Here is a 230686-nt window from a genome sequence, read left to right as displayed (position 1 = left end):
GGCCTAAACGGTCATAAGAGAATAGGTTATATACAGGGAAACCATCACCCACCCAATGCATGTGGTTATTTTGATATGCACCAAGAAATTTCTTCATCTGATCTCTCCTATATATGTAGGATTTTCTTGAACTGGTATTGATTTTACGCCTCAATAATTGCAGTTTATAGATCAGGATTAGCAACACATTATTTCATCTATGAGACAATCATAGAATTTAATGTGCTCTTTTTAAGATCGTCCTATTTTTAAAATTCTTAATCCTATTTTTTAGACTTAATCACGACATAAAACTCAACTAGCATAATTTTAGGCAATAACGACCTACTCAATAATTTTTGATTATTTATTTTGATAACACGAGGACATAAAAAATGGCTCAAGATTACGTGCGTTTAGACAAGGATAATGCTGCGGTTCTTTTAGTTGACCACCAAGCAGGTTTGCTTTCTTTAGTTCGAGATATCGATCCAGATAAATTTAAAAACAACGTACTTGCTGTTGCGAATGCAGCAAAATACTTCAACCTTCCAACGATTTTGACAACCAGTTTTGAAACTGGTCCAAACGGTCCTTTAGTTCCTGAGTTAAAAGAGATTCATCCAGATGCGCCTTTTATTCCACGTCCTGGTCAAATTAACGCTTGGGACAATGAAGACTTCGTAAAAGCTGTCAAAGCGACAGGTAAAAAACAACTGATTATTGCAGGGGTAGTGACTGAGGTCTGTGTGGCTTTCCCAGCTTTATCTGCCCTCGCAGAAGGTTTTGAAGTATTTGTGATTACTGATGCTTCTGGTACTTTCAACGAGTTAACACGTGATGCTGCTTGGGACCGTATGTCAAAAGCAGGTGCTCAGCTTATGACGTGGTTTGGTATGGCATGTGAATTACACCGTGACTGGCGTAACGACATCGAAGGTTTGGGTACATTGTTCTCAAATCACATTCCTGACTACCGTAACCTGATTTCAAGCTACAATCACAACACTAGCCAAAAATAAGTTCAATTGCCAAGATTAGAGTGCTTAAGCGCTCTAATCTTAAATTTAAATGGATTGATCGGACATTGATAAGTTCTTTTGATGATTTTTATTATTTCTATTTAGTCGTAAAACACGGCGGCTTTAGTGCAGCCAGTGATGCTGAAAATATTAGTAAATCTAAGCTCAGCCGACGCATTATTGACCTTGAAAATAAATTTAATGTCAGCCTGATTCAAAGAACAACACGTCATTTTAAGGTGACCGATTTAGGCCAAGAGTTTTATGAGGAATGCTGCAAAGTTATTACTCAAGTTGAATGTGCAGAAAACGTGTTATTAAAGCAAAAAAGTGAGCCTCAAGGTCTGGTAAAAGTAAGTTGCCCACCTTTAATGATGCATTTTCAAATTAGAAAAATTTTAAATCAGTTTTTAAAAACCTACCCCAAAGTTGAAATCGCACTCGAGCTAACCAGCCGTCGAGTAGATATCTTGCATGATGACATCGACCTCGCGATTCGTACCAATTTTGAACCCAATGAAGATTCAAATTTAATTGTTCGTGATGTGATTAAAACCGATCATTGTCTGGTGGCTTCGCCTGAATTATTACAAGGCCGCACTATTGAGCATTATTCTGAGTTACAAGATTTCCCAAGTATTAGCTTAGGTACTCAAAAGCAAAATCCTATTTGGCATTTATGCAATATTCGTAATGGTGAATCGGTTGATGTACCTTACCAACCACGAATAAAAAGTAATGATTTGGCAGGCGTTTACTATGCTGTGATGGATGGTTTAGGCATTGCCGACCTTCCTTTTTTAACCGTCGAATCTGAAATTCGTAAAGGTACACTGGTTCATATTCTTCCTGACTGGAAGTCGAATATTGGTACGCTGCAATTGGTATATGTTTCAAGAAAAGGTCAGCGTCTGGTGGTTGAAAAACTCATTGAAACGCTGATTGATGAACTCAGGCGTTTGCCTGAAAGCCGTGATGGCTATCTATCGACTTAAAATAAAAAAACCGGTCATGAATGGGCATGACCGGTTTTTTGTGAAACATCACATACAGCATAACTGTATGTTTTCGTTCAGAACAAAACGAACTCGCTTTATTCCTTACTCAGATAAGTCTACGCAAAGGTATTTCATCTCGACATATTCTTCGATGCCGAATTTTGAACCTTCACGACCTAGACCTGACTGTTTTACGCCACCAAACGGAGCAACTTCATTTGAAATCGCGCCCGTGTTAATGCCGACCATACCGTACTCAAGTGCTTCACCCACGCGCCATTGACGAGCTGTGCTTTGAGTAAACAAATAAGCAGCTAAACCAAACTCGGTATCGTTCGCCATTGCCACTGCTTCATCTTCAGTTTTAAAGCGGAATAGTGGTGCAAGCGGACCAAAAGTTTCTTCTTTAGATACTTTCATGTCTTGCGTTACGCCAGTTAAAACTGTTGGCTCAAAGAATGTACCGCCAAGTGCTGAACGCTTACCACCAATACGAACTGTTGCGCCTTTCTCTGTTGCATCTGCAATATGAGACTGAACTTTTGCAATCGCATCTTCATCAATTAAAGGCCCTTGAGTTGAACCTTCCTGACGTCCGTCACCAACTTTCAGCTTAGACACAGCTTCAACCAAACGGTCTGCCAACGCATCGTAAATACCATCTTGAACATAAATACGGTTCGCACAAACACAAGTCTGACCGCTGTTACGATATTTACTTGCCATAATGCCCTGAACAGCTTGTTCAAGATTGGCATCGTCAAATACCACAACTGGTGCATTACCACCAAGCTCAAGTGAAAGTTTCTTAATGGTTGGCGCACATTGTTGCATCAAGATACGACCAACTTGAGTTGAACCTGTGAAGCTTAACTTACGAACAATATCGCTTTCACATAGTGTTTTACCAACTTCAACCGCATCACCACTAATGTTAATTAAAACATCGGCTGGTAAGCCTGCCTGTAAAGCCAATACTTCAAGTGCATAAGCAGTTAACGGTGTTTGTTCTGCTGGTTTAACCAACATTGAACAACCCGCAGCAATCGCTGGACCTGCTTTACGCGTAATCATGGCAGCTGGGAAGTTCCACGGCGTAATTGCAGCAGTAACACCAATTGCTTGTTTAATCACGAGCAGACGTTGATTTGGCAACGTAGGTGTTAAGACTTCACCATCAACACGTCGCGCTTGCTCAGCAAACCAACGGATGAATGATGCTGCATAACCAATTTCACCACGTGCTTCTGCCAATGGTTTACCTTGCTCAGCCGTTAAAATTTGAGCTAGGTTTTCTTTGTGCTCAAGCATGAGGTTGTACCATGCCAATAACACATCAGCACGCGCCAAGGCAGTTTGCTTTTTCCAAGCAGTTTGCGCTTTTGCCGAACGATTAATTGCGGCTTCAACCCCTGCACGGTCATAGGTTTTTACCCATGCCAAAGTTTCACCCGTAGCAGCATCATTCACCTCGATATAGTCATTTGAAGCAGGTGCTTCTAATGAAATATCAGGATGTTTTAATAAATACTGCAAATTATTTTGAATCATGCAGATTGCTCCATTGCTTTTGCACTACCTGCTTTTAGAGTTGCAAAACCTTGTTTTAAGATATCAAGGCCTTGACGGAATTGTTCAGCAGGAATGGTTAATGGATATAAGAAACGAATTACATTACCGTATTTACCACAAGTAAGAAGTAACAACCCGTTTTCCATTGCATAGTTTTGTACAACTTTTGCTTGTTCAGCCGTTTCAAGCTCTACTGCAACCATTGAACCTAAAGCACGAATATCAGTTACAACGTCGCCTGTTGCTTGTTGAATATCTTTAAGGGTAGCGACTAACTCAGCACCTAGTTCATTTGCGCGGTCGCACAAGTTCTCTTCTTCAATCGCGTCAATCACGGCATGCGCAGCTGCAACCGCAATCGGGCTACCTGCGTAAGTACCGCCTAGACCACCTGGGTTTGGTGCATCCATGACTTCTGCACGGCCTACAACACCCGAAATAGGGAAACCGCCACCTAAGCTTTTCGCCATCGTAATTAAGTCTGCTTTAGTCTCGTAATAGTTCATTGCGAATAATTTACCAGTACGGGCAAAACCTGATTGCACTTCGTCAGCAACCAGTAAAATGCCATGTTTATCGCAAATTGAACGTAAACGTTTTAAGAACTCAGCTGGTACCACATTGAAACCGCCCTCACCTTGTACTGGCTCAAGTACGATTGCCGCAACATCATGTGGTGCAATATCTTCACTGAAAATATCTTCAACGCTTTCAATTGCTGCGTCTACTGAAATGCCTTTAGCAGGTACTGGATAACGTGCGTGGAACACACCCGCTGGCATTACACCAAAATCACGTTTGTAAGGCGCAGTTTTACCTGTCATTGCCATAGTCATAAATGAACGACCGTGGAAACCGTTACCAAAAGTAATAATGCCGTGACGACCTGTATAAGAACGAGCAATCTTCACCGCATTTTCAACTGCTTCTGCACCTGTTGTGAAAAACGCTGACTTCGCAGGACCAGCAATTGGCGCGCGCTCATTAATACGTTCAGCCAAAGTCACATAGCTTTCATAAGGTGTTACTTGATAGGCAGTATGCGTAAATTTAGTAAGTTGTTCAGTTACTGCTGCAATTACTTTAGGGTGGCGATGGCCTGTATTTAAAACCGCGATACCACCAGCAAAGTCGATAAATTGGTTGCCTTCCTTGTCCCAAAGCGTGGCATTTTCAGCTTTTTCCGCATACCACTGACACATCACGCCTACACCACGTGGAGTTGCTTGCTGTTTACGTGCGTTAAGTGCAGAATGTTGATTATCCATTTGATTCCCTCATATTTTCATCATCAGTTGCAGCTTTGGTTTCTTGCATCCTGTGCTTAATTTTCAGGGTGCTTTACAACGACTGCCTATGCATGTAATTTCGCTCGTCTGACGCCAACTGACGAGAGCCACTTTTTAACTGTAGGAGAGAGCCAATTGCGTAGTTTACTTGGAGATCATTTGCTACAACGACTCCAACAGGACACTGAAGGGAAACTACATCAACGCCTTTTCCGTTGCCTGCGTGGTGCCATTATTGATGGAGTCATCCAGCCCAAGACTCGTCTACCTGCGTCACGCGACTTAGCCAGTGAAATTCATGTTTCTAGAAATACAGTGCTTACAGCCTACGAACAGCTACAAGCTGAAGGCTACTTAGAAGCCCGTACAGGACACGGCACATGGGTTGCCGAAAAATTACCAGAGAGTTTTTTAAATACTCAAAATAAGAAAAAAGCGGTTTCAAGCCCGAAAGTTCAAAGCTCTTATGCCCTTTCGCAGCGTGGTTCTAACTTATTAGGTTATGCAGCAGCGTCGCCACACCAATGGGGAGCTTTTGTGCCAGGGGCGCCCGATGTAACAGAGTTTCCACATCATATTTTTAGTCGTATTCAAGCACGCTTAAGCCGCGAACCGGACATTAACCGCCTGATTTACAGCAATGCTGGTGGCTGTATCGAGCTTCGAAGTGCTTTGGCAGATTACTTACGTGTTGCACGTTCGGTTCAGTGCGATGCAGACCAGATTATTATTACCGAAGGCATTCACCAAGCGATCGACTTAGTCTCGCGTGCACTCAGTGATATTGGTGATCGAATCTGGCTTGAAGATCCTGCTTATTGGGGAATGCGTAATACCTTACGGATTAATGGCCTCGATATTCAACCGATGCCTGTAGATGCAGAAGGTATTATTCCTGAAGAAAATCCGGCAAAGCCGCCTAAGCTCATTTTTGTCACACCATCACATCAATATCCGCTGGGTTCACATTTAAGCCTAGATCGACGACGGAAACTGATTGAAATTGCTCGTCAACATAATAGCTGGATTGTCGAAGATGACTATGACAGTGAATTCCGTTTCTCAGGTCAACCGTATCCGTCTTTACAAGGCTTAGAAAATGATGCGCCTGTGCTGTACATGGGCACATTTAGTAAAACCATTTATCCATCTTTAAGAATTGGTTATTTGGTCGTACCTAAGCCGTTATTTTCACCATTACGCATTGTGGCAGCCGAGCTTTATCGTGGGGGCCATTTGCTTGAGCAAAAAGCTCTAGCTGAATTTATTCGTGAAGGTCATTACGAAGCGCATATTCGCCGTATGCGCCTACTCTATGGCAAGCGCCGCGACTACTTGGTGAGCTTAATTCAACGCTACCTTGGCCCCGAATTTATTCATGAATATGATGAAGCCGCAGGGTTACATCTGGTTTTAAAACTTCCAAACTCTTGCGATGATGTCGCGATTGCGGCAACTGCGCTTGAACGTGGTGTCAAAGTTCGACCACTGTCTCAGTACTACATGCAGTCGCATGCACATGCCGAACGTGGACTGCTTATGGGCTTTGCCTGCGTAAATGAAAAAGATATGGTGATGGCTTTTGGCGTCTTGCTTCAATGCTTACGTGAAGCAGGCGTGCCTACGCTGAATTAAGTGTTTCCTCGTACTAAGCCAAATAAAAAAGAGCCTCACAGTGAGGCTCTTTTTTATTTAAAAATTTAAACTAACTTTTCTTCATGACTATGAGTTAAATGGGTTGCGCGACGATCTTTACCCCAACCCAGTTTTTCAGACAATAATCCGAAGAACACAATAATGCCAAACAGCGCTGTGGTGTAAATCACTTCTTTAAAATAGGTGCCTTCAATCAACATGGTAAGAATTGCACCAATAATTGCAAAAATCACCACATAAGTTAGATAAGGGAACATCCACATTTTAAAGTCAATTTTTACGCCTTCAGCCTCTAATTTTTTACGCATACGAAGCTGAGAATAAGCAATAGTCAGGTAAACATAGAGTGTGGCTGCACCTGTTGTTAGCATGAAAAAGTCATAAACATTCATACTCTCGGTTGCAGTTAAAATCACGGCAATTACAGAGAAGAAGCATGACACAATCACGCCCACCCAAGGACTGCTTTTACTGTTTACAGAGCCAAAACTTTTCGGTGCATCACCACGTTTAGCCAAAGAGAACAACATACGTGAACAAGTATAAAGAGCTGAGTTAAAGCAACTACATACCGAGGTTAGAACCACAAAGTTTACGATATGGCGCGCCCCTGGAATGCCCAGTGCAGACAACGTTACGCTATAGGTTCCCCAAGTTGAATCTTTCAAAAGTTCATTGTTGTGAGGAATAAGACATACCGCAACGAACATTGAACCAACGTAGAATAAAATAATTCGCCAAACCACCGAGTTTGATGCTTTACGAATTTCTTTCGATGGATTTGCCGACTCTGCTGCCGCTACCGTAACAATTTCAGCACCAATGTAGGCAAACATGACTCCAAGCAAAGCTGTGATAACGGATGAGCCACCATTTGGCATAAAGCCTTGAGAGGTTAAATTACTAATACCAGAAGCAGCCGGATTACCCCAAGGCCACAAATGCATGATGGCTAAACTACCAATCACAAGGAAAATAACAATCGCGATGACTTTGATGAGGGCGAACCAAAACTCAAATTCACCATAGTTTTTCACGTTTTGTAAATTAACGACAACCAGTGCACCAATCACTACGACCATATAGACCCAGATCGGTATAAACGGGAACCAATTGTTTAGAATTTTACCTGCCACATAAGCTTCCCACCCCATGAGCATGGCCAGTGTACACCAGTACAACCAGCCAATTGAGAAACCTGCCCAACGGCCAATCGCACGGTCAGCATAAGTTGAAAAAGAGCCACTATCAGGGTTTAAAACGGCCATCTCGCCTAACATACGCATGATGAACCAAACGAGTAGACCACCTAAAGCGTAAGTTAAGAAAACTACAGGTCCGGTATTGTAAATAATACTACCTGAGCCGACGAATAGAGAACCACCAATAACCCCTGCAATCGAGATCATCGTTAAGTGGCGTGATTTGAGTCCATGTTTTAAACTTTGGGAGTGATTGGCTTCAGAACCATTTTGATGAGCTGCCATATCATTTTCCTTAATATATGGAGGATATCGGCTAGTCTCGGAAATCCTCCGAAGCCAAAAAATATCCCCTAAAAATTTAGCCGTTCTGCTCAATTCCTAAAACAGAAAATTCACTGAGCTTATCCGGCGCTTCCGTATGCATACTTCCAATAGCTTTAATTTGTCGTTTCGGCACTCAAGAAACGAGAGCCATTTTTGTAATAAAAGAGAGAGCCAATTGCAAAATTTATACGCAAAATTGGCCCTTTTTGTAGGGGATGCTGGTAAATGGCTTTTAGTTTTTATTTTAATCAGATTGACTTTCTTTAGTTTTGTTCAGAAATTAATAATGCCTTTGTGCCTGTTTCCAATGCTCTAAATATATGTTTCTGGTCAGCTGGATAACAAATATAGTCGCCCACACCAAGCTCAACAGCTTCATCAATTAAGCCCACCAAAGCTTTACCTTCAACCACAATAATATGCTCCACAGAACCAACTGGATGCGGCTCTGAAAGACGGTCTTCGCCTGGCTCAACAATCAGTAAATAAACATCTCGACGGGCATGGGGTGGACAAGTCGCCAGCAAAATTGCTTTGTAATTGGCAATCTCTGAGCTCACTGTTGGCCCATCGCCACAGCGAATCACTTGTACCTGATTGCTTGGTTCTTCCATCAACCGTGCAAATGGAATATTGAGCGCCACACAAAGTGCCCATAAGGTTTCAATGCTAGGGTTACCTTGGCCCGCTTCTAATTGTGAAAGAGTCGATTTGGCAACACCTGCACGACGAGCAACCTCTGCCAATGAAAGCCCTGCTCTTTGACGTTCACGCGTTAAACCTTTGGCAATAATTTCGATTGGCTGAGACATTCACCACATCCGTTCTATAAAAAAAACGATCGTTCGTTTTGACAAAACGATCAGACTTATTCATTATAATGGAAAATCGTTCGCTATATCATGCTATGTCCACATACACTCTGATTAAAAAACTTAATAAAGACACTACCCGCTCGATTTTCTTTGTGTGTCTAGCGACGAGTGTCGTTGGTATGTCTTTAGGCTCACTCGCTGCAAGTTATGGCTTAGCGCTCTGGATCCCGCTTTGTCTATCCGTGTTTGTGCTCGCAGGAACTGCTGAATTTATTTTTATTGGTTTCTTGGCTGTAGGTGGTAGCCCAATTGCAGCAGCGATTGCAGGACTACTCGTCAATTTAAGACATCTACCTTTTGGTATTGCGGTCAATGAACTAATCCGTGGCAAATATTCTCGATATTTCGGGGCTCATATCATGAACGATGAAAGCGTTTTGTTTGGTATGGCACAGCCCGATTTTGAAACAAAAAAAGCCGCTTACTGGTTATGTGGTATATGCATTATGCTGAGTTGGCCACTGGGTGTAACGGCGGGTTATTTCATTGGAAGTGCTATTCCAGACCCGAAAACATTTGGCTTAGATGCCATTTTCCCAGCGATTTTAATTGCACTTACTTTTAATGCTTTAAAGAATAAATCTACTCGAAAAGCTGCATTTGCCGGATCAACTTTAGCGCTGATCACTACACCTTTTTTGGCCTCAGGACTTCCAATTCTGATTTCACTTTTTGGCTTGATATTTGGTAGAAAGAAATGAGTCAACAATTACTAATTATTTTAGGTATCGGCTTGCTAGCACTTGGAACGTATGGGATTCGTTTCGCTGGTTTTCATTTGGGTGCCAAGTTCTCATTTTCTGAAAAATACCAAGTTTTACTCTCAAACGGTGCGACTGTTTTGCTCTGTGCGATTGCAGTGACGACAACATTTTTTGAAGGTCAACATTTTGCCGGGTTCGCGCGTATATTTGGTGTTGGCTTAGCACTGTTCTTGGTTTGGAAAAAAGTACCGCTGTTATTGGTGATTTGCTTGGCAGCTGCTGGCACGGCACTGATACGTTTGCTTGGCATTGAATAATAAAAAAGGCGAGTTTATCTCGCCTTTTTTGCAACTTTGATTAGAACGGTAAATCGTCGTCTAAGTCAGCTGGTGCAGAAGCCGGTTGTTGTGGCGCTTTAGGAGCAAAACCACCCGCTTGAGGGTTGCTTCCACCATTACCGAAACCACCTTGGTTACCATAACCACCGCTGTTTTGGCCATAGCCGCCACCTTGGTTGTTATTGTTTTGATAACCATTACCACCTTGTTGAGGTGCGTTAAAACGTGGTTGATTAAAATCATTACCGCCAGCGAAACCTTGTTCACCTTGTTGACGAGCATCTAACATTTGCATCTGGTCGCCACGAATTTCTGTAGTGTAACGCTCTTGGCCATTTTGGTCTGTCCACTGACGCGTACGTAGTGAACCTTCAATATAAACCTTAGAACCTTTACGCAAGAACTGCTGAGCAATTTCCCCTAAACGGTTATGCAAAACAATACGGTGCCATTCTGTTTGTTCTTTACGTTCACCGGTATTTTTATCAGTCCAAGCTTCACTTGTCGCGATTGAAAATTGAGTCAGCGAACCCCCATTTGGAAAGGTTTTTGTTTCAGGATCACGACCCAAAGTACCAACCAAAATAACCTTATTTACACCACGCATTAGCTGTCTTCATCCTATACATTTCTATGTTTTACTTTATAAGAGTTATGCTTAAATGGCTACCTCTTTACCGAACAACTGCGTTAAATCACGTCGCGCAGCCTCATCAAGTGACTGTTTATCGACTTTAATATAAGCAACTTGCTGGTCAGGCATTACCACAACTTCTTCTATACCACGAATTGCCAATAGCTGTGTGGTCCACTCATTCACCTGTTGCACTTGCGGCAATGGCAACACAATAGATGACAAATACCGCGGCTGAGCTAAACCAAAACTAATTAGCAACCATATTATAGCAATCCCTGTTAAGACACTCCATCCAATCGCAGTATTATGTAACATCAATAATTGACCACCTAGTGTGCCACCAAAAAAAGCACCTAAAAACTGACTACTGGCATTTACACCCATAGCCGTCGCTTTTGACTGGATTGGCGCACATTTTGATAACCACGATGGCAATAATGCTTCCATCACATTAAAGGCAATAAAGAAAATACCTAGGCCTGCGAGTAATACATATTTTGATTGATAACCAAATATGAGTAACAGCAAACCTGCAATAATCCCTGTAATTGCCGTTAAGAAAATACCTCGCATTTTGCGATATTTTTCAGCCACGATAATGCTTGGAAATGCAAAGAATAGGCTAATAACCAAGAGTGGCAAATAAACCAGACCATGACTGGCTAAAGGAATATGTGCAAACTCAATAAGCTGTGAAGGCACATAAATAAACATGGCGGTAAGCAGTAAGTGCAGTGCAAAAACCGAGACATGCAAACGGTTTAAGTCACCCATTTGGATGACTTGCTTAAGCTGTGCCATGTAGCCTTGCTGATAATTACGATGATGACGAGTCACTTTAGGTACAAGCAAGAGCATCAAAATCGCGATTAAGCCCATAATTGTCGTGACAAAGAATAGGCCTGAAATACCCACAATGCTTGTGAGCCAAGGTCCAAGACTAAAAGCCACCACAAAAGACAAACCAATACTCATGCCCATGGCAGCCATGGCTTTAGTGCGCTGCTCTTCACGCGTAACATCGGCTAAAAGCGCCATCACGACTGCTGAAACAGCCCCTGCACCAGCTATGGCACGGCCAATAATCACACCATAAATCGTGTCAGATAACCCGGCAATTGCACCACCAATAGCAAAGAGTAACAAGCCAAGCACCACGAGAGGTTTCCGGCTAAAACGGTCAGCAAGTAAGCTAAATGGAATCTGTAAAATAGCCTGACTTAAACCATAGACGCCCACAGCCAAACCAATGAGTGCTGGAGTCGCATATTGATATGACTGCCCGACTACAGAAAAGACAGGAATAATCATGAACAAACCCAACATGCGTAGCGCAAAAATACTACTTAAGGCAAAAGTTGAGCGACGTTCCAAAGCATTCATCATATCAATACACGTTTATCAAACTAGGCAAATTATAAGCCGATTCGTTTCTAAAAATACGGGACACCTTATTTAAATTAACGATTTCAGCTTAAAAAAATAAAGAGGCATTTAGCCTCTTTATTTTAAACATCTTTACTGAAAATTAGCTTAAGACGAATGTGGATGGCGTTTACTATATTGAATTGAGGCAAATACAGCCCAAACAATAAATGCTACACCAATTAAACCTGTTACCACTTCTGGTACATGTACGCCTGTACCACTTGCAATCATAATGAATGCTAAAGCACCAATTGCATAATGTGCACCATGTTCTAAGAACACATAAGCATCTAGCGTGCCTTTTTCAACAAGATAAACTGTCATTGAACGGACAAAAATAGCACCAATTGCAAGACCAAGCATAATCACGACAACATCACTCGTAATTGCAAATGCACCAATCACACCGTCAAAACTAAAAGATGCATCTAATACTTCTAGATATAAGAAACCACCGATACCCGCTTTAACTACACCAGAAGAAGCGCCTGATCCATCTTTCATAATGGCGTTGCCATCTTCATCAATTTCAGGTTCACCGCCTAACATATGGCTTAATACTTCTACACCAATATAAACCACAATGCCCCAAATACCAGCCATAGTCACAACAAGGCGCTGCGATTCATCAACATTTGCTGCCATAATTAACATCGCGATTAGGGCAATAAAAACAGACATTGCAGGTACGCTAGCTAAGCTAGAAAGTTTAGCTTCAAGCCATCTGAACCAATGAGTTTCTTTTTCCTCATCAAAGAAGAAGTTTAAGAAAACCAATAATAGGAATGTTCCACCAAAAGCAGAAATCTCGGCGTGGTGGGCCATTAAACGTTCAGAATACGTTTTTGGATCGTTGAGTGCTAATTTAGCCACCTCAATCATTCCCATATCCGCAGTCACGGCAACAATCGCCACTGGGAAAATTAAACGCATACCAAAAACGGCGATTAAAATACCTACCGTTAAAAAGAGCATTTTCCAGAACGGATCCCAGTTACGTAGAACCGATGCATTTACGACAGCATTGTCAAAAGATAAAGAGACCTCCATTACAGCTAAAATGGCTGTAATGGTTAAAGCTTTAAGCATGGTAGACACGCCCGCTTCAGGTCCATGGGTAAAACCCCAATACGCGGATAGTGCTAAACACACCACCGTAAAAAATATCGAAAATCGGAAATGCTTCATGGATCAGACCTATACCAAGAATAAATTTAATCTTTCTTAAAAACCGCCGCTATTATATCGATAATTAACCACAAAACGATGTTGTTTTGTGCCGTTATTCCCTTTACTTTATCTCTCTGTTTAATAAAGAAATTTATAATATTTAATTAAATCATTAATCGTATTAAATATTTTCTTTCGATATATCTATCATTATTATTTTTGTATTTTAAAATTGATTTAAAATCTGGTTCAGCTGTCTTAATTTAAATGGAATGTTTTTATGCTTTTTTCTCAAGAACTTTGGCAACGTAATTTAAATTTATATCAAAAAATTCTAGACCTGCCTTTTAATCAGGAACTTGCTAACGGTACTTTAGATAAAGAAGCTTTTTGTCATTATGTTATTCAAGATGCTCAATATTTAGTGGCCTATGGTCGTGTGCTTGCGGTTGCAGCAGCTAAGGCGTTTGAGGCTGATGATATTATGCAATTTTCAGATGCAGCTAAAATTGCGATTGTGGTGGAGCGTAGTTTGCATGATGACTTCATGAAAAACTTTGGGGTAACCAAAGAAGAATTTAAAAATACACCATTAACTTTGGCAGGTCACCACTACACTTCATTTTTAACAGCAACTGCTTGGTCTGAGAGCTACCCCGTTGTACTTGCTGCGCTTTTACCTTGCTTCTGGATTTATGCCGAAGTCGGTAAAGATATTGTAAATAAATCAATTCCGAATAACCCTTACCAAGCATGGATTGATACCTATGCAGGTGAAGAGTTCCATACAGCTGTTCGTAATGTGATTGCGACGGTAGATAAAGTTGCAGCACGTTGTGATGCAGATACTTTAGAAAAAATGCATGCAGCCTATACGATGGGTGCAAAACTTGAGTGGTTATTTTGGGATAGTGCCTATCACCAGAGACAGTGGTTAGGTTTAGATCAGATTTAAAACTTCAAAAGAATCGGTCAGTGCACTTAATAGCCTGATCGATTTTCAATAAAATGCGAGACAGATATGTATATCGGCGAATTAGCGGCTTTGACTGGAGCCACTCCTAAGGCCATTCGGCATTATGAGAAATTAGGCTTACTACCAGTCGCAAAAAGAAAAGGCAATTATCGTATTTATGAAGAGATTGATGTTCAATCGGTTAAGATGATTCGCCTTGCACAAGCTGTTGGATTTAGCCTTTCTGAGCTTTATGACCTGTCAGCTTTAAAATATAAAAATAATCGTTTTCCTGTAGAAAATGCACAGCAGCTTATTCAAAAAAAGAACCAACAAATTATTGAGCAAAAAGAAGCTTTAAGCCGTTTGCAGAAAGATCTAAAACAACTAGAAGATGAGATTATTCAAACTTATATTACCAATAAGATTTCTGCTTAAAACAGTTTATTAAAATCTGAAAATAGCTTTCAAAATGAGTGCTTGACTCTGCCCTTAGGGACAAGGTTTATGGTAATAGCTTCTTTTATTACGGATAAATAAAATGAGCACTCACCTTTCTTCATTTAAAAATTCAACAGCATTAATTACAGGCGCATCTTCAGGAATAGGCAAAGCCTATGCTCAAGAACTTGCGTCTTTAGGAATTCACCTGATTTTAACGGCACGCTCCGAACAGAAGCTGAATGATTTAGCCGATGAACTTAGCAAAAAATATAACGTGAATGTTGAGGTGATCGTTTTAGATTTAGCTCAACCCAATTCAGCTCAAAGCTTATTTGATGAAGTGCAGGCGAGAAAATTAACGGTAGAGATTTTAATTAACAACGCAGGATTTGGAAAATGGACGAAGTTTCTAGATCAATCTGTATCTACCTATCAAGAAATGATTACGCTAAATATCAGCAGTGTAACGTCTTTATGTTATTTATTTTTGCCCCACATGCTTGCGAACAAAAAAGGCATCATGATTAATATTTCATCTACAGGTGCGTTTCAACCTCTGCCTTATATTGCTGTGTATGGGGCAACTAAATCTTATGTATTGCAATTTACTGAGGCTCTTGCAGGAGAATACGGCTCTTCAGGAGTTAAATTTCTGGCGGTTTGTCCGGGCAATACCCAAACCAATTTTACTCAGGTCGCAAATGCCGATACGAGTGGTATGAAAAGCTCTACAGTTGAGGACGTTGTGTCTGCAACGGTTAAAGCATTAGATAAGAATAAAGCAACAGTTGTGGTGGGATGTAGCAACTATTTGACGTCTCAATTGCCCCGAATTCTTTCTCGCCAAAAGATGATTAATTTAGTTGAAGGTATGCTCAAAACCCGTGTTGTTGAGCATTCATAAAAATAGTTCAATTTAAAAGATTAAGGGATTTCTCTTAATCTTTTAATGTTGAAATAGCTGCCAGCCATAAATTAAACCTGCCGCAGCTACGACCCAACATAGAGTTGCTAATCCTAGACAAGACCACATCGACATTCGTGTTGCCAGCACATAAACAACAACTAAATAAATGGCATAAGGAATAAGTGACCATAGACCAAACAGAGCCGTTTTTTGTAATGCTTCGGCTCCTTTTTGCTGAAAAACAATCACATGAGCAATTAAAGCAAAGGTAGGAAAAAGTGGGACTAAACCTGCAATGTAAAAGGCCTTACTTTTCGATAAAATCGAAATAATGAGGACAACCCCAGCCCCTAACATACACTTTAAAAATAACGCCCACATGCGCTGATCCTATCTGGTCATTTCCATTTCAAAACGCTGTATTTTGCGCTTTTTAAAGAAAATTAACAGCGACCAAAGCAATTAAAGCAGGAACTGCTTGAATATAAATAATCTTTTTGCTGGCAGTCAGACCACCATAGATACCGGCAATGAGTACACAACCTAAAAAGAAATTAGCAATTGATGTTGCAAATGGTGCATCAACTAATAAGGACCAGAATAAACCTGCCGCTAAAAAGCCATTATAAAGACCTTGGTTTTGTGCCATCACTTTGGTGAGTTTTGCTTTTTCGGCATTATTTCCAAAGGCTTTCATGCCATAGGGTTTGTCCCACAAAAACATCTCTAACACTAAAATATAGACATGTAATATTGCGATAAGTGCAATTAAAATTTGTCCGATCATACGATTTTCCTTTTTATTTTAAAGATATGAAAAAAGATCAGTCTCTCGACTGATCTTTTAGTGTTTTACGGTTTTAACAACACTTTGCCTTGACGAGCACCTTGCGTTGCTCTTTGAGCGGCTTTTTTAATCTCATCAAAACTAAATACACCTTCTACAGGCAGAATTAATTTTTTCTGAGTCGCTAACGTTAATAACTCAACAATCAGTTCCTTTTTACGAGCTGCTGGCATTTCTTTATTAACCACACTCGCCCAGAAACCTTTTACTGTCGCTTGTTTGAAAATCAAATCACCCGATGAAATCTGCATGGTTTCGCCAGTCATACTACCGAACGAAACGAGCAAGCTATTTTCACTGAGTAAATTCAGCATTTCGCCACTTGCGGTTCCTCCAATCGAGTCCACACCAGCAATAAGAGGTTGGTCGCCGTGAATCTGTTTAACTTGCTCTTTCCAGTTAGGCTGATCAGTCGCAACAACATGCTGAATACCTAATGCTTGCATCTCTGCAATCGCATCAGTACGACGAACTAAATTAATTACAGGTAAGCCACGTGCCTGTGCAATCATCGCAACTGTTTTACCGACTGCACCATTTGCCGTGTTTTGAATGAGCCATTGACCCGGTTGAACATTTACAAAGTCGAGTAGCATGAGAGCACTAATTGGCATACCAATCAGCTGTGCTGCAGTTTCATCATCAATTTCATTATTGAGTGGAATAATCCCATGAGCAGGTGCAATAAAGTATTCAGCCCAACTGCCATGCACAGCCGCAACTGCGATACGTTGCCCTACTTGTAGATGAGTGACCCCATCGCCCAACGCATCTACAACACCAACCGCTTCACTACCACCAATCGCAGGTAAGGTTGGCTTGTAGCCATAGCTTCCACGTACTGTCCATACATCATGATTATGAATTGGAGACATGATGGTTTTAATACGCACTTCGCCTGCTTTTGGTTCTGGCTTTGGCATATCCGCCTGCTCTAAAACGTCTACAGGTTCGCCAAAATTACCATGGATAATACTTCGCATGCTTTATTCCTCTATCGGTTTTATGAGTTGTTGGGTCGTTTCTAAAGCTAGATGTAGATGTGCTTTGTCTTGCGACAATTTTGTGAGTAAAGCAGCACCTAACCATAACTGATACATGACTTGCGCAGTTTTTAAAGGTTCAATATGTTTTGGAATTGATCCTTCTTGTTGCCCTTCTTTGAGTAGCAAAGCCAAACGTTGCGTTAGTTTGTGCACGCCATCATTGAGAATTTGACGCATGTCTTCTGACAAGTCAGAAACCTCTGCCGCCAACTTCACAATCAGACAGTTTTCAGCCCAACTACCGTTTACAGGATCATCAATCCATGCCTGCCATAAGGCCATTAAACGAGCATGGGCACTTTGCTCACTGCGTTGCCAAAGTTGTTCCATACGAACTTTATAATCAGCCATATATTGCTCGAGCAATGCACAGCCAAATGCCTCTTTCGAAGCAAAGTAGTGATAGAACGAACCTTTGGGTACGTCACAAGCCTTTAAGATTTCTTGCAAACCAACACCGACAAAACCTTTACGTAGTACCAGCTCAAAGCTCGTATCTAAAATGTGTTGTCGCGTGGTTTCACTTTTATTTAATCGTTTCATGCACACATCATAAACAACTATTAGACCAGTCGTCTAGTAAAGTTATGTTGCTGGTTAAAATTTGCTTAGAGTAGAAATCTGAAGTAAGGAATGTTAAAAATACAATCTGCTTATTTAAACAAATTTTGTCGATTGTCGTTTAACCGTCACAATTTGTCGCTTTAAATCATTTTGTACCACTTGAACAATTTTAAATCGTTATCATATATAGGGTCTGTTGTTTATAACCAGTCACACCTCTCTGCGACTGAGCAATCAGCACCTAAATTTTCATCAATATATAATTGAGATGTTTTATGAGCCAAAGTCATATCCGTATTCGAGGCGCACGTACCCATAATTTAAAAAATGTGTCTCTCGATATTCCACGCGACAAATTTGTGGTAATTACGGGGTTATCAGGTTCAGGAAAATCTTCTCTTGCCTTCGATACCCTGTACGCCGAAGGACAACGCCGTTACGTCGAATCACTTTCGGCCTATGCCCGTCAGTTTCTATCGCAAATGGAAAAACCTGAAGTCGACTCGATTGAAGGTTTATCACCAGCGATTGCCATTGAGCAAAAATCTACCAGTCATAACCCACGTTCAACAGTTGGTACGATTACCGAAATTTATGACTATTTGCGTTTGCTTTATGCACGTGTCGGCACGCCTTACTGCCCAGAACATGATTTGCCGATGGTCGCGCAAACTGTTTCTGAAATGGTCGATGCGGTAAAAACGCTTGAAGAAGGCACAGCACTCATGTTGCTTGCCCCTGTCGTTCGTGAGCGTAAAGGTGAGTACAGTAACCTGTTCGAACAACTACAAGGCCAAGGTTTTGTTCGTGCTCGTGTGGATGGTGAAATCATTGATATTGATACACCACCAGAGCTCGACAAAAAGAAAAAACATACCATTGAAGTCGTTGTTGACCGCTTCAAAGTACGTGAAGACTTAGGTAACCGTATTGCTGAATCATTTGAAACCGCACTACGTTTAGGTGGCGATATTGCTGTTTTATCATGGATGAATGGTGAACATCCTGATCGTGTTTTTTCTGCAAAACACTCATGTCCAGAATGTGATCGCGCTGTCGCAGAGCTTGAGCCACGTTTGTTTTCATTTAACAACCCATTTGGTGCCTGCCCTGTTTGTGATGGTTTAGGTACCCGTAGTCATTTTAGCTCTGAAAAGCTGATTCCAAATCCTGACCTTGCGATTAGTGAAGGTGCGATCCGTGGATGGGATCGTCAGCGTCCATATTATTATTCCATGCTGCAAAAAGTTGCCGACCATTTTGGTTTAAAACTTGATACGCCTTGGAACCAACTAGATAAAGATACTCAAAAGAAATTCTTACAAGGTACAGGTAAAGAAAAAGTCGATTTAAGCTATATCGACGAACGTGGCCGTAAACATACTCGCGTGCAACCATTTGAAGGAATTTTGCCGCACCTTGAACGTCGTTACCGTGAAACTGAAAGTAACTATGTACGAGATGATTTAGCTCAGTACCTTTCTAATGCAGCGTGTGATGCATGTGATGGTTCACGTCTTAATGAAATTTCACGTCATGTTCGTGTGAAAGACAAAACCATTGCTGACATTACCCGCATGTCGATTGGTGATGCTGAAAGCTACTATCAAGGCCTAAATCTTGAAGGTGCTAAAGGCGAAATCGCAGATAAAATCTTTAAAGAGATTCGTGAACGTCTACACTTCTTGGTGAGTGTGGGACTTAACTATTTAAGCCTAGCTCGCTCTGCCGAAACCCTATCTGGTGGTGAAGCACAGCGTATCCGTTTAGCTTCGCAGATTGGTGCAGGTTTGATGGGCGTCATGTATGTTCTTGATGAACCATCAATTGGTCTACATCAACGCGATAACGATCGTTTATTACAGACCCTGATTCGCTTACGTGATTTAGGTAACACAGTATTAGTCGTTGAACACGATGAAGATGCGATTCGTGCTGCTGACCATATTATTGATATCGGTCCTGGTGCTGGTGTACACGGCGGTGTAATTATTGCTGAAGGTACGTATGATGAGTTGGCTAAACATGCCGACTCACTTACAGGACAGTATCTTTCTGGCAAACTCAAAATTGAAGTGCCAAAAAAACGTACTCAATCACCACGTCCAGATGAATTTATCAAACTTTCAGGTGCAGCAGGCCATAATTTAAAAAATGTCGATTTAACCATTCCGCTCGGCATTATGACCTGTGTGACTGGCGTTTCAGGTTCAGGTAAGTCAACGCTGATTAACCGTACTTTGCTTCCCTTAGCAGCAACCCAACTCAATGGCGCAACAACGTTAACCGCTGAAAAGTTTGACTCAATTGATGGACTTCAACATCTAGATAAAGTTGTTGATATTGACCAAAGCCCGATTGGCCGTACACCGCGTTCTAACCCAGCGACTTATACAGGGTTATTTACGCCAATCCGTGAGTTATTTGCTCAAACCCCAGAGGCAAAAGCACGTGGTTATAGTGCTGGTCGTTTCTCGTTTAACGTAAAAGGCGGACGCTGCGAAGCGTGTGAAGGCGACGGTATGATCAAAGTCGCAATGCACTTCCTACCAGATATGTATGTGCCTTGCGATGCATGTCATGGCAAACGTTATAACCGTGAAACGCTTGAAGTCGGCTATAAAGGCAAAAACATTTCTGATGTTCTAGAAATGACTGTCGAAGATGCTGCTGAATTCTTTAGTGCCATTCCAGTCATCCACCGCCGCTTAGAAACCTTAACTCAGGTGGGCTTAGGCTATATTCGTTTAGGTCAAGCAGCTACGACCTTATCGGGTGGTGAAGCGCAACGTGTAAAACTTGCGCGTGAGTTAGCAAAACGAGATACGGGTAAAACTTTATATATCTTGGATGAACCAACAACAGGTCTACATTTCCATGATATTGCCAAGTTACTCGATATTTTGCATGAGCTACGTAACAAGGGTAATACCATTGTGGTGATTGAACATAACCTTGATGTGATTAAAACAGCCGACTGGGTTGTTGACTTAGGTCCTGAAGGTGGTTCGGGCGGTGGTATGATCATTGCCGAAGGCACACCTGAACAAGTGGCTGAGGTTGAAATTTCACATACAGGTCGTTTCTTAAAACCGATGTTGAAACAATAAAATAAAAAGCCGGAACTCATTTCCGGCTTTTTTACCCCTCAACCGCATTCCGACCTCTGGCTTTAGCTCTTAATAAAGAACGGTCAGCTTTCTCTAAAAGCTCTATCCAATTCGCCGCTCCGATGGCAAAACCAATACTGACAGAGACATGCAATTTTTCATCTGAACCAGATAAACAAATTTCTTCTAAAGAAATCGCAATCCGAATTTTCTCTGCTAAAAGACGAGCATCTACAAATTGTACTTGCTCTAACAATATTAAAAATTCATCACCCCCATAACGAACAATTAAATCCGAACTTCGAATATTTTGCTTTAATTGCTCGGCAATACTGACAATGACGCGATCACCTACAATATGGCCGTATTGGTCGTTCACCTGTTTAAAACGATCAATATCAATAATCATTAAACAGGTTTGCGTAAATTTTTGAGGGTAACTTTCAACAATTTTTAAATATTCAGATAAAGCTAAACGATTGGAGACTCCGGTGAGTGGATCAGTATTGGCAATATTCTTTAACTGAAATTCAAAAGCGTCGCGTTGTTGCAACATACGTTGTAATCGGTCAATTGCTTCAAATAGGGAAAAAAATTCACCTTTTGTAGTAACACTCACCTCATCTGTCCAATGATTAGAACTACGCGATAAATCTAAAATTAAAGTTCTTGCTTTTATTAAAGGAGAAAAAACCCTTCTTTGTGCATAATTAAGCGTAAGTAAAGCTGTAGCTAAAGAAATTAAAGATATTAATAAAGTTAAAAGAAAACCTTTTCGGGCACTTATATTTTCTTGAGTTGCAATTGCTACACTTTCATCAAGAATATAACTTTGTAAATCAACCACTGTAGTAAATTTACCTACGATTGCTTCTGTCAATTGGGTGCCATTTAAATCATATGGCTCCCCTTTTTGGCTTTCATCTAATAGGTTTTGTACAATCGGAATACCCTTATCTATAAATTCTGATTTCACCCGGGCATATAACCGACGGTATTCAGGGGTCTTTGCCTGTTCAGGCTGCAAGGTATCGACCAAAATCCATAAATATCTAGATTGATGCTGAGTTTGCAGAGAACGTGCGCGATTATTACTTGGAATTTCTTCATTAAAGCTCACAGGAGCAATAATATTAGAAGCCATCCGTCCAGCCTGATCGCGCATATCGGTTAGAACTATAATGAGCGTAAAGTAATTAGAAATACGGCTATCTTTACTTTTTAGCTGCAACATCAGTTTTTGCAGTATTTCCCTGCAATGATCCCAGACTCCAAACATTCCTAAAATAGCATTATCCATTTGAACGGAAGTTCTGGCTCCATAGGGAGTTTCACCGTAATAATCAACGACACTTCGGGCTTGTCTAAGATTTTCTTTGAAATTGGTTTGCAACTCATTTGCTAATGAAACATAGCCTGCTTGTTTTAAGATAAGAATGCTTGTATCAATTTGCGCATCAACAACTAAACGAAACTTTTTTAATTCTTGCTGATTCTTTAATAAATCACTAGGACTGCTCGACATCATCTTATTGGCAGGAGCACGCTCCTTAGAAATTTTATAGGCAATATCTGCTACTGCTCTTAAACTTTTTATTTCAGCTAAGGCTTGTCTAGTTTTTATATAATCCTGATAGCTTCCCACAATAAGCGGTACAGCCATGAATAATAAGGACAAAATAATAACCAGCATAAAAAAGAACAGTCGATTACTAATATGCTCTGAACGTAATCCTGACATTTCTAGCTGATACTCCGTAAATGTCCTGCCATTTTTAATACGATATAAATTAGGCTTAAATCCATCCTAGCATTTTAATAACTAAAATTTCATCATTAACCCCTTCATTTCTTTTTTAATAATTATATGATTCCTAAATTTTGTCAGCTTAAATAACAAAATGAATCGAAAAATTGAATGCTTTTTATAAAAAAACTCTATTTTACAGATTAAAGATTTTTAATCATGATAGTAAAAACAGTATTTACTTGTCCTCTTGGATGCTTCTCCCAGCATCCACTGCCCAGCTTTAAGCTGGGCTCTTTTTGGCCTCTTATTTTTTCAACAAAATTCACATAACTCTTATTATAATTTTTAGATTTTCTTACAGATAAAAAAAAGCTCAACCTTGGGGAAAGCTGAGCTCGTAAAATCTGATGTGTTCTACACATCGTATCTGGGCAAGCACTTTAAATCCTAAAAAACGTTAGGCAGTGAACTTTGCAATCGAATTATGTGATTTACTTCTATCTTTGTAAAGTTGATTAAATTAATCAGGATTAAAATTTTAATCGTTTTTTCAACTTAAAATAGAGATTTCTTTTATTTTATTCACTTATATAATAATTAAGAATAGTTAAATTTTTTAGTTAAACTAATCCAAATATTGTTAACTATTCCTCAAAATAAAACGAATTTGATAATAAAATGGCGATTTTTTATTCGCATTGTAAACATAGCTATATTTTTGTTAATGTTAAAACCGATTGCTATAATCTATTTTTCCAATCACAATTGTAATATCTTTTTAACATTTACTTCTTAATTCCTAATGAAATATAATTATTAGCTTATTGTAAATGTTCATTTTTTTATCAGGTTGACAAACCACTTTTCATTTGATTAGTTTTTCACCAATTTTAACATAAGTGTCAAATATCTTTAACATTACCTTTTCTAGATTATTGACTTCATAAATTGTTACAATACAATGACCCCAGCTTTATCTCTTGTTAATGCTGGAAATGATTATGAAAAAACTTGGTTTAGCCACTGCTGTATTATTAGCCATGACCGGTGCTCATGCTTATCAATTTGAAGTTCAAGGTCAATCTGAATATGTTGACACAACTGCAAACGATAAAAACTTCACTGGTACTGCTCAAGGTACTTATTACCTAAAAAATGTAGATGCTTCTAAAGGTCCTTTAGCTGAAGCAGCTTTCTTAAACCAAGCATCTAACATTTCTGTTGCTTATAACTATATCAAATATGATGAGAAAGACACTGTAAACGTTGAATCTCATACTTATGGTGTTAAGGGTGAAGCATACCTTCCAACTCCTTACTTACCAGTTTATGCTAGCGCATCTTACAATCATACTATCAATGATTATAAAGATGGCGTAAGCGATGACAATGGTGACCGTTATGCATTAGAAGCTGGTGCAATGTTGTTACCTAACTTCTTAGTTGCTGTTGGTTATACAAGTGTAGCTGACCAAGAATCATTGGATGCTTTTGGCGTTAATAAATACGGTATCGTTAAAGCAGTTGGTGAATCAGCAGCTATTGCTGACAAACAAGATGCTGTAACTGCTCGTACTAAATATGTTGGCAACATCGATGGCACTAACATGGCTATTGGTTTTGAAGCATTTGGTGTATTTGCTGAAGACAATGCTTACGGCATGAAAACTGATCTTTTCGTAACTCCTAAGTTAAGTGTTGGTGCATCTTTTGCTGATGTGTCTGCATTTAATTCTGGTTACGATCATGTTTGGGGTGGTCATACTCAATACTTCATCACTCCTGCTGTAGCAGTTGGTGCTGACTTCGTTAAAGCAAATGCGAAAGATGGCAACCCACGTGATACACAAACTATCGGCTTAAATGCTAAATTCCGTTTCTAATTTAATTTAGAAATCGAATTAAAAAAGGACTCAAATGAGTCCTTTTTTTTACAGCTAAATTTAGCTTCGTACAATATTTAAGAAATATAGATGACGTTCATATTGATCGATAATGTCTTGAATTAAATCTTCTTGAGTCCAATCCATTACATCATAGTTCTGTCCACCTTCTCTTAAAAACACTTCGGCTTGGAAATATTGCCCATCTTCAGCTTCAGTACGTCCAATTAAAAAACTTGGTGGTACTGTTTCACGTGAAACAACTTTATAAATAAAATTAATTTCATTGTGATGATCGACTCGAAGCTGCATCCCATCCTCAAGTTGAGTAATTGAAACTTCTAAATGACGGCGTCTAAATTCATGTTTGATATTTTCAAACGCACGAGCTACTTGTTTTTCGATATATTCTCTAACCTCTTCTTCACTATGAGGATAGTGCATGATTAAACCTAGCCGCTGTTGCCAGCTTCTTGGATTATGAATGGCACGTGGGGTAATTCGAGCTTCCTGAATTGCTTGCATTTTCGTGACATCAAGATGCAATGCTTTTATTAATCCCCAACTCATGAACAGCATAACCACAGTAAATGGCAATGCGCTCATAATGATTGAAGATTGAAGCGCAGCCAAACCACCGACTAACAATAAAATAATGGCGAGTACAGCCATCAGTACTGTCCAGAACAAACGCTGCCAAGTTGGTGAATTTTCAGTTTTTGCAGTTAGATAGTCAGTAACGAGTGCCCCTGAGTCAGCAGAGGTCACAAAGAATAAAACGACTAAAACGGTAGCCAGAATATTCATAACACCTGACCAGGGTAAGTGTCCTAAAAACTCAAATAGAGCTACTGATGAGTCTTGCTGAACAGCCTGAATAAGAGTGTTTTGATGTTCATGAATAATGCTAAATAATGCAGCGTTTCCTAAAAAGCCCATCCAGATAATGGTAAAGCCTGTCGGGATGAGGAGAACCCCTACAATAAATTCTCGAATGGTACGACCACGTGAAACCCTTGCGATAAACATACCCACAAATGGCGACCAAGAAATCCACCAAGCCCAATATAAAATTGTCCAACCACCAATCCATCCATTCGGCTGATAAGCGTATAAATTGAATGTCATGGTAAAAAGGTTAGAGATATATTGCCCAGTGTTTTGAATAGTAGTCTGGAGTAAATAAATACTAGGACCAGCGATAAAAACAAAAACTAATAATATTAAGGCTAAGATTAAGTTTAGCTCTGATAAGCGTTTAACCCCTTTATCTAGACCTAAGAACACAGACAAGGAAGCTAAAATGCTCACAAAAATAATCAGTAATACTTGAATATGGGTGCTTTGCTCGACACCGAACAAATAATGTAAACCCGAGTTAATCTGGGTAACGCCAAACCCGAGAGAAGTTGCTACACCAAATACCGTACCAATGGTCGCGAATATATCGATGCTGTCGCCCCAAGGCCCATAAATCTTCTTACCAATGAGAGGATAAAGGGCTGAACGGGTCTTTAACGGTAAATTATGTCGATAAGCAAAATAAGCCAATGCCAATCCGACCACTGCGTAAATAGCCCACGCATGCAAGCCCCAGTGGAAGAAGGTCACCCTTAATGCTTGCTGTGCTGCCTCAATTGTCTGAGCATCTCCACTCGGTGGATTAACATAATGCATGACAGGTTCGGCAACTCCGAAGAACATGAGACCGATACCCATCCCTGCTGTAAACAGCATGGCAAACCAAGACCCATTATTATATTCAGGCTGACTATGGTCAGGTCCTAATTTAATTCGACCTATTGATGAACAGGCGATATAAATCAATAAAATGAGAAAGAAGGCTACAGATAAAACATAAAACCAGCTAAATGAATCGGTGATCCATTGTTTTAATTGCTGCGTTAGAAGTTCAAAAGAACTCGGGGCGATCACAACAACTGCCAAGAACAAAGCAATGATAATGACCGTACCAAAAAATACGTTAGGATTAACGTTTGCGAACCAACCTGGTTGTTTGGAAGGCATAACTCCTCCATGTTATTTTAATGAAAAGTGACAGGCATAAAGCCAATAAAGACATTCACAGAATGAACAAAGTTAAATCTTTCAATAGAGAAAGCCGATAATACTTTAAATAAACTTAAATAATATTGCAGTTACAAAGGTGTAAAAAATTAAAACACCTTCTCCTTTATTTGTCAGAATCTTTCTTTATTGGGTGGGCAATGTACTGTAGAGCAATTAAACGTGTGACAATCAAAGCGAGATACATCACGCCACAAAACATTTGTAGCATGGCTAAAACGCGTGCTGGTGGACTAAGCGGCATTAAATCAGATAAACCTGTTGCTGACTGTAAGCTAAAGCTCAGGAACAGTAGATCTAACCAAGTCTGCAAATGATGAACATTGTTTGGATTTTGGAAGCTAGCCGGAATCAATATCTGACAAATGTTGTAGAGGAATGCAAAGCCCCAAGCAAGCAAAGTAAAAACCGCGGCGGCTGCAAATAATTCATCTCTTGTTAAATATCTATCAGCAAACATATAACGAAATAAACCGTAAGCAGCCGAAAAGTAAGCTAGCGCTTCACAACTATGAGCAAATATCTGGATCGTTAAATTGCTATAGCCCAATAAAATAAAGACTGAGGATATAATCGCTCCACTGACAAAAGTTAATCCCAGAAAAGTAAACATTGGGGTTTGGCGAATGACCTTGGCAATAATAAGTAAGGCAAGCACTCCTAAAGCCCACGTTAGGGTCCGGTAAAATACATCATGAAAAGTGAGCATGGCCAAAATGAGTAGGATAAATTGCACAAGCAGCAACCATGCAGAAGGTAGCAGTCGAAAGCTCGCCCAGAAGTCCATAATAGATCGCATTTAATTATTTTCCTTTTTCATTATGTTTTGAATTATAGGAAATCATACTGTACAAAAAATAGGACAAACAAGTTGTTCTTTATTAAAGAGCTTCTTTCAATTTAATGTATGAGATCAACAAAAAAAGCCCCGCAGGGCTTTTAATGAAATAGATATTTAATCCATTTTGATTTTAGTGATCTGAGGCACCAGAAGCACCGATACCTGTCATTGAACGAACGTATTGGGCATCGAATGCAGCACGCTCTTTTTTAGCACGTGCAGAGTTGTCAGTCACCGAGAAGAACCAACAGCAAAGGAATGACAATGGCATCGCAAATAATGCAGGACCATTGAATGGGTTAACTGGTGTATCAGAGATTTTTAAAGTATCTACCCAAACCGCTTTAGACAGAACAATAAGTACTACCGCTGTTACAAGACCAACCACACCACCGATAACTGCACCACGAGTGGTTAAACCTTTCCAGAACATTGAAAGAACAAGAATTGGGAAGTTTGCACAACATGCCACAGAGAATGCTAAGCCCACCATGAATGCTACGTTTTGCTTTTCAAACAAGATACCCAAAATCATGGCAAAGATTGCTAAACCAAGTGTCGCAATTTTTGACATACGAAGTTCTGAAGCTGGAGTCGTTTGACCTTTCTTGAATACGTTAGCGTATAAGTCATGTGAGATTGCAGATGCACCTGAAAGTGTTAAACCAGCAACAACAGCAAGAATCGTTGCGAACGCTACTGCTGAAATGAAGCCCATAAATAAGTCACCGCCTAAAGCATCACTTAAATGCACGGCTGCCATGTTGTTACCACCAACAAGTTCAAGCTTGCCTGATACTGCCATTTTTGCAACATCAAGGAATTGAGGGTTGTTTGATACGAAAAGGATCGCACCGAAACCAATAATGAAAGTTAGAAGATAGAAGTAACCAATGAAACCTGTCGCAACCACAACTGATTTACGCGCTTCTTTTGCATCTTTTACAGTGAAGAAACGCATAAGAATGTGTGGAAGACCCGCTGTACCAAACATGAGTGCCAAGCCAAGAGACAATGCATCAATCGGGTTTGCGGCAAGTTTACCCGGACCCATAATTTTTGCAGCTTCTTCAAAGCTTACGCTGTGAACTTTACTGAATACTTCAATTGATTGAGTGAACATGTTGCTGAAGCTGAAACCAACCGCTTTCATTACCATGAATGCCATGAAAGTTGCACCACTGAGCAACATGACCGCTTTAATGATCTGTACCCATGTCGTTGCCAACATGCCACCAAAAATTACGTATGCCATCATTAATAGACCAACGATGACAACAGCGATGTTATAGTTCAAACCAAATAGTAATTTGATGAGCTGGCCCGCGCCTACCATTTGAGCGATCAAGTAGAATGCTACAACAACAAGCGAGCTCAAGGCAGCTAAGGTACGGACTGGTTTTTCTTCAAGACGGAATGACACTACATCTGAAAGGTTGTATTTACCGAGGTTACGTAAACGCTCTGCAACCAAGAATAAAACGATTGGCCAACCTACCATAAACCCAAGAGAATAAAGTAAGCCATCAAAACCCGAACTAAACACCATCGCGGAAATACCAAGGAAAGATGCTGCTGACATATAGTCACCGGCAATTGCCAATCCGTTTTGGAAACCGCTGATTCCGCCCCCTGCGGTATAGAAATCTTGTGCTGATTGAGTTTGTTTTGCAGCCCACTTAGTAATAAACAAAGTGAAACCAACAAAGATGACAAACATGATGATAGCGTGCCAGTTGGTAGCTTGTTGCTCTGCTTCACCTAAGTCCGGGCTCGCCATAGCAACAGTTGAATATAGCGATGCTGCTGCCAATAAGGCTTTCGCTTTTAATGAATTCCATTTCATATTAGTGTAATCCTTTCTCATGCGTGATGGCTTCAACTTCCTTCAACGCTTCTTCACTCAACTGGTCAAGGGTATTATTTGCGATATAGGAATACACGCCACACAGTAGGAAAGATAAAACGATAATTCCTAAGCCTAGTGGAATACCCCATGTCGTTACACCACCACTAAATGAACTCATCAAAAATTCTTTGTTGTAGCCAACAAGTAGCATAAAGCCCACATAAAGCACTAACATAATGATTGTGAGCGTCCAGCTTAATGCACTTTTTTTCTTGACCATTTTCTGAAACTTTGGATTGTGTAGAATCTTTTCTACTTGGCTTTGATCCATAACCAAACTCCTTGCCCTGTGCCCAACCTTGGTCACTTTTTTAATAGTAGTTTCTCATTATTCAAATTAGCAAAATTACGTGTAATTCGTAACTTAGACTTTGGTCGTTAAAATTTAATCAATTTATAGCTTTGTTCCTGCTTGGGGTATGATAGGCACAAGGTTTTAATCATGTAGGTCATATGAACAGCTGGCTGATTATTGGGGTACTCACACTTTATATAGCACTCTTATTCATTTGTGCTTTTTTTGGCGAAAAGCATGCTAGTCGCCTGAGTACACGTGGTCGGATGTTCCTGTTTAGTTTGACCTTAGGTGTTTACTGTTCATCTTGGACATTTTATGGTGCAACCGGAGCTGCCGTCCGAGAAGGTGTTATTTTCTTACCTATTTATTTAGGTCCGCTGTTATTTGTCTGGTTTGGTTACGATATCTGGCGACGTTTAGGCCGAGTACGTCAGCACCACGCGATTTCCTCAATTGCCGACTTTGTTGCTGCACGTTATGGCAAAAGCGGCGTATTGGCATCGCTGGTTACGATCTTGGCAGTTATTGCGATTATTCCCTACCTGGCCCTACAGTTACGTGCAATTGCCTTAAGTACATCAGTCATATTGGAGCAAAATGCTCATATTCATACGACTACCAATAGCGTTTTGCTTTTAACTAGTGTCCTTGCGATCTTGGCCATGATTTTTGGTACGAGGCAGATCGCGAATACCGAACAGCATGGCGGCCTCATGTTAGCCGTTGCATTTGAATCTTTTGTAAAATTATTCGCCCTAATCTGTGTCGCTTTATTTTTTATTTTTGAAGCACCTGCGAACTTAGTACAAGTCTCAGCCGACGTAAACCAAACCTTCCAAGAAGTACAGTTATTTGGGGTGCCTGAAACTTTCTGGATTCAAACCTTATTGGCAGGTCTGGCAATTATCTGTTTACCCCGTCAGTTTCATGTGGCTGTTGTCGAATTACGCGATGAAAAGCATATTCGTGGTGCACGTAAATGGTTTGCGGCTTATCTCATTTTAACGATTTTAGCTATTATCCCAATTGCAAGCTGGGCCTTGCATGCAGCGCCAAAATTCCTAACTGTGCCTGATGTGGCAGTACTCTCATTACCATTGAGTTATAACCAAGAGTGGTTAGCCCTACTGGCCTTTTTAGGTGGGTTCTCTGCATCAACAGGCATGTTACTGGTGTCATCAGTTGCATTATCTATCATGCTCAGTAACGACTTGATTATGCCCGCCCTGTGGCGTTTTAAGCTGCTATCACGTCACGATAAACATTTACCTAAAGTTCTTAAATTCAGCCGTCGTATTAGTATTGTCGCGGTGATGCTACTTGGCTTTTTATTTTTCCACTTCTTTAATGATATTAACCAGCTTTCAGTATTTGGTTTATTGGCATTTAGTGCGGTTGCTCAATTCGCTCCTGCACTAATTGGAGGATTGTATTGGCGAGGTGGAAGTCGCCAAGGCGTTTATGCAGGTCTTATTGTTGGATTCTTAATGTGGAGTTACACATTACTATTTCCAACCATCTTACGTAGTTTGCCAGAATCCTATCAAGAAACAGCCCAGAGTATTTTGCTTTTTGGCCCTTTGGGAATTAATGTATTACGTCCAGAGTCACTTTTTGGCTTTGAGTCATTTGCACCTTTAACCCACGGCGTTATTTGGTCACTCGGTTTAAATATTGTTTTATATATTTGGATTTCTAAACTTTACCGCCCAAGTGTGGCAGAACAAATTCAGGCAGAAAGCTTTTTTTATTACGAAACTAAGCCCCTGCCATCTCCACATACCTCTACCGATTTAACCTATTTACCGCACGATGCTGCACGTTTAAAAGTAGGCGATTTGTTTGCCCTTGCTAAAAGAATTACGGGTGAGCAACCCACAACACAAGCGTTCGAGAACTTTTGTGAACAAAATCATCTCACGCTCAACCCAAATAGCATCGCTAATGGCATGTGGTGGCGATTCACCGAACAATATCTGGCAGGAATTATCGGTGCAGCCTCTGCCCGTACTTTGCTCACTACAGCAATGATTAATAATGGTTTGGCATTAGGCCAAGTCGCCAATATTTTAGACCAAGCCTCGCAATGGCAACGTTTCAATCAAAACTTGCTGATGACCATGATTGACCACATGACTCAAGGGGTGAGCGTGGTTGATAAAAACATGTGTTTGGTGGCTTGGAATAACCAATATTTAAAACTATTTGGCTACCCAAAAGATTTAGTTTATGTGGGTTGTCCAATTGCCGATCTGATTCGTTATAACGCTGAACGTGGCGAATGCGGCCCCGGTTCAGTCGAAGAACATGTTCGCAAACGTTTACACTGGATGAAAGTCGGAAGTGCGCATGAATTTGAACGAATCCGTAAAGACGGACGCGTTATTCAAATGCGCGGTAATCCTATTTCAGGTGGTGGCTTTGTGACTACCTTCGCCGACATTACGGCTTTCCGTGCGAATGAGGCAATACTGGAAGCCCGTGTAAAAGACCGAACCCAACAACTTGCCGATGCCTTAACCGAGCAACAGCTCGCGCGCGAACAAGCCGATATGGCTAATATGTCAAAAAGCCGCTTTATTGCTGCGGCAAGTCATGACTTATTACAACCAATGCACGCTGCCCGTCTGTTTAGTACGGTTCTTGAACAAAGCATTGCGACCGAAGAAGATCGTCAAACTTTGCAACAACTTGACCGTGCTCTATATGGTGCAGAAAGTATGCTCTCTGCCCTGCTCGATATTGCACGTTTAGAAGGCGGCACCATACAGCCAAAAAGACAGCCTTATCCTCTGCACGATTTATTAAGCGACCTCGAACTACAGTTTAAGTCGATTGCTGCACAGCGAAATATTTCATTAAAAGTTCACGATGTATCATTCTGGATTGACACAGATCCACAGTGGATACGACGTATTATCCAAAACTTTGTGAGTAATGCACTGCGTTATACAGCCAAAGGCCGAGTGATTGTTGGTGTATTACGCTCAGCTCAAAAACCTGGACACATTCGAATTGGTGTCTGGGATACAGGTCCCGGAATTGCCGAAGAGCAACGTATTAAACTATTTCAAGAATTCGAACGCTGTGGGCATTTATCACCTTGGGGCGAACAAGGTTTAGGTTTGGGGCTTGCTATTGTGCAGCGTATGACGGGTTTGTTGAATTATCCAGTCCATGTCTATTCGCAACTCGATAAAGGCTCCTGCTTTATGATTGAGGTTCCAGTGGTAGAAGCTCCAAAAGTGATAACCCCAACCGTACAGGCAGTACCTTTAAAAACCAAAGCCTATCGGATTTTATGTTTAGACAATGATGAAACCATTCTTGAGGGTATGAGCAGCTTATTAGGTCGATGGGGTTATGAGGTTTTTAAAGCCACTGAACCTGAACAAGCACTTGAAATTATTCAAAAAGAGAATATTCAGGTCTGGCTTATCGATCAGCATTTAAACAACAACCAACTCGGTGTCGATTTTATTTTGCAAAATCGTCAATATGATGTTCCTGTTGCTTTAATTACTGCTGACTCTCATCCTGAGTTACCTCAACAATTGAAAGAACTGAATATTGTTTTACTCAAAAAACCACTTAAGCCAGCTTCTCTAAGAGCATGGTTATCGGGACTTAAAATTGCCAGTGAGGTAGATTAAGTATTTTCTCTCCCAAACCTTTTAATAAGTTTGGGAGAGATTTTTGGCAAAAATTATTGGCCTAATTTAAGCCAATAGGCAGAACTGCTCAAAAAGTCTACCTTTGTTGAGTAAATAATTGGCCAAACTTTCCAATAGCCCTTTTTCTATGGCAAAGCTCACCTTTTTTGTAAGTGAACACTTGTATACTTAGTTACAATTTCATAAGCTTCTGTTTTTTAAAATTATAATTAGATAAAAACAATCATATACGACTTTAGTCGTATTCTACTTGCATTCTTCATGACACATAAATATTCAAAACCAATTTATTCTATGTACAGCTATTTTTATAACCCATTTCCATATTAAGCACCCCTGCTCACGAATTAATGCAAAGGACAATTGCCATGAATATTTCTGATAACAGCCCACAAGGCCAACTTTCGTCTCAACAGTTTTATCGTCAATACAGTGCCAATGCTTTACTTCCTGAATTAGATTGGCAAAGTATTTTTCCCCACAGCAAGCTCAATGAAGCAAACATTAAAGCGTTAAATACAATTTATCAGTGCGCCGTCCCCCTCGCACTTAATGTATTTCATGATCTAAATTTTGATGTATTTGCACCTGCGGCTTATCATCCTCAAGGTTTAGGTTTATTTGATAAATTGGCTCAACAAGAAGAAAACTTTTTAAAAGTTCTTAGCGCTGAAAGTGAAAATCTTGACCATGACACACGTCATCAAATCTGGAGCATGCTACTCCGTGGCGGTGCTGTTCTGGTTTTCAAAGCTTGGCTTGGTCATGTCAAACTCGGCGAGAATCAGTTAGATATGACTCAATTTGATGAATTATCTGACTTACTCTTTATTAAAACGCACCCCGATCAACTTGCTGAACGACTCCATGTTGATGAAAAAGCAAAACTCGACCATATCTTCTTGATGTATGGCAATGATATTTTTCTTGATCGCTTCAACAGTCTAGAAACAGCTGCTTTGTTTGTTGATTTAGGCGTTTATGATGCAGCCTTCTTAAGCCTACGCGATGACCGCGTGGCTGAATATTTAAAAATGAAAGGCTATGTGACTCAAGAACAAATTGATGATTTGCAATGCGCGCTTAATCCATTGTACTGCGACAGCCTAACACCAAAGCAAGATTGCCTTGCTTAAGTGGCACACATAAAAAAGACCTCAATCGAGGTCTTTTTTTTAGATTTTCTTATCTTCAATATTTAATGCACTAATGGCCAATACGGCTTGTGTACGGTTTTGCACACCTAATTTTCTAAAGATAGCCGTTACGTGAGCTTTAATCGTTGCTTCTGAAACATCGAGCTCATATGCGATTTGTTTATTTAACAAACCTTCCGCAACCATCATCAACACACGGAATTGCTGAGGTGTTAATGATTGAATACGTTCAGCTAAAGCCGTTTCATCTGCTGCTCTCGGGTCAAGGTTAAGATTAGATGGCAAGTTCGGTGGCAACCAGATATCACCCTCTAAGACTTGACGAATCGCTTCGCCAATATGACTTGGATGAGCCGACTTAGGAATATAACCCATCGCACCATGTGCAATTGCACGCTGGATGATTGAAGTTTCTTCATGTGCGGAAACCACAATAATCGGAATAGATGGATACTGTGCTCGTACATAAACCAGAGCCGAAAAGCCTGAAGCACCCGGTAAATTTAAATCGAGTAATACTAGATCAGGTTCTGCCCCATTTTCCAAACGCTCATAAAACTCATCAACCGAGGCTGTTTCATGAATTTGTGCCTGTGGCAGGCTATAACGTACTGCTTGAATTAAAGCATGACGAAACAAAGGATGATCATCAACGATTAAAATATTCATAAGCGATTAAAGTAATCTTGAGCATAAGTATGGCCTATTGTAACCCTACTATTTAGATGAAAGATACGTTCATCTTATCCATTTTTATGCAAAATGTTGATAAATGCAGAACTTAGCCAAGATTTTCAGATGTTTTTTAACTTTTAATCAAAATTAATCTGTTTTTTATATAAGCTTCCTTTTTATTATAAAAAATATATCACCTATAATTATATAAAATAAAAACAGCAACTTAATAAAAAAACAAAGTATAAAAATCCACTATTTATCTTTTATATTTAAAACTGATAAGGTTGACCAATTTCGTTATTTTACAGTTTACCGTCGTTGTTGATTAATAAGTCCAATCTCTTGTTTTAGGCTTAGGAACCAAATTATGACTGGTATCACATCACCAAAACCTTTAAATATCGTTGCTGTTTCTGGTGGCTTAAATACCCCATCTAAAACGGAAAGTCTGGTTCAAGCCATTCTTGATGAATTATCAGAAGCAATCGATATTAAAGTTCACTTTATTAAATTAAGCGAAATCGGGCCTTTATTAGGCGGCGCATTTTATCGCAACCAACTTCCACAACGCGTACAAGATGACCTTGCAGCAGTTGAAGCAGCAGATGCTTTAATTGTAGGTACACCCGTTTACCGTGCTTCTTTTACAGGTCTTTTCAAACATTTCTTCGATTTTGTTGAACAAACTGCGTTGGTCGATGTACCAGTACTTTTAGCCGCATCGGGCGGTAGTGATCGTCATGCACTCGTACTTGAACATCAACTACGTCCATTATTCAGTTTCTTCCAAGCACAAACTTTACCAATTGGCGTATATGCGACCGATCGTGACTTTACTCCTGAATATACGGTGAAAAGCGAGCAATTATCAGATCGTATTACGTTAGCAGTGGCACGCGCATTACCAATTTTAGAATGGGCGCCAGCGAAAGGTAAACGTGCTGAAGTGGTTAAATCTAAATCACAGCAAGCAAATCAAGAGCTTGGTATTAACAAGCAAATTGAGCAAGAAGAAGTATTACCTTCAGCGGCTGTACCAGACCTTGATGCGGCAGAATCTCGTTTGCATCACAAGTCTGGCAAATCATTAACGCATGTTGCCTAAGTGCAATAGAGCTAAATAAAAAGAACGAATGGGGAGAGCGAACCATGACGCAATTACAACAACCAATTAAATTTGCTTATTGGGTACCAAACGTAAGCGGTGGCCTTGTAGTGAGTAACATCGAACAGCGTACAGACTGGAGTTATGACTACAATGTTCGACTTGCACAGGCTGCCGAAAACAATGGTTTTGAATATGCGCTCACCCAAATTCGTTTTACGGCTGGGTACGGGGCAGAAAACCAACATGAATCGGTAAGTTTCAGTCATGCATTACTAGCAAAAACTGAGAAACTTAAAGTCATTGCGGCTATTCTGCCCGGCCCTTGGAAACCGGCACTTGCCGCTAAACAACTTGCAACGATTGATTATTTAACTCAAGGCCGTATTGCGATTAACGTAGTGAGTGGCTGGTTCAGAGGTGAGTTTGATGCCATTGGTGAAGAGTGGCCTGAGCATGATGAACGTTATGTTCGCTCCGAAGAGTTTATTCGCACTCTAAAAGGAATCTGGACCACCGATAACTATAGTTTCGATGGTAAATACTACCAGTTCCAAAACTACACGCTTAAACCAAAACCTCTGCAAAAGCCTTATATCGAAGTTTTTCAAGGCGGTAGCTCACGTGCTGCACGTGACATGGCTTCTCGCGTGTCTGACTGGTATTTCACCAACGGCAATACTGTGGAAGAAATTCAAAAACAAGTCGAAGATATTCGTACTAAAGCAAAAGCCAATAACCATCATGTCAAAATTGGGGTAAATGCTTTCATTATTGCCCGAGATACCGAAGAAGAAGCAAAAGCGGTACTTCAAGAAATTATTGATAAAGCCAACACTGAAGCGGTAAATGCGTTTGGAGATGCTACACGTGAAGCAGGTGCTGCTTCACCAGAGCAACAAGGTAACTGGGCAAAATCAACTTTTGAAGACTTAGTGCAATACAACGATGGCTTTAAAACCAATTTAATTGGTACGCCGCAGCAAATTGCAGAGCGTATTGTGGCACTCAAAAATGTAGGTGTTGATTTGATTCTTTCCGGATTTTTACACTTTATTGAAGAGGTGGAATATTTCGGAGAAAAAGTTCTGCCGCTCGTTCGTCAGTTAGAACTTCAACAGGAAAAGGAGGTAGAAATCCAAGCTAAATCAGCCTAAAAAACCCCAGTTAAAACAGCGCAAGATAATAAAAACAATAAATTAAAAATAAAGAATTTATTGGCTCCAAGACTCGGCTTGGAGCCTTTATTTTTTAAGATTTTTCGACTTCTCGAATCACAGTTTCAACTGAGTAACGGCACCATTTTGAAAGTTTTTCGATAAATTCATTTAAGGCAGCGGGTTCAAAATGGCTGACAATCATATAGCAAGCATTGCCCATGACTTTAAAGCATTCATCGATTTGTTCATATTGCTTAACCAGATTTTCAATTTCTTCAAATGCGCGTTGTTCATTTAAATGCAAATGAATAAATTGTTTATGCGAATATTGCACGGCAATCGTGTAGTTTTTGATAACACCAGCATCCATTAACTGAGCAATTCGAGCGCCCACCGCCTGCCCTGTCCGATGGACACGCTGCCCAATTTCTTTATTTGTCAGGCGGGAATCTTGTTTAAGCAATGCAATAATTTTTAGATCGATCGGGTCTAATTCAATATTCATTTTTCATGGCGAAAGAAAACTGGCGGTAATGCTTTCATCCGACTATAGCCGATTTTTCAAGCAGAGAATAATCTTGTTTTATCTCATATCAACAAGAGTAATCTCATGAAACAAGCACTATTAGTTATCGATGTTCAAAATGATTATTTTAAAAATGGCAAAATGGAATTGGTTGGGCCAGATCAAGCACTAGAAAAAATAAAGCAGCTTGAACAATATTTTAACGAGAAAAATTTACCGATTATTTATGTACAACATATTAACCCACCACAAGCGAGTTTCTTTCAAGAAAATACAGATGGGGTTTTACTTCATCCTGAACTCAGTGCTGGCAGTGATTCATTAATCGTGACAAAACATTATCCAAATAGTTTTTTAGAAACCAATTTAGATGAGCTTTTAAAAGCACATCAAATTGAGCAACTCGTGATTACAGGCATGATGACGCATATGTGTATTGATTCAGGTACACGTGCAGCCAAAGAACTTGGCTACCAACCCATCTTAATTGCAGATGCAACCGCAACTCGCGATTTAAGCCATGATGGAAAAACTGTAAAAGCTGAAGACGTACAAACTGCTTTTTTAACTGCGCTGAGTACGTTTGCAAATGTAGAAAATACTGCCGATTTTCTAGCGAAATCTTAAATAAGGCTCAATAAAAAAGCCCCATTGGGGCTTTTTTTAAATTAGTTTTGCTTATCAGGATAAACCGTTGCAATTAACTGATCTACCACAGCAGGCTCAGCCAAGGTTGAGGTATCACCTAAACTATCTAATTCATTCGCTGCAATTTTTCTTAAAATACGGCGCATGATTTTACCCGAACGGGTTTTCGGTAATGCTGGTGCCCAATGTAGTGCATCAGGTGAAGCCACAGGTCCAAGCACTTTACGTACCCAGTTGATTAACTCTTTACGCAGCTCTTCCGACTCTGGGACACCTGCTTGTAAGGTCACGAAAGTACAAATACCTTGTCCTTTAATCTCATGTGGCATGCCCACCACTGCTGCTTCTGCGACTGATTCATGCGAAACAAGAGCACTTTCAATTTCAGCAGTGCCCAGACGGTGGCCTGAAACGTTCAAGACATCGTCAACACGACCTGTGATCCAGTAATACCCATCTTCATCACGGCGAGCACCATCACCCGTAAAATAAGTATTTTTAAAGGTCGAGAAGTAAGCTTCAATAAAGCGGTCCGGATCCCCCCAAATAGTACGCATCTGGCCTGGCCATGAATCTTTAATCACAAGGTTACCTTCAACCGCACCTTCTAGCTCATTACCCTCACCATCTACAATGGCAGGTTGGACGCCAAATAACGGACGTGTTGCTGAACCCGGTTTTAAGGCTGTTGCCCCCGGCAATGGAGCAATCAAAATACCGCCTGTTTCGGTTTGCCACCATGTATCAACAATCGGGCAGCGGCCTTCACCAACAACGTTGTAGTACCAATTCCAAGCTTCAGGGTTAATAGGTTCACCGACCGAGCCAAGTAAACGCAAGCTGCTACGGTTACTTTCACGTACAAACGAATCACCTTCTCGCATCATGGCGCGAATTGCAGTTGGCGCTGTATATAAAATAGAAACTTTATGTTTATCGACCACATGACCAAGACGTGCCCATGTTGGGTATTGAGGCACGCCTTCAAACATTAAGGTCGTAGTACCATTTGCTAGGGGTCCATAAATTAGATAACTATGCCCTGTAATCCAACCAATATCGGCTGTACACCAATACACATCATCTTGTTTTAAATCAAATACCTCTTTAAAGGTACTTGTCACATAGACTAAGTAACCGCCTGTGGTATGTAAAACACCTTTCGGTTTACCTGTCGAGCCTGATGTATAAAGAATAAATAATGGATCTTCTGCCTTCATCGGCTCTGGAGGACAGTTTGCATCCACTTCCATAATAATGAGGTGATACCACAAATCACGGCCCGGCTTCATTTCAATCGGGTTCGCATTGCGGTAAACCACAATCACGTTTTCAACACACTCAGTACCCGGCAACGCTAAAGCCAAATCAACATTTTCTTTGAGTGGTAATAGTTTTCCGGCACGTAGACTTGAGTCTGCGGTAATCACCAGTTTAGCTTGGCTATCTTCAATACGACTTGCTAAAGAATCTGGCGAGAACCCACCAAATACCACACAGTGAACAGCACCAATACGGGCACAAGCTAACATGGCAATTGCAGCTTCTGTCACCATTGGCATATACAGCACAACGCGGTCACCTTTACCAATGCCATATTTCTTTAAAACGTTGGCAAAGCGGCAAACTTCATCGTGTAACTCTTTATAAGAAACGATTTTATGACGAGAAGGATGGTCACCTTCCCAAATAATTGCAGGTTTGTGTGGATGTTCTTTAAGATGCCTGTCTAGGCAGTTTGCCGACACGTTCAACTCACCATCAGCAAACCATTCAATCTTGAAATTGTCTTTGTCAAAACTAGTATTTTTAACTTGGGTAAATGGCTTTATCCAATCGACAATTTTAGCTTGCTCTGCCCAGAATTCATCTGGGTTCTCGATAGAGTGTTGATAACGTTTAAAGTAGTCTGCTTCAACAGTACGAGCTGTTTTTTTAAATTCCTCTGGTACTGGATAGATCTCATTCATACGCAACTTCCTTGATCTTGTGCATCCCATCTCGAGACTGTGGCTATTATTTTACTGGATCTTATTTGTATGCCTTTTCAGTATGATGACTCTTTCAAAGTCTAGACAATGCGACTTTGGTCATATATTAACCACTTACTCAAGCATACGAAATTATGAACATTTTTATAAAATTAAGTTGATTTAAAACATTTGTCTATAGCTTTTACTTTTATAATTTTTTCAATATTTGATGGTTTTGACCATCAACAAAGATTATTTTGTCTCTCATATGCAACCTAGGAATAAAATAATATGTTTGCCCAAACAACTTCCTCACGCCCACCACAGCTGCCTTTAAAAGATAGCCCTTTTTCAATTCATGGGCGCTTTAACCGTATGAGTTATTTAGGTGGATATGGACTGATTTATTTAGTCACAATCGTGGGTTATTTTATTCTGGCCTCCTTTCTTGGAAGTTTTCAGCTTTCAAGTAATTTATTTAATTTTGAGTTTTATAGCTCTCTTTCTGGCCTCAGTGCTTTGGTGGTATGGGCTTTTTGGCTATTCCTGATTTATTTAAATGTTGTTCTCGTCGTGCGACGTTTGCATGATCTAAATAAAAGTGGTTGGATGGGATTACTACTATTCATTCCAGTTGTTCAGTTCTTTTTTATGATTTATTTACTGCTTGCCTCAGGTACGGCAGGTCCAAATCAATATGGTCCTTCTCGACCATCAACGTTCATAGAAAAGTTAATGGCTTGGTTTATTTTATTGGCCATTTTAATTAGCCTTATTTCTACCGCAGGCTTTTTTTACTACTTCTCTGGTACCGATACTATTCAAACCCCGTCACAAATCTTACAAAAAGGAACGGAATACTTTTAATTAAAAAACACTTTATTATTCAGATGAACTCATTATAGTAGGCGCACATTTTATCTCCTACTATGATGAAAGCCGATCATCGCTTTCATAATTTTTTAAAATAGAGACTTGTCGTGGCTGATGAACAAAAATCCTTAACGGATGTTGCAAAAAATACAGGCGAACTTTTGCAAGAAGCAGGTACTAAAACCACTCAAACGGTTTTAGCCCATACCGAAAAGTATCATGATGCCTATACCACTATTGATAAAATCGTGGATAGCTTCTGGGAACGTGTGCCTTATATTTGTATTGCGATTATCGTTTTTATTATTTTTTGGCTACTCACCAAATTATTTAAGTTCTTTGTTCGTAAAACCTTAGAAAATCGTTCTTATACGCGCCAAAACCTAGTGTTGGTTCTAAACCGTGTAGGAAGTACGACAATTTTATTTTTTGGATTCTTAATTGCACTTGTCATCATGATCCCGGGTTTTACCCCAGGACAACTTATGAGCGCGTTAGGGATCGGTTCGGTCGCAATTGGTTTCGCATTTAAAGATATCTTCCAAAACTTACTTTCAGGTATTTTGATTTTATTGAGCGAACCGTTCCGTATTGGCGATTCAATCGTGGTCAATTCACTTGAAGGAACTGTTGAAGATATCCAAATTCGTGCAACATTCTTACGTTCACCAGATGGCCGTCGTATTGTTATTCCAAATGCCACAGTTTATACGAGCGCTTTAACTGTAAATACGGCTTATCAGCAGCGACGTTGTGAGTTTGTAGTCGGCATTGGATATGACGACGATGAACAAAAAGCTAAACAGATTATTTTAGATATTCTTAATAATGACCGAAATGTACTCAGTCAACCAGCTTTCTCGGTTAACGTTACAGCTTTAGCAGATTTCTCGGTTAACCTGACTGTACGTTGGTGGGTTGATACTACTGAAACTGATATGTCCTCATCTACAAGCACAATCCAAGCTCAAGTCAAACAAGCTTTTAATGAGAACGGAATTAATATTCCTTACCCAATTCAGGAATTAAAAATGGCTTCAAATCAGCCACTTTTAAACCCAGAAGCATCAACTAAAGAGACGACCTAAAATATAAGAAATAGACGTTTCAGTTCTTAAAATACGGTTGCCTAAGCTCACAGCTTGGCAGCCATTTTTTGTGAGCAAATCAATTTCATAGGGAATGAAACCACCTTCGGGTCCAACGACTACACTGCACGCATGCGGAATATTAACTGGCATGCTCTGCTCGGCATACGGATGAGCCACATAGGCGGGACTTTCCTTTGAAATTAAGTTTGGTAGAACATCTTCAACAAAAGGTTTAAAGCGTTTATATAATTGAATTTCAGGAGCAATGGTGTCGCCTGCTTGCTCGAGACCTAAAGTCACATAGTTATCAAGTTGTTGCAAAAATGGAGTTTGCCAATAGCTTTTATCTACCCGATAACTATGAATCAAACTAATTCTTTCAACACCTAGAGTCACACTATCCACAATTAAACGGCGTAAAACTTTGGGCCTTGGTAACGCTACGATTAAATGTACTGGAAGTTTTGCAGGTACAACTTCTTCAGTGATAGGCCGTATACAAACTTCTTGCTCATTCATCGAAACAATTTCAGTGGTATAGCGTGCACCATTACGAACACCAACTTTTAGATTTTGGCCCACCGTAATATCAAGATGTTCACGTAAATGCTGCAATTGGCGTTTTGAACGGATTAACCATAAATCTGACTGAACATCATCAGGTTCTAGTAAAACGATATTCATGGTTTTTCGGCCAAATACCGGTTAATTACACCAATATGCTTTTGTAATGAACCTTGGTTACGCTGCAAAACTTTATGCGCCTGCTCTACCACCTGCTTTGCTTCTTCAGGCTCGGCTAAACATGCCATCCAGATTGCAACAACTTGCTCAGCGTCTTGAGCAATGAGCACCCCATTTTCATCAATAAATTCATCAACGATGGTTTGGAAATTAAAGTAACGAGGTCCAATTACGGTCGGTACATTTAAAACCATAGGCTCCAAAATATTATGCCCACCGCCCGGTTCATTAAGTGATCCACCCACAAAACACACCTGACTTAAGGCATACCATAGCCAAAGTTCACCCATACTATCTGCCAGATAAACCTGTGTACTGGCGTGAATACTATGATTCATACTTCTACGATGAGTGACTAGATCTAAGTTTTGGCAAATTTCAAATACTTCATCAAAACGTTCAGGATGTCGAGGCACGACAATACAAACTAAATCTGGATCTGACTTTAGATAAGGTGCAAGTGCCTGCAAAATTTGTTGTTCTTCTGGCGCATGTGTACTGGCAATTGTTAGGACTTTACGCTGTCCCAAATACCATTGTTGTTGTAATTGCTCAGCCTGATTTATAAAAGCTTCTGGTGCGTGAATATCAAATTTAATATTTCCAACCACCTGACTTTTTTGTTGATCTAAACCAAGTTCTACATAACGTTGTCGAGTCGCATTATCTTGTGCCAGCACCCAGTCAATTTGTTTCAGCATTCCTGCAGTTAGCCCTGAAACGCGGCTATAACCTTTTGCTGATTTTTCTGATAATCGCGCATTTAATAATAAACAAGGAACCTGTTCTAGCTTGGCTTGATCAATTAAATTTGGCCAAAGCTCAGTCTCAACCAATGCTAAAAGTTTTGGCTGATACAACTCAAAAAATTGTTTTAAAAGATGCTTTTGATCAACAGGCAAATAAACAGCTTGAAATAAATCTAAATAAGGTGCTTTTAAAAATAATGATTTGGCACGCGCCTGCCCCGTCTTTGTTGTATTCGTAACTAATACAGGTTGACCGAGTTTAAGATAATGCTCGATTAAAGGCTGCGCAGCATTGGTTTCTCCAACCGAAACAGCGTGGAACCAAATTGCTCTTACATTTTTCGGAGACTCAAACGGCCCAAATCTTTCAAGACATTCCTGATTATATAATTCCTGGCTTTCTGCACGTCTTTTTATCCGCCATTGGTAAAAAGGTTTTAATAAATGGAGTGCGGTGTTGTACCAAAAAGGGGTCGCCAAGCGGTTTGCCTCAAATAGTCAAAGTTTAAAACTGGGGAAAATATAACATAGATAGAAAAAATGGCAGAGTTTCGATACCTAAACTCTACCATTACAAGAAAAGCGATTTACTGAATTCAGAAATGGACGAAGTCAGCAAAACATCATTTCAAAGAATCTTATGAAGCTTCTAGTGTTGGATAGTCTGTATAACCTTCAGCACCTTTCGCATATAAAGTCGTTGCTTGAAGTTCGTTTAGTGGCAAATCTTGCTCTAAACGCTGTAAAAGATCTGGGTTAGCAATATATGCCTTACCAAAAGATACAGCATCTGCCTGACCTTCACGCAAGATACGTTTTGCTGACTCTGGTGTTAGATTCTCATTGGCAATCCATACACCATTAAATTTTTCGCGAAGTTTAGGGCTAATACTATCAGCAGCTTCATATTCACGAGAGAAAATGAAAGCAACATTACGTTGGTTAAGTTGTTCAACTACATAACCAAAAGTTGCTAATGGGTTTTCATCACCCATATCGTGTGAATCACCACGCGGTGCAATATGAATACCTACTCGGCCAGCACCCCACACCTCAATAAATGCATCAACGACTTCTAATAATAAACGTGCACGGTTTTCAACAGGACCACCGTATTCGTCATCACGTTGGTTGGTATTACTTTGAAGGAACTGGTCAATTAAGTAACCGTTCGCTGCGTGTAATTCAACACCATCAAAACCTGCTGCTTTAGCCAGTTCTGCTGAATGTTTGTATTGAGCAATAACTTCTTGAATCTCTTCAATTGAAAGTGCACGCGGTGTTACATACGGACGTTTAGGACGTAATAAACTCACTTCACCCGCAGGTTGAATTGCACTTGGTGCAACAGGAATATCACCATCTAAAAGTTCAGGATGCGAAATACGGCCTACATGCCAAAGTTGAGCTACAATTTTTGAACCTTGAGCATGAACTGCCTCAATAATTTTATTCCAAGCTTGTGCCTGCTCTTGTGACCATAGCCCTGGGGTGTCTGCGTAACCCACAGTTTTTGAACCAATCACTGTTGCTTCAGTCAAAATTAGACCAGCATTTGCACGTTGTTGATAGTATTCAACCATTAAATCATTAGGCACTCGGCTTTCACCACTACGCGCACGCGTTAATGGAGCCATTACCAATCGATTTTTGATTTCAAAATCACCAACCGTTAAAGGAGTATTGAGTTCAGCCATAATCGCCTCGACTTACACTTTTAATAATTTAAAGTGTTTGTTTTAAATGTTCGATATATTGCTGAATCAAAGCTTCGTTACGAGAAAAATAAGACCATTGACCATATTTTTGGACCTGAATAAGCCCCGCCTGTTGTAACACAGACAAATGATTAGACATCGTAGACTGAGCTACTTTACCCAAACGTTCAATATGACCTGCGCAAACACCCTTCTCAAAACTACCACCACACTCTTCCACCGGTAAATAATGCGCAGGTTCTTTCAACCATTGCAAAATCTGCCGACGGAGCGGATTGGAAAGGGCTTTGCTAATTGCATCAATATCCATAGGCTCAACACGTCTTTTAAACGAACAAAGCTTTGTTCAGCATTTCGAAAATATAATATCGCATTTTTTCGATATTCATATCTATTTTTTTCGATATTCATATCGCATTTTTTTCGATTAATATTCGAAAACTGAACTGCTTTGCCGTTTTAATCGCTAAAAATCCAAGAGTTCTACATATTCATAGATGAACTGTATTTAAACTAAAAGTTCAGCAGACTCTTATAAACCTTGTTTTAAACTCGCTTCGATAAAACGATCAAGGTCACCATCAAGAACAGCACCTGTATTAGAGTTTTCAACACCGGTACGTAAATCTTTAATACGAGAATCATCTAATACATATGAACGAATTTGGCTTCCCCAACCAATATCAGACTTCGAGTCTTCTAGAGCTTGAGCTGCTTCATTACGTTTTTGCATTTCTAATTCATATAAACGCGCACGTAACTGTTTCCATGCGTGGTCACGGTTAGCATGTTGCGAACGCTGGTTCTGACATGCCACCACAATACCTGTTGGGATGTGAGTCAAACGTACAGCCGAGTCGGTTTTGTTAATATGCTGACCACCTGCACCAGACGCACGGTAAGTATCGGTACGAACATCAGAAGGATTGATATCAATTTCAATATTGTCATCAACTTCTGGTGAAATAAATACCGCAGAGAATGAAGTGTGACGACGGTTGCCACTGTCAAATGGTGATTTACGAACTAAACGGTGTACACCTGACTCTGTACGTAACCAACCGTAGGCATATTCACCTTCCACACGAATCGTTGCTGATTTAATACCAGCTACGTCACCGTCAGACACTTCCATAAGTTCTGCTTTAAAACCATGACGTTCAATCCAGCGCATATACATACGTAAAAGCATAGACGCCCAATCTTGCGCTTCGGTACCACCTGAACCTGATTGAATCTCGACATAGCAAGGATTCGGGTCCATCGGATTGCTAAACATACGACGGAATTCAAGTTTAGCCAGTTCATCTTCAGCCGCACCAAGTTCTGCCTGAACATCTTCAAGCAGGCTTTCATCGTCAGCTTCTACAGCCAAATCTAACATCGCTTTTGCATCTTCAAGCTGTGTAGATAAGCCATCCAATACATTAATAACGTTTTCTAGTTCGCCCTTTTCTTTCGCCATCGCCTGAGCGCGGCTTTGATCATTCCAGATCGCAGGATCTTCTAACTCACGTAAAACTTCTTCTAAACGTTCTTTTTTCAGATCGTAGTCAAAGATACCCCCGTAGTGTTTGGCTACGATCAGTTAAGTCTTTCAATTGGTTTAGATAAGGATTAATTTCCACGCGAGTGTTCCCATAAGAGCAGATAAACAGTCAATTATTTTAGCATAGCTTGCCATACTCAAACAAAAGCCCTCAAACATATTGATTTTCAATATCTCATTAATGAAAAATAAATATAATATTATTGATTTACCCATTAAAAATACATTAAAATTAACAACTTAAATCTTAATAACTTTATAACATATATTACTCTAGAGCTTTATCCATGAAAAAATCAAAATTTTTGTTTGCACTTGTCACAACTGTATGTGCTTTCAACGCAAATGCCTATCAAACTGAAGTTGGTACAATGTACGAATTTACAGATATGGATGGTGGAGAAAATAATAGCTTCGGGATTAACGGTAAATATTATTTTAATCCTGTGGAAGCAAAAACTTTCCCTTTAGCTGAAGCTGCTTTTTTAAATAAATCTTCAAATATTGGAATAGGATATGCATATAGCAAACTAGAAGATGATGAAGACTTTGGAAAACTCGAATTTAGTTCTGTAGGCATTACAGGTGAATACTTTATTCCAAATACCCCACTCTATTTATCAGGCGCATTTAACCGCACAAAAACCGAAGTCTCTGCAAATGATTTTGGTTCGGTTGATGATAGTGGCAACGGCTATGCTGTAGAGGTCGGTTTCCTACCAACCGATGGCTTGTTATTGGCTGCTGGTGTAACGGATTTATCTGAAAGCTTTGATCCAATACAAGCCGCTAAATATGGCTTCACTACTACGGTTTCAAATGCCGTAGCCGTAACTGGTGAAGATGATGATACTGCCGTAACTTTACGCGCCAAGTATGTTACTCAAATTTCAGGTTTTTATACTAATTTTGAAGGACAAACCTATATTGGTGATGAAACCACTTATCGTTTAGGTGCAGATCTCTATCTTGATCCTACTTTAAGTATTGGAGCATCTTTTGCAGATTCAACAGCAGAAGATTCAGATACAATCTTTAGTGTTCGCGCACAGAAATTCTTTACACCTCAAGTAGCAGTAGGCTTAACTTATACAACTGTTGATGATGCTGACTCTTTTGGTATTAATGGAACATTCCGTTTCTAAGCCATAAGTATCTATTATTAAAAAATATGTATGCTCAAGGGAGTTTTCCTTGGGCATTTTTCATTTTATCTTAAGATTAATTAGTAACATCCTCATACAAAATTGGGTACTTTTACAGCATTTTTTATGATCTACACAAAATCTCCTCAATTTTAATAAAATAAAACATTATGTTTTTATATTTTAAAATCAATATCTTAAATTAAATTGCTTTACATAAATATCACACGGTTACAGTACGGTTACTTGCGCAAGATTGACGACAAAGCTTTTTCGTCTAGACTAAAAGTTGTAACAAAACATTTATAAAATCGCTTTTTAGAGGGGAGAGATTCCATGAAAAAACTAGCAATTGCATCAGCTCTTTTATCTGCACTCGCAGTGAGTGGCACAGCAAACGCTTACCAAGCTGAAGTTGGTGGTTCTTACAATTATCTTGATCCAGACAACGGTAGCAGCGTAAGTAAATTCGGTGTTGACGGGACTTATTACTTTAATCCTGTTCAAACTCGTAACGCTCCACTTGCTGAAGCAGCTTTCTTAAGCCGTGCAAGTAACGTTAACGCCCTTATCAACTATGGCGATAATAGCGGTACAAAAGATACTCAATATGGCGTAGGTGTTGAATATTACGTTCCTAACTCAGATTTCTACCTTAGTGGTGATGTAGGTCGAAATGAGCGTGAAGTCGACAATACCAATATTGACAGCAAAGTAACTACTTATGCAGCTGAAGTAGGTTATTTACCAGCTCCAGGTTTATTACTTGCTCTAGGTGTTAAAGGCTACGACGAAAAAGACGGCAAAGACGGCGCTGATCCAACAGTTCGTGCTAAATACGTAACTCAAGTAGGTCAACATGACGTAAACCTTGAAGCGTTCGGTGCGTTCGGTGACCTAGACGAATATAAAGTTCGTGGTGACTACTACATCGACAAAACTTTAAGTGTTGGTGCTGATTACTACAACAACGACTTAACTGATAAAGATGAATTTGGTATCAATGCTAAAAAATTCTTAAATCAGCAAGTAAGTGTTGAAGGCCGTGTTGGATTTGGTGATAACGACAACACTTATGGTGTTCGTGCAGCATACCGCTTCTAATCAAGCCTAAAGTCATAAAAAAAATCCGCTCAATTGAGCGGATTTTTTATTGGTTTAAATGTACGATGCGTAATTGTAAATTCACATTACCATTAAATGCATTACGATCTATTTCATAGACCAAATGTACATAATCCCGCATTGGGTCAAATTCAAAACGGCCTGCTGCATTAAAAGCAATTGCATCAAAACTGTATTGATCGAGTGCTAATTTAAGCTTCAAATGCGTTTCTTTAAGCCAGCGATAATCAACAACTTTAAAATGCCCCTCAAACTGAGGAAAAGGGAATTTTTGTCCCCAAGGCCCCAACTGTTCTATCCAATCTAATGTATTTAGTTGCAAAGCCGAAGCAGGGAGTTCTCCATCCGTCCATAGCGTTGCTTGAAACAAAGATTCTTCCATTGCTGCAATGCAATTGGTAAATGCAGTTTTAAAAGCTTCGAAGTTTTCTTTATGTATGGTTAAACCTGCTGCTGCTGCATGACCACCAAAATGGCTCACCAATTCTGGATGTTGTTCAGCAACCTGTTCAATCGTATCTCGAATATGAACCCCATCAATTGAACGTGCAGATCCTTTTATATGAATACCATCTTCATCAGGTGCAAATACAATAGTGGGACGATGAAACTGCTCTTTTAAACGCCCCGCTACAATTCCAATCACACCTTGATGCCAGTTTTCTTCGAAGAGTATAAGAGCTGGAGGAACGTCTTCCTTCGAGAGCTGCAAGCTATCTAAAGCAGACAAGGCTTGTTGCTTCATCTCCCCTTCGATTTGACGGCGCTCTATATTTAATTGATTTAACTGTCTCGCGATCGGATAGGCAGATTCCATAGTGTCAGCTAATAAACATTCAATGCCTATACGCATGCTCTCCATGCGTCCAGCAGCGTTAATACGCGGACCTAAAACAAAACCTAAATCTTGTGCACGCAAAGATGAAGCCTCACGGCCAGCAATATCTAGCAACGCCAATATTCCGACTCGGCATTGATGTTGTTGAATACGTTTTACACCTGCATCAACCAAAATACGGTTGTTATAATCTAGAACAGCAACATCCGCATACGTTCCCAAAGCAACCAAGTCTAGATATTGAGTGACTTTACTTGTACTTTTGTTTTGCTTGTTACGTAAACTTGCTAAATTGGCCAGCACATAAAATGCAACTCCAACACCTGCAAGCGCCTTACTTGGGAACTCACAACCTAACTGATTTGGGTTTACAACTGCTTCTGCAAGCGGTGTTTCTTTAGTCGTTAAATGGTGATCTGTAATAACCACTTGCATGCCCAGCGCGTGTGCTGCATCAACACCAGCATGGCTGGAAATCCCATTATCGACAGTAATTAATAAATCGGGTTGATAAGTTTGATGTGCAAGCTCTGCAATTGCAGGGGTAAGTCCATAACCGTATTTAAATCGGTCTGGAACCAAATAGACAACTTGTGCCCCCATATCGCGAAGCACCAATACCATTAAAGCTGTACTGGTTGCTCCATCGGCATCGTAGTCACCAACAATAACAATTTTTTTCTGCTCATCAATAGCCTGATCTATTAATGCCACAGCAGTTTCTAATCCCTTGAGCTGTGGAGCTAATAAATTCTTAAGCTTTAATTCTAATTCCTGTTCAGATTGTACCCCACGCCTTGCCAAAATTTCGGCAATAAACGGAGGCACGCCCTGAAACTGTTCAGGGCGTGTCAATAAAGGTCTTTGTTTGATTTGTATTTTTGTCATTTAAGGCATCAGTCGGTGCAACGTCCATTGACCGTCGATTTTTTCATAACTCAAGCGGTCATGTAAACGATTTGGTCGTCCTTGCCAGAATTCATAATAATCTGGCTGCAAACGATAACCTCCCCAGAACTCTGGCTTATCAAGCACTTCACGACTTGTAACTTGCTGTTGTAAATCTTGAAAACGTTGCTGTAACAGCTCTCGGCTTTCAATCTTACCACTTTGCGGAGTACTGATATGCGCTGCAATCTGGCTATCACGTGGTCGTTTACGATAGTAATCTGTAGACTCTTGCTCAGCAATTTTGACTACATGACCACCAACTCGCACCTGACGCTCTAGACTTGGCCAGTAAAATAATAATTCGGCATATGGATTTTCTGCCAAATCGATACCTTTCTGACTGTCGTAGTTAGTATAAAAATCATACCCAGCTTCTGTAGCCCCACGTAACAAAACTGTTCGAACATGAGGTCTGCCATTCGCACTTGCTGTCGCTAATGACATTGCATAGGGTTCATGCAAATTGGCTGCTAGAGCATGGTTAAACCAACCAAGAAACTGCTGATGAGGACTAGATTCAACTTGCTCTTCATGCAATTCTCCTTGCTCGTAGCTTAAGCGTAATTCACTTAAATCTTTAATGACATCACTCATGTCATGCACCTTATGCGACTTGTGCTTGTGAACGAACTGAATCTGCTAAATGCTGAGCTAAAGCATTCACTTCTTGCTCATCATCACCTTCGACCATAACTCGGATCACAGGCTCTGTACCTGACTTACGAATCAAGATTCGTCCACGTCCTTTGAGCTGTGCTTCTGCTTTATCAAACTCGGCAACCAATGCAGGGATAGAATACGGATCAAGCATTTGTTCTAAACGTACATTCACAAGAATTTGCGGGAATAATTTAAAGTCTTGAACCAACTCATGAAGAGCTTTATTTTGCTCGACCATCACGGTTAAAACTTGAAGTGCTGCAATAATCGCATCACCTGTCGTACTCTTGTCTAGAGTTAGAATATGGCCAGATGGCTCACCACCTGTGACCCATCCATTTTCTTCTAAAGCTTGTAATACATATCGGTCGCCAACCTTAGCACGAACAAAACCAACATTCGCTTTTTCAAGTGCGACTTCGAGTGCCATGTTACTCATGACAGTACCAACAACGCCTGCTGGTTTTTTCTGAGCCTGAGTCGCCAAGATATATAAGATATGGTCGCCATCAATTAAGTTACCAAACTTATCCACCATCACGACACGGTCAGCATCACCATCAAAGGCAATCCCTAAATCTGCTTCGTGCTCAACTACAGCTTTTTGTAGTTTTTCAGGATGTGTTGAACCACAACCTTCATTAATATTTAAACCATCCGGCTCATTATATAAAGCAACAACTTTTGCCCCTAACTCACGGAAAACTGAAGGGCCAACGCTATACGCCGCACCATGAGCACAGTCCAATACAATCTTTAAATTATTTAAGTCAAAGTGGTAAGGGAAAGTAGATTTACAAAATTCGATATAGCGGCCATTCGCATCATTTACACGAACACTTTTACCTAAATTTGCTGTGTCATCAATATATAAATCTTTTTCTAATTCGAGGTTAATTTCTTCTTGTAGAGCATCGGGTAATTTTTTGCCTTCGCTTGAGAAAAATTTAATACCATTATCAAAATATGGGTTATGTGATGCAGAAATAACAATCCCTGCATGTGCATGTAAAGCACGAGTAAGGTGCGCAATTGCTGGGGTTGGTAATGGGCCAAGCAAATGAACATATACACCAGCAGCGTTTAACCCCGCCTGCAAAGCAGACTCTAAAATATAACCAGATAAACGAGTGTCTTTTCCTAATACAACAAGTGGCTTATTTTTTGGACTCGTTCGTTTTAATACCTTCCCTGCAGCAAAACCGAGTTTTAAAGCAAACTCTGGAGTAATAGGCATTTGCCCAAATTTTCCACGAATACCATCCGTTCCAAAATAACTCATAGCTTATCTCATTTTTACGCCACTTCAGCCGTGGCTTACTTCATATATGGCAATTCCGCCATATCTCTTTTCGTCAGATTTACTTTACACCAAAAACAAAAAGCCGTCAGTGTAATGACGGCTTTCTTCGTTGTTTTGGTTACGAAAATCTAACCAACACGATAGTTTGGAGCTTCTTTAGTAATCGTTACATCATGAACATGTGACTCAGACATGCCTGCTGAAGTAATTTTCACAAATTTCGCATTTTGGCGAAGATCTTCAATCACAGCTGAACCTGTATAACCCATCGATGAACGTAAACCACCCATCATTTGATGAACGATGTTACCCATTGGGCCTTTATAAGGAACACGGCCTTCGATTCCTTCTGGTACTAACTTCTCAGCACCCGCTTTTGAATCTTGGAAATAACGGTCAGCAGAACCAGTTGCTCCCGCCATTGCACCTAATGAACCCATACCACGATATGCTTTGTAGTAACGACCTTGGAAAAACTCAACTTCGCCCGGCGCTTCTTCAGTACCTGCAAGTAATGAACCAACCATGATCGTACTTGCACCCGCACCGATCGCTTTTGCCATATCGCCAGAGAAGCGGATACCGCCATCTGCAATTAAAGGAATTTGATCTTTTAGTGCGCTAGCAACGCTGTCAATCGCAGAAATTTGTGGCATACCAATACCTGCCACAATACGTGTTGTACAGATAGAACCAGGCCCAATACCTACTTTTACAGCATCTGCACCTGCATCTAATAATGCTAATGCAGCATCACCAGTTGCAATGTTGCCACCAATCACTTGTACCTGAGGGAAGTTTTGTTTCACCCAACGTACACGTTCAATTACACCAGCAGAGTGACCATGTGCTGTATCAACAACAATGACGTCAACACCAGCTTCAACCAATGCTTCAACACGACTTGGTGTATCAGCACCTGTACCTACCGCAGCACCAACACGCAAACGACCAAGATCATCTTTACAACTGTTTGGATAGCTCTCAGCTTTGCGGAAGTCAGTTACTGTAATTAAGCCTTTAAGTTCGTTGCTCTCGCCAACGACCAAAACTTTTTCAATACGGTGTTTTTGCAATAATGCTTGAATATTTTCTTTAGACTCACCTTCACGTACAGTGACTAAACGATCTTGGCCTGTCATGATGTTGCTAACAGGTTGTTCTAAATTAGTTTCAAAACGCGTATCACGGCCTGTCACAATACCAACAACCTTGCTGTCTTTAACAACAGGTACACCGCTAATGTTATTAGCAGAGGTAATTGCGATGAGTTCACGTACTGTAGTTTCAGGCGTTACAGTGATAGGATCTTTCACCATACCCGCTTCGAATTTTTTCACACGGCGTACTTCTGCAGCTTGAGCAGCAATATCCATGTTTTTGTGCAAAATCCCGATACCACCATTTTGTGACATCGCAATCGCCATACGTGACTCAGTCACTGTATCCATTGCAGCTGAAACTAATGGGATATTTAAATGAATGCCGCGAGTTAAACGTGTCTTTAAAGAGACATCTTTTGGGAGAACAGTTGAGTAGGCAGGAAGTAATAAGACATCATCGAAGGTTAGCGCTTCTTGAACGATGGTCAGCATAACAATCTCACTGGTAAATTCCGTGAGCTATTATAAACAAATTTCAATGCAATTTTCATATTATCTTTGCCTTTTTCAGCAATAGATATTCGCCTATTCTAAATATTTCTCACTTATTATTGTGTTAGCTCATATTTAACTCACCTGATCATAGTCATGATCATTTTCAGAATCGGCTGGGTTAACATGAATAAGAGGAATAAGCTGGTGCGCCAAACGAGCTTTACTACACTGCTCATCTCCCACCTGCACCTCTCTACAGGTAGAACTACGTACAGCATAAATAGAACACCCCACCTCTTTACCAATTTCACCCATCAAAGCCTGACACCGTGGCTGAGCCCGATTAGTTCCACGCATACAAGAATAAACAGGTGTTAAAGATTCAACTAGATGTTCATCCATTAACTCGGCTTCAGCCCAGTAAAATGAAACCCGAAAATGTGCACAACATGCCCCACAGCGTAGGCACTCATCTGGAGTCGCAACTTGAGATAACATTTTATTCAAATTCTCGTCATCAAAAATTTTTCTGCGACGGAAAATACTAAAAAAATTTCAAATTGGACTCAAGATAATGGATCTCATTTTTTAAGTAGGGCAGCTAAAAATTTGCTCAGTCATTAAATCTACGCCGCATGGCAAGGTCTCAATCCAGTCTAAAAACTGATTGACCATTTCTTTACCCATAAATGGACTACCGTGCTGAGGCACAATCATTTCGATATCCATCTGGCGCACCATATTGACCCACAAACGGATAACTTTATTGGAACACATATAGCGTTGGTGAAAAGCCTTCATTTTCATGACGTGCGTATCGAAATCTTTTAAAGGCTGATTAGCATCTTCAACAATCGAGGCACCCATATCGCCAGAAAACAAAATCTTAGCAACTGGATCATAAAACTGAAAATTACCCACCGAATGTAAGAAGTGAGCAGGAACTACCACAAGCTTGGATTCTCCTAGAGTAATCACTTGGCCGCGGTCAGGTAATTCAATAAGACGGTCTTCCCAATTCCCTTTCATACGCTCACTCATAAATGAGGAATTTAGGTGTGGTAAAAAACGTGCCCATAATTTTGATGCAACGACTTTAGCATCGGTATAAACCAGCCAGCGTGGCATTGAAGTAATAATGTCCGGATCTTGATGTGAGGCCATCACATAGTCCAGATTTTTCAAACGTGTATATTTATTTAATTCCATCGTTAATGGAACGTAGGTCAAATCGCCACCCGGGTCAATTACAGCAGCGCGTTCATGATCAATAATTAAAAATTGATTGGCTTGGATGCCTTCCCCTTTAACCAAGCTGGTAAAACTAATACATTTATGTACGCCATTATCAAATAATATCTGCGATGTTGTTTTTTCAAACCCCATACAATTCCCCAAAAAAACTTTAAATATTAGATATTTTTATATCCATACTAAAATAAAGGGATTCAGGAACTCTTGCAATAAACTACTTTATTTTTCTAATAATATTTTAAAATTGATTTTGCTTTTCTTATTTTATAAATGAATCATAATGTTATTTAAAATTAACCCACAATAAATTAAAATAATTCTCATTATCAAATTTACTTTTTGTGCTGCTTAGGCCTCCCATGAATCAACCCTTCCGTTTTTCAACATCAAAAACATTGTTAGCAGTTGCTATTTTTACTTCGATGACAGCAAGTCACGCTGAAGAAATAACAGAACAACAAAATTCGACCAGTGTTCTCCCCACAATTTCTGTTAAAGCGCAAAAAGAAAGCACTTCACCTTATGTCGCAACGAAAGCAAACTCGGCCTTAAAATCAGATGCACCCTTATTTAAAACTGCTCAGTCGGTTTCGGTAGTAACCCGCGAACAGCTCGACCAGAAACAAGCAAGAACTTTAGCAGATGCCCTTGAAGGTGTCGCAGGTGTAGAAGCTGGGAAACTTGGTCGTCGTGGTTGGGATGATTTTGTTATTCGAGGACAAACTTCTTCTGATTCAGTTTATGTAGATGGCTTAAGAGTAGGCCAAAATACGTATGTTGCTACTGAGTTATCAGGCATGGATCAGGTACAAGTTTTAAAAGGGCCTGCCTCTATTAATTTTGGTTTGGTTGCTCCAGGAGGTATGGTCAACTTAGTGACTAAACGCCCTCAAGCTGAAAGCTTTGCTCGGGCCACTATGACTTATGGCAGCTACAACCTTAAAGAAGGAACGTTCGATTTAAACTATAGCCCTAATAATAGTGAAAAAGGTGCTTTCCGTTTAAATGGTCGTATCTCGGATCAAGATGACCCAACAGATTATGTGTATTTTAAAAATTACTACATCTCTCCCTCTTATAACTTTGACTTAGGGGATAACACTGATCTATCTGTCATCGCAAGCTATCAGCATCGCGAATACATCCGTCAACAAGGGTTACCTGTCATTGGTACATTAAAAGATAACCCTAACGGCGCTATAGACCGAAGTTTATATATTGGCGATCCTAATTTTGGTAAATATGAGGCCGATGTTTACCGTACAGGTTATACCTTTAAACACGCTTTTGATAACGGTTGGAACTTTAATCAGAACTTTGCCGTACAAAAAACTGAAATGGATGGCACTGCTGTCTTTGCTCGCACAGGTAACAACTTTTGGGTAAAAAACAAACAAGGTGAAATCGACTACACAACCATTAGCCGTAAAAATAATAGCCGCCATCAAATTATTGATAATTTAAGCTTTGCCATTGATAACCGTCTAAATAAACAGTTTGATTTATATGGTATGCAACACGACCTTAATATTGGAGTAGACGCTTTTCAGGAAAAAAGTGATTACACCAATGATAAATACGATATTGGCGATTTAAATATCTATGACCCCGTTTACGGTCAAAATGTAAAATTGACTCAAAATGTTCGTGATATCAACCGTCTCAAATATTTAGGGCTTTATTTACGTGACCGCATTCAGCTTAATGACCAATTACTTTTAAGCTTATCTGGTCGTCAAGACTGGACTCAAACTCAAACTACAAGTTTGGTGACTGGCAGTACGAGTAAACAATCAGACAATGCATTTACGGGCAGTGCCTCTGTCATGTATACCCTTAATGACATTGTGGCTCCTTATGTCAGCTATGCCACTTCATTTACCCCAAATAGCGGTACTGATGTAAATAACAATCCGTTCAAACCTGAAGAAGGGAAACAGGTTGAAGTCGGAATGAAATTACAAAGCCCAGATCAACGAGTTCAAGGTGCTATTGCTTGGTACGATTTAAAACGTCAAAATGTTTTAGTCACTGATACTGCGAATAGTGGCTATAAAGTACAACGTGGCGAACAGTTAACTCGCGGTATTGAAACTGAGCTCAGCGCAGAAATTTTAGAAGGTTTAAAATTAACAGCTGCCTATACCTACACAATTGATGCTGAAATTAGTAAAGATGCAAACGCGAGCAATGTAGGAAAAGCACTAGATAATATTCCTGAGCATGCTTACAGTCTGTCGGCTCGTTATAAATTTGACCCTGCCTCAAAACTTGGTTGGTATGTCGGCGGTGGATTCCGAGGTGAAACCTATAAAACTATGGATAAGCTAGATGTCCATATTCCAGGCTATACCGTATTTGATACAGAAGCTGGCTATGACGCTGGACATTGGGGTGCTCAACTTGCGATCCGCAATCTATTCGATAAAGATTACTATGCAGGTGCCTTAAATGAAAATTTGGTGACTTTAGGTAATCCACGTCAAATTAACTTTACTGTGAAATTTAACTATTAAAATTACCTATAAAAAACGCACTCGAATTGAGTGCGTTTTTTTGGCAGCTTTAAATGCGTTAGAAGAAGTAATACTGTACTAAAGTAGAGATACCTACAATTAAGAAAATAGCAGCACCAATTTTATGAATGAGCGAGATAGATAAACGTTCAGCCAATTTATTACCAATAAATACAGCAGGAGCATTAGCAATCATCATCCCTAAAGTTGTACCCAACATCACCCAAAAAATGCTGTCATAACGTGCAGCTAAAGCGACTGTTGCTATTTGGGTTTTGTCACCAATTTCTGCTAAGAAAAACAGGATAAAGGTTGCACCAAAAACACCAAACTTTTGCCATCTATTAATACTATCCGTTTCATCATCGAGCTTATCTGGAATAAGCATCCAGAACGCCATACCAATGAAGCCAGCGGCAAGGACCCAGACTAAAATTTCGGGGCTCAACACGGTCGTAATCCACTGTCCAAGTACAGCAGAAATACCATGATTAATTAGAGTAGCTAAAAGAATCGCAATAAGAATAGGGATTGGCTTACGGAAACGTGCAGACAGTAAAAGGGCCAATAATTGGGTTTTATCGCCCATTTCAGCGAGGGCAACAATTGAAGTAGAAATCAGAAATTCTTGCATGTCGTTTCTCTGGCTAGCATAAATGCCCATGACCTACCTCTCCTGCTAGCCAAATATCTGCAGAGTGGTAAATCAAAGGTCTTGCCAACTCGGAAACGATGAGACGTTTAAGCTATGATGACCATGTTCTGTTGAACAATTATGTTGATCATCACCTATTCATTTAGAAATGAATAGCGGCTACTCCCCAATGAAGTATGCGTTTATTATATTCGAGTAGTTCTATTTTTCAAACATTCAGGCAAAAAAATTTATCCACGCCCAAACCAATAATCGTCCTAGACCTAATAGTAAAGCTAAACAAATACTTAAGTTAATAAATCCAAAATGATTAATGCCAGTTACGTGCTGAGACTGAAATTCAAATGGCAAAATAAGCATTGCTACAAATACTTCCAAACCCATTGCAACGTAAGTCATCCATTCCCAAGGAAAGTGTAAAACACTGACCCACAACCCCATTAATAAAAATACAATTAATAGAATCGGCACCATGATTTTTAAAAATCCTACCATTTATTCTTTCTCCTTTACCGACTAACGAGAAATTTCTCCTCTCTCGACACTTCATTTTTCGTCTTTAGATTAACTTAAAACCAATTAAATTAAATATCAAAATAAAACCCCGCCGAAGCGAGGTTTTAATGATTCATTTAAAAATATTAGATTAATAAAGTACGAATATCTTTAAGAAGTTTCGTAAGCTTATTAGTAAAGCGAGCTGCATCTGCACCATTAATTACACGGTGGTCATAAGACAATGACAACGGCAACATTAAACGCGGATCAAAGTCCTTACCATTCCAAACAGGCTGCATCGTTGCAGGTGAAATACCCAAAATCGCAACTTGCGGCCAGTTCACTAGTGGTGTAAATGCTGTACCACCAATTGCGCCCAAACTTGAAATGGTGAAATTCGCACCTTGTAAATCTTTTGGTGTTAATTTCTTATCACGTGCTTTTTGACCTAACACACCCAATTCAACTGCAATTTGCTTAATTGATTTTTGGTCTGGGTTACGAAGTACTGGCACAGTTAAACCATCAGGTGTTGCTACCGCAATTCCCATATGGATTTCATTGCGCAAGAGCACTGATTTACCGTCATCAGATAGATGACCTGCAAACTCACGCTCTTCTTTTAACAAGTACGCAACCGCTTTGATAATGAATGCCATAATTGTCAGGCTGATACCTTCTTTTTTGAAGTTGCCTTTTAACTCATTACGCCAATCTTCTAACTCAGTAATATCAGCCAAATCAAACTGGGTGACTTGCGGAATAAAGTTGTTCAACGACAATTGCGGAATTGAAACTTGCTGCAAACGTGTCAATACTTTTTCTTCTACGCCACCAAACGCAGTGAAGTCAGGAAGCTTTGGCAAACCCGAAACCGCTGGTGCAGCCGAAGCAACTGGTGCCGCTTGCGGGGCAGTTAAACGAGTCTTCACATACGCAAAGATATCTTCTTTAACAACACGGCCATGTTCACCAGAAGTTTTAACTTGAGATAAAACTACACCAAGTTCACGAGCAAGCTTACGCACAGCTGGGCCTGCATAAACTTTAGCGTTTTCGGCTTCTTGTTCTTTGGTTAATTTATCATTACCAGAAGAAGCAGGAGCAGATACTGCTTGAGTCGGAGCAGGAGTTGCCGCTTTAGGTGCTGCTGCCTGCGGAGCTGGAGCTGATTCTGCTTTCGCCGCTGGTGCAGCAGCAGGTGCTTGGCCTTCAGCTTCAATTGTTGCCAGCAATACACCTTGTGAAACTTGTTGGCCTGCTTGCAAGTGAATTGCTTTCACAACACCCGCAACAGTACTTGGAACTTCCACAGTTGCTTTATCTGACTCAACCACAACAAGACTTTGATCTACATCAACTTTGTCACCAACTTGAACCAAGATTTCAGCAACAACGGCTTTATCTACACCCAAATCAGGAACGTTAATATCAACCGGTCCAGATTGAGTAGCAGTCGATGCTACAGTTTCTTGTTGAACTGGTGCAGGTGCTGCTGCCGGAGCTGCCGTTGTAGGAGCAGGCGCCTCAGCAGGTGCACTAGATGCAGAGGTTGTTTTCACTTGAATGAGCACAACACCTTCTTTAACTGTATCGCCTTCTTTAACTTGAATGCTTTCTACAGTACCCGCAACACTGCTTGGTACTTCTACAGTTGCTTTGTCAGACTCAACCACAACGATGCTTTGTTCAACATCGATTTGCTCGCCAACTTTTACTAAAATTTCACCAACAAGTGCTTTTTCAACACCAATATCGGGAACTTGAACTTCAACCACTTGACTAGTTGTTGCAGTTGCTGGTTGAGCAGCAGTTGAAGGCTGTTGAGCCGCTGCCGGTGCTGCAGTTTGTTCAGCTGCTGGTGCAGTTTTTGGAGCTTCTTCTGCTTGAGCTACTGGTGCAGCACCCTCAGCTTCAAGTTCAAGCAATACCGTACCTTCAGTTACGCTATCACCTTCTTTGATTAAGATGCTTTTTACCACCCCTGCTGAAGTGCTAGGCACTTCAACAGAGGCTTTATCTGACTCAAGCAAAACAAGGCTGTCATTTTCTGCAATGCTGTCGCCAACTTTTACTAAAATTTCAGCAACAACTGCTTTATCTACACCAATATCAGGGGTCTTAATTTGCATGCTTAGTTCCCCTCACCTGTTTGCGTTTCATTATATTCAGCAACTGCCTGAACTTCTGGATGCGCTTGAGGAGCCCATGCCACTGGACGGTCAGTATCTAACTCAAAGTTAGAAATTGCGTCTTTAACTAAACGTGCGTCCACTTCACCTTCGTCAGCTAATTTTTTCAAAGTAGCAACAACGATATGTGCAGCATCAACACCAAAGAAACTACGTAAATTAGCACGTGTATCTGAACGACCGTATCCATCTGTACCTAATGCAACAAATGGGCGACCATCTGGAAGATAAGCACGGATTTGTTCGCTGTAAGCACGCATATGGTCTGTTGCTGAAACAACGATACCTTCTGTACCACGTAACTGTTTAGATACCCAAGATTCTTTCACTTCTTCAGAAAGTGGGTGTAAACGGTTGTATTCTTCACATGCCATACCATCACGTGACAACTCATTGAAGCTTGTTACACTCCAAACGTTTGAGTGGATTTGATATTCATCACGTAAGATTTTCGCAGCTTTGATTACTTCACGAAGAATTACACCTGAACCAAGTAATTGGACAGTTGCTTTTTCATCTTTTTCGAATAAGTACATACCACGTTTAATGCCTTCCTCAGCGCCTTCAGGCATTGCAGGATGCTCGTAGTTTTCGTTCATTACAGTTAAGTAGTAGAACACACGCTCTTGGTTCACATACATACGCTGCAAACCGTCATGTACGATTACAGCTAATTCATAACCAAAACATGGATCATAAGATACACAGTTTGGAATAGTGTTCGCCAAGATATGTGAATGACCATCTTGGTGCTGTAGACCTTCACCGTTCAATGTTGTACGACCAGCAGTTGCACCTAACAAGAAACCTTGAGCTTGCGCATCACCAGCTGCCCACGCAATATCACCAATACGTTGGAAACCGAACATTGAGTAGTACATATACATTGGAATCATTGGCAAGTTATTCGTTGAATAACTTGTTGCCAACGCAGCCCATGCACTCATCGCACCAGCTTCGTTAATCCCTTCTTGTAGCATGTGACCATCACTTGCTTCACGGTAATGCATTAACTGTTCTTGGTCTTCTGGGGTATATTTCTGGCCGTGAGCGGCATAGATACCAAGCTGACGGAACATACCTTCTAGACCAAAAGTACGTGCTTCATCTGGAACAATTGGTACTACGCGGTCTTTAATCGCTTTTTCTTTGAGTAAAGAAGCAATTAAACGAACCATCACCATAGTGGTAGATTGTTCTTTACCACCTGAACCATTTAATACAGCATCAAATACAGATAATTCAGGAATCGCTAAAATTTCACTCTCTTTACGACGTGCAGGTAGGTAACCACCTAACGCTTCACGACGCGCCTTCATGTACTTCATTTCTGGAGAGTTTTCACTTGGGCGATAGAATGGAAGCTCTTCTAACTTATCGTCTGTAAATGGAAGATTGAAACGGTCACGTACATATTTCAAAGAGTCGATCTGCATTTTTTTGATTTGGTGAGTTTTGTTCACCGCTTCAATTTCTTCAGACAAACCGTAACCTTTAACAGTTTTCGCAAGAATAACTGTTGGTTGACCTTTAGCTTTCATTGCTTCTGCATATGCAGCAAACACTTTGTAAGGGTCATGACCACCACGGTTAAGATTATCGATGTCTTCATCGCTTAAATCTTTTACAAGTTCCGCAGCTTCTGGGTACTTGCCAAAGAATTTCTCACGCGTGTATGCACCACCTTTCACTTGATAGCGTTGGTACTCACCATCAACTGTCTCTTCCATTACCGCTTTTAAAGCGCCTGTGCTGTCTTTTGCAAGTAGTGGGTCCCAATGACGGCCCCATACCACTTTAATAACACGCCAGCCCGCACCACGGAATAAAGATTCTAGTTCTTGAATGATTTTACCGTTACCACGTACAGGACCATCTAAACGCTGTAAGTTACAGTTAACAACCCAGATAAGGTTATCAAGCTTTTCGCGACCAGCAAGTGAAATAGCACCAGTACTTTCTGGCTCATCCATCTCGCCATCGCCAAGATAAGCCCAAACTTTACGATCTTCTTCTTTGATCAAGCCACGGTTCATCAAATATTTTTGAATATGTGCTTGATAAATCGACATGATTGGACCAAGACCCATTGATACAGTTGGGAATTGCCAATAGTCAGGCATTAAATATGGATGCGGATAGCTTGGTAAACCGTTACCGCCAACTTCACGGCGGAAATTACTTAACTGTTCTTCAGTTAAACGTCCTTCAAGGAATGAACGTGCATAAATACCAGGAGCACAGTGCCCTTGGTAATAAATCATATCTCCGCCAAAGCTATTGCTGTTTGCGCGGAAGAAATGGTTAAAACCTACGTCATATAATGTTGCACTTGATGCGAAGCTCGCCAAGTGTCCACCTAAATCATCACCTGTTTTATTCGCGCGAAGTACCATTGCTAAGGCATTCCAACGAATCAATGCACGAATACGGCGTTCCATATCTTGGTCGCCTGGCATTGCAGGTTGTTCTTCAACAGAAATTGTATTTAAGTAAGGTGTATTGAGACGTTGAATTGGAACATGCTTAGCAATTGCTTGTTGGTAAAGTTTTTCCAACAAGAATGCCGCTCGTTCAGTTCCCATATGTTGTAAAACTGAATCGAATGCATCTTGCCATTCTTGGGTTTCTTGTGCGTCGGAGTCACCGTAAAACGCCATAATTCACCTGTTCCTTGTTCTCTAATCTACTTTGTATTTTTACCACGTTTTACCCCTTTCAAGTTATTGCCTCGGGTGAATGTGAGGGGGCCCTATTATTTTCTGAATGAATAGTCATTGACCGAGCAGTAAACAAAATAACAAAAAAACGCCAATAATGGCGTTTTTTTATACAATCTTTGCGTTAAAAAAGGTTTAGCTTAGTTTTAGATTCATAAATTTAATAACCTTACCTTTTTAACTATGCTTTTATGGAAGCATCGCCAAGTAAGTAGTTGGGTTCTTACGTTGACCATCTTTTACTACTTCATAGTGCAAATGTGGACCAGTACAGCGACCTGTACACCCTACATTAGCAATATGTTCACCTGCAGAGACTTGGTCGCCTACACGCACCATTAGACGTGAAGCATGAGCATAACGCGTTAAATAACCATTGCCGTGGTTAATTTCAACATATTGACCATAGCCAGTGCCCCAGCCAGATTTAGTTACAATACCTGGGCCTGTAGCATAGATTGGCGTGCCACTCGGAGCAGCCATATCTAATCCGCCATGATGTTCTGCACGACCACCCATAGTGCGGCCACCAAAGTTTGAAGAAACTCGTACAGTATCAGGAAGAGGGTGAGAAACTAACCAAGAGTAAGAATTTGAAGAAGAGGCATTAAAAGAATTCTTTGCGGTTGTATTACCGTACTTCTTTGCGAGCGACTCATTGTTGAGTTCAACTGTTTTTTGGCGTAAGGTCACGGAAACTTTCGCACTCGCCGGAAGATCTAAATCATCGGGATGAGTATATGAACCTTGAGATAATGTTTTTGATAGCTGTTCCAATCGATCTGAGTCAGTAGATTGGTTAATTGTTTGATAATCTGCAAAAGCAACTGATGCTGCCGAAGCGGCAAGTGAAAACGCTAATAAAATACGACGCGTGTGCATAAAAACCTCTTGAAACTGTTCTTACTCAAGTTCCTTATGATCTCTTCCTTGATATCGATTGAAATGAACGCTTAAGATTAAGACAAGAATCCATCCGAGAATGACAATGTCTAAACCCGATAACGTTTTTCAACAAACCGGAAAACACATAAAAACAGGAAACCTTACGTTTCTAACAACGCAAGTCGCGCAATGGCAAAGACTTACGAAAATTATCCAACCCTTATTGCCCCAACCGGAACAATGGCAGGTCGTGTGTTATCAAAATGGCTCTTTAATCATTACTGGTGAAAATCAAGCGATGATTAGTCAACTCAGCTATTTACAGAACCAATATGTATCTAAATTATCTCAGCTTGAAGGGTTAAAAGACTTACAACGAATTCAGGTCCGATTGAGAAATAAAAATATTCCAAATGTACCCTCATCTGAGCCATCTAAACCCATTCCCCCGGAAACACAAGAAATGTTACGTAGTGCAGCCGACTTCGTGAGCGACCCTAAGCTTAGCCAAGCTTTACTACGTTTGGCAAGCAATAAAAAATGACGAGCTTTCTATTTCTTAATTAGAATCATTATTATTATGTGATTATAATCACATTTTTTAATGTTACATTATAACATAGCCAAGTAAAGACAAGGACTTATGTCACGCTCACATATGGAATTGGACATTGACTCTCGTCATCAAATGTTACAATTTCATAATTACTCGGATCACTTTGAACATTGCGTAACAACTGATTATTTAAAGCATGTCCTGATTTATAACCATCAAACTTGGCAATAATTTGATGACCAAGCAAATACAAATCACCAACTGCATCTAAAATCTTATGTCTAACAAATTCATCAGCGAAACGTAAACCTTCTTCGTTGACGACCCCTGTATCATCTACACCAATTGCATTATCTAAGCTTGCACCTAGTGCCAAATTGTTTGCTTTCAGGTAGTCCAGATCTTTCATGAAACCAAAAGTACGTGCTTCACTGACTTCATAAACAAAAGTTTCGGTCGAAAAGTCGATCGTCGCAGATTGATATTCTTTAGCAAATGCCGGATGGTCAAAATCAATCGTGAAATTTAATTGAAAACCATTGTGAGGGCTGAAAATTGCTTTCTTATCATCGATAAGTGCTTCAACTGGTTTTAATATTCTTATGAATTTTTTCGGTGCATCCAGTTCTCGTAATCCACCTTGCATTAAAAGGTAAATAAATGGACCAGCACTACCATCCATAATTGGAACTTCAGAAGCAGATACCTCAACAATCAGGTTATCAATTCCTAAACCTGCAATCGCACTCATTACATGCTCAATTGTGCCTACTTTTATATCTCCGGTTACCAAGTTGGAGCACATAAAAGCTTCTTGGATGAGCAATGCATTAGCAGGGATATCGACTGGCGGATCCAAATCGATACGGCGAAATACAATACCTCCATCCACGGTATGTGGAATGAAATTGATCATCACTTTTTGACCGCTATGAAGACCTATTCCACTCGCTTTTACCACACGATTGAGAGTACGCTGTTTCACCATGCTTTGTAACTTCTTTTTTAAAACCGCTATACGTTAGCATATTTAGTCATTGATCAAAAATAAAAAAAGGCAGTGTTTAAACACTGCCCTTCACTAAATCTAACGATAATTTACTTACGTTGCTGATTTTTCAAGTAATCTTGAATACTCATTGGAGAAGAACGCGGAGTAGAACTTGCTGTGCTACTGACTTCATTATCGGCGTTTTGACGCTTATTAATTGCAGGAACGTCATCTTCATCAACAGATTGAGCTGATTGAGACGATGCATGGCTTACCGTATTACGTTTTCTTGGTTCAGCATCTGCTGCATTACGAGTTAAACCAGTTGCAATCACTGTTACGCGTAATTCATCACGTGCATCTGGATCAAATACTGTACCGTAGAAGATTTCACCTTCATCAAGGTCAACAATCTGGTTCACAACGTCAGTAATGATTTCAGTCTCACGTAGCGTAATATCATCACCACCCGTAATATTAATTAACACGCCTTTGGCATTAATAATATTTACGTTATCAAGTAATGGACTACGGATCGCTTGTTCAGCAGCTTGACGCGCACGATCTTCACCACGACCTAAACCAGCACCCATCATTGCGTAACCGCGAGTACTCATTGCAGTTTTCAAATCGGCGAAGTCAAGGTTAATGTGACCACGGTTAACAACCAAGTCAAAGATACTACGTACAGCGTTTAACAATACATCATCAGCTTTTTTATAAGCATCTTTCATTGAAATATCGCCATATACGCTTAATAAGCGTTGGTTAGGGATAATAATCAATGAGTCAACATGTGCTTCAAGTGCTTCAATACCACGTTCAGCAGACTTTAAACGACGGCGGCCTTCAAAGTTAAATGGTGTCGTAACTACACCAACAGTCAAAATGCCCATTTCTTTGGCAACTTCAGCCACAACAGGCGCTGCACCAGTACCCGTACCACCACCCATACCAGCGGTAACGAAAACCATATCCGTACCTTCAAGGTGGTGACGGATGATTTCACGGCTTTCTTCTGCTGCAACTTGCCCTACTTCGGGGTTAGCACCAGCACCAAGACCACGTGTACTTTGCTCGCCTAACTGAATTTTGAAAGGTGCATTCATACAGTCCAGTGCTTGTTTGTCTGTATTGGCACAAACGAATTTAACACCTTGAATATCAGACTGCACCATATGTTGAACGGCATTACCGCCACCACCACCTACACCAAATACAGTGAAACGGGCTTGACCGTTGCCATCGTTTAGTTCATCTTCTATAAATTCAAATGAGGCCATGACCTTTAGGGTTCCTAATACATTATGGCAGTCACTTCAGCCCGTATACTGCCTTGATTTTCAAAAATAACTAATTTTAAGAATGCTGTGCAATACCAACCTTGTCAAGTACAGCGGTTTTCTCTTACAACTTCCTAACAATTCTACCAATAAATACATACATCCTAAAAAATGGCTTTTAACTTGCTATTAAACGCATTCCAGCCATTTACCATTCGTTCCCATACCGAACGGTCATTTGCCTCTTCAGGCTCTTCAACAGCATCTTGCAACTCACTTTGGCTAAACATGAGCAAACCAGCTGCTGTTGCATACATAGAACGACGTAAGGCTGCTTGATGTTGATCATCAGCATAAACCTGTAACGGCGGATTACCCAAATGTGCAGATACACCCAACATACGACGAGCTAAACTCACCATACCTTCTATTTGACAAGCATCCCCTGTCAATACTACCCCATGGTATAAACCATGAATTGCACCGCTTTGTTCGAGTTCATCGCGAATCTGGCTAAAGATCTCTTCATAACGGGCAATAATAATTTCTGACAACTCAATTCGGCTAATTGTTTGAGGGCCATCAATTCCTTCTACCTGAATCATGTGATCTGGCTTAACAGCACTTAAATCGACACAACCATGCAGAATTTTAATTCGTTCAGCTTCTTCTGTCGTGGTTTGCAATACAGCAGCAATATCACGTGTAACGTGCTCACCACCGCGTTGCAATGTACGTGCTAGAGCTAAACGGCCATCTAGATAAACAGCAAGATTGGTAATGCCTGCGCCAATATCAACCAGACAAACACCATATTCTTTTTCATCTTTCAGCAAGCTTGCCTCAGCGGTTGCCAGACAAGACACCACCATTTTTTCAACCCCGATATTTGCACCTTTCATGGCACGATCAAGGTTTTGCATAGTCGCTATAGGCATCATCATTAACTGATAATGTCCAGTCATACTATGGGCAGTCATATTAATTGGATTCTGCACCCATTCAGCAGAATCACCCAACTCAAAGCCTAATGGCACTGCACTTGCTAAATAGTAATCAGAAGTCACATGACTTGCTTTTGCCAATTCTAACGCGCGCACGACTTCATTTGTTGTAATCACATGTGCTGGATTAGATACTGGTGTGCGACCAGAGGCATAAAAACTTTGCAACTCGGTACTCGGAATAGATACCCATGCGCTATGAATGCGACATTCGGCCATATTTTCCGCTTCAGCAACAGCATTTTTAATCGCAGCAATGACTTTATCGAGGCTTACAATTTTTCCTTTATTCATGCCTCGATTGCGAGCAGTTGCCATACCGATAACTTGAATGTTATCCGGCGCATGAATTTTTCCAATCAAAACTGAAACTTTATGCGTCCCAATGTCAATCGCAACAACTGAGGGAACAGCTTCACTCATCACTCATACCATTTCTTTGTTGTTTAATACCAGGCAAATTGCCTATTTTAAAGCCACGTATTATGGCTTTGCTTTTGTTCCACCTGCAATGCTTGTGTCATCACTCGTTACAACAAACTGACCATTCACAATTTTAGGTGGTGTTGCGTTCTTCCATTGAATAGATAATCCATTACGATATCGCAAATCAATGGCTGAGATTTTCGACCACACTGGTTTTAAGTCAGATTGTGCCAGATGACTTAAACGTTGCAACTTATTCATTGTTTGATCTTGGTCAACAATAATACGTAAACCAGAATCAAATTGCATAAACCAAGTCATTCGCTCAGTCAGATATAACTCTTTTAAGCGTAAATTAACAGGATGGAATAATTGATTAATTTCATTATAGCGTCGCATCATCATTTTTGACTGACTTACCGGCCCATGAAGCAACGGAAGTTCAGGATGAATTGTCGGCTCCGCCTCACTAAATACATCGCCTCCATCGCTTAACAAGCGACCTGTCCCCCAACGGGCGATAGCATGTCGAGGCATGACACGAACACGAATACCATTGGGCCAAGCACGAGATACAACAACTCGGTCTACCCATGAAATTTCTAATGTTTTGTCACGAATCTGTTCTAAATCAGATGTGAAATAATTCGCTTTTATAATTGGAGCAACATGTTGCATCACTTGTTGGGTTTCAACAGAAGATGCTGAACCTACAACTTCTAGTTTTGCAACTGTTGCATCTGTAATAACTTTATATAACCCATAAATTCCGACTGCCAGCACTACAAAAGCAATAACCAACAGCACCCATCCACCAGCATTCGCAAGCTTCTGCTTACGCGTAGGCGGTTTATCATGAATAGAGGTGATGGCCGCACGTTTACGGCGCATGGAAGCCGGAAGTTGTGCCATATTTAAGCCGTACCTTCCAATGTTTGCTCAAGAATCGCAACACACAATTCATCAAAGCTATAACCAACAGCTTTAGCAGCTTTTGGAACTAAAGAGTGGCTGGTCATACCTGGAACAGTGTTTACTTCTAAAAGCCAGAAATTGCCTTGCTCATCCTGCATCGCATCAATACGACCCCAGCCTTCTGCACCCACTGCCTGAAAAGCACGTAAACACAATGCTTGTAGGTTTTTCTCTTCAGTCTCACTGAGACCACAAGGAATACCATACTCTACATCATTACGTTGATACTTCGCTTCATAGTCGTAGAAAGCAACATCTGCTGGTGGTTGCAAACGAATAACCGGCAAAGGCTGTCCATTTAAGAATGAAATTGTGAATTCACGACCAGTGATCCATTTTTCTGCCATCACCACAGCGTCGTGCTGAGTCGCCTTTTCAATTGCAGCAGCAAAGTCTTCTGCTTTCTCAACCTTACTCATGCCGACACTCGAGCCTTCATGTACAGGTTTGATAATGACAGGTAAGCCTAAATCAGCAATCACCGCATCTAAATCTGTTTCTTTAGTAATAATGCGATATGGCGCTGTAGGTAAATCGCTACCTTGCCAGATTTGCTTGGTTTTAACTTTATCCATGCCAATAGCAGAACCTTGCACACCTGTTCCTGTATAAGGCAGATTTAACCATTCAAGCACACCTTGAATTTGGCCATCTTCACCGCCACGACCATGCAATACAATAAATGCACGATCATAATTTACAAGTTCAGTCACACTGCGGTCTTGTGGATCAAATGCTTCAGCCTGAACACCTGAACGTAACAAAGCGTCCAAAACTGCCTGACCACTATCCAAAGACACAGCACGCTCAGCCGATTTCCCACCAAACAACACGGCAACTTTGCCGAATTTTGTAGCATTTGACACGTTTAAATCCTTAACCCGATTATTCAATACTTTTTGTTTATTTCACATACAAATGGTGTTGTGCAAGTTCTACTGAAATTGCTCCCACGTTACCCGCACCTTGTGTTAATAACAAGTCATTTGGTTGTAACACATTTTGCATGATGTTTTGCAAATTACCTTCAACCGGATCGACCAAAATTGGTTCTACTTGTCCGCGTAAACGAATACTACGCGCTAAAGTACGGCTGTCTGCACCCACAATAGGTTTTTCACCAGCAGGGTAAACTTCCAATAGTAATAATTGATCGACTTGAGAGAGCACTTCAATGAAGTCATCAAAACAATCGCGGGTACGAGAATAACGATGTGGCTGGAACAACATAACCAAACGACGGTCCGGATGGCTTTGGCGTGCAGCTTTAATGGTTGCTTCTACTTCTTTCGGATGGTGTCCATAGTCATCAACTAACTTAACGTTGCCATCAGCAAGTTCAAATTCACCTTGCACTTGGAAGCGGCGGCCTACACCACTAAACCCTTCTAATGCACGGCTAATTGCATCATCAGAAACACCTTCATCTGTGGCAACACCAATCGCTGCCAAGGCATTTAAAACATTATGTAAGCCTGGTTGATTAATTGTTAAACGCAATGGTTCACGACCTTTACGCAACACAGTGAAGTGCGATTGCATACCATCTTGTTCAATATCAACTGCACGAATGTCATTATCTTCATTAAAACCATAAGTAATGACCGGACGGCCTACACGCGGCAGAATTTCACGAATGTTTGCATCATCACCACAAACTACAGCCAAACCATAAAATGGTAGGTTATGAAGGAACTGTACAAACGTATCTTTTAATTTATCAAAGCTACCTTCATAGGTGTCCATATGGTCAGCATCGATATTGGTTACAATCGCTGCCATTGGTTGCAAATAAAGGAAAGATGCATCTGATTCATCAGCTTCAGCTACGATAAAACGGCTTTCACCTAACGCTGCATTTACACCTGTACTGTTAAGTAAGCCGCCAATAACATAAGTTGGATCAAGGTTTTCTTCCGCCAACATTGTCGTCAAAAGACTTGTAGTTGTGGTTTTACCATGTGTACCAGCCACAGCAATACCGTGACGGTAACGCATAAGCTCACCTAGCATTTCTGCACGACGAACAATTGGAATACGCTGTTCAATTGCAGCTTTAATTTCCGGATTTTCCGGATCAATTGCTGTAGAAACTACAAGCACATTGGCATTTTTAATATTTTCCGGTTGATGGCCAATATAAACTTTGATGCCATTTTTCTCTAATTGTTCTGTAGTTTTAGACGCTTTAATGTCTGAACCGGAAATTTTATAGCCTTGGTTACCCAAAACCTCTGCAATGCCACACATCCCAGCGCCACCGATCCCCACAAAATGAATGTGTTTGATACGGCGCATTTCAGGCACTTTAATCAGTTTTTTTGCTTGGTTCGCAGCTGTTGATGGAGACATAGTAAATCCGATTACATTTTTTGGATAAGATCAACCACATGCTGAGTCGCATTTGGTTGGGCATGTTGACGCGCTTTCACTGCCATTTCAGTAAGTAATTGGCGGTTCATCAGCGAAGTGAACAATTCATTTAAAACATCTGGTGTCATGGTCGATTGCTGGCAAATTTTCGCAGCACCGACATCCGCCAGAAATTTGGCATTTGCAGTTTGATGGTCATCAACTGCTATAGGGAGTGGTACAAAAACTGCGGCCACACCTGCTGTTGCAACTTCTGTTACCGTGAGTGCTCCAGCTCGGCAAATAATTAAATCTGCCTCGCTATAAGCTTTTGCCATATCTTCAATAAACGGCAAAACGTGTACAGTTAAATTAGCTGGTGCATCTGCATAAAGTGCTTGAGTTGCCTCAACTTGTTGCTGACCACACTGGTGAAAAATATTTAGTGGAACTTGTAATTGTTTTAATGCTGGAGGTAAGCGTTCATTGAGTGCTTTAGCACCTAAAGACCCGCCCACAATTAAAATATTTAAAGGCTTGCCCGCTTGTTCACGCTCATCATAGCGCCACTTTGGGCTTAAAATATCCGTGATTTCACGACGCACAGGGTTCCCTGTGGTTACAACTTTTCCACCAGCAGGAAAGGTATTTGGAAATGCTTCACATACGACTTTAGCAACACGAGACAACTGCGCATTGGTAAAACCAGCAACTGCATTTTGCTCGTGAATGAGAACAGGAATACCTAACAAACGTGCAGCTAAACCACCTGGACCAGCTACATAACCACCAAAGCCTGCAACCGCATCAACTTTAAGTTGTTTCATATAGCGCATTGCACTAAAAGTGGCTTTTAAAATTTTAAAAGGTGCAGCAACTTTACGGACTAATCCATTGCCACGAACACCTTGGATATCAATTTGATATATTGGAATATTTTGATCTTTTAATAACCGATTTTCCATACCTGTTGGCGTGGCTAACCATGAAACCTGACAACCTTGTTGTTGAAGTTGTTTGGCTACGGCGAGGGCTGGAAAAACATGTCCACCTGTACCGGCAGCCATCATCATGACATGTTTGGGTTTGCTTTGCTGTGAATCGGTCACGGTCTAATTCTTCAACTCAAAAAACAATGGAAATTGTCATCTATTTTTGTAGCCGTTTATTTTAATCCTAAAGCTTCATTAACGAAAAGCTAATTTCACTCGTTTATAACAGAAAGATGTGCTTTTTTGAAAATATGCCTACAAAGCTGTGGTGTATTTAGTATTGTTATTTTATTAATTCATATATTTTCAGGTGATTTCCAATAAATACCGTTGAAAATCACCTGAAATAAATAATTAAGCTGTGCGACCAGCTTCTAATACATCAAATAGATCATCGGCAATGGATGTACCAAATTGAGCATCAATTTCGCGTATACAGGTTGGACTAGTGACATTAATTTCAGTGACATAATTACCAATCACATCTAAGCCTACAAAAACTAAACCTTTTTCGCGCAAGAAAGGGCCAATTTTAGCTGCGATCAACTTATCATTTTCAGTAAGCGGACGCGCTTGGCCTAGACCACCTGCCGCCAAGTTGCCACGCACCTCACCATTTTGTGGAATACGAGCTAGGCAGTAAGGAATAGGTTCGCCATTTACCATTAAAATACGCTTATCCCCTTCTACAATTTCAGGAATGTAGCGCTGAGCCATAATTGGACGAGTACCTAGCTCTGTAAGCATTTCTAGGGTAGAACCAATGTTTACACCGTCTTGGTATAAACGGAAAATTCCCATACCACCCATACCATCAAGTGGCTTAACGATTACATCGCCATGTTCTTTAATAAATTCACGAATTAAACTTTGTTGCGATGTCACAAGTGTAGGCACTTGTAGTTCTGGAAACTGCGTTGCAAAGAGTTTTTCATTGCAATCACGCAGTGATTGAGGCTTGTTAATAATCCAGGAGCCTTCGCGCTCAGCTTGCTCAAGCACGTAAGTCGTGTAGACAAAATTCATGTCAAACGGCGGGTCTTTACGCATGAGTACAACATCGTAAGCCGCGATAGATTCTTTTTTCTTTTCGCCTAGCTCATAGTAATGGTTGTAATCTTCGAACACCTTTAACGGTGAAATGAGGCCGTAAGCTTTGCCTTGATCGATATATAAATCTTGTTGTAATGCATAACCTAATTCATGTCCACGACGGCTCGCCGCCCACAACATTGCCATGGTTGAATCCTTTTTAAGGTTTACGGTTTCAATCGGATCCATGACGACAAGTACACGCATGTTCAAGCTCTTCTTAAAATTTAAATTAGCATGAGTATAACTGAGATTTTTCACTGGTTTTTCTTAATTTCAGTAAAACCTTATCGGTTATTTCTTTATCTTGAATTAAGGTAAATTCAGTTAAACTATGATCATAAAATATTATTTTTAAAGGCTAAACATGAAACTTTATCGCTATTTAACTGGCCCCGATGACTCTGCTTTTTGTGCACGAGTGACTAAAGCTCTGAATCATGGCTGGGAGTTATATGAAGCACCCACTATGACCTTTAATGGCACGCATGTCATTGTGGGACAAGCAATTTGCAAAACAATTGATGAAAATTATGATCCAGAAATGGATATTTTAGATGTTCTCAAAAATAACGCGTAATTCCAGAAGGGTGCTTTAAATCGATGAAAAGCCCCCTTTAAAACCCAATTAACAAGAAAAACTAATGAGTCAACTCATACAATTCGTTTAAATTGCTAATTAACTTATTAAAAATCAGTTATTAAAAAATAAATATGTCATTTTTTAAGATAATAGTTCTTTTATTCTAAACAATTAAATGATTATAATTATCATTTATACTTTTATTTTTGTTAATTGATTTTATTTTTATGTTAAGAGTTTCGATACCATCTCCCCAAATGAAGCGTCTTTTCCCGCTGAGCTTACTCAGTTTAATGATCTTGAATATTCAAGGTGCCTACGCAGAGGAACCGACTGATTCAGCCGCAAAAGTGGCAGCTACCATGCCCACCATAAAAATTGAGGCCATGAGTGAGCTCGATCCAATTAAAAGTTATATCGACTATGATAAAGCCAATGTCACACGCAATGGTTTAGACAAAAAAGATATTCCTCAAACCGTTGATACAATTGATGTTCAGAAATATAAAATTTATGGCTCAAATGATTTAAGCGTTATGCTACAAGGCACTCCAGGTGTATCAACCAGTTACGATATGCGTGGTGATGGCATCACGATTCGTGGCTTTGGTGCCGATACAGGTGATATTTACCGTGATGGCATACGTGAAAGCGGACAAGTACGTCGTAGTACAGCAAATATCGAACGTATTGAAATTTTAAAAGGCCCCGCCTCTGTTTTATATGGCCGTAGTGCTGGCGGCGGTGTTGTGAATATGGTGAGTAAGTTCGCCAATTTTGACTCTAAAAGTTCAGTTGGTGCGTATGCTGGTTCATATGATAACTACGGAACAACGGCTGACATCAACCAAGTACTTAATGACAATTTAGCAGTACGTTTAACTGGAGAATATGGCGAGTCAGGCAGCTTCCGCTCTGGCATTGAAAATAAAATTGAAATGTTTTCACCAAGTTTTACTTATAAAAATGATGATGGAACACTCACTTGGACCACACAATACACCTATGACAAATTAGGTCGTGTACCTGATCGCGGACCATCACGTGACATTCTGCCTGCAGGGACTTCAATTAAAATGGGATTTGCCCAAGACGGCGATTATGTGGATGATATTTTGCAAGTGGTCCGCACCGATGTGAATTATCAATATGCGCCTGATTGGAACTTTCACTGGGCAGCAAGTTACCGACAAGCAGAACAAAACTTTGACCACTTTTATTTTGGAACTTATTGTGGTTTAGATGGTAAAAACTCAAAGAATGAGTCTTGTACTAAAAAAGGTTACGTCGACCAAATTTACTACTGGCAACAAACCAGCAATAAAACAACGACAAATACATTTGATATTAAAGGCAAGTTTAAAACAGGCCAACTTGAACATCAAATCATGATGGGTACAGACTGGACATATGAACAACGAGAGCCACGCTTAGCAAATGAAGCTCAGAATGGTTCTATTTACGGCTACGTTAATCCATTCACAGGGGAACGAGAGTATAGTCGTGGCAGTGGCCCACTAGTGATGAAACAGCACAACTATAATGAAGGCACAACTTACGGCGTATTTATTCAAGATTTAATTGGTCTAAATGACCAACTTAAACTCATGATGGGTGTGCGCTACGATTACTTTGACTTTTCAACCACCAACAAGCTGACAAAAGAACACCGTAATGTAAAAGATAGCAGCTTTAGCCCGAATGTTGGTTTGGTATGGCAACCGCTTCCTGAACATAGCTTTTATACGTCTTACTCTAAAAGCTTTGCTCCATTTGGCGGACAAATGGGTGTTAACCAAGTTACTGGAAACACCGATGTCACAAAAATGGATAAAGAACCTCAATATAACGAGCAATATGAAGTTGGGGTAAAAAGCGAATGGTTAGATAATCGTTTAAATACTCAATTTTCTGTCTTTGATATTCGTAAAAATAATATTCGCTATAAACCAAATCCTAATGAGCAACCAGAAGTATGGGCAACTGCGGGACAGCATCAATCTCGTGGTCTTGAATTTAGCTTTATTGGTCGCGTACTTGATAATGTCTTTGTCCGTGGTGGTTATGGCTACACAGATGCAAAAGTAAAAGAAGATAAACAAAAACCTGAACAAGAAGGCAACTATTTAGCCAACACATCTAAAAACACGGGTAATTTATTTGTTCGCTATTTACCAACTGAACAGTGGTATACCGAAGTGGGTGTGACCTATGTGGGCTCTTATTATCCAAATATTAATAATCAAGTAAAAATGGAAGGCTTTAACCGTGTCGATGCAGCGATTGGCTATAGTGCAGATCCGTGGAATGTCACACTTGCAGTAAATAACCTAACCAATAAAGAGTACTGGCGTTCGGACAGCATGCCAGGCACACCACGTAATGTGTTATTGCGTTTGAATTATCAGTTTTAAGTAAATATTAAAAAGGCATACCCCTATTTAGGGGTATGCCTTTTTCTTTTTAGATACCGTATTTTTCGCGATAAGCTTGCATGTTTGCAAACGCTTCTTTTTCACCTTTGGGATGACTGAACAAGGATGCAAAGAGAAATTAGGCATGATGCTAGAGTGTAAAAAGTGTGATGAGAAAGATTTCGTAGATTCGCTATTATGTTAAATGAACTGTTAAATAAGGCTAAACTCTAGATAGCTCAGCACGGTACTTTTTAAAATTAAAAATCATATACCAATTGGCATTTGCTGTGATTTCTCACCAACCCTTCAGTTTGTCGTTTAGTTACTTCAACTTCTATCCATGAAAATTTAAATCATCAATACCTGATAATTCTAAAGTTATTGATGATTTAATTAGACCATTTCATAGTCCAAGAACTATGATTACAGCTATTTTTTAAATGGCCACAACAACTGCTTGAAATATCGATTCGATATAGGGGTACGAATGCCCAAACTATCTGCAGAAACTGCTTTTTCTTCGTAGTGAAAAGTGCCAAAAATATGATCCCAAATCACAAAAACCTCGGCAAAATTTTTACTGCCAAAGCCCTGTTTATGGTGCCAACGATGTACTTCAGCAACAGCAAATACATGTTTTAATGGCCCTGCCCGATAGTCTAAGTTGGCGTGTTGAAAACTTAAATGTACCGCAGTAAAAGTTAGCCAACAACCTATCAGCAAGGTTGGTGCCCCTAATATCGTTAACACCAATAAACTAGGTGTTGCTAGTGCAATCGCACTTAATGGATGACGTTTTTCACCATTTAACCAATATAAGCGTTTAGGTTGATGATGAATGGCATGTAATTTCCACAACCAGCGCCGACGATGACTCAGTTTATGCATATACCATAAACCAAAATCGATAATTATCCCCACCAGTAAAAATTGTACCCATATTGGCCATTGAATAGGCCATAATTTAGAAAAAAACTCGAATTTAAGGATAAATTGTAAAATTGTTGCGGTTATTAGAATAAGTACTACATTAAAAATCGCATGAAAAATGTCAGTGAATGTATCCTCTTGATCATGTAACCATTTTTGCTGATATGGCAAAAAGCGCTCTAACATTGCAACCATAGCGCTAATGGATACAATGCATACTAGTGCGGATGGCCAATAGGGTATTTTTTGATAAGCCATCAATAATACTATTGCTAAGGTCGTAACAGATAAAATCGGATAACTCAAATAACGTATTAAAAAATGACTATACTTTAGCATGATGATGTCCTCTATTTAGATTGATCACTACCATGCAGGATTGTTTGATGTTTAAATTGAATAAAACGGCTACATTTTATTTAAAAAGTGAATTTACTTAAGATTCAGGCAACAAGATCATCTTGTTTTGAATGTTTTTGATAGCCGAAGGTTGTATGCCAAACATTTGCATACAGGTTCTAGAAAAATGTGCTTGATCGGTAAAGCCACTCTGATACGCTGCTGCAGTTAAATTATTTTCTTCATGTAGATTTTTAAGTGCAATAATCAAGCGTAACCACTTGCGATAACTACGTAATGAAATACCAAAATGCGAATTGAACCAATGTGCTAGACGACTTTCAGATAAGTGATGTAACGCTGCCAGCTCCTGACGTGAAGGAACATAATTATATAATAGATGTTGATAGATATAACCATTCATTAATTGAGCACGTTCACTAGCTACCATACAATTAAAATAGCACTGTAATTGAGCAAAGGCTTTGGTAATATTATTAGTATGCAAAAAATAAAGCTGCAATTGCTCCAGAAGCGTTGTTGGCAGTATTTGTATCTGAGAAGTTGAGGCAAAAAATTGATGTATAGCCTGCCCTAAATAATAATTTCCATCCAAATAAATCGAGCAATACTTGCCTTTCTGTAACTGATGCACGGTATTTGCTGGAATAAAAAAACCCCTACCCGTATATAACTGCTCGTATCCAATAATCTGCATAGATTGTAGTGGATCGAGGGGAAAAGTGATCTGATGCGCAAGATGTCGATGTGGTCTGTTATCTCCTGCTTGTCCACAAAAATAACCGTAACCCAAACCAATAGCCATCTGACCTTGCCAATTTGATAGCTGCTCTTTTTTTATCATGTTTATATTTTACAAAACTAACGCTAAAATTGAATGCTTCATAAAGATATTTAAATAATTCAGTTATATTAGTATTGAGATGGAATATATAAAATTTAATCCTCTAATAAATGAAAAAGGAAGCCATCGCTTCCTTTTTTCAATTCAATATAGACTTAGATACCGTATTTTTCACGATACGCTTGCATATTTGCTAGCGCTTCTTTTTCACCTTTCGCTTCCAAATAATCCATTAAATCTTTCATGGTAATGAGTGCGTGTACAGGAATTTCTAATTCTTTTTGAACTTCTTGAATTGCGGAAAGTTCACCTTGACCACGTTCTTGACGATCTAGCGCAACCAACACACCCGCAATAGTTGCACCAGCATTTTTCAAAATTGTTACCACTTCGCGAATCGCTGTACCTGCGGTAATTACGTCGTCAATAATCCAGACTTTTTTACCTTCAACCGCAGCACCAACTAATACACCGCCTTCACCATGATCTTTTGCTTCTTTACGGTTAAAGCCCCATGGCACACTTTTGTTATGGACTTGAGACAAAGCAACAGCAGTCGCTGCTACAAAAGGAATACCTTTGTAAGCTGGTCCAAAAATCACATCAACATTTTCACATTGTGTTAATTTATCAGCATAGCCTTGCGCTAAAAGAGATAAAGCTTCACCATCGTTGAGTAGGCCTGCATTAAAAAAATAAGGACTCACGCGTCCAGATTTTAAAGTAAACTCACCAAATTTAAGCACACCGCGTGATAATGCGAGTTCGATAAATGCTTGCGGGTGAAATGACACAGGCGTTGTCATGAGGTGCTCCAAATTCACAATTGAGGTTAAATTTTCGCATGATACCAAAGGATCAGTATCCAAGTGATGTAAAAATTCTTCGAGTCGTTTCCATTAACGTAAATGGCTTACGTTCTTCAGTAACGAAAGGCTTACTTGAATGGTTAGAACAATCAGATGCCGATGTCGTATGCATGCAGGAAAGCCGCATTACCCATGAACAATGGACTGAAAAATTTAGACCCGAAGGATGGCATACCCATCTCTTTCCAGCAGAGCGTGCAGGTTACGCGGGGACTGCGATATATAGCCGCCTACCCTTCGTCTCTGTTAAAGATGGTTTAGGGTTTGAGCTGGCTGACAGTCAAGGCCGCTTTATTTCTGCGGAATTCGATTTAGGTTTGTCACATCCGGTACATATTGCATCATTATACTTACCTTCAGGCTCAAGTGGTGAAGAAGCGCAAGCACGTAAAGATTTATTTTTAGGTGAATACGCAAAAATCTTGAAACAATGGCGTGATGAAAACAAGTCAGTCATCATTTGTGGTGACTACAATATTGTTCATAAACGTATTGATATCAAAAACTGGTCAGGTAACCAGAAATCATCTGGTTGTTTACCTCATGAGCGTGCATGGCTTGACCATATTTACGATGAACTTGGCTATGTCGATACCTTCCGTGTAGTTCGCGCAGAAGCAGAACTTTACTCATGGTGGTCAAATCGCGGGCAAGCGCGTGCAAAAAATGTAGGGTGGCGTATTGACTACCATGCATGCTCGCCAGACTGGAAAGCACGTACAATTAACGCATGGGTTTATAAAGATCAATGGTTTAGCGACCATGCACCCGTTATTATCGACTATAAAATTCAAGAATAAGTGAACACTCGTTCACTTAAATTGTCGTTTTCGCTTACAGCATATGTCGTTTTTGAGTATTTTTCTTACACAGCTTTAACGGCATTATAGCCCCACGGCACAGGGAAGCAGTCAGGATGACGCAAAAGGATAGGACGCCGTAGGAAGATAAAATAAACTTATGATAAGTTTATTTGCAAGGATGTGACATTGGACGTTGAAATGAGACCCGCATGATCAGGATGATTAAATGCGGGTTTTCTCTTTTCTGTCTCTTATTTTGCGCTAAGTTCTTTTAGTTTTAACTTCTTCTTATTAAGCTCATTATTACCATGTCTTATGACAATAACATGACATTTCTCTTTCGATTAATCATTAATTTTCATTTGTTTTAAAAGTATCGGTATAAAGTAGTGCTTAAAAGCATTTTGGGTTAGGCTGTGTGATCTCTCTTTTTGACATGGTCCGATAAAATGTTAAAAATTTATGGAATTAAAAACTGTAACTCAATGAAAAAAGCATTTGATGCCTTGCAGGCTAAAGGGCTTAACTATGATTTTCATGATTATAAAAAACAAGGCATTGATGCAGATACTCTAAAAATCTGGTTAAAAGAAATTGGACAAGATACCGTTCTTAACAAAAAAGGCACGACTTGGCGCAAGCTTTCAGAAGAAGAACAAAATCGTGCTCTAAGCAGTGAAGATCACCTGATTGAAGCACTCATTGCTCAACCAAGTTTGATTAAAAGACCTGTTTTAAAAACTTCACAAGGCTTTATTGTAGGTTTCGATGAAACCGCCTATCAAAATATTCAAGCCTAAAAAAACGAGCCATTTGGCTCGTTTTTTTATTAAAACTTTTAGTTCGCGCGAATCCACGTTTGGTTACGACCAAGTGCAGAAACGCCAATATAACCACGTAATTTAAGCTTTTTGCCGCCATCAGTTAACTCACCTTTCAGTTTGTAAGTTTTACCTGATTTTGGGTCTAAAATCGTACCGTTTTCATAACTGTTACCACCTACATTTTTTAAATTATGTACAATGGTGACACCTTTAAGCGGTTTGTTTTTGTACGGACCTTCACATTTTGTACAAGCGTTTTCTTCACCTGGTGTCAAAATGTTTTGGATGGTTGCTGTTAAGGTTCCGTCCTTCTGTTCCGTAAATTTCACTACGGCTTTTGGCTTGTTGGTCTGATCATCAATCGTTTTCCATACCGTTCCATTGAGTGAATCAGCCGCATTGGCAAATGCAGCCATACCAATGAGTCCTAAAGCTAAAGCAATCTTTTTCATTTTTGTAATATCCTTGGGTCTTTCAAGATTTTCAGTATTCAGAAGTCGCAAAGATATTGCAATTTTTGAATGTGACTGTTTCGTGTAACCTTGTAATCTTGCAAAATAAAATTTACAAGAAAACAAGAAACTAGCATAAAAATGGATGCTATATGAATATATCAAATGTTTGGAAATATTATTTTACAGAAACTTTTCTTAAAACAACAATTCGCAAGCCAAGCCAGCTAAATTTGCCGGCTACTGCCTTACGTCCTGTGCTAGATCAGATGTGTCGTGCTTTCCCACGACAAAAAAATGTTTCTGTGCGCCCGATTCGACTAGCAGGTATTAAAGGTGAAGAAATCAAACCGCAAGATTCTGCGACTCAGCTGATTTTTCACATTCACGGCGGTGCTTTTTTCCTTGGTAGTATTAAAACACATCACGCTTTTATGACGGATTTAGCTGCCCGCACTCAAATGCAGATTATTCATGTGGACTATCCACTTGCACCTGAACATCCATACCCTGAGGCAACTGAAGCTCTATATGACATCTATCAGTCTTTGATGGTGCAAGGTATTCAGCCGAAAGATATTATTTTATCGGGTGATTCATGCGGAGCAAATTTAGCGCTGGCACTTTGCTTGCGTTTGAAAGAACAACCTGAACTCATGCCGAGTGGCCTGATCTTGTTGTCTCCTTTTTTGGATTTAACACTCACGAGTGAGTCTCTTCGGTTTAACAAAAAGCACGACGCCTTATTATCTATTGAAGCCCTACAAACAGGTACTCAGTACTATATAGGCAATCATATCGCAGCTGATGACCCACGTGTTTCACCTATCTTCGATGACTTGCATGGCCTACCACCAACTTTGGTTCAAGTGGGTTCTAAAGAAATATTATTAGACGATGCCAAGCGTTTTAGAGAAAAAGCTGAAGATGCTGGCGTTAAAGTTCAATTCAAACTTTATACGGGCATGTGGCATAACTTCCAGATGTTTAATGCATGGTTTGATGAAGCTAAACAAGCATTGGCAGATATTGCTGAATTTGCCCACGAACTCGATAAAACTTAATTTATTTATAAATGATGTGAATAGGCCTCAAAACTTTTCACATCATTTTCTTTATAAAAAGTCATCATATATAAATTGAAAATCATGTTATGTTTAAAATATAAATTATTGAAACAATCCAATTTTAGGATGGTCTAACAAAGAGGCATCTATATTTAGGAGCCCTTATTTATTATGAAAAATCGTTTAATCACTTATCCCGTAAATAGAATAAAACAGGTGATAATCGATTTCATCCACAATAATCACATCATCAACTGGACGCCATTACAAAAAAGCGCACTGATGCTCACACTTGCTTGCGCAATGAATTTCAGTTGGATTTTATGGAAAGGCTATATTTTAATTACACCAAGTGTCTGGCAATGGGCAAATTTACCTTTAGTTGAATCACAAATCTGGCTCAATTTATTTACCTTATTTTTATTAGTCCTTTTGATTATTCCCTGTTATCGCTATAAAAATGATGAATGGGCTCAAAAAGTTATTCCTTTCATTAGCGTGCAGTTCTTTGCACTTATGCTATGTCATGATGGATATTTAATTGGCAGTATCAGCCCTGCCACTATGGTCGGTTATGTGGGTACGATTGGGGTGGGTTTGGTGTTATTTGACCGTAAAATTGTTTATAGCGCCCTTGTACCTGCCACAATTATTTTAACTGTTTGTACATATTTAAGTATGACAGGTGCTTTAGCGTATGCACCTCTATTTAATTTTAGAGCCATGGATCATGCCCAAACCAATTCTTTCTGGTTAGGAAGTATGGCTTTTTTTATTATGCCTATTTTATTGGCCTGTTTTGTTTTATTTGAAATATTACTCACCCAATGGCGTCAGCGAGAAACTTATATTCAACGTTTAAGCCAAATCGACCCATTAACTAATGTATTAAATAGACGTAGTTTAAACATGCATTTGGAGTCGCTACACCAACAACAATTTGATTATGCTGTGGTACTTCTTGATATCGATCATTTTAAAAAAATTAATGATATATACGGCCACCATCAAGGTGATCAGGTCTTAATTGAAATTGCTCAATGTCTTTCTGAGAATTTACGTAGCGAGGACATTATTGGTCGATTTGGTGGAGAAGAATTTATTTTATTACTCCCTCACACCGATATTATTCAAGCAGAAAAAATTGCTGAGCGTTGTCGCCAAGCCTTGCAAGAATTACCTGTTTTTACCGCTCAAAATAATCCTATTCACATTAGTGCGAGTTTTGGAATAAGCAGTTCAGCTTTTGCAGAAGACCCTTATCTGGTTATTCGGCAGGCTGACCAAGCACTTTATGCGGTAAAAGCTTCGGGACGTAATCAGGTACGTACATTTCATCAGACCGAAACTATTGATACTTTATGATTCTTTAAATTTTGCCAAACTCGCGAGTTGCTGCAAAAGCTCTTGCTGACTAAAAGCGCCCGTTAAACGTAAAGCACGAATCTCTTTTTGCTCTGGGCTTAAAAATAAATAGGTCGGTGGTCCTAAAATATTCCACTGCTTGAGTAGCGCTTCATGCGACTGGTCATAATGGCTCAAATCAAGCTTAATTAAATAATAAGGTGCAAGAGCAGACTGGACCTCTGGTGCTTTTAAAATACGGTGCTCAATCGGTTGGCAGGCAACACACCAATCTGCATAGACATCAACCACAATAGCTTGATCAGTAGGTGCTGCCGCTAAAATTTTCTCAAAGTCTGCTGCACTAGTCGCAATATGCCACTCGGCCATGTGGGCAGAACTTTGCAAAGTTCGATTTTGTATATGTTGATATTGGTTATAAGCTACAAAAGGGGTAACGATTAATAATAAAATCGCGTAGAGCCATTGTAGTTGCCCTTTTTTCCAGAAAAACTGATAAACAGCATAGGCGATAAAAGCAAGGCCTAATACGAGGCTAAGCACTTGCATGCCCAAATCTGGCAGCAAAGGACGAATAAAATAAAGACTTAACCCCAACATCAGAAAAGCAAAAATCACTTTAATCTGATGCATCCAGTCGCCCGCTTTAGGCAAGAATTTTGCCCCTAAAATACTTGCCAGCAATAGCGGAATTCCCATTCCAAAGCCTAGGCAGAATAAAAGCAAAGCACCTTGCCACTGATTTTGCGTTTGAGAAATAAATAATAAAGTTCCAGCGAGAGGTGCGGTCATACAAGGACCCACCAAAAGCGCAGAAACGACACCCATAACCCCAGCACCGACCAAAGTACCGCCTTGTTGCATTGACTGAATACGGTCAAGTCGGTTTAACCATGTCTGAGGTAAACGAAGCTCAAACAAACCAAATAAGTTCAGAGCAAAAACAATAAACAGCAAACTAAAAGCAATTAAAGTCGCTGGCTGTTGTAACCAGCGTTGGAAATTTAAGCCTGCCGAAGAAGCAATTAAACCCAAGCCTGCATAAACTAATGCCATGCTACACACAAAAGTAAGCGCAATGGTCCAAGCCTTTAAACCTTTATGTTCGCGAATGATCAGTGAAGTTAAAATAGGAAGCATCGGTAAAGAACATGGCGTAAATGCGAGCAACATGCCTAAACCTAAAAATAATAAAATTCCATACCACAGCGAGTTCTCAATTAACTTGGCTGACCAGATCTGATCTTGCGCAATTTGAGGTGTAGTTGTATCAGCTGCTGTCTCTGTACTCTGCTCTTTTTCTAAAGATTCTGAACCCGAGGAAGTGTCGGATTGTGTATTCGCTAAATCTAGTAATCTTTTTGGCGCTGTTCCTGCTTGGTTTTGCACACCCACCAAGCCATCTGCATCGGTTTGAAACTCAATGGTTTGAGGTGGATAACAAATACGGTCTTTGGCACAGCCCTGCCAAGTCACACTATAGTGCTCTGAAGGCTTAGTCTTAATTTGGAAATTAACTTGATGGTAGTAAACCTGACTTTGCCCATAATTTTCATCATATTGGGCAACCGCTTTAGGTAACTTTAAAGTTAAAGGTTGAGTACCTTGTTGTACAGAAAATTTATGCTGATAAAGATAATAATTTGGCTGAATCTGCCAAGACAAACTCGCAGTATGCGGCTCAGAAGATTCAACCGAAAATGAAAAAGCTTGTTCGGGCGAGAGTAGCTTATCTTGCGCAGGAACCAACTGGCTAAATACACAAACAGCAACTGCTACAAAATAAAGAATTCCCTGATGAATAAGCTTTTTCATTAACATAAATTTAAATTGCTTCGATTAGAACAAGAATGCCACGCCTAAGCCACCGTTGTAGCTCTTGTCTTGACCCTCTAAATCAACCCCGATACTTGCATCGAGCTGAGTACGATCATTTACGGCGTAGACTAAACCTGTCCCTAAACCATATTCGTAATCTTGGCTTTCAGCTTTACGGTAAATGAACTCAGAATAACCTGACAGCTTACCTGCGATTTTATAATCAATCGTTGGAATTGCAGTTACTGCCCAGTTACTATTTTGTACTTCGTAGCGCATGGTAATTGATGTGCCGACTAAGTCATTATATTTATAAGCGACTGCTGAACTTAAGCTATAAATATCGTCATGTGCAGTAAATTCATCATTTCCAGTGGCAATGATCGCTTCCGCTAACACAGCCATTGATAAGTTTTCATCGTTTAGATCAATTGCTTTTTTCAAACCGATGCTGACATCACCAAAACCTGAAGTGTCATGTTTTTTACCAGCACGTTTAGTTTGAGTCCATGCTGGACCTTGCCATCCTAATTGTAATTCCAAGCCATCGGCTAAACCGGTACGGAATAACATATCTTCATTTACAGTTACGGTCTTTTCTTTAACGCCATCAACCGTTGATTCTGTATACGTTGCACTTGGTAAGCCTTGTTCCCAAGCCAATTTACCAACTGGAGTAATCCCTGTTCCAAAACCTGCACCTGGGCGGTCAAAAGAAAACTCTGCAGCAAACGTACTTCCTGCGGCAACAGTGGTCAAAGCAAAAGTTAAAATTTGAAATGTTCTCATTCTATTATCCAATCAAGTAGTTAGTTCTTTTGACATTTTTGCCCCATGTTGGCGCAATAACTCTAATGTTTCACGCTCTTCTTGAAGCGCTTCTGACCAATCTATTTCATCAAAGTCACAATCAAAGAACAACTGACTGATTGAAGATAAAATAGTGAGTCCCTCTTCATCGCGTGTGTTTGGATCAACTTTTTCATTTAATAAACGTTGAACGGCTGGCGCACATGCCGAGCTTGCCGCATCCCATAAAGGACCATAAAACTCTTCTGCATCCCAAAGGTGTACATTCGCTTTGGCTTGAATCAACGCTTCGAGAATATCGAGGTAAACTTGTAATGATTGTTGCTTTTCTTCTTTTGATAGTGGTGTACCCGCTTCATAAGCTTCTGATACATCTTCCCACCATTTAAAAATTCCATCACAAATGATTGATACAGGTGGCCCTTGTTCCGGATCAATAAAGTTCGGATCAAGTCCTTCAGCAAGTAATTTTTGCACTTGCGCGAGTTCTAATTCTTCTATGGCTTTAATTAAAGCTTGCTGCTGGGTGGTTAACATGACCATCTCTCAAAAATATATTAGGGCTATTATGCCTAATCTCTTCTGAAGATTTTAGAGGTTGATTGCATCGCATTGCAAACCTAATGTTGTGAATAGTTTTATTTTCATCAAATATAAAAAAAGCCCCGAAGGGCTTTTTAGTATTTTAAATTAAACTTCATCATCAATGAATTCTGGTTGACCACCTCTCGGGTGTTCTTTTTTCTCAAAAGTATGTTCAAGGCTACGTTTTAATTTTTCAATCGCGCCATGAATCGAGGCGTCAATATTTCCTGCTTTATGATGTACTGCAACTGGTTTCAAACCTGAAGGACGCGCTTCAATCATACAGTGGATATCTTTGTCACCACCTTTGTCCCCATTTTCATCACTAAAGTGAACCGAAAAATGCGTAATACGTTCGCTATGACGTTGGAATTCTTGAGTAAGTTCTGCACGTACATAAGTAATTAAACGTTCGCTGTTATGGATGTTTTTATCTGTGCGGATTTCAATATTCATAAATACCATCCTCTCTTTCTTACTGTGGATCTTTTCTATGCAAAACTTTTTTATGTTGGCATGTTTTAAGCATGCATGAACTGACTTCAATTGTACATTTTGATGGTGTAATGGTTTGTTATCTCCTGACTTAAACGTACTGCTTTTAATTTATTTTGAAGATCTTCATACCTTCAATATCAGTCCATCTATAAAAATATGCAAGCTGATTTTTTAAATTTTTATGAAAAATTGAACAAAAGGAGAGCAATCGTGTCCAAATCTTATCTATCTGGAGCAGAGCTTATTGAGCAAATCCAGAAGTCTCCTTATTCACGTGATTTAATCGGATATCACGGACAGCCTCCACAGGTTAAATGGCCTAATAATGCCAAGGTTACTGTGCAATTTGTGCTTAATTATGAAGAAGGTGGCGAAAAACATATTGAGCACGGCGATGAGGGCTCAGAACAGTTTTTATCAGAGATTATTGGTGCCGCAAGTTACCCTGCTAAACATATGTCGATGGACTCTATGTACGAATATGGTTCACGTGCTGGATTTTGGCGCATTCATAATGAATTCCAAAAGCGCAAACTTCCAATGACCATTTTCGGAGTTGCAATGGCGCTTGCCCGCAATCCTTATATTGTAGAAGCAATTAAGCAAGCTGACTATGATGTTGTTTCACATGGCTACCGCTGGCTTCACTATCAAGATACTGATATTGAAGTCGAAAAGAAGCATATGGAACAAGCTTTAACTGTTTTAGAAAACTTGTTTGAAAATAAAACTATAGGTTGGTACACCGGACGTGACAGCCCTAATACACGTCAGTTACTCGCAGAGTTTCCACAAATACAATATGACTCTGATTATTATGGCGATGACCTACCTTTTTGGACAACGCTTACCGATACTACAGGTGCATCACGCTCTCATCTGATTATTCCTTATACTTTGGAATGTAACGACATGAAGTTCTGCTCACCAGGCGGATTTAATAGTTCAGAACAGTTTTTTCAATATTTGAAAGATAGTTTCGATGTGCTGTATGCAGAGGGAGAAACTGCACCAAAAATGATGTCGATTGGAATGCATTGCCGCATTTTGGGGCGTCCGGGCCGTTTTAAAGCATTACAAAAATTTCTCGACTATATTCAAATGCATGATCGAGTATGGGTATGTCGTCGACAGGAGATTGCCGAACATTGGTATAAAAATCACATAACTAAATAATTGATTTTTAATTTTCAAAATTCATAAGCGAATTAAAACTCGCTATTGGCACTGTTATTGCTAAAACTCCATAACAAGACAACGAGTTTAGGAATAACAGTGTTTTTAGCCGAGTTTAATCAAGCCCCACCAGAACAACTCAAGACTTTGTTAAAAAACTGTGTCCATATTCAAGCATGGGCCGAAAAAATCATCTCAAAACGTCCCTATTCAACAAAAGCATCTCTTTTGGAATATGCAGAACAATTAAGTCAAATGTGGTCATGGCAAGAGATTCAAGCAGCTTTAGCAACTCATCCAAAAATTGGTGAACGCGAAGCTAAAAAACAACTCAATGCAAAAGAGCAAGATTTTTCATCTAAAGAACAAGCTGGCATTTCTTTAGATGAACAAACACAACAAGCTCTGCTGCAAGGTAATCTTGATTATGAGCAAAAGTTTGGCTTTATTTTTTTAATTAAAGCGGCAGGCCTCAGTAGTGATGAAATTTTAAAAAAGCTACATGAAAGACTAAAAAACGACTTAGCTATCGAAAAAACAATTGTACATGAGCAACTCGCAGCGATTGCTCTATTACGTCTATCTCAGGAAATACAAGCATGATCAGCACTCATATTTTAGATACGAATTTAGGCAAACCAGCTGCAGACGTAGAAGTAAAGTTGTTTCATGCAGCAACCCATGAACTGATAGCGACAGCAATCACCAATCAAGATGGTCGAGTGAGTGATTTTGGCATAACAGACTTTGCAAAAGGTGCTTATCAACTTGAATTTGAAATTGCTCCTTATTTTTCATCGCAGCAAGTCAAAACTTTTTTCCCGCGTGTTTGTATCCAATTTTTCATAGAAGACATCAATCAGCATTATCACATTCCTTTATTGATCAGCCCATTTGCTTACTCCACTTATCGCGGTAGCTAACTCAGATATAAATAGGAGAAAAATATGAATCATCAGCAAAAAAATGCGATTTCTCCAGAGCATGAATATTTGGGAATTTCCAAAAGTTTTGCTTACGGCTTACAGCATGTGCTGACCATGTATGGTGGCATTGTAGCCCCGCCCTTGATTATTGGAACGGCAGCTGGCTTAAGCTCAGCACAAATCGGAATGTTAATTGCGGCTGCGCTATTTGTAGGTGGGTTGGCAACACTGATTCAAACAATCGGTACCAAATATCTAGGCGCAAAATTACCTCTGGTACAGGGTGTATCTTTCGCAGGTGTTGCAACGATGGTCGCCATTATCACTACAGGCGGTGGTTTACCTGCTGTCTACGGCGCGGTCATTGCTGCATCTCTAATTGGACTGTGTCTTGCACCTTATTTTTCTAAAATTATTCGTTTTTTCCCACCTGTTGTGACAGGATGTGTCATCACGATTATTGGTCTATCTTTGTTACCCGTTGCGATTCGCTGGATGATGGGTGGCAACAATAAAGCACCTGACTGGGGTAGCGTAGAAAATATCTCTTTGGCACTGCTGACCTTAGGCATTGTGATTGTTCTAAATATGCTGCAGCAAGCAGGCATCCGTCGCATATCAATTTTGTTGGCTATTGTTACCGGTACTATCCTCGCCTACTTTATGGGTTTTGGTGATTTTAGTCAGGTGAGCTCAGGCGCATGGCTCCAATTTCCACACTTATTTGCATTTGGTTTACCGACTTTCGAGCTCAGCGCTATCTTATCGATGTTGATCGTCACTTTGGTGATTATGACTGAAACCACAGCCGATATTATTGCTGTTGGAGACATTGTAGGAACTGAGGTAGATGCTAAACGTATCGCCAATGGTGTTCGTGCGGATATGTTTTCCAGTGCTTTTGCCCCTCTCTTTGGTTCATTCATGCAAAGCGCTTTTGCCCAAAATGTTGGACTGGTTGCGATTACAGGCATCAAGAGTCGATTTGTCGTAGCAGCAGGCGGTGTCATTCTGATTATTTTGGGTCTACTACCTATTATGGGTCGTTTAATTGCAGCGATTCCAATGCCCGTACTTGGTGGTGCAGGTTTGGTCTTGTTTGGGTCGGTTGCAGCGAGTGGAATTCGTACTTTGGCAAAGATAGATTATAACGATCAGAAAAATTTGATTATTGTGGCAACTGCTTTATCAGCAGGGATGATCCCTATTATTAACCATGAGTTTTATGCTCATTTCCCGGTTTGGGTACAAACTTTGTTCCATTCAGGCATTAGTTCAACTTGTATTTTTGCTATCTTGTTGAATTTATTATTTAATCATTTGCCTTCATTTAATAGCTCGCGTACCCCGCATTTGAGCCAAACAATAAATACAAGAAATACTCATTAAAGATTTAGTTTTTAGCGCCCCACTTCGGTGGGCTTTTTTTTAACCGTTGATCAAATTTGGCTTCATTTTTGCTTAAGACCCTGTATCCTTAGCGTGCTTTATTTGGGGGGAGATCATTTAAATGCAATTAAAGCAACTTGCGGCGACTTGTGCCTTGTTATCTGTAACTGCCATGGTTCAGGCGAAACCAATCTGGCAAGATTTTAGTGTGACTGGACTTTATGGCGAAAACTATGAAGTTGTAGATGACAAAGAAACCACCATTACTTTGGAATATGCAGCAAAAGTTAAATACGCTGATGTGTTTTTCTTTATGGACCGCATGCGTGGTGAAAATGACCACAAGAGTACTTACTTCGAGTTATCACCACGCCTAAGTTTAGGCGAAGTATCTGGTAAAAAACTGTCGTATGGCCCAATCAAAGATGTACTTATTAGTACTACTTGGGAAGGTAACAGTGAAGACGGCAATAACTTCGATAACTTCCTTTATGGTTTTGCAGTTGATTTAGATATCCCATATTTCCAATATGCAAATTTAAACTTCTACCGTGCAAATAATGAGAACATTGACGACGATTATCAAATGACATTCGTTTATGGTATTCCATTAAAATTAGGATCTGAAGATTTCTTGGTAGATGGTTTCCTTGACTGGTCAACTGCTGAAGGCGACCATGCGAGCGAGTTAAACTGGACAACTCAGTGGAAATGGAATGTAGGTAAACACATTTCTCCCGATACACGTCTATACCTAGGTATCGAGCACTCAGTGTGGAATAACAAATTTGGTATTAAAGGTGCCGACGAAAATAACGTTAGTGCCTTGGTTAAATACCACTTCTAAAATCCAAATTTAGAAGATAAAACAGCAAGGAAAGTTCCTTGCTGTTTTTGTTTTTAATCAAGTGGATTACCCACAATATTACTAATAATCCCCTGCATAATATGCCCACCTTGTTCACGACGTAATTCTTCATACCATGCTTGTGTAACTGCTTCATCTTTCATATGTGTCACATCACAACGTTTGCGTGCGCGAAGCACCAATTCATTGGCACGTTCATTGCGCTTGTTTTGATAGCGACGTAAAGCATCCTCTAGCCCCAAAGTATTAATTTGCAGAGAACGCGCTAAATAAATCGCATCCTCCATCGCTTGGCAACCGCCTTGCCCAATATCAGGTGTCGTGCTATGTGCAGCATCACCCAAAATCACCACGCGACCTTTATAAAATTGAGTGAACGGTTCAATATCATGTATTTCTACCCGATTGGTCTTTTGCGGGTCTAAGCGTTCAATAAGCTGCTGTACGGGTTGACACCAATCAACAAAATATTGTTTTAAAAGTTTTTTATATTCATCTCGATTATTATCTAACCCTGCTGGTAAAGGGACATCTAAAAAGAAATAGAACTTTCCATCTGCAACTGGCATTAAAGAAGCTCGCTTGCCTTCCCCCACATAAGTCGTCCATTGCTGGGCCGGGGCTAAATCTTCAGAGATCTCAACCAAACCATTCCAGTTTACATAACCTGCGTAACGGCGCTGCACTTGCTGCCCCAACACATAGCTCCGTGTAAGTGAGTGAGTCCCATCAGCCCCAATTAATAGATCAGCCTGTGTTGAGCTACCATCTGCAAAATGAACCTCGACATAATCAGCTTTGTCTTCAAGGCTGACCATTTTTTTGCCTAAATAAATCTGATCACGACCAAATTCATCCATTAACATATTTTGTAAATCAGCACGTGCAACTGGATAAGGTCGTTGGCCCACTTCTTCAATTAATGGCAGTAAACTGAATTGTGTCATCACATCTCCAGTTAAACCATCCACATAGGCCAAATCATCCATTTGTCCACCAAGTTTGGCGATTTTGTCAGTTAATCCCAGATAGTTCAGACATTTCACACCATTCGACCACAGTGAAATTGCCGCGCCGACGGGAAGAATCTTTTCAGTTTGTTCAAAAATGCGAACTTGGTGACCAAATTTCTTTAATGCAATGCCTGTGGTTAGACCTCCCATTCCTGCACCAATAATCACCACATTCATAACACTCTCCTATAGATATTCACCTATAGGGTGCTTATGCTAAAAACATGCCATCGTTCAAAATTTATTTAGCTTTTCCACAAAACTGGCATGCACCATGCTTATATATTTAAGTATAAAACTCGTCTCAGCACGCTCCGTGTTAGCGCAGTTTTAAATGAAAAATCATGTTTTTAACAAGAAATACGGATACTCCACTATGGCAACATTGCACGCTCCAGCTTTTGAACTTCCTGAGATTTTGAATACGAAAACCAATTTGGCAGATGCCCGAATTGGTGCACAAGTCATTGAGTGTTCAGATGATTTCTTTGCAGAAGCAAAGCGTATGCTGCAATTTGATGCACCTATTTTTGTTGAAGATAAATTTGATGACAACGGCAAATGGATGGACGGATGGGAAACGCGCCGTAAACGTCACGCAGGCTATGATTGGTGTATCGTGAAGTTAGGTGTAAGTGGAAAAATCACTGCACTTGATATTGATACCAGCTTTTTTACAGGAAATTATCCTGCATCTGCATCATTAGAAGCATGTTATGCACCAAATGGGGACCTGTCAGGGGCAAAATGGGAGAATGTTTTAGGAAATACTGAACTAGGCCCAAGCCAGCATCATATTTTTATGGTCAATAATGATGCACTTTTCACTCATATACGCCTTAATATTTTCCCAGATGGCGGTATTGCCCGTTTACGTGTCTATGGTGATGTTCATATTCAGGTAACTGATAGCGAACAAACTCTCGATTTATTGGCTCTCGAAAATGGTGGCCGCGTAGTTGCCTATAGTGATGCTCATTTTGGACACCCGCGTAATTTGATTAACCCAGGCCGTGGCGTCAATATGGGCGATGGATGGGAAACCAAACGCCGCCGTGCACCGGGTTATGACTGGTGTATTCTTGCGTTGGGTAAAAGCGGAAAAATTGAAAAACTTGAAATTGATACGGCTCATTTTAAAGGGAACTTTCCTGCTCAAGTATCTATTCAGGCGGTTTACCTCGAAAATGCAACCGATGCACAGTTAATTCCTCAAAGTATGTTTTGGTCTTACTTACTAGAAGCCCAACCGATGCAAATGGATCATATTCATGAATATGTGAATGAGATTTTACAACATGAAAAAATCTCGCATATTCGTATTAACATGATTCCAGATGGTGGTATTAGCCGTGTTCGTTTATGGGGAAAAATTGCCAAGTCATGATGATGAATACTGTTCAAATTCAGCCCTTAACAATTGAAAACTTTCAGCCCTTCGGAGAAGTCATCTGTTGTGACGGGCATGACTTTTTTCATATTAATGATGCCCACACCGAGCGCTACCATGCGCTCGTTGAAACTGAAATTGAAGGGGAAGCAAAAGCAGGAATTAGTATTTTCCGTAATATTAAGACCAGTGTGCTGCCTTTAGAGATTTCAATGTTAGAGCGTCATCCGAAAGGCTCTCAGGCATTTATTCCACTACAGCAACAAAAGTTTTTAATTATTGTTGCACCCGCTTTGGATGAAAATACTCCTGATATTTCAAAGTTATGTGCTTTTATTTCAAACGGACAGCAAAGCATCAATTATCGGGCAGGCACATGGCATCATCCTTTGCTTACCTTTGAAGCACCAAGTGATTTTGCAGTAGTAGATCGAATTGGAGGGGGAGCGAATTGTGATATTTTTCAATTTCCACATGCTATAAAAATTACGACCTAAATTAAAATATACAGATCTGTCTAATTTAATGGTCTAAACCTTAATAGCAGGAATCGTTGTGGTGATTTCTAACAATCTTAGGTTTATATAAAAAAACCCCGCTAATTGAGCGGGGTTTTTTCATTTTTCTAAACAGTAATATCAGCTAAGTTACCCTTCTGCTCAAGCCACTGCTTACGATCTGCCGAACGCTTTTTCGCAAGCAACTTGTCGAGTAAACCTGCCGTTAAGTGAACATCATCTAGGTCGAGCTGAACTAAACGACGCGTGTTCGGATCCATAGTCGTTTCACGTAATTGAATCGCGTTCATCTCACCCAACCCTTTGAATCGGGTAATTTGCGGATTTCGATTGCCTTTAACATTTTTCAAAATAGCTTCAAGCTCATCATCATCAAGCGCGTAATAGACATCTTTACCAATGTCGATACGGAATAATGGTGGCATTGCTACATACAAATGCCCTTCTTCAACCAATGCTGGAAAGTGTTTAACGAATAAGGCGCATAATAAGGTCGCAATGTGTAAACCGTCAGAATCGGCATCGGCTAAAATACAAATTTTGCCGTAACGTAGTTCAGATAAATCATCACTGCCTGGGTCTACCCCGATGGCAATCGCAATGTCGTGAACCTCTTGAGAAGCGAGTACTTCATCAGAAGAAACTTCCCATGTATTTAAGATTTTTCCACGAATTGGCATGATCGCCTGAAAGTTTTTATCGCGCGCTTGCTTGGCACTACCACCTGCTGAGTCACCCTCGACAATAAATAATTCACTGTCCTCACGTGTTTGGCCAACACAGTCTGCCAACTTACCCGGCAATGCAGGGCCGGAAACAATTTTTTTACGCTCAACTTTCTTTGCTGCTTTTAAACGACGACCTGCTTTAGAAATCGCCATTTCAGCCAGTTGCATCGCGATTTCAGCATGTTGGTTTAGCCAGAGTGAAAAAGCATCTTTAGCAATATTTAAAACAATATTTGATGCTTCTCGACTCGAAAGACGCTCTTTGGTTTGACCAGAAAATTGTGGTTCTTGGAACTTGAGCGACAAGATATAGTTCACGCCATCCCAAACATCTTCTGCCGAGAGTTTAAGATTACGTGGTAACAAGTTACGTAACTCACAGAATTCACGTAACGCCTCAGTAACCCCAGAGCGTAAACCGTTCACATGAGTACCGCCTTGTGCAGTTGGAATTAAGTTGACGTAACTTTCTTGAACCTGCTCACCACCTTCCACGTTCCAACAAATCGCAAATTCACATGCCGCACGATCTGCCTGACCGCTGCTCACAAATGCAGGATTTGGCAAAATTTCGCGGTCTTGCAATTCATCCATCAAATAATCGACGAGGCCATTTTCAAATTGCCATTCAATTTTTTCATCGTTAATTTGATCGATATAAATAATTTTTAAGCCAGCCGCTAAAACAGCTTTAGCCTTTAAATTGTGTTTAAGCGCCTTTAAAGCAAATTTTGGACTATCAAAATATTTAGCTTCTGGCCAAAAATGTACAGTTGTACCTGTCGCACGTTTTGGTGCTTTACCCTCAAGAACAGCTAAAGGTGCTACTGGTTCGCCCTGCTCAAAGGCCATTTGGTATAGGTTACCCTGACGTTGAACTTCGACCTCAACCCGTGTTGATAAAGCGTTTACAACTGAAATCCCCACACCATGCAAACCACCTGAAAACTGGTAGTTATCGGTGCTGAACTTACCACCGGCATGCAGCTTGGTCAGAATGATTTCGATACCACTTTGGCCATATTCAGGGTGAATATCAACTGGCATACCACGGCCGTTATCTTCAACAGACAATGAACCATCTTTATAAACCGTGACACATATTTTGTCAGCATGACCAGCTAATGCTTCATCAACAGCATTATCAATAACTTCTTGGGCTAAATGGTTAGGTCGAGTCGTATCAGTATACATCCCTGGACGACGACGAACAGGGTCTAAACCGGAAAGAACTTCAAGCGATTGAGCCGTATATTGTGTCACGTTGTACGTTTTCCTTATTTGATGGTGTGCGCAAAGAATTCGATCACTAACGGTAATTTTTCTTCAAAATCTTCCATAGCATGATTGCCATGAGCATCCGTCAAAATCAATGAGGATGGCGTTGCAGCACTATAATAGCGTTGTGCTTGACGATAATCCAAAATTTCGTCGCCTTGTTGCAATAAGACGAGTATTTTGTCGGCATTTTCAGGTTGATTCAGTTCCAGTTGTTCTAACTGCCTTAACTGAACATGATCAATTGACCATTGATCATTCACCACATAGGGCATACTTTCAACTTGAAATAACTCATCAAACAGTTTCCATGGTTGCATAGCAGGGTTAATCAGTACAGCTGGAACATTATATTTCGCGACAAAATATGTCGCAAAAAACCCGCCAAGGCTACTACCGACTAGGGCTACATCTTGTAAAGACTCTATCAGCTCTGAAACTTGCTCAACCACTAGATCAGGAGATCTATTTAAGTCTGGCAAATGCACATTTATGCCCAATTCGCTACAATACTGTCTAAGACTCAGCCCTTTAATTGAAAGAGAGCTACTATTAAAGCCATGGAGGTAGATAATATTCATATATTTTCCCTCTAAATTGAGAATAAATTCACATTTTTGTTCTCAGTTTGTATATAAAAACACTATTGTCAGACAAGAAAAACCACTCAACTAACCATTCATCAGTATTTTAAAAACATGTGTTATTTAAACTACTAAGATGGAAACGTTAGCTGCCGTTGATAAAAAGTACAGCTTAAAACGTCGGTTATAACGTATATGGGGAAAAGATATGCCGAGCTTAACACCACTACATGAAACTTATTGTAAATGGGATCGTACGCCACCTAGTCAGGCAGATGTATTAGAAGGTTTAGCTCAACTGTTCAGTACCAGCTTAAATGGTGTACATGAATTAATTCAAGTTATTAATATTGAAGTATTAAAAAATGCTTTTGGTGTGAGTACACAAAATGCTAAAAACTTTCAAAAACGACCATTTGTGCAAAAGGCATATCAGTTTTCTTATGGCGCTTTACAAAAATACGGTAGTTGTTTTTTAGCGCCAAGCTTACGTCATATTATTGAAAAATATCCCACACTTCACGAAAAACCGCTCACCCCGAGCTTACATTTTTTAGTCGGCATTTTGAATGGGATTTTTGGGGATTATCTACTGAAACAGCATAGCCCCCTCGCCTTACCCATGGTGTTATACGATCACTACGGTGCAATACAACAAGGGGAACTTGCAGGCCGTATTGTGATTTTGGCTCATGGTTTGTGTATGAACCATCTGACTTGGTCAAATGCACACTATGGCGGCATTGGTGAGCGCCTGTTAGCGCAGCGTGACCATAACACCATGTTGTATTTAAATTACAATACAGGCCGACGCATTTCAGCCAATGGACGCAGTTTTTCGAACTTATTAGAAGACTTGGTCCAACGTAATCCAAGAATTACCAGTATTGATATCATTGGCCATAGTATGGGCGGCCTAGTATCTCGTAGTGCCTTGTTTTATGGCAAACAAAATATGTATCAATGGATCCATATGGTCGAGAATCTAGTCTGCATTGGCTCTCCACATCATGGGGCAGTTTTAGAGCGCTTTGGCTTTACCATACAAGATAAACTTGGGGCTTTCCCTTTTGTCGGCTTACTCGGTCAACTGGTTAATATTCGGAGTAATGGTATTTTAGACTTACGCCACGGTAGCGTTCGTGATGATGATTGGGAACATATGGATGCCCGTATTGGTATGATGGATGATAACCGTGCGCCTGCTCCACTGCCTTCCCATATCAACACCTTTTTAGTTGCAGGGACCTTAGAATTTGAAAAGGTGCGCAATAAAGCGTTAACCGTAATTGGCGACTACTTAGTGAGTGTAAAAAGCGCGCTAGGCGAACACCCTAACCCACGTTTTCAGCTTAAGGTTCCAGATTCACATAAAGCCGTGTTTTATGGTTTAAATCATTTTGAAATTCAGTATCACTCGAGTGTTGCCGAACAGATCACTCGCTGGTTATATCCTCATGTGAATGATTATGTTCAAGAGGGTATTCAAACCCATATTATTGATATGCCGAACTATAAGCTCGAAGATTTAGAAGGAATTGTAGAGACGTAAAAGAAGCCCAACTTAAGTTGGGCTTTTTTAAATTATTCTAAAAATCATAAATCTATTAATAATTTTTATCTAACCATTTTTTAATCTCAGAAATATTTTTATATTTATAATAGACTTTCCCTTCTGCAATCCCTTCAAAACCCTCTGCATTACTACCTAATATATTTGTTATATTTTTCAGATTTAAAGTCTTATTTTTACTAATTTGATATAGGTTAACTTGATAAATTTCACCTTCAATTTGTGGAGTACAACAGTAATATGATGAGTTAAGGGTAATTAATATAGGAGGTTTTCTTTTATTTGATTTATAAATACTGACAGCTAAAAGTTTAGGACTTTCCTTAGCTGCAAAATCAGAATAATCACCAACAAATATTTTTTTTTCTTGATCTCCTACATAACCTTTAAGATATGAACCTTCCGAAGATTCACATATATAATTATAGAATTTATAATCATTTTTCTTAAATATATTTAAGTTTACTTGTTGGTCAATATTACATTGATCCTTTGCAAATAAATTCTGAGAATATATTAGAGATGATATAATAAACAGAATACTAGTAAAATATTTTTTCATTTCATAAACACTATATTAAATAAAAATCTTTCTTGCCTGAACAAAATGTGCTCGTCGATCAGCATATGAATTTGTAGCTTCATTAATTACTTTTGTTATGGCATCTACCTGTTCTCCATTAGCACCCTTATCAGCAACATCATAAAGCTTAAATTTCAACCAGAATCTAATGGCAGATCTAACCGCATATTTTGGTTGTTCAATTAATTCAGGATTCTTTACAAAATCGACTTTCTCTCCAGGCCATATAGTTGAGTACATATTAGTTAAATCTTGATAATTATTCTTTCCTGTTAATTGTTTTAGTCCTCGGCCTAAATACCTCCAACCATCACCAGGAGAAGTATTACCTAATTTATATTTAGCGCTACGATAATTATCATCGTACATGCGATTAGCAATTACTTCTCCATTTGCTGGTCCTTGGCCTCTTTTATATCCATCAATATCTGCTTGTTTATGATGAGTTCTATAATAGCCAATTTGTTTCAATGCCGTTGGCCCCATATATTCCACTTGTTCTCTCAGTGAAAAAGAGCTACCAACTTCTTGCCTAACTTGAGCCATAAAATGGGCTTGTCTCAATCTAGTATCCAATTTGTAGCCAGTTAAATCGCTATTTAATTCATCTAAAATTGGTTGAATTTTTGTAGCTGAAGCTTTTGGCCACATTTTTTTCATTTGGTCCATTGTAATTAATATATCAACTTTAACATTCTTATTAATCTCTGGATCATTCTGTGCCGTACTGCCTTTTGTTATATCTACATCCAGATGAAACTCAACAGGGTTGTTTTTGACTCGCGTTGCCATATAGGTTTGTGTCTTTAAAGGCTTACCATCAGGCTTATACACCGTAAATTCTAGTTTCTGCCCTACCATGCTTTGTAATGGTAATTTTCCATTCGAAATACTAAAAAGCTGTTTTTTACCATTTTCAACAACTAACATTTCCACATTAGTTTTTTCTACAATGTAGTCACTTCCATCTCGATCTAAAATTTTAATCGTAGATGCACTTTTAAATTTTTCATAAGGCTCATCTAATTTAATAAAAATTGGTTGTGAACTGCCATTAGCAGAATTTATTGAACTTTTTAAAAAAAATGTATCATTTGATGTTAATACTAAGACCTCTATGTCTCTATTAGGTGATGAGCGTACTTCTACTATGCCTTCATCATTTGTATATTTATCGGGCGAATTTCCTTTACCTTTTGGTCGTGATTGAATAGGAAAGTTTTTCATAACTTTTCCATTCATATCAACAATTTTAAAAAAAGTACTTACGATTCCTTTGGTTGAGCTAGATTGCTTTACTTGTTTATATTCATCAATTGTTTTTGGCAACTGAACTTTAATAGGATTTTTTTCTGAGGAATGAATAGAAGAGTTTATCGTTTTAAATACTGTATAATCTTTTTGATTAGGAGGCTTTGCTAATATCTCAACAGTTCTATTTGGTGAAGCCTGAAATACAAAAAGACCGAGTTTATCAGTTTTTTGGCTATTAGCATTTAATGAATCTTTATATCTAGATTGTACATTTAAGTTAATAATCTGCTTTCCAGACTTATCATAAAACTTAGAAGTAATAGTGACTAATTTACTCATTAATCAAAACTCCTCTTCTGTATAGACGTCATCATTTTCTTCGTCATACAAAAGTGTTTCCTCTAAAAGCTCATCAATATTTTCACTATCAGGCATATTTTGCTTTAACTGAATATAATCTGAATTAAAAATCATTGCAGTAAAGTCTGCTTCTTCTGGTGTATAAAACCGTAATGAACTTAAATTATTATTCTTATCAAGCTTATTTTTATGGGTTTTTATAAGGCTATTGTTCTTTTTATTTATAATAAATAGTTCTTTTTTATCTTCCGAATTTATATTCCAATTATAGTTAATTTTATTACTATAAGGTGTTTTTATAGTAGGTAAGCTTATCTTGGGAACAACAATATTTGCACCGCTCATAAATAAATGCTGACCTGCCTTAACCTCAAGCTTGCCCCCAGTTACAGGGAAAATACCCGAACTATTAATCTTGAGTTGTGAACCGTCCGCAGTGAGTATAATTTCTTTTGGGCTAGTTATTTCGATTCTATCTTCTGTTGAAATAATCTGTATCCCTTTTCGTGCAATGATATCTGTACCATCACTTTGTGCTTGTAACTCAATTCTGCCCTTACCTGCATACATTCTTGCTCCATTTTGAGCTGCAAAAAAACTTATCTTATTCTGGGCATGAGCAATAAAATTCTTTTGAGTACTCAGGTTAATACTATCACCAGCAGTTTGGCTAATATGTCCATCTGCACTCAAATGGATGTTTTCATTACTAGTAAGGGCCATACTATTTGGTGCACTTAACACCATAATCGCTTGTTTAAATGCAGCAGCTTTATCTCTGTCTCGCTGTTCAATCTGATCTAAAAAGGTTTTTAAATAATCAAGAACTTCCAATGGATCTGTTTGCTGATTTTTAGCAAGTTCACTTAGAGCTTTGCTGTTGTTTAACCCGCCTTCAAGCTGCTGTTTGGATTCATTCGCATCAAGGTGAAGTCCTTGAGCTTGCTCTTGTGCATAGGTACTAATGAGCATGCCTTTACCTGCACGCACAGCTCCCCAAGCATCTGTTCTTAGCTCAAAGCCTTCACCACGGCCCTGACTCGTCTCTTGTTCTTTCGGGTGGCTTAAATTACCCAAATTCAGCTGTGTTGCTGCATGGCTACTTTGTAATTGGGTACTAATTTGCCCCGTTGTGTCATCAAAGCGTAATTGGTTAAAGCCACTACCACTGATTTCCTGACTGCGAATTCCGCTTAGTTTTTTAGTATCAGGAAGCTGCCCTTTCACATCGAACTTGGTTGGTGAGCGCTGTGCTTCATGGATGCGCCCAGTCACAAATGGACGGTCAATATTGCCATCAAAGAAGTCAATGACCACCACTTCACCAATACGTGGCAAGAAGCGTGCTCCATAGCCTTCGCCTGCCCAAGGAGTCAGTACATCCACCCAAGCTGAGTCGGTATCATTGTCATTGCTACCCGCGCCACCATCATGCCCATGATCATCACTACGAGTAAATAGAAAACGCACCTTAATGCGCCCCCATTCATCGACATGAATAGTTTCTCCCTCTGGCCCCACGACTTTGGCTCTTTGCGGGTAAGCAATTGGGCGATGCTGTTCTGGATTATATTCAGGTGCAGTTTTAATTTGACGGCGTATTAAGGTCAGCTCATTACCTTGGCGCTCAATATCATCATAACCATGTTTATGCCAACGACTTTGGGTTAACAACTGGCTCACTTGCTGATATAAATCTTTTGGTAAGTTATTTTGGTTATAGAAATTTTTAGCAATAATCAGGAACTCTTGATCAGCCCCTTCATGCTGATCAATTTCAGGATGCTCCTGCAGATTAAACCAATAACCAACTTGGCTATCACGGACACTACTATAGGCCTTAAAGTATTTGGCCTGATTCGCATACATGTCAGTGAAGTGCTGATTTAATTTCTCTAGCTGATTACTACTTGAAGCAGTGGCCTGATCTTCCCCTTTCAAATCTTGCATCCAAGCAGGACTAACATGCCATGCTTGCTCAAGACTCAAACTCGCTGAATCAAATTGCTCTGAATGTAGGTGTGTAGTGATAACTGAACCTACACCTTCTTCATGTGCTAGAGCATCAGGTTGCCAACGTTGCACATGTACAGCAGTCGGCTGCAAAGTCCGCACTGCAACAAAACCAGTAATGCTATCTTGATATTCTGTTGCACTACTTCTGTGATAGCGAATACTACGACGTGCTAAAGCTTGGTACTGGCTATTATCATCAATGAGTCTTAGTTTTTGAGGTTGTATAGGTGCAGTAAAGTGAGGAACAAAAAGCTCTGCTTCATCAATTAGCCAGCTAACGCCTTCACTTCGCCATAAGCGTGTAAGAAAGTCATAGTCAGACTCATTGTGCTGCATGATAAATGGGCGAATATCATAACTCTGGCTTAACCCACTGAGGTCGAGACTTAAACTTGTCGCAAAAAGTGGACTTCTTTCTTGCCATTCTTTAAATAAAACTTCAGTGACTTCAATAATGCTTTTATTCATAAAAACACGACTATTACGGCGCTTGTGCCATAAGTTTGTCGCGTCTTTTAAGGTGAGTTTATAAAGCGTTAAAGCACCGTCACTCTGGCCATAACTCGCTTCTGTTACAATTCCAGTAGTTCGAAATAATTCTCCAGAATCAGTGACCTGATCAACGGCAACTTGCACACCTATAAACTGCTTTAATGCAATTTGGGCACTCGTTGAAAGGCAGATCAACTCAGCTTCCAATCCCTCATTTAGCTGATGTTGGCCTTCTATACGTTGTAAAAAAACTTGGCTATTGAGTAATTCATTAGAAAATTGCACATGGACGGCACGTTTCTGCGCACTTAACCCTATTTTTTCCAAAACATTAAAGATATTAAAAAGCATTTTTTATAATCATAAGGATATAAAACGGCTGCACTTTATAAAAAACAGACCTATCTGTCTACATCATTATTCTTTTTTTTAATTTGTTTTCTTATATTTTGACCTATTCCTAAACAATAAAAAGCCCAACATAGTGTTGGGCTTTTTTAAAGAGCTTTAAGCTCTTTTTTTGGTTGTCTTAAATACTGGATAAAAACGGAATAACTGCCATAAACAGACCAGTAATAGTAAGAGGAAATAGACCAATGACCAAACTGGTAAAGATTGACCTAAAAAGGTCCAATCAATTGCTGCACATTCACCTGAACCCGACAATACTTCTTGTAAAACCGTTTTCATTGGTAAGGCATCAATTAAATAGTTTAAACCCGGGCCACAGCTTGGTACTTGATCTGGTGGTAAATGTTGCAACCAGACATGACGTCCTGCTACACCCACTGACCATAAAATTGCAATGCCTGCTAAAAATGCATAAAAACGTTTAACCGCATTGGAAACTGGGTTATGCAAAAAGGCTATGAGTGCTACAAGGCCCATTGCCATTAAGCCAACACGTTGAAAAATACAGAGCGGACATGGCTCTAAACCTTTTACATGTTCCAGATACAACGCAAAAGACATGCCGACTATACTTGCTAAAACAAGTAGTCCACTCACCAAACGGTAACTTAATCGCATGTAAAACCTCGTTTTATTATCGATATTGTTCAAGATATTGATCAAAACTGATCTTGGTATCTTGCTCAAGTTTTTCTTGCTGCTGTAAAGATTGCGCAGCCAACTGTTCAAAATGTTTCAAAGTTTCCACACTAAGCTCATGCTGTTCATAACTTTCAGCATGTAACTGAGCCATGTGGCTACCAAAACTCCAAGTTCCACCATGCTTTAACGTATCGTCAATGACATGGGCAGATAAAGTTTCATCAACTTCATCAATTCGTGCTTGCATGACCGCCAAAGCTGAACCATACAAGTCCGTTGCATAGGTCTGATCGAGTAGCTGTGCACAATCTTGCATTTTTGCAATATATAAACGTGCCCAATCTTCGATGTGATATGACCCTGTTAAATCTGTAATGGTTGCGTTTGGCGCTCGACCTCGGTTGACCACCTCTGTCTGATTTTTCTCAACCAAGTCTTGCTCAGAACATAACAAGTCTGGGCTATCACTTAACAGACAATAAAGTGCTAACACTTCAAGAAAGCCTGCTGTCGTTTCATTAACGCCAATTGCCGAGTATGGATTTACATCTACAGCACGTAACTCAACATAACCAACGCCTCGATTTTTTAAAGCTTGAGACGGTGTTTCACCTGCTTGAGGCACCTGTTTTGGACGTACTAGACTGTAATATTCATTCTCAATCTGCAAAACATGATCATTAATTTGCAACGGCTCACCAGATGCATCATTTAACCCTAAACGGCTAAATGGTGGGTAAGGAGAATGAACGGCTTTTTGTAAACCATCCAGATAGCCAGACAAATTGTTGTAATGAATACCTAAGCTTTTTTGTGCTGAGTTTTGATAGCCTAATCGTCCCATACGGAGTGCTGTAGCATACGGTAAATAGTATGAACCTTTGATTAAAGGCAACAAATGATGTTTGTGTCCGGTCAAGAAACAGCGACATACCGTTGGACTCGCGCCCACCAAGAACATGACCAATGGTGTTAAACGAATAAAATTACGAATAAGGCCAAAATAACGATGGCTACGGTAATCCTGCAAACTTAATGATTTTAATTGTTCGTCAGTTTCATGAGCTTGCAGCTCAGCAAAAAGTGTATCTGGGAAAGATAAGTTGTAATGCACCCCTGAAATAGTCTGCATACGACGACCATATCGAATTCCTAACCCACGGCGATATAGTGTTTTAAAACGGCCAATATTAGAAGTGCCATATTGCGCTAGACGAATGCGTTCTTCATTGTCGTCTAACATACATGGCATAGACAGCGGCCAGAGTTTTTCACCATTTTCTAAATGACGATGTACAACCGCATGTATATCGGTGAGCTCGTGCAGAGCTTCTTCAATGGTTGGCTTAGGTGAGGTAATAAACTCCATCAACGCTTCTGAATAATCAGTCGTAATTTTTGGATGTGTTAACGCCGAACCTAGTGCCTTCGGATGTAACTCTTGTGATAAGAACCCATTACTTTGCATACGTAGGCTTTCACGCTCTATTCCACGTAACATGCCTTGTAGTAGCGACGAATCCACCCAAGCAGGAATAACTGATTGAGATGGTGTAGTGGGTTGACTCATGCATTTGCTCGCTTATTAAAGATCACTATATACAAAATCGTGAGATGATACGGTTACTTATATAATCACATCATTCCAGTTTGGCAATTTTTATCACAATCTTGTTATTTAAGACACGAAAGAATTGTGATTTTATTGAAGAATAATTGCTAAAGAGTTGTCAATATCATGAACGAACAAGACATTTTAAACTTCTGGTTTTCTCCTGAACACCGTTCACTTTGGTTTGCAAAAAGTGATGATTTTGACAAAAAAATCCGTGAAAATTTTTCTGTTGTTCATCGACAGGCAACTCAAGCAGAACTCTGGTCTTGGCGAAAAACAGCAGAAGGTCGTTTGGCAGAGATTATTGTACTAGACCAGTTTTCTCGCAACATCTATCGTGATCAGCCCCAATCTTTTGCCTATGACAGCTTGGCATTAGCTTTGGCACAAGAAGCGATTAGTTTGCAACTCGATGCACAGCTTAATCCAGAGCAACGCTCTTTTTTATATATGCCATTTATGCATAGTGAATCAAAATTGATCCATGAATTTGCCTTGAAACTATTTCAACATCTTGGCAATGAAATTAACTTGAGCTTTGAGAAAAAGCATAAAGTCATTATTGATCGCTTTGGACGCTATCCTCATCGCAATACCATTCTTGGACGTGTTTCTACTCCAGAGGAAACCGAATTTTTATTAGAACCGAACAGTAGTTTTTAAAGCTTCTTAATTTTTAATGCTGAGTCATCTTTGTTTTAATGCTCAGCTGGGAGTTCACCATGAAATATCTCTCTCTTTGTTTAGCCTTAGGCACTGCCTTAACCTTAACTGCTTGTGCAACGACTCCAAGTAAACCAAAAACCTTTGATCAACTTGGTCAGTTCTCCGCATACCCTTTAAATGCGCAAACGTTTCGTATTAGTTTTCAAGCCGATCCGAATATGAGTTACGGTGCAGCTGAAGAAATCACTTTGGTAAAATCAGCGCAAACGACCGTACAAAAAGGTTTCCGCTTTTTTAAAGTACTGAATGACCCAAGTAACCAAAGTCAGAAACCACCACGTCAGGCTGTGGTTTATCCATCTGCTCCAAGCTTTTATCCTTATGGCTATGGTCGTCGCTATCCGGGTTTCTGGCATGATCCGTTCTATGATTTCCCACAAGTGGTCAATATCGACCCTGTTCAAGTGTCGTATACTATTGAATGTTATCGGGATCAAAAGCAGGCTCCTCAAGACGCTTTTGATGCAACCTTGATCTTGAAATCAATCGGACAAAAATATGGATTGAGTCCGACAGGAGCGCTGTTGCCACCACCCGAGCCTCCAGTAAAACAAAAATGAATAGGATAAATTTATGAGCATGGCAGAAGAAGTTCACCACGTGCCCAGTCTTAAACGTAGTAAATATTTTGCTACCCTAGCGCTGATCATCGTCGTTGTGCTGTGGATTGCACTGATGGTAGCCGACCGTTTTCTGCCAGAATACACAGGTTTTATTCATATTTTGATGCTAGGGGCCGAAGCCGGCGTAGTTGGTGGTCTAGCCGATTGGTACGCGATTACAGTTCTGTTTCGGAACCCTTTTGGTAAGTTACCGATTCCTAAGTTTTTACGGGACCATACCGAGATTATTCCGCGTAACAAGGCACGCATTGCAGAGTCAATGGGCCGTTTTGTACAGGAAAATTTTCTTTCGCCTCAAGTAGTCGAAAGAAGCTTAGAAAAAACAGACTTAAGCCTCGCAATTGGTCAATGGTTGGCAAGTCCGCAAAACAATACGCAAGTGGTGCAGCTCATTCAGCAAACTGTACCGAAAATTTTTGAATTTGTGAGCCAAGAGCAAATTGCTAATTTCGTGCAAAACAACAGCGTGCAATGGGTACGTAATACCCAAGTCAACAAACTCGCCAGTGAAATGCTACGTGCAGTCTTGGAAAATGATTTCCACCAAGATGTTTTACAACGTGGTCTCGATATTGCCCATGAGTGGGTGGTACAAAACCCAGATAAAACCCGTGAATTAACCCGAAAAATGTTTAAAGCACTGGGGGTCTGGTCACTTGCAAGAGGTGCAAGCTGGATTGGAATTGATGTTCAACAACGTACAATCGACTCATTGGTTGAAAAAGTAGAATCGATGCTGGCCGACCATGAACACCCATGGCGACAAGAAATTGAAACGATCGCACATTCACTCATGCTGGAGCTAGCGAAACCCGATAGTGTTGCCAGTCAACGCCTTAACAGCGGTAAAGATGCGCTCCTTGATAGTCCTCAAGTTCTAAATTTTATTAGTGGTGCTGTTACCATTTTGTGTGATGCCATTAAAGAAGATTTAATGAAAGTAGACTCTGGCATTGCAATGAACCTGCGAGCTGCGATTCAGCAATTGGGTGAAAACCTTGTTCAAAATGTAAAAGTACGTGAAGTTCTCAACAAAGAAATGACAGGACTTGCCATGAATTTTACGGATCAATATAGCCATAAAATCATACGCTATGTGAGTGAACGCATTCATGAATGGGATTCACGTGAAATGATCGGGAAAATTGAAAATGAAGTCGGTGGCGACTTGCATATGATCCGAGTAAATGGTGTTGTAGTGGGTGCATTTATTGGTTTGACACTTGGTGTAATTCGGGCAGTGATTGAATCAATTTTATAACTTTAAATATTTTTAATAAGAGAACAATATGCTTCAGCTACAGTCAAAATTGGCCACTCAAGGCGTGACTATTTTTAGTACCATGACGGCACTGGCACATCGTCTAGGCGCACTCAACCTGTCACAAGGCTTTCCAGATTTTCCAGCGCCACAAGCCTTACTTGAAGCCTTATCTCAAGCGACTTTAGCTGGACATAATCAGTACCCGCCTGGCGATGGTATTCTCGGCTTACGGGAGCAACTCGCTTTACAATTTCAGCAGCGTGATCAACTTCAACTTGACCCTGTCACTCAAATCACGATTACTCCCGGCGCAACCATTGCAATTTTTTGTGCCATACAAGCCTGCATCAATGCAGGTGATGAAGTCATTATTTTTGACCCAAGTTATGATAGTTATGGCCCTTCTGTCGAGTTAGCAGGCGGTAAAGCTGTTCATATTGCGTTGCAAGCACCTGACTTTAAGGTGAACTGGCAACAAGTTAAAGATTTGATTAATGACAAAACCCGTATGATTGTGGTGAATACGCCCCATAATCCAACCGGTACGATCTGGGCAAAACAAGACTGGTTAGAACTCATTGAACTGATTCAAGATAAAAATATTCTGGTTTTATCCGATGAGGTCTATGAACACTTAGTTTTTGATGGTCAACAACACTTTAGTGCATTGCATTTTCCAGAGCTCAGAGAGCGTAGTTTTGTGATTGGTTCTTTTGGAAAAACCTTTCACGTGACAGGATGGAAAACGGGTTACTGCGTCGCTTCACCTGAGCTAATGCGTTTATTCCGCCAGATTTATCAATATGCGAATTTCTGTGGCACGACTCCTTGTCAGATTGCGCTAGCGCAATATATGGAGCAACATCCAGAACATATTCAAGAGCTTTCTCAGTTTTACCAAACGAAAAGAGATCGATTTAATCAGGCAATTCACAATAGCCGTTTTTTACTAAAACCTTCTCAAGGTACTTATTTCCAAAACCTTGATTACAGTCAAATTCGTCCCGACTTAAACGATGTGGAAATGTGCCAGTTTCTTGCCGAGCAACACAAGATTGTGGCAATTCCAGTTTCGGTTTTCTACGAGCAAGCGCCTGAGTCTTTACGCTTGATTCGATTCTGCTTTGCTAAAAATGATGAGACTCTGCAAAAAGCAGGAGAAATTTTGAATCAATGTTAATAAATTTAGCCACTTAGCACTGTAAAAATACTACAAGTCATTCGCTCCAACTATACTAAGTTGAATATCCGCCCAGCTCAACAAAGAGATGGGCGATGGAGAACACATGCCACCAAGACAGTCCTTAATTCAACAGCAAAATCTATGGAAAACATTTTTTGTTTTCTTGCTACCTTTGATTGCTACCAATATTTTGCAGAACTTGTCAGGAACTATTAACACCATCTTTGTTGGTCAAATGATGGGAGTTGATGCGATTGCTGCCGTCTCGGTTTTTTTTCCTATTTTGTTTTTGCTCCTCGCTTTTATTATCGGGATTTCAACGGGTACTACTGTTTTAGTAGGGCAAGCATGGGGCGCGCAAAATATAGAAAAAGTCCAAAGTGTAGTTGGTTCTACCCTGTTTATGACCATCATTGGTGGAATTATTACCGCGATTATCGGTGTGTTTTTCGCCCATGATATTTTGGAGCTTTTAGGTACAGATCCCAAGGTAATGCATCTTTCTTTGCCTTATGTGCAATGGATGCTGGCAGGTAGTCCACTTCTGTTCGTTTATATTATCTATACCTCAATTTTACGTGGTGTGGGAGACAGTACGACCCCTTTACTGGCCCTTGCTTTAACCAGTGTAATTGGTTTAGTGATTACCCCAATATTACTTAAAGGTTATTTTGGCTTACCTGCTCTTGGGATTATTGCTCCAGCAATCGCAACGATCACGGGTTATGTGGCTATTTTGATTTTTCTCGCGATTTATCTAAATAAGAAAAATCATCCACTTCGCCCGAATCGTCAGCTTCTGCAACATATCCGTCATAATCCAGAACTAAGCAAAATCATATTACGCTTAGGCGTCCCAACTGGTATTCAAATGATTACGACCTCAATGGCGGGTTTAGTTATTGTTGGGTTGGTTAACCATTATGGTTCACATGCTACAGCAGCGTATGGTGCAGTGAATCAGGTGCTCAACTATATTCAGTTTCCAGCGATTTCGATCTCCATCGCAGCCTCAATTTTTGCAGCGCAAGCGATTGGTGCGGGTAAATCAGATCTATTAGCACGAGTAACTCGCACGGCTCTGGGAATGAACTTTTTATTTACAGGTGCCTTAATTGCACTTGGTTATCTATTTTCAAAATATTTAATGGCTTTGTTTATTACCGACCCAACTGTGGTGGTGTTAGGTCAACAGCTGTTATTTATTGTACTTTGGGCAATTTTATTCTTTGGCGCAGGTGCCATTTTTGCATCTATCATGCGTGCGAGCGGCACCGTGACTGTTCCAATGCTGATTAATATCTCTGCCATTTTATTTATTGAAATTCCATGTGCTTACTGGTTTAGCTCAATGTGGGGGCTTAAAGGCATTTGGGTTGCCTATGCCTTGGCATTTGTCAGTCTATGTATTATTCAAGGCTTGTATTATCAATTTATCTGGAAGAAAAAGACGATCAAAGTTCTTATTTAGAACCATCCAAGCCACATAAAAAAAGCCATCAATTGATGGCTTTTTTGCATTGAAAATTATTTCATTAACTTAGTCACAATGGTTGAAGCACGTTGGTATCCGGTTGGGAATAAACGCTGGAATGCATCAAGAATTTTTGCATCACTACCAATCAATAAACGGCGTTTATTTTTCAAAACAGCATCCAAGATTTGACGGGCAGCTTCTTCTGGAGGAGTACGAAGTAGCTTGTCAAAGTTTTGAATCGATTTAGTCGGGTCCATACCTAAACTAGTCAAACTGTCACTCATTTTTGCAGCTTTAGCAATATTGGTACGAATTCCTCCCGGATGTACACACAACGAGCTTACGCCACTTTTTTCAATATCCAACTCTTGGCGCAATGACTCGGTAAAACCACGTACAGCAAATTTGGTTGCATTATAGCCAGACTGTGTAGGTTGGGCAGTCAGACCAAATAAGCTCGAGATGTTAATAATGTGTCCATCTTGAGTTTGCTTAATGAACGGTAAAAATTCTTTCGTACCGTACACAACACCCCAGAAGTTAATTCCAACAATCCATTCTAAATCTTCGTAGGTCGCACCTTCGACAGTTGAACCTAATGCAACGCCAGCATTGTTAAAAATCAGGTTAACAGAACCGTGATCTTGCACAGTTTCTTGTGCCCACTGCTTTACTGCTTCACGATCAGATACATCAAGCTTTTTGGTGGTAACAGTAATATTGCTGTAAGGCTTTAAAAGCTCGACAGTTTGTTGTAATCCTTTTTCATTAATATCACTCAACGAAAGATGGCAGCCCTGTTTTGCCAAAAGAATTGCTAACTGTTGCCCAATGCCAGAACCCGCGCCCGTAATTGCAGCGACTTTGTTTTTAAAAGTTTTCATTGTCCATCCTTTGTTTTTCGATATTTGCACAGTCGGTTCATTGCATGTGCAGTTCAGACATCTTCAATATAATTTTGACAATATTCATTGTCAATATAGTACACTGTAATTTCAGATAGAATGGCACAATTCTTCTGAGGGCTTTATCATAGTGAGCATATTTGGCCAAAACCTATAAATTAGGACACCATTCATTAGGAAACGACTTATTTATGGCGACTAACGACTCAACCAGTAAAAAGAAAACAAAAAGTGTGAGTAAAGAACGTCAGTTCAAAGGGTTATCTCTATCTGAACGTAAAGAGGCACGCCGTGAAAAACTGATTGAAGCAGGTATTGCGACCTACGGAACACTCGGTTTTTTTTCAGTGACGGTAAAAGATGTATGCCAAGAGGCAAAACTCACAGAACGTTATTTTTATGAATCATTTAAAAAGAGTGAAGATTTATTCCAAACCATCTTTTTAAAAATGATTGAAGAATTACAGCAAAACTTAATGCAAGCCGTGATTAAAGCGGCACCCGATCCAGAAAAAATGGTGGATGCTGGTTTAAGAGCATTGCTGACGACATTAAAAGACGACCCAAGATTAGCTCGTATCATCTATGTCGATGCCGTTTTGGTACAAGAGTTACATAATCAGGCCACCATTCAAGAAACACTTGCGCAATTTGATCGTATGATTCAAGCCTTTGTTATGTTGACCATGCCGCAAATTCAACACCATGAAAATGAGCTTTCTTTAATTGCAACTGGCTTAAATGGATATGTCACTCAAATTGCGATTCGATGGGTCATGGGAGGGTTTGAGCAGTCGCTTGAGCAGGTTTTAACCGCATGCCGCATCGTTTTCTTATCTTTATTAGCGCAAGTTTCAAAATAATATTAAAGTTTTTTGACAGCCATAAATATGCAAAACCAGTTAAGCTATTAAAGTGATAAGCTATTGAATAATTTTAAGAAAATTAAAGTCTTTATGTCACAATTTGGTCATACCTTTGCCTTAGTTTTGTCACAAATTATTGCTAAATTTAATTTTATAGACTTTTCTGCAATGAAATTGTCATAATTAATCTTTGTAATAAGCCTGTCATAACTACAAAACGGTTCACCGTTAAATCTATAGGATATTGCGCTGTGAAAGATGACTATATTTTAATTGTCGATGATGAGCTTCCTATTCGCGAAATGATCCATACTTCTTTGGACATGGCAGGCTTTCAGTGTTTACAGGCTGAAGATGCCAAACAAGCTCATCAAATTATCGTCGACCAACGTCCGGCGCTTATCTTGCTTGATTGGATGTTACCTGGAGGCGTAAGTGGTGTCGATTTATGTCGCCGCTTAAAACGAGATGAAAACCTAGCAGAAATTCCAGTCATTATGTTGACTGCTCGCGGAGAAGAAGACCACAAAGTACAAGGTCTTGACGCAGGTGCAGATGACTACATGACTAAGCCTTTTTCAACACGTGAACTGGTTTCACGTATTAAGGCAGTTCTGCGTCGTGCTAATGCATTAAGTGGCGAAAAAACCATTGATGCCAATGGCTTAATTCTTGATCCTGTAAGCCAGCGTGTTAGCTTTGGCAACAGCATTTTAGATATGGGCCCAACTGAATATCGCTTACTTGCATTTTTTATGACCCATCCAGAGCGTGCATATACACGTGCCCAGTTGCTCGATCAGGTATGGGGCGGTAATGTATATATCGAAGACCGCACTATCGATGTGCACATTCGCCGTTTGCGTAAAGTTTTAGAACCTTTTGGTGTAGACCGATTTGTTCAGACTGTGCGTGGAACTGGCTACCGTTTCTCAACACGTGCAGATTTAGCCGCAGGTTAACCAAGATTTATGTATGAACCCTACCCCGTCCCTGAACAGGTACGTGAACAAAAGCTTTCTCGCTACAGTAGTTTATGGACGTTTGCCAAACAAGATTTACGGCTTTTATTATTTTTTCTAATTATTGCCGGTTTAGTCGGTTTCGGTATTGGGTATTTCTGGAGCTGTATTTTTATCGCCTTCGTGGTGTTTTTTACACTCCAGTTGCGTTCTTTATATCTGGTCAATGACTGGATTGCGAATAAACCTTATGACGTTCCTCCAAACCTTAACGGGATTTGGGGGGCATTGTTATTTAATGTTTACCGTGCTCAGCGTCAGGAACGAATTGTTCAGGCCGAAATGGTCGGTTTAATTGACCGGGCTCAGTCTTCATTAGTTGCTCTTGCTGAAGCGGTTGTACTCATTGATGACCAACATCAAATCGAGTGGTGGAACCCTGCTGCCGAACGTTTGTTAGGAATCAGTCCTCTCGACCGTGGCCGCAACTTATTAACGATTTTACGTCAGCCAACCTTTATTGAATATTTTAACAATATTGATCAGGCACCCGACGGGATTAAGCTTCACTCAAATTTTGATGATGACCGTTATGTACAGGTTAAACTCACAAGATTTGGTGGAGAAAGTCGTTTATTGGTGGCTTACGACGTGACTCGTATGCATAACCTTGAGCAAATGCGTAAAGACTTTGTCGATAATATTTCGCATGAGCTTCGTACACCATTAACGGTGCTCAGTGGTTATATCGAAACCTTTACCGATCAGGAAGATATTAGTCCACGCTGGAAACGAGCCTTTGATCAAATGCAGTCACAAACCAAGCGTATGAATGCTTTGGTCAATGATTTACTGTTGTTATCAAATTTAGAAAATAACAAGAAAATCGCAAAAAACCAGATTATTGAAATGCCGAGTTTAATGAATCAATTGTTTGATGATGCTCAGGCCTACAATGCCGATTATGGACACACGCTCAATTTACACATTGATAGCCACTGTGACCTGATTGGTTCCGACATGGAAATTGCCAGCGCGTTTAGTAACTTAATTACCAATGCCATCAAGTACACGCCAAAAGGTGGAACTATTACCATTGGTTGGCATGATGATGGTGAACATGCTTACTTTAGTGTGCAAGACACAGGCATCGGAATTAACCCTAAACATTTGCCACGACTGACTGAACGCTTCTATCGTGTTGATAGCGACCGTAGTCGTCAAACAGGTGGTACAGGTTTAGGCTTAGCCATTGTAAAACACGTGCTTATGCAACACGGCGCGTATTTAGATGTTCAATCTAAAGAAAATGAGGGATCAACATTTACCGCAGTTTTTCCAAAAGAAAGACTCTATAACATGACCTAAATTTGGCCCTCTCACATTCAAAAAGCCGACTCATGAAAAGTCGGCTTTTTTGTAGCATTTAAACCAATTTACTTAAAATTAGAGCAATAAGATTTTGTCTGATTTTTCTCTATTACGTTTAAAAAACTAGTGGCAAAAGTATTACTTTGACGCAATGCATCACGGTGATCGCCACCATCAATCGTTTGATAAATAGTTGGTTTTTTTAATTTACATAGCTGCTGATAATAAGCAGATGTTCCTCTAGGGTCGACTAAATGATCTTTAGAACCCTGAACAATCATTAACGGTACGGTAGGCACCATATTTTCAATAGACTGCTGTTTTAAATAAGCTAAAAGAGGTTTTAAATCTGCATTAGGGCGAAATATGCTAGAAGGAGACTTCTTCAAATCAGATTGAAGTTCAGATAAACAGCGGCTACGCGCTTGAGTTAGCACCGTATTCATTTCTGAACTGACTAAGTTTTCAGGAACAATGCTTGGTTCTGCTGCTTGTGCTCCCAATAACACAATTGGGAAAAAAGCAGCCACACTAGGTTCTGGGTTCGGATTAGTTTTCACATATTCTGCAATGCCTTCGTATTGATAGCCGCCTGGCGCAAGAGCGATTGCCCCTTTTAAATCTAGTTCGGGAGCATCTTTTTGACCATAAGCCGCCACTGTAATAGCAGCAGCCCCGCCTTGACTATGCCCCATCACCAACCACTGTTTATTGAAGTCTTTTGGCTTGAGCATATGTAATGCACGCACTGCATCAACCACTGTATGCAGTTGGCTCTTTGCATTCATGTAAGGATGCCCACCCGGTGTACCTAAACCTTGATAATCAGGTGCAACAACCGCATAGCCTCGTGCAAGCCAACCATCTAAAGCTTTGGAAGCAACTTCCTGATATGAATGAACTGGTCCACCGGCATAATCACCCGAAGGTGCACAAGTATCAGCAACCCCAGTCGTACCATGCGCCCAAGCAAGTATCGGCCAGCCATTTTTTGGTGGCGTTCCTTTTGGCAATAAAATAAAAGCCGATGCAACAATAGGTTCGCCCTGAATACCTCGACTACGATAATTTACTAATAAGCGCTGATCTGCATGAGGAAACAAATCCGTCACAGCTTGCTGTTCTAGCGACAATATTGAACCCGGTTTTTCGCTCACAATTTGCTTACCCAAATCTGTAATGGGAGCAGCCATAGCAGAACCAGACACCAAACAAGCGCTGCTAAATAAAATTTTTAAAAAAGAATTACTTTTTCTAATCAAGGGATTACTCCTCTATTATTTACAATATATCTATTTAAATAATTAATTTATAAAATATAAATTACCATAGAATCTTCTATATTTATATTCAACTCAAAATAATTTACATTTATATAGTCTCTTAAAATCTCATTAAAATATATTTTAAAGAAATGTATTATAAATATCGTTTCAAAAATTAATCCCATTTCAATAATAAAAAATATATGCTGATATTTTCTTAATTACGATAGCGATTAAAATGCCAAAACAAAAATTTATACCCTACCTGATTTTTCTTATTCTCGGTTCTCTATCTATCCATAGTTTTGCAGATGTACAAGTATATGGTCCGGGTGGGCCAGCACCCGCTATGAAAGAAGCCGCCAAACAATTCACCAATAAGACAGGAATAACAGTTCATGTGACTTCTGGTCCTACTACTCAATGGTCTGAAAAGGCGAAACTAGATGCAGATGTTATCTATAGTGGTTCCGAAGCCATGATGTCTGATTTCGAAAATACATTTTCTGAGCAAATTATAAAAGACTCGATAGAACCTTTATATTTACGCCCCGCAGCGATTTTAGTGAGAAAAGGAAATCCTAAAAATATTAAAGGATTTAAAGACCTCGCTAAATCTGGCGTTAAGGTTTTAGTTACACATGGTGCAGGTCAAGTTGGTATGTGGGAAGATATCGCTGGCAGATCTGGAAATATTCAATTAACAAAAGCTTTTCGAAAAAATATTGCCACCTATGCAGCCAACACAGGTATTGCCAAGAAAAACTGGGAAGAAAATACCAGCTATGATGCTTGGTTAGTCTTTAATATTTGGGGAATCAGTAACCCAGACATTGGGCAAATTATACCTATCGAACCAGAGCTAGTTGTCTATCGTGACACAGGCGTAGCCTTGACTAAACATAGTTTAAAAGATGCCGAGGCTAAACGTTTTGTAGAGTTTTTATCGTCTCAGCAAGGTAATGCTATTTTCAAAAAATATGGTTGGACTAAATAAAAAAGGGAGCTTGGCTCCCTTTTTTATTATTTACTCTCAAACTCTTTAAAATCAGCTTTTCTGATTTTTGCATGAATACCTTTGGTTTTATCTACTACTTGTGAAACTTCAAAATCCGTTGCTGCGCTTAAATAGGCATACGCTGTCGCTTCATCAATACCGTATTCTTGGTTTAAGAAACGAATGGCTTCACGTGTAGATTTCTTCATCGCTTCATCAAGATCTTCATCTAGACCTGGCGTAATCCAAAACTCAGCATTTTCAGCTAAAGGTTGTTTTAGCTCTTTGCCCGGTATTTTGTCCTTACCTGCTTTGAGTAAGGTAAATTTCAACGTGGCGCGGGCTGAAGCTTCTAGTGCCGTTAATGCTACTTCGCCATCCCCTTGCGCGAAATGACTATCACCCGTATAGAATAATGCGCCTTTGACCTGAACAGGATAATAGGCTGTTGAACCTGCACCTAGTTCATTAATATCAATATTTCCACCATACATTGCAGGTGGTACAGAGTGAACAGGCTCAGACGTATTGGCTGCTACCCCCATAATTCCCATAAAAGGATAGAGCGGAAAACGTATTGATTTACCAGATTCTGTTTTTAATACACCTTCGTATTCACCTTTAGCATTTTTTTCGATTGGGGTGAAAATCGATACATTTCCATAACGTTCAGGATGCTCAGCCGATGCATTTTCTTGCTTTGCTTTTTTAGGAAACTCCCCTACTAAAGCACCTTTACCATGTCGATTTGAAATCACACCGTAAGGAACACGTGGCTCAACTTTAAGTACTTCAACTTTCAGAATATCACCGGGCTGTGCGCCTTCAATTGCAACAGGGCCTGTCACAATATGCGGCCCATCTTTATGAAAATCATGCTTTAAATTTGACTGCGTAATTGTTTTTGCATCTTCCAAGATTTCATTAGATTTGACACCTTTCGATTGAAAGAACTTTTCAGCATTACGCCCTTGGTCTTCAAGCAAACCTTCATGAGAAACCGTATCAAATGTCACAATACTACCCGACGGAACGGTAAGGACGGGTTTGGCATCCCGATTCGGTAAATAACCCCATGTAATGGTATTTAAAGTAGATGGAACGTAATAATTACCTTTATATTCCCCATTTTGAAGTTGAGTAGGTTGTTTTGAAATTTGATTTAAAACTTTAAAATCATTGGCATGGGTGAGTGAAATACAAAGTACAGATAAAACCGAAGCTGTCAGGCGTTTAACTTTTAACATGATTTCAGAACCTAAAAAATATGAAAGTTACAGTAAAGTCCTGAACAAGTAGCAAGCATTGTGCCAAGGCTAAAGTTGTGTAATATCTAAAAAGTGCTTCATGCTTATAAAAAACTAAATAAATTTTTTAGATTTAATAACTTATCTTCAAATAAAATTAAAACCTCGACTTAAGTCTAACTTAAATATTTCTTTCTATTTTTATTTATTAATTTTCAGTCATATTAATATTTTTGCTCTATCCAGATACATATTTATACACTAGCTTATATAACGTACCAACTTAGATCACTTAATAATAATTATATTTCTATATAATATAAATCCAAACATAATTATATATTTTAGGTTTATATAATTTAAATCAAAAAAAACCCTGAATAATTAAAGTCAGGGTTTACTTGTTTTTAGGGAGCTATATAACGGACTAAACGGTATGTCCCATGCGCTCGCCCATTACAACTACAGACTCAGCTTTAAAACGTTGTTCCCATTCGATCTTATCTTTTTCAAATAAAATAACAGCTGTAGAACCTAAATAAAAACGTCCAAGCTCAGCACCTTTCTCTAGCTTTAACTGATGATGTTGCAATTCGATACGGCCTGAAGGTTTTACCTTGCCTGTTGCCACAGTTTCAATACCTGCAACAATCATCGCACCCACTAGAACAACAGCCATACGGCCAAGTTCAGTATCGAACAAACACACCATACGTTCATTACGAGCAAATAATCCAGGTACATTTTCAGCAGTGACCTGATTTACCGAAAATAGCTCGCCTGGCACATATAATGTTTCTGTTAATGTCCCTGCAAATGGCATATGAACACGATGGTAATCACGCGGTGATAAATAAACTGTCGCGAACTCACCGTCTTGGAATGGCTGAGCAAGTTGTGGATCGCCAATGAGTTTCTCTACAGAGAAACTTTGACCTTTTGCTTGAAATACTTCACCCGCAGTGATCTTACCAATTTGGGAAATTGCACCATCTGCTGGTGAAACAATGCTATCTGCATTTTCATCAATCAGACGTACACCTTCTTTTAATGCACGGGTAAAAAAGTCATTAAAAGATTTATATTTCAGTGCATTGCCTTGTTCAGCAATCGATAAATCAATCCCATATTTAACTTTAAACGCATGAATAACAGCGTTTTTCACAACTGGATTTTCACTCGCAGCAACTTTACCTACCACACGGCTCAATTGATGCTGTGGTACAAGGTTTTGTGCCTTAATAAATAATTCTTTTTTTAATCGAGATGTGAAACTCACGACGGTGATTCTCCAGTAATAATAGGACTATCGAGGCGATTGCCCCATTCACTCCACGCACCATCATAGGCTTTTGCTTCCCAGCCCAAGAGTCTAGCCAGAATATAAGCCAAACCGGAACGGTGATGTGACTGGCAGTACACAACTACAGGTTGTTGTAAATCGAACCCAAGTTGTTCAAGGCGCTGCCGCGTGCGTTCAAGCGGATGCAATTTTAGATGATTTTGACGATTAAGTGCAGTACTCCATTCAAAATGGAGGGCATTTGGAATGTGACCGCCGCGTCGCGCTGCTAAACGGACACCACTATATTCATCACTCGTCCGGCAATCCCACAGTTGCACACTTTCTTGCTCAACTTGTTTGCGTAGCTCTTCATAGTTCACACGGAACTGAGCGGCATGTGATAAATCAATTTGAATTAAGTCTGTAACAGGAGAAATTTTTTCAACTTCTGCTGTAGTTGGTAAGCCTGCACCTAACCATGCATGGATACCGCCATTAATTAAACTGGTACGGGTGAATCCTAAGCAATGCAAATTCCAGATTAAACGTCCTGCCCATGCTCCACCTTCATCGTCATAGACCACAACATGATGATTCGGTGAAATATTCAATTTCTCAATTAGTGCTTGCAAACCTGCTTCATCTGGCAAAATGCCAGTGGCTTCTTCTTGTTGAGCCACTAACCATTTAGGCTGTAAATGAATGGCATGTGGAATATGGAGTTGTTCATAAACCGATGCACGGCTCAAATCTATAATGCGAATATATTCATTGCCTAAATAAGGCACTAATTCTTCTGCTTCTATTAATAAATCGAGTTTAAAATCAGGGAGTGTCATCGTCATGGTTTCTTTTTATACCAGCTTATTTTCAATCTTAGCATAAGCATATATCTAACAAACTCTGATTTTCTGCTACGCTTTAGCAGAAAATCAGATATCAGCATTCTCACTTTTAAAAATAAAAAATAGCGAGACTACTTTTTACTTAAACCACTTCTTCAAGTTCTTCGATTTCAAAAACCTGACGTAAATAGGCCAAGAAAGTATCATTGTCAGTCATGGTTTTACCCGGACTATCAGAGATCTTCGCAACTGACTGACCATTACATTCAACCAGTTTCAGCACAATATTTAGCGGCTTTTGCCCCATATCGTTGGTTAGGTTAGTACCAATACCGAAACTCACCTGAAAACGATCTTTAAAGTATTGATGCAATTCCCATGCCTTTGGCAAATTAAGGCCATCGCTAAAGGTCAGCATTTTGGTTTTGGTATCAATTTTTAATTTACGATAGTGCGCATAAGCCTTATCACCCCATTCATACGGGTCGCCACTGTCATGACGTAAACCATCAAATAGTTTGGCAAAATACAGGTCAAAATCACGTAAGAAAGCGTCCATTCCTACCACATCAGTTAGGGCAATTCCTAAATCTCCACGGTACTCTTGTACCCACGTTTCTAAAGCAGCTTTTTGGAAATCACGCAAACGTACATCAAGTGCCTGAAACGCTTGTAGGAATTCATGTGCCATGGTCCCGATCGGTGTAATGTTAAGCTCTTTAGCCAGCAACACATTACTTGTACCCCGGAACACATTTGGTACAGTTTTATGAAATGCCGCTACGACATGTTTTTGCCAAGCAAAGCTATAACGACGACGTGTACCAAAATCAGAAACTAAAAACGGTGGATCGTTTGGTTGTTGAGATTTTTCATATTGCTGAATCAAATCGAGTTTTGCTTGTAAACGGCGTTCGCCTTCGGCCCAAACTTGATCTGTTTTGATACGGCTAAAATACAACTCATTTACAATGGCTAGGACAAAAATCTCGAACATCATCGCCTGAACCATCGGTCCTTCAATATGAATATCTAATCGGCCTTCTGCATCAATACTAGCCTGAATAAAACGACGTTTGAGTTGGAATAATTCTAAGTAATCGACAAAGTCGCTTTTAATAAATCGTAATTTTCTTAAATATTGTAGCTCGTCTTCTTTATATTTGAGATTACATAAATGGTCGAGTTGCTCGTTTAAGTCATCCAAAATATCCACTAATGGATAGACTGTATCTTCTAAGTTTCTGCAACGAAAATGATAGACACTATGTGTTTGTGGGAATTTATGCAGAACCACTTGTAGCATCGTAAATTTGTACAAGTCTGTATCTAGTAAAGAATGGATAATTGGAGACATAGTCAATGATTATTCGCTTGCTTCTTAGCATTAAAGCATATTTTTATGGATGAATTATGAGGTTTTATACCATTGTTGCAGTTCCATGAAATTTCCTTTTAAAAATCATTTAATTTAAATTCTGCTAAACTACGTTAATTCAATTAATTATAGAAATTTGCTTTAATTATGCGCGCTTTAATACAACGAGTTCTTGAAGCCAAAGTGGTTGTAGACGGTGAAACTACAGGCGAAATCCAACACGGCCTACTGGTGTTTTTAGGCATTGGCCGAGATGATACTTTAGCTATTGGCCAAAAGCTTATTGATAAGATTTTGAAATATCGAATTTTTGATGATGAACAAGGCAAAATGGGCTGGAATGTATCTCAAGCAAATGGTGGAATCTTGCTTGTGTCACAATTTACCTTGATGGCACAAACACAAAAAGGTTTACGCCCAGACTTTGGTCCAGCCATGCCACCTAGCGACGCAAAAGCGTTATATGAACAACTGGTTGAATATACACATTCTCAATTTAAAAACGTTCAAACTGGAATTTTTGCAGCTGATATGAAAGTTCATTTGATTAATGATGGTCCGGTGACATTCAATCTAGAAGTCGAAGCATAGATATAAAAAAACTCCCATTTTGGGAGTTTTTTTATATCTGGATATTAACGTCCAGTTTTCTCTTTAATAAAAGCACGTGCCTGACGTACTTTATCTTTTACTGGTTTTGGTAACTTAGGCGGAATGAGCTTAGCAACTTGGTTGAACCACACCAATAGGCTGAAGTCACCTTCCATTTTAATGCTACCGTCTTGCATACCCGTCATAAATGCTGTTGGGTCACCTTTGATCAAAGTTTTTACACCTTGCTCACTGTCTGCAAATTGCAAAATAAAATCAGCTTTTTCAGGTGCGCCTGCAACGGTATCAATCTGACCATTATTAATAATGATCTGACGTGCAACACCTAAATCTGTACCGATCTGAATACGGAATGCGCGGTCATGAATCAGTTCAATAAACTTAGGGCTAGTACGCGCCAACTGCTTCATACGCAGCACTAAACCTGCTACCAACAAATCTAATGGGTCTGTACTGACATCAACGAGAGGTAACTTGACTACAGGTATGGAAGAAAGTTTCATGAACATTCACGCCTATTGTATTTTTATGAAAACTTTAGAGCAAAACTTAGCAACGACATACCATTGCCTGTGTTTTATGCATCAATTGATATTTTTTAGCTGGCAACGCAATCTAGATGAAACGTCAACAGACCCATCTATCGTAGCATAACTGGCTATTTTTTAATAAATGCTTTGTATAATAAAAATCACGTTTCGTAAATGAAAAAGGCATGCTGTGCATACCTTTTTACCGTTAGATAACAATTTAATTATCGGCTAGAACATTGCTGCTGATCATCTTCATATACTGGCGTGTGTTCTATATATTGGCGATTTGCCAATGCCTTTTGTGCTTGTTTATCCTCACGTAACAAAATAAATGTAACCATTACCATCGCTAGACTTAATGCAGTTAAATAACTATATGTGACTGGCATTTCAAAAGTGACTTGAACTCCAAAACGGACCACTTCCAATAGCCCCCAAAAGAACATCCCTGCAAGCATAAAACCAAGCCAACGACGGTAAGGAGAAAAGAAAACAGCAACAAGCGCGACAGCAATTAAGCTGAATCCGGCGATAGCGGCAAAATTCGCTGTTACCATAGAAACCTCCGTCTTAATGAAAACGTCTAAAAACATTCGGTCTTTAATACCCGACCTCATTCCAAAAACAACTTTAATTCATGATTTGTGTTGAAGCTTACGATGCATTATGGATGTTTTTTTTTAGAAAAAAAGACCCGTTTTTTCTTAATGCGACATACTTTGTCGCAACATTCTTTTGTCATTACATTTTTGTAAAATTCAAAAAGTTCGATTCCCTATATGGCATCAATTCTGGCGTGTCATTACAAAAAAATATGCTGTTTTTAAGGACCAAAATAAGTTTTTTTCAGATTTTTTTATTGCCTTTTTTCTGTGCAAAATTTTGTCATAACTTGCTTGTTTTTATGACTATTCTGCATAAAAAAAGCGCTACTCTGAAGTAGCGCTTAAAGCTTATTCATATAGGTTAAGCACGATTTAAATCTTTATCATGCATACCCAGTAAATACAGCACACCATCTAAACCAACACTTGAAATTGCCTGATTTGCATTTTGGCGTACTAATGGTTTTGCACGATAAGCAACACCTAAGCCTGCAATCGCAAGCATCGGTAAATCGTTTGCACCATCGCCTACGGCCATCGCTTGCTCTAAAGAAATTCCCATCTTATTTGCAAGTTCGCGTAATAACTCAGCTTTACGGGCACCATCAACAATTGCACCTTTTACTTCGCCTGTTACGAAGCCGTCTTGCACATCTAAAATGTTAGCGTGAACTTCATCAATACCGAGTTTGCCTTGTAAATACTCAGCAAAATACTGGAATCCACCAGATAAAATTGCTGTTTTATAACCAAGTGCCTTTAAGGTCGAGATAAGACGTTCTGCACCTTCGGTAATGGTTAAACGCTCTGCAATTTTAGGTAAAACAGCAGCATCAAGCCCTTTTAATAATGCAACACGTGCACGGAAGCTTTGCTGGAAATCAAGCTCACCTTGCATCGCTCTTTCAGTAATTTCAGCAACTTGTGCGCCTACCCCTGCTTCAATCGCCAACTCATCAATCACTTCTTGTTCAATTAATGTTGAGTCCATATCGAAACACACCAAACGGCGATTACGGCGATAAGCGTTGTCTTCTTGAACAGCAACATCGATATTTAGTTCGCTTGAAAGAAGTAAACATGCAGCACGCATGGCTTGTGCATCTAAAGTTGGGCCGCTACTTAAACCAAACTGTACACAGGCACGACGTGGAAATTTGTTATCTCCTTCGAAGTCTACACGACCTGATAAACGTGTTACCGTTTCGATGTTAAAGCCTTGGCTAGACACAATTTTTGTAACTGCTTGTAAGTGTGCCGCAGTGAGTTCTGGGGCTAAAGCCGTGACGATATAACGAGTACGTCCGCCTTCACTTACCCATTGATCGTATTCTGCGCCCGTGATTGGTTTAAAGCGCACTGTTAAGCCAATATCATGTGCTAAAATCAGAATCTCTTTCATTGCCAATGCGGTCGCAGTTTCATTATCAGAAGCGACCACAATGCCTAATGTAAGTTGATTATGAATAACAGCCTGACCTACATCCAGTATTTGCAATGAATGTACGGATAGTACTTGCATTAATCGGGTAAACTGGTTTGGTTGGTCCGGTCCTAAAAAGGATATAAGAATGATTTCTCGCATGAATTGACTCTAGTCTGAGTGACAACTATTGTAAGAATCATAATCGAATTTCAATATAATTGCCTTGGAAGTTTAACTTGATTGCGCCTAGACAAGGGCTATTTGCTAGCCTACTGATCGTTAGTTTTGCATTGCATACCTTTTTATTGGTCATTGCAACGACACACCAGCTTAATGAAAACCGTGCGAGTCAAGGTCAGCTCATGACCAGTCAGCTCGTTGCAGACAGCTTATCTGAGCTTGAACCTGCTAATACGGTGTCTTTAGCTCTGATTGCCAATCGCTATGCGACCAATCCAAGTGTTGCGTCTATTCGCATTCTTGATGCGAACAAACAGGTTCTAGCAACGAGCGGAATTTCTAAAACCCGCCAAGGCGAAATTTTTGCTCGTGATGCCCTTCAAAATGAAAAGAAAGTGGGATCTATCGAAGTTACGTTGATTCAGCCAAGTATTGGAGAAATTCTTCGTACTCAATGGCTTGCAATTTTAGCTTCTCTGTTTTTGCATGTTTTATTGTGGCTTGCCTATCGCGCGATTGCTCGTCCAACCCGTAGCGAATATTTGGCACGTATTAATGAAGAAAACCGCTTAAAGCATGAAATTCAGCAGTTAACTCAAGCATTGGCTCTAGAAAAACAAAATACGGTAACCTTGGTTGCACAAGCTCAGCAACAAGCTAAAGCGAAACCAGCAGCTCGCCAACAAGCCGAAAAAACTTCAGATTCAGCTGACCAACATACGTTGGCACTCAATATTCAGTTTTATGACCCTAAACAGTTATTAAGCAGTGTTAACCAATCGGTATCTGTTCCTTATTTCAAACTCTGCCAGCTCTTTTTAAACAAGAGTATTGAGTTATGCGTTAAGCATTACCAATTGAAACTCACAGATATTGAAGTAGTAGATGAGTTTAATGCCGACGGTGCGACACTTGCGATTTCAACCTCTCATCCACATGCCGTAGAATGTCTGCTTATGATTGGAACCGTATTCCAATTACTTTCAGATGTTTTATATAAACGTTACCGTGAAGATAAACGTTTTGCGCTGCAAACTCGTAGTGCAACATGTAATGCTGTAGAAGCTATGCAAATCGATGCAAAAGAAGCTGCTCAACGTTTAGCACAGCATCTTCACGCTAAAGAGTCTGCTTTATATCTCGAAAATGAACAACTCAAAGCAATTCAAGACAGCTACCAACTTGTTGCAATGCCAAACCCAAGCAATGTGATGACACGTCATGCATTTATGATCAATGGTATGAATGCAGAATGTGCTGAACTTGCCCAAAATATCCGGACTGAAATTTTAATGGGGAAAAAATCAATTCCACAAAATGATAGTCCAAGTAGTGCAGCTTCATAAAAAGTAACTACGCGCATCAGAACCTAGCCTTTTGGCTAGGTTTTTTTTATTTAAATTCATAGCTTTTATTTAAAAATACTCCATTTTCTTATGATTTATTTGTATAAATAAATCTCGATCTATTCTTAGAGGTCACAAATTTGGATAAATCAGAATCATAGGCAAAATTCTCTAAACAGCGTAAACTATGCAAAATTTATTAAATAGAAATTGTCTTACGACAAAAAAAGGTGAAAGCGAATGCCGCTGAGTCGTGTTGAAGATCTTGTCGCCGATATTCGTGCAGGCAAAATGGTTATCTTGATGGATGACGAAGATCGCGAAAATGAAGGTGATCTTGTCATTGCAGCAACGCATGTTCGTCCTGAAGATATTAACTTCATGATTACCCATGCACGTGGTCTAGTTTGCCTAACGCTAAGCCGTGAGCGCTGTAAACAGTTAAACCTTCCGTTGATGGTTGACCAAAACGGTGCTCAGCACAGTACAAACTTTACCTTATCAATTGAAGCCGCTGAAGGGATTACCACGGGTATTTCAGCAGCAGAGCGTGCACATACTATTCAAGCTGCTGTCGCAGCGCATGCAAAACCAACTGATATCGTACAGCCGGGCCATATTTTCCCGTTAATGGCACAACCAGGTGGTGTTTTACATCGTGCAGGCCATACCGAAGCAGGTTGTGATTTAGCACGTTTAGCAGGTCTTGAACCAGCTTCTGTCATTTGTGAAATCATTAATGAAGATGGCACAATGGCACGCCGTGCAGATTTAGAAATTTTTGCCGAGAAGCATGGCTTAAAAATTGGTACAATTGCGGACTTGATTCACTACCGCATGACCAATGAGCAAACGGTTGAACGTCTGGATCAAAAAACCATTCAAACAGAATATGGTTCATTTGAACTTTATCGTTATCGTGAGATTGGTAACCCGGACATTCATTTGGCTTTAGTTAAAGGCGAGCCAAAAGAAGGTGTTACAACAGTACGTGTGCATGGTTTTAGTCCAATTCGCGATTTGCTTAAGCTAAATAAAGCTGATGGTGAACCTGCGTGGAACTTAGACCGTGCCCTACAGACGATTGCAGCGAGTGATCGCGGTGTTTTAGTCTGGATCGGTCAAGATCATTTGCAAGACTTGGGACCAGCGTTGGATGATTTAAATAAGCCAAAACCGGTGAAATCCAATGCAGCACTTTCACATCAATATCAAACCATTGGTGTCGGTGCTCAAATTTTGCGTGATTTAGGTGTTGAAAAAATGAAGCTTCTTAGCTCACCATTACGTTTCAATGCTTTATCTGGCTTTAATTTAGAAGTAGTGGAATATGTCACTGCTGATCAAATCACAACGAAATAATCGAGGTTGCTATGGCAATTCGCCGTATTGAAGGTTTATTACATCTCGCAAGCGAAGGTCGTTATGCGATTTTAGTGGGTCGTTTCAACAGCTTTGTTGTTGAACACTTATTGGATGGTGCAATCGACACATTAAAACGTCACGGTGTAAATGAAGATAACATTACTGTTATTCACGCTCCTGGCGCATGGGAACTCCCGATTGTTGCTAAAAAATTAGCTACATCAAACCAGTTTGATGCAATCATCGCACTTGGCGCAGTGATTCGTGGTAGCACACCACACTTTGACTTCGTTGCTGGTGAATGTGCTAAAGGTTTAGGTGTAGTGGCGTTAGAAAGCAGCTTGCCTGTCATCAATGGTGTATTAACTACTGATAGCATCGAGCAAGCCATCGAACGTTCAGGTACAAAAGCAGGAAACAAAGGTAGCGAAGCTGCATTGACTGCTATTGAAATGGTTAATTTATTAAAGGCAATTTAAAGCATGTCTCAAACACTGCAAGCCGCTTATGCAGCAAAACGTAAAGCACGTCGTTTTGCTGTACAAGGTATTTATGAGTGGCAAATGAGTCACAACCCTGTACATGAAATCGAAGCACGCACCCGTGCTGAAAATGCAATGCACAAGGTAGACTTAAACTACTATCACGAACTTCTAACACAAGTGATTGCACAGCACGAAGATCTTGATGCATTACTTATTCCGGTACTTGACCGTGAACTTAGTGCACTTGATGGTGTAGAGCTCGCAACATTACGCTTGGGTGCTTACGAGTTACGTGATCATTTAGAAGTACCTTACCGAGTAGTTCTAGATGAAGCTATTGAACTCGCTAAACACTTTGGTGGAGCAGATAGCCATAAATATATTAATGGCGTTCTAGATCGTTTAAGTTCAACACTACGTAGTGCTGAAAAACAACAAGCAAACTAATAGGTTTGAAGTTGATATGGCTGAGTTTTCTATTATTGAACAATACTTTAACAGACAATCTTACACAGATGTCACCTTGGGTATTGGAGATGACTCAGCCTTAATTACCCCTCCCGTAAACCAACAATTGGTGATCTGTGCAGATACACTCGTTGCTGGACGTCACTTCCCTCTTGATACTTCTGCCCATGCAATTGGCTGGAAAAGCTTAGCTGTCAATCTTTCAGATATTGCAGCAATGGGGGCAAAACCGCATAGTATTTTACTGGCTCTCAGCCTACCCACAATTGATCATGAATGGCTTGAAGGATTCAGTCAGGGAATTTATGACTGCTGTAATCAATTTGGTGTTGCTCTGATTGGTGGAGATACAACCCAAGGCCCTCATCTCACCATTACTGTCACGGCCATGGGCTGGATTGAAACCGGACAAGCCGTGTTACGTTCAGGTGCCAAAGTCGGTGACTATGTTTGTGTGAGCGGTCAAGTGGGTGATGCCGCATATGGTTTACAGCACCTAGGTCATCCATTACAAAAAAGACTAGACTACCCGACTCCACGTTGTCAGCTTGGACAACAGCTGAAGGGGTTAGCATCTAGTATGATTGATATTTCTGATGGATTAGCCCAAGATTTAGGCCATATTTTAAAAGCTTCAAAGGTTGGTGCCCGATTACTTTTAGAAAAGTTACCAATTGATTCAACACTAGAAGAACTACCAGAACAACAGCGCTGGCAATATGCTTTAGCTGGTGGTGATGATTACGAGCTATGTTTTACAATAACACCGCAAAATTATGAAAAACTTTTGCAAAAACAACTAGACATTAAGATTACAATGATCGGAGAGATCGTTGAGCAAACACAACTAACTTTTGAGCACTTGGGTTCAGATTACCCATTGCAAATTCATGGATACCAACACTTTGCATAAGCCACCGATTCATTTTAAGGACATGTCTTGGTTCAACCGCTGCATCGTTTTCTGTGGAGTTGGTTTCGGATCTGGTCTCGCACCTAAAGCTCCCGGTACTTTTGGCTCTGCCTTTGCCCTACTCTTCATTCCAATCTGGTTATCGCTTGGATTTAACTTAAGCTTGATCGCTATCCTCATCATGTCCTTGGTCGGGATTTATATTTGTGGCCAAACTGCAAAAGTTATTGATGTACACGATGATGGTCGAATTGTGTGGGACGAGTTTGCAGGTCAATCTATTACCTTCCTTCCTCTGCTTTATTTACAACAAATGAATTGGATGTGGGTGATTGGGGGATTTATATTATTTCGACTTTTCGATGTTTGGAAACCTTGGCCTATACGCGTTATTGATCGTCAAGTGCATGGTGGTTTTGGTATTATGCTTGACGATATTATTGCCGGTGTATGGGCTGCTCTTTGTACACTAATTATTATCCATTTGAGTTAAATCATTAGAGTTATACATGTCAACTACCGTCATTATTCTTGCTGCTGGCAAAGGAACGCGTATGCGTTCTCAGCTTCCTAAAGTACTACAACCTTTAGCGGGTCGCCCACTTTTAGGACATGTCATTCAAACAGCAAAAAAAATACACGCAGAAAATATTATTACGATTTATGGACATGGTGGTGACCACGTCAAACAAACTTTTGCACAAGAAAAGATTCAATGGGTTGAACAAGCAGAACAACTAGGTACAGGTCATGCAGTACAAATGACTTTACCCGTACTTCCTAAAGACGGTATTTCATTAATTCTTTATGGTGATGTACCTTTAGTACGTCAAACAACGCTAGAGCAACTTGTTGAAGTTTCAAGTAAAACGGGCATTGGCATGATTACTTTACATGTCGACAACCCGACAGGTTATGGTCGTATCGTTCGTCAAGAAGGTAAGATTCAAGCAATTGTTGAACATAAAGATGCAACAGAAGCTCAGCGTCAGATTCAAGAAATCAACACAGGTATTTACTGTGTTAGCAACGCAAAACTTCATGAGTGGTTGCCTAAACTTTCAAATGAAAATGCGCAAGGCGAATATTATCTAACTGACATCGTAGCAATGGCTGTTGCAGATGGTCTAGAAATCGCATCTATTCAACCAGAGCTCGCTTTTGAAGTTGAAGGCGTCAATGACCGCTTACAACTTGCTGCACTTGAACGTGAGTTCCAGCAACAGCAAGCAAAAGAGCTTATGCAACAAGGCGTAACTTTTGCAGACCCTGCACGCTTTGACTTACGCGGTTCTGTGAAAGTTGGACATGACGTTCGTATTGACGTAAATGTGATTATTGAAGGTGACTGTGAACTGGGCGATTTTGTAGAAATCGGCGCTGGTTGTATTTTAAAGAACACCAAAATTGCGGCAGGCACTAAAGTTCAAGCCTATAGCGTTTTTGATGGTGCAGTAGTTGGTGAAAATGCTCAAATTGGACCATTTGCACGCTTACGCCCAGGCGCTAAATTGGCAAATGAAGTACATATCGGCAACTTTGTTGAAGTTAAAAATACAACGATTGGATTGGGTAGTAAAGCTAACCATTTCACCTATTTAGGTGATGCAGAAATCGGTGCTGAATCGAATATTGGGGCAGGTACGATTACTTGTAATTACGACGGTGCAAATAAACACAAAACCACTATTGGCGATGCCGTTTTTATCGGTTCTAATAGCTCGCTGGTTGCTCCGGTGACCATTGGGAATGGCGCAACAGTTGGTGCGGGTTCTGTGATTACGAAAGATGTAGCCGAACAAAGTCTCTCCTTTGAACGTGCGCAACAAATTTCAAAAGCAAATTATCAACGTCCCCAAAAGGTTAAAAAATAAGAGGATTGAAGTATGTGTGGTATCGTCGGAGGCGTTGCAGAACGTTGTGTAACCGAGATTTTAATTGAAGGTTTAAAACGTCTTGAATACCGCGGTTATGATTCTGCGGGTGTTGCTTTACTGAATAACCAACAAATTTTACGTGAGCGTCGTGTAGGTAAAGTTATTAATCTTGCCGATGCAGTTGCTGAACACCAGCTTACAGGGGCTATCGGGATCGCACATACCCGTTGGGCAACACATGGTAAACCAACTGAAAATAATGCTCACCCGCATATGTCTGGTAAGGTTGCTGTTGTACATAACGGTATCATTGAAAACTACCAAGAATTAAAAGACGACCTTCAAGCTTTAGGTTATGTTTTTACTTCTCAAACAGATACTGAAGTTGTTGCACACTTAGTTGCTGAAGCTTTAAAAAGCACAGATAGCCTTTTAGATGCTGTTGAAACTGTTGTACCTCAGCTTAAAGGTGCTTACGCGCTAGGTATTATCCATAGCGATTATCCAGATGAACTGATTACTGTACGTGAAGGTTCACCACTCGTGATTGGCGTAGGTATTGGTGAAAACTTTATTAGTTCAGACCAACTTGCACTTTTGCCTGTAACTAACCGCTTTATGTACCTAGAAGAAGGCGATATTGCACGTCTTACTCGTACTTCAATTGAAGTATTTGCAAATGGCGAACGCGTTGAACGTCCAGTGCGAGAACTTGATGCAACCGTAAGCAGTGCATCAAAAGGTGAATACAAGCACTACATGCTCAAAGAAATTTATGAGCAACCAGAAGCAATCAAGCAAACAATTTCTCAAGCGCTTGATGGCAATAGCTTACGTGATGATTTCTTGAAAAATGCTGATGCAGATTTCAACAAAATTCAAAGCGTACAAATCATTGCGTGTGGTACAAGCTACCATTCAGGAATGATTGCGAAATATTGGTTTGAGCAACTGATTGGTGTGCCTTGCCAAGTTGAAATCGCAAGTGAATTCCGTTATCGCACCCCTGTAATTGTTGAAAATACACTTTATATTTGTATTTCACAGTCAGGTGAAACTGCCGATACTTTAGCTGCACTACGTGAAACTCAAAAACGTGCTAAAGCAAACAATATCGATATTCAGACTTTAACCATCTGTAACGTTGCGACGTCTTCAATGGTTCGTGAAACTGATCATCACTTATTGACGCTTGCTGGTCCTGAAATTGGTGTTGCTTCAACTAAAGCGTTTACGACTCAGCTTGCTGCACTTATGTTGTTAATCTTGAAAATTGGTCAAGTGAAACAACGTATTAGCCCTGCTCTTCTTGAAGAAATTACACGTGAGCTATGGCACAGCCCGAAAGTTATTCTTGATACGCTTAAACATGATCCAGAAATTTTGCGTTTGTCTGAATTATTCGTTGAAAAAAATCACTGCTTATTCTTAGGCCGTGGTACGAATTATCCAATCGCATTGGAAGGTGCATTAAAGCTAAAAGAAATTTCATATATTCATGCAGAAGGCTATGCAGCTGGTGAGTTAAAGCACGGCCCATTAGCACTTGTTGATAATGAAATGCCGATCGTAATTCTTGCTCCAAATGATGAAATGCTTGATAAGCTAAAATCAAATATGGAAGAAGTTCAGGCACGTGGTGGTGAATTATTTGTTTTCGCTGATGAAAATAGCGGAATCAATGAAAAAGACCGTCAACACGTTGTACATATTCCAGCAGTAAACGAATGGTTAGCTCCAATCGTTTATAGCGTACCAGTTCAGTTATTGTCTTATCACGTTGCTGTATTACGTGGTACCGACGTTGACCAGCCACGTAACTTGGCGAAGTCAGTAACTGTAGAGTAATTCAAAAAGATCATTATTAAGGCATCACCTGCTTTAATAACTGATTGATTAAGCCCGATACGCATTAATTGCCTATCGGGCTTTTTTTATTGCGTTCATATCGCTACACAGACGCTTTTACGTGAAAGAGAATCTAGTTTGATAGTAGGGAACTCTCCTAGGACCCTATGTCACAATGGACTTTTACTTTTGCGCTGATTTAAAGTTTGAGAGATCATTGCGACACAGAGATAAAGGAGCTAAGCGAACTTAGCCCATTTTATTTTTATCGTAGCGTTGAATGCTGCTGAACAAGTTAGGGGCAAAGCCCTGTGGGAGAACAGGACTTTGCAAACTGGTGTGTTTTAAACGTTGCACGATTTGAGGTGAATACACTTGCGCGAGCTGTTGGCAAATACAATCGCAACTTGCTTGCATATGTTCACCTGACAAGCAAATTCTTTTAAATTCCTGCTGAGCGTTCGCATCATCATTTGTAATACTGTAAGCACCGACCACAAGATTTAAAACCAATATAAATTTATGAAGTTTCATATTATTCTCATGATTATTTATATCTTTAAATAAAATAAAAATATTATTCGTTTAAATATTAAAATAATTTTTTAAATAATAATTAATCCTCCCATAAAAAACAGGAAAATAAAATAATTAAGATTATAAAATAAAAATAATTTATAAATTTAAAAAATCAGGTCGCAGAAAACCCATATTTTAAATAAATAAAACTATTAACGGAGAGAGAAAATGAGTTTAAATAATGGCATGGCCAACTCCTTAAAAATGGAGTCCTACCACCAAATTACCGCGAATTAATTTATGGTGGCAGAACGAAAGAGGGTTAGCAGACTGACCTAGCGACCAGCACGCGCGAACGCGTCCCCCTTCCGCCCTACCATAGAGAAAAAAGGGGGCACAAAGGTTCCACATGGGAAATACTCAGAAAGTATAACCCATTCGCTAGGATACGGTCTGCTAAAACCGACTGGCAATGTAGGCCAGCAACGAAATATTAATCGGTATAATAAAGAACGTCAATTTATTTTAATAAAAAAGTTTAAATATAATAATTTTATTCATATTTAAATAATATTATTCTCTTTATTATATTTATGGCTTTTAATTAAATTTAAAATATAAAATTTGGTTATATATATTTAGTTAATAAAATAGATTTATCGTTAATTTTAATTTAATAGTTTATATAGATATATAAGATGATAAGCATATACCTCTTATCATCTTTTCTAGAGTTTACTTTTCTATAGCTTTTACGGGTAATCGCGTACCTAACAAAGAAAAAGTCACGTCCGCAACTTCCAACGGGTCTGAACTGGTCCAAATAATATGATTCCCCTCATTTGGACTTTCAGAACTTAAATGATATTGATTGAGCTGCCGAATTAATTGCGCTGTTACAGCTTCCGAAGGCTCAATAATTTGAATATCACGGCCTACAATTTCCTGAATCGCATCTGAAATAAACGGATAATGGGTACATCCTAAAATAATCGTATCGACTTTTTGTTCGACCAACGGCGCCAAAATATTTTTTAAATAATCTTTAACTTCCGCGGTATGCGCTTTGCCCGTTTCGATTTTTTCGGCCAAACCAATACAAGGTACTAAAGACACTTTGATATTTTGTGCGTAAGTTTCGATTAAATTCTTGAGATTTTTTCCCTTAATCGTCGTTGCAGTTGCCAACACAGCAATATGCTTGCTCACGGTCATTGCCACAGCAGGTTTTACCGCTGGTTCTATGGCAATAAGTGGCACATTAATTTGCGCTCTAATCGTTTCAATCGCTACAGCGGTCATGGTGTTACAAGCAATCACGATCGCTTTGCATTTGCCATGAGCAACTAGGTTTGAAATTAAATGCGTGGTTCGTGAAACAATCCAGTCGCTTTCTTTGTCTCCATACGGGACATATTTCGAGTCGGCGAAATAGATAATATCTTCATTCGGAAGGGCCTGCCGAATATGCTTAAAGAGAGACAACCCGCCTAAACCAGAATCAATCATTCCAATCGGGTTGTTATTGTTATTCATGGTTTGTCCTGCATTTCATATATTTAGAAAAATTCTTTCATGGTTGCCAAGTCATCGAGCACGACTTTGGGCTGAATGGTTTTTAATTTTTCGGCCGATGTATAACCCCAACCGACGGCAGCAAAATCAATACCTGCTTTATGTGCAGCTTCGCCATCAGTGGTTTGGTCTCCGACATAAATGGCCTGCTCTTTATTTAAATTCAAAATGTTGAGAACACGCTTAATTCGTTTAGCTTTGCCAAATATAGACGAGCCACCATCAATATGGCTAAAAAGTTCACATAGTTCTTTACCAAGAATACTTTGACAGTTTTCTTTAGAATTTGAAGTAATAATTGCGAGCGTATATCCCCGCTTATGCAGTTCAATTAAGTGATCCCGCATGCCTTCAAACATGTAAACTTCTTGGTCTCTTTCTTTCATTAAACGAATGAAATCTTTGGCAATCCAAGGCAGTTTCCACCTAGAAACATTCATCTCTTTCATAATTTCTTTTGGTGAAAGGTGTTTGTACTGCTCTACTTCATGTAGCTCTACAGATTTAAATTTATACTTCTTGGCAAGCTGATTTAAAGCACCTAAAAAAAAGCTAAAGGAGTCGACTAAAGTACCGTCTAAATCAAAAATAATAGCTTGGTATTCTTTTAAAGGTTTTTCCATTTTAAAGTTCTGAAATAAAATATATTTTTTATAATTATATTCTGTTTTCTATTGGCTTTTAAATCAGGCCCAACGAGGACCTGACCTAAATTTCGAATTTTATTTTAAGCTGCCGCTTTTTTGTTCCTTAATCCAATTTTTAATACGTGCATCGAGTATATTTAAAGGCAATGTTCCTGCATTTAAAACCATGTCATGAAATGCTTTGATATCAAAACGATCTCCAAGCTCCTGTTTCGCAAGCTCCCGTAGCTCTAAAATTTTGAGTTGGCCCATCTTGTATGCCAAGGCTTGGGCAGGAATAGCAATATAGCGATCTGTCTCTGCCTGAATATCTGGTTCATCTAAAGCAGAATGTTCTCGCATAAAATCAATCATTTGCTGACGGGTCCATTTTTTATAATGTACCCCAGTGTCAACCACTAGACGACAAGCACGGAACAACTCACTCGATAGTCTTCCATAGTCTGAAAGCGGATCTTTATAGAAACCAACGTCTTTGCCCAGTTGCTCTGCATAAAGTGCCCATCCTTCAATATAAGCGGTATGGTTGGGTTGCTTTCGGAACATCGGCAAATTTGGCAAGTTTTGGGCAATATCAATCTGCATATGGTGGCCGGGAATTGCCTCATGGTAAGCGGTCGCTTCCATTAATATTTTTGAACGTTCAGAGAAGTCCCCTGTATTCACATACACTTGTCCGGGACGTGAACCATCAGGTGTGCCTTGGTGATACTCCGCACCTGCCGCTTCTTTTTCTCGATATTGCTCTACAGGTAAAACTTCGACTTTATTTTTGGGTAATAAACCAAACAGCTTCGGCAACTCTGGCTGCATTTGGGCAATATATCCCCGATAAATCTCTAAAATTTCTTCACGAGATTTTGGGAAAACAGCGGGATTTGTTTTTAAGGATTGTTGGAAACTTTTTAAGTCATTGAAACCTTGCGCTTTGGCAATTTTCAGCATTTCCGCTTCTATGCGAGCAACTTCTTTTAACCCGAGCTGATGAATATTTTCAGGGCTTTCAGAGGTTGTCGTATTGTTTTCTACATAAAAGCGATAGAGCTCGTCACCGTTTGGCAAGCTCCATATACCCTCGTGTTGTCGTCCATAGGGTAAGTAATCTTTCTGAATAAACGTTCCGAGTTTTTGATAGGCAGGTCGAACATTTTGATCTATGGCCTGTAGTAATTCACGGCTTAAACGCTCTTGATCTGCTTTCGAAATATTTTTTGGAAATTGCTTTAATGGAGAAGCAAACACACTGTCTGTCCCTGCGGGAACTGCAATGCTATTAATCTGCTTTGCCACCTTTTCAATTAAGTATTTGGGTGGCATCAAAGCATCTTTTTGGCCTTGTTTTGCTAACTGAATACCTTGATCAAGAATAAGAGGAATTTGTTTTAAACGAGCAATATAGTCTTGATATTGCTTAGCATTATCAAATGGAATCGAACTAATAAATCCCGGAAATTGTAAATGTAGTCCCCACATTTGATTGAAAGGCATCTCATACAATTTCAAATCATAATTTTTAAGTGTCTCTTTCAACTGATAAATCATTAAATCTTTATTTAATTGATCAGTTGCTGAAAATCCTGTGCTATCAATCGCTTCAAAACGTTTTAAAAAATTTTGCGTACTTTTTTTATCTTTCTCGATCTGATTTTTTGAAAGCTCTGTCCATCGATTGTTATAGCGTAAATCTCCTAAAACGGTTGCAGTTTCAGGACTATTTTTCAAAGTATATTCCCACTGTTCCTGTAAAAGTTGGTTTAAAGCTTTCACCCGAACAGAGATATCACTCTTTTGTTTAGATTGTGATTTTTCGATGCTATTTGTATTTATTTCGGGGGATGTAGCATTAGAAGAATGAGACATCCAAAATAAAACACTGATACAAGCCAATTGTAAGGTTCTGTTTTTCATTTAATTATCCAGAAATATTTAACAAAGGTTAAAATAAAGACAAAACAAATTACGTGCCAAGCAGCATATAAAATGGTGTAAAAATCGAGTATTTTTTTAACTAGATGATTTTATAAATTAATTTTCTTTTTAATTATATTATTTATAGTTGCTATCTATATTCCACATCTGACTTTAATAGACCAAGAACTTAAAAAAAGTGCATATGAACGATCTCAGTGCACTTTTTCATTTCTACATTAAAAATTGTTTCTCAAGAAAACAAATATTGATAAACAATATATGCAGCCAGTTTTGCTGTTCTATTGTCTAAATCAAATTTTGGATTGCACTCAGCAATATCTAAAAGTTTGATTTTCCCAGTCTCTTGAATATGCTTAAAAATTGCTTCAAAAGTAGCTAAATCAATTCCTTTTACAGCAGGTGCACTGACCCCTGGTGCAACCGCAGCCGTGAAGACATCTAAATCAATCGTAACGTACAAATAGTCTACTTTTTCAATAAAAGCATCAACCGCTGCAAGCACGTTTGATAGGTTAAAAATATTAACCTCATGATCGCGTAAATATGAACAATTTAGCGCATCGGCTGTATCAAACAAAACTTTAGTATTGGCATGGTTCGCGACCCCAATACATAAATAATTAAATTGTTTTTGATGCTGTTCTGAAAGTCGAGCTGCCTGTAAAAATGGTGTTCCAGAGGTGGCATGCTCTGCTTCACGTAAATCAAAATGGGCATCGAAATTAATAATGCCTATTTTTTTATCTGGTGCGTGGGCTTGTACATATTGGAACAGACCACTAAAGCTACCAAATGCAACTTCATGTCCACCACCCAATACAATCGGCTTTAAACCATTTTGCAAGCTGTTTGCGACTTGTTCAGCTAACTCAGCTTGTGCTTGCTCTAAATTCTCAGATTCGCAGGTCACCGTACCCAAATCGACAATACTGACTGGACGATGGATAGGTAAATTGGCAAGCTGATTACGGATTGCATCTGGTGCATCGGCAGCGCCGACTCGGCCTTTGTTACGTTTCACACCTTCATCAGAACTAAAACCAATCAGGGCAAATTCAGCAGGTTGGGTTTTATTCATAATATGGTGAATACGTTGGTGTGCTTCACCTTCGCCATCATGTCGGCCTTGCCATTTAAATGTGTGATTCATGTGCCACCGTCTAAAAAATAACTTCTTGTCCATGCTGAACGACTCGCTTAGGCAAATCTCCGCCCAGCCAGTAAACAATTTCAGATGGATGCTCAATATCCCAAGCCGCAAAGTCAGCGACTTTACCTTGCTCTAAACTGCCGTGTGTTTGCTCTAAACCGAGCGCTTGTGCAGCATGAATGGTGACACCTGCTAATGCTTGCTCAGGCGTTAAGCGGAAAAGTGTGCTGCCCATGTTGAGCATTAAACGTAAAGAAAGTGCTGGAGATGTACCCGGATTTAAATCACTCGACAGCGCAATACGCACACCATGTTTAATCAGGCTTTCAATTGGTGGGTATTGTGTTTCACGCAATAGATAAAAAGCGCCCGGTAATAACACTGCAACCGTGCCCGACTCTGCCATGGCTTTAACATCATCTTCGGTCATGTACTCTAAATGGTCAGCCGACAAAGCATGATAACGTGCTGCCAAACTTGAGCCACCTAGCGATGAGAGCTGCTCAGCATGAAGCTTAACGGGCAAACCTAATGATTGTGCCGTTTTAAAAACACGTTCAACCTGAGCTGGTGAAAAGGCTAAATGCTCGCAGAACGCATCAACTGCATCGACTAAGCCTTCAGCATGCAGTTTAGGCAGCATTTCTGTACATATATGCTCGATATAAGCATCGCTTTGGTCTTTGTACTCTGGCGGTAACGCATGTGCAGCCAAGCAAGTGCTTTTTACCGTCATTGGTAAAGCTTCACCAATTTGACGGATCACACGCAGCATCTTGCGCTCATTTTCGTAATTGAGTCCGTAGCCAGATTTGATCTCGATGGTTGTAACGCCGTCTTGTTGCATACAGCGAATACGCTTAAGAGCTGATTTCAGTAATTCTTCTTCGCTGGCTTCACGCGTTGCACGTACTGTACTGGCAATGCCACCACCGCTTGCTGCAATTTCAGCATAGCTCACACCTTGCAAGCGTTTTTCAAACTCAACACTACGGTTGCCACCAAAAACACTATGCGTATGACAGTCGATGAATCCCGGGGTTACCCAAGCGCCATTTAAGTTAACTGTTTCGGAATAAGTGTCGGCAGGAAGTTGTTGTTGTTTTCCAATCCAGTGAATGAGATGCCCTTCTGTGACGATTGCAGCATCTTCAATGTAGGAATATTGCCCATTTTGCATGGTCGCAATGTGGCAATTTTGCCAAAGTTTTTTCATTCGCCTTTCCTCAAAACTGCCCAATAGTTAAACCATTGGGCAGTTGACTTGTTAGCTTTCTATCTCGATATTTTGCGGAATTGAATTATTTTGCTTTCCCGAATTTTGCTGAGGTTTGACCCAAATACGATAAGCGATCATTAACAGAACAAGCCATGTGATTCCCACATAAATTGCAGGGCGTGAATCTGGGAAATACCCCATCATGACTAAAATGAATACCATAAAACCAATTGCAAACGCAGGAGCATACGGCCAACCAATAACGGGGAAATCCAATGCCTTAATTTCAGCAGTAGACAACTTACGGCGCATCGCGACTTGCGAAAGCAAGATCATGAGCCACACCCAAACGGTTGCGAAAGTTGCAATTGAGGCAATGATCATGAATACATTTTCAGGAATCAGGTAGTTCAGCACTACACCAATTAATAGCACGCCAGCCATAACCACTACAGTCATCCATGGCACACCATTACGTGATAATTTCTGGAAAACTCGAGGCGCTTGACCACGGTTTGCCATGCCATAAAGCATACGACCAGCACCAAATACATCACTATTAATCGCTGAAACAGCAGCAGTAATCACGACAATATTTAAAATTGTAGCTGCTGATTGAATGCCCAAATTCTCAAAAATCTGTACAAATGGACTACCTTGGCTACCAATTTGATTCCATGGGAAAATCGACATCAGTACAAAAATGGTCAACACATAGAAAAGTAAAATACGTACTGGAACTGCATTAATTGCTTTAGGTAAGGTGGTTTTCGGATCTTGTGATTCACCTGCTGTAATACCAATAATTTCGATACCACCGAAAGCAAATACAACCACAGATAAACATGCAACTAAGCCTGCAATCCCATGCGGCATAAAGCCATCATAAATCCATAAGTTTTGAATACCCGGTACCACACTGCTATGGTCAGCATGGAAACCGTAGAACATTAAACCGATTCCACCTAAAATCATGGCAACAATAGCGCTCACCTTGACAATAGAAAGCCAAAACTCGAGTTCGCCAAAGACTTTAACGTGAATGAGGTTAATTGCACCCAAGAACATAATCAGGGATAAAATCCAGATCCACCGTGGTACATCGGGATACCAGAACCCCATGTAAATACCAAAAGCAGTGACATCAGCCAACGCCACAATGATCATCTCAAAAACATAAGTCCAGCCTGTCGTAAAGCCAGCCAATGGACCAATGTACTGTGAAGCATAGTGGCTAAATGAACCAGAGACAGGGTTTTGGACAGCCATTTCACCCAATGCGCGCATAACGATATAAATTGCAATCCCTGCAACGATATACGCAAGTAATACTGAAGGCCCTGCCATTTTAATGGCAGTTGCCGAACCATAGAAAAGCCCAGTTCCAATTGCTGAGCCCAATGCCAAGAAACGAATGTGGCGGGTGTTTAAACCCCGCTGTAGTGTGGAGTTTTGTGACATTATAATCTCCAATCCTTGAGGATATTTAGTTAGATTCGGCCACTCCATGTGACCGTTTTATCAATCACACTTCAGATAAACTAGGGAGTAGTTTTGGAATAATTAACTCGTTTAAGCAGCCGCTTGAGAGTAATTCACTTGCTTGCTCAATATCAGGAGCAAAGAAACGGTCTTCACTGTAGTAAGGCACTTGAGCGCGCAAGATTTTACGAGCTTGTTCAAGTTTAGGCGAGCTTTTTAGGCCTTCACGGAAGTCTAGACCCTGACAAGCACCTAACCATTCAACAGCTAAAATGCCACGGACGTTGTCAGCCATATACCAAAGACGTTTACCCGCATTTGGAGCCATTGATACATGGTCTTCTTGGTTAGCTGAAGTTGGCAAGCTATCCACACTTGCCGGATGTGCAAGCGCTTTATTGTCACTTGCAAGAGCAGCAGCGGTAACTTGAGCAATCATAAAGCCCGAGTTAACACCACCATTTGCCACCAAGAACGGTGGAAGTTGTGACATGTGACGGTCCATCATCATCGAAATACGACGTTCAGACAGTGAACCAATTTCTGCAATTGCCAAAGCTAGATTATCGGCTGCCATTGCAACAGGTTCTGCATGGAAGTTACCACCAGAAATCACGTCACCTTGTTCAGCAAACACAAGCGGGTTATCAGATACAGCATTTGCTTCAATTTCTAGTACTTCAGCAGCCTGACGGATTTGGGTTAAACATGCACCCATCACCTGTGGTTGGCAACGTAAAGAGTATGGGTCTTGAACTTTGCTACAGTCTTCGTGTGAATGTGCAATTTCACTCGAGTCTGTTAAGAGATCACGATAAGCCGCAGCTACATCAATTTGACCACGTTGACCACGTACTTCATGAATACGAGCATCAAATGGTGCACGTGAACCCAGCATTGCTTCAACGCTTAAGCCACCACAAACTGTTGCAGCTGCAAATAAATCTTCCGCTTCAAATAAGCCGCGTAAAGCATAAGCGGTCGAAACCTGAGTACCATTTAGAAGAGCCAAACCTTCTTTAGCTGCTAAAGAAATCGGTTCTAGACCTGCAACTTTTAAAGCTTCAACTGCTGGTAACCATTCACCTTTATAACGTGCCTTACCTTCACCAAGTAACACTAAAGACATGTGTGCAAGTGGTGCCAAGTCACCTGAAGCCCCTACTGAACCTTTCAGTGGAATGTGTGGGTAAACTTCGGCATTAATTAAAGCCAACAAAGCATCAATCACTTTACGACGAATACCAGAGAAACCACGCGCCAAGCTATTTGCTTTCAATAGAATAATTAAACGTACCATTGCATCATCAAGTGCTTCACCTACACCTGCCGCATGCGAAAGAACCAATGAACGTTGTAACTTTTCTAAATCTTCAGGAGCAATTTTGGTTGAAGCAAGTAAGCCAAAGCCTGTATTAATGCCGTAAGCTGTACGTCCTTCATTTACAATTTTCTCAACGCAAGCCACGCTTGCATTAATTGCAGATGAAGCACTTTCATCTAATTTAACTTTGATCGGGTTGAGGTAGGCTTGACGTAAATCGGCTAAGGTCAGTTTTCCCGGTTGGATCAATAATTCCATGTTGGCTTCCTAATTTTTTGCACTATATTCTGCTGAGACGGTGCTTTTCACAATTGCAAAAAGCACCGCCAGTTCTTCCGTGTATTTTTATTGCGTGATCATTGGCAAGTGTAGGCCTTGCTCTTTCGCACAGTTAATCGCAATTTCATAACCTGCATCGGCATGACGCATAACACCTGTTGCAGGGTCATTGGTCAGTACGCGAGCAATACGTGCAGCAGCTTCATCTGTACCATCACACACAATCACAACGCCTGAGTGTTGAGAGAAGCCCATACCTACACCACCACCGTGATGTAAAGACACCCAAGTTGCACCGCCCGCTGTATTGAGCAACGCGTTTAATAAAGGCCAGTCTGATACTGCGTCTGAACCGTCTTGCATTGCTTCAGTTTCACGGTTTGGACTTGCAACCGAACCTGAGTCTAAATGGTCACGACCAATCACAACTGGTGCAGACAATTCACCGCTACGAACCATTTCGTTAAATGCCAAACCAAGTTTTGCACGTAAGCCTAAACCTACCCAGCAAATACGCGCTGGTAAGCCTTGGAAGCTAATACGTTCACGTGCCATGTCTAACCAGTGATGTAAATGTTCATCATCAGGAATTAACTCTTTAACTTTGGCATCTGTTTTATAAATGTCTTCTGGATCACCAGAAAGCGCTGCCCAACGGAATGGGCCAATACCACGGCAGAACAATGGACGGATGTATGCAGGTACGAAGCCTGGGAAATCAAAAGCGTTTGCTACACCTTCTTCTTTCGCCATTTGACGGATGTTATTACCATAGTCAAATGTTGGAACACCCATTTTTTGGAAATCAAGCATCGCTTGTACGTGCTTCGCCATCGACTGTTTTGCAGCTTTTACAACAGCTTCCGGTTCAGTTTTCGCACGTGCACGGTATTCATCCCAAGTCCAGCCTACTGGTAAGTAGCCATTAAGTGGATCGTGTGCACTTGTTTGGTCAGTCACCATGTCTGGACGTACACCACGGCGTACAAGCTCAGGTAAAATTTCAGCAGCGTTACCATGAAGCGCAATTGAAATTGCTTTACCTTCTTTTGTATAACGGTCAATACGTGCTAAAGCGTCGTCTAAATCAGTCGCTTGTTCGTCTACATAACGGGTACGTAAACGGAAATCGATACTTGCTTGTTGGCATTCGATGTTTAAAGAACACGCACCTGCAAGTGTTGCAGCTAAAGGCTGAGCGCCCCCCATACCACCTAAACCTGCGGTAAGAACCCAACGGCCTTTTAAATCACCGTTGTAGTGTTGGCGGCCTGCTTCAACGAAAGTTTCATAAGTACCTTGTACAATACCTTGGCTACCAATGTAGATCCATGAACCTGCTGTCATTTGACCGTACATTGCAAGTGCTTTTGCGTCTAACTCGTTAAAGTGTTCCCAGTTTGCCCAGTGCGGTACAAGGTTTGAGTTTGCAATTAAAACACGTGGTGCATCTTTATGAGTTTTAAATACACCTACTGGCTTACCTGATTGAACTAATAACGTTTCATCAGTTTCAAGATTTTTTAAAGTATCTACAATTTTGTCGAAACATTCCCAGTTTCGTGCTGCACGGCCAATACCACCGTATACAACCAACTCTTTCGGGTTTTCTGCAACGTCCGGATCAAGGTTATTCATCAACATACGTAATGGAGCTTCAGTTAACCAACTTTTAGCCGTCAATTCAGTGCCGCGTGGCGCACGAATTTCTACATCACGAAATTTTGTTGTCATTGTTGTCACAGGCGGACTCCTTCCTTTGAGCTTACATCAGCAGAACATCACTTGTTTCTGCATTTGTATAGTAATGTATTAACTTGTATATACATCTATATACTACACAAATATTTTTCGGCGTGAAGAGGGTGACTGATATTTTTTTAATAAAATTGAATAAGCTTATGAATTAAATTAATTTATTTTTATATCAAGCATAAAAAAAGCACATATCTTTTAAATCGACACGTGCTTTTTAAGTAGTAAATTATATTGTTTTATCGTTGAATTAGCTCCATGACATAGCAGCTTTTGAGTTGTTTTTTGGGAAAACTAATCGATGTCACGCCAGCGTTTTTCTCAATTTTTAGTGTTTCTTGAGCAGCAAGCTGAACGGAATGATCATCAACGTTCACTTCCGTTTCACTACCCTGATTAAAAATGAAAATCAGGTCTGCCGAACTGATAAATGCCTGCTCCGCTGCATCATTCAACCACTGAAAACGAGCATGAAACTTTGCAGGATCATAAATTAAATTTAAATCTCGAATTGCACCGTCGACCAGTTCACTTTGGACCTGACTCTCGCCATGGAAAGCAAAAATATCGCCTTGGTTCAGCGTTTTGGCAGGAAGATCATCGACATGCAGTACCATACCCTGTCCATCGAGTACGCTAATAATGCGCTGCTTATTGGGAAATAGCGAAAATGACCCAGAAGTGGTCACATCTGCCATCGAAATACGCCAATCGAAATCAGCTTCACCTTGGCTTCTGGCAATTTCTAAAGTAAAACCTGCACCATTTTTCCAAAGCATTTTTGTATATTGATCGGCCCTGATCAATTCAATCATGGATTAAATTTCCCTTCGAGATAGTAGCGGCTACCCGGATAAATCAAACGTGCACTTGAAATGAGTTGTTTATTTGACCATGTACGACGGCGAATCAGTAAGCATGGCTCAGCTTTAGTAATCTTCAACCACTTACACTCTTGAGGAGATGCTAAAACGGCCTCAACAATATGCTCACCTTCTGACACAGGTGCTTTTGCCATGAGGTAAGCATTCGGGGTAATGGTTTTAAAATCTTGTTCTAAATAATCTGGAATCAGTGCTGCATCAACTAAACGATCTTCGACCTGAACAGGTACATCATTTTCATAATGCACAATAATCGAATGAAATAATCTTTGCCCTTCACGAGTCTGCATTAACACGCTTTGCTCTGCATTTGCATAAACTTGTTCTAGGACTAAAACTTCAGCGTGGTGCTTATGGTTTCGTGCAATAATCTCATCGGCAATATTATTAATTTGAAAAAGTGCAGTTCGGCCTTGCCCTTCAGCTACGAAAGAACCAACGCCCTGAATTCGAACGAGTAAGCCTTCTGTTGTTAACTCACGTAGCGCACGGTTTACCGTCATACGGCTACAGCCGAGTTGATTAACCAGTTCACTTTCCGAAGGAATTTTTTTATTTACAGCCCACGAACCTTCATAAATCTTTTGTGAAATCAGCTGTTTTACGCGTTGATATAAAGGAACTGGACTATCAGCTTCAATCGAAAGCTCAGCATGTTCTTGTTTTGATGTTCTGGGCATAACAAATACTCAAAAAGGCGGCAGGCAAAAAGGTATTTTAGTTGACATGCTATGTATATACAACCACATACAACATGTTAATTTATGAATTAAATAGATTTTAAAAAGTTTAAAAAATAAACATAGTTCGATAAGAGCTAATTTAAAGTTTTATGTAGAGAAATTCAAATATATTAGGATTTTATCAATATTTATTTAATAGTTATTTCTGCTAAGCCAGTGCCCCATCCAAGAAAACAAAAATATCATTTTTTCTGGTTTACGAAATGATGCTTAAAACTTTTATTTAAAATAACTGATCGATAGTATTCTTCTGCCACACAGTATATTAATAAAACTGGAAGCACATCGAATGCGTAATTATAAAATAGATATTCTGCGTGGAATGTCTATCCTTTTGGTTCTTTTACATCATTTTAATATTCCCTATAAACTTAAAGATACATGGTTAGGTTTTGATTTCTTAGGTGAAGCATTTAGCACAGTCATCGCAAGAAATGGAAATTATGGCGTCACCATGTTTTTTGTGATTTCGGGTTTTTTAATTACCCATCACACTTTAAAAAGAGATAAACAATTTTCCGCAATTAACCTCAAGCATTTTTATATCCGACGAGCAGCGCGTATTTTACCGTGTCTGTTATTACTCATTTTAGGTGTAAGCATACTCGGTTCGTTTGACTTAAAACCCTTTATGAACCAAGCTCCAAATGGCATTGAAGTCTCTTATCCACTAACAATATTTGCAGCTTTAACCTTCTGGATGAATATCCTGATTATTAAATTCGGTTGGGTAAACTACGCTTTGGGCGTGTTGTGGTCACTCTCTGTAGAAGAAGTTTTTTACTTTATTTTCCCATTATTGTGCCTACTCACACGTAGTAATAAGGTCTTTATTGCTTTACTTGTTGGCGTAATTTTATATGGTCCTTATTTTAGATCTCTGCATTTTGGAGAAGAAAGCGGCGCTTATTTATATCATTATTTTTCAAGTTTTGACGGCATAGCAATTGGCTGTTTAACGGCGATTTTTTCTCATACATATCGCCCAGATTGGACTTATAAGAAACCTCTTTCATGGTTAATTATTTTGAGCATGACCACTCTATATTTATATGCACCAATTAAAGAAGTTAGCACATGGGGTATTAGCTTATTTGCTCTTGCCACAGGCTTACTGATTTTGTGTTTTCAACATCCTGCTGGAACGCAAGCGCATAGCCTATTTACCAAAGTGATGGTCTGGTTGGGGCAAAGAAGTTATGAAACTTATTTGTTTCATCTGGTTGTGCTGGGCCTTATGAAAGTTGCTTTTATTCCGGCCCAAACCGACTCTAGCATCAAAATTATGCTTTTAATTAGCTATCTGGTTTTGACTTTTATCATCAGCGCAGCGATTGAAAAATACTATTCAACTCCGCTCAACAACTATATTCGAAAGATTTTCATTAAAGATAAATCATAAAAATAAGCCCCTTTAAAATAGGGGCTTATTTAATTAAGCAATCAACATGGTTTCATCATCTTGCTTAAAAGGGTTCGACCAGCTCTGCCAAACTTGTGGTCCTAAAGCCATTTCTTCATCGCTTAACAAGCAACGATCTAAGCGCTGTATTAACGCTTGCTCATCCATTTGCATACCAATTAAAACCAGTTCCTGACGCGCATCTCCTGTGCGTGCATCCCAATTTTTCTTAATTTCTTCAATACTGGCTAGGTCACTCGGCCAGTCTTCTTCTGCAACGGCGGCCCACCAATAACCTGCTAAGCCGTGTCGAGCCATTGCACCCGCTTGTGACCATGAATAAGCCAAGGTAGGGTCAGTAGCCAACCAGAAAAAGCCTTTGGAACGTACGACTCCCGGCCATTCAGCCTGCACCAAATCATAAAAACGTTCTGGGTGAAAAGGTCGGCGGGCACGGTAAACAAAGCTACTGATTCCATATTCTTCAGTCTCTGGCGTATGCTCACCACGTAACTCTTTTAACCAGCCTGGTGCTTGGGCAGCTTCATCAAAATCGAATAGCTGTGTATTTAAGATTTTGTCTAAAGCGACCTTTCCAAATTGAGCAATTTCAATTCGGGCACGCGGGTTTAACGTTTTTAAAATGGCGATGAGCTGGTCTTGCTGAGCCCGATCAATCAGATCAATTTTATTCAGCACAATCACATCACAAAACTCGATTTGATCAATAAGAAGATCGACTACAGTTCTTTCATCTTGCTCACCTAATGATTCGCCACGTTGTTGCAGTGAGTCAACTGAACTGTAATCTTTAAGAAAATTAAAAGCATCGACTACCGTGACCATGGTGTCGAGTCGAGCGAACTCATTTAGCGAGTTTCCATCTTCATCTTCAAAGGTAAACGTTTCTGCCACAGGTAACGGTTCTGAAATGCCAGTTGACTCAATGACTAACTGGTCAAAGCGTCCTTCATCGGCTAAACGTCTCACCTCAACCAGTAAATCTTCTCGTAGCGTACAACAGATACAGCCATTACTCATTTCAACCAGCTTTTCATCCGTTCTTGAAAGCTCTGCCCCACCTTCACGTACTAATGCCGCATCAATATTCACCTCAGACATATCATTGACAATCACGGCAATACGGCGGCCTTCACGATTATTTAAAATATGGTTGAGTAATGCGGTTTTTCCTGCACCCAAAAAGCCTGATAAAACAGTGACGGGAAGCTTGGCAAATGAGTTGGCGATTGCAGTGCGCATGGCTTGATCTCTTCGAATAATATTTAAACTGATCATGGCTGGCCATTTAGATATGGCCAGATCACAGGCGTAATCTATTTCTAAACCATATTAATGTTATGTTATAACATAACTATTGATCAAGTTTTTATTCCGCTTTTGTTTGGGTCAATTTACTTAGTCGTTGAAAAAATTGCTTTTATAGTCCCTGACAAATTGAGGTTTTGTAGTGATGGTCAGGCCCCCATGCACGGAATCCTTGGCTATCAATATGGATTTGTCCTGAAGCATAAACACCCAGTCCCATATTAAGCTCTTGACCTTTAGTCGCCCAGAACTGACAAAGTTTGGTTTTGGTTTGTTGAATATTAAACTGGTCTAAATCACTCGGCTGTTCTGGTCCAATTCGAAAATCAAGCGCTGCATTAAAGACATGTCGAGAAGCATCAGCACCACCCGCACAGCGGTTTAGATATAACGCTCGGTAGACCGAAGTCACTTCAAAATCATTAATTACACCATCCTCAACTAACGCTTTTAAAATACTAAGTGTCGGAACGATATTGGACCAAATCTCGCGTGGTGGCACTGCGTAAGGCTCAACTCCACATTTTTGCCAATCTCGAGCTGAGCGTAATAACTCATGGTCTGGCACTAAATCGGCAAGTCCCTTTTGCTTAAGAAATTGCTTGTAAGCTTGCACAGACTGTCGATGGTCTGCTGTTGCTAACCACGCAACATACGCCTCGGGTTGAGGCTTTATTCTGACCACTGTTTTTGTAGGTTGAGGTAAAGTTGTTTGGGTATGCAGAGGAATTGTTGGCTTGGGAGTTTGAGTGCTACATGCTGTGAGAGATAATAAAATTAAACCTAAATAACGCTTCATAAATATGCTCTATCTTCACCAAAAATGGGAAAATTGCTCATCATTAAATTAATTAAATGTTATATTATAACAATAATAAAATCCTTTAATTTCTGTTGCTAAATTTTAAAAATAAAAAAGGACGCCTGTCAGACGTCCTTTTTAGATACAACTCAATAAATTATTAAATATCTGCTTCTAAGGCAGGTACAGACTGCTCAGCTTTTAATTTTCGGCGTTTAAATTGGTACGCCACCATTAAACATAAGATCCAACCAGGAATCATCATGACTGCAACACGCATATCTGGTGTTAAAGACATCACGATCAAAATGCCAAGCATAAATAATATGCATAAATAGTTGCTAAACGGATACATAAAGCTTGGGAACTTCGTTGTTTGTCCTTGGCGCTGCATATATTTGCGGAATTTTAAATGCGTCCATGAAATTACAACCCAGTTAATTACAATCGCTGCAACCACCAGCATCATGAGCAAACCAAATGCTTTTTCAGGGAAAATATAGTTTAACAGTACACATAAAATAGTGACTGCCGCAGAAAGGATTACTGCATTGGTTGGAATACCGCGTTTATTAATACGTGCAAATACTTTTGGTGCATTTCCTTGTTGCGCAAGGCCCAATAGCATACGGCTACTGCAATAACTTGTGCCGTTATAAACTGAAACCGCAGCTGTCAAAATGACAAAGTTCAATAATGTTGCAATGCCTTGGCTATCTAAAGAAGCAAAGACCATCACAAAAGGGCTTCCGCCTTGTGCCATTTGGTTCCATGGGAATAGCGAGAATAAAACAAAAAGCGTCGCAATATAGAAAATCAAAATACGGTAAATAATTTGATTCACAGCTTTAGGTAAAGTTTTATCAGGGTCACGCGCTTCAGCCGCAGTAATACCGAAAAGCTCAATACCACCAAAAGCAAAAATAATGACTGCCATCGCCATCACTAAGCCTTCAACGCCAAACGGGAAGAAACCGCCAAGTGCCCAAAGATTGCTGATACTTGCCTGTGGACCTGCTGTGCCTGTTGCAAGTAAATATGAACCAAAGCCAATCATTGCAAGAATTGCTAAAATTTTGACAATAGAAAACCAAAATTCCATTTCGCCAAAAAACTTAACGTGTAGCAAATTAATGCCATTAATTAAGACAAAGAAGGCTAAAGCAGATGCCCACGTCGGAATTTGCGGCCACCAATATTGAATATAAAGACCAATTGCGCTTAGTTCTGCCATACAGACGAGAACATTGAGTACCCAATAGTTCCATCCTGACATGAACCCTGCAAATGGTCCCCAATATTTGTAGGCAAAATGACTAAAAGATCCACTGACTGGCTCTTCAACCACCATTTCGCCAAGCTGACGCATCATTAAAAAAGCAATAAATCCTGCAATGGCATAACCGAGGATGACCGATGGACCTGCTAATTTAATCGATTGTGATATACCAAGAAAAAGCCCTGTGCCAATCGCCCCACCCAATGCAATAAGCTGGATGTGCCGATTACTCAAACCATGTTTCAGGTTTCCTTGCTCTTGTGCTGACATATGATTATTCTCATCCGTGTCACGTAATTTTTTTCCAATAAATTACGTATATCATAAATTGATCAGATTTTCATAGAGATTCATGAAAAAAATAATTGCGTGACTTTTCTCATAAGCGCGAATGAAAACAGAAAATACAAGAAATGACAATTATTATGAAATGTGTAATTAAATTATGTATTGCGTAATTTGATGAATTCAGTATTATAGAGACATGAAGCAATTGGTTGTGCTCGGTCTATATCAAACTCATAAGACAAAAGATGATCTAAGCAAAGGTTAAAACTTATTGAGTAGCTCAGTCCTAGACCGAACTTTTATTTGTATAAGACCCGAGATAAAGACAAGGAAGCGAAAATGGAACAAAAACTAAACTCTTTTATTGAAGTTTCACCTCAATCAGATTTCACTATTCATAATTTGCCTTACGGTGTTTTTAGCAGAGCTAACGAAAGTGAGCGTCAAGTTGGTGTAGCTATTGGTGATTGGGTGATTGATCTCGCTGCTCTTGAAAAGCACGGTCTTTTAAAACTTTCAGAACAAGACACATATTTTAACCAGCCAACACTCAATAAATTTATCGAGTCTGGCAAAGCCAACTGGTCAAAAGTTCGTAAGACACTACAGTCTCTTCTCTCGGTTGAAAATTTAACGCTTCAAGAAAATGAAGCATTGCGTCAGGAAGTTTTGGTTAAGCAAGACAGCGTTACGTTGCATTTACCACTTCAAGTACCTGGTTATACCGATTTCTATTCTTCTAAAGAACATGCCACCAATGTAGGCTGTATGTTCCGCGATCCTAAAAATGCCTTACTTCCAAACTGGACTGAATTGCCTGTTGGTTACAATGGCCGTGCTAGCTCTGTGGTAGTCAGTGGCACTCAAGTCGTGCGTCCATCTGGACAAATTAAACTTCCAAATGAAGAGCGTCCAGTTTTCTCAGCTACGCGTAAACTCGACTTTGAACTTGAAACAGCATTTGTTATTGGTAAACCAACCGAGCTTGGCCAGCCAATCTCAATTGAAAATGCGTGGGATCATATTTTTGGAATGGTATTACTTAATGACTGGTCAGCACGCGATATCCAGCAATGGGAATATGTGCCTCTAGGTCCTTTCAATTCAAAATCATTTGCTAGTGCCATCTCACCTTGGGTAGTCACACTTGAAGCACTTGAGCCATTTAAAGTGGAAGGCCCAAAACAAGAGCCTAAACCTTTAGCGTATTTACAAGAAAATATCGCGAATAGTTACGACATTAATTTGAGTGTTGAAATTCAAAGCCCGAAATCGGCACAAGCTGACGTGATTTGCCAAACTAATTTCAAATATATGTACTGGTCTATGGCTCAGCAGCTCACTCACCACACCATTGGCGGCTGTAACGTTCAGGTTGGTGATTTAATGGGTTCAGGTACTATTTCAGGTTCTACACCAGATTCGTATGGCAGCTTGCTTGAGCTTACATGGAACACCACCAAGCCTTTAACACTTGCCAATGGTGAAACTCGTGGTTTCTTGCAAGACGGCGATACCCTGATCATGAAAGGTCACTGTGAGAAAAATGGTATTCGCATTGGCTTCGGTGAAGTTCGAAATACAGTCCTTCCTGCATTAAATTTCGATTTTGCAGAAACTTCGGAGCCTGACTATGAAGCTGTATAGTTACTTTCGTAGCTCTGCAGCCTACAGAGTACGGATTAGTCTAAACATTAAAGGTTTAGCTTATGAGACTGTTCCAGTTCATCTGGTAAAAAACGAACAGCAAAGCGAAGACTATTTAAAGTTAAACCGTAGTGCTCTAGTTCCAACTTTAATTGATGGCGATTTAACCTTGTCTCAATCGTTAAGTATTTTGGAATATCTAGATGAGCAATATCCAGAAACCAAACTACTTCCAAGTGATGTGCAAGAGAGAGCAAAAGTTCGCGCTTTTGCCCAAGCAATCGCTTGTGATATTCACCCGTTAAACAACTTACGCGTACTGAAATATTTAAAAAATGACTTAAATGTTTCAGATGAGCAGAAAAATTATTGGTATCAGCACTGGATTATTGAAGGCTTTCAAAATCTCGAACAGCAACTTCAAGATTCAAATGGACAATTTTGCTTTGGACAACAAGCAACTATTGCCGATTGCTGCCTGATTCCACAGGTCTACAACGCGAAACGCTTCAAGATTGATTTATCTGCGTTTCCAAAAATTGAATCGATTTATCACCATTGTTTGTCTATCCCAGCCTTTTATAACGCGGCGCCAGAACAACAACCAGATTGGGAATAGTAAAAAGGAGTTTTAATATGACATTTGCCATTAAAAAAATACATCACGTTGCATATCGTTGTAAGGATGCGAAAGAGACGGTTGAGTGGTATAAAAAAATGCTCAATATGGATTTCATTTTAGCTTTTGCTGAGGACCATGTGCCGTCAACTAAAGCCTTTGACCCATATATGCATTTATTCTTAGATGCAGGACAAGGCAACGTTTTGGCATTTTTTGAATTGCCAACTCAACCAGAAATGGGCCGAGATGAAAATACGCCTCAATGGGTACAGCATATTGCTTTTGAAGTTGAAGACTTAAATGCGTTGATGGCTGCCAAGCAACATTTAGAAGAAAATGATGTGAAAGTCTTAGGTGTGACTAACCATGGCATTTTCCACTCAATTTACTTCTTCGATCCAAATGGTCATCGTTTAGAACTAACTTATAACGATGCTCATGCTGAAGAAAAAATTGCAAAAATTACTGAAGAAATGAAAACTGAAATGCTAGAGGAATGGAGCAAAACCAAACGCGCTCCACACCACACTCATTTCTTGCATGAAGAAGAGTTAGGAACCTAATTTTTAAAGAGCGCACTAAAAAATCGGCATTGATTAGAATTGTTTTAAGAGCAGTTCTATATCAATGCCGATTTATATTATTTAAAACCGCTAAATTTCTAGAAAATTGCGCTATAAATAAGAGCATAGTGATTTTAGAAAATTGTTGGTTATTAAACATGTCAATTTCGCTAATAGAAAAAGGTGATTTCTATTTTTCACTAGGCTCAGGCATGATGTAAAACGCGCCAATTTCAATTTTTGTTTTGATCGTCACTGTTTAACAGCTAAAGTAAATTTATTAAGGGTATTTAAATGATTGAAGAAAAAGTATCTGGGGGGGTTCAATCACTTGAAGTCGGTTTATCTGTACTAAACGCCCTTTTGGAGCACAATCAACCTATTATTCTCAAAGATCTATCGAGCAAGCTCGAAATGCATCCTGCCAAGGTTCACCGCTATCTGGTCAGCCTTATTCGTATGGAATATGCAAAACAGCTTGATGACGGACAATATGCTTTAGGTGATCAGGCATGGCGCTTAGGTCTCAACTGTGTCCAGCATAGCGACACACTACAGCTGGTACAGCATTTAATTTACGACCTACAAAACAAAATTGGTTGCGGTATACAAATTAGTAAATGGTCACCAAAAGGCCCTGTCGTGGTTCAGTCGATTGAATCAAACCACCCTATTTCGATTGTGACTAAAGTCGGCTCGATTATGCCTTTAGTCAATTCTGCTGCGGGACGTCTATTTGCTTCTTATCTTCCAGAACATTTTGTTCGTCCCTTAATGGAAGTGGAATGGCAAAAGCATCAAGAACTTGGTCTGCACATCGCACCGCAAAACTGGCAAGCATTTACAGAGCTTAAAGACACCATTCGCCAGCAACAAATGTCGGCAGCGAAAGGTGATTTACTAACAGGAATTAATGCGGTGGGTTTACCTGTATTTAACTCAAATCAAAGTATTGAGTTTTGTATTGTCGCACTAGACAGTGAAATGTTTTTACCAGTCGATCCTCATAGTAAAACGATTGAAATCTTGAAAAATGAAGTGAACCTCATCAATCAATATATTAAAAGCCGCTAATCAATAGCCATAAAAAAACCAAGAGATCAAACTCTTGGTTTTTTAAGATCAGGAATAAAGCTCAGCTTATTTATTTAGTTTCTAAAACACCACGGCGAATCTGGTCACGTTCAATCGACTCAAATAATGCCTTGAAGTTACCTTCACCAAAGCCATCATCATCTTTACGTTGAATAAATTCAAAGAAAACTGGACCAATCATGTTTTCAGAGAAAATTTGCAATAACAGTTTCTTCTGACCATCTTTAGTGTTGCCATCTAACAAAATACCACGCTGTTTTAACTCTTCAGTCGGCTCACCATGATCAGGTAAACGTTCTGGTAGCATTTCATAATAGGTATTTGGCGGTGGTGTCATAAATTTCAGACCGAGACCTTTTAACTTATCCCAAGTCGAGATTAAGTCATCACAAATAAACGCGATATGCTGAATACCTTCGCCATTAAAGTCAGATAGGAACTCTGCAATTTGGCCGTTTCCTTTGTCAGAGTCTTCGTTTAACGGAATACGGATCTTACCGTCTGGTGCTGTTAATGCTTTAGACGTTAAACCTGTATATTCACCTTTAATATCAAAGTAGCGAATTTCTTGGAAGTTAAAGATTTTTTCATAGAAGTTTGCCCAATACTCCATACGGCCTTTGTAGACGTTATGAGTTAAGTGGTCAATCTCATTTAAGCCTGCCCCTACTGGACGTTTCTCGGCATCATCAAAGAAAACAAAGTCATTTTCATAAATATCACGGTCAACTAAAAAGATTGGCATACCACCAATACCTTTGATTGCCGGGATGTTGAGCTCCATTGGCCCAACTTTTGAATACATTGGTTCAGCACCAAGTTCTACTGCTTTTTGGAAAGCTTTTGCTGCATCACGTGTTTTAAAACCCATCGCACAAGCAGATGGACCATGTTCATTAAAGAAGAATGAAGCATAAGATTCTGGCTGATAATTCAGGATAATATTGATATTTCCTTGACGCCATAAGTACGCTTCTTTCGATTTATGCTTGGCTACTTTTGAAAAGCCGATTGTCTCAAAAACTGGATCTAATTCATTTTCTTTTGAAACAAACTCAATAAATGCAAAACCGCATAATTCTAATGGGTTCTCTAAAATATCCATCTAGTTTCCCTCTGGTGATTACCTGTTCCGTTTATCTCTATTGCTGATGAACTCAGCTCCTTTCTCTATAGAATACGTTGCTATTGGGTGAAGACTTGAACCGTCAAATTGGCTTAACCCAACGCATCCTATGAGAAAAAAACGAGTCATTAAAACGAAGATATGATGAGCGTAAAGCCTTTAATGATTAATTTCCGTTCCATGTGGTGTTTGTTTTCCATACACACTGTCCTTTGTTATCTAAAAGTACGATTGAGATTTTTCAATAAACCCTTAAAAATCGTCTTTTCCTAAAAATCATTTATAGATTTATGGAGACCAACATCCTTGTTGGATCTCCAATGGCCATTTACCTTGAATTAGATGCTACTAAAAACAATTAAATTATGCAATACATAACTTAATTATGAATTGCATAATTTTAGTAATCTTTTAATTTGCCTGTTTTTAAAATCAATTGTCATATTCGATATTCTGTTTATGATCCTTATCTTCAAAAATCTCTCTTGCTTTGAGTTTGAAAAACTATGCTTTTAGTCAGCGCATGTTTAATTGGTGAACCTGTTCGATATGATGGTAAATCCTGTCCAAATACCCGACTTAAGCAACTATTAATCAATAAAAAAGCCCAAGCATTATGCCCAGAGCTATTAGGTGGTTTTACCACTCCCCGTTTACCCGCAGAAATTGTGGACGGAACAGGTCAAGATGTGCTTGATGGCAAAGCAAAAATTACTGATTCATCTGGTTTAGATGTGACAGCTTTATATTTAAAAGGTGCTTACCGCACTCTAGAAATTGCTCGGCAAATAAAAGCAACTTGTGTGGTTTTAAAAGAGAATAGCCCATCTTGTGGTAGCCAAAAAATTTATAATGGTACTTTTCAAGGTGAGAAAATTACGGGAGTTGGAATCACCACAGCACTTTTGCAGCGCCATGGCTTTGAAGTAATTTCTGAAAACGAGATTGAAGATTGGTTAGTAGAACATCCTCTTTAATCATTGTCTGCTCAATCAAAATCCTCTTAATTGTTTTCTAAAATGGAAACAGAAGGCACTCAATATACAAGCCACTAAATAGCTTATGGCAGCCATCCACCAGAAACCATAAATTCCCATCGCAGAAATCGAGATATCTTGCCAATACAGTCCTTTGTAGGCCATCCACCAACCACCGCCTAATCCGAAACATAACACCACGACCAAGAAAATCAGCATTGGTAAAATCGACACATCCCAACAACGCAGCAAAGAGGTCAATAACGTCATTAAGCCATCTAGAAAGTGAGACATACAGACAATCAACAGCAGTGATGCTGCCAAAATCTGAACAGCCAAATCATCTGAATATAACGTGACAATTAAGTCCCTCTCCAGCCATAAACACAGGGATAGACTGCCACTCACTGCCATAATCACCCATATACTTTGTCTGGCAATTTTGTTTGCTTCTTCCATGTTTCCGCTGCCCATAGATCGTGACACTAAAATGCTATAAGCCGAGGCAATTGACGAAGGAAAAATAAACATGAACCCGCCAGTGCTCGCGACAATTTGATGGGCTGCAGACACCACACTCCCGAAAGGTAAAATCAGAATAGCAACCGAACAAAATGCAACAACATCCATCAACGCCATGATTGCTGTCGGGATACCTATTTTTAAAATCATACGCAGACTTTGGCGGCTATCTTCAACTGACTGTTCGGGATGCTCAATAAAGATGTATCCTTTCTCTAGGAAAAACAGGTAATAAACAGCCAGCATAAACCACCGTACAATAAGAGTGGCTAACAAAGCCCCTATGGCACCGAGTGGTGGAATTGAAAATAAAGCGACACCATAAATCAAAAGATAGGACAAAATAATTTTAAGAATGAAGAAAATGCTATCTGATAGTAAAACCTTATGCGCATTTTCAGTGACCTGAGACAAAGCTGTAAATAAGCGCATCAGTAAATGGGCAGGTAAAATAAATACCAAAAGCCAAATACAGTTTTTAGTAATTGACACAACATGTTCAGATGCACCAAATAATTTTGGTAAATCGCGGAACAAGTAAAGCAAGCCAATACTCAGCAATGCCGAACATAGCATCAGCCAAATGCCTTGAATAAAAATTTGACGAATGCGTGGTATGTCATGGCAACCATAAGCTTCTGAAAGCTTGAGCATCACGCCTTGTAGAATCCCCATACCAATGACATAAATCACTGTATATAAAGATAAGGTTACCGATAATGCTGCTACATGATCGTTACTAAAATGCCCTACATAAGCAATATCAATCAATCCACTTAAAACTAGAATTAAATTGCTTGAGAGCATGGGAATAAATAATTTAAAAATCTGATTCATCAAGGAAATGCCTTATTTTTCTTTACGATTTATACTCATATTCACGTTATTTTTAGTGCATCAATTCAAAGCAAAAGACATACCAGTTCTAGCTTTAGCTCCCCTAAAATATGCTTTAAATGAAAAGGCCAAACTATTCATTTGGCCTTCTTTCCTAATGAATGTTGTTTATACAGTTATTCTTGTTTGTGTTTACTTGCCCAATAAGTCGCAAGCGCAGGCCCAGAAATATTATGCCAAAGACTGAAAATTGCGCTTGGTACAGCTGTAATCGGAGAAGCAGCAAAATGGACTGCTGCAAGTGCAACACCTAAGCCTGAGTTTTGCATCCCCACCTCAATAGCAATCGCCTTACTGTCCGCATAAGGTAATTTAAAGAAACGCGCTGCGGTAAAACCTAATAAATATCCAAGCCCATTATGTAAGATCACCACAGCTAAAATAAGCAAACCCGACTGTAAAATTGCTGCTTTGCTTCCACCAATAATGGCTGCCACAATCGCGACAATTGCAATGACCGAAACTAAAGGCATGACTTGAATATAAGATTCGACCTGACGTTTAAGCCATGTTCTTAAAATCAAACCAACCACTATAGGAAGTAGCACCACCTGCAAAATCGAAATAAACATCGAAGCTGCATCAATCTTTAGCCATTGGCTGGCAAGCAGATAGAAAATCGCAGGGGTTAATACAGGTGCTAAAAGTGTTGATACCGATGTGCAGGCTACCGATAACGCCACATTGCCTTTGGCCATATAGGTAATCACATTTGAAGCCGTTCCCCCTGGGCAACAACCCACCAAAATGACCCCAACCGCAATTTCAGGCGGTAAATTAAATAATTTACATAAAACATATGCCAAGCCAGGCATTACGACAAACTGCGCTACCACCCCAATCAATACCGCTTTAGGGCTTTGTAATACCCCTTTAAAGTCATCGACGGTCATGGTCATTCCCATACCAAGCATAATAATGCCCAAAATCCATGGAATGTACGCCTTGAGCCAGACAAAAAATTCAGGCTGCCATAGCGCTAGCGCTGCAAAAACAATCACCCATAGGGCAAAAGTTTTTTGAATAAATTGGGTAAAGCGTAGGAATGCAGCCATACTTTCTATCCCTAAAAATTAAAATATGAAAGTTAAAAACCAGAGCAATATACTTAGCGCTCACTCAACAGATCAGTCGACTGAATACGGACAACACCTTGCTGCTGCATGGTTTGCCAAGCGTGTTCTAACGAACCCCTTTACAAGCATCTTCAACCACTAAAGTTTTAAAACCTTGCTTAACTGCGTCTAAAGCAGTCCATGCTACACAAAAGTCCGTGGCAATTCCGACCACATAAACCGTATCAATGCCACGCTCTTTTAGGTAACTGGTTAAACCGGTCATGGTGGCGTGGTCTGCTTCCATAAAAGCCGAGTAGCTATCGATATGAGCGTGAAAGCCTTTTCGGATAATCAGTTGAGCTGTCGGAATATTTAAATCAGGATGAAACTCGGCATCTTGAGTACCTTGTACACAATGCTTAGGCCAAAGCACCTGTGGTCCATAGTCGAGTTCAATGGTTTCAAATGGCTGCTTACCCAAATGATTGGCTGCAAAAGAGATATGATTATCCGGGTGCCAGTCCTGAGTCAGAACGACATTTTCAAAACAACCAGCAAGTTGGTTAATCGTTGGAATAATTATATCGGCATCGGCGACTGCTAAATTTCCACCCGGTGTAAAACCATTTTGTACATCAACTACGATTAAAACCGCATTTTGTGGTTGTTTATTCATTTTCATGTCATCTTCAATCCCAACTGGGAAATTGCATTCTATCTTGCCATAAAAAAAGCCCATATTAAGTAAGGCTCCGTCGAATCAAGCCGTATTGTTATGTTTACTGGGTATTCTTAGCGCGCAATAATGAAAACATCCTATCTTTTCCTCAAGTTTACATCGCGATTATCCGTTAGGCGTATTGTTCTTATGCGTCTGATCAGTCATAATTTGCATAATTGTCATTCAACAATCTGTTATTGTTAGAACTGGACAATCAAAATACTGCAACCATCCCACATTTTGTTTTTCTTACCTCAGATTCGGATGGATAAATAGGATATTTTTAAAAATGACTCAGCAAGCACAGACCATTCAAGGCTCAATCGTCGCAATCGTCACACCCATGTTGAAAGACGGCGGTGTAGATTGGAAGGGTCTTGAGAAGCTGGTTGAGTGGCACATAGAACAAGGTACAAACAGTATTGTAGCCGTCGGTACAACCGGCGAAGCCTCAACATTGAGCATGGAAGAGCACACACAGGTTATTAAAGAAATTATTCGTGTAGCCAATAAACGTATTCCAATTATTGCCGGTACTGGTGCAAACTCAACCCGTGAAGCAATCGAATTAACTAAAGCTGCTAAAGACCTCGGTGCTGATGCAGCTTTACTTGTAACGCCATATTATAACAAGCCAACCCAAGAAGGCCTTTACCAACACTATAAAGCGATTGCTGAAGCTGTTGAATTACCGCTTATTCTCTATAACGTACCTGGTCGTACTGGCGTAGACCTTTCAAACGACACAGCTGTACGTTTAGCAGAGATCTCGAATATTGTTGGCATTAAAGATGCAACAGGTGACGTACCTCGTGGTAAAGCTTTAATTGAGGCGTTAAACGGCAAGATGGCTGTGTACTCAGGTGATGATGAGACAGCATGGGAACTTATGCTTCTTGGCGCTGACGGCAACATCTCGGTTACTGCAAATGTTGCACCTAAAGCAATGAGTGAAGTATGTGCTGTTGCGATTGCCAAAGATGAACAACAAGCGAAGACGCTTAACAATAAGATTGCAAATTTACACAATATTCTATTTTGCGAATCAAACCCAATTCCTGTGAAATGGGCACTACATGAGATGGGACTGATTGATACTGGTATTCGTTTACCACTCACTCCTCTCGCTGAGCAATATCGCGAACCTCTCCGCAATGCCCTAAAAGATGCGGGAATTATTTAATAAGAGCAATTTATGATGCAATTACGTCTTGGTTTAGTCCTTGCAGTTTCAGCCTTAAGTTTAGCTGGTTGTGGTCGCTTCGCAATTAATAATCACTCTTTAGATTATAAAAATGCCAAGCAACTTGCCCCGCTTGAATATCCTGCCGATGCAACTGTACGACCAGCGACACCTTTGTATCCTGCACCAACTGTAGAACAGCGCGCTATCGATAACGCACCGAAGTTTGAAAATAAGCGTGGCAACCGCTATGCACTGCCACGCCCTGAACAAACGCAAGGTAATGCGACACTAGATGCCTCTGCTCAAACGACGACTGCGCTTGGACGTCCTCAGCTTGTGACTGACGGTAATAAAAACCCGTTGTTAAAAATTGATGGAAATACAGCCGAGATCTGGCAATACACCAAAGCAACTTTAAGTACTTTAAATTTCAACATCATCGCTCAAGGCAGTAATCAAGCGACGATTAAAGTAAATGACAATACTTATGTGCTTAAACTTACTGGTGTAGGTTCTAGTCATACTCTTGCTCTATTTAATGTAGATAACACTTTTGCAAGCCCAGATGTGGCTGCTGAAGTGCTAAACCAGATTTACCAAAATTGGCCAGCCTAGTCGTTTACTAGGCATTTTTTTTAAAAAGGTTCCCTCATGTTAAAACAAACCTTGCTCTATACTGGTAAAGCAAAATCTGTATATGAAACAGACAATGCCGACCATCTGATTTTAGTCTTTCGTGATGATGCCTCTGCGTTCAACGGCGAAAAAATCGAACAACTAGATCGTAAAGGCAAGGTGAACAACCGTTTTAACGCCTTCATCATGGAAAAGCTTGCTGCTGCGGGTATTGAAACGCATTTTGAAAAATTGCTTTCTCCAACTGAAGTGCTTGTTAAAAAACTTCAAATGATTCCAGTTGAATGTGTAATTCGTAACTACGCAGCTGGTTCTCTATGCCGTCGCTTAGGTGTAGAAGAAGGTAAAGAGTTAACTCCTCCTACATTTGAATTGTTCTATAAAGATGACGGTCTAGGCGACCCAATGGTTAACGAATCTCAAGCGATTGCTTTAGGTTGGGCGACTGCTGAACAGTTAGAACAAATGAAAGTTTTAACTTATAAAGTAAACGATGTATTAAAAGCATTATTTGCTGAAGGCAACATGATTTTGGTGGACTTCAAGCTTGAATTCGGTGTTTTCCATGACCGCATCGTGCTTGGTGATGAGTTCTCTCCAGACGGCTGCCGTTTATGGGATAAAGACTCTAAGAAGAAACTCGACAAAGACCGTTTCCGTCAAGGTTTAGGCGGTGTTGTTGAAGCTTATGAAGAAGTTGCTGCTCGTTTAGGCGTAGATTTATCTGACATCTAATCAGTAAAACTTCATAAAAAAACCGGGCTAAAGCCCGGTTTTTTTATATTCAGCGTCATGCGCCCCAAACAATGTAGACAGATTTGTCTATTTCAATAAATTAAAACTTGCATAAGCTTAATTTAAAACACTAAAATCTAAAAAAACACAAAGCACTTCACAATAATTAAATTTAAAAACTAGGATGAACCTATGGAATTATCTAAGCTTGAAAAGAGATTAATGAATCATCCAATCCATTTTGGTGAAAATCCTTTGATCTTATTAAACAACTTTAGCACTTCTGCCTTAAAACAAGGCTGGAGTCAGGCAGAGGTTGAATCTGTTATTGCTAAAGCCTCTCAAGGCGACTATATGGCACTCATCCGTACTTTAAGAGCTTATACTTTTCTTTGATTTTGTGATTGATGATCTGACCATTGTGCATTCGATTTATAAAAAGACACATAAAGCTGTTATGAATAGACTAGATTTATCCTGAACACTGCCTTAACAATAAATAAAACAATAAATATAAGATATTTATTCAGTGAGGAGTAAACCTGATGGACCATGAAATAGAGGAAAAAAAAGTCGAGAAAACTTTAAGCTGGCGTGAAAAAATGGCAGTTGAAGAACATGAGAAACTGTCACCCCGTCTGGTTTATGAAATTATCCGCCGTGATGGTGCCGAAGAGCTTGATCGTCCAACAACTGCACTGATCTTTTCAGGGATTGCCGCGGGTTTAGTCATCAGTTTTTCATTTGTATTTAAAGCGATTATTGCTGCTTATCTCCCAACTGATGCAGTCTGGACCGATTTAATCACTAATGTGGGTTATACCATTGGGTTCTTGATCGCTATTTTGAGTCACATGCAACTCTTTACCGAGAATACTATCACCACAGTTGTGCCTTTATTTAATCCCTTTACTTTCGATAAATTACGAGCAGTGGGCCGCTTATGGGGCATTGTGATTCTCTGCAATATTATTGGAACAGCTTTGGCGAGTTTATTTTTCCTAACTACTCACCTGTTTACTCCAGATATTGACAAAGCACTGGATGAACTCGCACATCATGTGGGTTCCTTTTCTGCAACCCAGAATCTGCTCAAAGGCATTATGTCAGGGCTGTTAATTGCTGCCTTGGTCTGGATGTTGCCTTCAGTCAGTAATAAGTTTCTGCTCATCTTTTTCATGACGTATCTGATAGGACTGGGTGACTTTACCCATGTAGTGGTTGGTTCTACAGAAATGTCCTATCTGGTCTGGCAAGGAGAAGCTTCTATTAGCAAGTATCTGTTTACTTTCCTCATCCCTACTACTATCGGCAATATTATTGGCGGTACAGGCGTGTTCACGCTACTGATTTATGGTCAGGTCACTGAAGAGCTGGAATAGCATAAAGCAGGAACTATTGTTCCTGCTGCCATCTGCGTTGCTGTAAACGCTCACCTTCAACCTCACGCTTATTTCTTGCAGACTCATAGAGTTTGGTTCCCTTCAACTCAGGCGGCAAATAGTCTTGCAGCACAAAGTGCTCAGGGTAATCATGAGGATAGAGATAATTAATACCATAGCCTTGCTGTTTCATAAGCTTGGTTGGCGCATTTCTCAAATGCAAAGGCACAGGTAAATTTGCCGTTTTTTCAGCAAGTTCCAGAGCCTTATTAATCGCTAAATAAGTACTATTACTTTTTGCACTCGTTGCTAAGTAAACTGCTGTTTGACCTAGAATAATTCGAGCCTCAGGCATACCCAACGCTTGTACAGAGCGGAAACACTCACCTGCAAGCAATAGCGCATTTGGGTTGGAGTTTCCGATGTCTTCTGAGGCTGCAATCAGCATACGTCTTGCAATAAAAACCGGATCTTCTCCGCCTTTAAGCATACGAGCCATCCAATATAGCGTTGCATCTGGATCACTGCCGCGAATTGATTTAATAAAGGCAGAAACAAGGTCGTAATGCTGCTCGCCAGATTTGTCATAACGCGCAATATTTTGCTGAGCGACTTTTACCACAACCGCATTAGTAATCGTGTTTTCAACTTCGGGTTCAAAAGTACTTGCGATCAAGTCCAGTAAATTAAGCGCTTTACGTGCATCACCTGCTGCGAACTGAATGAGCGCATCATATTCTTCAATATGGATATAACGTTCTTTTAAGAATTTATCGCTTTGAAGTGCATTGTTGAGTAATGTCTGAATTGCCTCACTGTCTAAACTATTTAAGGTATAGACCTGACAGCGTGATAAAAGCGCGCTATTCACCTCAAAAGATGGATTTTCAGTAGTCGCGCCTATTAACGTAATTTTGCCTTTTTCAACTGCACCCAATAAAGCATCTTGCTGTGATTTATTAAAACGATGAATTTCATCAATAAAAACAACAGGTGTCAGTAAATCACCACTTTCTGCAATCACTTCACGTAATTCTTTTACGCCCGTATTCAGCGCAGACAAGCTCACAAATGGACGGTCTATCGCCTGCGCCAAAAGTAAAGCAATTGTTGTTTTACCAACGCCTGGTGGACCCCAAAAAATAATAGAAGGCAAATGTCCCTGATCAATCATTTGACGTAAGGGCGCTTGTTCACCTAATAAATGGTCTTGCCCAATAATTTCAGACAAGTCTCTTGGGCGCAGGCGTTCGGGAAGTGGAATATGGGTGTCTGACATTTCAAATGGCTTTATCGTCTTTTCACTATAGTCTATTGTGTCTCACAGAAATCTACAATTTGAATCTATGAGACACGTCCTTTATTTACAGGCTCTTGCTTAGCATTAAGAGGGTTTCTTACTCAGCTTGAGTAAACGCGCATTTGAGCCATCTTCAATCACCCAAATCGAACCATCTTGTGCTTCATGCAACCCACGAATACGTTTTTTCATATCCAATCTTTGCACTTCTTTCACGGGCTTATGCTCTAAATCCACCACAATAATCGCTTCGGAAGATAACCCGCCAATTAAGGCTTTATTTTGCCATGCAGGAAATTGTTGTCCGCGATAAATGATCATACTCGATGGAGAGATAACAGGAGTCCAGTCAATTTCTGGTGCTTTAAACTCTGGCCGAGTGTGATGATCTGGAATAGGTTGGCCCGAATAATGGTCTCCATTTGAAACGATTGGATAACCATAATTTTCACCTTTGGCAATAATATTAAGCTCATCACCACCTTTAGGCCCCATCTCAACCACCCACAGCTGTCCTTGGCGGTCAAAAGCCATACCTAACGGGTTACGGTGTCCCAGTGACCATATTTCAGCAGTGACCCCGCCTTGCTTATAAAAAGGGTTACCTACAGCCGCGGTGCCATCATCATTTAAACGTAAGATTTTACCTAAGTTACTTTTCATGTTTTGGGCAGGATCAAACTTTTGTCGCTCACCTGAACTGACCCACAGCTTACCATCTGTACCAAAAAGCATGCGATGTCCGTAATGGCCTTGTCCTGAAACTTTGGGTACTTGCTGCCAAATCTGCTTTATCTCGTTAAGTTTTGGCTGATTAGGATGAGATAAATCTAGTTTCGCACGTGAAATCACTGCGCCAGATCCACCTTGCCCTTTTGTAGCATAGCTGAGATAAACCCAATGATTCTTGGCAAAGTCAGGGTGTAAAATGACATCTCCTAAACCACCCTGTCCTCCATAGTTCACCGCTGGAACACCTTGCACATCCAACATTTGCTTATTTTTAGGGTTAAAAATTTTTAATTTACCTTGCCGTTCAGTCACTAATAAACGCTGATCAGGCAGACTGGTCACAGCCCAAGGCTCATTAAAATCTGAGACTGCTTCAACCTGATAAGTTTGTTTGATGGCAACAGACTGATCTGCTTTTGCAGTCGTATTTTGTTCAGGATTTTTTGAATTGGTATTATTAGACCCACAGGCCATTAACAAAAAAAAGCTACTACATAATAAGGGGGCTGCTAATCGTCTCATCATTTTTATCTCCTTTTGTTTTTATTGTTATATTACGGAGATGAGCAAAAAAATTACGATAAAAGTGTTACTTTATTATACGCTGTAATCAAACACTCTCTTTTAAGACTAAATTAGCGCACCCACCGCACAATATAATCTTCAAGATCATCTTCATGGACATCAACCTCAGAAAGGCAACGTCCTGCAACTGACTTTTTCGCTTTAACCACGCTTTGTCTCGAACCCGTATTTAAATAATGCCAAGAAGGTAAATTCTTGCCTTCATTCAAGCGCTTATAGGCACAGCTTGATGGCAACCAGTGGATTGTTTTTAAAGACTCTACCGTTAATTGCAGGCAGTCAGGTACTTGCTGCTGACGATTCGGATAGTCCATGCAACGCCCTGTACCACAATCAAGTAACTTACAGGCCACCTTGGTATAAGCCACCTCATGTGTATCTTCATCTTCTAGTTTTACCAGACAGCATAAACCACAGCCATCACATAAAGCTTCCCACTCAGCCTGAGTCAGTTGCTCTAACGGATAGTTTTTCCAAAAGAGTGGTCGAAGTGAGGTCTCGGTAGACATAATCTTTTAACAGCTGATGAGATAAAACGATGTATCAGTATAGCATTGAAGTGGTCTGTACTAAAAAAGAAGCTGTATTTATGACATCACAAAATGATTGTTTAATATACATTTCAACCACATAAACGACACATTCCGAGTAAAAAACACGCTATATAGTTAAATGACAATGAAAAATAAGGAGGACAGCATTATGTTCCGTTGGGCGATAATTTTTGCAGTAATTGCACTCATTGCCAGTCTATTAGGGTTTGGTGGTGTTGCAGGGCTATCTAAAGACTTTGCCGTGATTTTATTAGTTGTAGCTGTAATTCTAGCTGTAATTGGGTTCATTTCTCGAGGCCGAACTTAATTTAATCATGATCACATAAAAAGAAGGAACTGGTTTCCTTCTTTTTTTATTGCTTATAACTTTGTATCTTTTTCTTTTGATGTAGATTTTTACATAGTTATTTATTTTAGTTCTTAATTTTTATGCTTTAATCAAGCGTATTTAAATCGATTTAAATTTCAGGATTAATGTCATGAGTACTGCAATTAAAACCCGTGAAATTCAATATACTGCACCAGATGGTAGCCATTTAATTGGTTACTTTGCGGCTCCAGATAGCGAAACACCTGTTGCGGGTGTGATTGTTGCTCCTGAGTGGTGGGGACGTAACGAATATACTGAGCAACGCGCACGTGAACTTGCTGAACACGGCTATGCTGCGCTTGCAATTGATATGTATGGTGATAAAAAAGTTACAACCACCGCAGCTCAAGCCTATGAATGGATGATGCAGACATTTGAAGAGTTAGACACGGTGACTGATCGTGCCAATGCTGGGCTTCAAACTTTAGCTGCTCAGCCGGAAGTAAACAGTGAAAAAATTGCTGCTGTCGGTTACTGCTATGGTGGTAAAGTCGTATTAGATCTTGCACGTTCAGGTGCTCCACTAAAAGCAACTGCAACTTTCCATGGCACATTAACGCCTAAAGCTCCTGCTCAAAAAGGCGACATTCAAGGTGAAGTTTTAGTTCTACATGGTGAATTAGACAGTATGGTCACCTTAGAAGATGTTGCTAATTTTGAAAAAGAGATGCAAGCTGCTGAGGTTAAACATGAAGTAGTGGTTTTAGAAGGTGCTAAACATGGCTTTAGTAACCCGCTTGCCGATGAAAGAGCTAAAGCGAACGGTGTAGACCTTGGCTACAATAGCGAAGCGGAAAAACAAGGCCTTGCTAAAATGTACGCTTTATTAGATCGTACTCTAAAATAAAAGAAGCAAATTTGGAGCAAATGATTTTTTTGCATTTGCTCCCTTAAATGTTTATGACTTTGCAATATTTTTACTGTATTTTTTAAACCATACTTCAATAACTATACTCCCGTTGAGCTAGAGCAAAGCCTAGTCTTATTTCCCGCACTCGGGGTTTAATGGAATAACATGAGAGGATACAACAATGACTGACAAGAAATGTCCGTATTGCGAATTTGATGAATATGACATCATTGATAAGAATGAATTTGCCGTAATTTTGCCTGATTCTAATCCGTTATCTAAAGGCCACTGTGTAGTAACACCACTGCGCCATGTTAGTTCTTTTTTTGACATTACGTCTAAAGAACATCAAGGCTTGCTTACACTTCTTGAAATTGCTCGTCATGAAACCCAGCTTCGTCATCAACCAGATGGCTTTCATATTGGCTTTAATGATGGTGAAGTTTTTGGAAAAACTTCAGATCATTTCCACATTCATGTCATTCCTTACTATAAAAACCAGCCGTTGAAACTAGATCAACTTTGGGGTGTACAAAAGGATTAATTCTTTTTACCCATAGAACAGGGACTACATTTTTGATGTAGTCCCTGTTTTTATATGTCCATTTTCTTCGTTTTCTTTAAACAAAATTTCATCTAAATTTCAGCTATAATTTAGCCCTTACTTCTCTTCTATAGCTGTTCATGCCTGAATTTTCTTTTTCTGATGCCCTCTTAAACTGGTTCGATCAACATGGTCGTCACGATTTGCCTTGGCAAGTTGCCAATGATCCATACAAAGTTTGGGTTTCTGAAATTATGCTACAACAGACTCAGGTAAAAACAGTTCTGCAATATTTTGATCGCTTTATGGAGCGCTTCCCGACTGTAGAAGCTTTAGGTCATGCAACTTGGGATGAAGTAGCACCTTATTGGGCTGGCCTCGGTTACTACGCTCGTGCCCGCAATTTGCATAAAGCGGCTGGTCTTGTCACGCAGCAAGGTAAATTTCCTGAAACGCTAGAAGAATGGATTGCACTACCTGGCATTGGTCGCTCTACCGCAGGCGCGCTCATGTCTTTAGGTTTACGTCAGTACGGCGTCATTATGGATGGCAACGTGAAACGCGTTTTAGCTCGCTTCTTTGCCATTGAAGATGACTTAAGCAAACCACAACACGAGCGTGAAATGTGGAAACTCGCTGAAGAGCTTTGCCCTACACATCGCAACCATGATTACACGCAAGCGATTATGGACTTGGGTGCAACCATTTGTACTCCTAAAAAACCGCTATGTTTATATTGTCCAATGCAAGCTCATTGTCAGGCTTATCAGCAAGGGTTAGAACAAGAATTACCTTTTAAAAAACCGAAAAAAACACCGCCTGTTAAAACAGCAGATGTTCTTATTATTCAGTGCGAAGGTGAATGGTTCTGGCAACAACGTCAAGCTCATGGTCTATGGGGCGGTTTATTCTGTTTACCTATTTTAGAAAATGAACATGAACGACTGAGCATAAGCCAGCAATATAAATTACAGCCTCAAGCACAAACTTTTCAGATCAGCCATAGCTTCACTCATTTCACATGGTTACTTAATGCTCACGTGTTCCACGTGGAACCTGATCAAAAAGAACATCTGGCTATTGAACTTGAAGGTCAATGGTTGAGTCCGGAACAAGCCATTGCCAAAGGTGTTCCAACCGCTATGAAAAAATTGATCTCGACAAGCCGTTCATGACATAGTGAGTAAAATAATTTTGATATGGCTGTGACAGGGAGTATTTTGTGCGACGTTTTGTTTCTCATTTCTCACTTGGTTTTCTGATTATTCTATTGGCGGCCTGTGCCAGTGCACCTAAAAAACCTGCCCCACTTCCACCTGCTGAAGTCATCAAACTCAAAAGTATGCAGCTTCCAAGTCGACTACCTGTACCTGTAAAAGGTATTGACCGTGATGAATTAAAAGACACATGGGGAGCTGCTCGGAGTCAGGGCCGTAGTCACGAAGGAATTGATATTTTGGCTCCACGTGGAACCAAAGTGTACAGTGCAACCGAAGGTCTCGTTGCAGATCTTCGCAATAACAACTTAGGTGGCAAAGTCATCTGGATTTTAGGTCCAGCCGGGACATGGCATTATTATGCTCATCTTGATGGTCACAAACGTGGCTTAAATGTGGGTGACTATGTCAAAAAGGGCGACCTCATTGGCTATGTCGGCAATACGGGCAATGCACGTTATACTTCACCTCATCTTCATTATGGTCTTTACTTAGATGGTAAAGGTCGTGGTGCTGTTAATCCTTATTCATATTTACGCTAGGAACATTTTATGTCGGAAGCGCTGATCAATCGCTTAGTAGAGTTTGCCGAGTCTGGTAACCAGCAAAAGATCGTTTTAAATGGCAATAGCTATCAAGGCTGGATCATGGAAATCAGCGATGATGCCCTACTGATCAGTACCGGTTTTTCAGACAAAGTTGGCAAAGACTTTTGGCTAAAGTTTGAAGACTTAACACAAGCAGAACTGTATTATTGGGATACTCGCCCGAATGAATGGGTGCTATTTAAACTTTAAAATTCTAAGATAAATATAAGGAGCATTATCATGAAAACTCAACGTTGCGGATGGTGTTCCGACGATCCACTCTATATTGCTTACCATGATGAAGAATGGGGTAAACCCGAACACGACGAAGCACGATTATTTGAAATGCTCTGTCTTGAAGGTCAGCAAGCCGGCCTATCATGGATTACCGTACTGAAAAAAAGAGAAAGCTATCGTCAGCATTTTTTTAATCATCCGATTGCAGACATTGCTTCATTTACAGATGATTTTCTAGAACTAAAATTATCCGATGCTGGCTTAATTCGTCACTTTGGTAAACTCAAAGCCATTCGTGATAATGCTATTGCTTGGCAAGCGCTCAAAGCACAAGTCGGTGATGTTCCTACATGGCTTTGGCAGTTTGTAGATGCAGCTCCACAAAACAATGATGTTGTAGATTATCGTAAGGCCCCTGCTCAAACCGAGCTGAGTGTAAAACTTTCCAAAACTCTTAAAAAGAATGGTTTCAAATTTGTTGGCCCAACCACCTGCTATGCTTTTATGCAGGCAGTAGGCATGGTCGATGATCATGAAAACGATTGTCAATTTAAAGCTTCATAACCCACCAGAACGGTTCAAAGCCGCTTAAGGAGTTTCCGATGAGCAATAATATGATTCAAGCTTATGCTGCAATGCAGGCAGGTGAAAAACTGGTCCCATACCAATTTGATGCAGGTGAATTACAACCGCATCAGGTTGAGGTAAAAGTTGAATACTGTGGTTTGTGTCATTCTGATATTTCTGTTTTAAATAATGAATGGCGTTCAACCGTGTACCCTGTAGTTGCAGGCCATGAAATTATTGGACGAATTGTTGCTTTAGGCTCAGAAGCCAAAGGACTACAAATTGGGCAACGTGTCGGTATTGGCTGGACCGCCGAAAGTTGCCAAGCCTGTGATGAGTGTATTGGCGGTCAGCAAGTACTTTGTACGGGCGGAAGTGTTGCAACAATCGTAGGACATGCGGGTGGTTTTGCTGATAAAGTTCGTGCAGGCTGGCAGTGGGCTATTCCCCTCCCTGAAGATTTAGACGCTGAAAGTGCTGGTCCTTTACTTTGTGGCGGAATTACCGTTTTTGACCCACTACTCAAACACAAAATTCAGGCAACGCATCACGTGGGTGTGATTGGTATTGGTGGTTTAGGCCATATAGCCATCAAGCTACTTAAAGCATGGGGCTGTGAAATCACTGCTTTTAGTTCTAACCCAGATAAAACGGAAGAACTAAAAGCAATGGGAGCCGACCATGTGGTAAATAGTCGCGATACAGAGGCAGTAAAAGCTCAAAAAGGGAAATTCGATTTATTGCTAAGTACCGTGAATGTGACTCTAAATTGGTCTGCTTTTATTACAACACTGGCACCAAACGGAACCTTACATTTCTTAGGTCTTACGCTTGAGCCTGTTCCTGTTTCTGTTGGCTCTCTTATTGGTGGTGCTAAGTCAGTGACTGGTTCACCTACGGGTTCACCTGCTGCACTACGTCAGCTTTTAAAGTTTGCTGCACGTAAAAAAATTGCGCCTCAAATTGAGCTATTTCCAATGTCACAGCTCAATGAAGCAATTGAACGTCTACACTCGGGTCAGGCACGCTACCGCATTGTGCTTAAGGCAGACTTTGCAGAGTAAGACTAACTCACTGTTTTAATCTGTTGCCGTGACCAGTCCGCCAAATCTTTAATGGCTTGGCGGACATCTGCTGTTAGCTCATGACCTGCATTTAAACGAATAAAATGCCGATAGCGTTCATCCTCACCAAAAACATGCCCGGGAACTACGGTAATTCCGTGAGATTTTGCAGTGTAATAGAGCGCCAAACTATCTACAGTTTTAGGTAACTGCATCCATAAGGCATAACCCCCTTCTGGTTGGCTCAATGCAATTGGTATACCTTCAAAGGCATTTAAAATACAACTACGATACTCCTCGACTTGCCGCATCAAATTCGGTCTTAACTGCTCTAAATGCTCTCGATAACCACGACTATAAATAAAATCAGCTAGGCCTAGTTGTAGCGGTGTATTAACCCCAATATTACTGGCTACCAGCTCAAGCCTTAAATGCTGTAGCTTCGCGCTTAAACAGAACCATCCTACGCGATACGCACTCGACAAAGACTTAGAAACCGACCCACACCAAATTACATAGCCTTCACGGTCCCAATAGCGAATAGGTAATGGTCGCTCACCGCTGTAACCACACTCTCCATAAATATCATCTTCAATAATAAAGCACTGATACTTTGCTGCTAATTCGGCAATCTTTTGCTTTTCTGCATTACTTAAACAATATCCCAATGGGTTCTGATAGTTGGCTGTCATTAAGCAAACCTTGGCTAAACCCTGCTTCATAAATGATTCTAAGCGCTCAAGATCGATACCACGATGATGCGCTGGAATTTCAATAATCTGCCGTTTTAAACTTGCTATAAGCTGTAATTGTCCATTAAAAGTAGGTGTCGGAATTAAAATACTATCGCCTACTTCTGTTAGATGTTGAATCACCAAAGACAAAGCAGGCATGCAGCCATTGGTAATAAAAATATCTTCTACTGCGATAAAAATCCCATCTTCACGCCAATGATCAGATAACGCTTTTCTTAATTGCTCATGTCCTTGTTTATTACAATAAAGAAAGTCTTGAGGCTGACAATTTTTTAAAGCCCGTTGAATAGAACGACGTAAACCTTCCACAGGAATAAAATGAGGCGTTAACTGAATAGAGCCTAATGGTACAAGATGGCTTTGTAAGGCAGCTTCCTGAATTTGATTATGCAATTCCAGATTTGAAACTTGTCGAGGTAAAGACAAGAAATCTGGACTTTCAGGAATGGGGCCCGATTGTGCACGAGCAACCACAAAATAACCTGACTTCGGCTTTACATAAATAAGCCCCCTCGCCTCAAGTAACTCATAACAACTTTTTGCTGTACTTAAACTAATGCTGTGCTGACGAGCAAAATCTCGTAAAGAAATAAGTTTCTGATGAGGTTTAAGCTCATCTTGATAAATACGATGTGCTAATTGATTGGCAAGAACCTGATATTGGAAAGTCATTCTGTGCTGCTTTTTTAAAAATTTCTGTATCTGTACTGGTTTATAGAACACCTTTAGGCTATAGAAATCAACTCAGAAAGTAGCAAGGTCATGAAATTAAAAGCTATATTGTTATTTACTATTGTTTTAGCTGGTTGCCAACAACAACCAAAAGATGAGCAGTACAGACATACTGTTTGCCAAAGTCTCATAGAAGGTTATTTAAAAATGACAAATCAACAAGACTATAAAATGGAGCAACGCACTGATGAAAAGACCATTACGATTTCTCATTATCAATATAAACGGAATAGCTCAAATGAAGTTGTAATGGTGAACTCGGTTTATTCGACTTTGTATTTTAGCTGCCGAGAACATCAAAAAAGCTATTTTCTGTCTCAACATTCATCACAAGGACAAACGACCCCACTTTTAGAAGTTCATTTTCCAACTGACAGTTACACTACTTTTAGAGAGCGTTTTTAAAACCGTCTTTTAACTGTTCTGCCAAAAACTCAATAAATAAACGAATTCGTTTTGGTAGATGCTCTTGTTGATAATACACAGCATGGATGCTTTGATATTGATGTTCAATTTGGTCTTCAAATAAGGCAATCAATCGCCCTTCTTCAATATCTTTCCAAATTTCAAATTCAGATAGTCGTGCAATACCATGTCCTCTAATCGTCAGCTGACGTACCGTTTCTCCACTCGATGCTTTAATTTTTGATTGCGCAAAAAAATATTCATCACCAACTTTAATCGGCCAACTATTGATATATGCAGGTCTGGTAAAACCGATCAAATCGTGTTGTTCAAGCTGTTCAGGTTGTGTCGGTGTACCCTTAATTGCTAAATACTCAGGGCTTGCAACGATAAATAAGCGACTTTTACATACTAATTTGGCATGAAGACTTGAATCATTAAGTTCTCCGAATCGGAATGCAACATCGGTTTTATGTTGTAGTAGATCAATCACCTGATCATTACTATTTAACTCAATTTCAATGTTTGGATAGCTCTCACGAAACTTATGCATTAATGGCGCAATTACGTGTAAGACAAACGGCGTTGCTGAATCAATGCGAATAAGTCCCGCAGTCCCCTGATCAGATTTTTGTAGTTCTTCTTCAGCCGCATTTAGCTCATTTAAGATTTTACGGGCTTTTACCAAAAACTGCTGCCCTTCTTGAGTGAGTTTCAATTTACGTGTCGTTCGTTCTAACAAAGTCACATCTAACTTAGCTTCTAGGCGTGTTAAAGATCGACTGACTCCTGAAGGCGTTTGTTTTAAATGTTCTGCCGCCGCAACAAAAGAGCCCGTATCAACGATTGCGATAAACGCGACCAGCTCTTCAATTGTTGATTTCATGTCTTATTCCATTATTGACTAATGATCAAAGATATTTTGCTTATTCATCTATTTTTTCGCAACAATAAAAAAAGCAAAATGCACATCAAGTTAAATGATTATTCAAATTTAGGTAAACACATGAATATCCCACGTTTTGGTCTAGGAACTTTCCGTCTTAAAGAACAAGCAGTTATTGATTCTGTTAAAACTGCTTTAGACGTAGGTTACCGTGTCATTGATACTGCTCAAATTTATGACAATGAAGCAGCAATTGGTCAAGCGATTGCCGAAAGCGGTGTATCACGTCAGGACTTATTTTTAACCACAAAAATCTGGGTAGATAATTTTGCTCAAGATAAGTTTATTCCAAGCTTAAAAGAGAGCCTACAAAAGCTTCGTACTGACCATGTTGACCTCACTTTGATCCATTGGCCAGCACCAGATTTAGGCGTTTCGATTCCTGAAGTTATGAAGCTTTTACTTGAAGCAAAACAACAGGGCTTAACTAAACAAATTGGTATTTCAAACTTCAATATTGAGCTTACTCAACAAGCAATTGACACAATTGGTGTAGAGCATATTGCAACCAACCAGATTGAGTTAAGCCCTTATCTTCAAAACCATAAGCTTGTGAATTTCTTACAAGAGAAGAATATTGATGTGACTTCATATATGACGCTTGCATACGGCAAAGTGCTTCAAGACCCTGTTTTAACTGAAATTGCAGCAGCACATAAAGCAACGACAGCGCAAATTGCACTAGCGTGGGCATTGCAACGTGGTTTTGCAGTCATTCCATCTTCGACTAAACGTGAAAACCTGATTAGCAACTTAAAAGCACAGGATATCGAGTTAACTTCAGCTGAAATGCAAATGATTGCCGAACTTGATCGTAACAGTCGTGAAGTTAGCCCAGAGCCATGGGCACCAGTTTGGGACTAAACTCATGAACACTCAATCAAATACGGCGTTCTCGTTATTGGCATTGGCAATTGGTGCCTTTGCCATTGGCACCACTGAATTCTCACCAATGGGATTGTTGCCGAATATCGCTAATGATTTAGGGATTTCAATTCCAACGGCCGGTATGTTAATTACAGGTTATGCACTTGGTGTCATGCTAGGTGCCCCATTCATGACCCTATGGTTCGGTGGTTTTGCACGCCGTAATGCACTTATTTTGCTGATGGCGATCTTTACGGTCGGTAACCTAATCGCAGCGTTTTCACCAAGCTATATGAGCTTATTAGGTGCTCGTCTCATTACAAGCTTGAACCATGGTGCTTTCTTCGGGATTGGCTCTGTTGTAGCGGCAAGCATTGTACCCGCGCACAAACAGGCCAGTGCTGTAGCCACCATGTTTATGGGTTTAACCATTGCCAATATCGGTGGTGTACCGTTAGCAACATGGGTTGGGCAAAACATTGGCTGGCGTATGTCTTTCCTTGCGATTTCTTTGCTTGGTGTAATTACCATGCTCGCTTTATGGAAAGCGCTCCCTCAAGGTATGGTTGCTCAAAAACCAAATGTGAAAGCTGAGTTGAAGGTATTAACGCGTACTCCTGTGGTCCTTGCGCTACTCACTACCGTACTCGGTGCAGGTGCAATGTTTACGCTCTATACCTATATTGCACCAAGTTTGACTGAGTTTACCCATGCTTCACCGACGTTCATTACGTTCATGTTGGTATTGATTGGTGTCGGTTTCTCAATTGGTAACCATTTAGGCGGACGTTTTGCAGATTTGTCGATTAATAAAACTTTGATTGGTTTCTTGGTTCTGTTAATTGTGATGATGGTGACTTTCCCAATTCTTGCACAAAGCCAGATTGGAGCAGCCATTGCATTAGTGATCTGGGGTGCAGCAACCTTTGCTTTAGTACCACCTTTGCAAATGCGTGTAATGTCAGTCGCTCATGAAGCACCGGGACTTGCCTCTTCAGTGAATATCGGTGCATTTAACTTAGGTAACGCAGTAGGAGCAGCAGCAGGCGCGTTAGTACTCGATCTAGGTTGGGGTTATAGCGCAGTATCTTTTGCTGGCGCATTGTTGGCAGGGTTAGGTTTGTTATTGGTTTTATTTCAAATCAAACGCGAAAGCAGCCCTGCACAAGCTTTACAGCAATGTTCAGATTAATAAAAAAGCGCCTGATCTCAGGCGCTTTTTTTAAGCTATTTATTTTAAAATATCTGGTAATTTAGGGTGTTCATAAATTGGACTGGTCACTTCCCGCTTCATTTTAAGCAGCATCTGATAAGGTTGCTGTTGAACAAACATATTTACAAAGCTCAACGGAATTGCACCAGCAGGGTCAGCGTAACCACTGGTCGTTACTTTCACCTTATTATTTGCAAGTTTCTGGAATGTCCAATCCCCTTCATAGCGTGTTAAGCGCACTACATCAGGTTGTATCGGATAATTTCCGCTAATTGCAGTATTTTTAATTGTCACAACACCATTTGCGGCCTTGCTCATTTTTCCCTTTACAACGACATCACGATCTTTCAAAGGAAACGGAAAATCCAACACCATATACAGTGTGAACTCACCTTTTTTCTCATCTTGAGACAACATTTCAACTTTGCCCATATAAGGCACCCACTGGTCAGCACGATTTACATCTAAAATCACAGCGACAGCGCGTTCAAGTGGCACATCAAATGTCGTTTCAGCCTTATATTGAAAGACTGGATTATCAGTTTTTTGATAGGTCCAGACTTTAATATTATTGCGGTCTAAGCTGAGTTTAGCTTTTTCTGTAGAAGCAGCCCCCGTCCAGAGGCTGCTTAAGCAAAGAAGAGTGGTCAAGGCAATTTGTTTTTTATTCATGTTCTGCTCTATCTTGTTTTTCTCGCTACACATGGAATACGTACAGGGTTTTATACCTGTACGTCGTTCAATCCTAAAACATCTTTCATGTCATATTTACGCGCTTCACGGCCCACAACCCATGCAGCAGCTCGTACTGCACCAGCAGCAAAGTTCATACGGTTAGTCGCTTTATGAGTCACTTCAACACGCTCACCTTCACCAATAAACATGACAGTGTGTTCGCCAACGATGTCACCACCACGAATGGTTTCAAAGCCAATCGTTTGACGGTCACGTGGGCCTGTATGCCCTTCACGGCCATACACAGCAACTTCTTTTAAGTTACGGCCTAAAGTATCTGCAATTGCTTCGCCCATCATTAATGCCGTACCTGACGGCGCATCTACTTTATGACGGTGGTGAGCTTCAATCACTTCAATATCTACTGTATCGCCAAATACTTTTGCTGCAAGCTCAAGTAACTTGATTGATACATTTACGCCCACTGAATAGTTCGCAGCGTAAACCACAGGAGTATGCGTAGCAACTTCATCTAACTCAGCTTTTTGCTCATCTGACATACCTGTTGTACCAATAACCATGGCAACCCCAGCTTCACGGCAAAGCTTTAAATGCTGAGCCGTTGCAACTGGTGCAGTAAAATCAATGATTACATCGCAGTCTTTAAGAACTTCTGCCAAGTTTCCTGAAACCTTCACACCCACTGAACCAATACCAGCAAGCTCACCTGCATCCGTGCCCACCAAACTACTTTCCGGACGCTCTACCGCAGCAGCTAATTGATAGCCTGCCTGTTGAACTGCTTGAATAAGCGTACGGCCCATACGACCGCCTGCACCTAAAATACCAATGCGTGGAGCTGCTGACATAATCTTCCCAATCTTCGGTTTTACGTAATTTACCTACTATATCAAAACTCTTTGCTCATCTTAAAAAGTAAAAATTATTTTTTGAGTTAGGACGAAATTTAATCTGTTTTCACAAAAGTTAAAGAATTGATCGGCAGACTACGGAGCCACGAATGAGAAAAAGATGACTATAAGGAGTTCAGCATGCATTCGAGAATTATTGGCTTTACAGTAATGATGGGGATTATGAGTTCAGTGGCATTTGCAGAGCCTGCAATCCAGCCAGGAGACACATTAGAAAGCTTATCTAAAGCGCGTATTACGACAAACATAAATACTCAAACAGCAACGCCTACAGCTCAAACAAATGATGCCAATGCTGAGGTTAAAGTTGAAGATATTGACCCAATTATTGGCGAAACAGCAGCAGAGGCACCAAAAGTAGCTGTACAGGCAGAAGCAGTAGCCGCACCAGTGATCGAAAATGCTCCTATTCTTGCTTCTAGCGAACCGACTGTAAGTGTTAATGATATTGATGTTGCTCACCCTACAAAGTAAGCAGACGTAATTTTCTTTTAAGCAGAATAAAAATAATAAGATGAATCAGCGCAATAAAAAGGCGGATATTTTATAAATATCCGCCTTCTTTTTAATTTCTTATCTAATCAAGTTTAATCGAACAAACGATCAAAGAATGATTTTTTCTTCGGTGAAGAAGCACTGTCTTCGCCATCAAAAGAAGCTTGCAACTCTTTAAGTAATTCACGTTGACGAGAATTTAAGTTGACTGGTGTTTCTACCACAATACGGCAGAGTAAATCACCCACCATGCTGCTACGTACTGGACGAACGCCCTTACCACGTAAACGGAATAATTTACCTGTTTGAGTTCCCTCAGGAATCTTCAAGCTAACGCGACCTTCCAAAGTTGGAATTTCAATTTCTTTACCAAGTGCAGCATCAGCAATGCTCACTGGTACGTCCATATAAAGATCTGCGCCATCACGTTGGAAAATTTCGTGTTCACGAACGACGACTTCAACGTACAAGTCACCTGATTGGCCATCACGAATTGCTTCGCCTTTACCACTCAAACGAACGCGGTCACCATTATCTACACCCGCTGGAATTGTAACTTCCAACGTTTGCTGGCGATCGGCAACACCTGAACCATGACATGCCTGACAAGGGTTTTTAATAATTTTACCTTGACCACGACACGTACCACATGTTTGTTGTACAGAGAAGAAACCTTGCTGCATACGAACTTGTCCTGAACCATGACAAGTTTTACAGGTTTCAACATCTTTTGGATTTTTAGAACCTTTACCATCACACACATCACATGGTGCTGGAGCAGTAAAGGTAATGGTTTTTTTAACCCCTTTTACAGCTTCTTCAAGGGTAAGTTCCATTACATAGCGTAAATCTGATCCGCGACGTTGACGCTGTTGACGTCCACCACCACCGAATGCGCCACCGAAGATATCACCGAACTGGCTAAAAATATCTTCTGCACTAAATCCGCCGAAGCCACCACCGCCCCCGCCAAAGCCACCTTCGAACGCATTATGTCCCATGCGATCGTACATGCTACGCTTTTCGCTGTCCGATAAAACTTCATAAGCTTCAGCAGCTTCTTTAAATTTCTCTTCAGCTTCGGCATTGTCAGGGTTTCTATCAGGATGATATTTCATCGCCAATTTACGGTAGGCTTTTTTGATCTCATCATCACTTGCGGTTTTTGAAACGCCTAAAACCTCATAATAATCACGTTTAGCCATTTTTGGCGGTGCTCCTCACGGAATTTTATCAATACTCTATTGCCGACTAAATGGGGGGCTTTAGCCGAATTTACAAGGGGGAAATGTTTAAAAAATAGATATATTAAAAAACTGCCTTATTTTTTAAATATTTAGACAAGCCTTTTAACCATGCATTTAATAGAAATAACCACGCAATAGCGCTAAAAACTACGCCAGCAACCGTAGAGGCTGTGACCCAAAGATTACTATCCCATGCAAAAAAGAAGAGCGGAATAAACCAGACAACAGCAAAAATTGCCATAAATAGAAATAGAATCGCATTGCGCATAATCCATAGCGCATGCGCATGAATCCAAACTTCTGCATTATCTACAACTGCCACTTTACGAGCGACCAAATAAGCAAAGGCCGCAAAAATAACCGTAAACAATGCAAGAAACATGAACGCATAAGAAATTACTATATAACGGCGATGCTGTTCGATATGGTCTTGCCCCATCTGTATTTCACCTCAATTCACTGCATTTTGCCTATTTTTTATGCAGTGAAATAATCCTGTATTTTTTGTGTAAAGACAGGTGCTACTATATTGGAGTTTTCAATATTTCGCACCTTTATTCACAAAAAATTTATGTATTTTATGCGGTTTTTTTCACCTTAAACCACGCTGCATAGAGTGCAGGTAGGAAAAATAATGTCAGTAGGGTGGCAACAATCAATCCGCCCATGATCGCAACTGCCATCGGACCAAAGAAAATACTTCTAGAAAGTGGAATCATGGCCAGAACAGCGGCTAAAGCAGTCAAAATAATGGGACGGAATCGACGCACTGTCGCCTCAATAATCGCCTCCCATGTTGGATGTCCTGCTTGCCTGTCTTGTTCAATTTGATCAATCAAAATAAGCGAGTTACGCATGATCATCCCAGAGAGTGCAATTGTGCCCAACATGGCCACAAAGCCAAATGGTTTGTTAAATAATAGTAAGAATAAAACAACACCAATTAAACCCAGTGGAGCTGTTAACAACACGATGGTCGAGCGAGACAAGCTTTTGAGCTGAATCATCAGTAATGTCATGACCACAGCCAAGAACAGTGGCATACCCGCATTCACAGAATTTTGCCCACGTGCAGACTCTTCTACGGTTCCACCCACCTCAATGAGATAGCCACTTGGCAATTCAGCACGTAACTTATCCATTGATTCAGCTAACTCACCCACAACGGTAGCAGGCTGCAAATTGGTACGAATATCTGCGCGAACAGTAATCGTCGGTAAGCGGTTACGATGCCAGATCAAACCATCTTCAAACTTATACTCAATCTTCGCGATTTGAGCTAAAGGTACAGTGGTTCCATTGTTCGTTGGCACAGCTAAGCTTGCCAGTGAAGCCACTTCAACGCGCTCTGCTTGGTCCCCGCGTAAGCGAATTTCAATAAGTTCACGTTTTTCACGATATTGCTCAATCGCACTACCAGTAATTGATGCATTAATGAAATTCGCTAAATCCAGACTAGAGACACCCATTTGTCGAGCACGGTCTTGATCAATTTGAATGGAAATGATCTTACTTGGCTCGCCCCAATCTAAATGCACATTGGTGGTATTCGGGTTTTCACTCATTACTTTAGCGACTTGCTGTGCTTCTTTACGTACCAGATTTAAATCTTCACCTGACACACGATATTGCAATGGATAACCCACAGGTGGGCCATTTTCGAGTAATGACACACGAGTACGGACTTGTGGGAGTAACTGCTTAATTTGTGTTTCTAACGAACGACGAATGTCATCACGATCATCAAGTGATGATGCGAGTACAACAAACTGAGCAAAGCTGGCTTGCGGTAATTGCTGGTCTAAAGGTAAATAAAAACGTGGTGAACCTGTCCCTACATAGGCCACATAGTTATCAATACCTTTTTGTTTAGACAAGAATTTTTCAACCTTTTTCACAGCTTGTTCTGTTGCTGTTAAAGAAGCACCTTCTTCAAGCTTTAAATCGACTAAAATCTCAGCACGGTTTGAAGGCGGGAAAAACTGCTGAGGTACCATCTTAAACATCAGCACAGAGAGCACAAAAATCCCCACCGTCGTTGCAATCACGGTTTTACGATAGGTCACACAAAACTCGACCATCTTTCTAAAACGTAAATAGAAACTAGATTGATAAGGATCGTAATGATGGTCCTGTGAAATTGCCACAGTTTGCGGTTGTGGTTTTTTAGTTAATCTTGCCCACAAACGGACATACCAAGGGGCCTGATGTCCTAACTTGGTAAAGTCTGGTAATAGCTTTTCACCTAAATAAGGTACGAATAAAACTGCCGCGATCCAAGATACCAATAAAGCAATGGTCACAACCTGAAAAATAGAGCGTGTGTATTCGCCTGTACTAGACTGAGCCGTAGCAATCGGTAAAAAACCTGCCGCGGTAATCAATGTTCCCGTGAGCATCGGAAATGCGGTAGTTTTCCACGCAAATCCGGCGGCTTTAATCCGGCTATAGCCCTGCTCCATCTTAATGGCCATCATCTCGACGGCGATAATGGCGTCATCGACTAACAGACCTAACGCCAAGATCAAAGCACCAAGTGAAATTTTATGCAGTCCGACATCGAATAAACTCATACCGGCAAAGGTCATTGCTAAAACTAAAGGAATAGAAAAAGCGACCACCAATCCCGTACGGAAGCCTAAAGAGAAAAAACTCACTAACAAGACAATAATGACTGCTTCAGCGAGTACCTTCACAAACTCATGAATACTGCGTTGTACTGCTACAGGTTGGTCAGAAACTTTCTGCAATTTCATGCCGAGTGGCAAGGTCTTTTGCAGTTGGGCAAATTCTGTTTCTAGATTTTTACCAAGGGCAATAATGTCACCGCCTTTACGCATCGAAACAGCAATGCCAATACCATTTTCACCCATGAAACGCATACGTGGTTGAGCAGGCTGACTAAAACCACGATAAACATCAGCAACGTCACCAAGCTGGATGGTTTTATCACCGACCAATAAAGGTGTTTTTTTAATTTCATCAATGTTTTGTAGATGACCACTTACTCTAATTTGAATACGGTCTGTACCCGTTTCAAAAAAGCCAGCACTTGCCATACTATTTTGCTTTTGTAAGGCTTCTTGAATCGCTGTAACTGGAATTCCGAGCTGTACCGCTTTAGTGTTAGAAATCTCAACCCAGATTTTTTGATCTTGTAGACCAATCAATTCGACCTTACTGACATCTTTGACTCGTTGAAGCTGTAATTGCAAACGATCTGCATATTCTTTCAAAAGTGCATAGTCAAAGTCTTTGCCTGTCAGTACATAAATATTACCGAAAGTGTCCCCAAATTCATCGTTAAAAAATGGGCCTTGTACACCGTTTGGCAGTTCATGGCGAATATCATTCACTTTCTTACGGACGTTATACCAAACGTCAGGAATCTGTGCCGATGTCAGCGAGTCCTTGGCAACAAACGTAACCATCGACTCACCCGGGCGGGAGTAAGCCATAATCTTGTCATACTGCCCTGTTGTCATGAGTTCCTTTTCGATACGGTCAGTCACCAGCGTTGAAACTTCTTTCGCTGTTGCTCCCGGCCAATAGGTTTGTACGACCATGACTTTAAAGGTAAATGGTGGGTCTTCACTTTGTGAAAGTTTTGAATAAGAGATCGCGCCGATAATGCCAAGTAACAGCATAAAATAAAGGACGATACCTTTATTATTTAATGCCCATTCCGAGAGATTGAATTTCATGGCTGGATTGCTCCCTGAATTTTCACCGCACGGTTTTCACGGTCAATCGGATGAATCTTCTGCTTATCACGTAGCAAATGCACACCACCAATCACCACCCAATCATTGGGTGTCAATCCAGATAGCACAGGTACACTGTCTCTGCCATATGCACCAACCGTTACAGGTACTTTGCGTAAAGTTTGATTCGCATTAACAACCCAGACATAAGGCTGATTATCTGTTGCTGAAACACTCGAAAGTGGCACACTCATCACGTTGGTTTGAGTTGAGGTAAAAAATACACGTGCACTTTGTCCAAGTTGAATAACAGACTGCCCTTCTTTGAGTGCCACCTTAACTGTAAAAGTACGAGACTGATCAGCCGCAGGAGAAACTTCGCGAACATATCCGGCAAATTTTTCATTCGGTTTAGACCACAAGGTAATCCAAGCGGCTTGGCCAACTTTAATCTCGGTAACCGCTTGTTCTGGTACACCAATGACAACTTCACGCTCTCCATCAATTGCCAATTGATAAGCAGCTTGTCCTGCTGCAACCACTTGTCCAATTTCTATGTTTCGCGCAGTAATCACCCCGTTTTTATTAGAAACGAGTTGGTTATAACCAGTTTGGTTTGCAGAAACCTCATAGTTAGAACGAGCTTGCTGTAGTGCCGCTTGTGCCGCGTCGTATTGATTTTTTACAGTGTCATATTGCGAACGGCTTACAGCATTAATCGGGAGTAATTGCTGAAAACGTTTAAGTTCATCTGCTGCCGTTTTTGCTGAAGCCTGTGCATTGTCTAGCTGAGCTTTAGCAGCATTTAATTGTAGCTGAGCATCTGCTACATCGAGCTTTGCTAATACTTGTCCTACTTTAACCCGGTCGCCTACATCCACATAACGAGCCGTAACTTGTCCACCTACCCGAAATGCTAAAGCCGTTTGTTGTCTAGCCTGCACATCCCCTGCATAGCTTTTTTGTTCATTGAGTGTGGTTAAGGGCTGTGCCACCATCACATAGGGTATTTCTTCTGTTTTGGGAGTTTCTTTACTACACCCCATTAATGTGACCATACAAACAATCACCATACTCATGATGAGAGGTTTTAACACATTCATATCTTATCGCTCTTATTCAAACTGATTTTTTAAGGCACAATATGCTTGCATCATAGTTCGTTTATTTTTTAATTAATATACTCATGGGTACATTAATTAAAGAAAAATGTATAAGTGTTTATTTTTTAAAATTATTATTTAGAGGGTTTTGTGCAAACAGTTAATCAAAGTGGTCGCCCAAAAGATCTAGAAAAACGTGCTCGTATCCTACAAGCCGCTAAAGCTATATTTTTGAAATCTGGCTATCACGGTACCAGCATGAACCAGATTGCACAGGAAGCAGGTGTAACTAAACTGACGGTCTATAATCACTTTCAAGACAAAGCCAACTTATTTATCTGTGCGATTACAGAAACCTGTGAAGAGACACTGTGTACTAAACAATTCGAATTAGATGCATCGGCAGATTTTTATCAAGCACTCTTTATTGTGTGTTCACGCGCCTTGCAAATTATTTACTCACCTGAGGCGCTTAAACTTGAACATGTTTTATTTGAACTTGCAGCAGAACAAAGTCCACTCGCTCTACAGTTTTTTGATGCATCTCATACTCGACTGCAAAATCAGTTAACCGAGTTTTTGCAAAAAGCAGCTCAATTAGGTTTTATTCAAACCGATGAACCAACCTATCAAACCGAACTTCTTTTGTCCTTATTGCTTGGTGTACGTCACCAGAAGGTTTTACTTAGGATTATTGCTGTACCCAATGCGCACGAGCTTGAACAAATTATTCAAGATGCAATTCATTTATTCTTGCTCAAATACCAGAATTAAACCAAAGTCCGATTGTCAAAAGTTGTGCTGAGTGCATGTCATCTTTTCAGCCTCAACATGCGAATTAAATGTTATTTTTTAAGCAAAAATTCACATTTTCTTACGCTCAAAGCTTGGAATGTTCGCTAATCACGCTATATTCGATAAGAATAAGAACAGGAGAAAAATAGCATGGTTCAGCAAATCGATGCGCCACTGCGTGAGGATGTCCGCTTACTTGGCAACTTGTTAGGTGAAACCCTAAAACAACATGCAGGACAAGAACTGTTTAATCAGATCGAGCAAATCCGTGCTCTTGCCAAAGGTGCACGTGATGGTCAAGCTGAAGCCGAAAAGCAACTAGAACAATTATTTTTAGAACTGCCCGATGAAGAGTTACTTCCTCTTACCCGCGCGTTTTCTCATTTCCTCAATTTTGCCAATATTGCCGAGCAATATCATGTGGTCCGTAGCCGCAGACAGGCAGAGTTTGATTCGGATGCAAACTCTCCGAATCCGCTGGTTCACTTATTTCAAAAATTTAAAGATAAAAGTATTTCAACAGAAAAACTATTCCAGCAAATTTGCGATCTTAAAATTGAGTTAGTACTTACGGCGCACCCAACTGAAGTGAGTCGTCGTACCCTGATTCAGAAATATGATGATATTAACGCATGTCTCTCGCAGCTTGATCAGCAAAAACTTACCCCACGCGAACGCCAAAATGCACTTGCGAATTTAAAGCAACAAATTAGTTCGGCTTGGCAAACAGATGAAATCAGACAGCATCGCCCAACTCCAGTCGATGAAGCAAAATGGGGATTTGCCACAATTGAGCAAACACTTTGGAATGCTGTACCTAAATTCATTCGCGAGTTAAATGAATTAGTTCAAGAAAACTGCCAACTCAATTTACCACTTAATATTGCACCAGTACGTTTCGCATCTTGGATGGGCGGAGACCGTGATGGCAACCCAAATGTTACCCATCAAATTACCCAAGAAGTGCTGTGGTTATCACGCTGGCAAGCTGCCGATCTCTATTTAAGAGATATCGAAAACTTACGTTGGGAACTTTCAATCCAGACGTGTTCTGAAGAAATGATTCAAGCAATTGGCAGCCAACATGCAGAACCTTATCGTGAATATTTACGTGCTACACGAGAGCGTTTAAAAGCAACTCGCCACTGGTTAGCTCAGCGTTTACAAGGCTTAGAAGCAGATGACAGCAATGTCATTAAAAGTAAAGACGAACTCTTACAGCCTTTATTGCTGTGCTATCGCTCTTTAATCGACAGTAACCTACCTGAAATTGCGAATGGTCAACTGCTCGACTTTATCTACCGTGTGAACTGTTTTGGTATTGAATTACTTAAACTCGACATTCGCCAAGAATCAGGCCGTCATCGCCAAGCGATTTCAGCAATTACCGAATATTTAGGTTTAGGTAATTTTGAATCGTGGACTGAACAAGCGCGCCAAAACTTCCTCATTCAAGAATTACAAAGTAAACGCCCGCTTTTACCGAAATATATTAATGAACCTGAAGGCAGTTTGATTGGTCATCCAGATGTTCAAGAAGTATTTGCAACCATGCGTACTTTGGCAGACCAACCACCTGAGTCTTTAGGGGCATATATTATTTCGATGGCTGAATATCCAAGTGATGTTTTAGCTGTATTGTTATTGCAAAAAGAAGCAGGTATTCAGCATCCTTTACGTGTAGTTCCTCTATTTGAGACTTTAAAAGACTTAGATGGCGCTGCAACTACCATGAATACGCTGTTCAATATGCATTGGTATAAACAGCACATTCAGGGTAAACACGAAGTCATGATCGGTTACTCCGACTCAGCAAAAGATGCGGGTTTCATGTCTGCCAACTGGGCGCAATATCGTGCTCAAGAAGAGCTGACTGCAATTGCTCAAACACACGGCGTACAGTTGACCCTATTCCACGGTCGCGGCGGATCAATTAGCCGTGGTGGCGCACCAACCCAACAAGCTCTATTCTCACAGCCGCCGGGTTCGATCTCTGGTGCAATTCGTGTCACAGAACAAGGTGAAATGATCCGTTTCAAATTCGGTTTAGAAGGTATTGCCATGCAAAACCTTGAAATCTATACCGCAGCAACGCTTGAAGCGACATTATTACCACCACCAGAGCCTAAGGCTGAGTGGCGTGAAATTATGAACCGTATGACTGATCATTCTGTTAAGGTTTACCGTCAAACTGTTCGTGAAAACCCTCACTTTGTGAAATATTTACGTACCGTCACTCCTGAACTTGAATTACAAATGTTGCCATTAGGCTCGCGTCCTGCAAAACGTAAAGTGAGTGGCGGCATCGAGTCTTTACGTGCGATTCCATGGGTATTCGCTTGGACACAAATTCGTTTGATGTTGCCTGCATGGCTAGGTACAGGCGCAGCAATTAATGAAGTGATTGCCGATCAGCAAAAAGCAACGCTTGATGAAATGCTCCAGCAATGGCCTTATTTCCAGACACTTATTGATATGCTGGAAATGGTATTATCTAAAGCCGATGCCAACATTGCACTCTATTACGAGTCTCATTTGACTGAAGATGAAGATTTAAAAGTGCTCGGCAACCAATTACGCCAACGCCTAAAAGATGCTGTACAAACTTTATTAACCTTAAAAGATGAATCAAAGCTTCTGAGTAATAATGATGTTCTTGATCAATCCATGCAGGTTCGTAAACCATACTTACTTCCTTTGCATCTTTTACAGGCTGAACTCATGAAGCGTCGTCGTGATTATCTTGCTGAGCGGCAGGCAGAACACACCCCTGTTGACCATGCACTTATGGTGAGTATTGCAGGTATTGCGGCTGGTTTACGTAATACAGGTTAAGCTGATTTTACCAATTGTTTTATAAAGCAGTGCATCTCGATGTGCTGCTTTTTACTTGCAAAGTTCTTTATTTTTCTTAAATTTTCTCTGATTTTCTATTTTTTTGAATATTTTTTAAAAATTATAAAATTAATCTTTATAAGAAAAAAATAACTAAATACGCATATTTAGTTTTTTTAAAATTATACCAATCGTTAAAAAATAATTACTTTTCACTCATATACTTCTCTCTAGAGATTAAATGCACTCTCAAGAAAGAGTATCATGGCAGCAATTAAAGAATAATGAGCTTATTTTATGTCCAATTGGTTTCCAAAATGGCAGCCTTACCAAGGTGATATTGACCATCGGCCAGTCTCTACCAATGAATATCTCCCACCCGTTCAAAGTGCTGTTTTGGGTATTCAACATGCATTTGCTATGTTTGGAGCGACTGTTTTAGCACCCTTACTCATGGGTTTTAATCCTAACCTTGCTATTTTAATGTCTGGAATCTGTACCATTCTGTTTTTCTTAATTACAGGTGGTCGTGTTCCAAGTTATTTAGGATCAAGTTTTGCCTTTATTGGGGTGGTTGCAGCTGCAACAGGGCATATTACAGGTTCAGGTGCCAATCCAAATCTATCTATGGCTTTAGGTGGAATCGTAGCATGTGGTGTTTTTTATGCCATCATCGGTTTTATCGTGATGCTTACTGGTACACGCTGGATTGAAAAACTCATGCCGCCTGTGGTGACTGGTGCCATTGTGATGATTATTGGTCTGAACCTTGCACCTGTTACGATTAAAGGTGTTGCAGGCCAACCATTTGAAATGTGGATGGCCTTAATTACCGTACTTTGTATGGGTAGTATCGCAGTCTTTACTCGCGGCTTATTGCAACGTTTGCTTCTATTGGTCGGTTTAATTTTGGCATATGCAATTTACGCTATCACCACCAATGGGCTAGGTTTTGGTAAACCAATCGATTTTAGCCAAATTTCAGCAGCTGCGTGGTTCGGAATTCCAAGCTTTTCGCACCCTACTTTTGACACGAAGGCTATGTTAATTATTGCGCCAGTTGCGCTCATCTTAGTAGCAGAAAACCTAGGTCATATTAAAGCAGTAGGTGCAATGACTGGTGAAAACCTGACGCCGCAATTAGGTAAAGCATTTGTTGCAGATGGTTTAGCAACAACGCTTTCTGGTAGTGTAGGTGCTCCAGGTATGACCACTTACGGCGAAAACATTGGTGTGATGGCAGTCACTCGTGTGTACTCAACCATTGTTTTTGTGATTGCTGGTGTCTTCGCCATTTTCTTGGGTTTATCTCCAAAATTTGGCGCGGTAATTAGTACGATCCCAAGCGCAGTTTTAACAGGTGCATCTATTGTTGTGTTTGGTTTAATTACCATTGCCGGTGCAAAAATCTGGATTGAAAACAAAGTTGATTTTTCTAACAATAAAAATCTAATTGTTGCTTCAGTCACGATTATTTTAGGTGCCGGTAACTTTGAATTATTGTTCGGTAACTTCAATTTAGGTGGTATTGGTACCGCAACTTTTGCAGCCATTATTTTAAATTGGCTGTTTAGTTTAAAAGATAAAACCTAAATTCAAAAAGGCAGCGCAAGCTGCCTTTTTTTATTACGATTTAGTATGATGACTTTTTAGCCTTCAATACGTTCCCTGTCATGCGTTTTGATTTTTTTGATTTACAGCTGGTTCTTCATATTGTCTCTACAGGTAGTCTAACCAAAGGTGCAGACCGCTCTGCAATTTCACTTCAAGCTGCCAGTGAACGTATAAAAAAACTCGAACAATATTTTGAAACGCCCTTATTTATTCGCCAGACGACGGGAGTGGAGCTCACCACAGCAGGACACGCGTTTGTAGAACATGCACATCAACTGATGGCACAAAAAGAGCAACTCGAACAAGAAATGCAGCGTTTTAGGCCGCCTACCACAGAGTCATTAACGCTTTGGTGTAACTCTTCTGCTCAAAGCGAATATTTACCTCCGTTATTACCACAATATTTGGTGCTTCATCCCGAAATGAACATTGATTTACATGAGGCAGAAAGTTCAGAAATTGTAGAGGCATTAACGCAAGGAGTTGCAAATCTTGGGCTAGTCTCAAGTTTTTTTGATACCCGCCATTTGCAAACTAAGGAATTTGCTAGTGATCCATTAGTTCTGATTTGTCCTCCTACTCATAATTTAGCTCAACACCAACAGCTGAATTTGGTAGAGGCTTTAAGTTATGGTTTTATTGGCCTTAAACCCCACCATTCGTTACAACAGTCCATCGAAACTCAAGCTAAGCTATTAGGCTTTAACATACAGTACCGTTTGCGCTTACCTAATTTTGGCGCGATTGCTGAAGTAGTCGCCAAAGGCGTCGGAATTGCGATTATGCCGGCTCGTGCTGCCCAGCGTTTGCAATCGGACTATGACTTTCATTCCATTCAACTGCTAGGCGCGTGGGCAAATCGTAAACTGCTTTTGGCCACACAAAATTTCAATCAGCTACCTAATAGTTATAAACAATTTTCAGATTTTTTATTGCAACATCGCCCTTAAAAATTAGCTTAATGCAAAATCATATAAAGACCTAATGACACCAAACCTATAAAAAAGATACGGCGAAATAACTGCTCATTTAACCGATAACGGATTTTTTTACCTAACCACATTCCAACGAGCGCCGCCAACAATGCAGCGAAAGATAAACGATAATCCAATGTCATTCCCGACATAGGGTTGTGGTGTAAAAAGACTGCAAGACAGATGGTAGAGACAGTAAACGTTAGTCCTAAAGCCTGAACCAACTCATCACGCTTTAAATGTAAAGACTGCAAATAAGGAACGATTGGAATAATAATGACACCAGTTGCTACAGTCACTGCCCCGCCGATATATCCAATAATCGGTGATAGCCAACGTTCATACTTCCCTAAGTGTGGAAGTTTCTTCACGCACAAACCATAGAGTCCATATAAGGCCAACATACAGCCTAATAAAATTTCACTACTATGCCCATGACTTTGACTTAAAGTAGGTAAAAAGCTCCATATTGAGCCCACCACAATGCCCACAAGCAAAGTCCAGAAACGGCGAATAAAAGCCCAGACATGTCCTTCAGCAAAAAGCTGCCAGACGTTGGTGACCATTGAAGGGACAATGAGCAGAGATGCTGCCTGAAAAGGGCTCATTGCGATGGTGAGTAAGCCCATCGATACCGCGGGCAATCCTAAACCGATCATGCCTTTAATCATGCCAGCGAAGGCAAAGACCACTATAATAATTGCTAAAAAAGTCACTGTTTATCTCCGATTCCTTAAAGGATATGCTACGGAAAAAACAGGTACTGCCCTATTCTTGTTTTTAGGAGTAGGCCTCAATTAAAAGTTGAGGCTGTTTTATATTTTTCTTCTAATACATTGCTAAAAATACTTTCAATCATCCACACACGATACAAGCTATTAAACACATAGGTCTGACCATCAATACGCAGCTCTAAAACTGGCAAATCAGGCTGATGCTTGTCTTTGCAAAGTGCATCATTTTGCGCCAAAACAGATTGCACATCTTGGTCGGTTAGCTGCTCAATCCCAAGTTGCTGCTGTAACTGTTGGAAATGTTTTAAGAAAGATAAATCTTTTCCTTTCGTCCAAACTGCCTGCAATATCGTAAAAATCGTATCGATTTGCTGATTTTCTTGCACACTATAGAAAAGCTTTGCCATTTCCAGTGTACTTTCCTCGGTAGGACGACAAAATGGCGTAAAGGCCACACCTGTTCGTTTAGAAACACGTGTCGCCAAACTCCAGTCAAACCAGTCTCGACCTTGATAACTTAAAGGGTAAACTTTTAGTTGAATATCATAATAATCAGCCAGCTCTTCCTTGATATAGGCAAGTAACAACCAACTCATTGGGTCTTCTAAAGCAATATAGACATCAAGCTCAGGATGAAGTGTTTGAATCTCGGTAAGCGCTTCAGCATCGTTAATCAAATGTTCACGCCATTCGATATGATTAATTAAAAAAATCGGATTACCAGTCAGTAGCTTTTGCTGCTTCAAACGACGAGTCAAACGTAATAAATCATCTACTGCGTGATATTTACGTCCACCAAATTCAAAGTAAGCTGCAGGTACAGGCTCATCCGTAAAAATACGTTCTGAAAAATGTTGAGGAAGCTGATGTTTAACTGCCATGGCATGTAAAGTACGCAACTTTCCATATTGTTGTTGCCAAAGCATGTGAAAAATATCTTCTAATAAATGGAAGAAATTCTGACCTTGTAATGGGGTTCTTTTTAATATGACTGCCGCTTGTTTTAAAGATTCTGGGCTTGGGATTTCTGGAAATTCATCGAAACCGAAACGATGTTGTTTGGCTAATATCTTGGCATCATTTAAACAATAATTTTGCCACTCTTCATGCGACATACTGTTTGGGGGTTCAGAAGCCGTATGCGAAATAATAATTTTTAAAGGCTTAAGTTCATCACTTAAAATTTCATCTAGCTGAGACAATTGCTGAACAGCCAAATAGCTATACACATCATCAAGTCGTAAATAAATACTTAAACCATTTTCCGTGGGTAACACCGCTTGACGAGAAGGCTTTTGGTAAAACCAGCTCGATCGAATAGGGTCAAACCAACGGCGTAGCAGTGACATGAGTTGTGCCTCTAAAAAATAAATCCTAAGCGAGATCAAAGATTGTTTTGATCATAGTGCAAGGTAAAACAGTAGTCGAGATTGAAATATAACTACCTTAGTTTACGCAGAAAATAAGTCATGTTTTTAGCAAGTTTCTACGTAGGTGAAGATTTTATCACCATTTTATGGCAAACCCATAGAATGATCTAAAAACACCTTTTTCTACAAGCTGATTTTATTTACCAGACATGAAAAATGCACCCTTAACATGATAGCAATTCATCGTGTTAAAGGGTGCATGATTCCTAATCAATTATTAAAATTGAATATTTTATAGAACGCGTACAGCTCCTTTCGCTGCACTTGTTGTATGCATTGCATAAACTTTTAACGCTTTTGATACTTTACGTTTACGTTCTTCTTTCGGATGCCAGCCTTTCGCTTCCTGTACTGTACGACGATGTGCCATAGTCGCATCATCAACGTTTAAGTGAATCGTACGGTTTGGAATATCGATTTCAATAGTATCACCATCTTCAACCAAACCAATCGCACCGCCTTCAGCCGCTTCTGGTGAAACGTGACCAATTGAAAGACCTGATGAACCACCAGAGAAACGACCATCTGTTACCAATGCACAGTCTTTTCCTAAACCTTTCGATTTAAGGTAGCTAGTTGGGTAAAGCATTTCTTGCATACCCGGACCACCACGTGGACCTTCGTAACGAATCACAACCACATCGCCAGCTTTAATGTCATGACCTAAAATTGCATCTACAGCTGCATCTTGGCTCTCAAATACACGCGCTGTGCCCGTAAATTTCAAGATTGATTCATCAACACCTGCAGTTTTCACGATACAACCATCAAGCGCGATGTTGCCGTATAGAACTGCTAAACCACCATCTTTAGAGAAAGCATGTTCTGCATTACGGATAACGCCTTTTTCACGGTCGCCATCTAATGTTGAATAATAGCGATTTTGCGAGAATGCAACTTGAGTTGGAACACCACCTGGTGATGAACGATAGAATTCATAAACGTCTGCATCTTCAGTACGAATAATATCCCACTTATCCAACGCATCTTTTAAAGTTTTCTCGTGTACAGTCGGTACAGATACATCAAGCAACTTCGCACGATCAAGCTCACCTAAGATCGCCATAATGCCACCCGCACGGTGTACATCTTCCATATGAACGTCTTGTTTTGCAGGCGCTACTTTAGACAATACAGGAACTCGACGTGATAATTCGTCAATATCGTCCATTGTAAAATCAACTTCTGCTTCACTTGCCGCAGCCAATAAATGCAGAACCGTATTGGTTGAACCACCCATTGCAATATCAAGGGTCATCGCATTTTTAAATGCAGCCTTTGTTGCAATCGAACGAGGTAAAATGCTTGCATCTTCTTGTTCGTAATAGCGCTTAGCCAATTCAACAATAAGTTGGCCTGCTTTTAAGAATAGTTTCTTACGGTTTGCATGTGTCGCAACAATCGAACCATTACCCGGTAAAGATAGACCTAAAGCCTCGGTTAAACAGTTCATCGAGTTTGCAGTGAACATACCTGAACATGAACCACATGTTGGACATGCCGAACGTTCAAATTCTTCAACTTCTTCGTCTGTATAACTTTCATCAGCCGCAACAACCATTGCATCAACAAGGTCAATCGCTTTTTCATTACCGCGGAACTTAACCTTACCAGCTTCCATTGGTCCGCCAGACACGAAAACAACAGGAATATTCAGACGCATCGCAGCCATGAGCATTCCCGGAGTAATCTTGTCACAGTTTGAAATACACACCATGGCATCAGCACAGTGTGCATTTACCATATATTCAACTGAGTCAGCAATCAAATCACGTGATGGTAATGAATAAAGCATGCCGTCATGCCCCATTGCGATCCCGTCATCTACTGCGATCGTATTGAACTCTTTAGCAACACCACCTGCTGCCTGAATTTCTGCTGCGACAAGCTGACCTAGATCTTTAAGATGTACATGGCCCGGCACAAATTGGGTAAATGAGTTGACCACCGCAATAATCGGTTTGCCGAAATCCTCATCTTTCATTCCTGTTGCACGCCATAAGCCACGTGCGCCAGCCATATTTCTTCCGTGTGTCGATGTTTTTGAACGATAGTCAGGCATTAGTGTTTCCAACAAGTTGTGCTTGAGCGGAATTTTTCCCGCTCTGGCGAATGATACTGATATAGCGTTAGATCAGTCGGAATATTGACTCATCATCATAATTTGATCATTCTCCATTCTATAGAAGCAAATAATATTCGGAAAGCCAAGAACAGTAATAGACAGTCAATATTTAGCAAAACTTACATGAATAATTTTTTATTTTTTCATAACCTTTTTTTATCAATAAAAGTTTTTCAATAATTTTTTGTTCACTATTTAAAAACTAAAATGCTCAATCGCCATGATTTTAGGGCTTCAATCGTTTTTCACGTATACTACGCCTAAACTCTTTTTGGATTGCATTTGTGAAAATTATTTTTGCTGGCACCCCCGAATTTGCTGCAACAGCATTGGCGGCTTTATTAAAAACTTCCCATGAAATTATCGCGGTTTATACTCAGCCAGATCGTAAATCGGGTCGTGGACAAAAACTAACGCCATCTCCCGTAAAACAACTTGCACTTGAGCATAATATTCCTGTTTATCAACCCCTTCACTTCAAAGCTTCAACGGAAGAAGGTTTAGCAGCTCAACAAGAACTGGCAGCTTTAGGTGCTGATGTGATGGTGGTTGCAGCCTATGGTTTAATTCTTCCACAAACTGTGCTCGATACACCGAAATATGGCTGTTTAAATATTCACGGCTCACTATTACCTCGTTGGCGCGGTGCAGCACCAATTCAGCGTGCGATTGCAACAGGTGATGAAGAAACCGGAATCACAATCATGCAGATGGCTGCCGGTTTAGATACAGGGGATATGATGTATAAAACCTACTGTCCAATCACAGCCGAAGATACATCAGCGACTTTACATGACAAACTCGCAGCTCAAGGTGCAACAGCAATTTGTGCGGTACTTGAGTCAGAAGAAACACTACAAAAATATTTGGCAGAACGCGAAGTTCAAGACGAAAGCTTAACAGTCTATGCTCATAAACTCGTAAAGTCAGAAGCTCGTATTGATTGGGCAATTGATGCTATTCAAGTTGACCGTAATATCCGTGCTTTTAACCCTTGGCCAGTCGCTTTTGTTCAACTTGATGAAAATAATGCTCTGCGTGTCTGGAACTCTCTAATTTCTAGCCAAAGCAAAGCGAATGCTCAAGCTGGTGAAATTATTGCAATCGATAAACAAGGTGTGCATGTTGCTTGCGGTGAAAATACATTTATTTGTCTGACTAGCGTGCAGTGGCCGGGTGGTAAAGCATTAAACGCTCAACAAATTGCACAAACTCAAAAACTTCATGTAGGACAAATTTTGCCATGAGTCAGGTTACCTCAAATTCCTCACGTTTTAACCTGCGTGCTCAAGTCGTCCAGACGTTACTAAAAGTTCAGCAAGGCCAATCACTCGCTAGTATTTTAAATACACAGCTCAATCAGGTAGCAGAGCGCGATCGCGCTTTATTTCACGAGCTCGTTTTGGGTACATTACGTCAATGGTTTGCGCTTAAATCAATTAGCCTACCTTTGCTCAGCAAGCCTCTAAATAATGAGACAGTAGAAACCTGTCTTTATGTCGGTCTTTATCAAGTTTTATGCACGCGTATTGCAGCACACGCTGCCATTTCAGAAACAGTAGATGCGACTAAACAACTTGGGTTCCCTGCACTCAGCGGTATTGTGAATGCTATTTTGCGCCGAGCTACTCGTGAAACTGATGACTTTCAGCAAGGTTTACAGCAAGCACATGGCTTACCAAGTTGGCTTTTCAAACGCTTAAAAAAGGATTGGGGTGAACAAACGGAATCTCTCTGCCAATCTTTGAAGCAAGTCGCGCCTTTAACGTTAAGGGTGAACCAGCGTCATATTGGCCGCGATGCTTATTTAGCAAAATTACAGAGTTTAGAAATTCAGGCACGTGCATGTACTTTGTCTGAAGCAGGTATTGTTCTTGAACAATCTGTACAAATTACTCAACTACCTGGTTTTGAACAAGGCTGGTTTTCTGTACAAGATGAACACGCTCAGCTTTGCGCAACATTATTGTCAGATTTGAACGATAAAATAGTAGTTGATGCGTGTGCTGCCCCAGGCGGTAAAACTGCTCATTTACTTGAAAAATTTAAACCTGCTCAGCTCATTGCGATTGATCAGGACCCAAGCCGTTTGGTGCGTGTAACTGAGAACTTAAATCGCTTAGCACTTGATCAAAGTCATACAGAGATTTTGGCAGCCGATGCAACTCAATGGACTCCTGCACAGCCAGTAGATTGTATTGTGCTCGATGCACCTTGCTCTGCTACAGGGGTTATTCGTCGTCATCCTGACATACGCCTATTGCGCCAATCTACCGATATAGCTCAAACCATTGAACTACAAAAGCAGATCTTGGACCACATGTGGCAACAGCTTAAAGTTGGCGGCACATTGCTTTACATCACCTGTTCAATTTTAAAAGCTGAAAATGAACAGCAAATGATGACTTTTTTTGCTGAAAATCCAAATGCAAAAGAAATTAAAATTGAAGCTAATTGGGGAGTTGAGCAAACCCATGGTCGCCAATTACTGCCGCAAGCGCAGTCTGGTGATGGATTTTATTATTGTAAAATTCAAAAAATTGCATAAAAAAAGCAGGCTTAAAGCCTGCTTTTTAGTTGATCAGTATTAAAGTGTGTGCTGATCTTTTACTTCTTCTAAAACATCATCTAACTCTTCAGGATGTTTCGATAAATGGATAATGGACAAAGCCAAGCCCCCCCATAAAAACACCATCGAAATTACCATCATTACGATTGCTGAAGTATTCATTATTCTGTCCTCCTAGCGATCTTTCATTTTGCTTAAAACAATTGCAACGACTGCACAGAAAATCACACTGCCCCAGCCGAATACACCTTGTAAACTCATACTATAAGTATCATAGCCATTTTTGATCAAATTAAATACAGTCATACTGAGTGTAGTTAACAAGATTAATGATGTAATCACTGTTAAAGTGAAATCCCATCCCTTACCTAATTGAATAGTTGAGATGCGATTGACGTGATCACGAAGTTCTATTAGAGCAGAACGTTTAAACCAAGCCACGGTAATAATAGAAAGTAAAGCACCGCCAATAATACCGATGTTATTAATAAAGTGGTCAACAATATCAACCAGCTTAATTGCGTTTACACTTGAGAATAAAATAATTGATACAAGCGCACTACCACCACCAATAATGGTTACAGCTTTTTTACGGCCCCATTTCAATTTATCTTGCATTGCTGCAATAGGTACTTCCAAAATACTCACCATCGAAGAAATACCTGCGACGAAAAGTGAAGAGAAGAATAAGAAACCAAATAAATCGGCACCTGTACCTAAACTTGAGATAATTTTAGGGAATGCAATAAATGCTAACCCAATCCCGCCACTCACAACATCTTTAACTTCAGTACCTGCCGCATGAGCCATAAAACCAAGCGCTGCAAAGATACCAATACCAGCCAGAATCTCTGTTGATGCATTTGCAAAACCAACGATTAAACCAGAACCTGTTAAATTCGTTTTTGGTTTCAAATAAGATGCATAAGTCACCATGATCCCGAAACCGACAGAGAGGGAGAAGAAAGTATGGCCATAAGCCGCTAACCAAACTTTATAATCCATCATTGCTGACCAGTTTGGCGTAAAGAAAGCATTTAAGCCTTGAACCGCGCCTGGTAAACGTAATGATTGAATCACTAAAATAGTGAAAAGAATGAATAATAAAGGCATGAAAATCTTGTTTGATAATTCCACACCTTTTTTCACACCACCATAAAGAATGATTAGAGTAAGTGCCCAAATCCCAACAATCGGCCAGAATAAATGACCTACAAACTGTAAATCAAAACCGGTTGCTTTTGTGGTCTGTAAATAGGTATTAAAGAAGAAACCTTCCGGATCACTTCCCCACATTTGGCCAATAGAGAAGTAAACATAACTACCCGCCCAAGTGAGTACACTTGCATAGTACAAACCAATGATGATACAGACACAAACTTGCCACCAACCTAATGTTTCCCCGCCTTTAAATAGGGCACGATACGCTTTAGGAGGTGAACCAGTACTACGATGTCCTACCGCATAATCTAAAAATAGTAACGGTAAACCAGCAGTAATGAGTGCCAATAGATAGGGAATAAGAAACGCACCACCACCATTTTCATAAGCAACGTATGGAAAGCGCCAGATATTACCTAAGCCTACAGCCGAACCAACGGCTGCAATAATAAAACCAGATCGTGACGTCCAGTTTTCACGAGAATCTGTCATAGAACACCTAATGTTAAAAGATTACTTATTTTTACTGCTATTGTTGATTGTTATTCCGCATGCAAAAAAAGAACCAAAAAATACTTTTGTGTTTGTAGAAAATAAAATGCACCTTTTGAGTATTTTTATTCTCTTAACAAACAAGCAAAAATAGAAAATTCTTCCTTAAAGATTTTTGTCCATTTTTTGCCCCTATATAGCTGAACAATACCTGTTTTTATTTCTTTTTACTGTAATTTCCGTCAGAAATTTTACGAATTTTCTGAGTTTTTTTCACAATTGGTTATTTTTCAGCTAATATTTACGTTCTACTACTTGTAGATTAAAATTATTATTTAATGCAATTTTATTGCCATCCCTGAAAATACTTATTTAATTACTCAACTTATCCACTAATTTATTTTTAACTCCCTAGATATCAATTAAAATTTAATAAGTCCGATACGATTGACAAAATTTATACTAAATTTTCTAAAAAATTAAATTCATTTAAGTGAGGCATAAAATATTAATTATTTGAATTAAATAAATTTTTTTAAGGTTTAAAAATTTACTCATATCACATACCTCAAATCCTTATTTTTTATCAATGCATCTGTAGCAAGATGTCTATATCATGCGCTCAAAGATTTCTTTTATGTGGATGTAAAAATGAAAATATTAAAAATATCTTTATTAACGCTCGGGATGGGCTTAAGTGGCTTTGCTCAAGCAGACTTCATAGGAGTAAAAGGCGACGTAGGTTACTGGTTCTATGACGGTAAAGCTAATATGTCTTCTCAATCACCTGAAGATCAGGATTTAGATCAAAAAGGTAGTGCTCAAATCTCATTAGCAGTAGAACACCCAATTCCATTTATTCCAAATGCAAAAATTCGTTATGTAAATTTAGATACCGAAACTAAATCAGAAACTTTAGGTCAAGCCAACTATAAAGTTGATTTAGATCATAGCGATTTTATCCTCTACTACGAGTTACTAGATAATATCGTAAGTGTAGATGCTGGTCTTGGTGCAACTGTATTAAATGGTGATATTACTGCGTATACAGGTAAGCGCGTGGATATTGATAAAACATATCCTATTGCTTATTTGTCAGGTGAAGTAAAACTTCCGTTTACTGGCTTAAGTGCTAAAGGTGAAGCAACTTATACAAACTTTGACGATGCACGAATTACAGATGCACTGGCAGAAGTAAAATATAAATTTGCAGATAACCTACTCATTGACCTTGGCTTAACAGCAGGTTATCGCGTACTTAATATCGATTTAGATGACTACGATAACAATGACCTTAAATTTGAGTTTAAAGGCCCATATGTAGGCTTGGAAGCACACTTCTAAATTAGAATTTCAGAAATAAAAAAGAACTCTATATGAGTTCTTTTTTTATTTAAATCATATCTACATAACCTAAATATTCTCGAATTCTTTGACACCATACTTGAATATTTGGATATAACTTTAAATTAAAGCCACCTTCTTCAGCGACATGTGTGTATGCATATAAGGCAATATCAGCAATGGTCAGTTCATTTCCAACAAGATAGTCATGCTCAACTAAAGCGTTATCCATAATAGATAGTGCTTTATGGCCTTTTGGCTGTAAATTATGGTATTCCTCTATTCTTTCTGGTGGTAACCCTAAATATTTATTAATAAAACGAGCAACTGCAATAAATGGTTCATGACTATACTGCTCAAAGAACATCCATTGGTACATTTTTGCTTTAATAAAAGGATCTGTAGGAATAAATTTTGTTCCTTCAGCCAAGTAACCTAAGATAGCATTCGACTCACTCAAAACACGACCATCTTCTAGGACTAATACAGGTATTTTTCCATTAGGATTTAATGACAAAAAATCAGCTGATTGAGTTTCTTTGTTTAAAATATCAACGTGGATCCATCTATGATTAATATTTAATAAGGAAAGTAATAGTTTTATCTTATAGCAGTTACCCGAACCGACATCACCATAAATTATCATAGATGCTCTTCCCTTATTATGCATACTTAAAAGATTAATTTTTTTATTATTTATAGCACAACTCTTCCTTAGTATTTTTATATTTATTCCCCCCATATATATTTTTTCCCCTAATAAAAAAACACCCCCATTCATTAGAATGGGGGTGTTTAGAATAATGAGCTGGCGATGACTTACTCTCACATGGGTAACCCCACACTACCATCAGCGCTAAGAGGTTTCACTTCTGAGTTCGGGAAGGGATCAGGTGGTTCACTCTTGCTATGGTCGCCAGCACAACTGGTATGGATACTTGCTTCGTTTTATTCACTGTGTGATACGTTGCGTTTTCCAAATCTTTACAGATGGGCTGATTGGTCTGATTTTTCGTTGTTCATTTTAGCTAAGTGTTTAACTAAATCAAGTTGCTTTGCATGTTTATGAATCGATTGATGCTTCATATACAACTGCTTGGGTGTTGTATAGTCAAGCCTCACGAGCAATTAGTATTGGTCAGCTTCACATATCACTATGCTTCCACATCCAACCTATCAACGTCCTAGTCTCGAACGGCTCTTTAGAGGAATAAATTCCTAGGGAAATCTTATCTTGAGGTAGGCTTCCCGCTTAGATGCTTTCAGCGGTTATCCCTTCCGAACATAGCTACCCGGCGATGCGACTGGCGTCACAACCGGTACACCAGAGGTTCGTCCACTCTGGTCCTCTCGTACTAGGAGCAGATCCTCTCAAATTTCCAGCGCCCACGGTAGATAGGGACCGAACTGTCTCACGACGTTCTAAACCCAGCTCGCGTACCTCTTTAAATGGCGAACAGCCATACCCTTGGGACCTGCTTCAGCCCCAGGATGAGATGAGCCGACATCGAGGTGCCAAACACCGCCGTCGATATGAACTCTTGGGCGGTATCAGCCTGTTATCCCCAGAGTACCTTTTATCCGTTGAGCGATGGCCCTTCCATACAGAACCACCGGATCACTAAGACCTACTTTCGTACCTGCTCGACTTGTGGGTCTCGCAGTTAAGCGCGCTTTTGCCTTTATACTCTACGCGTGATTTCCGACCACGCTGAGCGCACCTTCGTACTCCTCCGTTACTCTTTAGGAGGAGACCGCCCCAGTCAAACTACCCACCAGACACGGTCCTCGTCCCGGATAACGGGACAGAGTTAGAACCTCAACATTACCAGGGTGGTATTTCAAGGACGGCTCCATTGGAACTAGCGTTCCAACTTCAAAGCCTCCCACCTATCCTACACAAGTAAGGTCAAAGTTCAGTGTCAAGCTGCAGTAAAGGTTCACGGGGTCTTTCCGTCTAGCCGCGGGTACACTGCATCTTCACAGCGATTTCGATTTCACTGAGCCTCTGCTGGAGACAGCGCCGCCATCATTATGCCATTCGTGCAGGTCGGAACTTACCCGACAAGGAATTTCGCTACCTTAGGACCGTTATAGTTACGGCCGCCGTTTACTGGGGCTTCGATCAAGAGCTTCGCTTACGCTAACCCCATCAATTAACCTTCCAGCACCGGGCAGGCATCACACCCTATACGTCCACTTTCGTGTTTGCAGAGTGCTATGTTTTTAATAAACAGTTGCAGCGGCCTGGTTTCTGCGGCTGTCGTCAGCTCAGGAAGCAAGTTCCATCACCAACAACAGCGTACCTTCTCCCGAAGTTACGGTACCATTTTGCCTAGTTCCTTCAGCAGAGTTCTCTCAAGCGCCTTGGTCTACTCGACCTGACCACCTGTGTCGGTTTCGGGTACGATTCCTGTGTAACTGAAGCTTAGAGACTTTTCCTGGAAGCATGGTATCAGCCACTTCACTGTACAAGTACAGCTTGCTATCGGATCTCAGTATAGAGTACCCCGGATTTGCCTAAGATACATACCTACATCCTTCCACCTGGACAACCAACGCCAGGCTGACTTAACCTTCTCCGTCCTCTCATCGCATTACACAGAAGTATTGGAATATTAACCAATTTCCCATCGACTACGCCTTTCGGCCTCGCCTTAGGGGTCGACTCACCCAGCCCCGATTAACGTTGGACTGGAACCCTTGGTCTTTCGGCGAACGGGTTTTTCACCCGTTTTGTCGTTACTCACGTCAGCATTCGCACTTCTGATACCTCCAGCATACTTCTCAATACACCTTCATCGGCTTACAGAACGCTCCCCTACCACTTGACTAATGTCAAATCCGCAGCTTCGGCACATAGTTTTAGCCCCGTTACATCTTCCGCGCAGGCCGACTCGACTAGTGAGCTATTACGCTTTCTTTAAAGGGTGGCTGCTTCTAAGCCAACCTCCTAGCTGTCTATGCCTTCCCACATCGTTTCCCACTTAACTATGATTTTGGGGCCTTAGCTGGCGGTCTGGATTGTTTTCCTCTTGACTACGGACGTTAGCACCCGCAGTCTGTCTCCCGGATAGTACTCATAGGTATTCGGAGTTTGCATCGGTTTGGTAAGTCGGGATGACCCCCTAGCCGAAACAGTGCTCTACCCCCTATGGTATTCGTCCGAGGCGCTACCTAAATAGCTTTCGGGGAGAACCAGCTATCACCAGGCTTGATTAGCCTTTCACCCCTATCCACAAGTCATCCCCTGGCTTTTCAACGACAGTGGGTTCGGTCCTCCAGTTAGTGTTACCCAACCTTCAACCTGCTCATGGATAGATCGCCTGGTTTCGGGTCTATACCCAGCAACTAAACGCCCTATTAAGACTCGATTTCTCTACGGCTCCCCTATACGGTTAACCTCGCTACTGAATATAAGTCGCTGACCCATTATACAAAAGGTACGCAGTCACACCACGAAGGTGCTCCCACTGCTTGTATGCATGCGGTTTCAGGATCTATTTCACTCCCCTCACAGGGGTTCTTTTCGCCTTTCCCTCACGGTACTGGTTCACTATCGGTCAGTCAGGAGTATTTAGCCTTGGAGGATGGTCCCCCCATATTCAGACAAGGTTTCACGTGCCTCGCCCTACTCGTCATCATTATGTGTGCCCTTTCGTGTACGGGAATATCACCCTCTACGTTCGCACTTCCCAGAGCGTTCCACTAAAACACACATAACTTAATGGGCTGATCCCCGTTCGCTCGCCGCTACTGAGGGAATCTCAATTGATTTCTTTTCCTAAGGGTACTGAGATGTTTCACTTCCCCTCGTTCGCCTTGCAACACTATGTATTCATGTTGCAATACCTACCTTAAAGTAGGTGGGTTCCCCCATTCAGAAATCTCCGGATCAAAGGATATTTGCCGCCTCCCCGGAGCTTTTCGCAGGCTATCACGTCTTTCATCGCCTCTGACTGCCAAGGCATCCACCACATGCACTTAATTACTTGACTATACAACCCCAAACAGTCGTCAACACCTACAAGTGAGTGTTGTCCGTGCGATTCTTCATCGCTACTATCTGTTGTCTGTGTACTTAAACACTGTACAGCTTCAATCTAAATTCATATACCAAAACGCTTGATTCAGTTAATTTGCTAGTTCTCAATTCATCTAGATTAATTGCTTAATCTAAACTCTTGAGTGAACAATTTATTTCAGACTCAATTTTGCCAATCTGTTAATGAATAAACACGCCTTCGTCAGGTCATGCTTAATACCGTGATACTTAAATCACAGAAGTTAATAAACCAAGACCGAAATCTCTATTTACTAATTTCTGTAATCCGAACTTCTCTTAAGTTCTGGTGGAGACTAGGAGAGTCGAACTCCTGACCTCCTGCGTGCAAAGCAGGCGCTCTACCAACTAAGCTAAGTCCCCAGCTTACATCATCAGTCATGTATCTTTTATCTATAACTTCAACCAGTCAAAGTCATGGTGGGTCTGACAAGACTTGAACTTGTGACCCCACGCTTATCAAGCGTGTGCTCTAACCAACTGAGCTACAGACCCTCAGATACATCTATGAAGAACAACTTGTTGTGGATTCTTACCAATCGTCAATCTTTCGTTAAGGAGGTGATCCAGCCGCAGGTTCCCCTACGGCTACCTTGTTACGACTTCACCCCAGTCATCGGCCACACCGTGGTAACCGCCCTCTTTGCAGTTAGGCTAGCTACTTCTGGTGCAACAAACTCCCATGGTGTGACGGGCGGTGTGTACAAGGCCCGGGAACGTATTCACCGCGGCATTCTGATCCGCGATTACTAGCGATTCCGACTTCATGGAGTCGAGTTGCAGACTCCAATCCGGACTACGATCGGCTTTTTGAGATTAGCATCCTATCGCTAGGTAGCAACCCTTTGTACCGACCATTGTAGCACGTGTGTAGCCCTGGCCGTAAGGGCCATGATGACTTGACGTCGTCCCCGCCTTCCTCCAGTTTGTCACTGGCAGTATCCTTAAAGTTCCCGACATTACTCGCTGGCAAATAAGGAAAAGGGTTGCGCTCGTTGCGGGACTTAACCCAACATCTCACGACACGAGCTGACGACAGCCATGCAGCACCTGTATGTAAGTTCCCGAAGGCACCAATCCATCTCTGGAAAGTTCTTACTATGTCAAGGCCAGGTAAGGTTCTTCGCGTTGCATCGAATTAAACCACATGCTCCACCGCTTGTGCGGGCCCCCGTCAATTCATTTGAGTTTTAGTCTTGCGACCGTACTCCCCAGGCGGTCTACTTATCGCGTTAGCTGCGCCACTAAAGCCTCAAAGGCCCCAACGGCTAGTAGACATCGTTTACGGCATGGACTACCAGGGTATCTAATCCTGTTTGCTCCCCATGCTTTCGCACCTCAGCGTCAGTGTTAGGCCAGATGGCTGCCTTCGCCATCGGTATTCCTCCAGATCTCTACGCATTTCACCGCTACACCTGGAATTCTACCATCCTCTCCCACACTCTAGCTAACCAGTATCGAATGCAATTCCCAAGTTAAGCTCGGGGATTTCACATTTGACTTAATTAGCCGCCTACGCGCGCTTTACGCCCAGTAAATCCGATTAACGCTTGCACCCTCTGTATTACCGCGGCTGCTGGCACAGAGTTAGCCGGTGCTTATTCTGCGAGTAACGTCCACTATCTCTAGGTATTAACTAAAGTAGCCTCCTCCTCGCTTAAAGTGCTTTACAACCATAAGGCCTTCTTCACACACGCGGCATGGCTGGATCAGGCTTGCGCCCATTGTCCAATATTCCCCACTGCTGCCTCCCGTAGGAGTCTGGGCCGTGTCTCAGTCCCAGTGTGGCGGATCATCCTCTCAGACCCGCTACAGATCGTCGCCTTGGTAGGCCTTTACCCCACCAACTAGCTAATCCGACTTAGGCTCATCTATTAGCGCAAGGTCCGAAGATCCCCTGCTTTCTCCCGTAGGACGTATGCGGTATTAGCATTCCTTTCGAAATGTTGTCCCCCACTAATAGGCAGATTCCTAAGCATTACTCACCCGTCCGCCGCTAAGATCAGTAGCAAGCTACCTCTCTCCGCTCGACTTGCATGTGTTAAGCCTGCCGCCAGCGTTCAATCTGAGCCATGATCAAACTCTTCAGTTAAAATCATTTTGTACCTTATTTAAAGACAAGGTACCAATTCTGGCTCATCAATTACTGACTTAAATTTCGCTCAAATAAACTTCGAGTAATTTAAACCAATCAATCAATGAAAATTATTTCGATTAATCAACCAGTAAAAATCCACACAAGTTGTTCTTCAATTCTCTTAATGATCTTCTTCCTGGTTCGTCACCAGCAAGCTAGGTCGGCTATATTACTCTTAATCTCTTAAAAGTCAACAGGTAATTTCGATATTTTTAAAACTCATTCTCAAAACCAACTTACCATCAAATTCATCACTTAAAGCAATCAACTTAATCACAAGTAACTGTTTTTCAACAAGTTTCTATCTGCATCACCGCCGATGGATGTGCATTATAGATGATTAAGATCCCTTTGCAAGGGGTATTTCAGCCTTTTTCACTTGAGTGCCGTTTTTTTCTACTATTTTGCGAAAAAAGTGATATATATGGCTTTTTTTTAGGCATTTTCATTACTTTTTATTAGTTTTTATATTTAAGAATTTAGGACATTTTTAATTTTCTATATCTTCAATAGACGTTATAGACATATATAGTCCCTTAATTCTAAAGAATCTAAAGAATCTAAAGAATCTAAAGAATCTAAAGAATCTAAAGAATCTAAAGAATCTAAAGAATCTAAAGAATCTAAAGAATCTAAAGAATCTAAAGAATCTAAAGAATCTAAAGAATCTAAAGAAATAATAGAGTAAATACTCTACCCTGCTTTATATTTCTTATTATTTTTAATTTAATTCTTTAACTATTAATTATGTTTAGATGGTTCCACGTGGAACGCTTTAATTGATTTTGTGATCCAGAAATAAAAAAAAGCAGGATTACTCCTGCTTTTTTAATCTATAAATTTTTTATTAGTCAGTGAAAATTACACGTGCAATTGCTTTTTTACCTGATTGAATAATAAAGCTTCCGTTTTCTTTTACAGAGAAGCTTGCATCAACAGCATTCCAGTCAACTTTTACCGCACCACGAGCAACCGCATCTTTTGCCGCAGCTGCATTTGGGTTTAGGCCTGCTACACGTAAAATCGTAGCAATAAAGATTTCTCCTCCAAACTCACCAAGTGAAATAGTCACTTCTGGTGTGTCTTCAGGTACTTCACCTTCTGTAATACGGTTACCAGCACTCTTATGGGCATTAGTAGCAGCTTCTGCATCATGGAAGCGTTCAACTAACTCAAGCGCAAGGATACGTTTTACTTCTTGCGGATTACGACCAGCAGCAATTTCATCTAATAGAGCTTTGATCTCATCAAGAGATTTGAAGCTTAATAAATCGAAATAGCGTTCAATTAAAGAGTCTGGCATTGATAAAACTTTTTGGTACATTGCCCCTGGTGTATCAAATACACCAATATAGTTACCTAAAGATTTAGACATTTTATTTACGCCATCTAGACCTTCTAGAATCGGCACGGTGATACACACTTGAGATTCTTGGCCATAACGGCTTTGTAAAGTACGACCCATAAGTAAGTTAAAGGTCTGGTCTGTACCGCCTAACTCAACGTCAGCTTCAAGCGCAATTGAGTCATAACCTTGAACTAAAGGATATAAAAACTCATGAATTGCAATCGGCTGATGATTGCTATAACGCTTAGTAAAGTCATCACGCTCTAACATACGTGATACGGTTTGCTGACTTGCTAATTGGATAAGGTCAGCAGCAGACTTTTGATTAAACCATTCTGAGTTAAAACGTACTTTTGTTTTATTCGGATCTAATATCTTGAATACTTGCTCTTGATAAGTTTTAGCATTGGCTTCTACTTGTTCACGTGATAACGGCGGACGAGTTGCGCTTTTACCAGTTGGGTCACCAATCATTGCTGTATAGTCACCAATTAAGAAGGTAACTTCATGGCCCAAGTCTTGGAAAGTTTTTAGTTTATTAATAAGAACCGTATGTCCTAAATGTAAATCTGGTGCTGTAGGGTCAAAACCAGCTTTAATTTTAAGAGGGCGATTCTCTTTAAGCTTTTTCAGTAAATCTTCTTCTGAAATAATTTCGTGCGTGCCTCGTTGGATGAGGGCAAGCTGTTCTTCGGCGGGCAAGAAATTTGACATCACAAAACCTAAACACATCAGTTATTCAATTTGTGCGATATACTAACATTTTTTCAGCGTCTTGCAGGGGAAGTTGCATATGAGCGCAATCTATATCGGCGTAATGACTGGCACTAGTATGGATGGTGTGGATATTGTAGCGGCTTCATTTGAGCCACTACAGCTTCATGCCACTCTTACGGTTCCATTCGAACCCGAGTTACGTGATGAGCTTATGGCATTAACTTTACCTGATGACAATGAAATTGACCGTATGGGTAAAGCTGATGTTGCTCTGGCCCAAATGATCGGCCACGGGATTAATAATCTCATTGAAAAGCACCAATTAGACCGTAGCCAAATTAAAGCAATTGGGTCGCATGGGCAAACCATTCGTCATCGTCCAGAACATGGATTTACGTTACAAATTGGCGATCCCAACATCATTACTGAAATTACTCAGATTCCGGTTGTTTCAGATTTCCGTCGTAGAGATATGGCAGCAGGCGGTCAGGGCGCACCATTGGTTCCGGCTTTCCATCAAGCATTATTTCAACATCCAAGTATTCATCGTGTAATTTTGAATTTGGGTGGTATTGCTAATGTGAGTATGCTGCCTGCCAATAACAGTGACGGCGTATTTGGTTTTGATACAGGTCCTGCAAATATTTTGATGGATGCGTGGTGCCATCGCCATACAGGTCATCCATATGATGAAAATGGTGATTGGGCTGCCTATGGTCACCCTATTCGCTCTTTACTCGACCGTCTCCATGCACATGAATATTTTTCTAAAGAACCGCCTAAGAGCACAGGACGTGAAGACTTTAATATTGACTGGTTGGATGATCAGTTAATCGATTGGCGAAATGATTTAACCTATGATGAGTTAGAAGATACACCTGAAAACATCCAAGCAACCCTATTAAAACTCACTGTGCGTGCAATTCAAAAAGCAATTTATCGCTCTGAGATGGAAACAGGCGAAGTGTATGTTTGTGGTGGTGGTGCTTATAACTCTTATTTGTTAGAACAATTACGTTGGCGTTTACGTAAACATAATTGGTCTGTTCAACCTACCGATGTGTTAGGACTTTCCCCTACTTGGGTCGAGGCTACAGCATTTGCATGGTTAGCAATGCGCTTTGTAGATGGTTTAAGTGGTAATTTGCCAGCAGTAACAGGTGCTTCGGATTTCAGAATTCTAGGTACGATCACGGCGGTATAAAGCTATTTATCGATTTGATTGGTCAGATTCGACCTCATAGCACATTTACTGACCCGAAATGCTGTTATGTAAATGAGCATAAGAACTCATGATAAATGCCAACAAAAATGATTTAAGGCATGTTTTCATGGATCTGACCAAACGTATTCATCAATACACACGTGAGGTTTGGACATTCGATGTAATTGATTCAGGCCCTATAGATGGTCCACTCGTTGTTTTATTGCATGGTTTTCCAGAAACTGCTCATAGTTGGGAGCAAACCTCTGAATTATTGCATCAGCATCAATTTAGAACACTTGCAATTCATCAACGTGGTTATAGTTTAAATGCTAGGCCTCAAAGCCGATTTCAATATTCATTGAGTGAACTTGTAGAAGATGTGGCAAGTTTCATTGAGCAGCTTGGCCAGCCAGTTTATTTAATTGGGCATGACTGGGGCTCGGCAATCGCTTCGGGCATTGCGATGAAGTATCCACAATATATTCAGCATCTCACTTTAGTTTCTGTGCCCCATCAAGCTGCTTTTTTAAAAGCTTGTTTAAGCAGCAGACAACTTTTTAAATCTTATTATTTTGCAATTTTTCAGCTACCCATTCTGCCAGAACTTTTATTTAAAAAGATACCTAAATTGGGTCGTAAGTTTCTAAAGTCATCAGGCATGACTGAACAGCAAATTGCTATATTCGAGACTGAGTTTATAAAAGAAAATAGATTAACTACGGCGTTGAATTGGTATCGTGGCTTTTTTTGGGAGAAACCTCAAAATCCGTTTAAAGCCATAGATGTTCCAACTCTTTTTATTTGGGGTAAACATGATATTGCCGTTACAGAAAAAAGTGCCGAGCAAAACTCACATTATTTTAAAAATAGTTATGAAGCAGTTTTTATGGATGCGTCGCATTGGATTCCATATCAGAATGCACCTGAACTTGTGCAATATTTTTTAGAATCTGTCTGTAAAAGATAATGATCTGATCAATAAAAAAACCTCTCAAAATAGAGAGGTTTTTTAAATTTTAAAATTCTTTTAAATCGAGAATGAAGAACCACAACCACATGTTGTTGTTGCATTCGGGTTTTGTACGATAAAACGTGAACCTTCAAGACCTTCTACATAGTCAACTACTGAGCCAATTAAATATTGATAGCTAAGTGAGTCAACCAGCATTTTTACATCGCCATTTACGAATTCTGCATCATCTTCATTTACGCTTTCAGCAAAATTGAAGCCATACGAAAACCCTGAACACCCGCCTCCTGTTACATATACACGTAACATGAGATCGTCATTCCCTTCACTATCACGGAGTTGGCGTACCTTATTGGCAGCATTATCTGTCAAAACTAGAGCTTGGGCATTCATGATGATTGTTCCTCGGATTTTGCTGTGCCTTTCAAAATAAAAAAGACCCTATATTGAGTATAGCATAATCAATATAGGGTCTGTCTTCGAAGTTTAAAGCGAATCTTGAGTATTTTTATCAAGATTATTTGTAATTCTCATCCTGTAAGCCACACTCGAAGTTTTTAGCATCTTGCTTACAACGGAATTGCCAAAGGAGTTTCATCATACGTTTATCGTATACACCACGTTGTGTAAGGTTAATTCGAGACTCCCGCATAAGCTTTTGGTAGCCTGGCTTATCGGCTGCTGGGACATCCATCCAGTATTTTTGTGGAATATCAGCTTTCATTTTACCCAAGATAGTAAAAGCACGTGGCAGCTGACCCGAAACCCATTCCCTAGATTTCTGGCCAAAACCAGTTGGGAACTTATCAGGACGAATAATAATATTTCCTGTGACCTGTAAGATCGGATAATTCACGATCGCACCTTTTGTGCCTAAACCTTTTTGTAGTTCCAAAGGTTTAAATGCTGCTGCTGGCGCACCAATAATATCAACTTGATGATTATTAAATTTCGCACCAAAATTTGTTACGTCAGCACTAACAGCCTGTGCCCCGACCTGCTGAACCATAATTTTTTGTGCTTCATCATAGTCAAGCACAGCGATTTTTTTACCGGCAGCTTTCGCTACTGTATTGATGCTACGGTCATTTACTAAAAGGTAAGCATCACCAACGGGAATAATACCGACGACCTCATAGCGTCCATTAACCATATATTTACTAAAAGTTTGGCTCGCTAAGCCTTGCATGACTTTAACAGCAAGTTTGAGATCTGGAATCGCACCAATTGCATCTAATGAACCAGTAAATGAGTTGAATTGACGCCCGCGCATTCCTGACACGCTAATACCATCACATTTACCCGCTTTAAAATCTTCAGCAATCACGGCTTCATTCTGGTTTACTTTAAGCTCGATATCAGCTCCCCAGTTTTTAGCGGCAAGCTGATAATCCTTCATCAGCGCATAGACATCGCCATTTTTACCAACGAAGTCAAAAACACATACTGTTTGTTTAGCCTCGGCTGCAAAAGAAACTGTTGTAAGTCCCAGCGCAAGTAATAGCGTTTTGGAAAATTGCATATTCTTTTTCCTTTCCTTGTGGAGTTTTTGTTTTTCGATACCAAGAAATTTCACACCGATCAGGTATGAATCGGATAGGCCTCATATAAAAATCATGATGGAATATTTTTATAGACCGTATTTGCTTTTATGATTTTATTTCCATGGAAAATAGATAGCGATTTACCTACCTATTAGCAATTATTTTAATCACTTAAGTCCTTGATCTATTTTTATACCTTCATGTTTCCTTATGAAGTTTTTATCTAAATTTAGCTTAACGTCTTTCTAACTAACCACAATGGCAGAACTGACAGCGTATATAAAACAAAAAGCCTAGAACTCAGTCTAGGCTTTCTGAAAGAAATTAGGATTATTCACCAGGCATTGAACATTCAAAGTTAGCCTTGTCTACAGAACAACGTGCTTTTTTGAGTACAGACATCATTCCAGCATCGTAAACACCACGTTTAGTTAAGTCCATACGGCCATCACGCAACATTTTTTGATACTTAAGTTTATCTTCTGCACTTAAGTTCATTTTGTATTTGCCAGGAATTTGCGCTTCTAAACGGTTGATCATTGCAAAGCTCTTCGGTAACTGTTTAACAAACCAGTCACGAGATTTTTGACCAAAACCAGCTGGGAATTTATCAGAACGTAATACTAGATCTGCTGTAACGTGTAATACAGGGAAGTTCCACATTACACCGTTTGCGCCTAAACCTTTATTTAACTCTAATGGTTTGTAAGCATAAGCAGGCGCACCTACCATATCTACCTGACCATTGTTGAATTTAGCAGCAAAGTTTGAAATATCAGAAAGAACTGCTTGAGCTCCTACACGTTGCACCATAATTTTTTGTGCGTCGTCATAGCCAAGTACAGCGAATTTTTTACCCGCAGCTTTTTCAACAGAGTTGATGTTTTTGTCACGTACGAAAATGAATGCTGAACCTAGTGGAGAAATACCAGCAACTTCGTATTTTTTACCACCCATATTTGTGGTCATTTTTGCTGCATTACGCGCATCTAATACATAGGTAATTGCACGTTGAGCGATTTGGTTATTTGGAACACCACCAAGTGAGTCGATAGATCCTGCGAATTTGTTATATTGGCGTGCACGCATTGCTGTCATTGCTACAGCATCACACTTACCCGCTTTAAAATCATTATCAGCAACAGCCTCGTCCTGACGAGGAACTAAGTTAATTTCAGTACCCCAGCCTTTTGCAGCAAGAGCCCATTCTTCCATCATTTTATATGAGTCGCCTGCTTTTCCTAAGAGGTCGAATACACATACGGTACTCGCTGCTTGCGCTGAAGCAGAAAAACCAACAACAGAAGCGGCAGCCATAGCAAGTACGATTTTTTTCATTTTCTTCATCCTTCCACGGAACAGATTTTTTGTTTGAAGTTTCCTTTCAAACACAGATATTAATCATGTTTTTTAGAAAAAAATAGAGCTTTTACTCAAATATTTTTATCTCATTGAACCATTGTTTGTTAGATTTAAATTATTTATTAGCAGTAAAAATCACTAAGTTTCCGTAAGTTACTTTTTATATTCACAATTTTCATACCCATATTCAGCTTTGAAATATATGTAGCGTTTTTGTGTTTAAAAAATAAACTACTCACCACTAAGAGTACATTCAAAATTTGTCCGTTCAACTGTACAGCGGGCACGTTTCAGTACACTCATCATTGTTGCATCGTATACGCCTTGTTTTGTTAAATTGAGACGGCCTTCACGTAAAATTTTTTGATATTTAGTTTTGTCTTCTACAGAAAAGTTCATTTTAATTTTTGAGGATACGCCCATTTCTAGCCGTTTTATCATGGCAAAGTTCTGGGGTAATTGTTGTGTAAACCAAGCACGAGACTTTATACCGAAATCTGTGGGGAACTTATCACTTCGGGCAATTAAATCACCCGTAACATTAACCACGGGAAAAGTAAACATTGCTCCTTTCGTTCCAACCCCTTTGCCAATCTCTAAAGGTTTATAAGCATAAGCGGGTGCAGCAATCGCATCAACTTGGCCACTATTAAACTTTTTCACAAAATCGGTAATTTCTGAAGGAATAGGCTTAGCACCAACGCTTTCTACCATAATTTTTTGTGCTGCGTCATATTGCAAAATAGCAAATTTAGTCCCACGTACTTTTTCAATTGAGTTGAGGTTTTTATCTCTCACAAATAAATAAGCCAATCCAATCTGAACAATACCAACGACCTCGTAATTGGTTCCATTTTGTGCAGTAACCATACGATGTTTATTACGCTTATCTAAAACGTAACTGATGGCTTTTTGGGCAATTGCATTACTGGTTACTCCCCCAATAGCATCAATCGAACCTGCAAATTTATTGTAGTTTCGCGCCCGCATGGAAGTCATATAAGCGGCATCGCACTTACCTTCACGCAATCTACGGTCAACTAAGCCTTCATCTTGAAATGGAATTAAAGTGATATCTGCTTGCCATTCTTTCGCTGCAAGCGCCCACTCTTCCATCATTTTATAGGATTCACCTGACTTGCCCAATAAATCAAACACACAGACATTTTGCCCTGCATGCACTGTCCCCACAGCACAGCAAAATGCTGCGCCAATCATCCCCAATCTTTTTTTCATTTGACTTTCCTTAGTCTAGTTTTATTAGCAGCTCATTAATCAGCCAAATTTCAAACTGTTTTTATTTTAGCCATATTTTTTTAAAAGTATTCTATCTCGTTCAATATTTTGAAAATTTCGGATGAATAGCAAGATTTAGAATGTCTTGATATATACAATTATTAACGACTGCTCACTAAAATCCGGAAAGTTTTGTTTTCATCGACAGTTCTCTTTAAAATACAGCATCCCTAACTCACCTCGATAAAATAAGATGATTCAATTTGACCAAGTTTCTTTACGCCGCGGTGGACGTGTTCTATTTCAAAAAGCGTCTATGCAATTACACCCAGGTTGGAAGATTGGTCTGACTGGAGTAAATGGTGCAGGTAAATCGACCTTATTTGCTGCATTACTTGGAAGTTTAGGTGCTGATGAAGGTTCACTCACTCGTCCCTCAGGCTGGACCGTGGCGCATATGGCGCAAGAAGTAAAAGCCCTAGATATGCCTGCAATTGATTTTGTTCTTTCAGGTGATGAAGAGTTTTGGGATATTCAAAATAAGCTTGCTCAACCAGATCAACTGAGTGATTTTGAATTGGCTAAATTGCATGGCCGCTTTGATGAAATTCATGGTTATTCAGCCCCCTCTAAAGCTGCGCAGCTCATGGCAGGTCTCGGTTTTCTAGAAAATCAATTACGTTTGAATGTTGAGAGCTTCTCAGGTGGATGGCGTATGCGTTTAAATTTAGCGCGTACCCTCATGAGTCGTTCTGATCTACTCTTACTGGATGAGCCAACAAACCACTTAGATTTGGATGCAATTCTGTGGTTAGAAGATTGGCTTAAAGCCTATGAAGGTACACTCATTCTAATTTCGCATGACCGCGACTTTTTAGATGCGATTACAGATCATATTCTTCACATTGAAAATCAGGAACTCACGCTTTACACCGGGAACTACTCTACATTTGAAACCACGCGTAGTGAACGTCTTGCCCAGCAACAACAAGCTTTTGAGAAGCAGCAAGAAACACGTGCTCATCTACAAAAGTTTATTGACCGTTTTAAGGCAAAAGCGACTAAAGCTCGTCAGGCACAAAGTCGTATTAAACAACTTGAGCGCATGCAGCAACTTGCACCAGCCCATGTAGATACACCGTTTACATTTAGTTTCCGTGAACCGACTAAAATGAGTTCACCGTTGCTGACTTTAGACAATGCTAGCATTGGTTATGGTAATAAACAGATAGCCGAAAAAATCAGATTACAAATTACACCAAACTCACGTATTGGTTTACTGGGTATGAACGGCGCAGGTAAGTCAACACTGATTAAAAGCTTGGTTGGTGATTTACCACTCTTGGCAGGTGAACGTAAAGCTTCCGAACTGCTTAACATTGGTTATTTTGCACAGCACCAGATGGATGCTTTAGATGGCAATGCTAGTCCAATGCTACAGCTTGCCCGTATAGCAGATAAACAAATTAGTGAAGCCACTCTACGTTCATTCTTAGGTAGTTTTGGCTTTAGCGGTGAACGCATGGATACACCATGTGAAAGCTTTTCTGGTGGAGAACGTGCTCGTTTAGCTCTAGCACTCATTGTATGGCAGCGTCCAAATGTTTTAATTCTCGATGAACCGACGAACCATTTAGATCTTGATATGCGTCATGCATTGAGCATGGCATTACAAGATTTTGAAGGTGCCGTTGTTCTGGTTTCCCATGAACGCCAACTTATTGCGAGTGTATGTGATGAGCTTCTTTTAGTACACGGTGGTAAATGTACTGAGTTCGAGGGTGATTTACAGGACTATGCTAAATGGCTACGTGAAGCACGTCAGCAACAAATCAATGCTCAGACTGCTGTAGCACAGAATGACTCATCCTCTGCCGCTCCAGCGCCGGCTAAAGTTGATAAAGAAGCACAGCGTAAAGAAGCAGCTCGCCGTCGTGAACAGACTCGACCTATTCGTAAAAATATTGAAAAGGTTGAATCACAAATTGAAAAGCTACAACCGCAGCTCGCCAAAATTGAAGAATCCTTAGCAGACACATCTTTATATGAGGTTGCACGTAAGGATGATCTACTCAAACTTATGAATGAGCAGACAGAGCTGAAAGCTAAACTTGAGCAACACGAAGAGCAGCTTTTGGAACTCATGATGGAATTAGAAGAAATGGAAGCTTCTTTTGATTAATCAATTTTCTAAAATAAAAAAGCCGATTTCTTAATCGACTTTTTTATTCGTTAATAAGGCGTATAAAAAGCCCCTAATTCATTTAAATTGGTATTTATCGGTAAAGGCCAAACACTGCTTGATAAGCTGTCTGCAATATATAAATCGTATCCGCCTCGACTCCCTGTTTGTCCTGCAAGAGACACCACCATGTAACGCTGATCTAAAGGAGCTGGATCGGAAGTATCGTAATTAATATTGTTAAATGACAAACGTGTGGTTTGTTTATTAGCCATATCATAAATATATATCTGGTCATGAGGATTTGTTGAACTGTACCAGCGTACATATAAGAACCGACTTCCTTGCCACCATACTGGATAATATGAAGCGATATTGGTCAGCTGTGTATCATAAGCACCCGATTGATCAATACTGAAAATTCTAGAATTATTTCCAGCACCTTTCGCATATAAAATTTGGGTGGTATTCACCATCGGATAAGGCATCGATTCTTCTATATCCCAACCATTTTGAGTAACAGAAGTCATCGTCCGATCCGTCATTTTAACGATTTTTAAATCGCCATTTTGTTTAAAAATAATACGCTGGTTATCTATGAATTTAGGATCTTCATCACGCTTATTATTCCCCTGAGTTAAGTTAATAGGTAACTCACCACTTCCGACTTTCCAAACATATACATCCCATGCATCACCATAATGCTGCCCAGAGTTAACTCCCATGAAAGTTAACCATTTTCCATCTGGAGAAAAATGGCCATTCATCATATGATCAATTTTCCAATTTGCACCGAGTAATGTGGTCTGCTGTGTTGTGAAGTTATAAAGATAAAGCTTACTGTCCCATGCGTCATAATCACTGTAACGATGAAATACTAATTTTCCATAAAAGGTGGGGGCTATCGCAGCATGCAATTGAAATAAGCAATTAAAAAATATGATTCCAATACATAAGAATTTTTGTGTTTTTTTCAAAATTATATTCTCTTGATATAAATGGAAACTACCATCTAAATGATAGTTTAAAAGTTCAGTTCTTATAAAAGAAAAGGCTTTGTCTTAAATTAAACAAAGCCTTTTCTTTAATCATCATAAAAAATTATCTAAATTTTTTATGATTTTCATTTCGTATTTTAACTAAATTGATTGCTTCAGCTTTGGCTTGATCTAATTGTCCTTGCTCAACTAAAACAGTTACTTTATCAATTTCAGCAACAAGCTGATCTAAACCAGCTTGATACTCTTTTACCTTTACATTTTCTGATGGTAATCCTTCGAGCCTATGCGGTAAATACTGCTTAGAAGAAACGGCTGCTTCACGCATTACAACAAGCTGTTGTTTCGCGTTATCAACATCCATCGTTTCAGCAAATGCTTTAGTACTCTTAGCTAAAGTTTTCATATTCGCTTCTAGGTCTGCCGCCGAAACAGCAGAACTTCCTAAAAACGCACATGAAATTAATAGGCTAGCTAATAATTTCTGACTCATCATTCTCTCCCTAGACTGATTTAGAATCATGTTATGAATTAAGCATCAATATCCGCATTTAAAGCATTCTCTTCGATGAATGCACGACGTGGTTCAACATCATCACCCATCAAGCAAGAGAACATACGATCTGCTTCAATCGCATCATCAATTGTCACCTGCAACATATTACGGTTTTCAGGATCCATTGTTGTTTCCCAAAGCTGCTCAGCATTCATCTCGCCAAGACCTTTATAGCGTTGAATCATCATACCGCGACGAGAATCTTGCAAGATATGTTGCCAAACTTGATGGAAGTTAGCTACTTGAATACGGCGGTCACCTTTTTGTAAATAAGCACCTTCTTCAAGTAAAGTGAACCAACTCTTCGAGTTTTTCAGTAAACGTGCATATTCAGCTGAATTCAATAAAGCTGCATCAAGCAAATACGCATGCGGCAAGTTATGTACATACACCGTAATACGTGGCCAATAATGCGCAGATTTTTCACCTTGAGCATTTTCACGTTCAAAGGCCTCTAGTGAGATTTCTGGACGTAAACTTGGCTGTAATCTGGTAATGATATCGCGCACCTGATCTGCCCATTGTTGTACATAAGCTTCATCATGGTTTTGATCACTCTTGAATGCTTCTACTTCAAGTAAAGCATCCAATAAGCTAGCTGGATAACGTAAAGTTAAGCGCTGTAAGCTCTTTTGTGAAACTTGATAGTCTTGAATCACCTTCGCAAGTGCTTCACCAGTAATTGCAGGTGCTTCAGCATTGGTATGCAAAGATAGCTCATCAATCGCATTTGAGATGAGATAAGTTTCTAACGCGTCATTATCTTTGATGTATTGTTCTTGTTTACCTTTCTTCAACTTATACAATGGTGGCTGAGCAATATAAATATGCCCACGCTCAACCAATTCCGGCATTTGACGGAAGAAGAATGTTAACAATAAGGTGCGGATATGCGAACCATCTACGTCGGCATCGGTCATGATAATGATTTTATGATAGCGAAGCTTATCAGGATTATATTCTTCACGCCCAATACCACAGCCAAGTGCAGTGATTAAAGTACCCACTTCCTGACTAGAAATCATTTTGTCAAAACGTGCACGTTCAACGTTCAGAATTTTACCTTTCAACGGTAAAATAGCCTGCATTTTACGATTACGTCCTTGCTTAGCACTACCACCAGCAGAGTCACCCTCGACTAGATATAATTCAGAAAGTGCTGGGTCTTTTTCCTGACAATCTGCCAATTTACCTGGTAAACCAGCAATATCAAGTGCACTCTTACGACGTGTCATTTCACGTGCCTTACGTGCAGCATCACGTGCACGCGCAGCATCAATAATTTTACCGGCAATCGATTTTGCAGCTTGCGGATTTTCAAGTAAGTAAGCAGAGAACTCTTTGTTCATTGCTTGCTCAACCGCTGGTTTTACTTCACTCGATACCAGTTTTTCTTTAGTTTGAGATGAGAACTTAGGATCAGGTACTTTTACCGAAATAATCGCGGTTAAACCTTCACGGGCATCATCACCTGTCACATTGACTTTTTCTTTCTTGAGAATATTTTCATTTTCAAGATATTGGTTAAGACCACGTGTTAAAGCCGCACGGAAACCTGCTAAATGAGTACCACCATCCTTTTGAGGAATATTGTTGGTAAAACAACGTACGTTTTCTTGATAACTTTCATTCCACTGCAATGCAACTTCTACACCAATACCGTTTTCTGTATCTGCGGTGAAATGGAAAATCTCGTTTAGATGAGTTTTACCTTCGTTAATGTATTTTACAAACTCAGATAAACCACCTTCGTAGTCATATACATGCTCAAGGTTAATACGTTCATCACGTAAAACAATGCGCACGCCCGCGTTTAAAAATGAAAGCTCTCGTAAACGACGCGCTAGAATTTCAACGTTAAAAATGGTTTGACTAAAAGTTAGTTCACTTGGCCAAAAACGTACAGTTGTACCACTGCTATCCGTTTCACCAATCACACGTAATGGATATTGCGGATCACCGTGGTGATATTCTTGTTCGTGCACTTGGCCAGCGCGATTAATAATTAAATGCAATTTACTTGAAAGCGCATTTACAACCGAAACACCTACGCCGTGCAAACCACCTGAAACTTTATAGCTATTGTCATCAAACTTACCGCCTGCGTGCAAGATAGTAAGAATTACTTCCGCTGCAGAAACCCCTTCTTCGGGATGGATATCGGTTGGAATACCACGACCATTGTCAGAAACACTTACTGATTCATCTTCGTGAATCGTAACAATAATTTCGTCACAATGTCCTGCTAAAGCTTCATCGATTGCGTTATCGACAACCTCGAATACCATATGGTGTAAACCGGTACCGTCGTCTGTATCCCCAATATACATCCCCGGACGTTTACGAACTGCATCTAATCCACGTAATACTTTAATACTAGAGGAATCATAAGCCTTTTCATTGGTTTGTTCTGTTTGAGAGGCTGATTGAGACTCTGAACTCATGGTTTCTCCCTAGCAAATATAGGTTTATTCAAAGATGGGTAACATCAAAAAATTATGGTGAAGCAAGACTAACTTGACCGGATTCAACATTGAATAATTGATATGAAATAGACAGATCATGTAAGTGTTTTTTTACCGATGCATGATCTAAAGTTGTCATAAAAACCTGGCTACCAAGTTGGCTTAATCGTTCAATTAAACGTTGTTGTGCGGTTAAGTCTAATTCTGCTGTCAGATCATCTAATAATACCACAGTTTCCTTATTACTCGCATGCAACATTGCAATTTGTGACAGTTTTAAGGCAATAATCAAGAGTTTTTTCTGACCTCTTGATAAAACTACATCAGCATGTCCAAACGGGGTTTTTAAGCGCAAATCTGCACGATGTGGGCCATATTCGGTATAGCGTCGTTCGATGTCTTTTTGGTGTTGATTCAGCAAGTCTTGCATGAGTCCCTGCTCTGTATGAAAACCGGGACTATATTCCAGTTCAATCTCTAGATCAGGTAGCAATTGACTTAAATCATTTTGAAAAAAGACATTCCATTGTTCCACAATACTTAAACGCTGAGAGTGTAAAATTTCACCATAATCACTCAACATTTTATTCCACGGCTCTAAATCCGCTAGAGAAATATTCCGTCTGGTTTTAAGTAAAGTATTACGCTGCTTTAATGCACGAGAATAATATTGCCAAGCAAAATAAAACTCAGGTTCCACGTGGAACATCAGCCAATCTAAAAGCTGGCGCCGAGGTTTCGCCCCATGGTCAATAATATCTGTACTTTGTGGATCAATATGCTGCAAAGGAAGCAGTTTAGCGAGTTGTCCTTGTGTAGCCACTGTATCGCCATTGACCTTCATCAACTGCTCACCAGAGGCCAACTTTTGCATGCCAATTTTTTCAGTTGCAGATTGCGCGAAAACAATCGCATCTTCAGCAGAGTATTGAATATAATTTTTAGGTATGTGGGTGCGGAACGACCGCCCTGTTGCAAGCAAATGGATTGCTTCCAGTATTGAAGTTTTTCCTGAACCGTTAGCGCCATAAAATACATTAAACGGTTGCAACCCTTGGAGTGCAACCGTTTTTAAATTACGCACACGTTCAATATTTAAACGCGTAAGATGCATATTAGATAGCCAGATTATACACGCATCGGCATAACGACATAGGTTTGATCAGGATGTGCCGGATCTTGAACCAATACAGATTGGTTTGCCTCAGTCATGCTCATATTTACATCATCACCATCAAGCACACCTAAAACATCCAGCAAATATTGCGCATTAAATGACATTTCAAGCGGTATGTTTTGATACTGAATCGCTAAATCCTCAATCGCTTCGTCTTGTTCAGGGTTATTTGCACGTAGCTGTAAAGAATCTTGATTAAAATTCAAGAAAACACCACGTAATTTCTCATTACTCAAAATTGCGACACGTTGTAATGATTGTTTGAACACATCATGGCTAATTAACACATGTTTATCGCCACCACGTGGAATTACACGACGATAATCAGGGAATTTTCCATCAATCAACTTTGTAGTAAAGCGAACAGTGATATCGCCCTGCTCTTTGTCACGGCTTGGCGTATTAATTGTGACATTTAACAATTCACGACCAATCAGCAACGTTAATTGTTCATCTTCAATGCTAAGTAAACGCTGTAATTCACCAACAGCTTTACGAGGCACAATTGCTTGGACCAATTGAGATGATGTAGAAGAAGCAGTAATTTCACAAAGTGCTAAACGGTGACCATCTGTTGTTACTGCACGTAATTGATTTTCATCAATTTCTAATAAAGTACCCGTTAAATAGAAACGTACATCTTGTACGGCCATAGCAAAAGCCGTTTTTTCAAATAAACGCTTTAACTCACGTTGAGTGACCTGTACTTGTGTACCTTGACTATTTTCAGTGGTCAATAATGGATAATCTTCTGCCGGTAAAGTACCTAATACAAAACGGCTATTACCAGATTTTAAAATACATCTTTGATCTTCAGTAATTTGTAAGTCAATCAATGCAGCTGTAGGCAATGATTTACAAATTTCCATCAACTTACGAGCAGGAACAGTTGTTTCACCTGCTTCAATGCATGCCCCTTCTGTTAAAACAGTACTGGCAACCAGCTCAACTTCTAAATCAGAACCGGTAATGGTGAGTGCCTGAGCATTAGTCTGAATTTTGACGTTTGAAAGAATATTCAATGTATGACGACGTTCTACCGCACCGACAACATGCGATAAAACATTGAGTAAGCTTTCTTTAGCGATTTTCAAACGCACGATTCATTCCTCTAGCAACTTGGAGCAAATATTCATTTTTTAGCTGTGTACTATGCTGCACTTACGTAGACTTTGCAACAACGTCTTATCATTTCATTAACTCTGGAGTAGACGCAGTAGATTTTTATAATCTTCGTCAAAAATCGGATCTTCTTCACGTAGACTTACTACTTTTTCGCAAGCATGCATGACTGTACTGTGGTCACGTCCACCAAAAGCCATTCCAATTTCGGGAAAACTATCACCAGTCAACTCACGAGCAAGTCCCATTGCTAACTGACGTGGTCGCGCATAGATTCGAGTCCGCTTTGGTCCTACCAATTCTTTTAAAGGAATACGGAAATATTCACTAACCACACGTTGGATATTTTCTACACTAATTGTACGTGCACGGATTGCCAACACATCTTTCAAAGACTCGCGGACAACATCAAGATCAATTGGTGCACCTTTAAAACGAGAAATCGCGACGACTTTATTGAGTGCGCCTTCAAGTTCACGTACGTTGGCAACTACTTGTTGTGCAATAAATAATGCACAATTTCGAGGTAAATCAACGCCGCTATTTTCGGCTTTTTTCAATAGAATTTCGATACGAGTTTCAATATCTGGCGGTTCAACGCCTACTGAAAGACCCCAAGAAAAGCGAGAAACCAAACGCGGATCTAACTCGGTCAATTCTTTTGGATAACGATCTGAAGTTAAAATAATCTGTTTAGATTCATCAAGTAACGCATTGAATGTATAGAAGAATTCAACCAAGCTTGCTTCTTTACCGGCTAAAAGATGAATATCATCGACCAACAATAAATCTAAAGAACGGCAATTTTTCTTAAATTCTTCAACTTTGCCTTTTTGCAAAGAACTTACAAAATCCTGAACGAAGCTCTCAGAGGTCATATACATCACCCGTGCATTAGGCTTGGCTTGCAATAAAGCATTACCAACTGCCTGCATCAAGTGAGTCTTACCCAATCCTGTCGGACCATATAAGAATAAAGGGTTATGCTGTGAAGCACCTAATTGTGTTAATACCTTTCTACATGTTTCAGCAGCCATCTGGTTCGAACGGCCTTCAACAAATAAAGAAAAAGTAAATTGGGGGTTTAATAGTTTCTTTTTCGGTGTTTTTGGGTTCACTACACTATTAGCCGTAGGTGAACTGGAAATAGAATCTGGTTCTTTTTTTACTTTAATACTTTGTTGGGGCGTAGTTTGCAAAGCAGCAGTTGTAGTTGCCGGCTGCTCACCTGATGACAAAATACTACCAGGACGAGAATCAACTAAAATCTCAACCTGACGTACACGCCCTTCTGATAGCTGTTCGGCCAATATAGAAATTAATTCTAGATGGTTCTCTTGAATGTAACGCGTCCAATAAGGATTAGGTGCATAAAGACGCAGTGTCCCTTCTACTTCTTCAGCAACTAATGGGCGAATCCACATCGCAAAGACGTTATCAGAGAGCTCTTGTCGCAAGCGAGTTAAGCAGTCTGTCCAAAGCAT

200 protein-coding genes, 2 tRNA genes, 3 rRNA genes, 2 pseudogenes and 1 riboswitch (1 of these 208 cut by a window edge) are annotated in these 230686 nt (G+C 40.1%); of the genes and pseudogenes, 87 read left to right on the top strand and 120 right to left on the bottom strand.

Going from position 1 to position 230686, the window contains the following annotated elements; all coding sequences use genetic code 11:
- Positions 1-97, bottom strand: partial view of a pirin family protein gene (locus AAC388_RS01035; protein ID WP_342371088.1) — the start only. Its footprint begins 776 nt before the window's first position; 97 of the gene's 873 nt are visible here — the first part of the coding sequence; its start codon is at positions 95-97; its stop codon lies beyond the left edge, outside the window.
- A 277-nt stretch (positions 98-374) separates the two neighbouring features.
- Here AAC388_RS01035 and ycaC point away from each other — a divergent pair, with 277 nt between their 5' ends.
- The gene (ycaC, locus tag AAC388_RS01030) at positions 375-1001 is read left to right on the top strand and encodes an isochorismate family cysteine hydrolase YcaC (protein ID WP_000046156.1); all 627 of its coding nucleotides are present in this window, start codon (positions 375-377) and stop codon (positions 999-1001) included.
- Between the two features lie 20 nt (positions 1002-1021).
- A complete protein-coding gene (locus AAC388_RS01025) occupies positions 1022-1996 on the top strand; it encodes a LysR substrate-binding domain-containing protein (protein WP_342371087.1) in 975 nt (324 codons plus the stop codon).
- Between the two features lie 105 nt (positions 1997-2101).
- Here AAC388_RS01025 and AAC388_RS01020 read toward each other — a convergent pair whose 3' ends face one another.
- A complete protein-coding gene (locus tag AAC388_RS01020) occupies positions 2102-3550 on the bottom strand; it encodes an NAD-dependent succinate-semialdehyde dehydrogenase (protein ID WP_342371086.1) in 1449 nt (482 codons plus the stop codon).
- Complete coding sequence (gabT, locus tag AAC388_RS01015) at positions 3547-4839, bottom strand: 4-aminobutyrate--2-oxoglutarate transaminase (RefSeq protein WP_342371085.1); 1293 nt, start codon at positions 4837-4839, stop codon at positions 3547-3549. Before gabT ends, AAC388_RS01020 begins: the two co-directional genes overlap by 4 nt.
- A 156-nt stretch (positions 4840-4995) precedes the next feature.
- On the opposite strand from gabT, the gene AAC388_RS01010 reads away from it, so the two are divergent.
- Positions 4996-6495, top strand: coding sequence for a PLP-dependent aminotransferase family protein (locus tag AAC388_RS01010; protein ID WP_311087232.1), 1500 nt, complete (start codon positions 4996-4998; stop codon positions 6493-6495).
- A 65-nt stretch (positions 6496-6560) separates the two neighbouring features.
- Here AAC388_RS01010 and AAC388_RS01005 read toward each other — a convergent pair whose 3' ends face one another.
- Both AAC388_RS01005 and AAC388_RS01000 read right to left on the bottom strand, forming a co-directional pair.
- Positions 6561-8003: an amino acid permease gene (locus AAC388_RS01005; RefSeq protein ID WP_069141301.1), complete on the bottom strand. Its 1443-nt coding sequence runs from the start codon at positions 8001-8003 to the stop codon at positions 6561-6563.
- A gap of 305 nt (positions 8004-8308) precedes the next feature.
- Complete coding sequence (locus AAC388_RS01000; RefSeq protein WP_002117406.1) at positions 8309-8857, bottom strand: XRE family transcriptional regulator; 549 nt, start codon at positions 8855-8857, stop codon at positions 8309-8311.
- A 68-nt stretch (positions 8858-8925) separates the two neighbouring features.
- On the opposite strand from AAC388_RS01000, the gene AAC388_RS00995 reads away from it, so the two are divergent.
- Together AAC388_RS00995 and AAC388_RS00990 are read left to right on the top strand one after the other, a co-directional pair.
- The gene (locus AAC388_RS00995; RefSeq protein ID WP_342371084.1) at positions 8926-9621 is read left to right on the top strand and encodes an AzlC family ABC transporter permease; all 696 of its coding nucleotides are present in this window, start codon (positions 8926-8928) and stop codon (positions 9619-9621) included.
- Positions 9618-9941 (top strand): AzlD domain-containing protein, encoded by a 324-nt coding sequence (locus AAC388_RS00990; protein ID WP_002117414.1) that lies wholly within the window; start codon positions 9618-9620, stop codon positions 9939-9941. The genes AAC388_RS00995 and AAC388_RS00990 overlap by 4 nt, the downstream gene beginning before the upstream one ends.
- A 40-nt stretch (positions 9942-9981) precedes the next feature.
- On the opposite strand, the gene ssb is transcribed toward AAC388_RS00990, so the two are convergent.
- The 3 genes from ssb to AAC388_RS00975 all read right to left on the bottom strand — a co-directional run bounded on the left by ssb (position 9982) and on the right by AAC388_RS00975 (position 13215).
- Positions 9982-10569 (bottom strand): single-stranded DNA-binding protein, encoded by a 588-nt coding sequence (gene ssb, locus AAC388_RS00985; RefSeq protein WP_005066890.1) that lies wholly within the window; start codon positions 10567-10569, stop codon positions 9982-9984.
- 51 nt (positions 10570-10620) lie between these two features.
- Entirely contained in the window at positions 10621-11985 is a 1365-nt protein-coding gene (locus AAC388_RS00980) for an MFS transporter (RefSeq protein WP_003654007.1), read from the bottom strand.
- Between the two features lie 147 nt (positions 11986-12132).
- Complete coding sequence (locus tag AAC388_RS00975; RefSeq protein ID WP_311084372.1) at positions 12133-13215, bottom strand: DUF475 domain-containing protein; 1083 nt, start codon at positions 13213-13215, stop codon at positions 12133-12135.
- 262 nt (positions 13216-13477) lie between these two features.
- Between AAC388_RS00975 and tenA the strand changes: the two genes are divergently transcribed.
- From tenA to AAC388_RS00960, 3 genes are all read left to right on the top strand, one after another.
- Positions 13478-14152, top strand: coding sequence for a thiaminase II (gene tenA, locus AAC388_RS00970; RefSeq protein WP_057086125.1), 675 nt, complete (start codon positions 13478-13480; stop codon positions 14150-14152).
- A 66-nt stretch (positions 14153-14218) separates the two neighbouring features.
- Positions 14219-14590, top strand: a complete 372-nt coding sequence (locus tag AAC388_RS00965; RefSeq protein ID WP_342371083.1) for a MerR family transcriptional regulator — start codon at positions 14219-14221, stop codon at positions 14588-14590.
- Between the two features lie 103 nt (positions 14591-14693).
- Positions 14694-15500 carry an SDR family oxidoreductase gene (locus tag AAC388_RS00960; protein ID WP_342371082.1) on the top strand — a complete coding sequence of 269 codons (807 nt, stop codon included), beginning with the start codon at positions 14694-14696 and terminating at the stop codon, positions 15498-15500.
- A gap of 42 nt (positions 15501-15542) precedes the next feature.
- On the opposite strand, the gene AAC388_RS00955 is transcribed toward AAC388_RS00960, so the two are convergent.
- The 4 genes from AAC388_RS00955 to AAC388_RS00940 form a co-directional block, all read right to left on the bottom strand.
- Entirely contained in the window at positions 15543-15884 is a 342-nt protein-coding gene (locus tag AAC388_RS00955) for a GlpM family protein (RefSeq protein ID WP_005066878.1), read from the bottom strand.
- A gap of 52 nt (positions 15885-15936) precedes the next feature.
- Positions 15937-16290, bottom strand: a complete 354-nt coding sequence (locus AAC388_RS00950) for a DUF1304 domain-containing protein (RefSeq protein ID WP_005066877.1) — start codon at positions 16288-16290, stop codon at positions 15937-15939.
- Between the two features lie 65 nt (positions 16291-16355).
- Positions 16356-17333, bottom strand: a complete 978-nt coding sequence (locus AAC388_RS00945) for a zinc-binding dehydrogenase (protein WP_068529451.1) — start codon at positions 17331-17333, stop codon at positions 16356-16358.
- A 3-nt stretch (positions 17334-17336) separates the two neighbouring features.
- Complete coding sequence (locus AAC388_RS00940) at positions 17337-17939, bottom strand: TetR/AcrR family transcriptional regulator (protein ID WP_005804456.1); 603 nt, start codon at positions 17937-17939, stop codon at positions 17337-17339.
- Positions 17940-18235: 296 nt separating this feature from the next.
- On the opposite strand from AAC388_RS00940, the gene uvrA reads away from it, so the two are divergent.
- Positions 18236-21070, top strand: coding sequence for an excinuclease ABC subunit UvrA (uvrA, locus tag AAC388_RS00935; protein WP_342371081.1), 2835 nt, complete (start codon positions 18236-18238; stop codon positions 21068-21070).
- 31 nt (positions 21071-21101) lie between these two features.
- Here the strand turns inward: uvrA and AAC388_RS00930 are convergent, their stop codons facing one another.
- Positions 21102-22811, bottom strand: coding sequence for a GGDEF domain-containing protein (locus AAC388_RS00930; RefSeq protein WP_342371080.1), 1710 nt, complete (start codon positions 22809-22811; stop codon positions 21102-21104).
- 1010 nt (positions 22812-23821) lie between these two features.
- Between AAC388_RS00930 and omp33-36 the strand changes: the two genes are divergently transcribed.
- Positions 23822-24703, top strand: coding sequence for a porin Omp33-36 (gene omp33-36, locus AAC388_RS00925; RefSeq protein WP_342371079.1), 882 nt, complete (start codon positions 23822-23824; stop codon positions 24701-24703).
- 60 nt (positions 24704-24763) lie between these two features.
- Here omp33-36 and betT read toward each other — a convergent pair whose 3' ends face one another.
- The 4 genes from betT to AAC388_RS00905 all read right to left on the bottom strand — a co-directional run bounded on the left by betT (position 24764) and on the right by AAC388_RS00905 (position 29812).
- Entirely contained in the window at positions 24764-26731 is a 1968-nt protein-coding gene (betT, locus tag AAC388_RS00920; RefSeq protein WP_342371078.1) for a choline BCCT transporter BetT, read from the bottom strand.
- Positions 26732-26897: 166 nt separating this feature from the next.
- Positions 26898-27590 (bottom strand): ion channel, encoded by a 693-nt coding sequence (locus tag AAC388_RS00915; RefSeq protein ID WP_342371076.1) that lies wholly within the window; start codon positions 27588-27590, stop codon positions 26898-26900.
- A gap of 172 nt (positions 27591-27762) precedes the next feature.
- Positions 27763-29478 (bottom strand): cation acetate symporter, encoded by a 1716-nt coding sequence (locus AAC388_RS00910; protein WP_005078627.1) that lies wholly within the window; start codon positions 29476-29478, stop codon positions 27763-27765.
- Position 29479: 1 nt separating this feature from the next.
- Positions 29480-29812, bottom strand: coding sequence for a DUF485 domain-containing protein (locus AAC388_RS00905; protein ID WP_016142785.1), 333 nt, complete (start codon positions 29810-29812; stop codon positions 29480-29482).
- A gap of 182 nt (positions 29813-29994) precedes the next feature.
- Between AAC388_RS00905 and AAC388_RS00900 the strand changes: the two genes are divergently transcribed.
- On the top strand, positions 29995-33492 hold the full coding sequence (locus AAC388_RS00900; protein WP_342371075.1) for a PAS domain-containing hybrid sensor histidine kinase/response regulator: 3498 nt from the start codon (positions 29995-29997) through the stop codon (positions 33490-33492).
- 389 nt (positions 33493-33881) lie between these two features.
- Entirely contained in the window at positions 33882-34649 is a 768-nt protein-coding gene (locus AAC388_RS00895; RefSeq protein WP_032006609.1) for a hypothetical protein, read from the top strand.
- Between the two features lie 39 nt (positions 34650-34688).
- Here the strand turns inward: AAC388_RS00895 and AAC388_RS00890 are convergent, their stop codons facing one another.
- The gene (locus AAC388_RS00890) at positions 34689-35339 is read right to left on the bottom strand and encodes a response regulator transcription factor (protein WP_002122041.1); all 651 of its coding nucleotides are present in this window, start codon (positions 35337-35339) and stop codon (positions 34689-34691) included.
- 376 nt (positions 35340-35715) lie between these two features.
- Between AAC388_RS00890 and msuE the strand changes: the two genes are divergently transcribed.
- Together msuE and sfnG are read left to right on the top strand one after the other, a co-directional pair.
- Positions 35716-36453 carry an FMN reductase gene (gene msuE / locus AAC388_RS00885; RefSeq protein WP_005066848.1) on the top strand — a complete coding sequence of 246 codons (738 nt, stop codon included), beginning with the start codon at positions 35716-35718 and terminating at the stop codon, positions 36451-36453.
- 44 nt (positions 36454-36497) lie between these two features.
- Complete coding sequence (gene sfnG / locus AAC388_RS00880; RefSeq protein ID WP_046811789.1) at positions 36498-37610, top strand: dimethylsulfone monooxygenase SfnG; 1113 nt, start codon at positions 36498-36500, stop codon at positions 37608-37610.
- Between the two features lie 94 nt (positions 37611-37704).
- Here the strand turns inward: sfnG and AAC388_RS00875 are convergent, their stop codons facing one another.
- A complete protein-coding gene (locus AAC388_RS00875) occupies positions 37705-38118 on the bottom strand; it encodes a winged helix-turn-helix transcriptional regulator (RefSeq protein ID WP_005066843.1) in 414 nt (137 codons plus the stop codon).
- Between the two features lie 105 nt (positions 38119-38223).
- On the opposite strand from AAC388_RS00875, the gene AAC388_RS00870 reads away from it, so the two are divergent.
- A complete protein-coding gene (locus AAC388_RS00870) occupies positions 38224-38766 on the top strand; it encodes a cysteine hydrolase family protein (protein ID WP_336030545.1) in 543 nt (180 codons plus the stop codon).
- Between the two features lie 41 nt (positions 38767-38807).
- Here AAC388_RS00870 and acs read toward each other — a convergent pair whose 3' ends face one another.
- On the bottom strand, positions 38808-40757 hold the full coding sequence (gene acs, locus AAC388_RS00865; protein ID WP_227062532.1) for an acetate--CoA ligase: 1950 nt from the start codon (positions 40755-40757) through the stop codon (positions 38808-38810).
- 294 nt (positions 40758-41051) lie between these two features.
- Between acs and AAC388_RS00860 the strand changes: the two genes are divergently transcribed.
- On the top strand, positions 41052-41627 hold the full coding sequence (locus AAC388_RS00860) for a DUF805 domain-containing protein (protein WP_032057084.1): 576 nt from the start codon (positions 41052-41054) through the stop codon (positions 41625-41627).
- A gap of 113 nt (positions 41628-41740) precedes the next feature.
- Positions 41741-42721 (top strand): mechanosensitive ion channel family protein, encoded by a 981-nt coding sequence (locus AAC388_RS00855; RefSeq protein WP_002121934.1) that lies wholly within the window; start codon positions 41741-41743, stop codon positions 42719-42721.
- Here AAC388_RS00855 and AAC388_RS00850 read toward each other — a convergent pair.
- The 5 genes from AAC388_RS00850 to prfB form a co-directional block, all read right to left on the bottom strand.
- Positions 42701-43408 carry a 16S rRNA (uracil(1498)-N(3))-methyltransferase gene (locus AAC388_RS00850; RefSeq protein ID WP_141314692.1) on the bottom strand — a complete coding sequence of 236 codons (708 nt, stop codon included), beginning with the start codon at positions 43406-43408 and terminating at the stop codon, positions 42701-42703. The genes AAC388_RS00855 and AAC388_RS00850 overlap by 21 nt on opposite strands.
- Complete coding sequence (locus AAC388_RS00845) at positions 43405-44697, bottom strand: 3-deoxy-D-manno-octulosonic acid transferase (protein ID WP_141314690.1); 1293 nt, start codon at positions 44695-44697, stop codon at positions 43405-43407. The genes AAC388_RS00850 and AAC388_RS00845 overlap by 4 nt, the downstream gene beginning before the upstream one ends.
- A gap of 158 nt (positions 44698-44855) precedes the next feature.
- Complete coding sequence (locus tag AAC388_RS00840) at positions 44856-45914, bottom strand: alkene reductase (RefSeq protein WP_342371074.1); 1059 nt, start codon at positions 45912-45914, stop codon at positions 44856-44858.
- Between the two features lie 28 nt (positions 45915-45942).
- Positions 45943-46245 (bottom strand): helix-turn-helix transcriptional regulator, encoded by a 303-nt coding sequence (locus AAC388_RS00835; RefSeq protein WP_002121891.1) that lies wholly within the window; start codon positions 46243-46245, stop codon positions 45943-45945.
- 222 nt (positions 46246-46467) lie between these two features.
- Positions 46468-47563 (bottom strand): peptide chain release factor 2 gene (prfB, locus tag AAC388_RS00830; protein WP_125514720.1). Its coding sequence is split into 2 segments (ribosomal slippage): positions 46468-47490 and positions 47492-47563, totalling 1095 coding nucleotides; the frame shifts between segments, so codons are not numbered across the junction.
- 208 nt (positions 47564-47771) lie between these two features.
- Between prfB and AAC388_RS00825 the strand changes: the two genes are divergently transcribed.
- The gene (locus tag AAC388_RS00825) at positions 47772-48629 is read left to right on the top strand and encodes a putative porin (RefSeq protein WP_068614271.1); all 858 of its coding nucleotides are present in this window, start codon (positions 47772-47774) and stop codon (positions 48627-48629) included.
- Between the two features lie 336 nt (positions 48630-48965).
- Positions 48966-49733, top strand: a complete 768-nt coding sequence (locus AAC388_RS00820; RefSeq protein ID WP_039764771.1) for a putative porin — start codon at positions 48966-48968, stop codon at positions 49731-49733.
- Positions 49734-49779: 46 nt separating this feature from the next.
- Here AAC388_RS00820 and recJ read toward each other — a convergent pair whose 3' ends face one another.
- The 6 genes from recJ to AAC388_RS00790 form a co-directional block, all read right to left on the bottom strand.
- Entirely contained in the window at positions 49780-51480 is a 1701-nt protein-coding gene (gene recJ / locus AAC388_RS00815) for a single-stranded-DNA-specific exonuclease RecJ (RefSeq protein WP_342371073.1), read from the bottom strand.
- Entirely contained in the window at positions 51481-52137 is a 657-nt protein-coding gene (gene pdxH / locus AAC388_RS00810; RefSeq protein ID WP_342371072.1) for a pyridoxamine 5'-phosphate oxidase, read from the bottom strand.
- A 10-nt stretch (positions 52138-52147) separates the two neighbouring features.
- Positions 52148-53485 (bottom strand): phosphoglucosamine mutase, encoded by a 1338-nt coding sequence (gene glmM, locus AAC388_RS00805; protein ID WP_342371071.1) that lies wholly within the window; start codon positions 53483-53485, stop codon positions 52148-52150.
- 149 nt (positions 53486-53634) lie between these two features.
- Positions 53635-55101: an IMP dehydrogenase gene (gene guaB / locus AAC388_RS00800; protein ID WP_004704949.1), complete on the bottom strand. Its 1467-nt coding sequence runs from the start codon at positions 55099-55101 to the stop codon at positions 53635-53637.
- A 135-nt stretch (positions 55102-55236) separates the two neighbouring features.
- Complete coding sequence (locus AAC388_RS00795) at positions 55237-55602, bottom strand: YkgJ family cysteine cluster protein (RefSeq protein ID WP_075383239.1); 366 nt, start codon at positions 55600-55602, stop codon at positions 55237-55239.
- A gap of 90 nt (positions 55603-55692) precedes the next feature.
- Entirely contained in the window at positions 55693-56490 is a 798-nt protein-coding gene (locus AAC388_RS00790) for an MBL fold metallo-hydrolase (RefSeq protein ID WP_017387567.1), read from the bottom strand.
- Between the two features lie 227 nt (positions 56491-56717).
- Between AAC388_RS00790 and AAC388_RS00785 the strand changes: the two genes are divergently transcribed.
- Positions 56718-58874: a TonB-dependent siderophore receptor gene (locus tag AAC388_RS00785; protein WP_342371070.1), complete on the top strand. Its 2157-nt coding sequence runs from the start codon at positions 56718-56720 to the stop codon at positions 58872-58874.
- A gap of 58 nt (positions 58875-58932) precedes the next feature.
- Here AAC388_RS00785 and AAC388_RS00780 read toward each other — a convergent pair whose 3' ends face one another.
- The 5 genes from AAC388_RS00780 to AAC388_RS00760 all read right to left on the bottom strand — a co-directional run bounded on the left by AAC388_RS00780 (position 58933) and on the right by AAC388_RS00760 (position 65821).
- Positions 58933-59508 carry a TMEM165/GDT1 family protein gene (locus AAC388_RS00780; protein ID WP_032004991.1) on the bottom strand — a complete coding sequence of 192 codons (576 nt, stop codon included), beginning with the start codon at positions 59506-59508 and terminating at the stop codon, positions 58933-58935.
- 15 nt (positions 59509-59523) lie between these two features.
- A riboswitch (yybP-ykoY riboswitch) is annotated at positions 59524-59709 on the bottom strand.
- Between the two features lie 36 nt (positions 59710-59745).
- Positions 59746-60024 carry a hypothetical protein gene (locus tag AAC388_RS00775; protein ID WP_342371069.1) on the bottom strand — a complete coding sequence of 93 codons (279 nt, stop codon included), beginning with the start codon at positions 60022-60024 and terminating at the stop codon, positions 59746-59748.
- A 146-nt stretch (positions 60025-60170) separates the two neighbouring features.
- On the bottom strand, positions 60171-62159 hold the full coding sequence (locus AAC388_RS00770; protein WP_342371068.1) for a 2-oxo acid dehydrogenase subunit E2: 1989 nt from the start codon (positions 62157-62159) through the stop codon (positions 60171-60173).
- A 2-nt stretch (positions 62160-62161) separates the two neighbouring features.
- The gene (gene aceE / locus AAC388_RS00765) at positions 62162-64879 is read right to left on the bottom strand and encodes a pyruvate dehydrogenase (acetyl-transferring), homodimeric type (RefSeq protein WP_002121885.1); all 2718 of its coding nucleotides are present in this window, start codon (positions 64877-64879) and stop codon (positions 62162-62164) included.
- Positions 64880-65128: 249 nt separating this feature from the next.
- Complete coding sequence (locus AAC388_RS00760; protein WP_002121983.1) at positions 65129-65821, bottom strand: M23 family metallopeptidase; 693 nt, start codon at positions 65819-65821, stop codon at positions 65129-65131.
- Positions 65822-65921: 100 nt separating this feature from the next.
- On the opposite strand from AAC388_RS00760, the gene AAC388_RS00755 reads away from it, so the two are divergent.
- A complete protein-coding gene (locus AAC388_RS00755; RefSeq protein ID WP_017387570.1) occupies positions 65922-66368 on the top strand; it encodes a DciA family protein in 447 nt (148 codons plus the stop codon).
- Between the two features lie 97 nt (positions 66369-66465).
- On the opposite strand, the gene lpxC is transcribed toward AAC388_RS00755, so the two are convergent.
- The 8 genes from lpxC to gshB all read right to left on the bottom strand — a co-directional run bounded on the left by lpxC (position 66466) and on the right by gshB (position 75702).
- Positions 66466-67368: a UDP-3-O-acyl-N-acetylglucosamine deacetylase gene (gene lpxC / locus AAC388_RS00750; protein ID WP_002121967.1), complete on the bottom strand. Its 903-nt coding sequence runs from the start codon at positions 67366-67368 to the stop codon at positions 66466-66468.
- A 110-nt stretch (positions 67369-67478) separates the two neighbouring features.
- Positions 67479-68654 carry a cell division protein FtsZ gene (ftsZ, locus tag AAC388_RS00745; protein ID WP_002121912.1) on the bottom strand — a complete coding sequence of 392 codons (1176 nt, stop codon included), beginning with the start codon at positions 68652-68654 and terminating at the stop codon, positions 67479-67481.
- A gap of 164 nt (positions 68655-68818) precedes the next feature.
- Positions 68819-70081 carry a cell division protein FtsA gene (ftsA, locus tag AAC388_RS00740; RefSeq protein WP_002122057.1) on the bottom strand — a complete coding sequence of 421 codons (1263 nt, stop codon included), beginning with the start codon at positions 70079-70081 and terminating at the stop codon, positions 68819-68821.
- A 60-nt stretch (positions 70082-70141) separates the two neighbouring features.
- Positions 70142-70996, bottom strand: coding sequence for a cell division protein FtsQ/DivIB (locus AAC388_RS00735; RefSeq protein WP_014207933.1), 855 nt, complete (start codon positions 70994-70996; stop codon positions 70142-70144).
- Between the two features lie 2 nt (positions 70997-70998).
- Positions 70999-71925: a D-alanine--D-alanine ligase gene (locus tag AAC388_RS00730; protein WP_005804424.1), complete on the bottom strand. Its 927-nt coding sequence runs from the start codon at positions 71923-71925 to the stop codon at positions 70999-71001.
- Positions 71926-71962: 37 nt separating this feature from the next.
- Complete coding sequence (gene murC / locus AAC388_RS00725) at positions 71963-73411, bottom strand: UDP-N-acetylmuramate--L-alanine ligase (RefSeq protein ID WP_057075488.1); 1449 nt, start codon at positions 73409-73411, stop codon at positions 71963-71965.
- 11 nt (positions 73412-73422) lie between these two features.
- Entirely contained in the window at positions 73423-74520 is a 1098-nt protein-coding gene (gene murG / locus AAC388_RS00720; protein WP_005078668.1) for an undecaprenyldiphospho-muramoylpentapeptide beta-N-acetylglucosaminyltransferase, read from the bottom strand.
- 237 nt (positions 74521-74757) lie between these two features.
- Positions 74758-75702: a glutathione synthase gene (gshB, locus tag AAC388_RS00715; RefSeq protein WP_019767377.1), complete on the bottom strand. Its 945-nt coding sequence runs from the start codon at positions 75700-75702 to the stop codon at positions 74758-74760.
- 160 nt (positions 75703-75862) lie between these two features.
- Here gshB and AAC388_RS00710 point away from each other — a divergent pair, with 160 nt between their 5' ends.
- Positions 75863-76075, top strand: coding sequence for a DUF1737 domain-containing protein (locus AAC388_RS00710; RefSeq protein WP_002122004.1), 213 nt, complete (start codon positions 75863-75865; stop codon positions 76073-76075).
- A 230-nt stretch (positions 76076-76305) separates the two neighbouring features.
- The gene (locus AAC388_RS00705; RefSeq protein WP_342371067.1) at positions 76306-78492 is read left to right on the top strand and encodes a TonB-dependent siderophore receptor; all 2187 of its coding nucleotides are present in this window, start codon (positions 76306-76308) and stop codon (positions 78490-78492) included.
- A gap of 432 nt (positions 78493-78924) precedes the next feature.
- On the opposite strand, the gene AAC388_RS00700 is transcribed toward AAC388_RS00705, so the two are convergent.
- The 3 genes from AAC388_RS00700 to pyrE all read right to left on the bottom strand — a co-directional run bounded on the left by AAC388_RS00700 (position 78925) and on the right by pyrE (position 81435).
- Positions 78925-79764: a sterol desaturase family protein gene (locus AAC388_RS00700; protein ID WP_032004997.1), complete on the bottom strand. Its 840-nt coding sequence runs from the start codon at positions 79762-79764 to the stop codon at positions 78925-78927.
- Positions 79765-79861: 97 nt separating this feature from the next.
- Positions 79862-80629, bottom strand: coding sequence for a helix-turn-helix domain-containing protein (locus AAC388_RS00695; protein ID WP_336030576.1), 768 nt, complete (start codon positions 80627-80629; stop codon positions 79862-79864).
- 155 nt (positions 80630-80784) lie between these two features.
- The gene (pyrE, locus tag AAC388_RS00690) at positions 80785-81435 is read right to left on the bottom strand and encodes an orotate phosphoribosyltransferase (RefSeq protein ID WP_000211305.1); all 651 of its coding nucleotides are present in this window, start codon (positions 81433-81435) and stop codon (positions 80785-80787) included.
- A gap of 38 nt (positions 81436-81473) precedes the next feature.
- On the opposite strand from pyrE, the gene AAC388_RS00685 reads away from it, so the two are divergent.
- Both AAC388_RS00685 and AAC388_RS00680 read left to right on the top strand, forming a co-directional pair.
- Positions 81474-82298 (top strand): exodeoxyribonuclease III, encoded by an 825-nt coding sequence (locus AAC388_RS00685; RefSeq protein ID WP_016142748.1) that lies wholly within the window; start codon positions 81474-81476, stop codon positions 82296-82298.
- Positions 82299-82750: 452 nt separating this feature from the next.
- Complete coding sequence (locus tag AAC388_RS00680) at positions 82751-83101, top strand: arsenate reductase (protein ID WP_005066786.1); 351 nt, start codon at positions 82751-82753, stop codon at positions 83099-83101.
- A gap of 38 nt (positions 83102-83139) precedes the next feature.
- On the opposite strand, the gene AAC388_RS00675 is transcribed toward AAC388_RS00680, so the two are convergent.
- Positions 83140-83577: a DUF2147 domain-containing protein gene (locus AAC388_RS00675; RefSeq protein ID WP_002121971.1), complete on the bottom strand. Its 438-nt coding sequence runs from the start codon at positions 83575-83577 to the stop codon at positions 83140-83142.
- Between the two features lie 152 nt (positions 83578-83729).
- Here AAC388_RS00675 and AAC388_RS00670 point away from each other — a divergent pair, with 152 nt between their 5' ends.
- Both AAC388_RS00670 and AAC388_RS00665 read left to right on the top strand, forming a co-directional pair.
- On the top strand, positions 83730-84641 hold the full coding sequence (locus AAC388_RS00670; RefSeq protein WP_336030580.1) for an alpha/beta hydrolase: 912 nt from the start codon (positions 83730-83732) through the stop codon (positions 84639-84641).
- Between the two features lie 174 nt (positions 84642-84815).
- The gene (locus AAC388_RS00665; RefSeq protein WP_005066779.1) at positions 84816-86009 is read left to right on the top strand and encodes a GGDEF domain-containing protein; all 1194 of its coding nucleotides are present in this window, start codon (positions 84816-84818) and stop codon (positions 86007-86009) included.
- Here AAC388_RS00665 and dsbD read toward each other — a convergent pair.
- The 4 genes from dsbD to AAC388_RS00645 all read right to left on the bottom strand — a co-directional run bounded on the left by dsbD (position 86004) and on the right by AAC388_RS00645 (position 89678).
- Positions 86004-87830 carry a protein-disulfide reductase DsbD gene (gene dsbD / locus AAC388_RS00660; RefSeq protein WP_342371066.1) on the bottom strand — a complete coding sequence of 609 codons (1827 nt, stop codon included), beginning with the start codon at positions 87828-87830 and terminating at the stop codon, positions 86004-86006. The two genes, AAC388_RS00665 and dsbD, sit on opposite strands and share 6 nt — an antisense overlap.
- 18 nt (positions 87831-87848) lie before the next feature.
- On the bottom strand, positions 87849-88616 hold the full coding sequence (locus AAC388_RS00655; RefSeq protein WP_014207941.1) for a transporter: 768 nt from the start codon (positions 88614-88616) through the stop codon (positions 87849-87851).
- A gap of 12 nt (positions 88617-88628) precedes the next feature.
- Positions 88629-89174: an ankyrin repeat domain-containing protein gene (locus AAC388_RS00650; protein ID WP_005066773.1), complete on the bottom strand. Its 546-nt coding sequence runs from the start codon at positions 89172-89174 to the stop codon at positions 88629-88631.
- Between the two features lie 153 nt (positions 89175-89327).
- Entirely contained in the window at positions 89328-89678 is a 351-nt protein-coding gene (locus AAC388_RS00645) for an HPF/RaiA family ribosome-associated protein (RefSeq protein WP_001019316.1), read from the bottom strand.
- A 252-nt stretch (positions 89679-89930) separates the two neighbouring features.
- Between AAC388_RS00645 and puuE the strand changes: the two genes are divergently transcribed.
- From puuE to AAC388_RS00620, 5 genes are all read left to right on the top strand, one after another.
- The gene (gene puuE / locus AAC388_RS00640; RefSeq protein ID WP_342371065.1) at positions 89931-90896 is read left to right on the top strand and encodes an allantoinase PuuE; all 966 of its coding nucleotides are present in this window, start codon (positions 89931-89933) and stop codon (positions 90894-90896) included.
- Positions 90897-90995: 99 nt separating this feature from the next.
- A complete protein-coding gene (gene uraD, locus AAC388_RS00635; RefSeq protein ID WP_002121920.1) occupies positions 90996-91499 on the top strand; it encodes a 2-oxo-4-hydroxy-4-carboxy-5-ureidoimidazoline decarboxylase in 504 nt (167 codons plus the stop codon).
- Positions 91496-91819: a hydroxyisourate hydrolase gene (gene uraH / locus AAC388_RS00630; RefSeq protein WP_342371064.1), complete on the top strand. Its 324-nt coding sequence runs from the start codon at positions 91496-91498 to the stop codon at positions 91817-91819. The genes uraD and uraH overlap by 4 nt, the downstream gene beginning before the upstream one ends.
- 24 nt (positions 91820-91843) lie before the next feature.
- Positions 91844-93211 carry a nucleobase:cation symporter-2 family protein gene (locus AAC388_RS00625; protein ID WP_342371063.1) on the top strand — a complete coding sequence of 456 codons (1368 nt, stop codon included), beginning with the start codon at positions 91844-91846 and terminating at the stop codon, positions 93209-93211.
- Positions 93212-93332: 121 nt separating this feature from the next.
- On the top strand, positions 93333-94058 hold the full coding sequence (locus AAC388_RS00620) for an outer membrane protein OmpK (protein ID WP_086266279.1): 726 nt from the start codon (positions 93333-93335) through the stop codon (positions 94056-94058).
- A 53-nt stretch (positions 94059-94111) separates the two neighbouring features.
- Here the strand turns inward: AAC388_RS00620 and hpxO are convergent, their stop codons facing one another.
- A complete protein-coding gene (gene hpxO / locus AAC388_RS00615) occupies positions 94112-95269 on the bottom strand; it encodes an FAD-dependent urate hydroxylase HpxO (RefSeq protein WP_130173112.1) in 1158 nt (385 codons plus the stop codon).
- A gap of 199 nt (positions 95270-95468) precedes the next feature.
- Between hpxO and alc the strand changes: the two genes are divergently transcribed.
- Together alc and AAC388_RS00605 are read left to right on the top strand one after the other, a co-directional pair.
- A complete protein-coding gene (gene alc, locus AAC388_RS00610) occupies positions 95469-96479 on the top strand; it encodes an allantoicase (protein ID WP_170248000.1) in 1011 nt (336 codons plus the stop codon).
- On the top strand, positions 96476-96979 hold the full coding sequence (locus AAC388_RS00605; RefSeq protein ID WP_202724454.1) for an ureidoglycolate lyase: 504 nt from the start codon (positions 96476-96478) through the stop codon (positions 96977-96979). The genes alc and AAC388_RS00605 overlap by 4 nt, the downstream gene beginning before the upstream one ends.
- Positions 96980-97107: 128 nt before the next feature.
- On the opposite strand, the gene parE is transcribed toward AAC388_RS00605, so the two are convergent.
- Together parE and AAC388_RS00595 are read right to left on the bottom strand one after the other, a co-directional pair.
- The gene (gene parE / locus AAC388_RS00600) at positions 97108-98991 is read right to left on the bottom strand and encodes a DNA topoisomerase IV subunit B (RefSeq protein ID WP_086266283.1); all 1884 of its coding nucleotides are present in this window, start codon (positions 98989-98991) and stop codon (positions 97108-97110) included.
- Between the two features lie 14 nt (positions 98992-99005).
- Entirely contained in the window at positions 99006-99587 is a 582-nt protein-coding gene (locus AAC388_RS00595) for a YqiA/YcfP family alpha/beta fold hydrolase (RefSeq protein ID WP_206235666.1), read from the bottom strand.
- Positions 99588-99798: 211 nt separating this feature from the next.
- On the opposite strand from AAC388_RS00595, the gene AAC388_RS00590 reads away from it, so the two are divergent.
- A complete protein-coding gene (locus AAC388_RS00590; RefSeq protein ID WP_002121854.1) occupies positions 99799-101142 on the top strand; it encodes a hypothetical protein in 1344 nt (447 codons plus the stop codon).
- A 55-nt stretch (positions 101143-101197) separates the two neighbouring features.
- On the opposite strand, the gene AAC388_RS00585 is transcribed toward AAC388_RS00590, so the two are convergent.
- The 5 genes from AAC388_RS00585 to gshA form a co-directional block, all read right to left on the bottom strand.
- Positions 101198-101725, bottom strand: coding sequence for a hypothetical protein (locus AAC388_RS00585; protein WP_032062531.1), 528 nt, complete (start codon positions 101723-101725; stop codon positions 101198-101200).
- Positions 101726-101740: 15 nt separating this feature from the next.
- A complete protein-coding gene (locus AAC388_RS00580; RefSeq protein WP_032057109.1) occupies positions 101741-103339 on the bottom strand; it encodes a glycoside hydrolase family 19 in 1599 nt (532 codons plus the stop codon).
- A gap of 3 nt (positions 103340-103342) precedes the next feature.
- The gene (locus AAC388_RS00575; RefSeq protein ID WP_342371062.1) at positions 103343-106219 is read right to left on the bottom strand and encodes a type VI secretion system Vgr family protein; all 2877 of its coding nucleotides are present in this window, start codon (positions 106217-106219) and stop codon (positions 103343-103345) included.
- A 156-nt stretch (positions 106220-106375) separates the two neighbouring features.
- A complete protein-coding gene (locus tag AAC388_RS00570) occupies positions 106376-106897 on the bottom strand; it encodes a disulfide bond formation protein B (RefSeq protein ID WP_002121896.1) in 522 nt (173 codons plus the stop codon).
- 16 nt (positions 106898-106913) lie between these two features.
- Positions 106914-108491: a glutamate--cysteine ligase gene (gshA, locus tag AAC388_RS00565; RefSeq protein ID WP_060465115.1), complete on the bottom strand. Its 1578-nt coding sequence runs from the start codon at positions 108489-108491 to the stop codon at positions 106914-106916.
- Between the two features lie 168 nt (positions 108492-108659).
- Between gshA and AAC388_RS00560 the strand changes: the two genes are divergently transcribed.
- The 5 genes from AAC388_RS00560 to AAC388_RS00540 all read left to right on the top strand — a co-directional run bounded on the left by AAC388_RS00560 (position 108660) and on the right by AAC388_RS00540 (position 113803).
- Positions 108660-109199, top strand: coding sequence for a DUF924 family protein (locus AAC388_RS00560; protein ID WP_342371061.1), 540 nt, complete (start codon positions 108660-108662; stop codon positions 109197-109199).
- Positions 109200-109258: 59 nt separating this feature from the next.
- Complete coding sequence (locus AAC388_RS00555) at positions 109259-109822, top strand: hypothetical protein (RefSeq protein WP_002122008.1); 564 nt, start codon at positions 109259-109261, stop codon at positions 109820-109822.
- A gap of 13 nt (positions 109823-109835) precedes the next feature.
- Positions 109836-111146, top strand: a complete 1311-nt coding sequence (locus AAC388_RS00550; RefSeq protein ID WP_342371060.1) for a DUF445 domain-containing protein — start codon at positions 109836-109838, stop codon at positions 111144-111146.
- 28 nt (positions 111147-111174) lie between these two features.
- The gene (locus AAC388_RS00545) at positions 111175-112329 is read left to right on the top strand and encodes a pyridoxal phosphate-dependent aminotransferase (protein WP_032036194.1); all 1155 of its coding nucleotides are present in this window, start codon (positions 111175-111177) and stop codon (positions 112327-112329) included.
- Positions 112330-112435: 106 nt separating this feature from the next.
- The gene (locus AAC388_RS00540; RefSeq protein ID WP_032005022.1) at positions 112436-113803 is read left to right on the top strand and encodes an MATE family efflux transporter; all 1368 of its coding nucleotides are present in this window, start codon (positions 112436-112438) and stop codon (positions 113801-113803) included.
- Positions 113804-113859: 56 nt separating this feature from the next.
- Here AAC388_RS00540 and AAC388_RS00535 read toward each other — a convergent pair whose 3' ends face one another.
- A complete protein-coding gene (locus AAC388_RS00535) occupies positions 113860-114693 on the bottom strand; it encodes an SDR family NAD(P)-dependent oxidoreductase (protein ID WP_199977180.1) in 834 nt (277 codons plus the stop codon).
- A gap of 212 nt (positions 114694-114905) precedes the next feature.
- Between AAC388_RS00535 and AAC388_RS00530 the strand changes: the two genes are divergently transcribed.
- From AAC388_RS00530 to phoR, 3 genes are all read left to right on the top strand, one after another.
- On the top strand, positions 114906-115577 hold the full coding sequence (locus AAC388_RS00530; protein ID WP_031949648.1) for a TetR/AcrR family transcriptional regulator: 672 nt from the start codon (positions 114906-114908) through the stop codon (positions 115575-115577).
- Between the two features lie 254 nt (positions 115578-115831).
- Positions 115832-116542, top strand: coding sequence for a phosphate regulon transcriptional regulator PhoB (phoB, locus tag AAC388_RS00525; RefSeq protein ID WP_000650776.1), 711 nt, complete (start codon positions 115832-115834; stop codon positions 116540-116542).
- A gap of 9 nt (positions 116543-116551) precedes the next feature.
- Positions 116552-117910, top strand: coding sequence for a phosphate regulon sensor histidine kinase PhoR (gene phoR / locus AAC388_RS00520; RefSeq protein WP_002121907.1), 1359 nt, complete (start codon positions 116552-116554; stop codon positions 117908-117910).
- Positions 117911-117978: 68 nt separating this feature from the next.
- On the opposite strand, the gene AAC388_RS00515 is transcribed toward phoR, so the two are convergent.
- A complete protein-coding gene (locus tag AAC388_RS00515; protein WP_198912081.1) occupies positions 117979-119175 on the bottom strand; it encodes an alpha/beta fold hydrolase in 1197 nt (398 codons plus the stop codon).
- 241 nt (positions 119176-119416) lie between these two features.
- On the opposite strand from AAC388_RS00515, the gene AAC388_RS00510 reads away from it, so the two are divergent.
- Positions 119417-120175 carry an AcfC family putative adhesin gene (locus AAC388_RS00510; RefSeq protein WP_086399893.1) on the top strand — a complete coding sequence of 253 codons (759 nt, stop codon included), beginning with the start codon at positions 119417-119419 and terminating at the stop codon, positions 120173-120175.
- A 26-nt stretch (positions 120176-120201) separates the two neighbouring features.
- On the opposite strand, the gene AAC388_RS00505 is transcribed toward AAC388_RS00510, so the two are convergent.
- From AAC388_RS00505 to pncB, 4 genes are all read right to left on the bottom strand, one after another.
- On the bottom strand, positions 120202-121422 hold the full coding sequence (locus AAC388_RS00505; protein WP_086399892.1) for an acetamidase/formamidase family protein: 1221 nt from the start codon (positions 121420-121422) through the stop codon (positions 120202-120204).
- A gap of 427 nt (positions 121423-121849) precedes the next feature.
- Entirely contained in the window at positions 121850-122701 is an 852-nt protein-coding gene (gene asd / locus AAC388_RS00500; RefSeq protein ID WP_086399891.1) for an archaetidylserine decarboxylase, read from the bottom strand.
- Positions 122698-123546: a rhodanese-like domain-containing protein gene (locus AAC388_RS00495; RefSeq protein ID WP_342371059.1), complete on the bottom strand. Its 849-nt coding sequence runs from the start codon at positions 123544-123546 to the stop codon at positions 122698-122700. Before AAC388_RS00495 ends, asd begins: the two co-directional genes overlap by 4 nt.
- Before the next feature lie 148 nt (positions 123547-123694).
- Positions 123695-124909, bottom strand: a complete 1215-nt coding sequence (pncB, locus tag AAC388_RS00490) for a nicotinate phosphoribosyltransferase (RefSeq protein WP_005078724.1) — start codon at positions 124907-124909, stop codon at positions 123695-123697.
- A gap of 168 nt (positions 124910-125077) precedes the next feature.
- Between pncB and dtd the strand changes: the two genes are divergently transcribed.
- On the top strand, positions 125078-125521 hold the full coding sequence (gene dtd, locus AAC388_RS00485) for a D-aminoacyl-tRNA deacylase (RefSeq protein ID WP_017402858.1): 444 nt from the start codon (positions 125078-125080) through the stop codon (positions 125519-125521).
- 44 nt (positions 125522-125565) lie between these two features.
- Here the strand turns inward: dtd and AAC388_RS00480 are convergent, their stop codons facing one another.
- Together AAC388_RS00480 and aciT are read right to left on the bottom strand one after the other, a co-directional pair.
- On the bottom strand, positions 125566-126045 hold the full coding sequence (locus AAC388_RS00480; protein ID WP_002119134.1) for a hypothetical protein: 480 nt from the start codon (positions 126043-126045) through the stop codon (positions 125566-125568).
- A 251-nt stretch (positions 126046-126296) separates the two neighbouring features.
- Positions 126297-126632 carry a ciprofloxacin tolerance protein AciT gene (gene aciT / locus AAC388_RS00475; RefSeq protein ID WP_002119105.1) on the bottom strand — a complete coding sequence of 112 codons (336 nt, stop codon included), beginning with the start codon at positions 126630-126632 and terminating at the stop codon, positions 126297-126299.
- Between the two features lie 113 nt (positions 126633-126745).
- Between aciT and AAC388_RS00470 the strand changes: the two genes are divergently transcribed.
- Positions 126746-127018: a hypothetical protein gene (locus AAC388_RS00470; RefSeq protein ID WP_025465982.1), complete on the top strand. Its 273-nt coding sequence runs from the start codon at positions 126746-126748 to the stop codon at positions 127016-127018.
- A gap of 23 nt (positions 127019-127041) precedes the next feature.
- On the opposite strand, the gene serB is transcribed toward AAC388_RS00470, so the two are convergent.
- Positions 127042-128265 (bottom strand): phosphoserine phosphatase SerB, encoded by a 1224-nt coding sequence (gene serB / locus AAC388_RS00465; RefSeq protein WP_032036206.1) that lies wholly within the window; start codon positions 128263-128265, stop codon positions 127042-127044.
- 59 nt (positions 128266-128324) lie between these two features.
- Here serB and AAC388_RS00460 point away from each other — a divergent pair, with 59 nt between their 5' ends.
- The 8 genes from AAC388_RS00460 to glmS all read left to right on the top strand — a co-directional run bounded on the left by AAC388_RS00460 (position 128325) and on the right by glmS (position 136588).
- Positions 128325-129632, top strand: a complete 1308-nt coding sequence (locus AAC388_RS00460; RefSeq protein ID WP_078224885.1) for a hypothetical protein — start codon at positions 128325-128327, stop codon at positions 129630-129632.
- A gap of 240 nt (positions 129633-129872) precedes the next feature.
- A complete protein-coding gene (gene ribBA, locus AAC388_RS00455; RefSeq protein ID WP_002119278.1) occupies positions 129873-130994 on the top strand; it encodes a bifunctional 3,4-dihydroxy-2-butanone-4-phosphate synthase/GTP cyclohydrolase II in 1122 nt (373 codons plus the stop codon).
- An 11-nt stretch (positions 130995-131005) separates the two neighbouring features.
- On the top strand, positions 131006-131476 hold the full coding sequence (ribE, locus tag AAC388_RS00450) for a 6,7-dimethyl-8-ribityllumazine synthase (RefSeq protein WP_002119264.1): 471 nt from the start codon (positions 131006-131008) through the stop codon (positions 131474-131476).
- A 3-nt stretch (positions 131477-131479) separates the two neighbouring features.
- Positions 131480-131929, top strand: a complete 450-nt coding sequence (gene nusB / locus AAC388_RS00445) for a transcription antitermination factor NusB (RefSeq protein ID WP_002119137.1) — start codon at positions 131480-131482, stop codon at positions 131927-131929.
- Positions 131930-131945: 16 nt separating this feature from the next.
- The gene (gene thiL, locus AAC388_RS00440) at positions 131946-132863 is read left to right on the top strand and encodes a thiamine-phosphate kinase (protein WP_086399887.1); all 918 of its coding nucleotides are present in this window, start codon (positions 131946-131948) and stop codon (positions 132861-132863) included.
- A complete protein-coding gene (locus AAC388_RS00435) occupies positions 132841-133356 on the top strand; it encodes a phosphatidylglycerophosphatase A (RefSeq protein ID WP_032023096.1) in 516 nt (171 codons plus the stop codon). The genes thiL and AAC388_RS00435 overlap by 23 nt, the downstream gene beginning before the upstream one ends.
- Positions 133357-133372: 16 nt before the next feature.
- Complete coding sequence (gene glmU, locus AAC388_RS00430) at positions 133373-134737, top strand: bifunctional UDP-N-acetylglucosamine diphosphorylase/glucosamine-1-phosphate N-acetyltransferase GlmU (RefSeq protein ID WP_032005035.1); 1365 nt, start codon at positions 133373-133375, stop codon at positions 134735-134737.
- A gap of 12 nt (positions 134738-134749) precedes the next feature.
- Entirely contained in the window at positions 134750-136588 is a 1839-nt protein-coding gene (gene glmS, locus AAC388_RS00425; RefSeq protein WP_017386164.1) for a glutamine--fructose-6-phosphate transaminase (isomerizing), read from the top strand.
- Between the two features lie 239 nt (positions 136589-136827).
- On the opposite strand, the pseudogene AAC388_RS00420 reads toward glmS, so the two are convergent.
- The 11 genes and pseudogenes from AAC388_RS00420 to hutC all read right to left on the bottom strand — a co-directional run bounded on the left by AAC388_RS00420 (position 136828) and on the right by hutC (position 150034).
- A pseudogene (locus AAC388_RS00420) lies at positions 136828-137122 on the bottom strand (hypothetical protein).
- Between the two features lie 720 nt (positions 137123-137842).
- The gene (murI, locus tag AAC388_RS00415; protein WP_342371058.1) at positions 137843-138643 is read right to left on the bottom strand and encodes a glutamate racemase; all 801 of its coding nucleotides are present in this window, start codon (positions 138641-138643) and stop codon (positions 137843-137845) included.
- A gap of 23 nt (positions 138644-138666) precedes the next feature.
- Positions 138667-139305 (bottom strand): HAD family hydrolase, encoded by a 639-nt coding sequence (locus tag AAC388_RS00410; RefSeq protein ID WP_342371057.1) that lies wholly within the window; start codon positions 139303-139305, stop codon positions 138667-138669.
- A gap of 99 nt (positions 139306-139404) precedes the next feature.
- Positions 139405-141237: a DUF885 domain-containing protein gene (locus AAC388_RS00405; protein WP_342371056.1), complete on the bottom strand. Its 1833-nt coding sequence runs from the start codon at positions 141235-141237 to the stop codon at positions 139405-139407.
- A 253-nt stretch (positions 141238-141490) separates the two neighbouring features.
- Entirely contained in the window at positions 141491-142411 is a 921-nt protein-coding gene (hutG, locus tag AAC388_RS00400; RefSeq protein WP_342371055.1) for a formimidoylglutamase, read from the bottom strand.
- A 10-nt stretch (positions 142412-142421) separates the two neighbouring features.
- Positions 142422-143627, bottom strand: coding sequence for an imidazolonepropionase (gene hutI, locus AAC388_RS00395; protein ID WP_342371054.1), 1206 nt, complete (start codon positions 143625-143627; stop codon positions 142422-142424).
- Between the two features lie 51 nt (positions 143628-143678).
- Positions 143679-145091 (bottom strand): amino acid permease, encoded by a 1413-nt coding sequence (locus tag AAC388_RS00390; RefSeq protein WP_005804358.1) that lies wholly within the window; start codon positions 145089-145091, stop codon positions 143679-143681.
- Positions 145092-145155: 64 nt separating this feature from the next.
- Positions 145156-146694, bottom strand: coding sequence for a histidine ammonia-lyase (gene hutH, locus AAC388_RS00385; RefSeq protein WP_000421598.1), 1539 nt, complete (start codon positions 146692-146694; stop codon positions 145156-145158).
- An 87-nt stretch (positions 146695-146781) separates the two neighbouring features.
- A complete protein-coding gene (gene hutU / locus AAC388_RS00380) occupies positions 146782-148449 on the bottom strand; it encodes a urocanate hydratase (protein ID WP_014207979.1) in 1668 nt (555 codons plus the stop codon).
- Between the two features lie 260 nt (positions 148450-148709).
- Positions 148710-149285 carry a HutD family protein gene (locus AAC388_RS00375; protein WP_342371053.1) on the bottom strand — a complete coding sequence of 192 codons (576 nt, stop codon included), beginning with the start codon at positions 149283-149285 and terminating at the stop codon, positions 148710-148712.
- Complete coding sequence (gene hutC, locus AAC388_RS00370; RefSeq protein WP_014207981.1) at positions 149282-150034, bottom strand: histidine utilization repressor; 753 nt, start codon at positions 150032-150034, stop codon at positions 149282-149284. Before hutC ends, AAC388_RS00375 begins: the two co-directional genes overlap by 4 nt.
- A gap of 352 nt (positions 150035-150386) precedes the next feature.
- Between hutC and AAC388_RS00365 the strand changes: the two genes are divergently transcribed.
- Positions 150387-151499: an acyltransferase gene (locus AAC388_RS00365; RefSeq protein ID WP_342371052.1), complete on the top strand. Its 1113-nt coding sequence runs from the start codon at positions 150387-150389 to the stop codon at positions 151497-151499.
- Positions 151500-151532: 33 nt separating this feature from the next.
- Here the strand turns inward: AAC388_RS00365 and zigA are convergent, their stop codons facing one another.
- The 3 genes from zigA to AAC388_RS00350 all read right to left on the bottom strand — a co-directional run bounded on the left by zigA (position 151533) and on the right by AAC388_RS00350 (position 155179).
- Positions 151533-152798, bottom strand: coding sequence for a zinc metallochaperone GTPase ZigA (gene zigA, locus AAC388_RS00360; RefSeq protein WP_342371051.1), 1266 nt, complete (start codon positions 152796-152798; stop codon positions 151533-151535).
- A 142-nt stretch (positions 152799-152940) separates the two neighbouring features.
- Positions 152941-153627 carry a D-Ala-D-Ala carboxypeptidase family metallohydrolase gene (locus AAC388_RS00355; RefSeq protein WP_342371050.1) on the bottom strand — a complete coding sequence of 229 codons (687 nt, stop codon included), beginning with the start codon at positions 153625-153627 and terminating at the stop codon, positions 152941-152943.
- Between the two features lie 163 nt (positions 153628-153790).
- On the bottom strand, positions 153791-155179 hold the full coding sequence (locus AAC388_RS00350; protein ID WP_017481869.1) for an amino acid permease: 1389 nt from the start codon (positions 155177-155179) through the stop codon (positions 153791-153793).
- Between the two features lie 357 nt (positions 155180-155536).
- Between AAC388_RS00350 and fahA the strand changes: the two genes are divergently transcribed.
- From fahA to AAC388_RS00330, 4 genes are all read left to right on the top strand, one after another.
- Positions 155537-156844, top strand: a complete 1308-nt coding sequence (gene fahA, locus AAC388_RS00345) for a fumarylacetoacetase (protein ID WP_060465140.1) — start codon at positions 155537-155539, stop codon at positions 156842-156844.
- The gene (gene maiA, locus AAC388_RS00340) at positions 156831-157463 is read left to right on the top strand and encodes a maleylacetoacetate isomerase (protein ID WP_262448365.1); all 633 of its coding nucleotides are present in this window, start codon (positions 156831-156833) and stop codon (positions 157461-157463) included. The genes fahA and maiA overlap by 14 nt, the downstream gene beginning before the upstream one ends.
- Before the next feature lie 17 nt (positions 157464-157480).
- Positions 157481-158029: a VOC family protein gene (locus tag AAC388_RS00335; protein WP_032036246.1), complete on the top strand. Its 549-nt coding sequence runs from the start codon at positions 157481-157483 to the stop codon at positions 158027-158029.
- A 294-nt stretch (positions 158030-158323) separates the two neighbouring features.
- Positions 158324-159103, top strand: a complete 780-nt coding sequence (locus AAC388_RS00330; protein WP_057069152.1) for a helix-turn-helix domain-containing protein — start codon at positions 158324-158326, stop codon at positions 159101-159103.
- Positions 159104-159173: 70 nt separating this feature from the next.
- Here AAC388_RS00330 and hppD read toward each other — a convergent pair whose 3' ends face one another.
- Positions 159174-160229, bottom strand: a complete 1056-nt coding sequence (gene hppD / locus AAC388_RS00325; protein WP_017398971.1) for a 4-hydroxyphenylpyruvate dioxygenase — start codon at positions 160227-160229, stop codon at positions 159174-159176.
- A gap of 527 nt (positions 160230-160756) precedes the next feature.
- Between hppD and AAC388_RS00320 the strand changes: the two genes are divergently transcribed.
- Complete coding sequence (locus AAC388_RS00320) at positions 160757-161227, top strand: DUF523 domain-containing protein (RefSeq protein WP_304594861.1); 471 nt, start codon at positions 160757-160759, stop codon at positions 161225-161227.
- A gap of 15 nt (positions 161228-161242) precedes the next feature.
- On the opposite strand, the gene AAC388_RS00315 is transcribed toward AAC388_RS00320, so the two are convergent.
- The 3 genes and pseudogenes from AAC388_RS00315 to pncA form a co-directional block, all read right to left on the bottom strand.
- Positions 161243-162586, bottom strand: a complete 1344-nt coding sequence (locus tag AAC388_RS00315) for an MATE family efflux transporter (protein WP_342371049.1) — start codon at positions 162584-162586, stop codon at positions 161243-161245.
- Between the two features lie 176 nt (positions 162587-162762).
- Positions 162763-163701 carry a bile acid:sodium symporter family protein gene (locus tag AAC388_RS00310; protein WP_017386186.1) on the bottom strand — a complete coding sequence of 313 codons (939 nt, stop codon included), beginning with the start codon at positions 163699-163701 and terminating at the stop codon, positions 162763-162765.
- Between the two features lie 53 nt (positions 163702-163754).
- Positions 163755-164386: pseudogene (pncA, locus tag AAC388_RS00305) on the bottom strand (bifunctional nicotinamidase/pyrazinamidase).
- Between the two features lie 328 nt (positions 164387-164714).
- Here pncA and dapA point away from each other — a divergent pair.
- The 5 genes from dapA (at position 164715) to AAC388_RS00280 (ending at position 168364) form a co-directional block, all read left to right on the top strand.
- On the top strand, positions 164715-165608 hold the full coding sequence (gene dapA, locus AAC388_RS00300) for a 4-hydroxy-tetrahydrodipicolinate synthase (RefSeq protein WP_017386188.1): 894 nt from the start codon (positions 164715-164717) through the stop codon (positions 165606-165608).
- 15 nt (positions 165609-165623) lie between these two features.
- Complete coding sequence (locus AAC388_RS00295; protein ID WP_081309725.1) at positions 165624-166226, top strand: lipoprotein-34 precursor (NlpB); 603 nt, start codon at positions 165624-165626, stop codon at positions 166224-166226.
- Positions 166227-166262: 36 nt separating this feature from the next.
- Positions 166263-166982 carry a phosphoribosylaminoimidazolesuccinocarboxamide synthase gene (purC, locus tag AAC388_RS00290; protein WP_002119240.1) on the top strand — a complete coding sequence of 240 codons (720 nt, stop codon included), beginning with the start codon at positions 166263-166265 and terminating at the stop codon, positions 166980-166982.
- A 192-nt stretch (positions 166983-167174) separates the two neighbouring features.
- On the top strand, positions 167175-167378 hold the full coding sequence (locus AAC388_RS00285) for a hypothetical protein (RefSeq protein WP_017386189.1): 204 nt from the start codon (positions 167175-167177) through the stop codon (positions 167376-167378).
- Positions 167379-167527: 149 nt separating this feature from the next.
- A complete protein-coding gene (locus AAC388_RS00280) occupies positions 167528-168364 on the top strand; it encodes a formate/nitrite transporter family protein (RefSeq protein ID WP_014207993.1) in 837 nt (278 codons plus the stop codon).
- 13 nt (positions 168365-168377) lie between these two features.
- On the opposite strand, the gene AAC388_RS00275 is transcribed toward AAC388_RS00280, so the two are convergent.
- From AAC388_RS00275 to AAC388_RS00265, 3 genes are all read right to left on the bottom strand, one after another.
- On the bottom strand, positions 168378-169643 hold the full coding sequence (locus tag AAC388_RS00275) for a replication-associated recombination protein A (protein WP_342371048.1): 1266 nt from the start codon (positions 169641-169643) through the stop codon (positions 168378-168380).
- Between the two features lie 105 nt (positions 169644-169748).
- A complete protein-coding gene (locus AAC388_RS00270; RefSeq protein WP_063097636.1) occupies positions 169749-170921 on the bottom strand; it encodes a PQQ-dependent sugar dehydrogenase in 1173 nt (390 codons plus the stop codon).
- 110 nt (positions 170922-171031) lie between these two features.
- Positions 171032-171490 carry a YcgN family cysteine cluster protein gene (locus AAC388_RS00265; RefSeq protein WP_063097635.1) on the bottom strand — a complete coding sequence of 153 codons (459 nt, stop codon included), beginning with the start codon at positions 171488-171490 and terminating at the stop codon, positions 171032-171034.
- A gap of 193 nt (positions 171491-171683) precedes the next feature.
- Between AAC388_RS00265 and AAC388_RS00260 the strand changes: the two genes are divergently transcribed.
- The 8 genes from AAC388_RS00260 (at position 171684) to AAC388_RS00225 (ending at position 176971) form a co-directional block, all read left to right on the top strand.
- The gene (locus AAC388_RS00260; RefSeq protein WP_002053759.1) at positions 171684-171842 is read left to right on the top strand and encodes a DUF1328 domain-containing protein; all 159 of its coding nucleotides are present in this window, start codon (positions 171684-171686) and stop codon (positions 171840-171842) included.
- Between the two features lie 172 nt (positions 171843-172014).
- Positions 172015-172752: a dienelactone hydrolase family protein gene (locus tag AAC388_RS00255; RefSeq protein WP_002119163.1), complete on the top strand. Its 738-nt coding sequence runs from the start codon at positions 172015-172017 to the stop codon at positions 172750-172752.
- Positions 172753-172936: 184 nt separating this feature from the next.
- Positions 172937-173299, top strand: coding sequence for an HIT family protein (locus AAC388_RS00250; RefSeq protein ID WP_002119132.1), 363 nt, complete (start codon positions 172937-172939; stop codon positions 173297-173299).
- A 140-nt stretch (positions 173300-173439) separates the two neighbouring features.
- Complete coding sequence (gene mutY / locus AAC388_RS00245; RefSeq protein WP_069036661.1) at positions 173440-174474, top strand: A/G-specific adenine glycosylase; 1035 nt, start codon at positions 173440-173442, stop codon at positions 174472-174474.
- Positions 174475-174521: 47 nt separating this feature from the next.
- Positions 174522-175058: a M23 family metallopeptidase gene (locus tag AAC388_RS00240; protein ID WP_005066592.1), complete on the top strand. Its 537-nt coding sequence runs from the start codon at positions 174522-174524 to the stop codon at positions 175056-175058.
- Positions 175059-175067: 9 nt separating this feature from the next.
- Entirely contained in the window at positions 175068-175313 is a 246-nt protein-coding gene (locus AAC388_RS00235) for a hypothetical protein (RefSeq protein ID WP_005066589.1), read from the top strand.
- A 30-nt stretch (positions 175314-175343) separates the two neighbouring features.
- The gene (locus AAC388_RS00230) at positions 175344-175904 is read left to right on the top strand and encodes a DNA-3-methyladenine glycosylase I (protein ID WP_182917722.1); all 561 of its coding nucleotides are present in this window, start codon (positions 175344-175346) and stop codon (positions 175902-175904) included.
- 38 nt (positions 175905-175942) lie between these two features.
- Positions 175943-176971 (top strand): NAD(P)-dependent alcohol dehydrogenase, encoded by a 1029-nt coding sequence (locus AAC388_RS00225; RefSeq protein WP_182917721.1) that lies wholly within the window; start codon positions 175943-175945, stop codon positions 176969-176971.
- 2 nt (positions 176972-176973) lie between these two features.
- On the opposite strand, the gene AAC388_RS00220 is transcribed toward AAC388_RS00225, so the two are convergent.
- Positions 176974-178398: a PLP-dependent aminotransferase family protein gene (locus AAC388_RS00220; protein WP_032005059.1), complete on the bottom strand. Its 1425-nt coding sequence runs from the start codon at positions 178396-178398 to the stop codon at positions 176974-176976.
- Positions 178399-178488: 90 nt separating this feature from the next.
- Between AAC388_RS00220 and AAC388_RS00215 the strand changes: the two genes are divergently transcribed.
- Positions 178489-178863 (top strand): hypothetical protein, encoded by a 375-nt coding sequence (locus tag AAC388_RS00215; RefSeq protein WP_032005060.1) that lies wholly within the window; start codon positions 178489-178491, stop codon positions 178861-178863.
- On the opposite strand, the gene AAC388_RS00210 is transcribed toward AAC388_RS00215, so the two are convergent.
- Positions 178847-179749 (bottom strand): LysR family transcriptional regulator, encoded by a 903-nt coding sequence (locus tag AAC388_RS00210; protein ID WP_063097630.1) that lies wholly within the window; start codon positions 179747-179749, stop codon positions 178847-178849. The two genes, AAC388_RS00215 and AAC388_RS00210, sit on opposite strands and share 17 nt — an antisense overlap.
- Positions 179750-179869: 120 nt before the next feature.
- Here AAC388_RS00210 and dkgB point away from each other — a divergent pair, with 120 nt between their 5' ends.
- Complete coding sequence (dkgB, locus tag AAC388_RS00205) at positions 179870-180673, top strand: 2,5-didehydrogluconate reductase DkgB (protein WP_060465150.1); 804 nt, start codon at positions 179870-179872, stop codon at positions 180671-180673.
- A 4-nt stretch (positions 180674-180677) separates the two neighbouring features.
- Positions 180678-181868 carry an MFS transporter gene (locus tag AAC388_RS00200; protein ID WP_005066574.1) on the top strand — a complete coding sequence of 397 codons (1191 nt, stop codon included), beginning with the start codon at positions 180678-180680 and terminating at the stop codon, positions 181866-181868.
- 39 nt (positions 181869-181907) lie between these two features.
- Here the strand turns inward: AAC388_RS00200 and AAC388_RS00195 are convergent, their stop codons facing one another.
- Both AAC388_RS00195 and dapB read right to left on the bottom strand, forming a co-directional pair.
- Positions 181908-182561 (bottom strand): START domain-containing protein, encoded by a 654-nt coding sequence (locus AAC388_RS00195; RefSeq protein WP_002119284.1) that lies wholly within the window; start codon positions 182559-182561, stop codon positions 181908-181910.
- A 50-nt stretch (positions 182562-182611) separates the two neighbouring features.
- On the bottom strand, positions 182612-183433 hold the full coding sequence (gene dapB / locus AAC388_RS00190; protein WP_002119175.1) for a 4-hydroxy-tetrahydrodipicolinate reductase: 822 nt from the start codon (positions 183431-183433) through the stop codon (positions 182612-182614).
- 183 nt (positions 183434-183616) lie between these two features.
- Here dapB and AAC388_RS00185 point away from each other — a divergent pair, with 183 nt between their 5' ends.
- Positions 183617-183970: a hypothetical protein gene (locus tag AAC388_RS00185; RefSeq protein WP_342371047.1), complete on the top strand. Its 354-nt coding sequence runs from the start codon at positions 183617-183619 to the stop codon at positions 183968-183970.
- A 113-nt stretch (positions 183971-184083) separates the two neighbouring features.
- Here AAC388_RS00185 and dnaJ read toward each other — a convergent pair whose 3' ends face one another.
- From dnaJ to AAC388_RS00165, 4 genes are all read right to left on the bottom strand, one after another.
- Positions 184084-185196: a molecular chaperone DnaJ gene (gene dnaJ, locus AAC388_RS00180; protein WP_002119101.1), complete on the bottom strand. Its 1113-nt coding sequence runs from the start codon at positions 185194-185196 to the stop codon at positions 184084-184086.
- Between the two features lie 103 nt (positions 185197-185299).
- Positions 185300-185677, bottom strand: coding sequence for a membrane protein (locus AAC388_RS00175; protein WP_002119294.1), 378 nt, complete (start codon positions 185675-185677; stop codon positions 185300-185302).
- A 139-nt stretch (positions 185678-185816) separates the two neighbouring features.
- Complete coding sequence (locus AAC388_RS00170; RefSeq protein ID WP_060465152.1) at positions 185817-188942, bottom strand: efflux RND transporter permease subunit; 3126 nt, start codon at positions 188940-188942, stop codon at positions 185817-185819.
- Positions 188939-190045 (bottom strand): efflux RND transporter periplasmic adaptor subunit, encoded by a 1107-nt coding sequence (locus tag AAC388_RS00165; RefSeq protein WP_342371046.1) that lies wholly within the window; start codon positions 190043-190045, stop codon positions 188939-188941. Before AAC388_RS00165 ends, AAC388_RS00170 begins: the two co-directional genes overlap by 4 nt.
- A 150-nt stretch (positions 190046-190195) precedes the next feature.
- Here AAC388_RS00165 and AAC388_RS00160 point away from each other — a divergent pair, with 150 nt between their 5' ends.
- The 4 genes from AAC388_RS00160 to AAC388_RS00145 all read left to right on the top strand — a co-directional run bounded on the left by AAC388_RS00160 (position 190196) and on the right by AAC388_RS00145 (position 196239).
- Positions 190196-190819: a TetR/AcrR family transcriptional regulator gene (locus tag AAC388_RS00160; protein WP_320539587.1), complete on the top strand. Its 624-nt coding sequence runs from the start codon at positions 190196-190198 to the stop codon at positions 190817-190819.
- A 171-nt stretch (positions 190820-190990) separates the two neighbouring features.
- Positions 190991-193675: a phosphoenolpyruvate carboxylase gene (gene ppc, locus AAC388_RS00155; RefSeq protein WP_005804323.1), complete on the top strand. Its 2685-nt coding sequence runs from the start codon at positions 190991-190993 to the stop codon at positions 193673-193675.
- Positions 193676-193972: 297 nt separating this feature from the next.
- Positions 193973-195268 (top strand): solute carrier family 23 protein, encoded by a 1296-nt coding sequence (locus AAC388_RS00150; RefSeq protein ID WP_342371045.1) that lies wholly within the window; start codon positions 193973-193975, stop codon positions 195266-195268.
- A gap of 80 nt (positions 195269-195348) precedes the next feature.
- A complete protein-coding gene (locus AAC388_RS00145) occupies positions 195349-196239 on the top strand; it encodes a LysR family transcriptional regulator (protein WP_342371044.1) in 891 nt (296 codons plus the stop codon).
- An 8-nt stretch (positions 196240-196247) separates the two neighbouring features.
- Here AAC388_RS00145 and AAC388_RS00140 read toward each other — a convergent pair whose 3' ends face one another.
- From AAC388_RS00140 to ilvD, 3 genes are all read right to left on the bottom strand, one after another.
- Positions 196248-196979: a sulfite exporter TauE/SafE family protein gene (locus AAC388_RS00140; RefSeq protein WP_017386206.1), complete on the bottom strand. Its 732-nt coding sequence runs from the start codon at positions 196977-196979 to the stop codon at positions 196248-196250.
- A gap of 77 nt (positions 196980-197056) precedes the next feature.
- Positions 197057-198346, bottom strand: coding sequence for a hypothetical protein (locus tag AAC388_RS00135; protein WP_005066551.1), 1290 nt, complete (start codon positions 198344-198346; stop codon positions 197057-197059).
- 313 nt (positions 198347-198659) lie between these two features.
- Positions 198660-200489, bottom strand: a complete 1830-nt coding sequence (ilvD, locus tag AAC388_RS00130) for a dihydroxy-acid dehydratase (RefSeq protein WP_013196516.1) — start codon at positions 200487-200489, stop codon at positions 198660-198662.
- A 347-nt stretch (positions 200490-200836) separates the two neighbouring features.
- Between ilvD and fmt the strand changes: the two genes are divergently transcribed.
- Together fmt and rsmB are read left to right on the top strand one after the other, a co-directional pair.
- Positions 200837-201799 (top strand): methionyl-tRNA formyltransferase, encoded by a 963-nt coding sequence (fmt, locus tag AAC388_RS00125; RefSeq protein ID WP_069124288.1) that lies wholly within the window; start codon positions 200837-200839, stop codon positions 201797-201799.
- Positions 201796-203100, top strand: coding sequence for a 16S rRNA (cytosine(967)-C(5))-methyltransferase RsmB (gene rsmB / locus AAC388_RS00120; RefSeq protein WP_342371043.1), 1305 nt, complete (start codon positions 201796-201798; stop codon positions 203098-203100). Before fmt ends, rsmB begins: the two co-directional genes overlap by 4 nt.
- Positions 203101-203139: 39 nt before the next feature.
- Here the strand turns inward: rsmB and AAC388_RS00115 are convergent, their stop codons facing one another.
- The gene (locus AAC388_RS00115; protein WP_002119126.1) at positions 203140-203283 is read right to left on the bottom strand and encodes a methionine/alanine import family NSS transporter small subunit; all 144 of its coding nucleotides are present in this window, start codon (positions 203281-203283) and stop codon (positions 203140-203142) included.
- Positions 203284-203295: 12 nt separating this feature from the next.
- On the bottom strand, positions 203296-204774 hold the full coding sequence (locus tag AAC388_RS00110) for a sodium-dependent transporter (protein ID WP_014208016.1): 1479 nt from the start codon (positions 204772-204774) through the stop codon (positions 203296-203298).
- Positions 204775-205413: 639 nt separating this feature from the next.
- On the opposite strand from AAC388_RS00110, the gene AAC388_RS00105 reads away from it, so the two are divergent.
- Positions 205414-206118, top strand: coding sequence for a TIGR04219 family outer membrane beta-barrel protein (locus tag AAC388_RS00105; RefSeq protein ID WP_336030683.1), 705 nt, complete (start codon positions 205414-205416; stop codon positions 206116-206118).
- A 49-nt stretch (positions 206119-206167) separates the two neighbouring features.
- Here AAC388_RS00105 and AAC388_RS00100 read toward each other — a convergent pair whose 3' ends face one another.
- From AAC388_RS00100 to tyrS, 7 genes are all read right to left on the bottom strand, one after another.
- A complete protein-coding gene (locus AAC388_RS00100) occupies positions 206168-206764 on the bottom strand; it encodes a glutathione S-transferase family protein (RefSeq protein WP_032036300.1) in 597 nt (198 codons plus the stop codon).
- A gap of 160 nt (positions 206765-206924) precedes the next feature.
- Positions 206925-207039, bottom strand: a 5S ribosomal RNA gene (gene rrf, locus AAC388_RS00095).
- A gap of 186 nt (positions 207040-207225) precedes the next feature.
- Positions 207226-210116 (bottom strand): 23S ribosomal RNA (locus AAC388_RS00090).
- A gap of 352 nt (positions 210117-210468) precedes the next feature.
- A tRNA-Ala gene (locus AAC388_RS00085) sits at positions 210469-210544 on the bottom strand.
- A gap of 55 nt (positions 210545-210599) precedes the next feature.
- Positions 210600-210676: transfer RNA gene (locus tag AAC388_RS00080), tRNA-Ile, on the bottom strand.
- 59 nt (positions 210677-210735) lie between these two features.
- Positions 210736-212273, bottom strand: a 16S ribosomal RNA gene (locus tag AAC388_RS00075).
- Together the 16S, 23S and 5S rRNA genes with 2 tRNA genes alongside form the textbook arrangement of a ribosomal RNA operon.
- A gap of 892 nt (positions 212274-213165) precedes the next feature.
- Positions 213166-214398, bottom strand: coding sequence for a tyrosine--tRNA ligase (gene tyrS, locus AAC388_RS00070; RefSeq protein WP_080973473.1), 1233 nt, complete (start codon positions 214396-214398; stop codon positions 213166-213168).
- 61 nt (positions 214399-214459) lie between these two features.
- Here tyrS and AAC388_RS00065 point away from each other — a divergent pair, with 61 nt between their 5' ends.
- Positions 214460-215587, top strand: a complete 1128-nt coding sequence (locus AAC388_RS00065; RefSeq protein WP_342371042.1) for an anhydro-N-acetylmuramic acid kinase — start codon at positions 214460-214462, stop codon at positions 215585-215587.
- 127 nt (positions 215588-215714) lie between these two features.
- Entirely contained in the window at positions 215715-216557 is an 843-nt protein-coding gene (locus tag AAC388_RS00060; protein ID WP_342371041.1) for an alpha/beta hydrolase, read from the top strand.
- Positions 216558-216617: 60 nt separating this feature from the next.
- Here AAC388_RS00060 and erpA read toward each other — a convergent pair whose 3' ends face one another.
- The 4 genes from erpA to AAC388_RS00040 form a co-directional block, all read right to left on the bottom strand.
- Positions 216618-216953 (bottom strand): iron-sulfur cluster insertion protein ErpA, encoded by a 336-nt coding sequence (gene erpA, locus AAC388_RS00055; protein WP_002115421.1) that lies wholly within the window; start codon positions 216951-216953, stop codon positions 216618-216620.
- 124 nt (positions 216954-217077) lie between these two features.
- On the bottom strand, positions 217078-218082 hold the full coding sequence (locus tag AAC388_RS00050) for a putative solute-binding protein (protein WP_342371040.1): 1005 nt from the start codon (positions 218080-218082) through the stop codon (positions 217078-217080).
- A 352-nt stretch (positions 218083-218434) separates the two neighbouring features.
- On the bottom strand, positions 218435-219442 hold the full coding sequence (locus AAC388_RS00045) for a putative solute-binding protein (protein ID WP_002115480.1): 1008 nt from the start codon (positions 219440-219442) through the stop codon (positions 218435-218437).
- A gap of 255 nt (positions 219443-219697) precedes the next feature.
- Complete coding sequence (locus tag AAC388_RS00040) at positions 219698-220702, bottom strand: putative solute-binding protein (protein WP_342371039.1); 1005 nt, start codon at positions 220700-220702, stop codon at positions 219698-219700.
- Positions 220703-220955: 253 nt separating this feature from the next.
- On the opposite strand from AAC388_RS00040, the gene AAC388_RS00035 reads away from it, so the two are divergent.
- Positions 220956-222884 (top strand): ATP-binding cassette domain-containing protein, encoded by a 1929-nt coding sequence (locus AAC388_RS00035; protein WP_342371038.1) that lies wholly within the window; start codon positions 220956-220958, stop codon positions 222882-222884.
- A gap of 50 nt (positions 222885-222934) precedes the next feature.
- On the opposite strand, the gene AAC388_RS00030 is transcribed toward AAC388_RS00035, so the two are convergent.
- From AAC388_RS00030 to dnaA, 6 genes are all read right to left on the bottom strand, one after another.
- Entirely contained in the window at positions 222935-223861 is a 927-nt protein-coding gene (locus tag AAC388_RS00030) for a hypothetical protein (protein WP_342371037.1), read from the bottom strand.
- Positions 223862-223985: 124 nt separating this feature from the next.
- Complete coding sequence (cybC, locus tag AAC388_RS00025; RefSeq protein ID WP_206224635.1) at positions 223986-224378, bottom strand: cytochrome b562; 393 nt, start codon at positions 224376-224378, stop codon at positions 223986-223988.
- Positions 224379-224413: 35 nt separating this feature from the next.
- Positions 224414-226882: a DNA topoisomerase (ATP-hydrolyzing) subunit B gene (gene gyrB / locus AAC388_RS00020; protein WP_069036323.1), complete on the bottom strand. Its 2469-nt coding sequence runs from the start codon at positions 226880-226882 to the stop codon at positions 224414-224416.
- Positions 226883-226934: 52 nt separating this feature from the next.
- A complete protein-coding gene (gene recF, locus AAC388_RS00015; protein WP_002115479.1) occupies positions 226935-228017 on the bottom strand; it encodes a DNA replication/repair protein RecF in 1083 nt (360 codons plus the stop codon).
- Between the two features lie 14 nt (positions 228018-228031).
- The gene (gene dnaN / locus AAC388_RS00010; protein ID WP_002115478.1) at positions 228032-229180 is read right to left on the bottom strand and encodes a DNA polymerase III subunit beta; all 1149 of its coding nucleotides are present in this window, start codon (positions 229178-229180) and stop codon (positions 228032-228034) included.
- A gap of 96 nt (positions 229181-229276) precedes the next feature.
- Positions 229277-230686, bottom strand: coding sequence for a chromosomal replication initiator protein DnaA (gene dnaA, locus AAC388_RS00005; RefSeq protein ID WP_262448811.1), 1410 nt, complete (start codon positions 230684-230686; stop codon positions 229277-229279).

The organism is Acinetobacter sp. D009 (genome assembly GCF_038562025.1).
Lineage (GTDB): Bacteria > Pseudomonadota > Gammaproteobacteria > Pseudomonadales > Moraxellaceae > Acinetobacter > Acinetobacter pittii.
The sequence above is the reverse complement of the archived record's forward strand: the minus strand, read 5'-3'. Positions and strand labels throughout refer to the sequence as shown.

Excerpts from the sequence above, each read along its gene's own strand:
- ycaC (WP_000046156.1), top strand. The coding sequence starts at position 375 with ATGGCTCAAGATTACGTGCGTTTAGACAAGGATAATGCTGCGGTTCTT.
- AAC388_RS01020 (WP_342371086.1), bottom strand. The coding sequence starts at position 3,550 with ATGATTCAAAATAATTTGCAGTATTTATTAAAACATCCTGATATTTCA.
- gabT (WP_342371085.1), bottom strand. The coding sequence starts at position 4,839 with ATGGATAATCAACATTCTGCACTTAACGCACGTAAACAGCAAGCAACT.
- AAC388_RS01005 (WP_069141301.1), bottom strand. The coding sequence starts at position 8,003 with ATGGCAGCTCATCAAAATGGTTCTGAAGCCAATCACTCCCAAAGTTTA.
- AAC388_RS01000 (WP_002117406.1), bottom strand. The coding sequence starts at position 8,857 with ATGTCTCAGCCAATCGAAATTATTGCCAAAGGTTTAACGCGTGAACGT.
- AAC388_RS00995 (WP_342371084.1), top strand. The coding sequence starts at position 8,926 with ATGGAAAATCGTTCGCTATATCATGCTATGTCCACATACACTCTGATT.
- AAC388_RS00990 (WP_002117414.1), top strand. The coding sequence starts at position 9,618 with ATGAGTCAACAATTACTAATTATTTTAGGTATCGGCTTGCTAGCACTT.
- ssb (WP_005066890.1), bottom strand. The coding sequence starts at position 10,569 with ATGCGTGGTGTAAATAAGGTTATTTTGGTTGGTACTTTGGGTCGTGAT.
- AAC388_RS00980 (WP_003654007.1), bottom strand. The coding sequence starts at position 11,985 with ATGATGAATGCTTTGGAACGTCGCTCAACTTTTGCCTTAAGTAGTATT.
- AAC388_RS00975 (WP_311084372.1), bottom strand. The coding sequence starts at position 13,215 with ATGAAGCATTTCCGATTTTCGATATTTTTTACGGTGGTGTGTTTAGCA.
- tenA (WP_057086125.1), top strand. The coding sequence starts at position 13,478 with ATGCTTTTTTCTCAAGAACTTTGGCAACGTAATTTAAATTTATATCAA.
- AAC388_RS00965 (WP_342371083.1), top strand. The coding sequence starts at position 14,219 with ATGTATATCGGCGAATTAGCGGCTTTGACTGGAGCCACTCCTAAGGCC.
- AAC388_RS00960 (WP_342371082.1), top strand. The coding sequence starts at position 14,694 with ATGAGCACTCACCTTTCTTCATTTAAAAATTCAACAGCATTAATTACA.
- AAC388_RS00955 (WP_005066878.1), bottom strand. The coding sequence starts at position 15,884 with ATGTGGGCGTTATTTTTAAAGTGTATGTTAGGGGCTGGGGTTGTCCTC.
- AAC388_RS00950 (WP_005066877.1), bottom strand. The coding sequence starts at position 16,290 with ATGATCGGACAAATTTTAATTGCACTTATCGCAATATTACATGTCTAT.
- AAC388_RS00945 (WP_068529451.1), bottom strand. The coding sequence starts at position 17,333 with ATGCGAAGTATTATCCATGGTAATTTTGGCGAACCTGTAGACGTTTTA.
- AAC388_RS00940 (WP_005804456.1), bottom strand. The coding sequence starts at position 17,939 with ATGAAACGATTAAATAAAAGTGAAACCACGCGACAACACATTTTAGAT.
- uvrA (WP_342371081.1), top strand. The coding sequence starts at position 18,236 with ATGAGCCAAAGTCATATCCGTATTCGAGGCGCACGTACCCATAATTTA.
- AAC388_RS00930 (WP_342371080.1), bottom strand. The coding sequence starts at position 22,811 with ATGTCAGGATTACGTTCAGAGCATATTAGTAATCGACTGTTCTTTTTT.
- omp33-36 (WP_342371079.1), top strand. The coding sequence starts at position 23,822 with ATGAAAAAACTTGGTTTAGCCACTGCTGTATTATTAGCCATGACCGGT.
- betT (WP_342371078.1), bottom strand. The coding sequence starts at position 26,731 with ATGCCTTCCAAACAACCAGGTTGGTTCGCAAACGTTAATCCTAACGTA.
- AAC388_RS00915 (WP_342371076.1), bottom strand. The coding sequence starts at position 27,590 with ATGCGATCTATTATGGACTTCTGGGCGAGCTTTCGACTGCTACCTTCT.
- AAC388_RS00910 (WP_005078627.1), bottom strand. The coding sequence starts at position 29,478 with ATGAAATGGAATTCATTAAAAGCGAAAGCCTTATTGGCAGCAGCATCG.
- AAC388_RS00905 (WP_016142785.1), bottom strand. The coding sequence starts at position 29,812 with ATGGATCAAAGCCAAGTAGAAAAGATTCTACACAATCCAAAGTTTCAG.
- AAC388_RS00900 (WP_342371075.1), top strand. The coding sequence starts at position 29,995 with ATGAACAGCTGGCTGATTATTGGGGTACTCACACTTTATATAGCACTC.
- AAC388_RS00895 (WP_032006609.1), top strand. The coding sequence starts at position 33,882 with ATGAATATTTCTGATAACAGCCCACAAGGCCAACTTTCGTCTCAACAG.
- AAC388_RS00890 (WP_002122041.1), bottom strand. The coding sequence starts at position 35,339 with ATGAATATTTTAATCGTTGATGATCATCCTTTGTTTCGTCATGCTTTA.
- msuE (WP_005066848.1), top strand. The coding sequence starts at position 35,716 with ATGACTGGTATCACATCACCAAAACCTTTAAATATCGTTGCTGTTTCT.
- sfnG (WP_046811789.1), top strand. The coding sequence starts at position 36,498 with ATGACGCAATTACAACAACCAATTAAATTTGCTTATTGGGTACCAAAC.
- AAC388_RS00875 (WP_005066843.1), bottom strand. The coding sequence starts at position 38,118 with ATGAATATTGAATTAGACCCGATCGATCTAAAAATTATTGCATTGCTT.
- AAC388_RS00870 (WP_336030545.1), top strand. The coding sequence starts at position 38,224 with ATGAAACAAGCACTATTAGTTATCGATGTTCAAAATGATTATTTTAAA.
- acs (WP_227062532.1), bottom strand. The coding sequence starts at position 40,757 with ATGAATGAGATCTATCCAGTACCAGAGGAATTTAAAAAAACAGCTCGT.
- AAC388_RS00860 (WP_032057084.1), top strand. The coding sequence starts at position 41,052 with ATGTTTGCCCAAACAACTTCCTCACGCCCACCACAGCTGCCTTTAAAA.
- AAC388_RS00850 (WP_141314692.1), bottom strand. The coding sequence starts at position 43,408 with ATGAATATCGTTTTACTAGAACCTGATGATGTTCAGTCAGATTTATGG.
- AAC388_RS00840 (WP_342371074.1), bottom strand. The coding sequence starts at position 45,914 with ATGGCTGAACTCAATACTCCTTTAACGGTTGGTGATTTTGAAATCAAA.
- AAC388_RS00835 (WP_002121891.1), bottom strand. The coding sequence starts at position 46,245 with ATGGATATTGATGCAATTAGCAAAGCCCTTTCCAATCCGCTCCGTCGG.
- AAC388_RS00825 (WP_068614271.1), top strand. The coding sequence starts at position 47,772 with ATGAAAAAATCAAAATTTTTGTTTGCACTTGTCACAACTGTATGTGCT.
- AAC388_RS00820 (WP_039764771.1), top strand. The coding sequence starts at position 48,966 with ATGAAAAAACTAGCAATTGCATCAGCTCTTTTATCTGCACTCGCAGTG.
- recJ (WP_342371073.1), bottom strand. The coding sequence starts at position 51,480 with ATGACAAAAATACAAATCAAACAAAGACCTTTATTGACACGCCCTGAA.
- pdxH (WP_342371072.1), bottom strand. The coding sequence starts at position 52,137 with ATGAGTGATGTCATTAAAGATTTAAGTGAATTACGCTTAAGCTACGAG.
- glmM (WP_342371071.1), bottom strand. The coding sequence starts at position 53,485 with ATGAGTTATTTTGGAACGGATGGTATTCGTGGAAAATTTGGGCAAATG.
- guaB (WP_004704949.1), bottom strand. The coding sequence starts at position 55,101 with ATGCTGACCATCGTTCAAGAAGCGCTAACCTTCGATGATGTCTTATTA.
- AAC388_RS00795 (WP_075383239.1), bottom strand. The coding sequence starts at position 55,602 with ATGTTATCTCAAGTTGCGACTCCAGATGAGTGCCTACGCTGTGGGGCA.
- AAC388_RS00790 (WP_017387567.1), bottom strand. The coding sequence starts at position 56,490 with ATGGGGTTTGAAAAAACAACATCGCAGATATTATTTGATAATGGCGTA.
- AAC388_RS00785 (WP_342371070.1), top strand. The coding sequence starts at position 56,718 with ATGAATCAACCCTTCCGTTTTTCAACATCAAAAACATTGTTAGCAGTT.
- AAC388_RS00780 (WP_032004991.1), bottom strand. The coding sequence starts at position 59,508 with ATGCAAGAATTTCTGATTTCTACTTCAATTGTTGCCCTCGCTGAAATG.
- AAC388_RS00775 (WP_342371069.1), bottom strand. The coding sequence starts at position 60,024 with ATGGTAGGATTTTTAAAAATCATGGTGCCGATTCTATTAATTGTATTT.
- AAC388_RS00770 (WP_342371068.1), bottom strand. The coding sequence starts at position 62,159 with ATGCAAATTAAGACCCCTGATATTGGTGTAGATAAAGCAGTTGTTGCT.
- aceE (WP_002121885.1), bottom strand. The coding sequence starts at position 64,879 with ATGGCGTTTTACGGTGACTCCGACGCACAAGAAACCCAAGAATGGCAA.
- AAC388_RS00760 (WP_002121983.1), bottom strand. The coding sequence starts at position 65,821 with ATGCACACGCGTCGTATTTTATTAGCGTTTTCACTTGCCGCTTCGGCA.
- AAC388_RS00755 (WP_017387570.1), top strand. The coding sequence starts at position 65,922 with ATGACAATGTCTAAACCCGATAACGTTTTTCAACAAACCGGAAAACAC.
- lpxC (WP_002121967.1), bottom strand. The coding sequence starts at position 67,368 with ATGGTGAAACAGCGTACTCTCAATCGTGTGGTAAAAGCGAGTGGAATA.
- ftsZ (WP_002121912.1), bottom strand. The coding sequence starts at position 68,654 with ATGGCCTCATTTGAATTTATAGAAGATGAACTAAACGATGGCAACGGT.
- ftsA (WP_002122057.1), bottom strand. The coding sequence starts at position 70,081 with ATGAGTGAAGCTGTTCCCTCAGTTGTTGCGATTGACATTGGGACGCAT.
- AAC388_RS00735 (WP_014207933.1), bottom strand. The coding sequence starts at position 70,996 with ATGGCACAACTTCCGGCTTCCATGCGCCGTAAACGTGCGGCCATCACC.
- murC (WP_057075488.1), bottom strand. The coding sequence starts at position 73,411 with ATGTCTCCATCAACAGCTGCGAACCAAGCAAAAAAACTGATTAAAGTG.
- gshB (WP_019767377.1), bottom strand. The coding sequence starts at position 75,702 with ATGCGTGTACTTGTCGTCATGGATCCGATTGAAACCGTAAACCTTAAA.
- AAC388_RS00710 (WP_002122004.1), top strand. The coding sequence starts at position 75,863 with ATGAAACTTTATCGCTATTTAACTGGCCCCGATGACTCTGCTTTTTGT.
- AAC388_RS00705 (WP_342371067.1), top strand. The coding sequence starts at position 76,306 with ATGTTAAGAGTTTCGATACCATCTCCCCAAATGAAGCGTCTTTTCCCG.
- AAC388_RS00700 (WP_032004997.1), bottom strand. The coding sequence starts at position 79,764 with ATGCTAAAGTATAGTCATTTTTTAATACGTTATTTGAGTTATCCGATT.
- AAC388_RS00695 (WP_336030576.1), bottom strand. The coding sequence starts at position 80,629 with ATGATAAAAAAAGAGCAGCTATCAAATTGGCAAGGTCAGATGGCTATT.
- pyrE (WP_000211305.1), bottom strand. The coding sequence starts at position 81,435 with ATGACAACGCCTGTGTCATTTCACCCGCAAGCATTTATCGAACTCGCA.
- AAC388_RS00685 (WP_016142748.1), top strand. The coding sequence starts at position 81,474 with ATGATACCAAAGGATCAGTATCCAAGTGATGTAAAAATTCTTCGAGTC.
- AAC388_RS00680 (WP_005066786.1), top strand. The coding sequence starts at position 82,751 with ATGTTAAAAATTTATGGAATTAAAAACTGTAACTCAATGAAAAAAGCA.
- AAC388_RS00675 (WP_002121971.1), bottom strand. The coding sequence starts at position 83,577 with ATGAAAAAGATTGCTTTAGCTTTAGGACTCATTGGTATGGCTGCATTT.
- AAC388_RS00670 (WP_336030580.1), top strand. The coding sequence starts at position 83,730 with ATGAATATATCAAATGTTTGGAAATATTATTTTACAGAAACTTTTCTT.
- AAC388_RS00665 (WP_005066779.1), top strand. The coding sequence starts at position 84,816 with ATGAAAAATCGTTTAATCACTTATCCCGTAAATAGAATAAAACAGGTG.
- dsbD (WP_342371066.1), bottom strand. The coding sequence starts at position 87,830 with ATGTTAATGAAAAAGCTTATTCATCAGGGAATTCTTTATTTTGTAGCA.
- AAC388_RS00655 (WP_014207941.1), bottom strand. The coding sequence starts at position 88,616 with ATGAGAACATTTCAAATTTTAACTTTTGCTTTGACCACTGTTGCCGCA.
- AAC388_RS00650 (WP_005066773.1), bottom strand. The coding sequence starts at position 89,174 with ATGTTAACCACCCAGCAGCAAGCTTTAATTAAAGCCATAGAAGAATTA.
- AAC388_RS00645 (WP_001019316.1), bottom strand. The coding sequence starts at position 89,678 with ATGAATATTGAAATCCGCACAGATAAAAACATCCATAACAGCGAACGT.
- uraH (WP_342371064.1), top strand. The coding sequence starts at position 91,496 with ATGATCAGCACTCATATTTTAGATACGAATTTAGGCAAACCAGCTGCA.
- AAC388_RS00625 (WP_342371063.1), top strand. The coding sequence starts at position 91,844 with ATGAATCATCAGCAAAAAAATGCGATTTCTCCAGAGCATGAATATTTG.
- AAC388_RS00620 (WP_086266279.1), top strand. The coding sequence starts at position 93,333 with ATGCAATTAAAGCAACTTGCGGCGACTTGTGCCTTGTTATCTGTAACT.
- hpxO (WP_130173112.1), bottom strand. The coding sequence starts at position 95,269 with ATGAATGTGGTGATTATTGGTGCAGGAATGGGAGGTCTAACCACAGGC.
- alc (WP_170248000.1), top strand. The coding sequence starts at position 95,469 with ATGGCAACATTGCACGCTCCAGCTTTTGAACTTCCTGAGATTTTGAAT.
- AAC388_RS00605 (WP_202724454.1), top strand. The coding sequence starts at position 96,476 with ATGATGATGAATACTGTTCAAATTCAGCCCTTAACAATTGAAAACTTT.
- AAC388_RS00595 (WP_206235666.1), bottom strand. The coding sequence starts at position 99,587 with ATGAATATTATCTACCTCCATGGCTTTAATAGTAGCTCTCTTTCAATT.
- AAC388_RS00590 (WP_002121854.1), top strand. The coding sequence starts at position 99,799 with ATGCCGAGCTTAACACCACTACATGAAACTTATTGTAAATGGGATCGT.
- AAC388_RS00585 (WP_032062531.1), bottom strand. The coding sequence starts at position 101,725 with ATGAAAAAATATTTTACTAGTATTCTGTTTATTATATCATCTCTAATA.
- AAC388_RS00580 (WP_032057109.1), bottom strand. The coding sequence starts at position 103,339 with ATGAGTAAATTAGTCACTATTACTTCTAAGTTTTATGATAAGTCTGGA.
- AAC388_RS00575 (WP_342371062.1), bottom strand. The coding sequence starts at position 106,219 with ATGCTTTTTAATATCTTTAATGTTTTGGAAAAAATAGGGTTAAGTGCG.
- AAC388_RS00570 (WP_002121896.1), bottom strand. The coding sequence starts at position 106,897 with ATGCGATTAAGTTACCGTTTGGTGAGTGGACTACTTGTTTTAGCAAGT.
- gshA (WP_060465115.1), bottom strand. The coding sequence starts at position 108,491 with ATGAGTCAACCCACTACACCATCTCAATCAGTTATTCCTGCTTGGGTG.
- AAC388_RS00560 (WP_342371061.1), top strand. The coding sequence starts at position 108,660 with ATGAACGAACAAGACATTTTAAACTTCTGGTTTTCTCCTGAACACCGT.
- AAC388_RS00555 (WP_002122008.1), top strand. The coding sequence starts at position 109,259 with ATGAAATATCTCTCTCTTTGTTTAGCCTTAGGCACTGCCTTAACCTTA.
- AAC388_RS00550 (WP_342371060.1), top strand. The coding sequence starts at position 109,836 with ATGAGCATGGCAGAAGAAGTTCACCACGTGCCCAGTCTTAAACGTAGT.
- AAC388_RS00545 (WP_032036194.1), top strand. The coding sequence starts at position 111,175 with ATGCTTCAGCTACAGTCAAAATTGGCCACTCAAGGCGTGACTATTTTT.
- AAC388_RS00540 (WP_032005022.1), top strand. The coding sequence starts at position 112,436 with ATGCCACCAAGACAGTCCTTAATTCAACAGCAAAATCTATGGAAAACA.
- AAC388_RS00535 (WP_199977180.1), bottom strand. The coding sequence starts at position 114,693 with ATGAAAACTTTTAAAAACAAAGTCGCTGCAATTACGGGCGCGGGTTCT.
- AAC388_RS00530 (WP_031949648.1), top strand. The coding sequence starts at position 114,906 with ATGGCGACTAACGACTCAACCAGTAAAAAGAAAACAAAAAGTGTGAGT.
- phoR (WP_002121907.1), top strand. The coding sequence starts at position 116,552 with ATGTATGAACCCTACCCCGTCCCTGAACAGGTACGTGAACAAAAGCTT.
- AAC388_RS00510 (WP_086399893.1), top strand. The coding sequence starts at position 119,417 with ATGCCAAAACAAAAATTTATACCCTACCTGATTTTTCTTATTCTCGGT.
- AAC388_RS00505 (WP_086399892.1), bottom strand. The coding sequence starts at position 121,422 with ATGTTAAAAGTTAAACGCCTGACAGCTTCGGTTTTATCTGTACTTTGT.
- AAC388_RS00495 (WP_342371059.1), bottom strand. The coding sequence starts at position 123,546 with ATGACACTCCCTGATTTTAAACTCGATTTATTAATAGAAGCAGAAGAA.
- pncB (WP_005078724.1), bottom strand. The coding sequence starts at position 124,909 with ATGTCTCCAATTATCCATTCTTTACTAGATACAGACTTGTACAAATTT.
- dtd (WP_017402858.1), top strand. The coding sequence starts at position 125,078 with ATGCGCGCTTTAATACAACGAGTTCTTGAAGCCAAAGTGGTTGTAGAC.
- AAC388_RS00480 (WP_002119134.1), bottom strand. The coding sequence starts at position 126,045 with ATGAAACTTTCTTCCATACCTGTAGTCAAGTTACCTCTCGTTGATGTC.
- aciT (WP_002119105.1), bottom strand. The coding sequence starts at position 126,632 with ATGGTAACAGCGAATTTTGCCGCTATCGCCGGATTCAGCTTAATTGCT.
- AAC388_RS00470 (WP_025465982.1), top strand. The coding sequence starts at position 126,746 with ATGTTTTTTTTTAGAAAAAAAGACCCGTTTTTTCTTAATGCGACATAC.
- serB (WP_032036206.1), bottom strand. The coding sequence starts at position 128,265 with ATGCGAGAAATCATTCTTATATCCTTTTTAGGACCGGACCAACCAAAC.
- ribBA (WP_002119278.1), top strand. The coding sequence starts at position 129,873 with ATGCCGCTGAGTCGTGTTGAAGATCTTGTCGCCGATATTCGTGCAGGC.
- ribE (WP_002119264.1), top strand. The coding sequence starts at position 131,006 with ATGGCAATTCGCCGTATTGAAGGTTTATTACATCTCGCAAGCGAAGGT.
- nusB (WP_002119137.1), top strand. The coding sequence starts at position 131,480 with ATGTCTCAAACACTGCAAGCCGCTTATGCAGCAAAACGTAAAGCACGT.
- thiL (WP_086399887.1), top strand. The coding sequence starts at position 131,946 with ATGGCTGAGTTTTCTATTATTGAACAATACTTTAACAGACAATCTTAC.
- AAC388_RS00435 (WP_032023096.1), top strand. The coding sequence starts at position 132,841 with ATGGATACCAACACTTTGCATAAGCCACCGATTCATTTTAAGGACATG.
- glmU (WP_032005035.1), top strand. The coding sequence starts at position 133,373 with ATGTCAACTACCGTCATTATTCTTGCTGCTGGCAAAGGAACGCGTATG.
- glmS (WP_017386164.1), top strand. The coding sequence starts at position 134,750 with ATGTGTGGTATCGTCGGAGGCGTTGCAGAACGTTGTGTAACCGAGATT.
- murI (WP_342371058.1), bottom strand. The coding sequence starts at position 138,643 with ATGAATAACAATAACAACCCGATTGGAATGATTGATTCTGGTTTAGGC.
- AAC388_RS00410 (WP_342371057.1), bottom strand. The coding sequence starts at position 139,305 with ATGGAAAAACCTTTAAAAGAATACCAAGCTATTATTTTTGATTTAGAC.
- AAC388_RS00405 (WP_342371056.1), bottom strand. The coding sequence starts at position 141,237 with ATGAAAAACAGAACCTTACAATTGGCTTGTATCAGTGTTTTATTTTGG.
- hutG (WP_342371055.1), bottom strand. The coding sequence starts at position 142,411 with ATGAATCACACATTTAAATGGCAAGGCCGACATGATGGCGAAGGTGAA.
- hutI (WP_342371054.1), bottom strand. The coding sequence starts at position 143,627 with ATGAAAAAACTTTGGCAAAATTGCCACATTGCGACCATGCAAAATGGG.
- AAC388_RS00390 (WP_005804358.1), bottom strand. The coding sequence starts at position 145,091 with ATGTCACAAAACTCCACACTACAGCGGGGTTTAAACACCCGCCACATT.
- hutH (WP_000421598.1), bottom strand. The coding sequence starts at position 146,694 with ATGGAATTATTGATCCAACCGGGAAAACTGACCTTAGCCGATTTACGT.
- hutU (WP_014207979.1), bottom strand. The coding sequence starts at position 148,449 with ATGACAACAAAATTTCGTGATGTAGAAATTCGTGCGCCACGCGGCACT.
- AAC388_RS00375 (WP_342371053.1), bottom strand. The coding sequence starts at position 149,285 with ATGATTGAATTGATCAGGGCCGATCAATATACAAAAATGCTTTGGAAA.
- hutC (WP_014207981.1), bottom strand. The coding sequence starts at position 150,034 with ATGCCCAGAACATCAAAACAAGAACATGCTGAGCTTTCGATTGAAGCT.
- AAC388_RS00365 (WP_342371052.1), top strand. The coding sequence starts at position 150,387 with ATGCGTAATTATAAAATAGATATTCTGCGTGGAATGTCTATCCTTTTG.
- zigA (WP_342371051.1), bottom strand. The coding sequence starts at position 152,798 with ATGATCAGTTTAAATATTATTCGAAGAGATCAAGCCATGCGCACTGCA.
- AAC388_RS00355 (WP_342371050.1), bottom strand. The coding sequence starts at position 153,627 with ATGAAGCGTTATTTAGGTTTAATTTTATTATCTCTCACAGCATGTAGC.
- AAC388_RS00350 (WP_017481869.1), bottom strand. The coding sequence starts at position 155,179 with ATGTCAGCACAAGAGCAAGGAAACCTGAAACATGGTTTGAGTAATCGG.
- fahA (WP_060465140.1), top strand. The coding sequence starts at position 155,537 with ATGGAACAAAAACTAAACTCTTTTATTGAAGTTTCACCTCAATCAGAT.
- maiA (WP_262448365.1), top strand. The coding sequence starts at position 156,831 with ATGAAGCTGTATAGTTACTTTCGTAGCTCTGCAGCCTACAGAGTACGG.
- AAC388_RS00335 (WP_032036246.1), top strand. The coding sequence starts at position 157,481 with ATGACATTTGCCATTAAAAAAATACATCACGTTGCATATCGTTGTAAG.
- AAC388_RS00330 (WP_057069152.1), top strand. The coding sequence starts at position 158,324 with ATGATTGAAGAAAAAGTATCTGGGGGGGTTCAATCACTTGAAGTCGGT.
- hppD (WP_017398971.1), bottom strand. The coding sequence starts at position 160,229 with ATGGATATTTTAGAGAACCCATTAGAATTATGCGGTTTTGCATTTATT.
- AAC388_RS00320 (WP_304594861.1), top strand. The coding sequence starts at position 160,757 with ATGCTTTTAGTCAGCGCATGTTTAATTGGTGAACCTGTTCGATATGAT.
- AAC388_RS00315 (WP_342371049.1), bottom strand. The coding sequence starts at position 162,586 with ATGAATCAGATTTTTAAATTATTTATTCCCATGCTCTCAAGCAATTTA.
- AAC388_RS00310 (WP_017386186.1), bottom strand. The coding sequence starts at position 163,701 with ATGGCTGCATTCCTACGCTTTACCCAATTTATTCAAAAAACTTTTGCC.
- dapA (WP_017386188.1), top strand. The coding sequence starts at position 164,715 with ATGACTCAGCAAGCACAGACCATTCAAGGCTCAATCGTCGCAATCGTC.
- AAC388_RS00295 (WP_081309725.1), top strand. The coding sequence starts at position 165,624 with ATGCAATTACGTCTTGGTTTAGTCCTTGCAGTTTCAGCCTTAAGTTTA.
- purC (WP_002119240.1), top strand. The coding sequence starts at position 166,263 with ATGTTAAAACAAACCTTGCTCTATACTGGTAAAGCAAAATCTGTATAT.
- AAC388_RS00285 (WP_017386189.1), top strand. The coding sequence starts at position 167,175 with ATGGAATTATCTAAGCTTGAAAAGAGATTAATGAATCATCCAATCCAT.
- AAC388_RS00280 (WP_014207993.1), top strand. The coding sequence starts at position 167,528 with ATGGACCATGAAATAGAGGAAAAAAAAGTCGAGAAAACTTTAAGCTGG.
- AAC388_RS00275 (WP_342371048.1), bottom strand. The coding sequence starts at position 169,643 with ATGTCAGACACCCATATTCCACTTCCCGAACGCCTGCGCCCAAGAGAC.
- AAC388_RS00270 (WP_063097636.1), bottom strand. The coding sequence starts at position 170,921 with ATGATGAGACGATTAGCAGCCCCCTTATTATGTAGTAGCTTTTTTTTG.
- AAC388_RS00265 (WP_063097635.1), bottom strand. The coding sequence starts at position 171,490 with ATGTCTACCGAGACCTCACTTCGACCACTCTTTTGGAAAAACTATCCG.
- AAC388_RS00260 (WP_002053759.1), top strand. The coding sequence starts at position 171,684 with ATGTTCCGTTGGGCGATAATTTTTGCAGTAATTGCACTCATTGCCAGT.
- AAC388_RS00255 (WP_002119163.1), top strand. The coding sequence starts at position 172,015 with ATGAGTACTGCAATTAAAACCCGTGAAATTCAATATACTGCACCAGAT.
- AAC388_RS00250 (WP_002119132.1), top strand. The coding sequence starts at position 172,937 with ATGACTGACAAGAAATGTCCGTATTGCGAATTTGATGAATATGACATC.
- mutY (WP_069036661.1), top strand. The coding sequence starts at position 173,440 with ATGCCTGAATTTTCTTTTTCTGATGCCCTCTTAAACTGGTTCGATCAA.
- AAC388_RS00235 (WP_005066589.1), top strand. The coding sequence starts at position 175,068 with ATGTCGGAAGCGCTGATCAATCGCTTAGTAGAGTTTGCCGAGTCTGGT.
- AAC388_RS00230 (WP_182917722.1), top strand. The coding sequence starts at position 175,344 with ATGAAAACTCAACGTTGCGGATGGTGTTCCGACGATCCACTCTATATT.
- AAC388_RS00225 (WP_182917721.1), top strand. The coding sequence starts at position 175,943 with ATGAGCAATAATATGATTCAAGCTTATGCTGCAATGCAGGCAGGTGAA.
- AAC388_RS00220 (WP_032005059.1), bottom strand. The coding sequence starts at position 178,398 with ATGACTTTCCAATATCAGGTTCTTGCCAATCAATTAGCACATCGTATT.
- AAC388_RS00215 (WP_032005060.1), top strand. The coding sequence starts at position 178,489 with ATGAAATTAAAAGCTATATTGTTATTTACTATTGTTTTAGCTGGTTGC.
- AAC388_RS00210 (WP_063097630.1), bottom strand. The coding sequence starts at position 179,749 with ATGAAATCAACAATTGAAGAGCTGGTCGCGTTTATCGCAATCGTTGAT.
- dkgB (WP_060465150.1), top strand. The coding sequence starts at position 179,870 with ATGAATATCCCACGTTTTGGTCTAGGAACTTTCCGTCTTAAAGAACAA.
- AAC388_RS00200 (WP_005066574.1), top strand. The coding sequence starts at position 180,678 with ATGAACACTCAATCAAATACGGCGTTCTCGTTATTGGCATTGGCAATT.
- AAC388_RS00195 (WP_002119284.1), bottom strand. The coding sequence starts at position 182,561 with ATGAATAAAAAACAAATTGCCTTGACCACTCTTCTTTGCTTAAGCAGC.
- dapB (WP_002119175.1), bottom strand. The coding sequence starts at position 183,433 with ATGTCAGCAGCTCCACGCATTGGTATTTTAGGTGCAGGCGGTCGTATG.
- AAC388_RS00185 (WP_342371047.1), top strand. The coding sequence starts at position 183,617 with ATGCATTCGAGAATTATTGGCTTTACAGTAATGATGGGGATTATGAGT.
- dnaJ (WP_002119101.1), bottom strand. The coding sequence starts at position 185,196 with ATGGCTAAACGTGATTATTATGAGGTTTTAGGCGTTTCAAAAACCGCA.
- AAC388_RS00175 (WP_002119294.1), bottom strand. The coding sequence starts at position 185,677 with ATGGGGCAAGACCATATCGAACAGCATCGCCGTTATATAGTAATTTCT.
- AAC388_RS00170 (WP_060465152.1), bottom strand. The coding sequence starts at position 188,942 with ATGAAATTCAATCTCTCGGAATGGGCATTAAATAATAAAGGTATCGTC.
- AAC388_RS00165 (WP_342371046.1), bottom strand. The coding sequence starts at position 190,045 with ATGAATGTGTTAAAACCTCTCATCATGAGTATGGTGATTGTTTGTATG.
- ppc (WP_005804323.1), top strand. The coding sequence starts at position 190,991 with ATGGTTCAGCAAATCGATGCGCCACTGCGTGAGGATGTCCGCTTACTT.
- AAC388_RS00150 (WP_342371045.1), top strand. The coding sequence starts at position 193,973 with ATGTCCAATTGGTTTCCAAAATGGCAGCCTTACCAAGGTGATATTGAC.
- AAC388_RS00145 (WP_342371044.1), top strand. The coding sequence starts at position 195,349 with ATGCGTTTTGATTTTTTTGATTTACAGCTGGTTCTTCATATTGTCTCT.
- AAC388_RS00135 (WP_005066551.1), bottom strand. The coding sequence starts at position 198,346 with ATGTCACTGCTACGCCGTTGGTTTGACCCTATTCGATCGAGCTGGTTT.
- ilvD (WP_013196516.1), bottom strand. The coding sequence starts at position 200,489 with ATGCCTGACTATCGTTCAAAAACATCGACACACGGAAGAAATATGGCT.
- rsmB (WP_342371043.1), top strand. The coding sequence starts at position 201,796 with ATGAGTCAGGTTACCTCAAATTCCTCACGTTTTAACCTGCGTGCTCAA.
- AAC388_RS00115 (WP_002119126.1), bottom strand. The coding sequence starts at position 203,283 with ATGAATACTTCAGCAATCGTAATGATGGTAATTTCGATGGTGTTTTTA.
- AAC388_RS00110 (WP_014208016.1), bottom strand. The coding sequence starts at position 204,774 with ATGACAGATTCTCGTGAAAACTGGACGTCACGATCTGGTTTTATTATT.
- AAC388_RS00100 (WP_032036300.1), bottom strand. The coding sequence starts at position 206,764 with ATGATAATTTATGGTGATGTCGGTTCGGGTAACTGCTATAAGATAAAA.
- tyrS (WP_080973473.1), bottom strand. The coding sequence starts at position 214,398 with ATGTGTTTAGGTTTTGTGATGTCAAATTTCTTGCCCGCCGAAGAACAG.
- AAC388_RS00065 (WP_342371042.1), top strand. The coding sequence starts at position 214,460 with ATGAGCGCAATCTATATCGGCGTAATGACTGGCACTAGTATGGATGGT.
- AAC388_RS00060 (WP_342371041.1), top strand. The coding sequence starts at position 215,715 with ATGGATCTGACCAAACGTATTCATCAATACACACGTGAGGTTTGGACA.
- erpA (WP_002115421.1), bottom strand. The coding sequence starts at position 216,953 with ATGAATGCCCAAGCTCTAGTTTTGACAGATAATGCTGCCAATAAGGTA.
- AAC388_RS00050 (WP_342371040.1), bottom strand. The coding sequence starts at position 218,082 with ATGCAATTTTCCAAAACGCTATTACTTGCGCTGGGACTTACAACAGTT.
- AAC388_RS00045 (WP_002115480.1), bottom strand. The coding sequence starts at position 219,442 with ATGAAAAAAATCGTACTTGCTATGGCTGCCGCTTCTGTTGTTGGTTTT.
- AAC388_RS00040 (WP_342371039.1), bottom strand. The coding sequence starts at position 220,702 with ATGAAAAAAAGATTGGGGATGATTGGCGCAGCATTTTGCTGTGCTGTG.
- AAC388_RS00035 (WP_342371038.1), top strand. The coding sequence starts at position 220,956 with ATGATTCAATTTGACCAAGTTTCTTTACGCCGCGGTGGACGTGTTCTA.
- cybC (WP_206224635.1), bottom strand. The coding sequence starts at position 224,378 with ATGATGAGTCAGAAATTATTAGCTAGCCTATTAATTTCATGTGCGTTT.
- gyrB (WP_069036323.1), bottom strand. The coding sequence starts at position 226,882 with ATGAGTTCAGAGTCTCAATCAGCCTCTCAAACAGAACAAACCAATGAA.
- recF (WP_002115479.1), bottom strand. The coding sequence starts at position 228,017 with ATGCATCTTACGCGTTTAAATATTGAACGTGTGCGTAATTTAAAAACG.
- dnaA (WP_262448811.1), bottom strand. The coding sequence starts at position 230,686 with ATGCTTTGGACAGACTGCTTAACTCGCTTGCGACAAGAGCTCTCTGAT.